Source organism: Bacillus sp. (in: firmicutes), from assembly GCA_017656295.1.
Taxonomy (GTDB): domain Bacteria; phylum Bacillota; class Bacilli; order Bacillales; family JACDOC01; genus JACDOC01.
The window spans coordinates 57,672-238,967 of record JACDOC010000003.1 but is presented as its reverse complement, the minus strand read 5'-3'; the positions used below and the strand labels follow the sequence as shown (position 1 = coordinate 238,967).

Sequence of the window (181,296 nt, the reverse complement as noted above, 5' to 3'; positions counted from 1 at the left end):
AGAAAATTCCCGGTATACAACAAGGGTGGTTCCAAGATATACGTCATGTCACACATTCCAAGTAAGAAAGCCATGAAAACCATGAGAGCCAAAATAAAAGAACATACATCTCCACGGAAAAAGTTGTTTCTCACGTTGGACGAACTGTTAGAAGGATTAAATAGGAAATTAAGGGGATTCAAGAACTACTATCAAATATCCCCAATGTCGAAGAAATGGCTCAATAAAATAGACTGGTACGTGATTGAACGACTAACCTTGTTTCACAACAAGAAGCGAAACAAAAGAAAGAAACATGCGAGGATGAAAGAGGTTATTGATTTAACAAAATTTAAGTTAGTAAAATTGGCAAATTAGCTGGTACGAATGCCAAAGGAAGAAGAACATCGGAAAGCCGTATGAGGGAAAACCTCACGTACGGTTTGATGAGGGGAAACTGAAAGTAGAAAGAGACAGCAGAAGCTGTCCCTTTTGAAATCAGTTTTCTACTCTACTTTGAAACTTTTTTAATCACCATTCGTACATAATTAGAGAGGAAACGAAAGGGGGGAAATGAAATGAAGAAAATCATGTATTGGAGCTTATTATGTTTCATCATCATTCCATCTTTGTTTTTTACTTTCCAAATTGGAAAAGCGAAGAACGACCTCGTTTATGTTGTCCCTGTAGAAAGAGAAGTAGAAAAAGGATTGTTCGCATTTTTAAAGCGGGCGATTGAAACAGCAGAAAAAGATGGTGCAAAAGTCATCATCTTTGATATTAATACGCCTGGTGGAGTGGTAGACGCCGCCGGAGAAATTGGACAGCTCATTGCTAATACGGATGTGAAAACTGTGGCCTTTGTCAATCCAAAAGCTTTATCCGCTGGGGCATTTATTTCCTTGCATGCGGATGAAATATATATGGTGCCAAACGGAACCATGGGATCGGCAGCGATAATAGACCAATCTGGAAACACCGCTGATAAAAAAGCGGTAAGCTACTGGCTTGCGGCAATGGAAGGGGCGGCTGAGCGAAGCGGTAGGGATCCGATTTATGCGTTAGCTATGGCGGATGAATCAATCGAACTACCGGAATTAGGTGTAGAAAAAGGAGAATTACTCACGTTAACAGCAGATCAAGCATTGAAAGTTGGATATTCAGAAGGAACGGTCCAACATTTTGATGACTTGCTTCGTGAATTAGGATTGGAAAAAGCGACCGTTCAAACTGTGGAAGAATCATTTGCTGAAAAGCTGGCGCGTTTCATTACCCACCCAATCATTGTTCCGATATTACTGACAATCGGTAGTTTAGGTTTAGTATTAGAACTTTATTCGCCAGGGTTCGGTGTCCCTGGATTTATGGGTCTTACTTCGTTATTGCTCTTTTTCTATGGGCATGTAGTTGCAGGTTTAGCTGGATATGAAGTACTAATATTGTTTATAATTGGTGTGGGACTTATTATTGCCGAGTTTTTCCTACCAGGCGGCGTGGCCGGAACACTGGGGTTAATATCCATCCTTGTTAGTATCCTGCTTTCTGGAGGTAGCATTATACAAATGGGCATTTCATTGTTAATTGCCATTGTGTTAAGTATCGTGACGATGGTGGTGATGGTGAAAGTGTTCGGCCGGAAAGTTCGGTTCTTCTCTAAAATCATTTTAAAGGATTCAACGAACACAGAATTAGGATACGTGTCAAATGTAAACCGAATAGACTTGTTAGGAAAAGTTGGACTCACATTAACTCCATTACGGCCAGCAGGAACGATTGTTGTTAATGATGAACGGTTAGATGTCGTAACAGAAGGTGGATACATCGGTGCCCAACAACAGGTGAAAATTGTAAAAGTTGAAGGTTCCCGTGTGGTGGTGCGCCGGGTGGAAGAACAAGAACAGAAAAACGGATAAAGGAGGAAAAAAGATGTTAGAAAGTGGTACTATTTTTCTCATTGTTGCCATTGTTCTTGGCTTAATCTTTTTAGGATTACTACTTTCTTTTGTACCAGTCATGCTGTGGATCTCCGCCTTAGCTGCTGGGGTTCGCATTAGTATTTTTACCCTCATAGGTATGAGGCTTCGTCGAGTTATTCCTAGTCGGGTGATTAACCCATTAATTAAAGCATCAAAAGCTGGATTGAACGTAACGATTAACCAATTAGAAAGCCACTATTTAGCTGGTGGTAACGTTGACCGTGTAGTTAATGCGTTAATTGCGGCGCAACGTGCGAATATTGAGTTAACGTTTGAACGTTGTGCGGCTATCGATTTAGCTGGTCGTGACGTGCTAGAGGCGGTACAAATGAGCGTTAATCCAAAGGTTATTGAAACGCCATTTATTGCCGGGGTAGCGATGGATGGAATTGAAGTAAAAGCGAAGGCGCGCATTACGGTTCGAGCCAACATCGACCGGTTAGTCGGTGGTGCCGGTGAAGACACTGTCATTGCGCGTGTCGGTGAAGGAATCGTCTCAACGATTGGTTCTTCAGATAACCATAAAAAAGTACTTGAAAATCCTGATCTTATTTCCCAAACGGTGTTAACAAAAGGGTTAGATGCCGGTACAGCTTTCGAGATTTTATCGATCGATATCGCGGATGTGGACATCGGTAAAAATATTGGTGCAGAATTACAAACAGAACAAGCGGAAGCTGACAAGAATATTGCCCAAGCGAAAGCGGAAGAGCGTCGGGCGATGGCTGTGGCGAAAGAGCAAGAGATGAAAGCAAAAGTTCAAGAAATGAGAGCCAAAGTAGTCGAAGCAGAAGCGGAAGTTCCACTAGCTATGGCGGAAGCTCTCCGTTCTGGAAACATTGGTGTCATGGACTACATGAATATTAAAAACATTATCGCTGATACGGATATGAGAGATGCTATTGGAAAAATGACGGGTGAAAAGAAAGACAATAACCAACACGAAAAAGAGTAATAAGTCCCTTAGAAAGGGGATGAATTAAATGGAATCTTTACTATTGGCCATTATCGCTGCGGTTATCAGTTTGTTTTTTAATAAAAAGAGTGAGGAAAAGGAAGAACGTCCACGAAAACATCAACGTACCCAACCTGTTCAACAAGCGGAGCCGAAACCTTCCATGAAAAAAGTTGAAGCACCATTGCCTTCCGGTGAAAAAGTAAGGGCACATACCAGCTCGTCCGTGCAACCGGATGTATATAAATATCGAGAAATGGTAGAGGAACCAGTTCGAAAAACGAAGCTAAAAAATCGAAAAACAAACGAATCAACATTAGAAACGAAGGAGCTCCTTCCAGCTCATCAAGACGATTTTATCCGCGGGGTAATCATGTCGGAAATATTAGGGCCTCCTCGTGCCAAACGTCCTTATCGAAGATAAAAACCTGTCCATCCTGGGCAGGTTTTTTTTATTACGTGGTGCTGAAATGCTCTAGTGATTCATACATATGAGATGAAAGGGGGTTCTTTCATGATCCGGAACTTTCGACAAACAATGAAACGTTGGTTTTCCCAGCAAATGGACCTTCCGAATGACATTTTAATGGACTTACCCCGCATTACGATGATTGGAAAAATTCACATTTATATTGAAAATCATAAAGGACTTTTATCCTTTTCAGATAAAGAACTCCGCTTGTTGTTAAAACAAGGACAACTGCTTATAAAAGGGCACTCCTTCGTCATTAAAACGATTTTACCGGAAGAAATATTGCTTGAAGGGAATATTGATCAAGTGATTTATTTGGATGAGTAAGGGGGCTATAGGCAATGAAAAATCAATGGGTGACCTTTTTTCAAGGGACCGTGTTAGTCAGAGCGCGCGGAGTGGGGGTAGAGCGGTTTGTGAATCGGTTAATGAATGCTCAAATCGCATTATGGAATATTAAACGTCAAGGCACCGATACCATCACTTTTTATGTGATGCTCAAAGATATACATAAACTGCGGCGTTATGTTCGAAAAGAACCGATTCGTTTGTCCTTTTTACGAGGAGTAGGGATGCCGTTTTTATGGAAACGTGTCATGAAGAACAGCGGCTTTTTCGTCGGCATCATTTTGTTTTTAGGGGCGGTGTTTCTTTTATCCAATATGGTATGGGGAATTGAAATAAAAGGGGCATCTCCAGAATTAGAACATAAAATTGAAAAACAGTTAAAAGAAATGGGAATTACAAAAGGAAAACTTCGATTTTACATCGATGATGTCCAAACAATTCAGCGCAAATTGACGAATGAATTGAAAGAAGTCACATGGATTGGTGTGCAATTAAAAGGGACAACCTACCATTTTGAAGTCGTAGAAAAAAATACACCACCACCAGTTGAATATATAGGTCCTCAAAACTTGATTGCCAAAAAAAACGGTGTAATTGTCCAGTTGTTTATTGAAAACGGACAACCATTAGTGTCGGTTCATGAGTATGTGGCAAAAGGCCAAATTTTAGTTCAAGGTGTCATCGGTAAGGGTGAATTTTCTAAGGTTGTTCCTGCAAAGGGAGAAGTTTGGGCAGAAACATGGTACAAGACTGATGTAGAACTTCCTTTAACATCACAATTTACCGTTATGACCGGAAACTCCCATAAGACACATCGTCTTTCTTTCGGAAGTTTTTCAATTCCTATATGGGGATTCGAATCCCCTGAATTTACGAATGTTCAAAAAGAGACGAATCAATACCCTCTCCATTTTCTCGGATGGAAATTACCAATCTCGTATTCAAAGGAAGTAGTGTGGGAAACAGAAGAAGTGGAACGTACGTATTCAAAGGAAGAAGCGCTCGAAGCCGCAATTGCCATCGGACGCGACAATTTAATAAAAACGTTGCCTGAAGGGGCCCGAATTAAAGGGGAAAAAGTTTTGCAACAACGTATAGAGAATGGTAAAGTAAAGGTATCAATATATTTCCAAGTGATAGAAAACATCGCAGAAGCTCAACCAATAATTCAAGGAGATGTGGAATGACAGAAACACGCTATACTCAAACGATTCATCTAGACAATCCAAATGAAGCGATGAGTTTATTCGGTATTTCCGATACTCATCTCAAACTGATGGAGCAATCGTTTCCGGTTTCGATTGTTACTCGTGGAGAAACGGTCGACATAATCGGAAATGAGCAAGATGTTCATATTATTTATGATGTGATTCAACAGCTTTTAACCGTGATTCGAAAAGGCATTTCCATTAGTACCCGTGATGTTATTTATGCCCTAGAGATGGGAAAAAGGGGTACATTAGAATATTTTGGCGAGCTATTCGAGGAAGAAATTGCAAAAAGCGTTAAAGGCAAAAGTATACGTGTCAAAACGCTAGGTCAACGCCAGTACATTCAAGCGATTCGTAAACATGACTTAGTTTTTGGAATTGGCCCTGCAGGTACTGGGAAAACATATTTAGCTGTTGTTATGGCAGTAGATGCGTTAAAAAAAGGGATGGTTAAAAAAATAATTCTTACTCGACCTGCTGTAGAAGCAGGGGAGAGCTTAGGATTTCTTCCAGGGGATTTAAAAGAAAAAGTAGACCCTTATTTACGTCCATTGTACGATGCATTACATGATGTGTTAGGAGTTGAGCAAACCGTTCGATTGATTGATCGCGGGACGATTGAAATTGCTCCTCTCGCTTATATGCGTGGTCGAACGCTTGAAGATGCATTTGTTATTTTAGATGAAGCACAAAATACAACAACGGCCCAAATGAAAATGTTCCTTACCCGCTTAGGGTTTGGCTCTAAAATGGTCATCACGGGAGATCAAACGCAAGTGGACTTACCACGTGGTGTTCAATCAGGCTTAATCGCGGCGGAAAAAACATTAAATGACGTTTCTGGAATTTCTTTCGTTTATTTAGAACAAGGCGATGTTGTTCGTCATCCGCTTGTCGCTAAAATTATTCAAGCATATAATGAAAAACAAGAAAAAGACTAATGAACACTAGGGAATAACCTAGTGTTCATCTTTTTTCACCGTAAGTTAATTTCTAGTCGGTTAATCATGATGAATTTTTTAAGAAAAACTGTTATCATTTTACATAGTTATGAAATATTGAAAATTCCCTCAATAATTGAGGGGGTATAGGAGAGGTCTTCTTTTATGCAACATCTTATTCAAAAAATAAGGTCGATGTTGAGCTATAAAGTATTTACCCTACTGATTTTTTTTCTTCTGGCCGTTGTACTATACGGAGTGTTGTATAATCATGTGAAGCCTGAAACGTATGATATTGAACTATTTTCTATTGCGGAACATACGATCCGTTCACCGATAACGATACAAGATGAAGCCAAAACGGAAGAAGAGCGGCTTAAAGCAGCAGAAGAAGTTGAAGATGTTTATGTGTATAAAGAAGAAATTGGAAAAAACCGATTATCCTTACTAACGTCTATATTTGATTTTATTCAAGAAACGAAATTGGAAGCCAAATCTCCACAACCTCCAGCTGAAGGGGAAGAGGTTGACGATATAAAACAAGAAGAACCTTCAATAGATACACAATTGTCCTTATTAAAATCCAAATTAACTGCGAACGTTTCTGAAGATGTTACGTTATCGCTTTCGGATCAAATGTTTAAAACATTACTATTAGCTAATGATACGGAATTCACACGTGTAAAAACGATTGTCGAGAAGCAAGTAGAGATGATAATGCAAGATCGTATCCGCGATGAGGAAGTCGAGGAAAAAAAGAAAGAAATCGAGGAAAAAATAAGTAAATATCCGTTAGAAGAGTCGTTAAAAAGAGCGGCGATTGAATTGGGTTCATATGCAATTGTTGCCAATGAAATTTTTGATGAAGAATTAACTGACAAGCGCAAAAAAGTTGCAATGGAGAATGTAGAACCGGTAAAAATATTAGAGGGACAAGTGATTGTACTCGAAGGTCACTTAATCGATCGGGAAAAATATCGACAATTGCAACTTCTTGGGCTATTAAATAACAACATGTCCAAAAAGCCTTTCTTTGGATTAGCTATTTTTGTTTTGATCATCATCGGCGCTCTTTACTATCACTTTAAATCTCTTCCGTTACAAGAGGAAAAAAAACAAACCTATTTAATTTTACTCAGTATTATTTTTATTACGTCGATCATTTTAATGAAAATTGTCGGTTTGATGGAAGTGTTTGAAATCACTAATATTGGTTATATTTATCCAGCAGCGATGGCGCCGATGCTAGTGCGAATAATGCTTAATGAACGGCTAGCCATCATGATGACGATCATCTTGGCAGCGTGTGGTAGCATCGTTTTTCATGATGCGCTCAACGGTATCATTCATGTAGAAATAGCTGTGTATATATTGTTTAGCGGTCTTGCAGGAATTTTATTTTTATCGAAAACGAATCATCGCTCGAACATCTTACAGGCTGGGTTTTTCGTTTCTTTCGTCAATGTTCTACTCATTTTTTCGCTCATTTTGTTAGCAAACGGTCAACTAACAAACGAAGATTATATGAATTATATTGTCTTTGCTTTTACCTCTGGAGTGATGTCCGCTATTTTAACAATTGGGTTATTGCCGTTTTTTGAAGCGGGGTTTGGAATATTATCAACGATTCGTCTCATTGAATTGTCGAATCCGAACCATCCCTTGTTAAAGAAAATATTAACCGAGGCTCCTGGGACGTATCACCATAGTGTCATGGTGGCAAATTTAGCGGAGTCGGCTTGTGAGGCGATTGGGGCAAACGGCTTGTTAGCAAGAGTTGGATGCTATTATCACGACATAGGTAAAACGAAGCGCCCTCACTTTTTCATTGAAAATCAAATGAATCGCTCAAATCCCCACGATCGGTTGTCACCGGAGACAAGTAAAGAAATTATCATTGCTCATGCCGTTGACGGGGCAAAAGTGCTACGGAAACATAAAATGCCGAAAGAAATTGTTGATATAGCCGAGCAACATCATGGAACGACATTGTTGAAATATTTTTATCACAAGGCGAAGGAATTAGGAGAAGATGTCGACGAACAGGCGTATCGCTATCCAGGACCTAAACCCCAATCAAAAGAAGCGGCTGTTGTTAGTATAGCTGATAGTGTGGAAGCCGCTGTTCGTTCATTAAATCATCCAACGCCAGAACAAATTAAACAAATTGTTCAAAATATTGTACAAGATCGATTACAGGATGGACAATTTAATGAATGTGATATAACGTTAAAAGAGTTGGAAGTGGTGAAAAAGACACTTTGTGAAACGTTAAATGGTATTTTCCATTCGAGAATCGAATATCCAGACGTCCAAAAACAAACAGAAGGTGAAGAAAAATGAGATTAGAAATTGATATGATTGATGAAACAAATGAGCTATCCGAAGAAGAATTAGAACTCATTGAAAACTTATTGAATTTTGCGGCTGAAAAAGAAGAGGTACAAGGAGGTAGTGAGGTTTCTGTAACGTTTGTAACCAACGAACGAATTCAAGAAATCAATCGTGATTATCGCGGGAAAGATCGCCCAACCGACGTCATTTCCTTTGCCTTAGAAGAACTTGGAGAAGGGGAAACGGAAATTATCGGCTTGGATATGCCAAGGGTACTAGGAGATATCATTATTTCGGTACCGAAAGCGCGTGAGCAGGCAAACGAGTATGGTCACTCGTTTAAACGAGAGTTAGGGTTTTTGGCTTTACACGGCTTTTTGCATTTGCTCGGATACGATCATATGACGGAAGAAGAAGAAAAAGTGATGTTTTCGAGACAAAAAGATCTTTTAGGGGAGTTTGGACTTGAAAGATAAAGGATGGTCTCGGTTTATCCGTTCTTTTTCGTTTGCAGTCAATGGCATCAAACTCACATGGGAAAAAGAACAAAATTTTCGTATTCATGTTTTCATCGCCTTTTTCGTTGTCATCGTTAGCTTGTTTCTACCTTTGTCAGCAATCGAATGGGCGTTAATTATTTTTTCAATCTTTGGAATGCTAGCCTTGGAGATGATGAATACTGCCATCGAGCGAACCGTTGACTTAGTTACTGGAGAATACCATCCGCTCGCTAAAATGGCGAAAGATATTGCAGCTGGTGCAGTATTTGTGTACGCGATAATGACAGTAATCATCGGTCTAATTATTATTCTGCCTAAATTGTTGAGTAAATGGGGACTATAAATTTGCAAACGGGAAGACTTAAACTCGGCCTAGGCCGAGTTTTTTTACACTCATATTTGAAAACGGTTCTAAATTCATATAAAATGTTGTCACCAAACACTTTTCAATAATTACAAAAGGAATTTACATCAAATGGGAAATTGGCAAAGGAGAGCATGGATGTGAAAATAGAACAATTAATTGAAGAAGCAAAAAAAGCTAGAGAAAAAGCATATGCACCGTACTCGAAGTTTCAAGTAGGAGCAGCATTGTTAACAGAAGATGGAAAATTGTATCATGGATGCAACATTGAGAATGCTGCCTATAGCTTATGTAACTGTGCCGAACGAACAGCATTATTTACCGCATATTCGGAAGGTGTCCGAAACTTTACGGCGATGGCTGTTGTCGCAGATACGAATCGTCCCGTACCTCCGTGTGGAGCTTGTCGTCAAGTAATTTCTGAGCTATGTCCACCAAAAATGAAAGTCATTCTTACCAACTTAAAGGGCGACGTACAAGAGATGACGGTAGAAGAATTATTACCAGGGGCATTTTCTCCGGAGGATTTACATGAATAATTTAGGAAACGAGAATTATAAATCTGGCTTTATTTCTATTATTGGTCGCCCAAATGTTGGTAAATCAACCTTTTTAAATCGAGTCATTGGGCAGAAGATTGCTATTATGAGCGACAAACCGCAAACGACCCGTAACAAAGTACAAGGGGTTTATACAACGGATAAAGCACAATTCATTTTTATTGATACACCAGGTATTCATAAACCGAAGCATAAACTTGGCGATTTCATGATAAAAGTGGCCCAAAATACGTTAAAAGAAGTGGATTTAGTATTATTTATGGTAAATGCCCAAGAAGGCTTTGGTCGCGGCGATGAGTTTATTATCGAAAAACTTAAGGAAGTCAATACACCGGTTTTTCTCGTCATCAATAAAATTGACCAAATACACCCTGACGAATTATTACCGCTTATTGACGAGTATCGTTCGCGTTTTGATTTCGACGAAATTGTTCCTATTTCAGCATTAGAAGGAAACAATGTTGAAAGATTGCTCGAACTAATTACGAACTATTTACCAGAAGGGCCTCAATATTATCCCGCCGATCAAGTAACAGACCATCCGGAGCGGTTTATCGTTTCTGAATTAATTCGCGAAAAGGCACTTCACCTAACTCGAGAAGAAGTACCGCACTCAATTGCGGTGGTCATTGACAAAATGGAGAGAAAAGAGAATGATGTTGTTCATGTAATGGCCACCATCGTTGTTGAAAGAGATTCCCAAAAAGGTATCATTATTGGTAAACAAGGAAAGATGTTGAAAGAAATTGGAAAAAGAGCGCGTGTAGATATTGAAAATTTACTCGGTTCGAAAGTGTTTTTGGAGCTTTGGGTGAAAGTACAAAAAGATTGGCGAAATAAACTGTCTCAGCTACGTGATTTCGGATTTAGAGAAGACGAATATTAATTTGGTGAGACGTTTTTTCTAATATTAGAAAAAATTACGTTGAATGAATGATTTGCATCGGGCAATGCTAACGATAACACCGCATTAATGGGAAGTGCATGCTAGTTTCAAAACGGAAAGGTGGGGTTTCTATGTTAGAATTCACCTGGAATGTATTCACAAAAACTGGAGATATCCAAACTTACCTTCTCTTTAAAGAACTAGAGAAGGAAAAAAAGAAAGAACCGAATCCAACGGAAGATGAACTAGCAGAAGTTGATTTCCCTCTTTAATTGATTAAGGGACAGTCCCGCGCTACTTTAAAGTAGTAAAGGATCAATCCCTAATAGGCCAATCTCGAGAGGGTGGCATTACGTGTTTGAAAAAGTGGAAGGAATCGTTATTAAGTCAAGAGATTATGGTGAGTCTAATAAAATTTTAACGGTTTTTACGAGAGAGAAAGGAAAAATTGGGGTGATGGCCAGGGGGGCGAAAAAGCCGAGCAATCGTTTCGCTGCCCTGGCGTTACCTATGACTTACGGATATTTTCTCATTCAAAAAAGCAGAGGACTGCATACGTTATATCAAGGTGAAACGATTTCCTCAATGCGCTCGATACGAGAAGACATCGTTTTAACAGCATACGTAGCGTACATACTAGAGCTTCTCGATCGAAGCGTCGAAGAGAAAAAGCCGAACCCCTTTTTATTTGAATTGCTGTATCAAACCATACATTACATCAATGAGGGACATGACCCAGAGATACTGACAAACATTTTCGAAGTAAAAATGTTAGAAGTATTAGGATTGTATCCTCACGTTCATTCGTGTGTATCTTGTGGAAAAAAAGAAGGTTCTTTTGTTTTTTCTTTACGGGAAAATGGCATTTTATGTTCTACATGTGCACCGAAAGACTCATACCACCTTTCCGTATCGCCTGTTGCCGTCAAATTATTTCGCCTCTTTTATTATTTAGACTTATCGCGACTCGGCACTATATCGGTGAAAAAAGAAACGAAGCAACAACTGCGCTCCCTTATCGATGCGTATTACGAGGAATATTCAGGAATTCAACTAAAATCGAAAAAGTTTTTACAACAGCTTTCGAAACTTGAAGGACTTTCATAGTTCAGCTCATTGGTAGTTGCACTTTTTCTTAAAACCGATTATTATTGTCAGTAGCAATAACTACATAAAGATGTTGCTATGAAGGAAAGGAGTACTTAACGTCCTCTATAAAAGCGAACCTAGGATGGTGCGAGCTAGGGTATAGAGTGTTAAGGAAGGCAGTCTGGAGCAACGATACCCGTTCTTTCTCAAAAGAGCGGTAGTAAAGGTGGCTGTTCTTGTTTTGAGAACAGCAAATAGGGTGGAACCGCGGGTTAACTCTCGTCCCTATGCGTAAGCATAGAGACGGGAGTTTTTTAGTTGAATAATTCATGGAGGTGTTACGATGAACATTCAAGACATGATTTTAACTTTACAGAAGCATTGGTCCGATCAAGGATGTATTTTAATGCAAGCATACGATGTAGAAAAAGGGGCGGGTACGATGAGCCCGTACACCTTTTTGCGAGCCATCGGCCCTGAACCATGGAATGTGGCATACGTAGAGCCTTCGCGTCGTCCTGCTGACGGAAGGTACGGAGAAAATCCGAACCGACTATACCAACATCACCAATTCCAAGTTATTATGAAACCATCTCCTGATAACATTCAAGAAATTTATTTAGATTCATTACGCGCTTTAGGAATCGATCCGTTAAAACATGATATTCGTTTTGTAGAAGATAACTGGGAAAATCCATCCCTTGGTTGTGCGGGACTTGGTTGGGAAGTATGGTTAGACGGAATGGAAATCACTCAATTTACGTATTTCCAACAAGTCGGGGGACTTGAATGTAAACCAGTTTCAGTGGAAATCACATACGGAATTGAACGGTTAGCTTCCTATATCCAAAATAAAGAAAATGTATTTGATTTAGAATGGACAAACGGTTTTACCGTACGTGATATTTTTTATCAACCAGAATATGAACACTCCAAATATACGTTTGAAACGTCGAATACGGACATGCTTTTCGATTTATTTAACACATTTGAAGCGGAAGCAAAGAAACAAATGGAAGAAGGACTTGTGCATCCAGCGTATGATTACGTCTTAAAATGTTCACACGTTTTTAATTTGCTTGATGCGAAAGGGGCTATTTCCGTAACTGAGCGAACAGGTTATATCGGTCGAATGCGGAACCTTGCTCGACAAGTAGCGAAAACATTCTATCAAGAGCGAGAAAAGCTAGGATTTCCGATTTTGAAACAACAAAAGGAGGACAATGCAAAATGAGTAAGCGTGATTTTCTCCTAGAAATTGGTCTGGAAGAAATGCCGGCAAATGTTATAACACCGTCCATGAATCAATTAGGTGAAAAAATTAAGCAATTTTTCCAAGACCAAAAAATTACGTTTGGTGAAGTTCGCCTTTTTTCTACTCCAAGACGGTTAGCGGTTTATGTAAAAGATGTGGCTGAGTCACAAGAAGATATTCATGAAGAAGCGAGAGGTCCAGCAAAAAAAATCGCCATCGATGAAAACGGTGAATGGACGAAAGCGGCTCTAGGATTTAGTCGGGGGCAGGGTGTAGATGTTAATGATATTTATTTTAAAGAAGTGAACGGCGTCGAATATTGCTTTGTCAACAAATTTATTAAAGGAAAAAGCACCATGTCAATTTTACCCGAGCTAGCACACGTTGTAAGAAGTCTATCGTTCCCTAAAAATATGAGATGGGCGAATCAAGAACTTCGATATATTCGTCCAATCAAATGGTTGTTAGCTCTTTTCGGAGAAGAGATCATTCCTTTCTCTGTCGCGAATGTTTCAACTGATCGTTTAACGTACGGACATCGGTTTTTAGGTAGCCAACGATCCATTGAACGACCAGCAGAATATGAGGACGCTTTAAAAGAACAATACGTAATTGCAAATCCAAAAGAAAGAAAAGAGATGATTCTTAACCAAATTCAAGCATTAGAAGAAAAGCAGCAATGGCAAATTCCGATCGACGAAGAATTATTAGAAGAAGTGAACAACTTAGTGGAGTACCCAACAGCTTTATTTGGAACGTTCCAAGAGAAATTTTTAGCGATTCCGGAAGAAGTATTAATTACAACAATGAAAGAGCATCAACGCTATTTCCCTGTTAAAAATGCAGAAGGAAACCTTTTACCGTATTTCGTGACAGTGCGTAACGGTGATGACCGTTATTTAGAAACGGTTGCGAAAGGAAACGAAAAAGTATTACGAGCTCGTTTAGCGGATGCGGACTTCTTCTATCAAGAAGACCAAAAACTATCAATCGACCAAGCGTTAGCAAAACTAAAATCTATTGTTTATCATGAAGAAATTGGTACTTTAAGTGAAAAAGTAGAACGTGTTCGTAAGCTTTCTAATCAATTAGCCGAACTACTTCAATTTACGAAGGAAGAACAATCACTAGTTGACCGAGCGGCACAAATTAGTAAATTTGACCTTGTCACTCAAATGGTCTATGAGTTCCCTGAACTTCAAGGAATAATGGGAGAAAAATATGCCCTCCTTTTAGGCGAAGATGAACGAGTGGCTCGTGCGGTAAATGAGCATTACCAACCTCGTTCGGCTGATGATGTACCGGCAGCTTCTTCGATCGGTGCAGTAGTAGGGATTGCAGATAAGCTGGACACCATCGCCTCTTTCTTTGCTATCGACTTGATACCAAGCGGTTCTCAAGATCCATATGCATTAAGAAGACAGGCGTTAGGAATCGTTCAAACGTTGCTTCATCATCAATGGAGCATACCTCTTCCACAACTAGTAACGGAAGCCGTACAACAAGTGATAGTTGATGGTATTGGTTCTAAAGAGGCATTTGAATTAGAAGAAGAAATCATACAGTTCTTTAAATTGCGCCTAAAGTATGTATTGCAAGAAGAAAATATTCGTTATGATATTGTAGAAAGTGTTTTAAAGGGACAAATTTCGTCGCTTCCACAGCTCTTTGATCGGGCACGTGTCCTTCAAAACCATAAAGAAGATGACGACTTTAAATCTGTAATCGAAGCTTTAAGCCGTGTCGTCAATATTGCGAAAAAAGCAGAAAAAGTTACTACCATCGACCCAGGGTTATTCCAAAACGGCCATGAACATACATTATATAACGAACTCGAACATATTCGAAAAGCATTTTCAGAAACCGCATCAGAGGAAGAAAAATACGAGTTACTAAAATCATTACGCCCAGCGATTGAAGCGTATTTTGAGCATACCATGGTTATGGATCAAAATGAAAAAATTAAAAACAATCGATTGTCACATATGAACGAACTTGCTCACATCATATTATCTTTTGCCAACGTGAATGAGATTATGGTAAAGTAATCTCACATTCTTACAATTTCAATCGGATAAAAAATGTATCGGGGGGTTTCTCGATACATTTTTCTACTTAAAATTCTTCTAATTGTACTGGAATAGTATATAATAATTTATATAAAGTGTAACACATTTGTAGTGAGTCAGGTGGTGAGGACAATCGAACTAAATAAGCGGCAAGAACAAATCTTGCAAATCGTAAAAGAGAACGGTCCAATTACAGGTGAGCATATTGCTGAAAAGCTTAATTTGACACGGGCGACTTTACGGCCAGATTTAGCTATTTTAACGATGGCTGGTTATTTAGACGCTCGTCCACGTGTTGGCTATTTTTATACAGGAAAATCTGGCACACAGCTATTAACGGAAAATCTAAAAAAAATCCATGTAAAAGATTACCAATCCATTCCGGTTGTCGTAAATGAAAATGTATCGGTTTATGACGCGATTGTGACGATGTTTTTAGAGGATGTTGGGACGCTATTTGTCGTAGATGACAAAAGTCATCTTGTCGGAGTATTGTCCCGGAAAGATTTGTTACGAGCCAGCATCGGGAAGCAGGAATTAACGACAATCCCTGTCAATATTATCATGACACGTATGCCAAACATTACGATGTGCCAAAAGGACGATTTATTAATTGAAGTCGCCAAAAAGTTAATTGAAAAACAAATCGATGCTCTACCTGTTGTGAAAGAAACCGAGCAAGGTTTTGAAGTGATTGGACGGATTACAAAAACCAATATAACGAAAGCCTTTGTGGCCCTTGCTTCTGATCAGTAAGAGCCAGGTAGAGGAGGGTGAGAAACTTGACGGATCCAGTGATTTATGTAGTCTCCGATTCTGTTGGGGAAACTGCGGAGCTTGTAACAAAGGCGGCTATCAGTCAATTTAACGGGGCATCCGCCGAAATAAAAAGATACCCTTATGTAGAAGATGAATCCCATATTGAAGAAGTCATCTCTTTAGCTAAGTTGAACCAAGGAATAATTGCGTTTACGCTTGTGAAGCCAGAGATACGGAGCTTTATGAAAAAACGAGCAGAAGAAGAAGGGATTTATGCTTTCGATATTATCGGCCCTTTGATGGATCAGTTTGAAAAACATTACGGAAAACAACCACTATATGAGCCCGGCCTTGTTCGTAAGCTTGATGAGGATTATTTTAAAAAAGTGGAAGCGGTTGAATTTGCGGTGAAGTATGACGATGGCCGAGATCCACGAGGACTTTTGTGGGCGGATATTGTTTTAATCGGGGTATCACGAACGTCCAAAACACCTTTGTCTCAATATTTAGCGCATAAACGTTTGAAAGTAGCCAACGTCCCATTAGTTCCTGAAGTAGATCCACCAGAAGAACTATTTCAAATACCTAAAGAAAAATGTTTTGGCTTGAAAATTAATCCAGAAAAATTAAATTTTATTCGTAAAGAGCGGTTAAAATCATTAGGACTAAACGATCAAGCAAGTTACGCCAATATTAATCGAATAAATGAAGAATTGGCTTACTTTGATAAAATTGTTGAGAAAATTGGATGTAAAGTGATCGATGTAACCAACAAAGCTGTAGAAGAAACGGCCAATATTATCATCAATGAAATTCAACATGCAAAATAGCACATTATTATTTGATGTGCTATTTTGCTTTATTGCTTAATATCATGAAGTAGTTAGAAAAAAAACATGGTCAAATTGTTACAGGTGTATTATAATAAAAAATTGTGATAAAAATTTCTTTGTAAGGTTTATAACTTGACTGAAAAGAATAAACTATTTATTGTGATATTGTCAAGGTTCTTTAATGAAAAAAATTCGACAAAATTCTTGTCGGATTTTTCGATGAAAGTTCGCTAAAAAAGGCAGGATTATTTGGAGTGATGTAGAATAAATACAATCAGAAGCGAACTGCCTACTATTTATGTAGATGCTGATTCTTGTCCGGTCAAGAAGGAAATTGTCGATTTGGCGAAACCGTTCTTGTTTGAGGTTGTGCTTGTTTCTTCCTATTCACACGTAGTCAAGGAGCAATACAATGCAAAATGGGTACATGTTGACTGTGGGAAAGAAGCTGTTGATTTATATATCGCCAATCGTATAAAAAAAGGCGATATACTTGTTTCCCATGATATAGGACTTTTATCCCTCGTTCTTCCGAAAGGGGTACACGTCATTACTCCACGTGGAATCACATACGATAATGAAAATATCTCTACAGCACTTGAGTTTCGTTATCTTCACGGAAAAGAAAGACGAAGTGGAACGTTTCGGAAAGGTCCGAAAAAATTTTCGTATGAAGATTTACAAACATTTTGCCGACAATTTCTACAATTAATACAAAAGCTTTCGATTCATCACAATACCAATCATATTGGTGGTGCATTACGTGGCGAAAATACCAGAAGAGAAAATTAATGAAATTCGCCAGTCGGTGGACATTGTTGATATCATTAGCGACTATGTCCAATTGAAAAAACAAGGAAGAAATTATTTTGGGCTATGTCCCTTTCATGGTGAAAATACTCCGTCTTTTTCCGTGTCACCCGAGAAACAAATTTTCCATTGTTTCGGTTGTGGGGCTGGAGGAAATGTTTTTACTTTTTTAATGGACTATGAAGGGATTAGCTTTCAAGAAGCAGTTATTAAATTAGCCCAAAAAAGTAACATCCCTCTTAATATTGAACATGGTGTTGAACAAAAGAGCCAGAAAACCTCTAAAGAATATGAACAAATGATTGAAGCGCATGAGCTTCTACGTAAATTTTACCATCATTTGCTCATAAATACAAAGGAAGGTCAGGAAGCATTAGAATACTTAAAGCAACGTGGTTTTACGTTAGAGAGTATTGAAAAATTTCAGATTGGGTGGTCTTTACCAAACTGGGATTTTGTCGCCAAATTGTTGAAACGAAGAGGATATTCCTTACCGTTAATGGAAAAAGCCGGACTTCTTGTTCAAAGAAACAATGGGGAATTTATTGATCGGTTTCGCAACCGAATCATGTTTCCGATTTTTGATGAAAAAGGAAGGACCATCGCTTTTTCGGGGAGAGCGCTTGATGGTAATGAGCCAAAATATTTAAATAGCCCTGAAACTATCATCTTTCATAAAAGTAAAGTTTTGTATAATTTTCATCATGCACGATCTTCTATTCGCAAATTTCAACAGGTTGTTTTATTTGAAGGCTTTGCCGATGTCATATCAGCGGATCGTGCCGGAATTACAAACGGTGTAGCCGTAATGGGAACGTCATTAACGGAACATCATGCATTAGTCCTTCGACGGATGACAGATCAAGTTATCATTTGTTACGATTCGGACGATGCAGGTACGAATGCCGCTTTTAAAGCAGCTGAATTATTACAACAACATGGTTGCCAAGTAAAAATTGCACAAATGCCGATGGACCTAGACCCTGATGACTATGTTCAAAAATATGGCGCTGAAAAGTTCCGAAATGAAGTCATTGATGGGGCAATGACGTTCATGGCATTTAAATTTCTCTTTTATCGACGTGGCAAAAATCTTCAAAATGAAGGAGATCGCCTACAGTATATCGAAGAGTTATTAAAGGAGATATCAAAGCTTCCTAGAGCGGTTGAGCGTGATCTGTACTTACGTCAACTTGCTGAAGAGTTTTCGTTGTCATTAGAGGCATTAAAATCGCAACAACGGCAAATATTTTACGCACAAAAGAAAAAGAATCCTCAAGCATGGAAGCCAAAGACGAATTATATAGCTGTGGAACAAAAGCTGCTGCCAGCGTATCAAACGGCTGAACGGCGCTTAATTGCTCATATGCTCAAAAGCGAGGAAGTGGCTTATAAAGTAAAGGACTTACTTGCTGGCCAAATGTTCAACATAGATGAGCATCAAATTATATTCACCTATTTGCTGGCGTATTATGAAGAAGGATATGAACCGAACTCTAGTCAATTTCTTAACTATTTAAGAGATGAAAGACTTCGAGCAATTGTCGCAGAAATTGCCATGATTGATGTAGAGCAAGAAGATAATGACCAAGTACTTCAAGATTATGTGTACCAAGTGATAAAACAACAAAAAATGATGAAAATAAAAGAAAAAGAAGTGAAAAAATTAGAAGCGGAACGACAAAAGAATCACCTATTAGCTGCTCAAATTGCAATGGAAATAATCGAACTTCGAAAGTCACTATAATGAACGGTGTATGTTGGAAGGAGGGGGACATATGGCTGAGAAATCAGCTCGTTCCAAAGGTGTAGATACTGAGTTATCCATCGAGCAAGTAAAAGAACAATTAGTTGATTTAGGTAAAAAGCGCGGCGTTTTAACTTATGATGAAATCGCCGATCGTCTAGGACATTTTGACTTAGACTCTGATCAATTAGATGAATTTTATGAGTATTTAACTGACCAAGGTGTCGAGGTTTTAAACGACAGCGACGATGATGATCCGAACATTCAAGATTTAGAAAAAGATGAAGATGAATTTGATTTAAACGATTTGTCTGTCCCACCAGGGGTGAAAATTAACGATCCTGTGCGCATGTATTTAAAAGAAATCGGACGCGTTCCCTTGCTATCTGCTGAAGAAGAGATCGAGCTTGCAAAGCGCATAGAACAAGGTGATGAAGAAGCAAAACGCCGACTCGCTGAAGCGAACTTACGTCTCGTCGTTAGTATTGCAAAGCGATACGTGGGACGCGGAATGCTGTTCTTAGACTTAATTCAAGAAGGTAACATGGGCCTAATCAAAGCCGTAGAGAAATTCGATTACCGTAAAGGGTATAAATTTAGTACGTATGCTACGTGGTGGATTCGCCAAGCGATTACACGTGCTATTGCTGACCAAGCACGGACCATTCGTATTCCAGTTCATATGGTGGAGACGATTAACAAATTAATACGTGTTCAACGTCAGCTGTTACAAGATTTAGGGCGTGAACCTTCCCCAGAAGAAATTGCGGAAGAGATGGATTTAACTCCAGAAAAGGTTCGCGAAATATTAAAAATTGCTCAAGAGCCGGTTTCCTTAGAAACACCGATTGGTGAAGAAGACGATTCACACCTTGGTGATTTTATCGAGGATCAAGAAGCCACTTCACCATCCGAGCATGCAGCTTACGAGATGTTAAAAGAACAACTAGAAGATGTTTTAGATACATTAACTGATCGGGAAGAAAACGTTCTACGTCTCCGTTTTGGTCTTGATGATGGGCGCACACGGACGCTTGAAGAAGTTGGAAAAGTATTTGGCGTTACGCGAGAACGTATTCGTCAAATTGAAGCGAAAGCCTTACGAAAGCTTCGTCATCCAAGCCGTAGTAAACGTTTAAAAGACTTTTTAGAATAGGTGAACGAACGAGTTTACTTTCAGAATGCCTTTATTCTGAAAGTAAACTTTTTTCATTTTTTCTCCAAAATTTTCACAGAAAAAAGAGGATTTTTTACATTCTTCTCGAATTGAACAACAGGGTGTGAAAATATGAACGAAAAGAGAAAAGAGATTATCATTAAGGAAATAGAATTTTGGAAAAAGAACAGAATGCTACCAGAAACGTATTGTGATTATTTATTAGCCCTTTATCGTGAAGGAAGCGAACCTCCTAAGCAAAAGAAGAAAACGATTCCAAATATATTTCCATTCATACTTTTTGGTATTTCCCTATTTGTCATTTATTTTACTGAATTGTCTATCATTTTGCAAACAACGTTTTTGACATTTTTTGTCGTAATTTTGGGATCATTTGTTTTTTATTATTTTAGAAAAGGAATCAACTACCAATTTCATCTTATTACGTTGGCGTTGATCATCCTATTTACCTCCCTTAACGCTACCCAATTAATGAATGATTCTCATGGTGCTGTCCTTTATATAACTTTAACTGGAAATTGTGTTTTATGGTTAATTTTTGGTAAAATGTATAAATTGTTATATTTTACTATAGCCAGTATTTTAGGTGTAGGAATCATTCTATATTCTATTTTAATATAATATCTAAATATTTATAAAGTTTTAAATGTTGAGAAAATTTATCCATCCCTATTATAATAGTTAATGAAAGCGTATTCAACACGGTAAGGGGGATGGAGATGAATTTTGATTTAACAACAGAACAGCAGATGATTAAACGAACGATTCGGGAATTTGCCGAAGAAGAAGTGGCTCCTGGAGCACTAGAGCGTGATCGATCAAAAACGTTCCCAAAGGAAATTTTTCGAAAGTTGGCAGAACTCGGTATGATGGGGTTGCCGTTCCCAGAAGAATATGGAGGAGCAGGAGCGGACACGATTAGTTTTGCCATTGTGGTTGAAGAATTAAGTCGAGCTTGTGCATCAACAGGAATTACTTATTCTGCTCATATTTCGTTAGGCGGAGCCCCTATTCATTTATTTGGCACGAAGGAGCAAAAAGAAAAGTATCTCGTACCAATTTGTACGGGGGAATCATTAGGAGCCTTTGGACTAACTGAACCAAATGCCGGTTCAGATGCGGGGGGAACGCAAACAACGGCGGTCGAAGAAGGGGATTACGTTGTTATAAACGGCAATAAATGTTTCATCACAAATGGGAGCTATGCTAAGTTTGTTTCGTTAACAGCTGTTTCTGGTCAAAAAGATGGTAAAAAAGAAATTAGTGCATATATTGTACCTACCGATGCTGAAGGATTTACGGTAATAGATAACTATGAAAAAATGGGGTTACATGCATCTAATACAACGGAGCTCGTATTGGAAAATGTAAAAGTCCCGAAAGAAAACTTGCTAGGTAAAAAGGGGGAAGGATTTAAGCAATTTTTAATGACGTTAGATGGTGGACGTATTGGCATTGGAGCTATGGCGGTTGGTATTGCTCAGGCGGCTTTCGAGCGAGCGCTCAGTTACTCTACTGAGCGAAGTCAATTCGGTCGTTCCATTTCTCAATTCCAAGTGAACCAATTTAAACTTGCTGATATGGCGTTGAAAATCGAGCTTGCTCGTAACATGGTGTACAAAGCGGCTTGGCTAAAGGACCAAGGACGACCGTTTACGAAAGAAGCAGCGATGTGTAAGTTGTATGCCTCGGAAGTGTGTGCAGAAATCACGTCTCAAGCTGTTCAGATACATGGTGGATATGGGTATATGAAAGAATATCATGTTGAACGATTTATGCGTGATGCTAAATTATTAGAAATTGGGGAAGGGACATCCGAAGTTCAACGAATGGTGATCGCTCGTCAAATTGGATTGTAAATCGTATAAGTTCTATATGTTGAGGGAGACTACAAAAAAGTAGGCTCCTTTTTTGTTCTTTTGATTTTGTCTATTTTTCGACAACTATTTGAAACATCCTTATAAGGGCTTTTCCTTCTTGTCATTTTCAAGTAAAATAAGAGTTGTTTGTAATTATATTACGTACCGGATGTTGATACATAAGGGAGGTTAAATCATGAATCGTAATCCGATTATTCCATTTATTCTTATTATGGTATTCGGAATTGGTCTTATGTTCTTCCTTTCCATTAAAGGCCTTGGTGACATGGAAGAATTGGCTAAAGAACATGAAGGAGAAGAACAAACCGAAGCACCAGCTGAATTTGATCCAGCTAATCATTATTCCCAATCTTGTATCGGTTGTCACGGACAAAACTATGAAGGTAGCGTTGGACCAGCGTTAACTGGTATTGGAGACCGTCTTTCTAAAGAAGAAATTAAAGACGTTCTTGTAAACGGACGAGGTTCAATGCCTCCTGGATTGGTTTCTCCAGACAATGCCGATCAAATGGTTGAATGGCTCATGACTCTTGAGTAATTTTTATTTTCTTCGAGTTCTTTGCAGTTTTGCAAAGGACTTTTTTTATGTTTTAATAAGGACGAAAAGATATTATAAAATGTGGTGAATAACATGAACGCAGAAAAATTATCAAAACGACTGGAACGGGTGGCTACTTATGTTCCTAATGGAGCGACCGTAGCTGATATCGGTTCTGACCATGCGTATTTACCTTGTTATTTAGTTAAACAAGGAGTGGTCAAAAAAGCGATCGCTGGGGAAGTGGTTGAAGGACCGTTTCAATCAGCCGTTAACCAAGTAAAAGAACTAGGGTTAGAAAGTCACATCTCTGTTCGAAAAGGAGATGGTTTAGAGGTTGTCGCTCCAGGTGAAGTCGATTGCATCACGATTGCAGGAATGGGAGGCACACTCATTGCAAATATTCTTGAGCGTGGGAAAAACAAGTTATCATCCGTGAAACGACTTGTATTACAGCCGAATATTGGCGCTCCTACGTTAAGAAAATGGCTATACGATCATTGTTGGGAAATTATCGCGGAAGAAATCTTAGAAGAAGAAGGCAAAATTTATGAAATTATTGTTGCTGAAAAAGGAGATCCTTCACGACCATACAACGAATTAGAAAAAGAATTGTTATTGGGTCCTTTTTTAATTCACCAGCAAAATGGCGCTTTTCGCAAAAAATGGGAGATGGAATTAAAAGAATTTGAACGAATATTATCCCAATTAAGCAAAGCCACACCAAACGAACGGGTCAACAAAAAGCGCAGTGAGTTAGAGAAAAAGATTGCCTATGTGAAGGAGGTACTTAATGATGAAAACCCCGAACGGTCATGAAGTGATTCAATTGTTTGAGCAATTAGCTCCCAAGCATTTAGCCATGGAGGGAGACAAAATTGGACTCCAAGTCGGTACATTAAACAAACCGATACGTAAAGTGATGATTGCTTTAGATGTCTTAGAGGAAGTTGTCGATGAAGCGATTGAAGAAAAGGTAGATTTAATCATTGCTCACCACCCGCCTATATTCCGACCGTTATCTAAAATCGTCGTTGACCAGCCTGCCGGTCGAATCATAGAAAAATTAATTAAGTATGATATTACGGTTTATGCAGCTCACACCAATTTAGACGTTGCTATAGGCGGAGTAAACGATCTATTAGCCCAACAGTTGCAACTACAAAACGTTGAAGGGCTTGTTCCAACCTATGAAGAGCCTTTAAAAAAATTAGTTGTCTTTGTTCCGAAAGAAGACGCTAATAAAGTGCGACAAGCTCTTGGCGATGCAGGTGCTGGTGCGATTGGGAATTATAGCCATTGTTCGTTTTCAACAGGCGGAGAAGGTCGGTTTTTACCAGGTGAAGGTACGAAACCTCATATTGGAAAACAAGGGCAGTTAGAAACCGTTCAGGAAGAACGGATTGAAACCATCTATCCGGTTTCCCTAGAAAAAAAAGTGTTATCAGCAATGTTGAAAGCTCATCCTTACGAAGAAGTCGCGTATGATATTTATCCATTAGATATGAAAGGGGCTACGTATAGTCTAGGTCGAATCGGTGAGTTAAAAAAAGGAATGACACTTCGTGAGTTTGCGGAGTTTGTTAAGACTGTCTTTGACGTACCACAAGTACGGGTAGTTGGAAATTTAGAAGCAAATGTAAAAAAAGTAGCGGTAATTGGTGGAGATGGGAATAAATATTATTCCCATGCCGTATTTAAAGGTGCCGACGTGTATGTAACCGGAGATATGTATTACCATACCGCCCATGATGCGCTCATGGCTGGATTAAATATTGTAGATCCTGGTCACAATGTGGAAAAAGTAATGAAACAAGGTGTAGCTCAATGGTTAACAGAACAAACCTCTTCTAAAAAATGGGATTTAGATATTTTGCCATCTAAAATTAATACTGACCCTTTCCAATTTGTATAAAACCATCAGGCCTAGTTGCCTGATGGTTTATTTGTTTCAAGTTTAGGTTTTTTCACTTTAGGTAATATTTTGGAAAGCGGTACTTTCTTTTCTCGAACCCATGTTGACTCATCTTCTGGGTCGAATTGTTCTAAAAACGAAATAACTTCTTTTGTTATCGGGGTTGGAGTGCTCGCACCAGCTGTTACAGCTACTTTTTTAGCGTCTTTAATCCAATCAATCTCAATCTCAGTAACATCTGCTACCCGATACGCTTTCGTTCCAGCGATTTCTTCCGATACTTGTGCTAATCGATTTGAGTTGTTACTTTTAGGGTCACCTACAACAATCAACACATCGGCCTCTTTTGCTTGTTCGGCGACGGCTTCTTGACGGACTTGTGTAGCTAAACAAATTTCTTTATGCATTTCGGCATGAGGGTACTTTTTTCTAATCGCTTCCATAATATCGGCCACATCCCATTGACTCATCGTTGTTTGGTTTGTCACAAGTATTTTCTCACTTTCGATCGTTAAGTTTGCTACTTCTTCTACCGTTTCAACGAGATGAACAATATCAGGAGCCACACCAACCGCTCCTTCAGGTTCAGGATGGCCTTTTTTTCCGATATAAATGACTTCATAGCCCTCATCCCTTTTGGCAGCGATCAGTTCATGTGTTTTTGTCACGTCTGGACATGTCGCATCAATCGTCACGAGACCTTTTTCTTTCGCGAGTTTACGCACTTCTGGTGAAATTCCATGAGCTGTAAATATTACCGTACCTTTATCTACTTTTTCTAAAATTTCTTTACGGTTTTTTCCGTCAAGGGTAATAATCCCTTCTTCGGCAAAAGCATCGACGACATGTTTGTTATGGACAATCATTCCTAATATATAAATTGGACGTGGTAATGATTTATCTAAAGCGGCATTGCGAGCGATGACCATGGCATCGACAACCCCGTAACAGTACCCACGGGGAGATATTTTAATAACATCCATAAGAATCCTCCCTATATTTCTCCTATAATCTTTCCTCTCCATTATATAAAACCTTGTGCTATGTTACAAAAAAGAACAGAAAATAAAAACAAGAGGCAATCTTCCTCTTGTTTAAATATAAAGTTTAGGAAGGGATTTTCCTTTTTCTTCGGATCTTTTTTTTGGAGTGCTGTTCTTTTTTTGTTGGGATTTTTCTTTTACTTCTTGAGAGGGTGTAGATGTAATTTCTTCTTCTGTTAAGTCAAGATTGGTCTTTTTGTTCTCATCGTCTGAAGTCTCATTTGTATTACTTGATTCGGAAGCTGTTTCTTCAGTTGCATTTTTTAACCCGCGATATAATTTCCACATAGCCGGTAGGTTCCGAACCATAGGACCATATTGTTGAACCATAGGGCCGATTTGCTGAGCTGTTTTTAATATTTGCTGTGTATTGGACAAAAATCCGTTAATAGATTGTGGATTACTAGTTAGACGTTGTAAAAACGAGCCGGATTGACTAGCGCGTTCAAAGCCGGAAAATGCATTGGCAGCGGTTGAAGATGCATTCGTTCGTTGAAATAAACGGGAAAGTAACCCTCCTGGTCCACCTCTACTGCCACTCTGCGGGCGAAAAGGGGAAAACATAAAAGGTTGTCGTGTAGTTGGTAGGCGTGTCAATCTTCCTCTAGGCATTGGTGGTCTTGGTCTCATAAAGTTGGCCTCCTTCCCATCAAAGGCGTAATTTCGTTATTATCATATGCGAATGGTTTAGAAAACGTCTGTATGTTCGAGGCCCAAGCAATAAAGGAATAGTGCAAACGATAGTGGAGAAGACAGTAGAACTTTTTCTGTTTGTTTATTATAATAACAAGATGGACAAAAAGGGTAATGTTATACATTGATGAAGGAGTTGTAAAAATGGGTAAACATCTGTTTGAAACATATAAGTTTCATTCGTTTATTAATAAAGCGATAGAAGAACTTGGATTTTATGAACCGACTGAAATTCAGAAAAAGATGATTCCCCTAGCATTAAATGGGGAAAGTGCGATTGGTCAATCACAAACAGGAACGGGTAAAACGCACGCTTACTTATTACCAGTCATTCAATCGATTGACCCTAATTTAGCGGAAGTCCAAGCCGTGATCACCGCGCCAACTAGAGAATTAGCTTCCCAAATCTACCATGAAGCGTTAAAAATTTTAAAATTTCAACAAGATGAGCCATCTGTTACAGCCCGTTGCTTTATTGGAGGAACGGACAAACAGCGGGCGATTGAAAAATTAAAACAGCAACCACACATTGTCATTGGTACACCAGGACGAATTAATGACCTTGTGCGTGAACAAGCTTTGTTTGTTCATAAAGCTCACATGCTTGTTATTGATGAAGCTGACTTAATGTTAGATATGGGCTTTCTTTATGATGTCGACCAATTTGCAGGAAAAATGCCAAAAGACTTACAAATGCTTGTCTTTTCGGCAACGATTCCTGAAAAGCTAAAGCCATTTTTAAAAAAATATATGGAAAATCCACAATACGTCCATGTTCAACCGAAACAAATTTCCGCTGAAAAAATTGAGCACGTATTAGTCCCGCTTAAAAGTCGTACGAAGATTGATTTAGTGTATGACATGTTAAAAGCTTTCAATCCGTATTTAGCAATTGTGTTTACTAATACGAAAGTAAAAGCGGAAAAAGTGGCTGATGCATTAATTGAAAAAGGGTTAAAAGTAGGGAGAATTCATGGCGACTTAACACCACGTGAACGAAAAAAAATGATGAAACAAATTCGCGATTTAGAGTTTCAATACATTGTCGCTACTGATCTAGCAGCGCGTGGTATTGACATCGAAGGCGTTAGCCATGTTATTAACTACGAACTTCCGATGGATCTTGATTTTTACGTCCATCGTGTTGGGCGAACAGCACGCGCTGGGTTATCCGGAATCGCGGTTACCATTTATGAGCCTTCCGATGAAGATGCATTAGCTAAACTAGAAAAAATGGGGATCGAATTCGTTCATCGGGACTTAGTGAAAGATGAGTGGGTCGACTTACCAGACCGTAACAAGCGGAAAAAACGAACGAAACAAATGGACGAGATTGAACAAAAAGCACGTGCTCTTATTCGTAAGCCAAAAAAGGTTAAGCCAGGATATAAAAAGAAAATGAAAGAACAAATAGAGAAAATTAAAAAGCGGCAACGCCGTTTGCAAAAACGTAAATAGAACAAGGCACGAGAAGTGAAAGATGCACGATAATAGGTTACAATGGAGAGAGAGAAAAGGAGCTGACATTATGCTAAAAATCGGGTCACATGTTTCAATGAGTGGAAAAAAGATGCTCCTAGCGGCAAGTGAGGAAGCGGTTTCCTATGGAGCTAACACATTTATGATTTATACAGGGGCACCGCAAAATACCCGAAGAAAAAAAATTGAAGATTTAAATATCGAAGCCGGTTTACAACATATGAAAGAGCACGGGGTTGAAGAAATTGTCGTGCACGCACCATATATCATAAATATCGGTAACTCTAAGAATCCTGATACCTTTCAATTAGGTGTCGACTTTTTACGTCAGGAAATTGTTCGTACAGAAGCCATTGGGGCGAAACAAATTGTTCTTCACCCAGGTGCACACGTTGGGGCAGGTGCTGAAGAGGGAATCAAAAAAATCATTGAAGGATTAAATGAAGTAATTACAAAGGAACAAGATGTCCAAATTGCCCTTGAAACGATGGCTGGTAAAGGTTCTGAGTGCGGTCGTTCCTTTGAAGAGCTTGCTCAAATTATTGACGGGGTAACTCATAATGAGAAACTATCGGTTTGTTTTGATACATGTCATACGCACGATGCTGGCTATAATATAAAAGAAGATTTTGATGGTGTTCTAGAAGAATTCGACCGTATCATCGGTCTCGACCGATTAAAAGTATTGCACATTAACGATAGTAAAAATGAGCAAGGAAGCCGTAAAGACCGTCACGAAAACATCGGTTTCGGTAAAATCGGCTTTGAAGCGTTAAATTATATCGTTCATCATCCGCAATTAACACACGTCCCGAAAATATTAGAAACGCCTTACGTAGGGGAAGATAAAAAGAACAAAAAGCCTCCATACAAATTTGAAATTGCAATGCTTCGTAACCAATCTTTTGACGAACAATTATTAACAAAAATTATGGAAGGATAGAAAGCTGTGATTTCACAGCTTTCTATTGATTAATAAATTGAAGGAACAGCTCATTCACTTTCCGAGCGGTTTCAGGCCCGACAATTTTCGCTATCTCTCTAACAAGTTGTTCTCGCTGCTTTGGATCGAACACATTATAATTCTTTCCTCGTAAAAATGACACAACTTTCTTCGCTTGATCTTCATTCATAGGAATTTGATATTGTTTACTATATTTTAATAGTTCTTCCTTCGTAATATGGTTAATTTTATAATTTACCACGTTCTCGAACAATTTCATATCCATCACTCCTCAACTAATACATATGATGAGAGTAGAAAAATCGTGACAACATTTTTTGGGACAGAAAGGAGAAACGTATGATTAAAAAGATTCATAAAAAGGAGAGTGTTCCTCATCTTATTTATCGCTTAATATTAATTTTTTTAGGGGCAGCCTTTGCGGCTATGTCGATTGAATTGTTTCTCGTACCCAATGACATCATTGATGGAGGAATTATCGGTATATCTCTCATTTTGGATCATTTACTCGAAAAGGTCCCTTTTCTCAACTTTGGTACACTAGTCGTGTTGCTCAATATTCCTTTTATGTATTATGGATACAAACAAATTGGTAAAACATTTATGTATTCGTCTTTTTTTGGGACAGTTTCGTTAGCAGTGGTGGAACGATTACTTCATCATGTCGAACCATTTACGAACCAACCCATATTAGCGGCAGTTTTTGGAGGATTATTACTTGGAGTTGGTGTTGGTTTGGTCATTCGCCACGGTGGATCGTTAGATGGAACAGAAATTTTAGGTATTTTGTTGACGAAGCGCCTTCCATTTTCAGTTGGGGAATTTGTCATGTTTATTAACATTTTTATTTTTGCTTGGGCAGCGTTCGTTTTTGGGGCTGAACAAGCGATGTACTCTGTTATGACGTACTATATTACGTTTAAAGCAATCGATACGGTCATTCAGGGGCTAGACGAAACGAAAGCGGTCATCATTGTAAGCGATTATTATGAGGAAGTATCCGAAGCCATTTTGAGTCGTCTCGGAAGGGGCACGACAAAGTTAAAAGGAAAAGGTGGCTTCACGGATCATGAAAAAGACGTCATTTATGTTGTAGTAACCCGATTGGAAGTAACAAAGTTAAAAAACATTGTGTCTGATATTGACCCGAACGCCTTTTTAACCATAATGAATACACAAGAAACAAGAGGAGCTCGATTTAAATCCGCTATTCATTAAAAACAAATTGGTTTCAGCCAATTTGTTTTTTCATTTACATTAAAAAGGAGCTATGTTATACTACTTGTTGCTAAATCGTAACGATTCTTATTGAAAAGGAGAGGAATAGGAGATGTCCTCGAACTCCATTATTGAAATAGAAAATGTTAGTTATCGCTATGACAACCTGTGGGTGTTAGAGAATATAAATTTACAAATTGAAAAAGGTTCTTTTGTTGGTATTGTTGGACCAAACGGCTCTGGAAAATCGACATTGCTTAAGCTTATTTTAGGATTGTTAAAACCCCAAAAAGGGACGATTCGCTTATTCGGCGTTGAGCAACAGAAGTTTAAAGAATGGGATCGAATTGGATACGTTTCGCAAAAAGCAAATTCATTCAACTCGGCTTTTCCAGCGACAGTGTTTGAAGTTGTGGCCAGCGGTTTAACGAAAAAGACTGGCCTTTTTAAATTTATCGGAAAAGAAGGAAAAAAAGCCGTTTTACAGGCGATCCGAGCGGTTGGAATGGAATCGTTTATGAACCGGAACATTGGCGAATTGTCCGGGGGGCAACAACAGCGGGTGTTTATTGCAAGAGCTTTAGTTAGCCAGCCTGAATTACTCATTTTAGATGAGCCTACAGTTGGTGTCGATGTGCAAAATGTACAATCGTTTTACAATATGTTAGAGGAATTAAACCAGAAATGGGAAATCACGCTTTTACTTGTTTCCCACGATGTAGGAACCATTACAACGAAAGTGTCTCATGTTGCATGTTTAAATAAGCGCCTTCATTTCCATGGAAAAACCACTGAATTTGAACAATGCAAAGACAAAAACTTGTCGATGTTTTATGGACACGATGTTCATTTATTATCACATGAACACGAAGTCCATCAAGAAGGGGTTAACGTATGATTACTTATTTGCTACAATACGAATTTCTTCAAAATACGTTTTTGACCGGTTTAATCATTGGAGTCGTTGCTCCTGTTTTAGGCGTTTTTATTGTGGTGCGACGACTTTCCTTAATAGCTGATGCGTTGAGTCACGTGACTCTTTCAGGAATTGCTGCCGGATTATTAATAAGTAAAAAATGGTCGTTGTTCGCAGGGATTCAACCGATATATTTTGGGATGTTCTTTTCGGTAGCAGGGGCTTTGTTAATTGAAAAACTTCGGAGTGTGTATAAGCATTACGAAGAACTCGCAATTCCGATTATGTTATCAGGTGGCATCGGTCTTGGAATTATTTTTATTTCATTAGCGGATGGATTTAATACCGATTTGTTTAATTACTTGTTCGGAAGCGTTAGTGCAGTATCTCGAAATGATTTAATTATTATAGCTATTATTAGTGTAGCGATTTTATTTGTTGTCACCTTTTTATATAAAGAGTTATTTTTACTTTCCTTTGATGAAGAGCACGCGAAAGCCTCTGGTATTGCAGTGAAAAGCATTCATTTTGTGTTTATTATATTAGTGGCGCTTGTTATTTCTATTTCCATGCGAATTGTTGGTATTTTATTAGTGTCAGCTTTAATGACTCTCCCAGTTGCAGCGAGTATCCGTGTTGCCCGTGGCTTTTTTCAAACAATTATTCTTTCCATTATTTTTGGTGAACTTGCGGTTTTTACTGGATTAGTGACGGCTTTTTATTTAGATTTAGCACCTGGAGGAACAATTGTCATTAGTTCCATTCTTATTTTGGTTGGAACAATAGCGATTAAGCGATTAAAAAATGCGTGGGCTAAATGAGGTGAGTGTGCAAATGAACGTGACGGAAGCCATTCAATTGTTGAAAGAACGTGGATATAAACATACTGGAAAGCGTGAAATGATGTTGGAATTGTTTTCTGCTCACGATAAATATTTAACTGCCAAAGATGTGTTAGATCATATGAAGGAAGATTATCCAGGACTTAGCTTTGATACGATTTATCGAAACTTATCACTATTTGTAGACCTTGGGATCTTAGAACAAACGGAATTATCCGGAGAAAAACATTTCCGATTTACCTGTGGAAAACATCACCATCACCATCATTTTATTTGCCTTGATTGCGGAAAAACGAAAGAAATTGATACGTGTCCGATGGAAAAGTTACAAGAAGACTTAAAAGAATACGATATCACTGGTCATAAGTTCGAAATTTATGGTGTTTGTCCAACATGTGCAAAATCCCCCCAGTCATAACTGGAGGGATTTTTTTATCGTTGTTTTAACCAATCGTTTACCCATTGTTTTGCTTCCTGCCAACCTTTCACACGAATGACCCCTTCTGGAATTGGATCTTGATTGTAAGGAGCGTCGAATAGTAATACAGGGATACCGCATTCTTCGTGAATGGAAACCGCATTGTCGTGCTTGTCTTCTAAAAATAATTCGATGTTATGCTTTTTAACCGATTCAATTTTATTGTGTGTCCCAATTAATTCAATATGATGATAATAGAGGTCGTTTCGATCAAACCATTGTCTTGTTAAGTCGAGAAGATGTGTACCTCTGGCACTTATGAAAAACAATTCAAATTGCTCTTTCCATTCAAGTAAAACTTCTTTCGCCCCTTTAGCTAATGGAGATTGTTCATAGATTGTTGGTTCGACTTGGCGAAACCATTGGGCGAAATCTTCTGGTGTTACTTCGACCACTTTTGTTAAATCGTATGCTGTAATGTCTTCGTATGTAAGGTTGACATCAAATGCTTCATTTAAATATGGGACGAGCGTAGTTGGACATGTAACCGTTCCATCGATGTCAATTCCAATTCGTTTTTTCATTTACATTACCCCTTTTTCAAGTTCTCATACAGTGTATCACATTTCCTATCGAAGGTGAACGTAATTAGAAATGTTTAAGGAGTTGGATAGATAGACAATCATTAGTAACATGATTTCTATATCCGTGGAAATACTATTTAATGCTCCCATCATGGAAAGAGAGGGATCAGCAAATGGGTGAAGAACGACGAGAAAATCTCGTTGAGCAAGACCTTCGTAATACAGAAAGATATGGGGATATCAATCGACCTGAATTATATGAAGAAGGGTCGAATTTTGAAGAAGAAACATCGGCTGAATTAGCGACACCTCTTTCTGAAAATCGTGAAACAAAAATCGACGAAGGAAACGGTGGACGTGGATGGGGATACACTTCATTAGTCCTATCCATTTTATCATTATTTGTTCTACCAGTTCTTTTAGGAGCAGCAGGAGTCATTTTAGGCTTTGTTGCACGCCGTCGCGGAGCGGAAGTATTGGGTGCATGGGGAATCGGTATTGGAGCCGTCTCCATTATTATAGGATTATTTGTTCTTCCGTTCTTTTAATAGTAAAAGGGGGCAAAAACGCTTGGCACTAGCCAAGCGTTTTTTTAGTATGTTAAGCATTTTGTTGCTCTTTTTGCTTCTTAAAATATTCTTCCGCAAGCATATCAATTTCTTTTTTCAGCTCTTCGACCATCGTTTCTTCTGGTACTTTACGTACGGTTTTCCCTTTACGGAACAGCAACCCTTCGCCACGAGCCCCAGCAATTCCAATATCGGCTTCACGTGCTTCACCTGGTCCGTTTACGGCACATCCAAGTACAGCCACTTTTATTGGTGCTTTAATTTTTTGAATATATTCCTCAACTTCGTTGGCAATGCTAATCAGATCAATTTCAATTCTTCCGCAAGTTGGACATGAAATTAACGTGGCAGCATTAGAAGCTAAACCAAATGTTTTTAATAATTCTTTGGCGACTTTTACCTCTTCAACTGGATCGGCGCTTAACGAAATCCGAAGTGTATTTCCAATTCCTTTATTTAGAAGAACTCCTAAGCCAGCCGCACTTTTCACCGTTCCGGCAAATAAAGTTCCGGACTCTGTAATTCCTAAATGAAGCGGATAATCAAATGTTTGAGCAGCTTTTTCGTATGCTTCAATGGCTAAACGAACATCGGATGCTTTTAACGAAACGATAATATCTTGAAAATCAAGGTCTTCCAAAATTCGGATATGATGTAAGGCACTTTCTACCATACCGTCTGCTGTCGGATAACCATATTTTTCTAAAATTCGCTTCTCTAAACTTCCTGCATTTACCCCGATACGAATCGGTACGCCACGTTCTTTCGCGGCTTTGACAACCGCTTCTACTTTTTCACGTCGACCGATATTACCAGGATTAATGCGAATTTTATCAGCGCCGCCTTCAATTGCTTTTAACGCTAAACGAAAGTCAAAATGAATATCGACGACAAGAGGGATGTTAATGCGCTTTTTAATTTCTTTAATCGCATTAGCTGCCCGTTCATCTGGACAAGCAACCCGTACGATTTGACAGCCTGCTTCCTCTAAACGTTCAATTTCACGAACGGTTGCATCTACATCGTGTGTTTTCGTAGTGGTCATACTTTGAATGATGACTTCGTTGCTACCACCAATCGTTAAGTTGCCCACTCTAACAGGACGAGTTTTTGAACGATGTATAATCTCACCCAAGTGTAATTCTCTCCTTTAATATCCCACAAGACTGGGATTTGTAGTTTATGATTACGGATTTATTGTAACAATGTTTGCTGATTATTGACAAGAAAGAGGAAAAAATCCGCTCTTAATTTTTGTAAATAGGAATTTTATACATTTTGCCAATTTGAATGTCATTAGGAGATGTATTTTCATTTAACCGTTGAAAGTCTTGAATCACTTGATTAATGGAAACAGGTAAAGGGCCCTCCTGATACTTTTCGACGAGTGATAAAACGGTATCGCCAGCTTTCACTTTTACGAGCACATAAGGGACTTGCTTTTCTATTGGTTCGGATGGGGATGAGGTAGCCGGTTGTCCTTGTGCGGGCATGGTTGGAGAAGGTGAATAAGAAGAAGTACGGATGGTGAGGGTGCCAACACGTAAATCATAAAAAATGCTGTATATCAAAATAAAACCAACGAATGCTAGTAACAACCGTTTCATAAAAATCCCTCCCATTCTTGTCCCCATTATATTCGGTAAGCTCAAAAAAACATGTCAGAACTTGTATGAGCAAAAGTAAAATTAATAGATGTTTTTGTCGAAAGGAGGGTAACAAAGTGTGGAAAAATCGGTAACAACCTTCCATGATTCTGCTACAGGTTATTATGGTATTTGGAAACTCCCCTTTATTCCTGTCCTTTCTAACATTCAACAGTACTCATCTTAAGTGTATTTAGTATTCCAGCTGCTCTGATTATTCCGTTCCTAGGATTTCTTTCCGATCGCTTTACCCGGAAACAAGTCATTTTATCGTCTTTTAGTTCTTCTGATGATTGGATCGATTATTTCGTTTAGTTACTCGTACTTTCCAAAATCATGGATGTTTTCGATGTTATTAGTTGGGAGGTTTATACAAGGGTTAGGAGCAGAAGGAACGGCTCCATTTGCGATTGCTCTTATTAGGGATGTATTTCAACAGAGTGAGCGAGCGAAACAATTAGGAGTATTAGAGGCTTGGAATAGAATAAGTAAAATCGTTGCCCGGGTAGTCGGTGCGTCAATCGCATTATTGTCTTGGGATTACTGGTTTCTTATTTTATTTTTTATTATCATTAATAGCCTTCATTGGTATACGGTGTATGGTACCTTTAAAGGGAAATGATTCGAACATGACATTTCAACAATATGGCCATGCGATTAAACGATCGTTTTTCCAAAAGGCAAAACACTTTGTCGCTCGTTTTTGGCGTATTATTTTTTCTGTCGTATTATATCGAAGAAGTATTTCAAATCGATGGGTTTTTTAAAGGTTTTACATTTTTATTTCCGTTAGGGGCGATGGCGTTATCTTTATATTGGACTGGAAAAGAGCTTAAAAAGAGACAAGAGCGATGGAAACAATATTTGATTCTCGGTGTAGCAATGAAGGTAGGAGTATTTATAGAAACCATCATTTTTTTCAATTTTTCTTTTTGTTTATTTTTTATTACGATCGCCTTTGCTGGTATCGGCTTTTTACTTCCAGCCGTCAATTACGGGATTACGTCGGCTGCGGATGAAAGCGACCGAGGTTTTATAGTCAGTTTATATGGGGCCACTCGTTTTTTAGGAGTAGCATTAGGTCCCATCATTTTTGGATGAGTACCTTTTAATCAAACAATTTTTGGTTTCTCCTTAATGTTATCCCTTTTGTCCTTCGTATTCCTTTTAATCGGAAATTACTCCGTCATTCGTCCAAAATTATTTTTCATTTAAAAAATATTTACCATAGAAAATAGTTGGTTTTATTGGTAATTAATAAAAATATTACCTAACCTTTACAATCCGTTAACATTATTCTGTGAAAATGTTGAGTATAGTCGTAAAGGAGGGCTCTATGGATGGAAAAATGGCGTTTGATAAAAAATGTTCAATCAGTTTTAACACCTATTAGGAAGAAGGTCATGGGTTATAAGCAGCGTCATGGGAAGGGATTTCGATTTTCGTTCCCAAGTTACATTGGAAAAACGTTATCATTAAAAACGCGTTTGTTGTTAATGATTATTATCATTCAGTTAATAACGGTAACAGCGATTGGTTTTCTATCATTTTACAAATCGAAAGAAACGACGATGAAATTGACGGAAAACCGTTTAGAACGTGAAGTTTTAACCGTTTATGAAATTGCCCAAAGCCTAATGTTATTATATGTTGGGAAAGAAGATCAGTTTGAAAAGAAAATAAAGCAAGTCATTAAACAACAAGATGCCGAATTGGCCCAAGATGGATTAGATGGTTATTACTTTGTAATAAATGATAACGGAGCCCTTCCTTTACTAGACGGTGGGGATCAATTACAATTAGCGGAGGACATAACAAGAAAAATATTACAAATTGAAAAAGGAATTATTCATGAGTCCATTAATGGAAAAAAGTATTCGTTTGCGTTCCACTCGGTGCAAGAATTAAAAGGGATTTACGTTATAGCCATTCCACAAAGTCAATTTTTATCCCCAATTCAAAGTATGGCCACATATACTATTCTTCTGGCGATAGGTTCGGTTCTATTAACAACAGTGTTCATATTATTAGCGCTAAAACCATTGGTTGAACCGATTCAACAACTGCGGACAACCATGCGTAAAATTCGTGATGGAAACTTAAACATCAACATTGATATAAAAACTTCACTACCTGAAATTCATTCATTAGTTGTTAGTTTCCAATCTATGATGGAAAATATGAAATCATTAATACAAAGCATTTCCACAACGACGGATAAATTAAGCGTGACGGGAGCGAAACTTCAAAAAGCCTCTGACCAATTATTAATGGAAAACACACAAATAGAACATACGGTACAACTTGTCCAAAAAGGGGCAGAACAGACGGCTACTACATCTGAACAAAATATGTATTCGTTCCAAGAAATGAAAGCTTCGCTTGAAACGATTTTTTCGAAACTAGAACAAGTATTTTTAAAAGCGAATACTATGACCGATTCTGCTCAAAAAGGGGAAACAAACATTCACGCAATGGCGGAAACGAACTCGATGTTTGTCACTGACTTTAAAGAAATGAACAAAACGATACAAAACGTGAAAGAACACTCTCACTCAATTGCTAAAGTGGTGACGATGATTCAGCAAATTGCGGAACAAACGAAGTTATTAGCGTTAAATGCAGCGATTGAAGCGGCCCGAGCAGGAGAAAGTGGAAAAGGGTTTGCCGTAGTTGCCAATGAGGTACGAAAATTAGCTGAGCAATCGGCCAAAGCTACAGTCGATATAACTCAGATCATCGAAGAAATGGAAACTATCTCCCATCAAGCCGTCACCGAATTTAATTTAATGGTAAATAAAGTGAAGCAGCAAATGGATTCCGTTATGAAAGGGAAGGATGCTTTTCACCAGTTACTACTACAAATTAAAGATGCCGACCAACTGTTACGGGATATCCAATCAGAGTTAACGCAAGTTGAACACGTTTTACCGGAAGTGGAAAAAGCGACTGAGGCATATGTTTCTATTTCACAAGAGACGCTCGCAAGCGCAAAGGAAATGTTGACTGTTTTTGATCAGCAGTCTGTGATGTTACAAGAAAACCACCATATTGGCAAACAGTTAAAAGAGTTATCTAATGAGCTTCATTCGTTATCTATACAATTTTCTTTGAATTAAAAACAAACAAGAAGGTGTTAGGTCTGACCTAACACCTTCTTTTAATTCGTTAATGTCGGTTGTTTTGAAGACGGAATCGATGAAATAATTCGATATAAGATGAATAAAATCATTGCCCATTCGAGGAATACATCTCCTGTAAAGTTGATTTGAAAAAGGGAAAGAAGGGTAAATAAAATGGTCGGTAGTGTCACTCCATAAGCCGTTATGCGATAGCTTTGTCGGTACGATAATTTTCGGTTTTGCCGCAGAAGAAGAGCGAGTCCAGCAAAAATTGCGATTTTTATAAACAGTAAGCCTGAATTAAAAATATAAGTAATTATAATGATAACAACAGATAAAATAGGAACAATCGTCTGAAATTGATGGAGCATCTCTACAAGTGACTTCTTTGTTACATGTAATCCTTCAAGCATGGAATATGGAATTGACTGAACATTCCCTTCCGTAACTATAATAAATTGGTCGGATAAAAGGCCGATGGTTATGTTTTTATTAGAAAATTCGGTCACTTGCCCCGATGGATCATATAAAAGAATCCAATTTTCGCTTTCTACTTTAACCGTTTCCATATTAGATGAATGAAGCGTACCGTTTTTAATCGTAAAGTCAGGAAATTCTTTCAACAATATTTGTTCCATTTTTTCTATTGGTACAGCAGAAAAGGAATAAAATAACAAAACAATTGGAAGCGTCGTAAATAACGCTAAGAAAAATATGTACAAAATGGTTTTTCCAATCCCTTGAAAGCGAAACATCGCCATTTTTTTTGGTGAATATAAACTAACGATGAATTGTTGGAAGATGTTCATCATTATCACTCCTTGTGAAAGCATTCATTCTCATTGTAAATTTACCTGTAAAACGGAAACAACTAGAAATTAGAATTCTGAAAAATAATATTTTTGTAATATAAATGTAACATTAAAACTAAATGTTAAGCTAATGTAAATTTTAATTTAAACATGTTTACATTGTGTTCATGATGAATTAATAATTATATGGGGTCTGATGAATAATGTCGAAAAAAGATTAACTAATAGGGGTTGAATGAAGTGGAATTTAGTCTTCAACAAATGCTATTTGAGTTTCTCGGCGGCCTTGGAATTTTTCTTTACGGTATTAAGTTTATGGGAGACGGTTTGCAAAAGTCTGCAGGCGATCGTCTTCGTGATGTGTTAGACCGGTTTACTACGAATCCGATCATGGGGGTAATTGCCGGTACAATTGTTACGATTCTCATTCAAAGTAGTTCGGGAACGACAGTCATTACCGTCGGACTAGTTAGTGCGGGATTTATGACGCTTCGCCAAGCAATTGGCGTTATTATGGGTGCCAATATTGGTACGACAGTAACAGCGTTCATCATCGGTATTGACATCGGTGAATATGCGTTACCGATTATTGCCGTAGGTTCTTTCTTGTTATTTTTCTTTAAAAATAAAAAAGTTCAAAATCTTGGACAAGTTATCTTTGGGTTCGGTGCCCTTTTCTATGGGATGGAATTAATGAGCGCCGGAATGAAACCGTTACGTTCATTCGAAGCGTTTCATGAATTAACGGTTAGTCTGAGTGATAACCCGATTCTTGGAGTTATTGCTGGTACCGTCTTTACGGTCATTGTACAAAGCTCTAGTGCGACTGTCGGTATTTTACAAGGGCTTCATGCGGAAGGCCTTATTGATTTACAAGCTGCGCTACCAGTATTATTTGGTGACAATATCGGAACAACGATTACAGCCGTTTTAGCAGCGCTTGGAGCATCGGTTGCTGCCCGTCGAGCTGCGGCGACACATGTGTTGTTTAACTTGGTAGGAACAGCTATTTTCCTCATCATTTTACCGTTCTTTCAAGATTTTATAGAGTTTTTGAAAAATAGTTTATCACTAGATCCAAAAATGACCATTGCCTATGCACACGGTACGTTTAATGTGACAAACACGGTGATTCAATTACCTTTTATTGGAGTTCTAGCAGCAATTGTAACAAAATTAATACCTGGTGAGGACTCCATTGTTGAATATCGTGCAAAACATTTGGACCCTATTTTCATTGAACAATCTCCTTCTATTGCCTTAGGACAAGCAAAAGAAGAAGTTGTTCGCATGGGACAATTTGCGATTAAGGGGTTAGAAGAAACGCATCAATACTTAACGACGAAAAATTCAAAGCATGCGGAAGTCTCTTTACAACTGGAAGACGCCATTAACAATCTTGATCGAAAAATTACGGATTATTTAATTTCTTTGTCTACAAGCTCGTTATCAGCAGCTGAATCTGAACGTCATTCGATTTTAATGGACACGGTAAGAGATATTGAGCGAATCGGTGACCATTTTGAAAACATTGTGGAATTAATAGAGTATCAGCAAGCAAACAAAGTTAAATTAACAGATGAAGCGATGCACGACTTAGAAGAAATGTTTAGTTTAACCATTTCAACCGTTCAAAAAGCGATTTCGGCTATCGACCATAATGATCAAGACCTTGCTAGGGAAGTAGTCGAAAACGAAGATCGTATTGATAAAATGGAGCGTAAATTACGTAAACAACATATTTTACGTTTAAATGAAGGGCTTTGCTCAGGTCAAGCCGGCATTGTTTTTGTAGACATTATAAGCAATCTAGAACGTGTTGGTGACCACGCAGTAAACATTGCTGAAGCCGTATTAGGGATTCATCATTAAGGTGAAGAAAGAGAAGTAAGATTTTCCGCTTACTTCTCTTTTTTTTGAAACTTAAAGTAATGATATCAGTAAAAAAAGTGGGACATGCGTCCAAAATATTGTTGAAAGGTGAAACGTATGGAAATTATTTATTGGGGACTTATTGTCATTTGCTTTTTGCTTGCCTTTGTTGGGCTTATTTATCCTATTATCCCAGGGATGTTGTTTTTGTTCGGAGGCTATTTATTATACGGGTTATTTTTTTCATTCGAACCTTTTCATTGGAGCTTTTGGGTCATTCAACTGATATTAGCATGTCTAATGATGGGAGCGGATTATGTAATCAACGGGTTGACAATGAACCGAAGAGGAGCTTCGAAAGCTGGCTTTTGGGGAAGCACAATAGGAATTATTATTGGTCCGTTGATCATACCGGTATTTGGGATTATTATTGGTCCATTTGTTGGTGCCGTTGTAGGGGAAATTGCCTTCGGGAAGAAACCTATAAAAGAAAGCCTCTCTATCGGTATAGGGTCATTGATAAGTTTTTTTAGCAGCACGTTTGTAAAAGCGGTTATTCAATTAGGAATGATTGTCTACTTCTTTTTGGTTATTTAATGGACTTTCCGAATGATGTTGACGATTTTTCTGTTCGGTGTTATATTTTCAATAAATAAACGAATGCCTAAATGTAAAATGGACCCTTAGCTCAGCTGGTTAGAGCAGACGGCTCATAACCGTCCGGTCGCAGGTTCGAGTCCTGCAGGGTCCATTAACAAAAACCGGTTTCCAACCGGTTTTTGTTTTTACATTAAATAAGGAGATACGATTAGCAAATGATTTGATTCAATAATCGTTCTTTGGTAATCTTAAGATTGAAAAGCAAACCATGTACATAAAAGGAGGAATTGGAAATGGCATTTGAATTACCTCAATTACCTTATGCTTACGACGCCCTTGAACCACACATCGATAAAGAAACAATGAACATCCACCACACAAAACATCATCAAACGTATGTAACCAAATTAAACGATGCGCTTGCTGGACACGATGAATGGTTAAACAAATCGGTTGAGGAAGTAATTTCAAACCTTGACCAACTTCCAGAAGCAGTTCGTACAGCTGTACGTAACAACGGTGGAGGTCATGCAAACCACTCTTTATTCTGGCAAATTCTTTCTCCAAATGGTGGCGGTGAACCTACAGGAGAACTTGCTGAAGCAATCAATAAAAAATTCGGAAGCTTCGAGAAATTCAAAGAAGAGTTTGCTGCTGCGGCTGCAGGACGTTTCGGTTCCGGTTGGGCTTGGCTTGTTGTAAACGATGGCGAACTTGAAGTAACAAGCACTCCAAATCAAGATTCTCCGTTAATGGAAGGTAAAACACCTATTTTAGGCCTTGATGTTTGGGAGCATGCCTATTATTTAAAATATCAAAACCGTCGTCCAGACTACATTAACGCATTCTGGAACGTTGTGAACTGGGACGAAGTAGCAAAACGCTACGCTGCTGCGAAGTAATTTTTTAAGAGTATTCAAAAGGTTGCTGACATGTCAGCAACCTTTTTTTGTGCGAAATTCCCAACTTATTAGCATTCTCCTTTTATTTGTATAACTCTGATTTAATTATCAAACAATATTAAAGATGAAAAGGGGAGTTTCGCAATGTTTTATAAAAAATGGTTAGGTGATGTAGAGATACCAAAAGACTTACGATTGTTATTATATGTAGGAGGTTTGTATTCCTTAAGCATAGCTCTGTCCAATACATTCGTAAATATTTATTTATGGAAACAGACAGAAAATTATGTTGACTTGGGTATATATAATTTAACTATCGTTATATTTCAGCCTTTAACGTTCATTTTAGCAGGACGCTGGGCGAAAAAAATTGATCGTGTCATTGTGTTACGACTCGGAGTAATTTTTTTAACGAGTTTTTATTTTACGGTTCTTTTTATCGGTCAGCAGGCTTCGAATTTCTTAATTTTGTTAGGTGCTTTGTTAGGAATTGGGTATGGTTTTTATTGGTTAGCCTATAACGTGTTAACGTTTGAAATTACCGAGCCTGAGACGCGCGATTTTTTTAACGGTTTTTTAGGGTCCTTAACCTCTGCAGGAGGAATGATTGGGCCAATTTTAGCCGGATTTATTATCTCGCGATTTACTTCTTATGCAGGATATACACTTGTTTTCGGTATTTCACTTTTCTTATTTGCCATTGCGATTGTGTTAAGTTTTGCCATCACTCGTCGCCCAGCTTCAGGAAAGTATGAGTTTGTACGTATTTTTAAAGAGCGAAAGAAAAATCACCAATGGAGAGGCATAACGAACGCTCACTTTTTTCAAGGACTTCGTGAAGGAACATTCCTATTTGTCATTACAGTTTTCGTTTTCATTGTAACCAGTAGCGAATTAGCAATTGGAACATTCGGTCTTGTCAATTCAACCATCTCGTTTATCGCGTATATTTTTGTTTCACGTTTATTGAAAAAAGGAGCTCGTAAAAAAGCTATATTGATCGGTGGAATACTTCTTTTTCTTTCCATCTTTATAATTGTCCCAGAAATGAGTTATATCCGTTTATTAGTTTATGCTGCTACTATTGCCGTTGCGTATCCGATCGTGCTTGTCCCGTATATTTCGATGACGTACGATGTGATTGGTCAAGGTTGGAGGGCAGCTGAAATGAGAATTGAATATATCGTTGTGCGAGAAATTTTTCTTAATAGCGGAAGAATCGTCTCGATCCTTACTTTTTTAGGAGCAGTTTCATTATTTCCAAGTGAACAAATTTTACCCATTTTATTAATTTTCTTAGGTGCTGGTTACTCCTTTATTTATTTGGCCGTAAGAAAAGTTTAGTTTAAATGAGGAGGAGCCGCACTTTTTTCGTGATGTGAATTTTTTCATACCGATAGAAAAATCCCGTTAATTCGAATACAATAGTAAAGGAGGCCTTACGGAAAGGAAGGAATGAGCCATTGAAAAAACAAAAAAAGAAGAAAAAAACACATGTGCCGGTACGGTTAAACATGTTGTTTTTTATCGTCTTTTTATTATTTTCTACATTAATTTTACGGTTAGGTATCGTACAAATCGTGTATGGTGAAGACTATCGTCGTGAGGTGGAGCGGACGGAGGATGTAACCGTCAATACACCTGTCCCACGCGGGAGAATTTACGATCGTCATTATAATGTTATTGTGGACAATACTCCTTTAAATGCCATTACGTATACACGGACTAATTCAACGAAGGTCGACGAAATGCTAGAGGTCGCTGAAAAATTAGCCAAGTTCATTAAAAAAAACACGAAAGAAGTAACTGAACGGGATAAAAAAGACTTTTGGATCTTAAAGTTTCCAGATTTAGCACAAGAAAAAATTACTGAAGAAGATAAACAGAAGTTAAAGGAATTAGACTTATCTCAAGATGAGTACAACAAAAAATTGTATCAATTACAATTAGACCGGATTACGGAAAAAGATTTAGCCATGTTATCGCAAGCTGATTTAGAAGTTTTAGCGATTTTCCGTGAATTTTCAAGCGGATATGCCTTAACTCCACAAATGGTAAAAAATGAAGGAGTCACTTCAGAAGAATTTGCTAAAGTAAGTGAACATTTAGATTCCTTACCAGGGGTAGATACAACGACTGATTGGGATCGTGAATACGTATATGGTCAAACGTTGAAAACGATTTTAGGTGAAGTGAGCACAGCGAAAGAGGGACTTCCAAGAGAAAAACTTGATTATTATTTATCCCGAGACTACAGTCGTAACGATCGTGTCGGTACTAGTTATATTGAACAACAATATGAAGACGTACTTCGTGGACAAAAGGAAAAAATTAAAAATATCACCGACAAATCTGGAAATGTGATCGATTCTGAATTAGTACAAGAAGGACAACGGGGAAAAGATTTAGTTTTAACCATAGATATAGAATTACAGTTAGCCGTTGAAAAAATCATTGAAGAAGAGCTTCTTAAAGCGAAGAAATTACCAAATACGTCGTTATTGGATCGGGCGTTTGTCGTTTTAATGGATCCATTTACAGGCGAAATTTTGTCACTTGCAGGAAAGCAATATGCTATCGACCAAAATACTGGACAGCCAATGTTAAAAGATTTCGCTTTAGGAACGTTTACTACTTCTTACACAATGGGTTCAGCGGTAAAAGGAGCTACTATTTTAACAGGTTATCAGCTTGGAGCCATCACACCAGGGGATAAAATATACGACCAACCGTTAAAAATTAAAGATACTCCATTAAAAAAATCTTGGAAAAATTTTGGATTAATTGATGATATCACTGCCCTAAAAGTATCATCGAACGTATATATGTTCCAAACAGCTATACGTATAGGCGGAGGAGTCTATCGCTATAACCAACCGCTTGTCATTGATACGGATGCGTTTTCCTGGATGCGACAAAGCTTTAGCCAATTCGGTCTAGGTGTCCGCACCGGAATCGATTTACCAAACGAACAAATCGGATTTAAAGGGCCATATGAGCAAGCGGGATTGTTATTAGACTTAGCGATTGGACAATACGATACGTATACCCCATTACAAATGGCCCAATACGTCTCAACGATAGCCAATGGAGGTTACCGTATTCAACCCCATATTGTTAAAGAGATTCGAGAACCAAATGATGATAATGAACAACTTGGTCCGATTATTGAGGAAATCCAACCAAAAGTGTTAAATATACTGGACGTCGATCCAACATGGATGGAACGAGTGCAAGAAGGTTTCCGGCAAGTAATGCAAGAACCAGGAGGAACCGCCTATTCGTTCTTTGCAGATGCTCCATATTCACCAGCTGGGAAAACGGGAACGGCAGAAGCTTTTTACGATGGACCACGGCGAAAAGAATTTGAAGGGCCTCCGCCTCAAACGACGAACTTAACTTTAGTTGCTTATGCTCCGTATGACAAACCAGAAATTGCGATGGCGGTTGTCGTTCCGTGGGCGTATCAAAAAAGTGTCCCAGCGGTTACGATTAATAAAGACATTGGTCGGCGTGTTCTCGATGCCTACTTTGAGTTAAAACAAAAACGCATGGCCAATCAACAACAAGATGCTATACAATATGTTAATCATATAGAGGAAGGGATACAGGAGGAAACAGAGGTCCACCCCACTGAGGATGAAGAATAATTAATGAATATTTCGGCGTGACTGAACAAGGTTCGGTCACGCATTTTTTGTTAAGGATTAAATGATGATGATTGTTTTCGTTTTATTCTAGATTTATCGATTGAAGTTTCGGACAGATTTCTAAAAATTACGAAGTTGACACTTTATCAAGATTTTTGAACATATTTTGTAGATTACTAGAGACCTTATCGAACAAACATACTTCACTTCGTAACCGTCCTCTAGTAAACTCCATCTATCCTCAGACCAATGGATTACCAATATGGATCATTCACTTCTTGATTCTGACAACCCATCTTAGGATTTCTATAAAATATTTACTTACCTATTTTATTTTTTTTTATAACTTCAACAAATCTCCTGCCAATAATTGAATGATGCTAAAACACATAAAACTATGCGTATTTACAAAAGCTTAACAATAGATTAAAACCACTTTAAAAGAGATGTATTAGTATTTTAAACGTAAGCAATCAAACGAAAAATTCTAGGGGGAATTACGGAATGAAAAAAATGAAGCTTTTAGCCCTAACAGCAGCAATTGGTACCTCTTTAGTATTCGCTGCATGCGGAAACGGAGCAGATACTGGTACAAACGGTGAAGGCTCTGACGCAGCTCAAGAACAAAAACAATTAGAAGGTACTGTAAAAATCGATGGTTCATCAACCGTTTATCCAATCATGGAAGCAGTAGCAGAAGAATATATGATCCAACAACCTGGTGTAAAAGTTTCTGTCGGTTTCTCAGGTACGGGTGGCGGATTTGAAAAATTCATCGCAGGTGAAACTCAACTTTCCAACGCTTCTCGTCCGATTAAAGACTCTGAAAAAGCGGAATTAGAAGAAAAGGGAATCGACTATACAGAATTCAAACTTGCATATGATGGTCTTTCTGTTGTAGTAAACAAAGAAAATGACTGGGTGGACTACTTAACGATTGAAGAACTTCAAAAAATCTGGATTGAAGATGGAACAGTGAAAAAATGGTCAGACATCCGTCCAGAGTGGCCAGATGAAGAAATCAAACTTTATTCTCCAGGTAGTGACTCTGGTACTTACGACTACTTTAATGAAGTAGTCCTTGAGGAGCAACCAATCGCGAAAAGCGCTACACTTTCTGAAGACGACAACGTTCTTGTACAAGGTGTCGTTGGTGACAAAAACGCAATGGGTTATTTCGGATATGCGTATTACCTTGAAAACAAAGATCAATTAAAAGTTGTTCCGATTGATGGTGGAAATGGTCCTGTTGAGCCAACCAACGAAACGATCGAAAGCGGAGAATACTCCCCACTATCACGTCCGCTATTCACTTATGTGAAAAACTCTGCTGTGGCTGAAGACGAAGCCGTATATGATTACGTAAAATTCGTTCTTGAAAATGCAAGTGTGCTTGCTGAAGAAGTAGGCTACGTAAAACTTCCTGAAGAAGAATATCAAAAGGCTCTTGAAACTCTTGAAAGCCTTAAGTAATACAAACTAAAACGAAAATGGATGAGAAGCAGGTAACGTTTGCTTCTCATCTTGCCATGTGGATGAAAGGGGTTTTCAAAAAATGGCAACACCAAAGGTTTCAATCCAAGAAATGATTGAACAAAATCGAAAAAAGAACAAGCTTCAACAATTTGAAAAACTCGTTCCAATCATCTTGTTCTGTATTGCAACTGTCTCAGTCATAACAACGATCGGCATTTTATTTACATTATTTAAAGAAACACTTACGTTTTTCGAACGAGTTTCCATTGTTGAGTTTTTAACTTCAAAGGAATGGTATCCGTTCTCTGAAGAACAAGCATCATACGGAATTCTTCCACTCGTTACTGGAACGTTAAAAATTACGGTTATTGCGACGTTAGTTGCGGTACCAATCGGGATAGCATCTGCCATTTTCTTGAGTGAGTATGCATCCGAAAAAACGAGACGGACGATAAAGCCAGTTTTAGAAGTATTAGCAGGAATTCCGACAATCGTATACGGGTTTTTTGCGTTAACCTTTGTAACACCAGTTTTACGAGAACTTATACCTTCGTTAGAAATTTTTAACGCCTTAAGCCCAGGAATTGTCATCGGAATCATGATTATTCCAATGATCGCCTCCCTATCAGAGGATGCCATGTCATCTGTGCCAAAAGCCATTCGTGAAGGAGCACTAGCTCTTGGTGCTACGAAGTTTGAAGTGACGATGAAAGTTGTCTTACCTGCAGCTGTATCGGGTATTGTCGCTTCAATCGTACTGGCGATTTCACGTGCGATTGGTGAAACAATGATTGTTTCAGTCGCAGCTGGGTCAACACCAAATCTATCTTGGGACATTACGAGCTCGTTACAAACGATGACTGCATATATCGTGCAAGTAAGTACAGGTGATGCTGGATACGGCACAACGATTTACTACAGTATTTATGCTGTAGGAATGACTCTGTTTATTTTTACGTTAGCGATGAACTTGTTAGCACAATACATTGCTAAGCGCTTTAGGGAGGAATATTAATGAAATACGTGGATCATTCAACAGTTGTTGAGAGAATGTCTTCGCGAATTCTCACGAACAACATTTTTCGAGGAATATTTTTCGTTGCGACAACATTCGGATTAATCGTTCTTGCTATCCTTCTATATCGGATATTCACTCAAGGAATTGGATATCTCGATTGGGGATTCTTTCAAAACTTCCCTTCACGTTTTCCAGAGAAGGCCGGAATTAAAGCAGCATTAATTGGCTCCATTTGGTTGATGGCTGTTGTGGCTCCTGTTTCCTTCATTTTAGGAGTGGGAACGGCGATTTATTTGGAAGAGTATGCACCGAAAAATAAAGTGACGAACTTTATTCAAGTGAACATTTCTAACTTAGCTGGAGTTCCTTCCGTAGTGTTCGGATTACTTGGTTTAACCATTTTTGTACGGGCTTTTATGTTAGGAAACAGTGTTTTGGCCGCTGGTTTAACAATGAGTTTGTTAATACTTCCAGTTATCATTGTCGCGAGCCAAGAAGCCATTCGTTCTGTACCAAAAGAGTTACGAGAAGCCTCTTACGGAATGGGGGCAACGAAATGGCAAACCATTTTACGTGTTGTTTTACCAGCAGCTATTCCAGGAATTTTAACAGGTAGCATTTTAGCTTTATCCCGTGCGATTGGTGAAACCGCTCCGCTAGTCGTTATTGGTGTTCCAACGTTCTTAGCCTTCTTACCGAAGGGTGTGCTTGATACGTTTACGGCATTACCGATGCAAATTTACAACTGGACGAGTCGACCTCAAGAAGAATTCCATGCCTTAGCGGCAACCGGTATTATCGTTTTATTAGGATTGTTAATTGTTATGAACTCGATTGCGGTATTGATCCGAAACAAATTCCAAAACCGTTATTAATTTTTTCGATTGGATGAGGGAGGTTTTCAACATGGAAATCACGTTAGTAAAGAAAAAGGAAGAAGTAACAAAAGAGCATAAGGAAGAAAAGAAAGTTGTGAAAAAGCCGATTTATGAAACAAAGCAATTAAACCTTTGGTACGGAAATCACCACGCGTTAAAAAATATTGATTTAGACGTAATGGAAAACGAAGTAACAGCGATTATCGGTCCATCTGGATGTGGTAAATCAACTTACATCAAAACATTAAACCGCATGATTGAACTTGTACCAAACGTGAAAACGTCCGGGGAAATTCGTTATCGTGGGCGGAACATTTTTGATAAAGACTATCGTGTGGAAGAGTTACGCACGAAAGTAGGAATGGTTTTCCAAAAACCAAATCCATTCCCTAAATCTATTTATGACAATATCGCGTATGGTCCACGTATTCACGGAATCCGTAATAAAAAAATTCTTGATGAAATTGTAGAGAAAAGCTTACGTGGTGCAGCGATTTGGGACGAAGTAAAAGATCGCTTACATCAAAATGCGTACGGATTATCCGGTGGTCAGCAACAACGTTTATGTATTGCTCGCTGTTTAGCCATTGAGCCTGACGTTATTTTAATGGACGAACCAACATCGGCACTTGACCCAATTTCTACATTAAAAGTAGAAGAACTCGTTCAAGAATTGAAAAAAGACTACAGTATCATTATCGTTACACACAACATGCAGCAAGCGGCGCGTATTTCTGATAAAACGGCTTTCTTCCTAAACGGAGAAGTAGTAGAATATGATAAAACTGATAAAATCTTCTCCAATCCTTCCGACAAGCGTACGGAAGACTACATTACAGGACGATTCGGATAATTTGTATAAGGGGGGGAAGCAATCATGGGTGTACGGGAAAAGTTTCAATACGATTTACAAGAACTTAAAGATAAGTTAGTCGAACTCGGTGAGTATGCCTTAAACGCCTTAAATCGAGCAATCGTGGCACTAGAACAACAAAATATTGACGATGCGTTACGTATTATGGAAGAAGATGCGAAAGTAGATAAATTAGAGGAAGAAATTAATGATTTTGCAATTCTTTTAATTGCGAAACAGCAACCGGTGGCTATTGACTTACGTCGTATTATGGTGGCCGTAAAAATCGCAAGCGATTTAGAGCGCATTGCCGATTTTGCGGTAAATATCGCAAAATCAACGATTCGCATTGGAAACGAGCCGTTAATCAAACCGATTGACCATATTAAAAAAATGCATCAAATTGCCTCATCTATGATTGAATTAACAATGAAGGCATTCGAAGAAGAAGATATCGTGAAAGCAAAGCAGGTAGCGGAAATGGACGATAAAGTCGATTCCTTATATGGTCAAACCATTCAAGAGTTACTTTCATATACACATCAAATGCCAGAAAAAATCGAACAAATTACGCAGCTTTCATTCATCTGTCGTTATTTAGAGCGCACGGCTGACCATGTCACAAACATTACGGAAAGCATCTTCTATTTAGTAAAAGGACGTCACTACGATTTAAATAACTGAATTAAAAAAACCGGATGAACTAGTTAAGTTCATCCGGTTTTTTGTATTTGAAGGTTCATTAGGTTTTGACGAAATGGTATAGCGGTTACCGAGAATTTAACGGATATGTTTATTTTTTTCACAACATAGCGGTTCGTCTGGCAACAGTGTAAACTTCAAATGATTGATAGTAGTATTTTTCTATCGGAAAAAGTACTCAAAAAAATGCATCCCCCTTACCTTGTGATATTAACTTGAAATTTCCCCTGCAATTTGTTCGAAGGTCATGTCGTTCGTTATTTTATATGTACCGATTTGTATTGTTCGATGGTAGCCTTTTTCAACCAAGAATTTCGTAAAAGACCCTCCATCTTCTATAATGCCGGCTTTTTCTAGTTTGTCACTTATGTCTGATGGAGTCATTCCTTGTGTTATTTCAAGAATGTACACCAATTGTTTTTCTATTTTATTTGTCTCTTCTTGCAGCTGTTTAACTTTTTGTTGGGTCTGTTCATAATCAATTTTTAAGGTTTCGTATGACTGTTCGAGTTCATCATACGTTTCTTTTTTGACAAATGTTTCGACAGTATTTTCTTTCGTACTCGGTGAGTTGAAAAATGTATGGTAGCCATAGATGGTTAAGGATGATACGAATAGTCCTGCTGCAAATGCTCTTGTTACTTTTCGATCCATGTTCTCAACATCCTATCTATGCGATTCGATGATTTGATATACCTCTTGCAAAGAGAGCGCTGATTGTTTGGCAATTTGGTCTAAGCTTAGCCCTTGACGGTGCAGGGCGAGCACTTGATTTTTTACTACTTCATGCACTTGCGGCCTTTTCTTTGGAACAGCCCTGAACGGTGACGTTTCTTCTTGAATTAATAATTCCTCTTCTAATACTTTTAATCTTTTTTTCATTTGGTATTGTTCTTGAATTACAGATAGGGTGAATTCTTCAAACTCTTTCTCCAATTGCTTTGTCCGATCTTTTTGGAAAAATGACAAAATGAACAAAGCGATCGAAATGGAAATAAGGATGATTAAAACGGTTTCCAAATGACTTCACTCCTGTATTATACAACTTTTGCTACCTATATTATAGCTTACAACCAAAAGGGACAGAAGTGTGAAATCGATCATAAGAAAATCATACATAATCCGACAAAATGCGTTTATTGTCCTTTTAACCTATCAATGTTACGATAAACAAAGAAAGAATTGTCATAATTTTTCACTTGATTCATATATTTATAATTTTATATGAGGTGACTTACAGTGATTGAACAAATTATTGACTTAAGAAAGCGAGGTCTATCATTTCGAAAAATTGCAAAGGAATTAAATACAACGGTAGGGAAAGTTCAATATCAATGGAAAAAATACAAAGAAGGAAAAATTCAACTTGATTCTATTGATGACCAAAAACGGACCGCGAAAGTCAATACTCCTGCAGACCATTTCCCGACCTTTCAATTCTTCTCGGAAACAAATGATATGTTTTTAACACTCATTCAACCAACGAAAGCTTTTGTTTACTGGAGTATCTCTAACGAAGTTTGGGATACCGTAGCGCTTTATTATCGTGAGTTAAGTAATGAGAAAAAATTGTGCCTCCGTGTTTACGACGTAACAAACATTCATTTCAATGGCTCTAATGCTCATTCCATTTTTGAAATACCGATTCCTCCACATTGTGAAGAATGGATGCTCAAAGGGTTAAAGGGAAACCGGTGTTACTGCGTCGAACTTGGATTAAAACATCATCACGATTTTCTTCCACTTCTCCGATCAAATACGATTCATGTTCCATTGATGAATGAGGCTATGCCAGATGAGTTTCAGCAAAATATTCGACGCTATGTCCGCGGTGAAGACCAGCAGCCGAAATGGGTTGAGCACGTTTCAGTTTATTCGTACTATATAAATAATTAGTGGAGGGGTATTATGGTAAATGAAGTTCCTCTTGTATGGAAACCATCCATTCCGTACATTCCTTTAAGGCTATTAAAACAACAAGACGGAATCCATTACATGCATTGGCATGCCCAACAATGGTTTAGTATCATAGAACATTTGGAACAATCTCCATCTCCCTGTCATATCGTTGTATTAAATCCTCTTTTTTTGTCACTTTTTGAATCCAAAGAATTTCAAGAGGGAATGACTCATATCCTCAACGAATATGCCAAAGACGAAAGAAAAAGGGAATGGTTGTATATTTGGTTAAAATACGATCAATCAATAACGAAAATCATTCAGTCGTACCAACGAAAGAACCAATTAATCTTACTACCAACTATAGTGAGCGATTTTCCTCTTCCACTTTTACGAACTCACTATGGACTCACACTACAAGTAGATATGACCATTTCCATATGGCAACAATACGTTAAAGAGCAACCAGCTTGGCTGTGGTTACCTTCGATGGCCTACGTACCTGGACTTGAGCGATATTTATTGCAAAAAGGAATTCGTGGAACATTTTTAATGGAAGTACCGGGACAAAAACAGGGAAGAATCACTCCTTACGGATGGGTAGTCATTCCTGTGGGTAAAAAAGAGGAAGACATAGCGAATGAACGAAAAGTGAAACGGTATACCGTAAAAGGGGAATGGTCGGTTTTACAAAATGAAACGTCCTCTTTAACCTATTCTAACGAACAGTCATGGCAACACATTGTTCACTTCCCGTTTACGTATGAGCAAATGGAACAAGAGCGGTCGATCGTTGAAGAGCACGTTTTATCAAAACTAAAAACAGCTCATAGGATGGAGCACATCCTTTCATTATTACAAAATAGCGGCCATTCAATGGTTGATCGGGTTCGAAAGCAACTACAAAAAGAGTGGATGATGTATTTGCATTTGTTAGCTTTAAAGGAGCCGCCTGCTTATGTAGAACCATTGATTCGTCAATTTGAAGAATCATTTATGCAATTAAAGGACCAGCTTGAAAATCAACATATTAACTCCCATTTTCTAAAATATCGTGAAGGATTATTTGCTTTTGGTAAAGAACAACCGCGAAAAATCAATCGAAGAGGACGGAAAGAGCCAAAAACAAACCATCCATTCTCTGTTCTTATGTTAAGCTGGGAGTTTCCTCCAAATACAATAGGGGGTCTCGCTCGTCACGTCTATGATTTAAGCCAATCGTTAGTAAAGAAAGGCATACGGGTTCATGTTGTTACTGCCAATAAACATTCTTTACCAGCAGAAGAACTTGTCAATGGGGTCCATGTCCATCGGGTCATACCGTTGCATGTAGTAGAGGCAGATTTTAAAAAATGGGTAGGGATGTTAAACCAAGCACTTGTTATCAAAGCGACCTCTATTCTTCAAAAAGAGAAAATTGATGTCATCCATGCACACGACTGGATGGTGGGAACCGCTGCTCAAGTATTAAAGAATAAATTTTCACTTCCTTTACTATCAACGATTCATTCAACAGAATTTGGGCGAAATCAAGGTATATATACCTCACTTCAATCGTTTATCCATCAAGCGGAAGAAGAGTTGATTCAAGCTTCCCATCATCTAATCGTATGTAGCGAATTTATGAAAGACGAAGTTCAACAAATTTTTTCTCTTCAAGAGAAAGAAGTATCTGTCGTTCCAAACGGAGTATATGTAGATGAATTACAAGCCGCTTTCCGAATTGAACAATTGGAGAAGTTTTCTCTCGTTCCTAAAGGAAAAAAAATCATCTCATCGTTTGGACGAATGGTAAAAGAAAAAGGGTTTGACACACTAATTGAAGCAGCCCAAAAACTAATAGCCGACCGTCTCGATATTGTTTTTGTCATAGGGGGAACAGGACCGCTACTTGAAATTTATCGACAAATGGTACGAGAAAAAGGAATTGCTGAACATGTCCATTTTGTTGGATATATCAACGAATTAGAGCGAAACGCTCTTCTAGCAAGCAGCTATGCTTCCGTGTTTCCAAGTACGTATGAACCTTTTGGAATTGTAGCTATTGAAGCTATGGCGGCTCAAGTACCGATTATAGTGTCGAAAACAGGTGGTTTTAAAGGAATTGTGCAAGAAGGTGTATCAGGATTATTTATGGAACCGAATCATCCTGAAAGCCTTGTAAACTGTTTACAACGCCTCCTATCAAACGGCAGATTAGCTCATAAATTAGCGCTTAACGGAAAAGAAGTTGCGTCACATTTGTACCGTTGGGACCGAATTGCAGAAGAAACGGTTCGTATCATGAAAGACATTCAAATAGAAGCACAGCTAAATGAAGGTACTGGTCAGTGATTGATTGTAAAAAAATAAATTAAGGATGACGCCGAATGAAAAATATAGAAACGTTACGTATTGTGCCTGAGACCATCAACCCGTTGATTGTGCTTTGGGTGAACGGGGAATATCGCTGTGTAGAAGAACCGGTTCATCAAGAGGAGAGCGTAGGAGGAGTCACCTTTGGTTTTATAAAAGAGTACAGATCGGTTGGTATTGATTGGATTCAAATTCCAATAGTTAATCGAGAGGAAGAAATGAAGTTAGTCAAATTGTTCGTATTTTATGAACCAAAGGTTTATGGGAAGGACCATTTTGCTTACGTTTCTCCTAAGCATCATTCTATATGGCATTATTACGGTAAGGGCTGGAGTTTAATGAATGGACATGTGTTAAAGTCGTATGCTGTGACTCCGTCGATTCAACCAATTTCTATACAATTAAATAAAAAAATACATTCCTACTTACAAAAAGGAAAAATTTCTTACCGTCCATGTGGAAAAGGCTTTGTCATGGGGATGATGATGTTTGAGTTCACCCTCGATCCATTTGCTGAAACGGGAGCTAATATTTGGATGGTTCATGGATCAGACGACGAGGAAGTACTAAAAATGCATTACGCATTAAAAAACAGACTAGCATTTCCCTCAAAAAAGTGATATGATAGAAAAGTCGTATGAGAAGATGAACAACATGTGAATGAAGTATTGGAGGGAATAGCATGCGTGTAAATATTACTTTAGCTTGCACTGAGTGCGGTGAGCGTAACTATATTTCTACAAAAAACAAGCGTAACAATCCAGACCGTCTTGAGCTAAAAAAATATTGCCCACGTGAAAAGCGCGTAACTTTACACCGCGAAACAAAGTAAGCAGTAGGAACATTCCTGCTGCTTTTTTCTTTGTACGAAATCGATTCGTAAATGTAAAACAAAGGGGATGAACACCATGAATAAAAAAGAATGGCGTCAACAGATTCTACGACGGTTAGCTGCTATGGACCTGCTAACATATGAACAAAACTCATTTGAAATTTCTCAAAAGTTGTTTCAAACCGATGAATGGAACCATAGTTCAACAATAGGTGTCACCATTTCTCGGCGTCCAGAAGTCGATACGTGGCAAATTATACGAAAAGGGTGGCAAGAAGGAAAACGTATCGTTGTCCCTCGATGCTTTCCTAAAGAGCGGAGCATGAATTTTCACGTCATTGAATCATTCAAACAACTTGAAAATGTGTATTTAGATTTATATGAACCGAAACTTTTAGAAACTGAAGAAGTTCGAAAAGAGGAAATCGATTTACTGATCGTCCCGGGAGTAGCTTTTCACCAATCGGGATATCGTATCGGATTTGGTGGAGGGTATTATGATCGATACTTACAAGACTATCAGGGGAAAACGGTATCACTAGCTTTTTCTTGTCAACTAATTGATCATATTCCGAATGAACCCCATGATATACCTGTTCAACAAATAATTACGGAACATGAGTTCATCAATTGTACCAAACAATAAAAGATCTAGGCTGTTTTCTGATATCCTCGCATTCCCTTTCATGTAGAGAAAAGGATAAATTTCTTAGGATGTTACACACTACAAATAGGAGGGATGACGATGGACAAAAAAATTTGGTTGATACTCGTTGGAGTATTATGTTTTTTTCTAATTCAACGATATCGATACCGTGTTGTCAATATGTTATTAGGTAGTCTAATGGTACAAAAACTATTTGTACGCGTCATTGAGAACATTCCTTGGTTCCGTTCACGCATCGTTTCAATATTCGGGGGATAACCCCGCTTTTTTTTATGAATCAAAATAATGGGCATTCTGTTGAAAGTAAGATAAAATGAAAATAATAAACAATTCCCCAAAATTTGGCGAAGGTAGGGACGGATGATTGATTGTTCAACTAGATTATGTATTTTGGAGCCTCGCTTTTCATCTTGTAAATAAAGAAGATTATCGGTTAATTAAATTGTCTGAAAACCAGCGAGAGCTATGGTTTGAACGGAATCGAAAAGGGCCGTTTCCCTTGATTCGATTGCAGCGTTTTGATATCGATTGGAGCAATTGGTTGAAAAGGGATATAGAGCAAACCGCATATCGAGGTGAACAAATACGAAAAGAACGATTTAAACGAGAATTAGACATTTTAAATATATACATTTCGATGTATCCCCCTGTTGATGATTATGAATTTCGATTGGAAAAACCGTATTCAGAACAATCGGCACCTAGAACAAAGGTCACGTCGATTATTCTTGATCATACATTTGCCAATTGGAATCAAATCGCAGCTCATTTACAACAACCGCTTCCGTTTCCACCCATTAACCAAGTATCGTCGGCAGATGTGATGTGGAAACAGCAGGCAACAATTCTTACATCCATTAAACAAGAAAAAGAGGAGAAAGCCTTATTTACGGTAGGGAAACCTCTTTTTACCTACTTCTTTTTAGTTATTCAAATCATGATGTTTATGGTGTTGGAATGGGCTGGGGGAAGCCAAAACCCATTAACGTTAATACAGTATGGAGCAAAATTTAATCCACTCATTCAAGAGGGGGAATGGTGGCGGCTTATTACACCGATGTTTTTACACATCGGATTACTTCATTTATTGATGAACTCACTTGCTTTATATTATTTCGGTTCCATCGTCGAACGAATTTTTGGGAATAGTCGATTCCTAATGATTTATATCATTTCCGGTATTTTTGGTACGGTCGCTAGTTTTGCTTTGTCACCATCGTTATCTGCAGGTGCTAGTGGAGCGATTTTTGGTTGTTTTGGAGCCCTTCTTTATTTTGGTGTGCGCCGTCCATCTTTATTTTTTCGAACAATGGGAGCTAACTTACTGACGTTGTTAGGAATAAATCTTCTGATTGGCTTTATCATTCCGGCTGTTGATAATGCTGGACATATTGGGGGACTTATCGGAGGATTTTTAGCAGCAGGAATTGTACATTTACCAAAGGAACGTTTTCAGTGGGTACAACTTCTATTTTTCGTAATAAGTATTGCCCTTATAATCATTGGGATGTGGTACGGTCTTCAAATAGATTATTTAGCATAATATATAAGAAATTTTAATCGCCTTTAAAGCCTCTTAAGTACATTGCATATTCGTATGGAGTAATATGTGATGTCCTTTTATCTTTAATTTGTATGTGCAGCTAAAAGCTATTAATAATGGCTAAGAGGTGGAAATAAATCGATTTTGGGGGAAGTAGCAAATCGTGGTAAAGAGAGTGTAACGATGTGAAAAGGAAACGGTTTTGCGGAGACTCTTCTTTCCCCTTCTAACAGGGAGTAAAAAGGGAACCGCCTGAGCTAAACTAAATACGGAGACCTTCAATAAAAGGAGTTGCATGTATGAAAAGGACTGAAGATTATTTAACGCCAGCAGCTAAAAAAGAACAGATTACTATTCAAGCATACGATCCACTTGAAGAACCAAAGAATATCGCAGGAGACTCCGTAGATGAACACAAAAATTTAGAAAAAGCAAATGCAATAATTGGTGAAGATGAGATAAAGCAACAAAATGAAAATTTATAGAACGCATCTGGATATATCTTTTTAATGATGCAAAACAGCAATCCGCTAAAACAGATTGCTGTTTCTATTGTCATTTCAGTGGAGGTTTTACGTCTTTTACTTCTTGTATCATTGTTTCTATTCCATATTGATTTTGGACGCTAAACTGAACTTTTTTTTCTGCTTGTTCCTCATTGATAAACTTTAAATTGGGTTGGATATTGTTATTTCTACTTGCTTGTTTGTTCCAGCTACCCATTCTATTCACCTCCCACTCATATGATGTAGTATGCGAAAAATTGCTCTATTTTAGTAACTCTGTACTTATACTTGACAAGTAAATTTCAATTAAGGTTTTAAGAAGTAATAAAAAAAGGATATTTGCTTTAAATTAAACATAATATCCTTTAGCTATCTATTTAAGTTTAAATATTTTGATTTTTAATTTGAAGTGGGAAGTTGTTGCTTAAGTAAAAAGGGTTCTTGATCTCCTGTTACGATTAAAATAAGCAATTGATTCCCTTTTTTAGGGAACAAAATTAGGGGAACTATACTGTTTAACGGATCAACTACGCCGTCTTTTGTTTTTATTCCGAGAAAATAGTTTTTGTACAAACCTTCCCAAATGTTTCCGATAATGATTTGAGTGTCTTCAATAGAATAAGATGGGAAGGGTTCATGTTCGTACGTGTGTAAGGAAGTTAACGGAATTTCTATATAATCGCTTCTATTGATCTTAAATATCTGTAACCCTTTCGTCCAAGTATATTGTAATTGCTGTTTCGTAACATGGTCTAAAATGTGTTCCCATTCCTCTTCTAAGTTATTACTTGCTTCTCGAAATGAAGTAAGGGGGCTAAAATTGGAATCAATAACGTACAAATGATCGTTTGTCATCGTTTGGGCACTCGTAATGTCATCCGTCTGATTGTCATGGATTTCGGCATAATGAAATGAAATGGCTTGATATAAGCTGCTCTCCTGTCCTAATACAATCATACTTTCGACAATTCGATCCGTGTTTTGTTCCCATCCATTCATTTTTCCTTTTAATCTACCATTTTCATACAAAAGGCCGATATCTTGACGTAAATAAGCGTCCTCTTGTAGCTTCGACATAATCTTCCAAACGACTTGAAAATAATCGTTTCGTTTTTCTTCTTTTAACGTTAACACCGTACTAGCCGTTTGAAAACGAATGTTTTGATTAATTGGGAAAAAGATGATACTTTCACGTACTGGTTTTTCTGTTTTTATAATAACGATGAAGGAACATATGAGCAGCCATACGGCTACAATCATATATTTTTGCTTCATAAAATTGTTTCCTCCGTTAGGTTTGTCCGCTATACCTCCATTATATGAGCGGTCGGGAAAATTATGTTTAATGTATGTTTTTTTCTTCCAATGTCAATGATGGTTCTAGAGTTTGGTACGTATGAGGTGATGACATTGGAAGAGACGAAACTTTCCTTTGATGAAAAGGTAACCTTTTTAGAAAAAACGTTAGCGGTAGACAAAAATTTTGATGTAATCAAGCTCGACTTAGTATATGCTGAACGAAATATGGCCCTTTTTATGGTTGATGGATTTGTAAAAGACGATATTTTACATTATTTAATGAAGCATTTGTCTAGTCTACGAGAAGACCAATTAGAGAATAAACCGTTAGATCAATTATTAAAAACGTACATTCCCTATGTAGAAGTAGAAACGAACAACGATTTAGAAGAGGTCGTAGACATCGTTCTTTCGGGGCCAACAGCACTTGTTGTGGAAGGAATTGACCCGATAATTATCATCGATGCTAGAACGTATCCCGTACGAGGTCCTGAAGAACCGGATATTGAACGTGTCGTAAGAGGGTCCAGAGATGGATATGTGGAAACAATTGTTTTTAATACTGCTTTAACGAGAAGAAGAGTCCGTGATCGGTCGTTACGCATGGAATATATGCAAATCGGAAGACGATCTAAAACCGATGTCGTCATTTGTTATTTAGAAGATATCGCGGATCCAGATTCCGTGGCCAAACTAAAGGAATCGTTGTCAAAGATTGATACGGACGGTCTGCCAATGGCGGAAAAAACATTAGAAGAATATATATCTGGAAGACATTGGAACCCTTATCCGGTGATTCGCTATACAGAACGGCCAGACACAGCGGCTGCTCATTTGTTTGAAGGGCATATTTGTGTTATCGTTGATGGGTCTCCAAGCGTTATGATTACACCTACAACCTTTTGGCACCATTTACAACATGCCGAAGAATATCGCAACAAACCATTAGTGGGGGCTTATTTACGTCTCGTACGGTATTTGGCGGTATGGGTGTCTATTTTTCTTTTACCATTTTGGTATTTGTTGGCCGAAAATGAATCCTTGCTTCCTGAAGCATTATCTTTTATTGGTCCGAATGAAGAGGGAGCATTACCATTGATTGTTCAATTTTTTATCATTGAAATAGGGATTGATATGCTCCGAATGGCAGCCATTCATACCCCTTCCTCATTAGCAACAGCTCTCGGTTTAGTCGCTGCCTTAATGATTGGCCAAGTGGCTGTCGAAGTAGGATTATTTATGAATGAAGTTATTTTATATTTAGCTATAGCAGCCATAGGTTCGTTTGCGACCCCTAGTTACGAGATGAGTTTAGCTAATCGATTAGTTCGACTTGCGTTATTGCTCGCTTCGGCGGCGTTCGGGGTGATTGGTTTTGTCATTGGGACATTTTTATGGATCTTCCTGTTAGTTCGAATGAAAGCATTCGGTATCCCGTATTTATGGCCATTTATTCCATTTCATTATCGTGCGTTCCGGGATGTCTTTATCCGTTCACCGATTCCGTTGAAAAATCGTCGGCCTACGTTTCTACATCCACAAGATCCGGATCGGTAAGGTGAGTGGTGAGATTACTTTTAATAACTTTGTATTAACAACTGGATGCTTCTTGTCACATGAACCGTCATCCACTATACTAATGTACGTAATGATGTAGGAAGCTGGTGAAATCGTGAAAAGCATCTACGATATTCAGCAATTTTTAAAACAATATGGAACTATTATTTATATTGGTGATCGATTAGCTGATTTAGAATTAATGGAAGAGGAATTATGCGAATTATTTAAGTCTCAATTAATTGAGCCTCGTCATTTTCAAACGGCAATGCTTCTACTAAGACAAGAAATAGAGAGAGAAAAGGAAAAGAGATTATCGAAATAAGTGGGGAGAAACAAATGGTAGATAAATGGTTAGTCGGTGTCGATTTAGGTGGAACAACGACCAAAATAGCTTTTCTTAACTGGTATGGTGAAATTGTACATAAGTGGGAAATTCCAACAGATGTTTCTGACAAAGGAAAGCACATCATCGTTCATATCGCCAAATCGATTGATACGATGTTAGCACAGCTCGGCCATTCGAAAGAAATGCTTCTCGGTATTGGTTTAGGAGCACCAGGTCCTGTTGATGTTTCACGCGGGATAATTTTTGGAGCTGTCAATCTAGGATGGGAAAACGAGTACCCACTCAAAGATATGTTAGAGCTAGAGACAGGATTACCGGTCATTGCGGAAAATGATGCTAACTGTGCCGCTCTTGGGGAAATGTGGAAAGGAGCGGGAGATGGAGCGAAAGAGCTCGTCTGTGTAACGCTTGGTACTGGAGTAGGCGGTGGGATCATTTCGAACGGACATATTGTTCACGGTGTCAATGGTGCCGCTGGTGAAATTGGGCATATTACCGTTATTCCGCAAGGTGGTGCATTGTGCAACTGCGGTAAAACTGGGTGCCTCGAAACGGTTGCCTCTGCTACAGGTCTTGTGAGAATGACAAAAGAGCTGCTAGCTAAGGAAGACACCCCTTCTTCGTTACGCCAAAAATCATTAGACAAGTTAACGGCTAAAGATGTATTTGATGCTGCTAAGGTAGGAGATGAATTGGCTGAAAAGGCTGTTGATCAACTAGCCTTTTACCTTGGTTTAGCATTAGCCAATTTAGGAAATTCATTAAATCCGGAATACATTGTGATTGGCGGTGGGGTGTCAAAAGCAGGGAATATGCTTCTTGAGGCGATAAATTCGTATTTTGATCAGTTTGCGTTTCCGACAGTTCGCACCTCTACCAAATTAGCGCTAGCTACCCTTGGTAATGATGCCGGAGTGATTGGAGCGGCATGGCTTGCTAAACATCTTTTGCAACGATAACCGGTTCCAAAAAGAGTTTTCCATGTAGGAGAACTCTTTTTCATTCCAATGAGTAGTTAGGTGAAAAATGACGGTCATAAATTTTTTCCGAAAACCGAAACTTTTTTATAGGTATGTACGTCTAAAAAAATGAGTCGAGGAATACCATTGAAAATAGTATTTTACTTAAAATCTTTAAAGAACGGTTTGATTTTTTGTAAAAAAAGTATTAAGATAGTTACTGATTGTTGTAGTTAATATCCTAAAAAATGTAAGTTTTTAGAAATTTTTTCCAACTAGGAGGTTTTCGCGATGAAGAATGTGAAACTACCTAGGATATCACTGGTTACCTTAGCAACGATACTCCTATGGTTAAAAACGTACATTGTCTATAAAACTAGCTTTGATATAACGATTGAAAATGCAATGCAAGAGTTTATCTTGTTTATCAACCCGTTAAGCTTTTTATTGTTTATTTTCGGACTCAGCCTGTTTTTCCAAAGTGAAAAAAGACGAGTTCTCTACATTTTAATAACGAGCTTTATCGTTTCGTTTGTATTATACGCAAACGCAGCGTTTTATCGATTTTTTAACGATTTCTTGACGTTACCTGTTCTATTTCAAACAAGCAACTTTGCTGACTTAGGAAAAAGTGGTAGTGTTACTGAATTATTAGAGGTAACGGATATTTTTTACTTTACAGATGTTATCTTATTATTGGTTATTGTGAAATGGTTTCCTACGCTTGTCGAATTGGCTTCATTTACAAAAGTTAAAAGAAGAGCTTATTTCCTATTTACAATTGCTGTTATGTTCTTCAACCTTGGCTTAGCTGAAACAGAACGACCAGAGTTGTTAACGCGTACGTTTGACCGTGAAATCTTGGTCAAAAATATTGGAACATACAACTATCACTTATATGATATTTATCTTCAATCTAAGTCTTCTGCGCAACGAGCCCTTGCGGATGGAAGTAATTTAGTAGAAATTGAAAACTACGTGAAGGCCAATTATGCGAAACCGAATGATGAATTATTTGGTATTGCCAAAGGAAAAAACTTAATTATTGTTACGTTAGAGTCCACACAAAGCTTTGTTATTAATAACACTGTGAATGGCCAGGAAATTACGCCATTCTTAAATGAATTTATTAAAGAAAGTTATTACTTTGAAAACTTTTATCATCAAACCGGTCAAGGAAAAACATCCGACTCTGAGTTTTTACTTGATAATTCCCTCTACCCAATTAGCCGTGGAGCGGTATTCTTTACCCATTCAGGTAATGAATATAATTCAATGGCTAAAGTGTTGAAAGAACATGGATACTTTACAGCTGGTATGCATGCCAACAATAAAAGCTTTTGGAACCGTGACGTGATGTACCAATCTCTTGGATACGATTACTACTACTCTATGAAAGACTATGAAGTAACGGAAGAAAACTCCGTTGGTTGGGGATTAAAAGACATCCCATTCTTTGAACAATCTATTGCTCATATGAAGGAAATGCCTCAACCGTTTTATACAAAATTAATTACGTTAACGAACCATCATCCGTTCATTGTAGAAGAAGAAGATAAGTTTATTGATGAATTTACTTCTGATGATAAAACAGTCAACCGTTATTTCACGACGGTTCGCTATACGGATGAAGCGGTGAAAAACTTTATCCAACAGTTGAAAGATGCTGGTTTGTATGAAAATTCCATCATTGTTATGTATGGAGACCATTACGGAATTTCTGAAAACCATAATGAAGCGATGGGACAATATTTAGGAAAAGAAGTAACTCCTTTTGTAAGTACGCAATTACAACGAGTACCGTTAATCATTCATATTCCTGGTCATCAAGGGAAAGTTATTTCCAAAGTAGGAGGTCAAATTGACTTACGTCCAACGCTCCTTCATCTTTTAGGAATTGAAACGAAAAACGATCTTCAGTTTGGTGCTGACTTGTTCAGCGAAGATCATGAAGATTTCGCCGTTCTACGCGATGGAAGCTTTATAACTGCGGATTATGTGTTTACCGACAATGTGTGCTACTCAAAAGAAACAGAGCAGCCAGTTGATCGTTCTTACTGTGAACCATATATGGAAAAAGCGGCGAAAGAACTTGAGTATTCTGACGAAGTAATTTACGGTGACTTATTACGTTTCTATGACAAAGAAAATTACTATTTTGAAACAAAGGAAGCAAAATAAACGACATGCCTATGTAGAGGTTTCCTCCTCTATATAGGCATTTTTTTCTGAATTAGTCATGAAAAGCTAGAAATAACATAAATGTTAAAGGAGAAAGGGAGGTGTTCATGATGGACGTAACTGTCCGTGAAGGAGATACGTTAGATTATTACAGCCAATTATTTGATGTCCCTTTAGCTCTTATCATTGACTCGAACCGTCAAACTGAGCCTCAAAATTTAAAAATTGGAGAATGTGTCCGTATTCCTGGGTTTATTGCTGTCAATTATACGGTTCGACCAGGAGATACGCTTTGGAAACTCGCCCAGCAGAAAAATATTGATGTTGATGCATTATTTTTGTTAAATCAACAAGTCAACCCTCTTCAATTACCTGTTGGAGAACTCATCTGCCTTCCAGAACGGATAACAACTCGATTAATGAATCGAAAGACAAATTATTCTTTTGATGTCCTGCAAAAAGATTTAAAGCAACTTATAGAAATCTATCCATTCATTCGTCAACGTATTATTGGAAAAAGTGTGGATGGTCGTCCGTTGTATGAATTAGTTATTGGACGCGGGAAGAGAAAAGTGCATATGAATGGTTCATTTCATGCAAACGAATGGATTACCACTCCTGTTTTAATGACGTTTCTCAATGATTATGTATTATCATTAACCAATTCCCAACCAATTCGAGAAGTGGTCAGCCTTCCGTTATATGAAAAAAATACAATTTCGGCTGTTCCTATGGTGAATCCGGATGGGGTGAATTTAGTCCTCAACGGTCCTCCGCTGAATAAAAAGGACGAACTCTTGAAACTAAATAAAGGTTCAACTGATTTTTCAGGATGGAAGGCAAACATTCGTGGTGTTGATTTAAATAATCAATATCCAGCTAAATGGGAAATTGAACGTAAACGAAAAGAAGAAAAGGCGCCGGCTCCGAGAGATTTTCCAGGATATAAACCATTAAGTGAACCAGAAGCAATAGCGATGGCACAATTAGCCAACCAATCAAAGTTTGATCGGTTGCTCGCTCTTCATACGCAAGGTAAAGAATTTTATTGGGGATACGAAGGACTTGAACCGGAGGAGTCAGCTCATTTAGCAAAACGGTTTGAACAAGTTTGTGGCTATTGCTCAGTAAGATACGTAGATAGCTATGCTGGTTACAGAGATTGGTTTATTCAAGAATATCGGAAAAGTGGATTTACGATAGAATTAGGAAAAGGAATGAATCCCCTTCCGTTATCACAATTTGATCAAATTTATGAAGAAGTACTAGGAATTTTTCTTGTTTCACTATATGATTAATAGTGTGAAAAAGCCGAGTTATTCGGCTTTTTCTATGGGTTGCTTTCGTTTACATGAAACAAAATTCAATTTATTACGTACATATTAATGTAAGAAGATATTAGGGAGGAGGGGGTTATCAATGTTTTTTCGTCACTCTTATCTCCTAATTAGTTTTTTTATATGTAGCTCCTTCCTTTTAACCGCGTGTGTAAAGGATTCTCCATCAAATGGTCCGGATGACTCGACGAGACAAGAAAATCAGACACCTTCTCCCTCTATCGAACGGACGATTCAGCCGTTAACCTTAGCTACCGGACAGTTTGAAAAGGTGATTGATTGGATCAATGATGAGCAAATAATTTTCATCATCAACGATTCTGGAATGTCGAAAGTACTTCTTTATGATATATATGACGGTAAACAAAAACTTCTATATGAAACCGAACATCCTATAGTGGACGTTCAGGTGAGTCCAACGAAAAATCAGTTTCTTGTCCATACGGCTCCATTTACCTATGCAGGAGAGCTAACGGTAGTAAATTTGGAAGGGGACATTTATACGTCGACATTCATCGAATCATTTGAATTATCGTTTCATTGGAATCCACATAATGAACACCAGTTACTCATCACCGCATTTTATGAAGATTGGACGTATGATACGTACATTTGGAATTGGTACGAAGAAAGTTTAGAAACTGTTTACCTTTCCAATCCGTTTTCTAAATGGTACAATGATGGTGATTCTTTTTTGTATATCGATTGGAACACAGACCAACCGTTTATTGATGGGCCATTAAAGGCGTACTCTTTTAAAAATGAAACAGAAACAACGCTTTTACAACATGTGTATCATGTGGATGTCGTTTCACCATATGTGATGACAATATCGAACGTTCAAGAGAATGAGGGGTTAGCACAGTACGATTTTTATGAAGAGACTTCTTTTTCGAAAATAGCTGGATGGAAGGTTCCTCATTTATCCCAATATACGGATTGGCTTGTCCCTTTTTATGATTATGTTCCGAAAACCAACCGTTTTTATACGTTTGTCCCATACCGCTCAACGGATTCCGATTCTTACAATGAAGGGTTTGAACTCGTGCAATTTTCCCTAACATCTGAAGAAAAAACGAAAATCATCGAATACCCAACAAACGAGCCAATTCAATGTGCACCGTCAGGAAATAATTGTTTGATTGGTTACCAACTAGACAAAATCATTGATTTGGAAAAAAAGGAAATCAAACAGTTAATCCAACTCGAAGAAAGGGATGAATAAAATGGCCATCGCAGATGTCACAGTAATTCCAATTGGAACGAATTCTCCAAGTATTAGTTCTTATGTAGCTGAACTACATGACCTGTTAACCACGTTTGAAAAAGAAGGAAAAATTCGCTTCCAATTAACTCCAATGAATACGATTATTGAAGGGGAATTAAAAGATCTATTTGAAGTCATTCAAGCGATTCACGAAGCACCGTTTCAAAAAGGAGTTCACCGGGTGGCAACAAACATTCGAATCGATGACCGGAGAGATAAAAAAAGAAAAATGGAGGAGAAACTTGAATCGGTTCGAGCTAAATTAAAGGAAAAATAGGAACAAAAAAAGGAGCTGGTGGGAAAAATCAGCTCCTTTTTTCGATATTAGTGTGCAGCTGGATATCCGTGGTGAAGAACGGTCATGATTGTAAACCAACCAAATACGCCAACTGTTGCTAATCCAAATAAAATGCCTAAAACATTTTTGTTTTTTAATGCACTAATAGTAGCAAATACGGCTAGTAAACTAACTAATGCAAAAATAATGACTAGACCCATTTGTATTACTCCTTTCTTCAATCTAGAGAGCCTTCAACATTAAAACCAACGTTTTATGTAAGTACATAAATACTCGCTTTTATTGTAATGCCTTTTTCTACGTTTGTCGAGGTATAAAAGTGACACTTTCATGAAAGATGTTATTCATAGGATGTACATTTCTGTGTATTTTATGAAACGATTGTGCTTCGATTTTGCCGCAAATGTCGTGTACACTATGGTTAGGAGGATGATAAGGATGAAATGGACAAGAATTCCATTAGGAGCGTTACAAACGAACTGCTATTTTTTAGAGAACAATCATCAATGTGTAGTCATTGACCCTGGCGCAGAAGGTGAAAAACTAATTGAATATTTAAAGAAAAATGAGTTAACCCCTTTGGCTATTTTATTAACTCATGCACATTTTGATCATATCGGCGCGGTAGATGCGTTACGAGACTATTTTTCCATACCTGTTTATGTCCATGAAAAAGAAGCTAAATGGTTATTCGATCCTTCGCTAAATGGCTCCCAATTTTTCTTTCCGGAAAACGTTATTCGTGTCAAACCAGCTGATTATATTTTAACAAAAGAAGAGACTTTAACTGTTGGGCCATTTACATTAGAAGTATTAGAAACGCCAGGTCATTCGCCTGGAAGTGTGTCGTATACTGTCCAAGAGGCTGGGATTGTTTTTGCTGGAGATGTCCTTTTTTATCAAAGTATCGGAAGGACAGACTTGCCAGGAGGAAACCATAAACAGCTGCTTGAAACTATTCACGAAAAGTTACTAACACTTCCTGAGGAAACGGTCGTATTACCTGGTCATGGAGTAGAAACGACCATCCAAGATGAGATGGACCACAATCCGTTCATACACGGATTTTAAAGGAATATAAAAAATAGGTTCATCATACGATATGGTAAAGAAAAAACCCTTCTCTTGTTGAGAAGGGTTTTTTCGGGGGATGTTAGTTCTTTTCAATCTGGGAGGGGATAAAGTTAAGCTACTAATTATACAATAAAGCAAAGTTTCCACTATGTCAATGTTAATAACTAAAGGAGAGAAAAAATGAACCAAATCATAAACAAGCTATTTCGTTATGATAAAACCGTATCGTATGAACATTTTATATCTTTTGCTTTATATGATGAAGAATACGGTTATTATATGAAAAGTAAACCAAAACTTGGAAAATGTTTTGATTTTGTAACATCCCCATATGTCTCTAGAGCGTTTGCGAAAACCATTGTCCGATTTGCTGTGGAAAAATGGACCAATTCAAAACTCCCCATCCGATTTTATGAAATTGGAAGCGGGGACGGAACGTTTGCTAGTGCTTTTTTAAACGAAATGGCATCCCAATTTCCATCTCTATACGAACAGTTGACATATATCTCCATCGAACATAGTCCTTACCACCGCTACGTACAACATCAACAGCTTCAGAAACATCCTGTCACTTTTTATTCTGATTTCAATCAAGTCTTTGAAATAGAAGGAATTGTGTTTTCTAACGAATGGTTAGACGCACTTCCAGTTCATGTCATTCAGCAGAAAGAGGGAAAGATGTGGGAAGTTGCCATAACTATAAAAGATGGTCAACTCAAGGAAACCTATCTTCCGTTAACAAATAAGGACATTCTGCAATTTTTACAGCGGTATAATGTTAAGTTAACAGAAGGTGTGCGTCGGGAAATTCCGATTAAAATGGTCGATACATGGATAAAGCTCATAACGAACATGAAACAAGGATGGATTTTAACCATTGACTACGGAACTACTGAGGAAGAACGCCTTTGTATGAAAAAAGAAAGTGTGCGTGGATTTTATCAACACCAACTCGTCGAAAATCTCTTTCAGAAAATAGGTGAAATCGATATGACGTATTCTATTTGGTTCGACTGTTTAATGACAGAAGGTAAGAAGCATGGTTGCTTTGTGGAAAATTTTACATCGCAAAAAGAATTTTTACTTCAGTACGGTATTTTAAATGATTTACTTGAACACTCGGCAACGGATCCGTTTTCACCTGAAGCAAAATGGAATCGATCTATTGTGTATTTAATTCGTGACGGTGGCTTTAGTGATAGTTTTCGCGCGCTTGTTCAGCGAAAAGAAAAAAGCTCTTGAAGTACATCCTTCAAGAGCTTTTTTGCCATCAACCATGTTCTTAATGACCTGCTCCCGGTGTCATTAAGAACGTTGTATAATAAGTAAATCCTGCGAAGAAAATCGTTAAGTATGCGCCAAAGATATATAAGTACATGCGCTCAGATAATTTTAAGTAGCTTAACAGAATGAAAAATCCTGTTTGGCCTAAGAAAATAAGAGACGTTGTATACATTTCTCCAAGATAAAACATAATCGTAAAAATTCCCGTCCAGAAACCTAACACTCTGTACATGCGATCCATATGTATCCCTCCTTTGTACCCACAGTCCACAGTTCAATATTATAAAGGAAACGAGAATTAAATGTAAATATAAGATCATGACTACTTTGTGACGATTACGTGATAAATACAGTTGGAACAGCCAGAAACCATTGACTGTTGTTGGTGAAACGTTACATTCGAAAATAACGTTTGGAACATCCCTTCTAAAAAGCCGGTATGCATTAAACAAATCGCTTCACCATACGCTTTTACCGATTCGTGATAGGGGCAATTGTATATCGAATATACGATGATCCATTTATCATCATGTTCTTCCACACGTTGTACCGATCCAATCATCGTTGATACTTGCTGAATAATATCCAATTTTTGATAAAACAGAAGTTCCGTTTCGTTCATAGTATGCTTCTTCCGTTCATTTTCAACCATACTTTTTCCAAATTTTTTCCCTGTTTCTATCAAGTGCTTATAAATAGTTGATGAGTCGAGTGATAATAAGGCATCAAGTGCCATTTGTAACAATAAAGCGGAATCCCTTCTTGGAAAAGATATTTGAATCGGTTCATCCACTTTTTTATATACTTTTCCAGGCCGACCACCTTTTCCGGTTTTTTGCACCATCGATTGGATGACGCCCGTATCCTCCAGCTTGGATAAATGCAACCGGGCGACATTTGGGTGAATCTTAAAGGCTTGAGCAATTTCGGCTACAGATACTACTTTGTTTGTTTTTAATAGATATTCATAAATGGCATAGCGAGTAGGATCGGCTAACGTTTGGGTTATTCTTAACGTCTGTTCCATCCGTGTACACCTCAAATATTGGATGATATCATCATTATAATCGGTTTTCATCTTTGAGAAAACGTTGGAAGTCCATTGTCGCTAAAAGTTCTCAAAATGTTCACAAAATCAAATGGAACACCTTTTAGAATTGAAAAATAAACACGCCTCTTCTTCGTTTAAAAAAGAAGAGGCGAATTTATTGAACTGGGCTAGCTGGATTCGAACCAGCGCATCACGGAGTCAAAGTCCGTTGCCTTACCGCTTGGCTATAGCCCACTAATGATAATATTAATATGACTCAATGGAAAAATTTTATTCAGTAAGTGAGAAAAAAGTAGACAGTAGATGTATATTGGTATAAAATGTATGTCGAGAAAAGGGTTGGTAAAGGGCCAATAGATGAATAAAGAAAGGTGTGGTGCTTATTATATCATCGACTGAACGTGTAGCCGATGAATTAATTAAAGAGGCTGTGGAACAAGGGGCGTCCGATATCCATTTGTCCCCGAAGCAAAAAAAGTATGTAGCCGATTTTCGTATTCATGGTACACTTTATCCTGCTAGATTCTTTTCGATGGATGAAGGAGAACGTCTCGTCGCCCATTTTAAATACATGGGTGGAATGGACATCGGAGAAAAAAGAAAGCCACAAAACGGAGCCTATCAAGTATACCTCCATTCAACTCATTTATCATTACGACTCTCTACATTACCAACTTCCTCCTCGAAAGAGAGCCTTGTCATTCGACTTCTTTTATCCAGTTCATCTCAAACTACCTTTCACTTATCATTATTTCCATCATCAGCTCGTAAGTTGTACGCATTAATGCATCATGCACATGGGTTAATTATCTTTACTGGACCAACAGGTAGTGGGAAAACAACAACGTTATATCATTTAATTCACTACTGTTCTCAATCGCTTCACCGCCATGTGATTACACTTGAAGACCCTATTGAAAAAGAAAATGAAAATGCACTCCAAGTTCAAGTTAATGAAAAGGCTGGGGTGACGTATGCAACAGGTTTAAAAGCGATTTTACGTCACGATCCGGATGTGATTATGGTCGGAGAAATTCGAGATACTGAAACAGCAAAAATTGCCATCCGTGCAGCTTTAACAGGTCATTTAGTGTTAACGACGATGCATACAAAGGATGCTAAAGGAGCAATCTACCGCCTGCTCGAATTTGGAGTAAAGTGGAATGAAATTCAACAAACATTGTTAGCAGTATCCGCACAACGTCTCGTGAAACTGAACTGTCCCTATTGTCATGGGATTGATGAACCCTCTTGTCCGAAAAAAAAATTCCACGTCCGCTCACCTGTATATGAATTACTGACTGGAAAAGCATTACAAAGCGTGTTAAAAGAGGCAGCTGGTGAAGGAAAAGCCTATCACTATCCGTTATTGAAAGATCTTTTACGAAAGGGGGTTGCTCTTGGATTTATTTCCAATATCGAATATGCTCGTTGGTTTCAGGAAGAATAAACCGAATTTTTCTTTAGTTGCTCAAGGGACGTTTTTCGTTCGTTTAGGGGAAATGTTACAACGAGGATTTACCATGGTCGAGTCGATTGACTTTTTGCTTTTATCGATTGATCAGCCTCCATTAAACAAAGCGCTTCGCGTGGGGTTTGAACGACTAAAAAATGGCGATCGCCTTCATGATGTTTTAAAGGAAGTTGGTTGTCACCCTACCGTTTGTACCCTAATTTATTTTGCTGAACAGCATGGAAAAATGGCTGATGTACTTAAAGAAGCAGGACAATGGCTTCTAAAAAGGAATGAAGAGCAACAAAAATTAAAAAGACTGCTCCAATACCCTATTTTGTTATGTATGTTTGTTGGATTACTGTTTGTTATTTTGCGATGGTTTTTGTACCCTCAACTGGAATATTTACATGGCTCCTTTAGCTATTCCACTTCCTCTCTGAACTCCTTCCTCTCGTTTTTATTATACGACGGCCCTGTCGTTGTTTTCATAGCCTCTCTGCTGATCCTTGGGTTAGCTGTCATCTTCCTTCCGTATTGGAAAACACAAACTCCGCTTCAAAAAGTAGAGATTTATCGTCGCCTACCTATTGTTCGAACATACTTCACTCTTTACCACACCCACTTTTTTTCTCGTCAACTTAGCTTTTTATTAGCTAGTGGCTTTTCTATTATGGACATCATTCGGCTTTTTGAAAAACAACCGTTTAAACCGTTTTACAAAGAAATGGCGTCATATTTTCACGAACAATTAATGAAGGGTAGGGAGTTTTCAACGATAGTAGAGGATTTACCTTACTTTAAAAAAGAGTTATCTATTATTATTCGGCACGGAGAATGGAACGGAAAGCTCGAATATGAGTTGGACTATTATAGTCGCCAATGTCTAGAAGAACTGGAACGATATATTAAACAGTTAATCCAGTGGGTTCAACCCGTTGTATTTATCTTCATAGGCATGGTGATAATCATCTTATATTTGTCGGTTATGTTTCCGCTATATGATATGATCAACAACATTTGAAAGGGTGATATGGATGAAGAATGAAAAAGGATTTACCTTAATAGAAATGATGATCGTACTACTCGTTATTTCGGTTTTGCTGTTTATTTCAATCCCTAATATCGCCTCTCATAGTAAAGAAATTCATAGTAAAGGATGTAAGGCGTTTGTTCAAATGGTCCAAAGCCAAGTAGAAGCGTTTCGACTTAATCATAATCGGTTACCAAATGATATATCTGAACTTGTGCAGGAAGGGTATTTACGACAAAACGAAACGAGTTGCCCGAACAGTGAGTTCAACCTTCAAATTGATAGCGATGGAAAAGTCACCTTGATTGATCCGGCGTGAGGTGTCATATGGAAAAAGGATTTACGGTCACTGAGGTGTTAATCGTACTTCTTATTATTTTTGTCTCTCTGGCTATTTCTCTTCCATTGTTGAACCAACTTCAACATCAAATCGTTCCTTCCATGACCTTTGCCCAACTGAAAGGAGATTTATATTACGCACAAAGCGTCGCCATCAATCGTCAACAACGAGTTCAAGTACTTTATAGTTATGTTGACGACCGTTACCTAGTACGTGTTCCTACCACCTTTCAACTTCTTACAGAACAAACCTTACCGCCCGACATGGATATGTATTATGGCTCGTTAACATCCATTGATTTTCTTCCGAACGGAAATGTAAGTCGCTTCGGAACGGTGACATTTCGTTATCAAGATTCCGTGTGGAAACTGACGACCTATATTGGAAAGGGGAGATTTCGTGTTCAAAAGCAATAAAGGATCGATGATGACGGAAGGACTTGTAGCTATGAACGCGTTTGTTATACTTGTCACTCTCCTTCCTCTATTGATTCAACTTTCGGAGCAATTAAATCAAAGTTATGGTGAGGTTCATGCATACCGACTATTGTATGAGGAAATAGAACGTTTTGTATACACTGGAGACCGATCAGAAAGAACAGTGGATGTTAACCCATTCTCATTTAATGTTTTTTGGAAAGATGAGATTACATGTTGTGTACGTTATTCCTTTAAAGGTGAGGATGTAGTGGAGAGGTGTGTTGATGCGAACACAAAATAATCGAGGATTTACGCTTGTTGAGATGCTTTTTACCTTTTCTATTTTCCTGTTGATATTGTCCTCTCTTCCATTAATTGTTACCATCGTCGGAGGTTGGAAGCATGAAGTTACTTCATCGAGTTGGCAAGAGTGGGAGTTGTTTGTTATCCAGTTTCGAATGGAATGGCTGCAGTGCTCACATTGGACTTTAGGCAGCAATCAAATTACCTTTGAGCTTCTTGGAGATAAGGTGACATATGAAACATATGGCAATATGATCCGTAGAAGACGAAATGGCCAAGGGCATGAAATAGCGCTTCAGAACGTGGATCGAATTCAACTAATGGCTATAAAAAATGGTTTTCAATGGGAGGTGACGTTTGAGGATGGGACGGTACAGACTGCGCAATTTACCCACTATCTAGATATAACCCATTAACAAGGGAGTGCGGTTTTACTTTTCCAGTTATGATGTGGACAATGGCGCTAGTTCTCACGATTATCACTGCTTCCCTTCCACTTTTTTTAAGCAAAATAAAATATGGAGATGAAGTGCAAAAGTATTATCAAAAACGAATAGCTGTTTTAGCTTCGTGGGAATACGTGAAAAAACAAATCGAAGAAGAGAAGACAAGGGAAGGTACGGTAATGGTAAATGGAATAACGGTCCATTATTTTATTGACGAAGGGGAGCAAAACGTTTACGTCACGTTGACAGTCGATCAACAATTACCTATTATAATAAGTTATAATTTAGAGAACAGGCGCATTGAACGTTGGATAGAAAGTTAGGTGAGTAGATTGATCATTTTTTTAGTTGGGTTTATGGGGGCTGGAAAATCAACGATTGGACAAAAGTTGGCCCGTAAATGGAACGTTCCGTTTATTGACACCGACCAATGGATTGAAAACCAATATTCAAAGACAATCCAAGAGATGTTTGCACAAGACGGGGAAAAGGTTTTCCGACAAAGGGAAACGGAAGCATTGAAGCAAATAAGTTCCACATCCGGGGTGATTGCGACTGGTGGTGGAATCGTTTTGAAAGAGGAAAATCGAAAATTATTGAAGGAAACAGGTAAGGTTGTCTTTTTATCATGTGATCCAAAAGAAATGGTTCGGCGGCTTAATGGGGATCAATCGCGGCCATTAATTCAGCGACTTGATGAAGAAGGAATTGTATCATTATATAAACAACGTGAACGTCTCTACAAAGAAGTAGCACATATTCATATAGATACGACAGGTTTATCCATTACAGCTGCGGTAGAAGAAGTGGAAAAACGTATACGCTCCTTTTCATAAGGGTATAATGGGTATCGAAAGAAAAGGGGTGTATACCGTGAACGGAAATGATCTCATTCGATATGTAACAGAAAATTTAGTCAAGTATTTTGATAAACCAAAATTAGAGCGAAAACAAATGAGACATAAAAAAAAGAATAGTCGACCACCTTTATTGTATCGGTGGTTCGGGATTATTCCTTACGCTATTCTCGCCCTTTTTAAGAAAAAATAATAGAAAAAGAAATCGCCTACACGGCGGTTTTTTTGTTATGATGGAAGAAAATGGAGGTGAAGCGGTTGGGAACAAACATTGTACATAAACAAAATCCGACAGCAGTAGTAGTGTTAGCAAAAGTCGGCGAATATTTTATTTTAATCCGTCAATTTCGAGTAGAAATTAATCAATGGGTGTACCAACTTCCAGGGGGAGGGGTGAAAGAGGGAGAAAGCTTAGAGGATGCTTCGCGAAGGGAATTGTTTGAAGAAACAGGTATACGCTGTGGGAACGTTGTTCCGATTGGAAAAATGTACCCTTGTCCATGGTTGTCAAACGATGAAACGTATCTTTTCTTTACGGACGATATTTTATACGAAGGAGAGCCAGCACACGAACCACATGAATTGATTGAAATCCACCGTCTCCCAGTTGACGAATGTTTCGAACGCTTTCGTAAAGGAGAATGGACGGACGGCGAACTTGCTTATGCCCTCCTTTATTATCAATTAAAGGAAAACCTATGAAGAAGGTTTTAGCAACGCTTTGGTTAAATAAAAGATACCACCGTTGACCACTTGGACCACGATTTTCGGCTCATATTGTTCTTGTAATGCTTCTTGTTCCAAATAATATGACTCTGGCTTTTCGTCATACTCTTCATAGAAGTGATTCAGTAAAGCTAAATCTTTTTCCCAACGCTTCCTGGCTTCATTTGCCCAGTCATGAGACTGGCGATGGAGGACCTCAAGGACGTAATGTTCAATGCGTTTCATGCCACTAATAGGCATAATGATCGGCGAAAGAGTAAACGTGAAATCAGGTAATTTCGGAGTTAAATTGTATTGAACAAGTAAGTCATGAAATCCTTGGACCATGGTACCATTAATCAGATTTAGTCCCATGGATAAAAACAAATCTTTCTTACGGTCGCATTGATAAGAAATTTTAAAATTCATACATAGCCATGGGTAAAGTGAAGTCTGTTTTGTCAAATGAGGCGATACTTGTTCATATAACCGAATAAATCGACCGAATTTTCTCGTGGAGGCAAAGATTTGATGTAACCTCGGTGAGCCAAAATGAACTTTTTCTCCTTTTATTTGTTCATTCGTTTTGGTTTCGTCCGTAATAAAGGTGACCCGCATCGGCTGAGGAGTTCCACCTGTTCGTTCTAAGTAGTGCCAATAAAATGGACGATTCATTAATTCCTTGTCGAGTTCAACTGTTAATTGAACGGACAGGTGCCCTTCTCCTTCTTCGATGATGTCACATTGGTTGGCTGTAAAATAGCGTTTAAGATATTGATGAATTTGTTGTTGATTCATTTGGGCTCGACTCCTTTTGCATCGTTTTTGCTAGTTGGAGTAAGGATGATAGGTTTTCCATTTTTACTCTCATTTCACCTTCCGTTTGTGATTGTTCAAAGATATCTTGTAAATGGTCTTCAATACTCCCTACTTCTAAACGCGTTAATATTTCATCAAGTTCACCTACAACCCGCTCAAATAATTGTATTTTTTCATACAATAGCTTTAATATATGCTCTTCAATCGTCTGCTTGGTGGCAAAATTATAAATGATCACATCGTTTTCTTGTCCGAGTCGGTGAATGCGCCCAATTCGCTGTTCTAATCGCATTGGATTCCATGGTAAGTCAAAGTTAATCATATGGTTACAAAATTGTAAGTTAATTCCTTCACCACCGGCTTCAGTGGCAATTAACACTTGGGCGTGGTGTTGAAACAGTTCTCTCATCCAATCTTTTTTTCCTCGTTTAAATCCTCCACGAAATGGGACAGAAGAGATGCCATGTTGTTTTAAAAACCATTGTAAATACATTTGTGTTGCCCTATACTCAGTAAAAATAATGACCTTATCGTTGATTTGACGAATAAGTTCTAATGCTTTTTGGGCTTTAGAATTGACTTGTACTTGGTTGATAACATCAATGAGTTGTTCCAGTGGTTGTAAGACGTGATTTGGCGCTCCATCCAGCTTTTTTAACATCTCTTGGATAGTCATATAAACAGCTTCACGACTACTACATGCTTCCCGTTGTAACGTTAATAAAGAGAAGGTGCTTGTTGAATGTAATGGATGATTCCACTTCAAACGTTGAATCGCTTCATAAAGCGCTCTTTCTTGTTCATTTTGTTCAATAATAATGGTTTGAACCTTCCTTTTTGTCCATTCAATACCTGTATCGACTCTTCGATTGCGGATCATCACTTTATTAACAAGCTCTTTTAAATATTGATCGTCTTCCACTTTTCTATTTTTATATTTTTCTAAAAATCGTGAATGGTTTCCTAAATGTCCTGGTTTTAGTAATGATACAAGATGAAAGATTTCTTCCACTCGGTTTTGAATCGGAGTGGCTGTTAACAATAAACAAAATTTCTTTTTTAAATTTTGTACAAACTCATAGTTTTTCGTTTTATGATTTTTCAGTTTATGGGCCTCGTCAATAATCACCATATCGTAATGTTGATCATAAATGATTTCCTTATGTGGGCTTCTTTTGGCCGTATCAATAGAGGAAACCACGCAATCACATTGTTCCCATACATAGCTTTTTTTTTGGGCAACAGCAGGGATATGGAATTTTGTATTTAATTCAAACGCCCATTGTGATACAAGGGAAGCGGGCACTAAAATTAACACTTTCTTGACGAGTCCACGAATCATGTATTCTTTTAATATTAACCCCGCTTCAATCGTTTTACCTAAGCCCACTTCATCCGCAAGAATGGCTTTACCGTTCATATGTTCAACGACTTTTTTAGCCGTTTCTAATTGGTGGGGAAGTGGCGTTAAGTTTGGTAAATGATGAGGAGCTTGAAGTCCATAAAAATCAGGAATTATTAGATGTTTTTCAACTTCCACAGCCATTTGGTATAGTTCCCAATTTGCCCATGGACCGTCTTGGACATACTTTTCCATAAACGGCTCCGCCCAACTGTAATCAAATTCAATATGAACGGTCATGTATGACCACCCCTTTAATGTAAATAATGTTATTGCCCTAAACGTATATTTAATGGTAGGATGAAAGTGTCATGAAATTTTGAAAGGAATTTAATATTTCCATTTCTCACACATCTTATATTTTATTAGTATGACCAAAATTTAACGAAATATAGGCGAATGAAAACAAGAGGAGAGACTGCCAAGATGGCAGCGCCGAAGGAGCAAGCAACGAATGTTGTGAATCTCTCAGGCAAAAAGACTCTTGTTGGACGCGGCTCTGGAGAGAGTTTCACATGGATGAAACCACCCAAGAGGAAAGCCGTAATCGGCAAACTTTCAGGTGAAAGGACAGAGATTCTCGATTGAATACGGGATATCTCTGTCTTTTTTCATGTGGAAATGGAAAGAGGATAAGGGGGAATGAGTGTTGGAAACATTAAAACGAACACCGTTATTTGATGTTTACGCCAAATACGGGGCCAAGACGATTAATTTTGGAGGATGGGAACTCCCTGTCCAATTTTCGAGCATTAAAGAAGAGCACGACGCGGTGCGTACGAAAGCTGGATTATTCGATGTTTCCCACATGGGAGAAATAGAAGTAAAAGGAACAGATAGCTTAGCTTTTCTTCAGCGTATGATGACTAACGATGTCTCCAAATTAAACCTCGGAGGGGCCCAATATACAGCGATGTGTTACGAAAACGGGGGAACCGTTGATGATCTTCTCGTCTACAAGTTAGACGAAAATCATTATTTGCTTGTTGTCAACGCTGCTAATATTGAAAAAGATTTCGATTGGTTAAAGCAACACGTGACAGGAGATGTGGAGTTAGCGAATATATCAGAACAAACAGCTCAGCTCGCCCTTCAAGGTCCATTAGCTGAGTCTGTTTTACAAAAGCTTACAGACGTAGACTTAAGTCAAATCAAATTCTTTAAGTTCAAAAAAGAGGTGGACTTAAAAGGAATAAAATCTTTAGTATCACGAACTGGCTATACAGGTGAAGATGGGTTTGAAATTTATTGTCAATCAGAAGACGGAGCAAAATTGTGGGAGCTTATTTTAGAAGCAGGAGAAGGTGACGTGTTACCGTGTGGCCTTGGTGCTCGTGATACATTACGGTTTGAAGCCAATCTACCTTTATACGGGCAAGAATTATCACCAGATATTACGCCGATCGAAGCCGGTATCGGGTTTGCCGTTAAAACAGACAAAGAAGATTTCATTGGGAAAGAAATATTAAAAAAACAAAAAGAAGAAGGAGCGCCACGCAAATTAGTAGGCCTTGAAATGATTGATCGCGGTATTCCGCGTCATGGTTATCACGTTTTTGTCGGAGATGAACAAGTAGGTACGGTCACTACAGGTACACAATCACCGACATTAAAGAAAAATATTGGCTTAGCACTCATAAAAAGAGAGCATGCTGAACTTGGTAAAGAAGTATTCGTTGAAATTCGAAATAAAAAGTTAAAAGCGAAGATAGTCGTAACTCCGTTTTATAAACGGTCAAAATAAAGAGGGAAGGGGTCTAATTATGCAGCACCGCTATTTGCCAATGACGGAAAAAGACAAACAAGAAATGCTAGAAGCAATTGGCGTTTCATCCATTGACGAATTATTTAGCGATATCCCGGAACAAGTTCGTTTTAAAGGTGAATACAACATTAAAAAAGCGAAATCTGAATCGGCATTAATGAAAGAATTAAGTCAACTTGCTGCTAAAAATGCCGATTTAAAATCACATGTATCCTTTTTGGGCGCGGGTGTATACGACCATTATATTCCAGTAATTGTTGACCATGTCATCTCTCGTTCTGAATTTTACACCGCATATACTCCGTATCAACCAGAAATTTCTCAAGGGGAATTACAAGCCATTTTTGAGTTTCAAACCATGATTTGTGAATTAACAGGAATGGATGTAGCAAACTCATCCATGTACGATGGCGGAACAGCGTTAGCGGAAGCAGCGATGTTAAGTGCAGCCCATACGAAGCGAAAGAAAATATTATTATCAAGCACCGTTCATCCAGAGTCTCGCGAAGTTGTAAAGACATATTCAAAAGGGCAAAACATAGAAGTTGTCGAAATCCCTTATAAGGATGGGGTTACAAATCTTGAAGTATTAAAGAAATTAATAAACGAAGAAGTAGCGGCAGTAATCGTTCAATACCCGAACTTTTTTGGGCGAATCGAACCTGTAAAAGAAATAGAAGCGTTGATCCATGATCAAAAAGGAATGCTCGTTGTATCCAGCAATCCGTTAGCTCTTGGCGTATTCACACCACCAGGGGCGCTCGGTGCCGATATTGTCGTTGGCGATGCGCAACCGTTTGGAATTCCAACTGCTTTTGGTGGTCCGCACTGCGGGTACTTTGCGGTTACAAAAAAATTGATGCGGAAAGTGCCTGGGAGACTTGTCGGACAAACAACGGACGAGGAAGGACGGAGAGGATTCGTATTAACGTTACAAGCTCGTGAACAACATATTCGTCGTGATAAAGCCACTTCCAATATTTGTTCTAACCAAGCATTAAACGCACTTGCGGCTTCGGTAGCGATGACGGCCCTTGGTAAAAAAGGGATAAAAGAAATGGCGCTGCAAAACATCCAGAAAGCTCATTACGCAAAACAAGTATTAAAAAAACACGGATTTGAAATTGTTTTTGATGGTTATGGCTTTAACGAGTTTATCGTGAAGTTGGATGAACCGGTGAAAAAGGTAAATGAGCGTTTACTGAAAAAAGGAATCATCGGCGGATATGATCTTAGTCGTGACTATCCAGAACTCAAAAATCATATGTTAGTTGCGGTGACAGAACTACGTACAAAAGAGGAAATTGACACATTTGTAACAGAATTGGGGGATCGCCATGAATAAGCAAGATCAGCCACTCATTTTTGAACTTTCTAAACCTGGTCGTATCGGTTATAGCTTACCTGAGTTAGACGTTCCGGAAGTGGATGTAATAGAGCTTATTCCAGAAGGGTATATGCGTGAAGAAGAACCTGAACTTCCGGAAGTATCGGAACTTGACATCATGCGCCATTATACCGCCTTATCAAAGCGAAATCACGGGGTAGACTCAGGTTTTTACCCGTTAGGCTCTTGTACGATGAAATACAACCCGAAAATAAATGAAAATGTTGCTCGATTTAATGGATTTGCCCATCTGCATCCATTACAAGACGAAAGCTCTGTTCAAGGCGCGTTAGAATTAATGTACGACTTACAACAGCATTTAAAAGAAATTACCGGTATGGATGAAGTAACGCTTCAACCAGCTGCCGGGGCCCATGGAGAATGGACAGGGTTAATGATGATTCGCGCGTACCATGAAGCGAATGGTGATTTCCAAAGAACAAAAGTAATCGTCCCTGACTCTGCCCATGGAACAAACCCAGCATCAGCAACTGTGGCGGGATTAGAAACGATCACCGTGAAATCGAACGAACATGGACTAGTTGATATTGAAGATTTAAAACGAGTGGTTGGACCAGATACAGCGGCGTTAATGCTCACAAATCCAAATACGTTAGGTTTGTTTGAAGAAAATATTGTAGAAATGGCAGAAATTGTGCATGAAGCAGGCGGTAAATTGTATTATGACGGTGCTAATTTAAATGCGGTTTTATCAAAAGCTCGTCCAGGAGATATGGGATTTGATGTTGTTCACTTAAATCTTCATAAAACATTTACAGGTCCTCACGGTGGAGGCGGTCCAGGTTCTGGTCCAGTTGGAGTGAAGGAAGACTTAATTCCATTTTTACCTAAACCAGTTATAATGAAAAAGGATGGAAAATATGTGCTTGATTACGATCGACCACAGTCCATTGGACGAGTGAAACCGTACTACGGTAACTTTGGTATTAACGTTCGTGCCTATACTTACATTCGCTCAATGGGACCGGACGGATTAAAGGAAGTAACGGAAAATGCCGTATTAAACGCGAACTATATGATGAGAAAACTCGCACCATACTATGATTTACCTTTTGATCGTCATTGCAAGCACGAATTTGTATTAAGCGGAAAGCGTCAAAAGAAACTAGGGGTACGTACACTCGATATTGCGAAACGATTGCTTGACTTTGGCTACCATCCACCTACGATTTACTTCCCGCTAAACGTCGAAGAGTGTATTATGATTGAACCGACAGAAACTGAATCAAAAGAAACGTTAGACGCGTTTATTGACGCCATGATTCAAATCGCGAAAGAAGCGGAAGAAAATCCGGAAATTGTTCAAGAAGCACCACATACAACCGTTGTAAAACGTCTAGATGAAACAACCGCAGCTCGTAAGCCAATTCTTCGTTACGAAAAGCAATAACTAAAAGGACCATGTGGGGATGTTTTTCCCACAGGTCCTCTTTTTTTCCATGCGTCCATGTATAATAAGAATGTTCGAAACGTTTCTCGAATGGCCGCAGTAAATATAGAAAGGAGATTAAAAGATGTCCGAAGTACATTTCGCAATTACGAAGCATTCACAACGCCAACACGAACAAATTAAAAAGTTTCTGTCTTTAAACGCGAAACGCGAAGAATACATTGAAGAGGCTGTTCAATTATGTCAAAACGGTCAACCTTTTTCCGTTGACAAAATTAATGCTGTTACTAATGAAATTAATGAATTAGCCAAGCAAGGAATCATTCCAACCCGAAAGCGTGTAACGGAAGAAATGGTTCGGGAATATGTGGAACGATTGAAAAATGAAGAGTAATTAGAGTGAATATGTGCTTACCAAATGTCGGTATTATAAAATTTGTACAAAAAAGAAACATGTATGCATTGAAATAAGTAACTTTTGAACAATATTTAATTGTTGTTCGTCAAATCATTTTTATGCACGAAAAAGGGCTCTATGTAAATCTATATCGATTTTGGCACCGAAAAAGTCGTATTTGTATCTCGAAATCCCCTAGTTGTGCCATGAGGGAGAGGAAGGTAGATTAGACATAACCAAAAACAGCTGGACAATATCCAGCTGTTTTCTTATTTTTTCTTAATTTTTCCGTCCCATTTTTTAAAGCCGCCTTTTAATTGATATAGTTCTTTATATCCTTTACGATAAAGCATTTGGGCAGCTCGGCCACTCCGAATGCTGTTTTGGCAATATAAGTAGACTGGCTTGTCAGGACGGATTTCTTTCATTCGCATTTTAAGTTGAGATAAAGGAATGTTACGAGCGCCTAAAATGTGGCCACTTTCGAACTCGTTAGGTTCGCGTACGTCAATTAATTGAGCTTTTCGATATCCATTGCGAAACTCTTCTGGAGTAAGTGTAGTGATAATTCGTTTTTGATAAAAATATGTATAAATGGAATAAGCAATAATTGCTCCTAAAAGAATGAGAAACCAGTACAAGATGAATACTCCTTTCTTCGATTAGTCACTAATTTCTATTATAGTCATCATTGGAAAAGAATCAAAGGGAAATAGACGAAAATACCAATACCATACGTGCTCTTTCTTTGTTTTCTTTAATATTTTTGATAGACTAAAATTGATAGAGAATAGAATTAGGTTAGAGAAGAGGGTATACATCATGAGGAAAGAAATTTGGCGTTTTATTGATTCAGGATATTGTTCTCCTTCTTATAATATGGCACTTGATGAAGCGTTGTTAGAATGGCATAGCCAAGGAAAAATTCCACCGACGATTCGGTTCTATGGATGGAATCCACCGACATTATCTATTGGTTACTTTCAAAAAGTAGAAAAAGAAATCGATTTGGAAGCGGTTCAACGACATGGATTAGGCTTTGTTCGTAGACCAACCGGAGGCCGTGGAGTCCTTCATGAGCACGAATTAACGTATAGTGTCATTGTGTCAGAAGACTATCCAGACATGCCGAAAACGGTTACCGAAGCATACCGCGTGATTTCTGAGGGGTTATTAAGAGGATTTCAACGTCTCGGATTGGAGGCCTATTTTGCGATTCCTAGAACAGACGAAGAAAAAGATAAATTAAAAAATCCACGTTCTTCCGTCTGCTTTGATGCTCCAAGTTGGTACGAATTGGTCGTGGAAGGGCGCAAAGTAGCTGGTAGCGCCCAAACGAGACAAAAAGGAGTTATTTTACAACACGGCTCCATTTTACTAGACCTTGATGAAGAGAAGCTCTTCTCTCTGTTTAAATACCCAAGTGAACGGGTCAAAGAACGAATGAAAAAAGCGTTTAAAAACAAAGCTGTAGCCATCAACGACATTAGTCCACGTGCCATCACGATGGAAGAAGCGAAGGAAGCATTCAAACGCGGATTTGAAGAAGGCTTAAATATCGAATTACATCCTTATCAATTAAGTGAGGAAGAAGAGGCATACGTTCAAGAATTAGCACGCCGGCGGTACGAATCCGAAGAATGGAATTTTCGCCGTTAACGAGCTGTTCCTAATAAGGAGCAGCTTTTTTTATATTTCGATTTTTCTGACAATAACCCACTTTGTTGATTTGATAGGCTTTGAAAGAATTTTGCCAATAATCAACTTCGAAAAATGTCCAAAATAAGATTTTATTCCCAGTTTTTTGTCCAAATACTTATAAATGCTCCAAGATTGACAATATTTTTTGTTTGACAATGAAGCGAACATCCGTTCAAAACATACAACATATTGTATGTCAGCTTTATTTACGAGCACAATATATTGTATTTATTAGTTGATTTTATCCGAAGACTATGATACGGTAAGGATAATTCATTCATACATATTTTCTTAAACAACATGTGTAAATTTATATTTAAAGGAGTTGGAGCACATGGTAGTTGCCTCGTCAAAACAAATGACCATAAATAAGGAGCGATTAAATAAGGATATACGCTTGTTCCCACAGGTTCACCCTATTACCCCTGATATGCATATTACCCATCGAGGCGTTTCCCGATTGGTCATGCTTGATCGTTATGCGTTTAAAGATACAGAAAAAATCACCTTAACCGAAGGAGATTTTGTCGTTTTAACCATTAAACAAGACCCTAAATTCCCGGCTCGTGGATTAGGATATATTTTAAAAATCGACTGGGAAGAAAAAAAAGCCAAAGTGCTTGTAGAAGAGGAATTTCGCAGCAATTTGGAAACGGACGAAGAGCGGGAAACCGGCATCGTTATTCGTCCCCTTGATGTTATTGAAAAACCGCTGGAAGTGTACTATGAACAAATTGCCAAACGGAATGCAACGGGTCTTGCAGCTGTCGAAAAAACGGAAGAAAAACGGAAAGAATGGTTCGAAAAATTTTATCATGAACTAGTGAATCTACACTTTGTACCGGCCGGACGTGTTCTTTATGGGGCCGGAGCTGGGACGGATGTCACGTATTTTAACTGTTACGTGATGCCATTTGTTCAAGATTCACGAGAAGGAATTTCGGAACACCGGAAAAAAGTGATGGAAATTATGAGCCGCGGGGGAGGGGTTGGGACAAACGGTTCTACATTACGTCCACGAAATACGTTAGCTCGCGGTGTCAACGGAAGATCTTCCGGTTCTGTTTCATGGCTCGATGATATAGCAAAATTAACGCATTTAGTTGAGCAAGGTGGATCTAGACGCGGAGCTCAAATGATCATGCTAGCTGATTGGCATCCAGACATTATTGAATTTATTATTTCGAAAATGCAAAACCCACGAATTTTACGCTTCTTGATTGAAAATACGAACGATGAACAAATTAAAAGAACTGCACAAGAAAAGTTAAAATTTACGCCGCTAACTGAACAAGAACGCGACATGTATCAAGGGATTGTCAATTATAAAAACATTCCTGGAAACGGTGGGTTTTCAAAAGAAGTTATTGCGGAAGCAGAGCGTATGTTAAAAGAAGGTGGAAAATACTCCGTTCACAATCCGGATTTCCTAACTGGTGCTAACATTTCTGTTTGTTTAACAAAGGAATTTATGGAAGCCGTAGAAAACGATGATTATTACGAGCTTCGTTTCCCTGATGTAGAGTCTTATAACGAAGAAGAAATGAAAATTTACAATGAACAGTGGCATCACGTTGGAGATGTCCGTGAGTGGGAAAAAATGGGTTATAAAGTACGGACGTACCGGAAAATTCGCGCAAAAGAACTTTGGAATTTAATTAACATTTGTGCAACCTACTCAGCAGAACCAGGCATTTTCTTTATTGATAATGCGAACGAAATGACAAATGCTCGAGCGTATGGTCAAAAAGTAGTGGCGACTAACCCATGCGGGGAGCAGCCATTAGCCCCATATTCCGTATGTAATTTAGCGGCAGTGAATTTGGCGAAAATGGTGAATAAAGAGACAAAAGAAGTCGACTTTGAAAAATTAAAGTGTACCGTTGAAGTAGGCGTACGGTTACAAGACAATGTCATTGATGCCACGCCATATTTCCTTGAAGAAAATAAAAAGCAAGCGCTCGGCGAACGACGGGTTGGACTTGGGGTCATGGGGCTTGCCGACTTACTGATTTATTGTGAAAAAGAATACGGTTCAAAAGAAGGTAATAAACTAGTTGACAAAGTGTTTGAAACGATTGCGACAACTGCGTATCGTGCATCGATTGAACTCGCAAAAGAAAAAGGGAGCTTTCCTTATTTAATCGGAGAAACAGAAGAGGAAACACGTCGTCTCCGAGAAGCGTTTATTCAATCAGGATATATGAAGAAAATGCCTGAAGATATCCGTCAATCCATTTTAGAACACGGAATTCGGAACTCACACTTATTAACAGTGGCTCCGACTGGTTCAACAGGAACGATGGTCGGTGTATCCACTGGATTGGAACCTTATTTCTCCTTTACGTATTATCGAAGCGGTCGTCTAGGAAAGTTTATCGAGGTAAAAGCAGAAATCGTAAAAGAATATTTAAACGAACATCCAGAAACGAACGAGAATGACCTTCCGCATTGGTTTGTTACCGCTATGGACTTGTCACCAGAAGCGCATGCGGATGTCCAATGCGTCATTCAGCGCTGGATTGACAGCTCCATTTCCAAAACGGTCAATGCTCCGAAAGGATACACCGTTGAACAAGTTAAGAAAGTATACGAACGGCTGTACAAAGGTGGAGCTAAAGGCGGAACCGTTTATGTTGATGGAAGCCGTGATACACAAGTATTAACCTTAAAAGCAGAAGAAAATCATACAGAAGAAGAGCATAACATGACCTTACCTGAAGAACATCCGGTCGTGTTAGTCGATACGATTCAAGATGTTCGTTCAACCGATGTCACAATCGGAAACGAAATTGGCAACATATGTCCAGTTTGTAGAAAAGGAAAAGTACAAGAAGTAGGTGGCTGCAACACTTGTACAAACTGTGGTGCCCAGTTAAAATGCGGACTGTAACTGAAATATAAGGTGTAGGGAATTTTCCTGCACCTTTTTTATTTCTTACAACCTATTCTTCCAATGAATGTACGCACTTTCACTCGTTCCCCTAGTTCTATTTTCTGCTTCCTTTGATTAAAGATGTATCAAAGAACGAGAAGGAGTTGGATAACATGTACATCGATGGGGTTTTTTCAGGGGGAGGAGTGCGAGGATACGCACTCGTTGGAGCGTACCAAACATTGGAGAAGAACGGATTTGTATTTAAACGACTAGCCGGAACAAGCGCGGGGGCGTTAATTGCCGCGCTGATTAGTGCTGGATATAAGGGAGAAGAATTATGTCAATTACTTAAACAACTCAATTTAAGCGAATTTCTCGATGAAAGAAGAACATTCATCCAATTTCCATTGGCGAAGTGGCTCTTTTTATATTGGCGAATGGGGTTGTACAAAGGGGATCAACTGGAAAAATGGGTAAATCATCATTTAGCTACGAAAGGAGTAAGGACGTTTGGTGATTTACCGCCAGGATCACTAAAAATCGTTGCGAGTGATTTAACGAACGGAAGGATATTAATTTTACCAGACGATTTAAAAATATATGGCATTGATCCATCTTCATTTCCAGTAGCAAAAGCAGTCCGAATGAGCTGCGGTTTACCGTATTTTTTTGAACCTGTAAAATTACGAACGAAGAAAGGGAGTTGTTACATCGTCGACGGTGGTGTATTAAGTAATTTTCCGATCTGGTTATTTGACCAAGATGAGACGAAAAAAGTTCGTCCGGTTATCGGTGTCAAATTAAGTCCAAAAACGAGTGAACGACCGAAAAAAAAGATTGCAAATGCGTTTGCACTGTTTGAAGCTTTATTTCAAACAATGAAAGAGGCCCATGATTCACGTTACATTTCTCGAAAACACGAAAAAAATATCATATTTATTCCAACCGCTAATTTGATTGCGACGGATTTCCACATTACAGAGGAACAAAAAGAGGCGCTCATCGAACTAGGCAAAAAAAAAGCAGAAGCTTTTTTAATGAAATGGAGCTATTGAGGGGAACGGGCAAAAAGAAAAGAAGAAAATATCAAGCTATAAAGCCCGATTTTTCTTCTTACCTTTTTTTCCTTCGATGACTGTTAAATGAACGTTTGACCGTTTACGGTGTTCTTTTTTCCAACTATTTGGGCGTTTCGATTGGTCTTTTTGTTGTCGTTTTTTTAATCGTTTCTTGGATTGAAGGGCTGCTTTACGAAATGCTCGCTGCTCTTTTCTCTTAGGTTGTGCTTTCCAAAAAAGGTGATAAAAGAAGAAAAACAATCCAATGGCTACGGCAATGAACACCAATTGCTTCAACAACTGAATCGGTTCTTGCATAATCGTCGTTAATAGCCCGACGATGGCAAGGAGACCGATCACCGAAATAACGACAAAACGTACATTCATAGAAAGCCACCTCCTATGAGCATGATGAGCAATCTTTTACAAATTTAAACATCGATTTTGGAAATTATGAGAAGGATCGCATCCGAAGTTCCTTTTGTTCATTATTTTCCATTTTTAGGAGCTCATTAAACGCGGAAATCGCTACTTCAACTTGATCATCTGTCGGTTCTTTTGTTGTTAATAATTGTAACCAAAGACCAGGGTATCCAAGATATTTTAAGATAGGAAGATTTCTTAGTGCATTGGTAAGCTGAAGCACTTCAAACGATACACCTAAGACGATTGGAATTAAGGCTAAACGGTTCACAATTCGGACCCATAAAGGCTCTGTAGGAACAAGCATATAAACGAAAATTCCTACAATAACAGTAAATAGAATAAAGCTACTACCGCAACGGTAATGGAGCCTTGATTGTGCCTGAACGTTTTCTACTGTAAGTTCTACTCCATTTTCAAAGGCATTAATGACTTTATGTTCAGCTCCGTGATACTGAAACACCCGCTTAATTAAAGGAGTGAGGGATATCGCGTATATATATGTTAGAAGTAACAGAAATTTAAAGAACCCCTCAATTAAAATTTGGGCGGTATCACTTGAAAAAAGAGGACGAGTAAATTCGGCTAAGAATACAGGAAGTAATGTAAATAGAACTTTTCCGAATAAAAAGGAGAGAACCCCAACAAGGGCTACGCCAAGAACAATTGTAAATTTTGAACTTTGTTGTTGTACGATGTGATAATCTTCTCTAGGATCGACATCAAAGCGTTCGGTAGAAAAATTCAAATGCTTTGATCCAATCGCACTTGCTTCAATAATGGCAACGATTCCACGAATAAATGGAATCTTTTTTAGTAGTCGTACCCAATGGGGAGATGACTTCGGTACATGAAAATAGTCAATTGATTGATCTTTACGGCGTATAGCAGTGACCGTATGTTTTTTTCCCCCAAACATAACACCTTCAACGACCGCTTGGCCACCATACACCGGTCTTTTTTCTTCCATGTAAATCACCAACCTATTTGTGATATACCTATGTTTGTTACCGATATTTTATCTCTATTCTACTATAAAAAAGGTGTTGGAAACTAGAAGGAAAACGTCAATCGTTTATACAATCATTTTTGAAAAAGTTCGTAGCAAAATGGACATACTACGAACAGGAGGTGGCTAATATGACAAATGATTGCGAGAAACTTGAACAAAATCAAAAAGAACAGCCAATGTCCTTATTAACGTTGTCGGTGTTAACCGGTTTTATTGGCGGAGTATTATGGAGTTTAATTGGATATGTGTCTTATTTATTTCATTTTACAACCATTTCACCAAGAGTGATTTTTGATTTCTGGGCAATTGGTGACTGGAAAAACGGGTGGATTGGAACGACACTTGCCATCATTCTCATAGGTATATTGGCAATTGGGGCGGCACTCATTTATTATGCGATGTTCCGAAAACGGGAAAGCATGTGGGTAGGAGCTGGTTATGGTCTACTATTGTTTCTCATTATATTCACGTTGTTAAAGCCAATGTTTCCAAGTGTAAAACCTCTAACGGAATTAGATGTAAATACAATTATTACCACTGTTTGTTTGTATATCTTATTTGGAATATTTGTAGGCTATTCAATTTCGTATGAACATAAAGAACAGCAACACGAAATGGAAAAAAGAATCCAACATTAGCTTCGTTTCTTCAGTAGTTTTATACTGGTGAAGTATGGTAGAATGTTCTTGTTGAACATTCTTTTTTTAGGTGACGGAAATGAAGAAAATATTATTGTTAAACGGTCCAAATTTAAATTTATTAGGAAAGCGGGAACCGACGATTTACGGTCAAACCACTCTAAAAGATATAGAAGATCACTTAAAGCAACTTGGAACATCGTACAACGTAGAAGTCGTTTCGTTCCAATCCAACCATGAAGGAGAATTGATTGACCAGCTTCATCAAGCAAACGAAGATGGCTTTGTTGGTGTTATTTTTAATCCAGGAGCCTACACCCACTACAGCTATGCACTGCGAGATGCAGTAGCTGCCATTGATTTACCTGTCATTGAAGTACATATTTCGAATATTCACCAACGGGAAGAATTTCGTCACCGTTCGGTCATCGCGCCTGTTACAATTGGGCAAATAAGTGGCTTTGGTGTCTATGGGTATGAATTGGCGCTTTTCGCTTTATTACATCATTTTAAAGGGGGAGAACTAAGTGAATAAATTAGAAAAACTTCGCGAACATCTGGCGAAGCAACAACTGGATGGGTTATTAATTACGAGTACATACAACCGTCGGTATATGACAAATTTTACGGGCTCAGCTGGTGTGGCTCTCGTTACCGAAAAAGACGCTTTATTCATTACCGATTTCCGTTATGTAGAACAAGCACAAAATCAATGTGACGGCTATGAAATTATTCAACATCAAGGTTTAATTTTCGATGAAGTGGCAAAGCAAGCGAAAGAGCGTAAAATTCGCACACTAGGGTTTGAACAAGACCATATGACATTTGCTAGTTTTAAACAGCTTGAAGCAGCCTTTGAGGGAGAGCTAGTGCCTGTTTCTCGCCTTGTTGAAAACTTACGCTTGATTAAGACGGAATCAGAGATTAAGATATTAAAGGAAGCAGCGGATATTGCCGATGCTGCATTTAAGCATATTCTAGACTTTATTCGCCCTGGTATAACAGAATTGGATGTCTCCAACGAATTAGAATTTTTTATGCGTAAATGTGGAGCTTCATCCTCATCCTTTGATATTATTGTTGCCTCAGGACACCGATCAGCACTGCCTCATGGAGTGGCATCAGACAAAGTCATTGAAAAAGGTGATTTTGTTACGCTTGATTATGGGGCATATTATAAAGGATATGTTTCAGATATTACACGTACGATTGCGGTGGGAGAGCCGTCTGACGAGTTAAAAGCGATCTATAACGTCGTTCTTGAAGCACAATTGCGAGCAATGGATCAAATTAAACCAGGATTAACTGGTAAAGAGGCAGATGCGATTGCTCGTGATTATATTACAGAAAAAGGATACGGGGAATATTTCGGACATTCATTAGGGCATGGAATTGGTCTAGAAGTACATGAAGGCCCTGGGCTTTCCACTCGTTCGGATGTGGTCTTACAGCCTGGAATGGTGGTCACTGTTGAACCAGGAATTTACCTGCCAGGATTAGGTGGAGTGAGAATTGAAGATGACACATTGATTACCGAAACAGCTAATGAAACGTTAACCCATTCCACTAAGGAATTAATCATTTTGTAATGTTTGACGTAGGAGGAGTAGAGCATGATTTCAGTAAACGATTTTCGCACAGGATTAACGATTGAAGTGGATGGAGGAATTTGGAGAGTTTTAGACTTCCAACACGTAAAACCTGGTAAAGGAGCGGCTTTTGTTCGTTCTAAACTTCGCAACTTACGTACAGGTGCCATTCAAGAAAAAACGTTCCGTGCGGGTGAGAAAGTAGCGAAGGCACAAATTGATAACCGTAAGATGCAATATCTATATGCAAACGGAGATCAACATGTGTTCATGGATACAGAATCTTATGAACAAATTGAATTAAGCGCTAGCCAAATCGAACATGAATTAAAATTCTTAAAAGAAAATATGGAAGTATACGTCATGATGTTCCAAGGCGAAACTATCGGTATCGAGCTACCAAACACAGTTGAATTAAAAGTGGTTGAAACAGAGCCTGGAATTAAAGGTGACACAGCTTCTGGTGGTTCTAAACCAGCTACATTAGAAACTGGACTTGTTGTTCAAGTACCTTTCTTCGTAAATGAAGGTGACGTCCTCGTTATTAACACAGCAGATGGTACTTACGTTTCTCGTGCCTGATCACGAATCACAATCAAGGCTTGACTTTCTTAACGGAAAGTCAAGCCTTTTTTCTTTTATGGTCGTGTCATTTGGTCATATTGAACAAGTTCGTGAATACATTTAACTAACGGGAGGCCTGTACTAAAGGAGAGGTGTTCGCATGGAAAGTGTATTCTCAATGTTACCAAAAAAAGTCGCAGAGGTTGTTCGCCGCCTACCCCCGACCATCGTAGAAGAAATGGAAGAAATTCGTTTGCGGACCTTTCGTCCTGTTGAAGTTTGTACGAGAGGGAATCCATATTTTCTTCCATATACCTTTACGGAAGAAGATGCAGAGCATTTGATCAATCGGCTTTCGAATCATTCGTTTTATACGTTAGAAGAAGAATTAAAACGAGGGTATATCACCATTGAAGGTGGTCATAGAGTAGGGTTAGCAGGGAAAGTCGTTTTAGAACAAGGAATGGTCAAAGGACTACGACAACTATCCTCATTCAATATTCGTATTGCTCGCCAGAAAATTGGAGTAGGAGAACCGCTCATCCCGTTTTTGTTTGATGGCACTTGGCGGCATACGATGATCATTGGGTCACCACAGACGGGAAAAACGACACTCCTCCGCGATTTAGCACGGATCATTTCATCAGGGTATGAACCATTTGGTATTCCCGCTATGAAAGTAGGGATTGTGGATGAACGGTCAGAAATTGCGGGCTGTTTACGCGGGATTCCCCAACTAGATTTCGGCTATCGGGTGGACGTGCTTGATGGCTGTCCTAAAGCGGAAGGAATGATGATGATGATTCGTTCTATGAGTCCAGATGTTTTAATTGTCGATGAAATCGGACGTGAGGAAGACGGGAAGGCCATTATGGAAGCGATGAATGCGGGAATTACGCTTCTGACGACAACTCATGGAAAAAATTTGGAAGATATACAAAAACGCCCGATTCTTCAGCAAATATTAAAAGAGCAGCGTTTTCAACGATTTATTGAATTAAATAGACAAAAGGGACCGGGAAGTGTTGCTCATATTCGCGGTGAAAATGGTGAATATCTTGATCGAAAAGTGAGTGTGACGTAAATGATAAAGCTCATCGGCGCTGCTTTTATTTTATTCGCGACTACTTGGGCAGGGTTTGAATCGTCAAAGCATTTTAGCGAACGGACGCGGCAGCTACGATTATTAAAAACTGCCTTACAAACATTAGAAGCTGAAATTATGTACGGCCATACACCGCTCCATGAAGCGGCGAGAAAATTAGCCAAACAACTTCCGAAGCCACTCACTTGGTTTTTTGAGTCGTTCTCTAAAAAGTTAACAACGACAGAAACGACCGTCAAAAATGCCTGGGAAGAAAGTTTGAATGAAATATGGAAATGGACGCCATTTAAAGAAACGGAATACGAAATTTTACTTCAATTCGGTGAAAATTTAGGAAAGCACGATACTATGGCGCAACAAAAACAAATTTTATTAACTTTATCGCATTTAGATCGGGAGGAAGAAGAAGCTCGAGAAAAGCAGCAGCGATATGAAAAAATGGTCAAGAGCTTAGGGTTTTTAGCGGGGCTTTTACTTATCATTTTATTGATGTAACCAAGGGAGGCGTTGGAAGTGGGAATAGAGGTCGATGTGATTTTTAAAATTGCCGGTGTAGGAATTGTAGTGGCTTTTTTGCATACGATTTTAGATCAAGTAGGAAAAAAAGAATATGCCCAATGGGTGACGTTATTTGGTTTTATATACATTTTGTTTATGGTTGCCTCGATTGTTGATGACTTGTTTCAAAAAATTAAATCAGTATTTTTATTCCAGTGATAGGGGGATGTAATGGTTGAGATTATTCAAATTGTAGGAATTGCGCTTGTGGCCACGTTTTTAGCTTTAATTATTAAAGAACAAAAACCGAATTATGCGTTTTTACTGATCGTTTTCGTAGGTTGTTCCATTTTTTTGTACTTAGTGGACCAAATATATGAAATTATTCGAATGGTGGAGCAGCTTGCGACAAGTGCAAATTTGAATCTTGTGTACGTAGAAACGATTTTAAAAATTATTGGAATTGCGTACATTGCTGAATTTGCCTCCCATATCACCAAAGATGCGGGTCAAGGAGCAATTGCAGCGAAAGTGGAATTAGCAGGAAAAATCATTATCATGGCTATGGCCGTCCCGATTATGACCGTTTTAATCGAAACGATCATTCAAATGATGCCGAAATAATGGTAGAACGAAAAGAGGTGGGAATGTTGCGACAAAGGTATCGAGTCATAATCGTTTTATGGATATGCTTGTACCTTTCCTCAGCTCCCGTTGATGCCAAGAGTGATTCTTCACCTCCTGCTTCTCCATCCGAGTTAGTGACTCAACAAGTGGACGAGCTTGAATTAGATGAACTTCAGAAATATTGGCAGGAAATTATGGAGGAGTACGGTGGATTTTTGCCAGAAAGTCAAAAAGGAAGTTTAGTTGATTTTCTTAAAGGAGAAAAGAAGTTTTCATTAAAAGAATGGACCATCGGCATTCTCCACTACGTCTTTCAAGAGCTGTTAATGAATGGTAAATTACTTGGAATGCTCATTATGTTAACAATTTTTAGCGTCTTTTTACAAACTTTACAGAGTTCGTTTGAGCAAGGTTCTGTGAGTAAAACGGCGTACGCGATTGTGTTTATGGTGCTCATTATTATTGCGTTAAATAGCTTTCACGTTGCGGTCGAATATTCGATGGACGCCATTAATCAAATGATTCATTTCATTTTAGCGTTAATCCCTCTTTTATTAGCCTTAATCGTGTCTTCAGGGGGAATTGTATCCGCATCTTTTTTTCATCCTGTCATCATTTTCCTCATGAACGTGAGCGGTTTGTTTATCCAATTTATCGTGTTGCCTTTACTTTTTTTCTCTACTCTGTTAAGCGTAGTAAGTACATTGAACGACCAGTACAAAGTAACACAGTTAGCGAGTTTATTACGTAATTGGAGCATCGGATTGTTAGGCATTTTTATGACGGTGTTTTTAAGCGTTATCTCGGTGCAAGGTGTAACGACAGCTGTTAGCGATGGGATTGCCATTCGAACAATGAAATTTGTTACCGGAAATTTTGTGCCCGTGATCGGTCGGATGTTTACGGATGCAGCTGATACGGTCATTAATGCCTCGGTTCTTTTAAAAAATACAGTCGGTATTGCTGGTGTAGTCATATTATTACTACTCGCGGCTTTTCCAGCTATCAAAATATTAATGATCGCCTTGATTTATAAAGTAACAGCAGCTTTATTGCAACCAGTTGGTGGTGGTCCAGTTATTCAATGTCTCGATATTATTAGTAAAAGCGTCATCTATGTTTTTGCCTCCTTAGCTATCGTCTCATTTATGTTTTTTTTAAGCTTAACCATTTTAATCGCATCCGGAAATATCACGTTAATGGTTCGATAAGGAGTGAGGAAGGTGAATTATTTTAGTGCCTGGATTACGAACATTATTTTGTTTCTATTTTTAGCGATTGTTGTGGACATGCTCCTTCCAAACTCAAACATGAAAAAATACGCAAAATTTGTTGTAGGATTGCTTTTAATTATTATTATCATTCATCCGCTCATGAAGTTTTTTTCCGAAGACTTTAACGTGGAGAGTATACTTCGAGAGATTAATTGGGAGTATATGACGAGTGAAAAAGAGATGGAAAAATTAATTGAATTAAAGAAAAAAGAAATAGATGCCACGCAACGTGCATATATTTTAGAACAGATGGCTGTCCAATTACAAAAGTCTGTAGAGAAGGAGTTGATGGAGCGGTTTGAGGTAACGATATCGTCCATTGAAGTTATTCCAAAATCAGACGACCCTACCCAGCTTAATCAATGGGAAATGATTTCCATTCAACTTCAGAAAGCCAACGAATCGCAAGCAGCCTCGACAATCGAAATAGTCGAAATAAATACAGAAAGACCGTTAGAAAACGAAGTTGCGAAAACCGAAGCAATGGAAATCCAATCCTTCTTGTCCGACTACTTAGATGTACCAAAAGACATAATTCACGTTGTAGTAAAAGGAGGGGAATAAGACCAGAATGGGAGAGCAAAAAGGGCCGATTCCTTGGCTCAAAAAACTTTTGTTCCAATCGGATGAGAAGTCAAAAGGTGGTTCGAAGCTTCCTTATTTACTTATGATTTTTTTGTTTGGTATCGGGCTGTTTCTCTTTAATGAATTATTTACTGCAAATGTGGAACGAGCCCCTACGGATTCGGTATCTCCCGAATCAGGAGCGGGAGAGATAGAAGTTTTTGTAAATAAATCTTCGGATGAAGCAAAAACGATTCGCGATTACGAACAACATTATGAATCGGAACTAAAAGAAGCTCTAGAACAAATCATCGGGGTCGATGACGTCACCGTAGTCGTTAATATCGACGCTTCCGAGAAAAAAATCTTTGAGAAAAATGTATCCAAACAAGAAAAAGAAACAAAAGAGGCCGATCGAGAAGGGGGGACAAGAAACATTCGTGAATCCACAACGGACGAGCAAATGGTTTTCATACAAGAAGGAGACAAAGAAGTCCCGATTGTTCTCGAAACGAAAAAGCCGTCAATTCGTGGCGTTCTCGTAGTTGCGAAAGGGGCGGATAATATCCAGGTGAAAAAATGGATAATTGAAGCAGTAACCCGAGTGTTAGATGTACCGAGCCATCGAGTGTCGGTCATGCCTAAAAAATCGAAGGAGGAATCTTAATGTTATTAAAGAAGCAAACGGTATGGTTATTAACAATGTTAAGTCTTGTAGTCGTCTTGTCTGTTTATTACATTACGACACCTAATCCACAATCCAATATGACGACAGTTTCAGATGATCCATCTTCTGACGTAACAGATGTTTCCGATCAAGATGCTGAGGTCATTACAAATGCGGCCGGGGATGAAGTGTTTGAAGCCCTTCGCTTAGACTTACAAGACAAACGCAACGAATTACGTGAAGAATTGACCATGATTGTCGCCTCAGATGACGTATCTGCTGAAGAAAAAAATAAAGCATATGAGCAAATGCAACAACTAAATGAAATGGCTCAAAAGGAATTAATTTTAGAAACATTAATTAAATCAATGAATTATGAGGATGCACTCGTTCGAGTGGAAGGTAATAAAGTGCATATTACGGTCAAAGCGAAAGAGAGCTCTAAGGAAGCAGCAAACGAAATTTTACGACTTGTTCAATCAGAGCTTGGAAACTTACAAGTGGCATCTGTTCAATTCCAATCAGCCGAATAAAACAGAAGGCTCGTTCTATCATAGAACGAGCGTTTTTTTATTCAGCTGAAGGTCGGAAAACTGATGATAGATGATAAAAATGTAAAACACTTTATTATATTCTGAAAAAAATTGTTTTTATCATTTCCATTCCATACATTGAGTATTAAAATTAAAGTATAAGAGCTTTCAGTATACGGATATAATGGTATATTGAATTTTGATGAGCTATTATCGTATGATATTAGTAGTTAGTCATAAAAATTCTAAGGGGTGTCTATTAATGAAAGTACAAGAAATTCGCGAACTCATTAAGCTTGTAGATCAATCTAGCATTGATGAGTTTGTTTATGAAAATGGTGATGCAAAAATAAAAATGAAAAAACGCTCAGGAGTGACAATGGTTGAACAGGCACCAACACAAGCCGTACTAGCACCGGTTGTGCCACAACCAGTCCAACAACCAGCTCATGTTCAACCACAACCTGCTCCTGTTGAACATAAGGAACCAACTGTTGCGGAAGTGAAAGAAGAACAGAAACCATCTGTTGAAGATACAAATTTACATAAGATTACATCTCCAATGGTTGGAACATTCTATCAAGCGCCAGCCCCTGATGCGGATCCTTACGTAAAAGTAGGTTCAAAAGTTACAAAAGATACCGTTGTATGTATTGTCGAAGCGATGAAACTGTTCAACGAAATCGAAGCAGAAGTCGACGGGGAAATCGTCGAAGTGTTAGTAAAAGACGGTCAACTTGTTGAGTATGGACAACCATTATTCTTGGTGAAGCCAGAATAAGGAGAGATTTTTAGATGATAAAAAAATTACTAATCGCCAATCGAGGAGAAATTGCGGTCCGAGTGATTCGTGCGTGCCGAGAATTAGATATTGAAACGGTAGCCGTTTACTCGGAAGCTGATAAAGAAGCGCTTCATGTTCAATTAGCGGATGAAGCGTACTGTATCGGGCCAACCGCTTCGAAAGATAGTTACTTAAACTTTACAAACATTATTAGTGTAGCAAAATTAACAGGCTGTGATGCCATTCACCCAGGCTACGGATTTTTAGCTGAAAATGCTGATTTTGCTGAACTATGTAAAGAGTGTAATATTACTTTTGTTGGACCAAGTGCCGATGCAATTTCAAAAATGGGGACAAAAGATGTAGCACGTGAAACGATGCGAGCTGCAGGTGTTCCGATTGTTCCAGGATCGCAAGGAATCGTAAAAGATGCCGATGAAGGATTACGTATTGCGAAAGAAATTGGCTTTCCAGTGATTATTAAAGCAACAGCTGGTGGAGGCGGAAAAGGTATTCGTGTAGCACGTAATGAACAAGAATTAATTAAAGGCATCAATATTACACAACAAGAAGCAGCTACAGCCTTTGGTAATCCAGGCGTATATTTAGAAAAATACATTGAAGATTTCCGACACGTCGAAATTCAAGTGCTAGCCGATAATTATGGAAATGTCATTCATCTAGGTGAACGAGACTGTTCGATTCAACGTCGTCTCCAAAAGCTTTTAGAAGAAACACCTTCCCCAGCATTGGATGGAGAAATGCGGGCCCAAATGGGAGAAGCGGCCGTTAAAGCAGCAAAAGCCGTGAATTATTCTGGAGCTGGAACCGTAGAATTTATATATGACCATCATAATCGAAAATTTTATTTCATGGAAATGAATACGCGCATTCAAGTGGAACATCCAGTGACGGAAATGGTAACGGGCGTCGATTTAATTAAAGAACAAATTCGTATTGCTTCAGGTGAAAAATTATCTCTGAAACAAGAAGAAGTAACATTTACTGGATGGTCAATTGAATGTCGGATCAATGCCGAAAATCCCGAGAAAACCTTTATGCCATCTCCGGGGAAAATTAATATGTACTTACCGCCAGGTGGACTCGGTGTACGTGTTGACTCCGCGGCATATCCAGGATATACTATTCCTCCGTATTATGATTCCATGATTGCCAAAGTTATCTCATACGGAGCAACTAGGGAAGAAGCTATTGCTCGTATGAAACGGGCGTTGAGTGAATTTGTTATTGACGGCGTCCATACAACCATTCCTTTCCATTTAAAATTGTTAGAACATGAAAAATTTGTTGAAGGGGACTTTAATACAAAGTTCTTGGAAAAGTATGATATTATGAAATCATAAAGGGAAGGTGGTGTAAGACATGAGCGAACATTTAAATATTATTGATGTTAACCAAGAAAGTAATGAACTTGGAAAGATTGAAATTGCTCCTGAAGTCATCGAAGTGATTGCAGGAATTGCGGCAGCAGAAGTAGATGGCGTTTCCCAAATGCGCGGTAATTTCGCAGCAGGCGTTGTCGAACGTCTTGGAAAGAAAAACCACGGGAAAGGCATTAAAGTAGAACTTTCTGATGATGGAATTAAAGTAGATGTTTATTGTATCATGAAGTTTGGAGTATCCATTCCACATGTGGCTCAGCAAATTCAAGACAATATTCGTCAAGCGTTAATAAATATGACGGCACTTGAAGTAGATGAAGTGAATGTCCACGTAGTAGGAGTTCATTTCGATCAGCCGAAAGAAAATGATTTGCAAGATGAAGTAGAGTAAACATAGAACCAAAGGCTTTTTGGGCCTTTGGTTTTTCCATTTCGCTTTTTAGCCCCCCTTGAATGGTGAATGGAAAAACCGAACATTATGTTTAGACAGAATCAAAAATAACCGAAAATTACGAATGTTTCTCTCGCTGAATTTTATAAATTTTTCGTTTATCGGTGTGTAAACCGAACGAAAATTATGTTATTATCAACGTATATTCGTGTTTCGACAAAATTGCATAAAGGAGTACGGAAGATGAAAAGAAGAGTAGCTAGGGAAAAAGCTCTGCAAGCGTTGTTTCAAGTAGATGTGGGACAAGTAAATGCAGAAGAAGCGTTACAAAACGTCATCCAAAAGGAAAAAGCAGACGAATATTTAAAACAGCTTTTATTTGGAACGGTCAATCATTTACAAGAAATTGATGAAGTCATTAAGCAACATTTAGAAAAATGGTCGTTTGATCGTTTAGCGAAAGTTGATCGGAATATATTACGATTAGCGGTTTATGAAATGAAGTATATCGAAGACGTTCCGGTTAATGTAAGTATTAACGAAGCGGTCGAGCTTGCGAAAATATTTGGTGACGAGCGCTCAAATAAATTTGTAAATGGTGTTTTATCTAAAGTAAAAGAAACGATTCATTCCAATTAATTGTTTAAACAGGGGGGCATCGAACATGACGGCAAAGTTAATTGATGGAAAACAAATTGCGAGTAAAATGAGGGAACAAATTTGTGACGAAGTCGCTCAGTTAAAGACAAAAGGAATAACACCTGGATTAGCAGTTATATTAGTTGGTAATGATCAAGCTTCGAAAACGTATGTAACAATGAAACGAAAAACGTGTGTCGAGTTGGGGATGCACTCTGTCTTAATTGAATATCCAGATACAATTACGGAGAATGAATTATTAACGAAAATTCGAGAATTAAATCAAGATGAATCGATTCACGGGATACTCGTTCAATTACCACTGCCAAATCACATTCGTGAGGAAAAGGTTATTGAAACGATTTCACCAGATAAGGATGTTGATGGCTTTCATCCTATAAATGTAGGCAATATGGTCATTGGACAAGATGCCTTTTTACCATGCACCCCGTATGGTGTGATTCAACTGTTAAAGCACGAAAACATCTCTATTGAAGGAAAACATGTGGTTGTTATTGGACGAAGCAATATTGTCGGAAAGCCAGCTGTTCAATTGTTTATTCAAGAACACGCAACCGTTACATGTTGCCATTCACGAACAAAAAACTTATCTGAGATCACAAGACAAGCTGACATTTTAGTAAGTGCAGTTGGAAAAGCGAAATTGATTACTGCAGAAGATGTTAAAAAAGGTGCCGTTGTGATCGATGTAGGAATGAATCGTGATGAAAACGGAAAGCTTTGTGGGGATGTTGATTTTGAACAAGTTGCTCAAAAAGCTTCCTACATAACACCGGTACCAGGTGGTGTTGGGCCGATGACGATTACAATGCTCATGTATAATACGTTAAAATCGGCGAAGAGACTTCTTCACGTATAAATGTAACGTAAGCTGTCATCCCTTTAAGGATGGGCAGCTTTTTTATGTTTACAGGAGATTTTCATTAGGCAAGCGAACAAATTCCATGTACAATAAAAGTACTGTAATGAGTTCTGATAGATGTAAAGATTGCTCGTGTGCTAGAAGGGAAAAGGGGAGCGGTCATGAATAATCCAATCTATTTAACGGTAAGTGCAATTACTAAATACATCAAACGAAAATTTGATGCCGATCCACATTTAACAAACGTGTATATTAAAGGTGAAATATCTAATTTTAAACGTCATTCGAGCGGACACATGTATTTCACTTTAAAGGACGATAAAGCACGAATTTTAGCCGTGATGTTTTCTGCGTTTAATAGAAAATTAAAATTCGAACCGGAAAATGGCATGAACGTGTTAATTACAGGAGATATTACGGTGTACGAACAAGGTGGACAATATCAAATTTATGTAAAAGAGATGCAACCTGATGGTGTAGGAGAATTGTTTGTTGCCTTTGAACAATTAAAGGAAAAACTCCAAAAAGAAGGATTGTTTGCCCCAGAGCGTAAAAAGAAAATACCATCCTATCCTGAATCTATCGGAGTGATTACCTCCCCTACCGGAGCGGCCATTCGGGATATATTGACAACGATCAAAAGAAGATACCCTATTGCAAAAGTGACCATTTTTCCTGCTCTCGTACAAGGAGAACGGGCAGCACCTTCTATCGTCGAAGCTATTCGGCGAGCGAATGAATTTCCAATAGATGTTCTCATCGTTGGCAGGGGAGGTGGTTCCATCGAAGAACTTTGGGCTTTTAACGAAGAAATAGTCGCTCGAGCGATTGCTGAATCAACCATCCCAATTATTTCAGCTGTAGGGCATGAGACGGATTTCACCATTGCAGATTACGTCGCAGATTTACGGGCACCTACACCAACTGGGGCAGCAGAATTAGCGGTTCCGAATCTTGATGAGCTGATGGATAAAATTAATGTGCAGACAAATCGTCTCTTAAAAGCAATGCGGGAACGAGTGATTCAAGGAACTCATCGCCTTGAGAAGGTGAAATCTTCTTTTGTGTTTCAACAACCATATAAAATGTTTCTACCCTTTATGGAACGGTTGGATTATACACAAGAACGTTTAATTCGGGAAACGAAACAATTAATAAAAGATCATCGTCTCCAATGGGAGAAAATGACCGATCGGCTAAGATACCAGCATCCGCAAATGAAAATCATGCATGCGAAAAGAGAAATAAGTCAACATCAAAAATGGTTAATCAAAAACATGGTATCTATTCTCACACATCAAAAACAATTATTTCAAAAGCAGGTAGCTACACTTGATGCTCTAAGCCCACTGAAAATTATGAATAGAGGCTACAGCGTGGTGTATAACAAAGAACAAGCGATTGTGAAGCGAATAAAAGATGTTGCCAAAGGAGATCAAGTCACCATTCGGGTAACTGATGGACAAATTGAATGTACGGTACAATCAACGAAAGGAAGGGATTTCGATGAGCAACAAAAAAACGTTTGAAGAGGCGATGGAGGAACTTGAACAGATCGTCAATCAGCTAGAAAAAGGGGATGTTCCGTTAGAAGAGGCGCTTTCGATTTTTCAAAAGGGAATCGAGTTATCCCAATTATGTAACAAAAAATTAAAACATGTGGAAGAGCAGTTAGCGAAAGTCCTTACCGAAGACGGTACGTTAAAGGACTTTACAGTGGACGAGGAGGACCAACAGTGAGCGAACAAAATCTACAATCCTTTATGAGCACATATAAACCATTGATTGAACAAGAGTTAGAACAATCCATCAACCAGTTACAAGCTCCATCGATATTAAAAGAGGCAATGTTATACTCGTTACAAGCAGGGGGGAAGCGGATTCGCCCCATTCTTTTACTTGCAACTATAGAAGCTTGTGGAAAAGACCCGTCAATCGGCCTTAAAGTAGCTAGTGCTGTCGAGATGTTACATACGTATTCATTAATTCATGATGATTTGCCAAGTATGGATGACGATGATTTACGGCGCGGAAAACCGACAAATCATAAAGTATTTGGTGAAGCGTTTGCCATTTTAGCGGGTGATGCGTTATTAACGTATACGTTTCAGCATCTAGCTGATATTAATGAGCTAGAGCCAATAACTCGTGTCCAACTCATTTCCCATTTAGCAAAAGCGGCTGGTCCTGAAGGAATGGTCGGTGGTCAAGTTGCCGATTTACAAGGAGAACAAAAGCAACTGACTTTGCAAGAATTGGAGTATATTCACCTTCATAAAACAGGAAAACTCCTTGCTTTTTCAGTCATCGCAGGGGCGCTAATTGCTGGAGCAGACGAGAACTTATTACCGAAATTCGAACAATTTGCGTTCGATATTGGAATCGCTTTTCAAATTCGTGATGATATATTAGATATTGAAGGCGAAGCTGAAAAACTAGGGAAACCAATTAATAGTGATGTCCAAAAACAAAAAAGTACATATCCATCCCTTTTAACGCTAGACGGAGCCAACAAAAAGTTAATTGATCATCTACATTCTGCGAAACATTTGTTGGCAGAACTTCCGATTGATCAAGCGATTCTACTTGAAATTACCGAGTTGATTGGCAACCGTGACCATTGATAGTGTTCCTATTTGTAAGAACATTTGTTTTATGCTATAATTAGGACACATGAGTAGGGATGGTGCAGTATTCTAGTCAACCTACCAGTTCTGAAGGTGGGCCTAAAAATCCACTAAAGGGCACATCGATGAAGTTCCTTGTTCCGGCTTGGGGCGCCCAGCCTTGGGTCGGAGCTGGGAGTAAGGGTGAAGGGCGATCCACAAAGGCATGTGGGCGTTGACCCTTCATCCGCGGAGGCTCTAGATCCGAAAGGACTAGAGTATGAACCTGCGATGTGATCTGATCACGGGATCACTAGCAGCGTAGCCTGCCTTGAGTGAAGATTGAGGGGATTATGGTTATAAAAGTATTTATCAGTTGGCCATTGATAAGTACTTTTTCGTCCATATGAAATCATCTTTGCAAAAGAGGCTAGGAACTGGTTAAAGGTTGTTGAGGAAAACTCCTAGACTGTTCCATGTGGCGGACATATAAAGGGGATTACAGTGCGGACTAAGTGGCAATCCAGTCTAGCCGATGGCGACACGGCTAAAATAGATTTAAAGGGAAACCGCCAGGGTGGTGACACCCGGTATCTATTTGGGAAATCCTACTGGACCTAAGCCGCAAACTTTACCCTTTATATGACCATCCCGTAAGAGTTTGATAAAGACATGTCCGCTTAGAAAGCGGACTTATTCTATATTTAAGGTGTTTTTATACATAATTAAAGATGGTGAGACGAAAAATAATATGAAAGAATTATTAAAAACTTCCTTTAAATGGGCGATTAGTATAGCGTTCATTACTTTTATTTTGGCCGCTCTTTTTTCGATTACATCCAACATTGTGTTAAACGGAGTGTATTGGACGACCGGTTTGTTGGTTGTCCTTCTTATTGTGTTTATTGGAATCTTTTTTGATATGATTGGCATCGCCGCGACAGCTGCCGATGAAGTACCGTTTCATGCGATGGCGTCTAAAAAAATTTACGGGTCCAAGCATGCGATTCGTCTTGTTCGCAACGCCGATCGAGTCGCAAGCTTTTGTAATGATGTTATCGGTGATATATCCGGAATTATTAGTGGGACAGCCACTGCCATTGTGATTTTTCAGTTAGCTATGGAATTACAACAGAACGGATCAAACGTTTCGGAATACGTTATTAATGTACTTTTTACGAGCGTCATTGCTTCCTTAACTGTTGGTGGAAAAGCGTTTGGGAAAACGCTTGCCATCCGCTATTCCAAAGAGATTATTTTTCGAGTAGGAAAACTGTTACAATTTTTTGAGGATAAGTTTCATATCGTTATAATTAAAGAAAAAAAACGAAAAAAATCACGGAAAAATATTCAGTAACGAAAGTGAGTGATCCGTGTGGATTTATTGTCAATTCAAAACCCTTCTTTTTTAAAAAAAATGACCAACCAGCAATTAGAACAATTAAGCGAAGAAATCCGCCATTTTTTAATTGAAAAATTATCGAAAACGGGCGGTCATATCGGACCGAATTTAGGAGTTGTAGAGCTAACGATTGCGTTGCATAAATGTTTTGACAGTCCTCAAGACAAAATTATTTGGGACGTCGGACATCAATCGTATGTCCACAAAATATTAACCGGTCGTGCAAAAGATTTCGATACGTTACGCCAATATAAAGGACTTTGTGGCTTTCCGAAACGGTCGGAAAGCGAACATGACGTATGGGAAACGGGACACAGTTCCACCTCGCTTTCCGCGGCGATGGGGATGGCGATTGCCCGGGACTTAAAGAAAGAAAAGTCGTATATCGTTCCGGTAATTGGTGACGGTGCTCTTACTGGAGGTATGGCGTTAGAAGCGTTAAACCATATTGGTCATGAAAAAAAAGATATTATTGTCATTTTAAATGATAACGAAATGTCTATAGCTCCTAACGTTGGAGCATTGCACAATATTTTAGGACGCCTCCGGACAGCTGGAAAATATAATTGGGTAAAAGATGAACTCGAATATTTACTTAAAAAAATACCAGCTGTCGGTGGTAAATTAGCATCCACTGCGGAAAGGTTAAAAGATAGCTTAAAATACTTACTCGTATCGGGGATGTTTTTCGAAGAACTTGGATTTACGTATTTAGGACCTGTTGATGGCCATTCGTTTGAAGATTTACTTGAAAATATTCAATATGCCAAAAAAGTAAAAGGCCCGGTTCTTCTTCATGTGTTAACAAAAAAAGGAAAAGGTTATCACCCAGCCGAAAATGACAAACGTGGAACATGGCACGGTACCGGTCCATATAAAATTGAAACGGGTGATATTATCAAACCGGTAAACGCACCACCGGCTTGGAGTAAATTAGTAAGCGACACGGTCCAAAAGCTCGCTCGAAAAGATGATCGTATCGTTGCCATTACCCCAGCGATGCCTGTTGGCTCAAAATTAGAAGAGTTTGCAAAGGAGTTTCCTGACCGCATGTACGACGTCGGTATTGCGGAACAGCATGCGGCTACGATGGCAGCTGGGCTTGCCACTCAAGGTATGAAACCGTATTTAGCCATTTATTCGACGTTTTTACAACGGGCGTACGATCAAGTTGTTCATGATATTTGCAGGCAAAATTTAAATGTTTTTATTGGCATTGATCGCGCGGGCCTTGTTGGAGCTGATGGAGAAACGCATCAAGGGGTATTTGATATCGCCTTTTTACGCCATTTGCCAAACATAGTATTAATGATGCCCAAAGATGAAAATGAAGGACAACATATGGTGTATACAGCGCTTAACTATGATGATGGACCTATTGCAATGCGTTTTCCGCGCGGAAATGGCTATGGGGTACCGCTAGATGATCAGTTGAAAGAAATTCCGATTGGTTCATGGAATGTGCTAAAAGAAGGAAATGAAGCGGTTATTTTAACATTCGGAACGACAATTCCAATGGCATTAGAAGCGAGTCATTTATTAGAAAAGCAAGGCATTTCCGTTAAGGTCGTCAACGCTCGTTTCATTAAACCAATGGATGAAGCTTTACTAACTGAAATTTTGGAACAGCAGCTCCCAATTTTAACGATTGAAGAAGCTGTTCTCCAAGGTGGATTTGGTAGTGCCGTTCTTGAATTTGCTCAAGAAAAAGGGTATCATAATGCCGTAATTCAGCGGATGGGAATTCCAGATCGCTTTATTGAACATGGAAGTGTTAAGGAACTTCTCCGTGAAGTTGGATTAACGGTTGATCATATTGTGGATAAAATTTTAACAATGACTCCAAAAAAGCAAAAAAGGGCTTAGGAAAGATGAGTGGAAAGAAAGAGAGATTAGATGTATTACTAGTTGAAAGAGGATTGTTTGAATCAAGAGAAAAAGCAAAGCGAGCCATCATGGCTGGGCTTGTTTATACGAAAGAAGAACGACTCGAAAAACCTGGAGAAAAAGTGAGTATAGATATTCCGCTTGAGATAAAAGGAAATGTCATACCGTATGTTAGTCGAGGAGGGCTTAAACTCGAAAAAGCACTCCAAGTTTTTGATGTTGATCCAAAAGGAAAAATTATGATCGACATTGGATCTTCAACTGGTGGATTTACCGATTGTGCATTGCAAAACGGAGTAGAAATGAGCTATGCCATTGACGTTGGCTATAATCAGTTGGCATGGAAGTTACGCCAAGATTCACGCGTCAAAGTGATGGAAAGAACCAACTTCCGTTACGTCACTCCAGCTGATTTAGACGGTCCAATGCCAAACTTTGCCACCATAGACGTTTCCTTTATTTCATTAACGCTTATATTACCTGTGTTAAAACAACTACTTGTTCCTCAAAGTGATGTCATTGCATTAATTAAGCCACAGTTTGAGGCAGGAAAAGAACAAGTTGGGAAAAAAGGGATTGTGCGCGATCCGAAAGTGCATGAAGAAGTGTTAAATAAAATTTTAACGTTTGCTCAACACGAAGGCTTTTCCGTCGAAGGACTGTCATTTTCACCGATTACAGGTGGAGACGGAAACATCGAATTTCTTGCCCATCTCCGCTGGAACGGGGAAATGAGAGGAACTAGTTCAGAAAACGGATTCGATTCAACGCGTATCGAAGAAATCGTGCGTCAAGCACACGAAGAATTAAAAAAAGCCTAGTAGGTAGGGTCCAGCGTCTTGCTTGGATCCTCTTCTTATTGGAAAAAGATTCTTTTCGAAGTCGTGTACAATTAGAGGAAAATAGGCTAATATAAACGTAGAAGTATATTTATTCAACTGGACAATTTAAACACAATGAGGTGTAAAAACATGAATAAAGGTCAACGTCACATCAAAATTCGGGAAATTATCGCCAATCATGAAATTGAGACACAAGACGAATTAGTTGAGCGATTAAAAGCAGCAGGGTTTAATGTTACCCAAGCGACCGTTTCACGCGATATTAAGGAGTTACATTTAGTGAAAGTTCCGTTAAATGATGGACGTTATAAATATAGTTTGCCTGCCGACCAACGATTTAATCCTCTACAAAAACTAAAACGTGCGTTAACAGACGCCTTTGTAAAAATTGATTCGGCCGGTCACTTGCTTGTCATGAAAACGTTACCAGGAAATGCTAACGCGATTGGAGCGTTAATTGATAATTTAGACTGGGACGAAATTCTTGGAACGATTTGTGGAGACGACACTTGTTTAATTATTTGTCGGACACCGGAAGATACAAAAGTGCTTTCAGAACGGTTCTTAGACATGCTGTAATTTCGAGGTGAGCGTTGTTGCTTCAAGAATTATCCATCAAAAACTTTGCCATTATTGATGCATTGGCTATTACATTTGAGAAGGGTTTGACGGTGCTAACAGGTGAAACAGGTGCCGGTAAGTCCATTATAATTGATGCCATTCATTTGCTTGTTGGAGGACGAGGTTCTTCTGAATTTGTTCGTTATGGAGAAAAAAAGGCCGAAATTGAAGGCTTATTTTGGTTAGATGATGAAGAGCATCCTTGCTACAAGAAATTAAACGAATTTGGTTTAGAAGCTGAAGATGGAATGGTCATTCTTCGACGAGAAATATCAGCTCAAGGTAAAAGCGTCTGTCGAGTAAACGGAAAGTTAGTCACGATTTCAACATTACGTGAAATTGGCGCTACCCTTGTAGATATTCATGGACAACATGAACATCAAGAATTAATGAATGAGGCGATGCATATCCATTTGCTCGACCAATTCGGCTATGAAGAAATTTTCCCAGCGTGGAAGCGTTACGAAGAAATTTATCAACGCTACGAACAGACGAAAAAGAAGCTTGCTTCCTTAACCGAAAATGAGCAACAAATGGCCCATCGCCTTGATTTAATTCAATTTCAATGGAATGAGATACAAAACGCCCAATTACAACTTCATGAAGATGAAGAATTACTAGAAGAAAAAAAGCGTTTGATGAACTTTGAAAAGTTACATGAAGCATTGCAAACAAGTACCGAAGCGTTGCTTGGGGAACAAAAAGGGATCGATTGGATTGGCTTAGCGATGAGTCACCTAGAAACAGCTGCAGAAATTGATGCCCAATATGAATCACTATTCGAATCCGTTTCAAATTGTTTTTACATGCTTGAAGATGCGGCGAGGGAATTGAGTGGACAAAAAGATTTACTGGAATTTGATGAAGAGCGAATTAATTATATTGAATCCCGTTTAAATGAAATAAACCAATTAAAGCGTAAATACGGACCAACGATTGAAGATATTTTAGAATATGGTGCAAAAATTGAGGAAGAAATTGAAACCATTACGAATAGAGAAACGCATATTGAGGAAATTAAAAAAGAACTCGTTCAATTAGAAGAAGATCTGTTACTTGAAGCACGACATTTAAGTCATTTACGTCAAAAATGGGCTGAAATTTTAACCAATCATATTCATCAAGAGTTAAAGCAGTTATATATGGAGAAAACTGTATTTAAAGTAACGTTTCATCCATGGGACGAAACATCTTTTACAAAATTAGGGATAGACGATGTTGAGTTTTACATATCCACCAACCCTGGTGAGCCGTTAAAACCTTTATCAAAGGTGGCTTCTGGCGGAGAATTATCACGCATTATGCTTGCTTTAAAAACCATTTTCTCCAAACACCAAGGGGTCACTTCAATTATTTTTGACGAAGTGGATACAGGAGTAAGTGGAAGAGTAGCCCAAGCGATTGCTGAAAAAATTCATCAAGTTTCTGTTCATTCCCAAGTGCTTTGTATTTCTCATTTACCACAAGTCGCTGCTATGGCTGATACCCATTTATTTATATCAAAGGAAACGAAAGATGGACGAACATTTACCTCGGTTCAGCCATTGCATGGGGACGAAAGAATTAAAGAAATCGGTCGGATGATTTCCGGAGTTGAAATAACGGATGTCACGAAACAACATGCCAAAGAACTGCTTGATCAAGCAGTTGCATTGAAAGAGAAATAACAGATAACCATCCACATCTGTTTTTAGATGTGGATGGTTTTTATATTCCATTTTTTTACTACTGTCCTGTTATTCTTAACCAATTAGGGGAGCTTTTTTCGAGTCCATCTAGTTATAATAATAACTTTTCCGGGCTAAATTAATATTGTAGCCATCAGTTGTAGTGTGATGTGGACTAGAAGCGAGGAGAGTGAAAAAGTTGAATTGGGATGTCATACGAAAAGTGATTGGTGGAATTCTCCTTGTTTCTTTTAGTGTGATTGGTTTTTTGAAGCCTGTACAACAATATTTAAGCATTCCTCATAATATCACCATGTTTGAAGGTCAAGAATATACCCTTCCAATATCGAAGCCTGTTTCCACAGAAATGGCAAATAAAACGAACAGCATGACCGTTCACAATAATGATCACGTAACCACGATTAAAGGGACGAAACATGGACAAGATGAGATCATTTTTGAACTTGCAGGATTTCCAATTAAAAAAGTAAATGTTGAAGTTCTAAAAGATTTTAAAGTCATTCCAGGGGGACAGTCCATTGGGGTGAAATTAAATAGCCTCGGTGTTCTTGTTGTCGGTCATCACTTAGTTGAAGGAGAACATGGGAAAATATCTCCAGGCGAAACAGCAGGAATAAAAGTCGGTGATATCATTACCGAAATTAATGGAAAGAAAATCGAAAACATGTCGGAAGTCGCTTCATTCGTTCAAGACGCTGGCACCAGTGGGAAAGTATTACAAATAGGAATTCAACGGAATCAAAAGAAAATTTCAACCGAAGTCTCCCCGGTGAAAGATCAAAAAGACGAAACGTATAAATTAGGGTTGTATATACGAGATTCAGCAGCAGGTATCGGGACGATGACGTTTTATGATCCGAAAACGAAAAAATATGGTGCTTTAGGACATGTCATTTCAGATATGGATACAAAAAAACCGATTATCGTAAAAGATGGTCAAATTGTACGATCAACGGTCACGTCCATTGAAAAAGGAATCAACGGAAACCCTGGTGAAAAGTTAGCGAAATTTTCTACGGACAGAGAAATTATTGGGAATATCCAACGCAATAGTCCGTTCGGAATTTTTGGGACCTTAGAAACCACGTTAAAAAACGGAATATTAGACAAACCAATTCCGATCGCATTATCGCATGAAGTTAAAAAAGGAAAAGCGAAAATTTTAACGGTTGTCGATGGGGATGAAGTAGAAGAGTACGAAATCGAAATTGTCAGCACAATTCCACAAAAATTCCCTGCCGTTAAAGGAATGGTCATTAAAATTACCGATCCGAAATTATTAGAAAAAACGGGTGGTATTGTTCAGGGAATGAGTGGTAGTCCGATCATTCAAGATGGAAAGTTAATTGGGGCAGTTACCCATGTATTTGTCAATGATCCAACATCTGGTTATGGAGTTCATATTGAATGGATGTTAAATGAAGCAGGAATCGATATTTACGAAAAAGTAGATCAAGCAGGATAACAGGCGAGAGGTTCGCCTGTTTCTCTTTTCATCGTTCTTTGTTACAATAGATGTAAAGATTTTTCGACATTAACAAAATAAAAAGGCTTGACGTCGAATTGTGATGAAAAAGCAAGAAAAATAATGATGAATGAAATTAGGATTCATAAAAGGAATTTATGAACATTTGTCGAATTTTTTCTTAGAAAAGAACTCATATCATAGATAATAAAGAACGATTGAATTTGAGGAGGAAATCCAGTGAAGAAATTAAAAGTGTGCGTGGTTGATGATAATCGGGAACTTGTTGCACTATTGGAAGAATATTTGTCTTCCCAAAAAGATATGGAAGTGATAGGGACCGCCTACAATGGTCAAGATTGCCTGAATTTGTTAGAACAAACGAATCCAGACGTCTTAGTTTTGGATATTATTATGCCACATTTAGATGGTCTAGCCGTCTTAGAAAAAATACGTGAACTGGATACGCCAATGCCTTATGTCATTATGCTTACCGCGTTCGGCCAAGAAGATGTGACAAAGAAAGCGGTTGAATTGGGGGCATCTTACTTTATTTTAAAACCATTTGATATGGAAAGCTTAGCGAACCATATTCGTCAAGTTAGCAACAAATCGAGTAACGTATTAAAAAAATCAACCCCATCAACTGTTAGATCCTCTTCGGAAGAAAAACCAAAAAATTTGGATGCAAGTATTACAAGTATTATTCACGAAATTGGTGTACCGGCACATATTAAAGGATATTTATACTTACGTGAAGCGATTTCCATGGTGTATAACGACATTGAGCTATTAGGTTCTATTACGAAAGTGTTGTATCCAGATATCGCGAAAAAATACAATACAACTGCCAGCCGTGTCGAACGGGCTATTCGTCATGCCATTGAAGTTGCCTGGAGCCGCGGCAACATCGAATCGATTTCTTCCTTATTTGGCTACACCGTCAGCATGTCGAAAGCTAAACCAACGAACTCTGAATTCATCGCGATGGTCGCTGATAAATTACGCTTGGAGCATCGGGCGAGTTGAGAGGGTAAGTGACGGTGGGGGGATACGGTACTTCCCGATAAATATCCGAAAGATATCACAATCAGTTACCGAAAATTAACGCCTCTTTATTTACCGTTCATACAAACGGTGAGTAAGGGGGCGTTTTGTATGATTATGGAAAATGATTATTTCAGGATTGTATCCTTATAGAACCCATCATGGACAATGAAAAACCGCTGCATTCCTGTTCAATTTATACCAAGAGAATGGTAAAGGGTTTTTATGTAAACAAAGACGTCTTAAAAAAGACGTCTGATACTATACTTCAATAAACCGACTTCTACGTTAAACAAAGACGAGATGAACCCAATAATAGAGAAGACACAATGTTACCATTGTTGAGATGGGAATCACTATGAGTGACACGCTTAAATAATCGCCCCAAGTGACTTTAATTTTATGCTGCCTTAATATGTGCATCCATATAAGCGAGGCAAGTGTACCAATCGGTAATAATAAAGAACCCATATCGCTCCCAATTATAGTAGCTAAATAGATGGTTTGAATTGTAATTGGGTCAAGCCCTAATTCGGTTAACGTAAATGTTCCTATCATTAACGCCGGATGATTGTTAAAAACATTAGATAGGATAGAAATGAGCCCTCCCATCATAACGCTTGCAAAAAATAATCCTTCATGTACCACCGGTTCAAAAATTGTTACAAGCCAGGCGGTTAAGCCGATGTTATGCAAACCATAAATTATCACATACATCGAAAAAGCAAAGATTAAAATATGCCATGGGGTTTTTTTCAATATATCTACTGGTGTGGTCCGTAAATAATACCATCTCCACCCTAGTAAAACAACTGATCCTAGAATAGCGATAATTTCTATTGGAATTCCAAAAAAGGATGCTACAAAAAGGAGACAACGAAGGAAAAAGACAAACATTAATATTTTCATCATCAATCTTATTCGTTTTTGCTTCGTTGTAACAGATATTGTTCCTTTCAACGGGTGAAAATGTTTCGTAAAAAATGTCTCCTCGATATCATAAATACTGGTTGGTAAAGTTTTTGGTAGTTTTTTCTTTATGACAAGAAACATGAACCATGACATAAATAACAATCCTAGGGTAGCCGGTACAAACATCATTGCTGTTTGCATATAAAGAGACATTTGAACGATTTCCAAACCGATTAAATTGACGATATTGCTGACGCCAATTGGAGCACTAGAAGCTGTAGCAATCAATGCTCCGCTTAATAAATAAGGAATTTGTACATAAGGTTTTAACCCGAGATTTCTTAGTAGTAAAATAAGTAACGGAGTCGTAATTAGAATACTTCCATCATTATTAAATAAAAGGGTCATTAAAAAACAGAGCAGTTGAATGTACCAATATAATCGATAGCCAGACCCGTTCGCTAAACGAATGAGTCGAGTGGCTGCCCAATGGAAAAAGCCGAAACTTTCTAAGATAACAGCCATTACAATGGTGGCCATGATTGTTAACGAAGCACCACCAATTTTATTGATAATATCGATGATGTCTTCCTTTGAGACAATACCCATTATTAAAATGACCCCTGCACCAATGGAAGCAGGCCATGCCTCATTCATCCCCGCAGGTCTCCAAAAAATAACGCCCATCGTCATAAGGAAGACGAAGAATACCAAAGGTATTTGGACATCCATTTATATTCCTTCCTTTCTTCTTACTTAGTTGATTGACCATGCATGTCCGATTCACTATCAGTTTATTCGTCCTGTGGACAAACGTAATGGATGCTAGTCCATTAATGATAAAATGTATGCCTGTCCTATATGGAAAAAAGCCTATATAAAATACTGCTCTAATCAATGAATAAGGATGGAATATTTGGATGATGAAGGTGAAATACATCAAGGAAGAGGAAATATTATGTTGACAACTTGCGTTGTGTGGCACGAGAAGCTGAATTGCATATAATTTACATGTTTTGATACAATAACTTATTTGTCTTGTTTTCACTATGAAAAAACCTATATAATTTTTAGGGAGGGTGCGATTTGTGTCCTTAAAGGGGCCGCAGAAGGGAGAAAGGGGTATGAATCTCGTTCAAAATGATTACTTTTACATATGGGCCAATCAACAGAATGAGCTATTTATCCGGGTTGAAAAGAAAGGGTTTCCAATCAAAGAGATGAATGAAATTATAAAACAGCATCCCCGGATTCACATTACTCATTTTCTACCTTTAAAAAAAGCGCTCGAAGAAGGTTTAACAAATGATATACATATCGGTCAATTAAAAAATGAAGTCGAACTCTTCGTCTCAAAAGATGAAATGGAAGCTTCAGTGATCATTTATTGTTCGGACGATGATTTTGAAGAAGAACGATCTCGATTTGTTGATAAAGTTTATCAAACGTTGGAAGAAGAACAGATAAATCACGGAATTCTTCATGATGTAATTAAAGACCAGCTAAAACCGAATGAATGGATAATTATCGCTAAAGGCACACCTCCTCAAAAGGGAGAGGATGCTAAAATCCGGCTGATTGAAGTCCCTGATCGAAAGCCAAGTATTAAAGAAGACGGACGGGCAGATTTTTTTGACCTGAACTTTTTCAAGGAAGTAAAAAAAGGGGATTGGTTAGGGGAAAAAACACCTCCGACAGAAGGGAGACCAGGAATGACCATCCGTGGGCAAGTTGTTCCAGCGCCAGCAGGACGTGATGTCCCGCTTCGCTATGATGTGAACTCTATTTTTGAATACAAAGAAAATGAAATTTCCGTCATAAAAGCCAAAATCGATGGCATCGTCGAATATCGTGATGGAAAAATTACGGTCGGCTCCCATCTATATATTAAAGGCGACGTTGGTGTAGAAACTGGGAACATTGAGTTTAATGGAAGTATTACGATTCAAGGAACCATTCAACCAGGCTATTGTGTGGTGGCGGAAAAGGACATCTCCATATTAAGTCCAATAGGAGTTAGTAATTGTGGAAAAATTTCTTCCCTACGCGGAGACGTGTTTATAAAAGGAGGCATTTTCGGTAACGAGGCAACAACCGTAGAAGCGGGAACCAACATTTTTGTCAAACACGCTCATGAATGTAAGCTTGTGGCCGCAAACAGTATATATATCGGCTCGTCAGCTATTGGGTGTCAGTTACAAGCTGAACGTATTCATGTAGATGAACGCCGAGGGCAAATCATCGGGGGAAAAGCTGAAGCGAAATATATGGTTACATCAGGAACAATTGGAAACAAATCTGAAATAAAGACCGAAATTATCGTTCATGGTTTTGACAAATCAAAACTGAAGATAGATTATAAACACATCTTAATGATGTACAAAGAAGTCATGGAAAAAGTAGAACAAAAAAGAAAAATGATTGAAACGAGAAGTTCTTCGTTACCACAAATGACGGACCAGCAGCGCAAATTATTTGAAGTACAAAAAGATGAATTAGAAAAAATGATTGCTAAACTATATGAATTAAATAATCAACGTAAAAAGTTTGAAGAGCTTTTGAAAATAAAAGGAGAAGGACAAGTCGTAATCGGTCGACAAGCATTTCCGCAAACCGTTTTAAAATTAAAATCGACCTATAAGCAACTCAATTCCGTTGTCAAAGGTACATATTATGTAGCGGAAGGAAAACTATTGTTGGAATAAGGATGTGACATTTGTGACCAAAATTTTTGCTCATCGTGGATATAGTGCCAAATATCCGGAAAATACAATGGTAGCTTTTCAAGCGGCTGAGAAGGTGGGCGCAGACGGAATTGAGCTCGATGTACAGCTATCGAAAGACGGTGAAGTCGTTGTCATCCATGATTTTACCATCGATCGAACGATGAATGGGAAAGGACGCGTCAATGAGTTGACCGTCGAACAACTTCAATCATTTCATGCCAAAACGAATCGAAACGCTACCATCCCTACATTAAAAGAAGTTTTTACCTGGATAAAAACCAATTCGCTAGTATGTATTATTGAACTGAAAAATCATTCGAATACGGGAGGAGAATTAGAAGAAAAGGTTGTAGAGCTCGTACAACAATACGATTTGTTCGATCGAGTTATTATCTCCTCTTTTAATCATTACGCCATTGTTTATGTATATCGCCTATGTCCGCAAATCCAGATTGCACCGCTTTATTCAGAAGGGTTATACATGCCTTGGGTGTACGCATCGTCCATTCATGCAACAAGTATGCATCCGAATGTAAAAGTATGTCCTGACGAAATCGTTATCACCGCTTTAAAAAACGGGATTGAAGTTAGACCTTATACGGTGAACGATGAAAAGGAAATGATTCGTCTCTATCGCGTTGGTTGTTCTGCTATTTTTACAGACGATCCTGTCAAAGCAAAAAAAGTATATAACGATTGGCAAACAAAGAACATCCATCCGCAGTAGGATGGATGCTTTATTTTTTTTGAAAGCGTTGTTGTACTTTTCCGCGTTTGCGGTCACGATGCAAAATAAATCCGCCGATAAAGCCGAGCCCGACGATAAAAAATACGAGACCAGCTAGAAATTGTAACCATAAAAACGGAAATGGCGAAGACATGATGCCAAAAACGGTATCACGCATCCATTTGATTCCATAGGCAGCCATAATTCCTGGAATCAATAATATAAGTAACGCTAGTAACCGCACCATATGTTGATTCTCCTTCACATTGTCTACATAGCCATCATATCGTAACTTTTCAAATTGTCAAGCAACTCGATTTTTGTTTAAATATTAATATGAAAAAAGTTGCAATGCTCTTGGGTAGGAGGAGAAAGATTTTGCAAAAAGTACTCGTTGTTGGTGGAGGAAAAGGTGGTCGTGCGATTTATAAAATTTTAAAAGAAACCGCTGTCATGGAAATTGCAGCCATCGTTGATATTAATCCTGAAGCAGAAGGGATTCAACTGGCAAAAAAAGAAGGGGTGCCAACGGGAACAGATTGGCGTCCATTTTTAACAAAAGATATTGACATTGTAGTTGAAGTAACGGGGGACGAACAAGTATTTAAAGAAATCCGTGACGCTCGGCATAAAGATACGGTATTAATTCCTGGAAGTGTGGCTTATTTAATAGCGCAATTGATGGAAGAGAAAAAAGAATTGATTTCCGAATTAAAAGCCCAGTCGTATCGTCAAGATTTAATTTTTAATTCGACCAGCGACGGCATGGTCGGAATTAATCGCGACGGAAAAATCCTTTTATTTAATAAAAGCGCTGAACGGATAATAGGTGTGCGGCAAGAAGAAGCGATTGGGAGATATATTTTAGATATTATTCCAACTAGCGGTCTTCCGCGAGTGTTAGAAACAAGACGGAAAGAAATGAACCAAGAGCTCGTACTTGATAATGGAGTGAAAATTATTACGACGCGCATCCCGATTGTCGGAGAAAATGATGAATTAATAGGTGCGTTTTCCGTTTTTAAAGATATTACCGAGGTGGTAAATTTAGCTGAAGAGCTAACAAACTTAAAAGAAATTCAAACAATGCTTGAGGCGATTATTCATTCTAGTGACGATGCCATTTCCGTTGTCGATGAACATGGGCGAGGAATATTAATTAACCCAGCCTACACAAGAATTACAGGATTAACTCAAGAACAAGTCATCGGTAAACCAGCTACTGCAGATATTTCCGAAGGGGAAAGTATGCATATGAAAGTTCTCCAAACGAGACGTCCTGTACGTGGGGTGAAAATGCGGGTTGGACCAAAGAAAAAAGAAGTAGTCGTCAACGTCGCTCCGATTATTGTGAATGGAAAACTAAAAGGAAGCGTCGGTGTTATTCATGACATGTCTGAAATTCAAGCGTTAACAAAGGAGTTAGACCGAGCGAAACGCATTATTCGTAACTTAGAAGCGAAATACTCATTTGATGATATTATCGGCGAAGCAGAAGAAATGAAGCTAGCGATCGAACAAGCGAAACTTGGGGCAAAAACGCCGGCGACGGTTTTATTAAGAGGAGAATCTGGAACGGGAAAAGAACTGTTTGCTCATGCTATTCATAATGCCAGTGATCGGAAATATAATAAATTCGTTCGCGTCAACTGTGCAGCTATCTCCGAAACTCTTCTTGAAAGCGAATTGTTTGGTTATGAAGAAGGTGCCTTTTCTGGTGCAAAACGTGGAGGGAAACGTGGGCTTTTTGAAGAGGCTAACAATGGCAGCATTTTTTTAGACGAAATTGGAGAATTAAGCTCCAATACACAAGCAAAACTGTTGCGTGTGCTCCAAGAAAACGAAATTGTGCGAGTCGGTGGAACAAAGCCAATTCCGATCAACGTACGTATTATCGCTGCTACTAACGTAAATCTTGAAAAAGGGATTGCTAACGGTACGTTTCGAGAAGATTTATATTACCGCTTAAATAGGATGCCAATTCAAATTCCGCCATTACGTAAACGGAAAGAAGATATTCCGTTATTGTGTGAGAGGCTGATTCAAAAAATCAACCAAGACTATGGCCGCAATGTCGAAGGAGTTAGTCAGGCAGCAATGGAAATTTTAATGGCGTACGATTGGCCAGGAAACGTTCGTGAATTAGAAAATATTTTAGGAAGGGCCATTATATTTATGAATTACCATGAAACATGGATTGAACCAAAGCATTTACCGGTGCTTGTACCGAAACGTGACCAAGAGCCCTTCGAATCGACACCAATGACAAGTGACGAAAGTAAAAATTTAAACGATTTATTGCAAGAATACGAAAAAAAGATTATTCAACAAGTTTTGGAACAAAATAAAGGTAATAAAACAGCTACTGCCAAACAATTGGGAATTTCAGTCCGAAATCTGTATTACAAGCTTGAAAAGTTTGGCATTGCAATGAATGACATGCAATGAATTTCATACATGCAAAAAATTGCACGATAGAAAAAGTTAAAAAATGAAGCGTTTTCATAAAATGAAAGTTGGCACGCTTTTTGCATATTAAATAAATGGTGTTGGAATTCAAATGAAGAAAGGGTTGAGGCAGCATACATGAAACTGGAAGCATTACTCGAAAAAGCAACCCAACTTGAACGCACGACAGTAGCGGTGGCAGCTGCAGAAGATGCAGAAGTCATTGAAGCAGTATCGCTCGCTGTTGAAAAAAATCTTGGTCGTTTTCTTCTCTTTGGAAATGAAGAAAAGACGAAACAACTACTTCAAGAACATGCACCGATTTTAATGGACAATGAAGCAATCAAGATTGTTCATGCGAATTCGAGTGCAGAAGCAGCTGAATTAGCCGTAAAAGCTGTTCGTAATAATGAAGCAAATGCGTTAATGAAAGGTCACGTACCAACCGCTGTTATTTTAAAAGCGGTACTAAATAAAGAATGGGGCTTAAGAACAGGGAATGTTTTATCACATGTCGCTGTTTTTGAAGTACCAGGTTACGATCGTTTCACCATTGTAACGGATGCGGCGATGAATATTGCCCCAGACTTAGAGCAAAAGGCTCAAATCGCAAACAATGCTGTAAACATCGCACGGGCGATTGGAATTGATACACCAAAAGTTGCTCCGATTGCGGCTGTTGAAGTTGTCAACCCTGCCATGCAGGCTACGTTGGATGCAGCAGCTTTGACTCAAATGAACAAACGCGGACAAATTCCAAACTGCATCATCGATGGACCATTAGCCCTTGATAATGCTGTATCGGTGGAAGCAGCTGAACATAAAGGAATTAAAAGCGATGTAGCAGGACATGCTGATATTTTACTTGTTCCGAACATTGAAACAGGAAATGCGTTATACAAATCATTAATTTACTTTGCCAAAGCAAAAGTTGGTGCTGTCATCGCTGGAGCAAAAGCGCCAATCGTGTTAACTTCACGTGCAGACAGTGCTGAAAGTAAATTGTATTCATTAGCGCTGGCAATTTGTTCAGCTTCAAAATAATATCGAAAAGAAATAAGGGAGGACCTTCATATGAAAATTTTTGAGTATATGGAAAAATACGATTACGAACAATTAGTCTTTTGTCAAGATGAACAATCTGGATTAAAAGCAATTATCGCGATTCACGATACAACGTTAGGACCAGCTTTAGGTGGTACTCGTATGTGGACATACGAATCTGAAGAAGCAGCGATTGAAGATGCGCTTCGTCTTGCTCGTGGTATGACATACAAAAACGCTGCTGCTGGTCTAAACCTTGGTGGCGGTAAAACAGTAATCATTGGAGACCCTCGTAAAGATAAAAACGAAGAAATGTTCCGTGCGTTTGGACGCTTCATCCAAGGATTAAACGGTCGCTACATCACTGCAGAAGACGTAGGAACAACAGTTGCTGACATGGATATTATCCATGAAGAAACGGACTATGTAACTGGTATTTCTCCAGCATTTGGTTCTTCTGGTAACCCATCTCCAGTTACAGCTTACGGTGTATACCGCGGTATGAAAGCAGCGGCGAAAGAAGCGTTTGGCACAGACTCTCTTGAAGGGTTAACAATCGCAGTACAAGGTGTTGGTAACGTTGCGTACAACCTTTGCCGTCATTTACACGAGGAAGGTGCAAAATTAATTGTTACTGACATCAATAAAGAAGCCGTTCAACGTGCCGTAGAAGAGTTTGGTGCAAAAGCGGTAGATCCAGCTGATATTTATAGCCAAGAGTGTGATATTTTCGCGCCATGTGCTCTTGGTGCTGTTATTAACGATGAAACGATTCCACAATTAAAAGCAAAAGTAATCGCTGGTGCAGCGAACAACCAATTAAAAGAAACGCGTCATGGGGATATTATCCATGAAATGGGTATTGTGTACGCTCCTGACTATGTTATTAACGCAGGTGGTGTAATTAACGTAGCAGACGAGCTTTACGGATATAACCGTGAACGTGCAATGAAGAAAGTTGAACAAATTTATAACAACATCGAAAAAGTAATCGAAATTGCTAAACGTGACGGTATTCCAACTTACCTTGCTGCTGACCGTATGGCAGAAGAGCGTATTGAAAGAATGCGCAAATCTCGCAGCCAATTCCTTCAAAACGGAAAACACATTTTAAGCCGTCGTCGATAATTCATCCCATTATTAGTTGAACGCTTGGCCTGTTTTGGCGAGGCGTTCTCCCTTTTCACAAAAATATTGGAGGTAACAACTGTGCAAGAACAATCCTATCGAATTCTTGTCATCAATCCAGGTTCTACGTCGACGAAAATTGGCGTATTTGAAAATGATATGGCCATTTTAGAAAAAACGATTCGTCATGATACGGACGTTATCAATTCGTTTCAAAACATCATCGATCAATATGAATTTCGTAAAAATACCATTTTAGAAACGTTAGACGAAGAAGGTATTAACATTAATAAGCTAAGTGCTGTTTGTGGTCGCGGTGGTCTTTTACGCCCAATCGAAGGTGGTACGTATGCTGTTAATGAAGCGATGCTGAAAGACCTTCGAGAAGGATATGCAGGCCAACATGCATCTAACCTTGGTGGAATCATTGCTTATGAAATTGCTTCTGGCTTAAACATTCCATCATTTATTGTCGACCCGGTCGTTGTCGATGAACTAGAGCCAATTGCTCGTATTTCTGGTTTTGCGCTAATTGAACGTCGCAGTATTTTCCATGCGTTAAACCAAAAAGCAGTGGCTCGTCGGGTGGCGAAACAATTAGGTAAAAAATATGAAGAAGTTAATTTAATTGTTACGCATATGGGCGGTGGTATTACGGTAGGCGCACATAAACAAGGTCGTGTCGTTGACGTAAACAACGGTCTTCATGGCGATGGCCCGTTCAGTCCAGAGCGTGCAGGAACGGTTCCTGCAGGTGACCTTGTTGACTTATGCTTCTCCGGCAACTATTACCGTGATGAAGTAATGAAAATGCTTGTTGGACAAGGTGGTCTTGTCGGTTACCTAGGTACAAATGATGCCGTCAAAGTAGAAAAAATGATTGAAGAAGGTGACGAAAAGGCAAAACTAGTATATGATGCCATGGCGTATCAAATTGCCAAAGAAATTGGTGCCGCAAGTGCGGTGCTCGAAGGAAAAGTAGATGCTATCATCTTAACTGGTGGACTCGCATACGGAAAAGAATTCGTTAAATCCATTAGCGATCGAATTAGTTGGATTGCTGATGTCATCGTTCAACCAGGAGAAAACGAATTACAAGCCCTTGCAGAAGGTGCATTGCGTGTTCTTCGAGGTGAAGAAAAAGTAAAAGATTATCCAGGCAACGTTCGTAACGAAGCGATAGTTTAACAAAAAGAGGAGGAAACTTAATTGGCACATGAATACGATTTAGTCATCCTAGGTGGCGGAACAGGTGGTTATGTGGCTGCCATTCGTGCGGCACAATTAGGATTAAAGACAGCAGTTGTCGAAAAAGGAAAACTTGGTGGTACGTGCTTACATAAAGGATGTATCCCAAGTAAAGCGCTTTTACGTAGTGCCGAAGTCTATGCAACAACAAAACGTGGTGATGAATTCGGTGTTGTAGCTTCTGATGTAAAACTTGACTTTGCAAAAGTACAAGAGCGCAAAAACAAAATCATTAGCCAGCTTCATGCCGGTGTGCAATCGTTAATGAAAAAAGGAAAAATTGACGTATACGAAGGAACGGGTCGTATTTTAGGACCATCTATCTTCTCACCAATGCCGGGTACGATTTCTGTTGAAATGAACAACGGAGAAGAAAATGAAATGCTTGTGCCGAAAAACGTTATTATCGCAACTGGTTCCCGTCCACGAACATTACCAGGCCTTAATATCGATGGCGAATACGTTCTATCTTCGGACGAAGCATTAGAACTCGAAACATTGCCATCTTCCATCATCATTGTTGGTGGTGGCGTTATCGGGATTGAGTGGGCATCCATGCTGTCAGACTTTGGGGTCGAAGTGACTGTGGTTGAGTATGCAGACCGTATAGTTCCAACGGAGGACCACGAAATTTCCAAAGAAATGCAACGTCTCATGAAGAAAAAGGGTGTCACGATTGTGACAAATGCAAAAGTATTACCTGAAACGTTAGTGAAAGGTGACGGCCAAGTTCAAATTAGCGCTGAAGTAAAAGGGGAACAAAAACAGTTCACTGCGGAAAAATTACTCGTTTCTGTCGGCAGACAAGCGAACGTTGAAGGAATTGGCCTTGAAAACACAGACATTGTTGTAGAAAAAGGCTTTATTAAGGTAAACGAATTTTTCCAAACAAAAGAATCGCACATTTATGCGATTGGCGACGTCATCGGCGGTCTTCAGCTTGCTCACGTGGCAAGCCATGAAGGAATTATTGCCGTTGAGCATATCGCTGGCGAAAATCCTGATCCAATGGACTACACCCTTGTCTCAAAATGTATTTATTCCAACCCTGAAATTGCTAGCGTTGGTTTAACGGAACAAGAATCGAAAGAAAAAGGACATAATGTCAAAGTAGGGAAATTCTCGTTCCGTGCGATTGGTAAAGCGTTAGTCTTCGGAGAATCAGACGGTTTTGTAAAAATTGTGGCTGATAAAGACACAGATGACATATTAGGTGTTCATATGATTGGTCCACACGTCACTGACATGATTTCTGAAGCTGGATTAGCGCGCGTACTTGACGCGACTCCGTGGGAAGTTGCCCATACCATTCACCCACACCCAACGCTAAGCGAGGCTATTGGTGAAGCAGCACTTGCTGTTGATGGAAAGGCCATTCATTCATAATGTTTTAGGAGGGACGTTTCCCTCCTTACATAATCAAATATTAGGAGGTTTAAAAGATGGCTGAAAATCGTCATAAAGCTTTAGGTTTAAGCGATGAAACCGTATTAGAAATGTATGAAACGATGCTTCTTGCCCGTCGTTTAGACGAGCGTATGTGGTTATTAAACCGCTCTGGTAAAATTCCTTTCGTTATTTCTTGTCAAGGACAAGAAGCGGCTCAAGTTGGTGCAGCGTTTGCCCTTGATCGTGAAAAAGATTATGTTTTACCGTACTACCGTGACATGGGTGTTGTTTTAACATTTGGAATGACACCAACAGATTTAATGTTATCTGCCTTTGCGAAAGCAGAAGATCCAAACTCTGGCGGACGTCAAATGCCAGGTCACTTCGGTCAAAAGAAAAATCGTATCGTCACAGGATCTTCTCCAGTTACAACGCAAGTGCCTCATGCGGTAGGTATCGCATTAGCAGGTAAAATGGAAGGAAAAGATTTAGTTACATTCGTAACTTTTGGTGAAGGTTCTTCAAACCAAGGAGACTTCCATGAAGGAGCGAACTTTGCTGGAGTTCATAAATTACCAGTTATTTTTATGTGTGAAAACAACAAATATGCGATCTCTGTTCCAATTGAAAAGCAATTAGCATGTGAAAAAGTATCTGACCGTGCAGTTGCATATGGTATGCCAGGATATACAGTAGATGGTAACGATCCGTTAGAAGTGTACAAAGTCGTAAAAGAAGCAGCAGATCGTGCACGTCGCGGTGAAGGTCCTACATTAATTGAAACTATTTCTTATCGTTTAACTCCGCACTCTTCTGACGATGATGATCGTAGCTATCGTGACCAAGAAGAGGTAAAAGAAGCAAGAGCAAAAGATCCAATTATTACATTTGCTGCTTACTTAAAAGAAGTAGGTGTAATGGATGACGCCTTAGAAAAAGAAATTAACGACCGTGTTATGAAGAAAGTAAATGAAGCAACGGATTACGCTGAAAATGCACCGTATGCTGAACCAGAACATGCATTAAAGTACGTATACGCTGAGAAGTAAGGGGGAAGGAATTATGCCGGTAATTTCTTATATTGATGCTGTAACAATGGCTATTCGTGAAGAGATGGAACGTGACCCACGCGTATTTGTCCTTGGGGAAGACGTAGGAAAAAAAGGTGGGGTATTTAAAGCTACTCAAGGATTATATGAACAATTTGGTGAAGAACGTGTGATCGATACACCTCTTGCTGAGTCAGCAATTGCAGGTGTAGGGATCGGTGCAGCGATGTACGGAATGCGCCCAATCGCTGAAATGCAATTCGCTGACTTTATCATGCCAGCTGTAAACCAAATTATTTCGGAAGCGGCTCGTATCCGTTACCGTTCTAACAACGACTGGAACTGTCCAATCGTTATTCGTGCACCATATGGTGGTGGTGTACACGGAGCGCTTTATCACTCTCAGTCAGTGGAAGCGATATTTGCGAACCAACCTGGATTAAAAATCGTTATGCCTTCAACACCTTATGATGTGAAAGGTTTATTAAAAGCGGCGATTCGTGACGACGATCCTGTTCTCTTCTTCGAACACAAACGTGCGTACCGCTTAATTAAAGGGGAAGTACCTGAAGACGATTATGTATTACCAATTGGAAAAGCAGACGTAAAACGTGAAGGTAGCGACATTACAGTCATTACGTACGGATTATGCGTACACTTTGCGTTACAAGCAGCAGAACGTCTTGCTCAAGATGGCATTGAAGCACACATTTTAGACTTACGTACGGTCTATCCGCTTGATAAAGAAGCAATAATGGAAGCAGCTTCTAAAACAGGTAAAGTGCTTCTAGTTACAGAAGACAACAAAGAGGGAAGCGTCATGAGTGAAGTAGCAGCGATTATTGCTGAACATTGCTTATTTGATCTTGATGCACCAATTATGCGTCTTGCCGGTCCAGATGTACCAGCGATGCCATACGCTCCAACAATGGAGAAATTCTTCATGGTAAACCCTGATAAGATTGAAAAGGCAATGCGCGAGCTAGCTGAATTTTAATCGTCTGATATCGACAACAAATAAGGAGGTTTTCTCTTGTGGCTATAGAAAAAATGACCATGCCGCAACTTGGTGAGAGTGTAACAGAAGGTACGATTACAAAATGGCTAGTCTCTCCTGGAGATGCGGTAAATAAATACGATCCAATCGCTGAAGTAATGACCGATAAAGTAAACGCAGAAGTTCCTTCTTCATTTACAGGTGTCATTAAAGAATTAGTGGCAAACGAAGGAGACACGCTTGCAGTAGGTGAAGTCATCTGTACGATTGAAGTAGAAGGTGGAGGTTCAGCAGAAGCGGCTCCATCTGAAGAGAAGAAAGAAGAAAAACAAGAAGAAACAGCTACCCAAGCGGCAAAAGCGGATACGCCAAATAAAGCGCGTTATTCACCAGCTGTTCTTAAATTGTCTCAAGAGCATGGCATTGATCTTTCTCAAGTGCAAGGTACAGGTAAAGGCGGACGAATTACCCGTAAAGACATTTTAGCAATTATTGAGTCTGGTAACATTCCAAAAGCAGCAAATAAACCTGCTGAAGCGGCTCAACCAGTCCAAGAAGCGCCTAAGGCTGAAGTTCAACCAACTCAACCGGCACAAGCGGCACTAGCGAAGCCAGTAAGCCCGGCACCAAACATCCCAGTCGCTCCTGGAGATGTGGAAATTCCAGTGTCCGGCGTTCGTAAAGCGATTGCTACAAATATGCTTCGTAGTAAGCATGAAGCTCCGCATGCTTGGACGATGATGGAGGTCGACGTAACCAACTTAGTAGAGTATCGTGACTCCATCAAAACAGAATTCAAGAAGCGTGAAGGCTTTAACTTAACATACTTCGCATTCTTCGTTAAAGCGGTCGCCCAAGCGTTAAAAGAATTCCCACAAATCAACTCCATGTGGGCAGGAGATAAAATTATTCAAAAGAAAGACATTAATATTTCAATTGCGGTTGCGACAGAAGATGCTTTATACGTACCAGTCATTAAAAATGCCGATGAAAAATCCATCAAAGGCATTGCGAAAGAAATCGCTGAACTTGCTCATAAAGTTCGTACAGGCACATTAAAATCTGAAGACATGCAAGGCGGAACATTCACGGTGAACAACACAGGTTCATTCGGCTCTGTTCAATCGATGGGTATCATCAACTACCCACAAGCGGCAATTTTACAAGTAGAAGCAATTGTTAAACGTCCAGTTGTAATGCCAAACGGTATGATTGCTGTTCGTGACATGGTGAACCTATGTATGTCTCTTGACCATCGCGTCCTTGACGGCTTAATTTGCGGTCGCTTCTTACAACGCGTCAAAGAAATCCTTGAAAACATCTCTAAAGAAAATACTTCTGTTTATTAATAAATAAAACCATCCCTACGCATTTTAGCGTGGGGATGGTTTTATTATTCCTGGGAAATCAAACACAACAAAACAGTATTTCAGAAAGAGTGATGCCTAAGCCTACCGTATGTAAATTACTTAATTACCTGAAACCCCATCGAAGTGACTTTCTTTTCCGTTGTTAAAAAGTTTGATCGTATGAACAGGAGCATTAACTTTTAATTGATAGAGTACATGGGGATTGAAAGTTTTTTGGTTATAGTCGTCCGTTTTTTGTTGATTAACATAGATGGATAGGGTTTCCCCATCCACTTCTACTTGCACGTCTGTTACATATTCCAGTTCTTCTCCTTGAATTACCGTATATCGATTAAAGAAAACATAGAGTGTGTCCTTATCGTAAAAATAAAGATAGTTTCCATTATACTGGCGAACTTGATCAAAATAGGTATAAACATTCATTGGAAGATGTTTGAATTTTATTTCAGAAAGGCTAATCTGAGATTCGCAACTAGATAAAAGTAATAAACCGACTAAAATTATTAACCATTTCTTCATTTAACTCCTCCATAGACAAGGAATAATTAAAATTTGTGTTAACATAAATTACTAAAAATTGAATGATTTTTTCCCTCTCTGATGATCGTTACTAACTTTGAAAAGGTAGGTCGTTGCTTGAATTCTTTATATATACTAAAATAATGATAATAGAAAATTCATAAAACTTCAAAAAGTAAGCAGTTTCTGAAAAGGGGTACTTGTTGCTTTTTATACGATCAAAGGGAGGGACTGAAAAATGGCCAATTTAGAAACGATGAAACAGCAAGCGTTTCCACCGCCGGATTATGAAACGTGGAAAGAAACGGTGGAGAAATCATTAAAGGGAAAACCGTATGAAAAATTATTTTCTAAAACATATGAAGGTATTCAATTAAAGCCGATTTATACGCGTGAAGATTTAAGTTCACTTGAGCATATAGAACAGTATCCTGGATTTTCTCATTATGTTCGTGGGACAAGCGTCAACGGCTATGTTAAGGAACCGTGGGCAATAAGCCAGGAAATTTTTGCAGAAAGTGCTGAACAATGGAATGAAATCGTTAAACACGATTTATCTAAAGGACAAACGGAAATTCATCTTGTGTTGGATAAGCTTCCGTTTTGGGTGAATACAGTGGAAGACCTAGAAACAATGTTTGCCGGGATTCCGCTAACAGATTACTCGATTCGTATTGATGCCGGTGACTGTTCACTCCCGTTTGTATCTTTGTTCAAAGCATTTGTCGAAAAGCATCAACTCTCTTTTTCAAAGTTACGTGGCACAATCGGGATGGATCCTTTAGGTAGTTTAATTGAGAGCGGTCAAACGAATTTCTCATTATCTACGTTATATGATGTTATGGCCGACATTACAAGATGGTCACACGAACATTTGCCTTATATAAAAACCATTATGATTCATGGTGAACCGTACCATCATGCCGGGGCGAACGTGGTCCAAGAATTAGCATTTGCGTTTGCAACAGCCGTTGAATATATTCGCGAACTGATGGCTCGTGGGTTAACCATCGATGAGGTTGCGCCAAACATGAGTTTTTCCTTTGCAATTGGGTCTCATTTTTTTATGGAAATTGCGAAACTGCGTGCGGCTCGACTTGTGTGGTCAAATATTATTCAAGCATTTAATGGGAACAAGGAGTCACAAAAATTAGTTATCCATGCTCGGACTTCTTATTTTACAAAGACAGTGCATGATCCTTACGTCAATATGCTTCGTTCGACTACAGAAGCCTTTGCTGCAGTCGTTGGTAGTGCCAATAGCTTGCACGTATCACCTTTTGATGAACCGATTCGACCAGCTGACGAGTTTTCCCGCCGGATTGCACGGAACACTCAACTCATTCTTCTCGAGGAATCGCATTTAGGAAAAGTGATTGATCCAGCAGGTGGCTCCTATTTTGTAGAGACGTTAACACATCAAATAGCCGAGGAAGCGTGGAAATTATTCCAGCAAATCGAAATAAAAGGTGGCATGGTTCAAGCGCTTCAAGACGGATTCGTGCAGACTGAAGTGAAAAAAGTAGCTGATAAACGTTTAGAGCAAGTAAAAATGCGGAACGAAAAAATCGTCGGTACGAATTTCTATGCAAACTTAGCTGAGCCGGTGATGAAAAAAGAAAAGTTGCAGAAAGAAAGAACGACAGAGGTACTTAATAAAGACATCGTTAAACAATTAAAAAATGAATTTGCATCGAAACGATTCGTTAAGCCGGCTTTCACTATGGTCGAACGAAAAGCGAGTGCACAAGATATTAGGAAAGCTTTGCACAGTGAAACCCTTATCATTCAACCATTAAACCGCTGGCGGTTAGCCGAACCTTTTGAACAATTACGGGCAGCGTCCCTACAACATCTCGAAAAAACGGGTAGCCGCCCAAAAGTGGTTTTATTAAATATTGGTACAATTCCACAGTATAAACCGCGTGTGGATTTTATTACTGGTTTTTTTGAAACAGGCGGCTTTGAAGTAAAAAGTAACATTGGTCGTGAAGTCAGCGACGAAACATTGGAAGAACTCGTATCTGAAGGGACACATTTTATCATTTGTGGAACGGATGAAATGTATAAAGATTGGGTTCCAAACTTAGCAGTGAAGCTCAAAAAAGAGCATCCTTCTATCCGATTATACGTTGCTGGTAAACAAGCTCCGGATATAGAACAAGCATTCATCCTATCCGGTATTGACGGTTTTATTCATATGAAATCGAATGTTTATGAGACATTGGTTCAGTTTATGTACGATATGGGGGTGGCCATCGATGAGTAAACAGGTCGATTTTTCTAACATTTCGTTAAATCTAGTGAGTGAAAAAGTAAATGAGCAGCAATGGAAACAAGCTATTGAAGAAAAATTGAAACAATCGATAGATGATCTTCTATTTGAAACGAATGAACATATAGCCATTAAACCGTTATATACGAAAAAAGACATCGAGGGACTCGACTTTCTCGATTACATGCCTGGCATTCCTCCATATCTTCGTGGTCCATATCCGTCCATGTATGTTAATCGTCCGTGGACGGTCCGTCAATACGCTGGCTTTTCAACAGCGGAAGAAAGTAATGCATTTTATCGTCGTAACTTAGCGATGGGACAAAAAGGGTTATCAGTTGCTTTTGACTTAGCTACACACCGCGGTTATGATTCCGATCACCCTCGGGTCGTAGGGGACGTCGGGAAAGCGGGAGTTGCCATTGATTCAATTTTAGATATGAAAATTTTATTTGATGGTATCCCTCTAGACCAAATGTCCGTTTCGATGACGATGAACGGAGCCGTTCTCCCGGTTATGGCATTTTATATCGTTACCGCCGAGGAGCAAGGAGTTCCTCAAGAGAAATTATCAGGAACGATTCAAAACGATATTTTAAAAGAATATATGGTGCGCAATACGTACATTTATCCGCCAGAGATGTCGATGCGCATTATTGCGGATATATTTGAATACACGTCTAAACATATGCCGAAGTTTAATAGCATAAGTATTTCCGGTTACCATATGCAAGAAGCTGGAGCCCCAGCAGATCTTGAACTAGCCTATACGCTGGCTGATGGACTAGAATACGTTCGCACCGGAATAAAAGCAGGGATCGATATCGATTCGTTTGCGCCACGCCTGTCGTTCTTCTGGGCGATAGGAATGAATTATTTTATGGAAGTAGCCAAAATGCGGGCAGCCCGTGTGATTTGGGCGAAAATGATGAAATCATTTAACCCGAAAAATCCGAAGTCGTTAGCGCTCAGAACACACTCCCAAACATCTGGCTGGAGCTTGACCGAACAAGATCCGTTCAACAACGTCGTGCGAACATGTATCGAAGCGATGGCAGCAGCGCTCGGGCATACCCAATCCCTTCATACCAATGCGCTTGATGAAGCAATTGCCTTACCGACTGATTTCTCCGCACGAATTGCACGTAATACGCAATTATATTTACAAGATGAAACCAAGATTACTCAAGTGATTGATCCATGGGCGGGTTCGTACTATGTTGAAGCGTTGACAAACGAATTAATGGAACGAGCTTGGAAGCATATCGAAGAAATTGAGGAACTCGGTGGAATGGCGAAAGCGATTGACACCGGACTTCCAAAAATGCGTATTGAAGAAGCGGCCGCCAGACGCCAAGCATTAATTGATTCTGGAAAAGAAACGATTATTGGTGTAAATCGTTATCGGTTAGAAAAAGAAGACCCGATTGACATTTTAGCCATTGACAATACCGAAGTGAGAAGAAAACAAATTGAACGACTTGAGTATTTAAAGAAACATCGGAATGAAGAGGAGGTTCGTTCCGCATTAGAAAAAATTACGAATGTCGCGGCTTCCGGTGAAGGAAATTTATTAGCGTTAGCAGTAGAGGCCGCGCGTGTTCGGGCAACCCTCGGGGAAATTTCCGATGCGATTGAAAAAGTGTCCGGACGTCATAAAGCGATTATTCGTTCCATTAGTGGGGTTTACAGCTCCAACTACTCCGATGAAGAGGAAATTAAAAAGGTGCAAAAAATGACAAACGAATTTTTAGAGTTAGAAGGAAGACGACCGCGTATATTAATTGCCAAAATGGGACAAGACGGTCATGACCGTGGAGCAAAAGTCGTGGCTACAGCCTATGCGGACATGGGCTTTGATGTCGATATTGGACCGCTCTTTCAAACTCCAGCGGAAACGGCGCAGCAAGCAATCGAAAACGACGTTCATGTCGTCGGAGTTAGCTCGTTAGCTGCTGGACATAAAACATTAGTTCCGGAGCTTATTGAAGAATTGAAAAAGCGTGGCAGAGACGATATTGTCGTCATCGTCGGTGGTGTTATTCCACCGCAAGATTATGACTTCTTGTACGAACACGGAGCTAGTGCAATTTTTGGACCAGGAACCGTTCTACCGGTGGCCGCCAAAAAAATACTCGAAGCGGTGTATGACCGTCTTGGGTATGAGGAAGTGAACGTATAACATGGGAGAAGGTCGTAAGCCGGAATGGATGGAAAACGAAACCGAGCATACAACAAGCTCGATTTTATCTGGAAAAGGACATTCAACTGGTGAATTTAAACAGAAGCGGAAGCCATCTCGTCCAGTCATGTCGGTGGAACAATTAACGGAAGGGGTGTTACGTCAAGACCGAGCGACGTTAGCACGAGCCATCACCTTAATCGAAAGTCAAGCCGCTAAACACTATGAGGTTGCCCAACAATTGTTGCAGCGGGTGTTACCTCATACTGGCTCTTCGATTCGCATCGGGATTTCTGGTGTGCCTGGTGCGGGAAAAAGTACGTTTATCGAAGCGTTCGGACTCTATTTGTGTGAGAAAGGATATAAGGTGGCTGTCTTAGCGGTCGATCCAAGCTCCTCGGTATCTGGCGGAAGCATTCTCGGAGACAAGACTAGAATGGAGCAACTAAGCCGTCACCCGAATGCGTTTATCCGCCCGTCTCCTTCTGGCGGAACGTTAGGAGGCGTACATCGTAAAACGAGAGAAACGATGCTATTATGTGAAGCGGCCGGTTTTGATGTCATTTTAATTGAAACAGTCGGCGTCGGCCAAAGTGAAATCATCGTTCGCAGTATGGTCGACTTTTTCCTCCTTCTTGTGTTAACTGGTGCGGGTGATGAACTGCAAGGAATGAAAAAGGGTATAATGGAAATTGCCGATGCTATTCTAGTTAACAAAGCCGACGGATCAAACCTTCCGTTAGCGAAAAAAACAAAAGAAGAATACAATCAGTTGTTACACTTTTTACAACCAGCAACAAAAGGCTGGGAAACAAGAGCGTATACATGTTCGGCGTTAACCGGGGATGGAATTGAAGATGTATGGAAAGTCATTCAACGATTTGTGGAATCAACGAAAGAATCGAATGTCTTTTTTGAACGTCGCAAAGAACAAGCCATTGAATGGATGTACACGATGATTCATGATCGGCTGCACACGACGTTTTTCCAACACCCTCGCATCCAAGAACTCCTTCCAGACGCCGAGCAATCGGTAAAGGAAGGAACCGATACAGTCACTTCCGTAGTCGATCGATTATTTTCCGCTTTTACGGATTCGTAAAATGAACACCGCTTTAAAGGCGGTGTTTTTTATCGAAAAGAATAAATAGATGACGACTGCACCCATATTGTGATGAGTCAATAAAACTTGTCGATTGGCAAGTAGAGGTTATGCATTGACTGATAATTTTGGTAATTGATAGATTGAACACTTCCTCTTGGATTCGGAAAAAAATAAGGTGTAAATGGACAATCACTCCATAATTTTTTCAATAACCACGGTCCCTTTAAAATTGATAAAACACACCACTTCTTGCTACAATGAAAAATGAAATGATGACGATGTGAGGTGTAAATAAATGAACATGGATTTTAATCTTTTTATGAATGATATTGTTCGTCAAGCTCGTGAAGAAATGGTTGCGAGTGGCTATAAAGAATTGCGTACACCTGAAGAAGTAGAAGAAGCGTTTGCAAAAAAAGGAACGACGCTTGTCATGATTAACTCTGTATGCGGATGTGCTGGTGGAATTGCACGTCCAGCAGCAGCTCATGCCATTCATTACGACAAGCGCCCAGATCATTTAGTGACCGTGTTTGCTGGTCAAGACAGAGAGGCGACAGCAAAAGCACGCAGCTATTTTGAAGGATATCCGCCATCTTCTCCATCTTTCGCTTTATTAAAAGACGGAAAAATTTGCACGATGGTAGAACGTCATGAAATCGAAGGGCATGATCCGATGTCTGTTGTTCGTAAATTACAAGAAGCGTTTGACAAATATTGTGACGAAGTATAATTTTGAAAAGGTAAATGAGGGTTCTCCTTGTTTACCTTTTTTTAGGGGCAAGATAAAGATGAAAATTGGATATCGAACGTTAAAAACATCCATTGGGACGGCTATTTCCATTTGGCTAGCACAGCAATTCGGCTTAGTAAACTACGTGTCTGCTGGGATTATTACGATTTTGTGTATTCAAATAACTAAGAAAAAATCGCTTTTTGCGGCATGGACACGATTGGTAGCGTGCCTAGTCGGAATGGGCTTTTCATTTTTATTTTTCGAAGGGATTAGCTATCATCCCATAGCCATTGGAATTATGTTGCTCTTTTTCATCCCGACAGTTGTTATGCTGAAAGCGAAGGAAGGGATTGTGACAAGTAGCGTCATAATATTACATATATACGATTATGGGGATGTATCGAGAGATCTGATTCTTAATGAGCTTGGACTTATCATCATTGGGATTGGCGTGGCGTTAATCGTCAATATGTATATGCCAAGTGTTGAAAAAGATTTAATCGATTATCAAGAAAAAATCGAACGGAACTTCCAGAAGATTTTCCAAGAAATCGTCACCTACTTACGGACAAATGAAAGCGATTGGGACGGAGAAGAAATTACAGAGACGAGTGAATTACTGGCGAAAGCCAAATCTCTTGCATTCCGTGACGTGGAAAATCACGTGCTACGAAAAGAAAATTTGTATTACAAATACTTTCATATGCGGGAAAAGCAATTTGAAATCATCGAACGCGTACTTCCGCTTATTACATCGATTCGAGCAACAGTTGAGCAGGGAAAGATGATTGCTGATTTTATTGAAGAATTAAGCCAAAATATCCATCCCGGAAATACCGCTCTTATTTACTTACAAAAGCTATATAAAATGAAAGCCCAATTTGAACAAATGGACCTCCCTAAAACAAGGGAAGAGTTTGAAACGCGAGCCGCCTTAGTCCAGTTTGTAAAAGAAATGGAACAGTACTTGCTTATAAAAAGTTCTTTTCAAGGGATTCCGGATAAACGAAGAAAACGGAGGAAACAATAAGCAAAAAAGGAGGGCACCTCGTGAAGTGGCTTATTGCTTTTTGCTTGTTCCTATCTTCACCGATTTGGCCATTAGGGAAAAATCCGTTACCGGGAGATCCCTTCATTATAGTCAATAAACGAACGAATGAGCTGGCGTATATCGATGAGGGAGCGATTCAGTGGATTACAAAAGTTGCGACAGGAAAAGAGAAAGAAATGACTCCGGAAGGCCTGTTTACCGTTATCGTAAAAGCGAAAAATCCATATTATCGAAAGAAAAATATTCCTGGAGGACACCCGGATAATCCATTAGGAACACGGTGGATCGGATTTGACGCACATGGTACGGACGGGAGAATTTACGGTATCCACGGAACAAAAGATCCAACATCCATTGGAAAATATGTATCACAAGGATGTATTCGCCTGTTGAACGAGCATGTCGAGTATTTGTATGACAAAATCCCCCTCGGGACGAAAATTCTCATCGTAAATTCAGATAAAACCATCTCCGAACTAGGTATACAATATGGGGCATTACCATCGATTCCATAAAAAAAAGACCACTAAAGGAAAAAGTATCCTCTAGTGGTCTTTTTGTATTAAAAGAACATCGTTAGTCCCATAAGTACTGTTGACGCAATCATCGCAAAAAGCATGAGATAGACAATCACTTTTTGAATCTTTTTATTGGACATACTCATCTCTCCTGACATGAATCCTCCCTTTTATTTTACTTAGGGGCTCAAGGTTTGACAAGCATTGTTCATGGAGTGAATTGAAAGCGTATTTAAGAAGGAATTTCGACATAATTATCGAATATTTTTAAATAGTATATTTTTTATGAAAAAATAAGGTTATCGACAACAAAGGGGGACTTCGGATGATCAAAAAAGTCGATCATATCGGCATTGCCGTTTCTTCGATTGAAGAGGCATTACCGTTATATACCGATGTGTTACAGCTTCGGCTTCTCAGAATAGAAGAAGTCGAATCGGAAGGGGTAAAAGTCGCCTTTATTGACGGGGGAAATGTCAAGCTCGAATTGTTAGAGCCGCTACATGAGCAAAGTGCGATTTACACCTTTCTGCAAAAGCGGGGGGAAGGGATTCATCATATCGCATTTGGGGTTTCATCCATTCAAGAACGAATTAATGAATTGAAAACAAAAGGCGTTCGGATGATTCATGACGCTCCGAAAAAAGGTGCCCAAGGAGCGGATGTTGCCTTTATCCATCCGAAATCAACGAATGGCGTTTTATATGAACTTTGCGAGAAACTCAACAAAGGGGAGACGGAATAATGACGGATATTTACGATAAAATAAACGAACTGTACGATCGCCGCCGCGAAGTCGAGCTTGGTGGTGGAGATGAAAAAATAGCGAAACAGCATGAAAAAGGAAAATTGACCGCAAGAGAACGGATTGAATTACTACTAGATCCAGGGTCATTTGTCGAATTAAATCCGTTTATTGAACACCGCTGTTCCGATTTTGGATTAGACAAACTGAAAGGACCTGGGGATGGGGTCGTCACTGGTTACGGAAAAGTAAACGGTCGTCCAGTCTATTTGTTTTCTCAAGATTTTACCGTCTTCGGTGGGGCGTTAGGGGAAATGCATGCGAAAAAAATTGCTCATGTAATGGATTTAGCAGCGAAAAACGGGGCGCCTTTTATTGGGTTGAACGACTCCGGTGGGGCGCGCATTCAAGAAGGAGTTGTCTCATTGGACGGGTATGGGCATATTTTTTATCGTAACTCGATCTATTCGGGAGTCATTCCTCAGATTTCGGTTATTATGGGACCTTGTGCGGGTGGTGCTGTGTATTCACCAGCTATTACCGATTTCGTTTTTATGGTAGATAAAACGAGTCAAATGTTTATTACTGGACCAAAAGTCATTGAGACGGTAACTGGAGAAAAGATTACCCCAGAGGACTTAGGGGGCTCGAAAGTTCATAACACCATTAGCGGAAACGCCCATTTCCGAGCCGAATCAGAAGAAGAAGTCTTACAAATGGTTCGGACACTATTAAGTTATTTACCTCAAAACAATCAGGAAAAACCACCTCTTTACGACTACGAGGAGAGCGATGATTACCGCCCTGATTTACCGGACGTTGTTCCGTTTGATGCTGTTCGTCCGTACGATGTCCGAAACGTCATTGAGCAAGTGGTTGATGAAAAATCGTTTTTTGAAATTCATCGCGAGTTTGCCAAAAATATTGTCGTTGGTTTTGCGCGGATCAAAGGCGAGCCAGTCGGTCTTGTGTGCAATCAACCAAAATTTATGGCAGGTGGTCTCGATATCGATTCATCGGATAAAGCGGCCCGTTTTATTCGATTCTGCGATTCGTTCAATATTCCGATCATTACATTTGAAGATGTGACCGGATTTTTCCCTGGCGTTAAACAAGAGCACGGGGGAATCATTCGTCACGGGGCAAAAATTTTATATGCGTATTCCGAAGCTACTGTTCCAAAAATCACCGTGATTTTACGAAAAGCATACGGGGGAGCGTATGTGGCTCTTAATAGTAAATCGATTGGAGCGGACCTTGTATTTGCTTGGCCGAATGCTGAAATTGCCGTGATGGGACCACAAGGAGCGGCGAATATTATTTTTGCGAAAGAAATTCAAAAAGCAGATGATCCAGAAGCTTTAAGACAACAAAAAATCGAAGAATATAAAGAAAAGTTTGCTAACCCATATGTAGCTGCTTCTCGGGGAATGGTGGACGATGTAATTGACCCAAGGGATACGCGCATAAAACTCATTCAAGCGTTAGAGATGATGCGTAACAAACAAGAATCACGTCCCACAAAAAAACATGGAAATATACCGTTGTAAGGTATTTGTATGAACCTTCAATTCACGATATACTGGAATCGTGAATACATAATTTGGAGGTTCATAGTATGGTGAATCAAGAACGGTTAATAAACGAATTTTTAGAACTTGTACAAATCGATTCCGAAACGAAACACGAAGGCGATATTGCCAAAGTATTAAAACAAAAATTTGAGGCGCTTGGTTTACATGTTATTGAAGATGATACGACAGCGAAAACCGGTCATGGCGCAGGAAACTTAATTTGTACGCTCGAGGGTACAAAAGAAGGAGTTGCCCCGATTTACTTTACATCCCATATGGATACAGTTGTACCTGGAAAAGGTGTGAAGCCGTCGATTAAAGACGGATATGTTATAACAGATGGAACAACGATTTTGGGGGCTGATGATAAAGCGGGTTTGGCGGCAATGCTTGAGGCAATCCGTGTATTAAAAGAACAAAACATCGCTCATGGAACGATTCAATTTATTATCACAGTTGGCGAAGAGTCTGGTCTTGTGGGAGCAAAAGCATTAGATTCGTCACTCATTAAAGCGAAGTTTGGTTACGCACTTGATAGCGACGGAAAAGTCGGTAATATTGTAGTGGCTGCACCAACGCAAGCAAAAATTAAAGCAGTCATTCTTGGGAAAACAGCTCATGCGGGAGTTGCACCAGAACGAGGAGTTTCTGCAATTACAATTGCTGCTAAAGCAATTGCCCAAATGCCGCTTGGCCGTATTGATGAGGAAACAACTGCGAACATCGGCCGCTTTGAAGGAGGTACACAAACAAATATTGTTTGTGACCGTGTCGATATTTTAGCAGAAGCACGCTCCTTAGTGCCAGAAAAAATGGAAGCACAAGTGGCGAAAATGAAAGAAGCGTTTGAAAAAGCTGCTGAGGAAATGGGCGGTAAAGCAGAAGTGGACGTGGAAGTCATGTACCCTGGCTTTAAGTTTGACGAAGGTGACCACGTTGTCGAAGTAGCTCGAAAAGCTGCAGAAAAAATTGGTCGTTCGTGTGAGCTTCTTCACAGCGGCGGCGGCAGCGATGCGAATGTCATTGCGGGATTTGGTATTCCAACAGTTAACTTGGCGGTTGGATATGAAGAAATTCACACAACAAACGAACGAATGCCAATTGAAGAATTAGTAAAAGTAACGGAAATGGTTGTAGCAATCGTTGAAGAAGTAGCGAAATAAGGGTAAAATATGAAGGGCATCCAATCGTTGGATGCTCTTTGCTATTACAAAATGGTTTAAATAGCCAATTTATAGTATCATAAGGAATATAGAAATAGTATTTTAGGGGGAGCGGTGAATGGAAATCAATAAAGCAGTTGTGTTCCAAGTGAAGAATGAACAATATGCGGTACCAGTCGAAAATGTAATTTCTATAGAAAAAATGAGTTCACCGACATTGATACCGCAAATGCCAGGTTACATGCTTGGAGTTGTGCGTATTCGCGGGGAGTTAGTTCCTGTTTTAGATACAATGAAAATTTTATATGGCTGTTCATATACAGAAACAGAAAAAACGAGAATGATTGTTGTGACTACCGAGGATTTATCTGTTGCTTTAATCGTTGATGACGCCAAAGAGATCATCGATATTCCTAAAGATGCGATTAAACAAATCAATCTGCTTGCATACCGTCAAACACCGTATTTTATCGGCGTGGCAAGCCTACCTGAACGCCTTATTACCTTGATTGACCCAAGCAAGCTATTCGAAAGCTTAGACGGAGTAAACGAGATTAAAGAACATATTTTAAGCCACCAATAAGGTGGTTTTCTTTATGAATCTAATGTAGGACCATATGAAGTTTTTAAAAAGAATATACAAAATACAATAAGAAACCTGCCTTGTTCCTGGCGGATATTATTAATTGCCATATTGTTTGTTTTCTTTACCCGAATATTGGTTAAGATAGTATGATGAGAATGCTTTATGATACACAAACAACACTGGGTAAAGGATGGATCAAATCGTGTCAACATCTGCAAACAAGAAACGCGTTATTATGCTGATTATTGATACTTTAATGTATCCGCCTCTAGAAAAGGCAGTAAAAGAGGGGTCAGCTCCTGCATTTAAATTTTTTATGGATAATGGAAGGGTATTTCCAAATATCGTGAGCCCTTTTCCGACGATGTCTGTAACTGTAGACAGTTCACTGCTAACGGGTACGAATGCGAATATTCATAAGATTCCTGGGTTAGTATGGTTTCATGATAAAGAAAAGCGGCTAATTAATTACGGAAGTCATATAAGGGAACTTATCAAGCTTGGCATCACCCAATCAATGAAGGACATTTTATATAATATAAACAATCAGCATTTAAACAAAGAAATTAAAACAATCCATGAAGAATTGTCTAGTAGAGGAAAAATAACCGCTTCGATTAATGCTCTCATTTATCGTGGTAATACAGAGCATAATTTAAAATTGCCAAGGTTACTAACAATTTTTACATCTTTGAATCATGAGTTGAAGACAAAAGGAAGCCAACTGTTTACATATGGCTCCTTTTCTAAGCTCAGTCCTTTGAAAAGATATGGATACTTTTGGCAAAAATGTGGGTTTAATGATCGCTTTTCTGCCCAAGAGTTAAAATACCTTATTAAAACGGATTCTCTACCTTCTTTTACCATTGTTTATTTTCCAGATATGGATAAAATTATCCATAAAAATGGTCCTATGGATATAAAGGGAATTCACAAAGTAGACAAACAGCTGCAAAACGTATTGGATTGTTATGATTCTTGGGAGGAAGCTTTAAAAGATAATTATTGGATTATCATTGGTGATAACGGTCAAGCGCCAATTGATTCTGATCGGAACAAAGCCTTAATTGATTTAAGACAATCCCTTCGTTCTTATCAAATAATGACATTAAAAGATGGGGTTAAAGATAGGGACGAAGTTGTTCTCGGTGTTAATGAACGAATGGCCTTTATTTATACATTAAATCCTGAACATGCGCCACTATCGGATCTCGCGAAAACGTTACAAATGGACGAAAGAGTTGATGTCATTGCTTGGAAGGAAAAAGAATCTGTTCACGTTATATCTGGAGTTCAACAGGGAAAATTCATTTTTAAACCAAATGGAACATTGGTTGATGAGTATGAACAATCGTGGGATATAGAAGGAGATTTAGGAATTTTGAATCTTACCGTTAAGAACAATAAGATTATTTATGATGAATATCCGGATGCACTGGCCCGATTGTACAGCTCGCTCACTTCTCATGAAGGAAATTATCTTGTTGTAAGTGCCAAACCAGGATTTGAATTTATCGGTGAAGGTTCCCCGACTCATGTGGGAGGAGCAAGCCATGGTGGACTTCATAAACAAGACTCACTAGTATCGATGATTGTAACTGGTACTAACTTGTCCCCAAGACATTTACGCATTATTGACTTAAAAGATTGGATTTTAACACTTCTTGATTGAGGTTGATGACAATACAAATATAATCACGAATATCCAAAAAATAACACCTCGATTACAAGGTGTTATTTTTAAAATGGAAATATGTTTCTTTTCAGTGGTAATTCAGTGTTGCTTTTAATGGTAAATGGTCGGAAGCATTTGGTGTTTTAGTGAAGATTTCTGCTTTAATGACTTGAAAATGGTGGCTAACAAATATGTAGTCTAACCTAACTCTTGGATGAAGGGAAGGATAAGTATGTCCTGCTCCTATACCGGCTATATACCAAGCATCTTGAGTTTCACGCGTCATTTTTCTCCATCCTCTTGATCCAGGCATCATATTCCAGTCCCCCATGATAATAAAAGGATAAGAATAGTTGCTGAGCCTATTTAAAATAAAATCCGTCTGCTTTTTGTGAAGATAGGGGTTAATACTTAGGTGAGTAACATTAACCAAAACCAGCTGATTGTTAATTTGAATCGTTGCTTCAAGCAAAGATCTTCCTTCAATGACTCCAGATATCAAATCAAACAAATAGCTGCTTTTTGCAACAATAGGATATCGGGACAACAAGGCATTTCCATATTGTCGCACTTTTGACATAGTTTTAGGTTTTAAGGAAAGGGAAGGGCTAAAAGCATAGTTCATGTTTAATTGTTTGGCAAGCCAGCTAATTTGGTCCTCAAAATAACTCCGCTTGGAAAAATGTTTATCCACCTCGTTAAGACCAATAATATGGGCATTACTTTTTTCAATCACTTCAGCGATTCTATTTAGATCTACTTTAAGATCCATACCTTTGCCATGATGAATATTAAAAGTCATAACCTTAATTTCCAAGCTGCTTCTCTCCTCTAAGTTCATTTGCGTTATTGTCATATATTTGTATGCAATTTCAAAAATATTTTTATTAATGATGACTTTAAGTAAGATGGCAGGAGAATTGATTTTCTTGTTAAATCAGTTATATAACTAAAAAAGTAGGATCAAATCGCTACATATGAAAAAAGGGCGAGATACTGCTGTACCTGTTAGCCTCTCCCCTTTTTACAAATCAAGACAAATGCTAAAATTGCACGGGTCCTCATATTACATAAGGTACATTGGAACATGAAGTGCTAAACAAATGTTTATTGTGTTTTTGTCTTACTTGACTAAATGATAAATAAATTTTGCTGGTTCAACTGGAGATAAGTTTCTGTGATACTCATCAAGTTTTGAAAAATAATTGGATAAATGCTCTGAATGTAGGATGTGGATTAGCTGTTCTGAAATGTTCTCCATCTGATACCACTCTTGAAAATCAAAAACAATTCCTAATTCTTTTAATTGCTGAAGATTAATTTCTTCCTGACCGGGTAGAGCATGGTAAACAAAAATAGGGAGCTTTTTAAATAAGCATTCACTAACGGTTACTCCGCCTGGTTTTGTAATAATGAAATCAACTTGATTATATAATTTATTCATCTCTTCACGAGAAGAGATGTAAGGAAAAGGTGTAATTTTTGGATGATTCATATGGATCAATTGTTCATATATACATCTATTTTTACCACATAGTACGTAATAATTTATTTGGTCATCTATAGGGATTTTTTCGAGTAGTTTTGCTAAAGCCCCGACCCCTAAGCTTCCCCCGGAGATTAAGCCACAGTACGTTTTTTTTGTGTATCGATGATTATTTGTGTTTTTCGTTATTTTCGGGTGAATGGGAATTCCAGTTACAAAAATGCGGCTTTTATGAACCCCTTTTTTCTGTAAAAATTCCTTCATATACGGATGGCTAACAAAATGATAGTCAATTTCCTCAGTCCCCCAAAGCTGATGAATAAAGTAGTCTGTATATACATTAATGACTGGTATCTTTAATTCACCGACTGCTTTCAATCTGCTTAGTAAATAGGAAGGTAGCGCATGAGTACATATAATTACATTCGGGTTTGTTTCAGAAATCAACTTTTTTAAATGATTAAGAAATAGAACCTCATAATGTGGAAACGTTTTCGTTTTACTCAATTCGCTAAACAGCGATTGACGGTACAATAAGCTGTAAGTTTTTGGAAATCGATCAATCCATTGTAGATAAAATTGTGAAATAAAAGATTCCATCTTTCCGAATCTTGATGATAATAATTCAATTTTTTCGCATTGTATATGAGGATCAAGTAGAAGTAATCCCTCTTTTAAGGCATCTGCCGTTTGATGATGACCGGATGGAAATTGTAGTAATGGAAGAAAAAGAACCCTTTTCATAAATACTCACCTAAAATAGATATAGTTATTAAAAAGTGTTTGTCATTTTTGGATAGTTATTCGATAAGCCAAATCCTTTTTTTTCTATTAATAAAACGACCTTGAGTGCTAAACACTTTAATATAATGAAAGGAAGAAAAGGAGAAGGGTGTTGTAATGGTAAAGATGAAACAATGTTTTCTTGCCATTTGGAGTGTATTAGATCCGATTTATTATTTTTGTTCACGGCTTGAATACGTTCAGGACAAATCAAAAAATCGAGATATTTTTCGGGTTCGGCTGACGAAGTATAAAGGAAGAGACATCATGCTCTCTGATGGTACACATATCACCAAAAATGATCTCCTTATAAAAATTCATTTGTATAACATTCGTTTAGTTAACGAACTCACTCGTTTGAATAGTGAAATTAAAAAGGGGAGACTTATCTATGAACAAGTAAAAAGAGGGTTGCCGAACCTTGCAATATATTTACAACGTCATGAACAATTTGCCAATATTAAGGGGATTATCGGAATCACGGTTTTAAATAAAGGTAGTGAGCGATTAGGATTTGAAACGTTTTCCATCATTAATCCTTTTTATAAATGGTACAAACAAATGACAATTGTTCCTATGTATCTTATTTCTATATACCGTTTAGACAGTTTTAGGAGACCACCAAAATATTTATTTATGTCAAAAGATAAATTGATCAAATTATACGGCTGCCAATCCGACTAGTAATTCCAGCTTATCTCTTCCCCTTTTAACGATCCTAAACTGTAGATAAAGAAGGATTATAATGAAATCAAAAAATCTTATAAAATCATCATAATTTTAAAAAATAAAGGGAACGTAAAAAACAAAAGAACGATGATTTATTGATAGGGAATTTTTCTACAATGTTTTTGGTGCGGAATAAAAATCGTTCCTAGTTCCAGTACTCCTTGTAGCATTATTGCTAGAAGGTAACGTTTTTTCAGCAAGTAAGAAAAAAATGAACGCGCTTTCAACTTACGTAAAATCCAGCATAATACTTGATATTGTAAAATGGGCATGGTATGTTCTTTCATGATAAAGAAAATATAAAAGGACAGAAAGGAACGTTTCACAATGGCAAAACAACAAATCGGTGTAATCGGTTTAGCCGTCATGGGGAAAAACCTTGCATTAAATATTGAAAGCAGAGGTTACTCCGTAGCGGTATACAACCGTTCGCTCGAAAAGACAGATGAGTTTTTAAAAGAAGCAGCAGGAAAAAATGTTGTGGGTACATACAGCATTGAAGAATTTGTTAACTCGCTTGAAAAACCGCGTAAAATCTTATTGATGGTAAAAGCTGGAGCGGCGACGGATGCAACGATTGAACAATTAAAGCCGTACTTAGAGAAAGGTGACATTTTAATTGACGGTGGAAATACGTATTTCAAAGACACGCAACGCCGCAACAAAGAGTTAGCGGAGTTAGGTATTCATTTTATCGGCACAGGCGTTTCCGGCGGTGAAGAAGGAGCATTAAAAGGGCCATCTATCATGCCAGGTGGCCAAAAGGAAGCACATGAGCTTGTTCGTCCGATTTTTGAAGCAATTGCCGCAAAAGTTGATGGTGAGCCGTGCACAACATACATCGGTCCTGACGGAGCAGGACATTATGTAAAAATGGTTCATAACGGTATTGAGTACGGAGACATGCAGCTAATCGCGGAATCTTACTTTTTACTAAAACATGTACTCGGTTTAAGCGCCCAAGAGCTTCATCAAGTGTTTGCGGAATGGAATAAAGGAGAGCTAGATAGCTACTTAATTGAAATTACAGCGGATATTTTCACGAAAATAGATGAAGAAACCGGAAAACCACTTGTTGATGTCATTTTAGATAAAGCGGGACAAAAAGGAACAGGAAAATGGACAAGCCAAAGCGCACTTGATTTAGGCGTTCCACTTCCAATTATTACGGAATCCGTTTTCGCTCGTTTCATTTCTGCGTTAAAAGACGAGCGCGTTCATGCATCCAAACTATTAAAAGGACCAGAAACAAAACCGTTTACTGGTGACCGTGAAGCATTTATTGAATCGGTTCGTAAAGCCCTTTACATGAGTAAAATTTGTTCATATGCCCAAGGTTTTGCCCAAATGAAAGCAGCTTCTGATGAGTACGGCTGGGATCTAAAATACGGAGATATTGCGATGATTTTCCGTGGTGGTTGTATCATTCGTGCGCAATTCTTACAAAAAATTAAAGATGCTTACGATCGTGATCCACAGCTTCCAAACTTATTACTCGATCCATACTTCAAAGAAATCGTTGAGTCTTATCAATCTGCGTTACGTGAAATCATTTCCGTGGCGGTGCAATTCGGTATTCCAGTTCCATGTTTTTCAGCTGCTCTATCCTACTATGACAGCTATCGCATGGAAACATTACCCGCGAACCTCATTCAAGCACAACGCGATTACTTCGGTGCGCATACGTATGAACGAGTAGATAAAGAAGGTATTTTCCATACCGAATGGATATCCAAGTAAGAAGTTTAAAAAAATCCCCTGATGGTCTTTTTGACGGTCAGGGGATTTTTTCTGTTTATAAAGAGAGAATGGGGATGGAGTCATCGTTTCACGGGTGGTTTCAAAAAGAGAGTAAATGACAGCAAAAGCGCTTGGACTATCCAAGCGCTTTTGTATTACCCATTGAGTTCGTCTAACAGTAAAATACGAGCAGGTGCCGCATCTGTTCCGACGAGTTTTAGCGGAGCAGCGACCATAAAGTACGTGTTTGCTTCAACGTCTTTTAACCGTAAGCCTTCAATAATAATCACGCCGTTTTTCATTAACGTTTGATGGGTCGGATGCCCCGGTTGGGCACGTTCAATTCCTAGTGCATCAATGCCTACGCCAGCGATTTCTTTTTCCGCTAAATAGGCTGCTGCATCTTCAGCCACATAAATAAACTCAAAATTAAATTGTTCGTCAAATGAATTCTTCGTTTTAAAAAGGACGAAATCACCATTTTCAATTGGAAGGGATTCAATGTCTTTTTTTGTAATCTTCTCTTCTACATGGGTGAGGTCGAATACTTTACACGGTCGAACGAGTTTTTCGATACCGATCGTTTCGATCGTTTCGCCATCGTTCATCATATGCAATGGTGCATCGACATGCGTTCCTGTATGCACATCTAGGCTAATACGAGATTCAGTGACGTGCGCATTCGTCACCGTTGTAATTTTTGGCTGCTTTTCTTCTTTATTTTTGTAAACAGGCATACCTTCAATAATAGGAGCCGTTACGTCGTAAATCTTCACGCGTATCTCCTCCTTATTTGGACTGAACTTCAAAATCAGACACCGGCCACCAATGAAAGCCATCTTTGGCTAATAATTCGTCGGCTGCTTTTGGTCCCATGGTGCCAGCTGCATAATTCGGGAATTTCTCTTCGCGTGTAGATTCCCAAACTTTAGAAATTTCGTCTACAAAGCTCCATGACAGGGCCACTTCATCCCAATGCGTGAAGTTCGTGGCATCTCCGCGCATACAGTCATAGAGAAGTTTTTCATACGCTTCTGGGGTGTTCATTCCGTCAATACTGTTGTTTGCAAAATCAAGTTTAACTGGCGTTGTTTCCATGTTTTGACCCGCTTTTTTCGCATTTAAATGAAGGGTAATGCCTTCTTCTGGTTGAATGTGAATCACCAGTAAGTTTGGCGACAGCGGCTGGTCCATTTTATAGTACAAGTTCATCGGAATATCTTTAAATTGAATGACAATCTTCGTTGATTTCGCGGACATTCGTTTACCTGTTCGTATGTAGAATGGAACACCTGCCCAACGGAAGTTATCGATCATGAGTTTTCCAGCAACAAATGTTTCCGTATTGGACTCTGGGTCGACGTTTGCTTCCTGGCGATACCCTGGAACCATTTCATTCCGAATCGCACCTGGTCCGTATTGGCCACGCACAAAGTATCGATGAACGTCCTCCCCTTTAATTGGGCGAAGCGCGCGGAGAACTTTCACTTTTTCGCTTCGAATTTCGTCTGTTGTTAAGCGAATGGGTGGTTCCATTGCGAGTAGGGCGACCATTTGTAACATATGGTTTTGTACCATATCGCGAAGCGCCCCGCTTTTGTCATAATAACGTCCTCGTTCTTCGACACCTAACACTTCGGAAGAGGTAATTTGAATGTTCGAGATAAACCGGTTGTTCCAAAGAGGTTCAAACAGAGCGTTGGCGAAGCGAATCACTTCGATGTTTTGCACCATTTCTTTTCCTAAATAATGGTCAATTCGATAAATTTCGTCCTCGGAGAATACTTCTCGTATTTGATTATTTAATTGTTTAGCGGACTCTAAGTCATGACCGAACGGCTTTTCAATAACGAGACGTTTAAAGCCATTCGTAGCAGTTAACCCATCCGCTTTTAAATGCTCGGTAATCGTACCGAAAAATTCAGGTGCCATCGCCAAGTAGAAAATACGGTTTCCGTTTAAATCGTATTGGACATCTAACTTATTGGCTAGCTCATTAAGTTGAACGTATGAGCTCGAATCGGTCACGTCAATGGATTGATAATAAAAATGTTGAACAAATGACTCAATATCTTCTGCCTGACCTAATGAGGTAAGAACAGAATCTTGAACATGTTGTTGAAACTGTTCCTGAGACCATGGACGTCTGGCAACGCCAATGACCGCAAATTTGTTCCCGATTTTTCCTTTCCGATATAAGTGGAAAAGGGATGGGAACAATTTACGTTTCGCTAAGTCACCAGTTGCTCCAAAGATGATGATGAGTGATGTTGGCTTTTCCATTTTCACGTTAAGAAACCTCGCTTTATTTATCTTTAGAAGTCAAACTTGGCTAGGTAACAAATGAAGATATATAACGTATTTCATTTTATCGGTTAATGATGGAAAGCGCAAATAGAATGAACGTCTAACGTCATTAATTAGAGTGGATGGGAATAATTTGAAAAATAATAATATTATAAAATGAAAATTATGAAATAAATTTATTAATATATTTCATAAAATATTGTAGTTCTCTTTTTCATAGTGTAAGATGGAAGGGTAAGGGGGAATGGAAAATGGGCATTTCATTAAAAAACGTCCAAAAAGTATACAAAAGTGGGGATGTAGATGTTCAGGCGTTAAAAAATGTATCTGTTCACATACCAGAAGGAACGATTTCGGTTATTTTAGGACCTTCAGGGTCTGGAAAGTCGACGTTGTTAAACGTCATTGGTGGAATTGACCGGCCAACAGAAGGAGAAGTTCACGTTTTTCATGAACCAGTTCACGAATTAACCGATCAACAATTAACGGAATATCGTCGGAAACATGTTGGCTTTATTTTTCAATCATACAATCTTATTCCGACATTAACGGTATACGAAAATGTGGAAGTAGGAGCGGAAATTAGCAAAGCACCGCTTTCGATTAATGAAGTGTTAAAAGGTGTCGGTATGTATGATAAAAAAGATAAGTTCCCGCAACAATTAAGTGGAGGGGAACAACAACGGATCGCGATTGCACGAGCGCTTGTGAAAAATCCACGGTTGTTACTGTGTGATGAACCAACCGGTGCATTAGATGAAGAAACCGGGAAAAAGATTTTACGTTTATTACAAGATGTTCACAAGCAATATGGCACCACGATTTTAATCATTACCCATAACCCTGGAATTAGTGCGATGGCCAATTGGGTCGTCAAAATGAAAAGTGGGGAATTGGTGGAATGTATCGAAAACGTACATCCAATTTCGGCGGAGAAGGTGGACTGGATATGAAAAAGCTGTCTAAAAGCGTTCTTCGCGAGATGAAAAAAAGTAAATTTCAATATAGTGGGGCGATTGTTCTTCTTTCATTAGCCGTGTTGCTTTATGTGATGTTATACACAGCCATTCATACGTTAGAGCAAAGCAATGAGCAGTTTATGAACGATTATGTGCAAGAAGATTTTCATGTGATTACCGGCATTCCACTGTCAGATGAGCAAATGGATCAGTTGGAACAACAATATGATGTCGTATTGGAAGAACGAAAACAAAAAGATCTTTCCATCGATAAAGGAAAGTCCCTTCGTATTTTTACGATTTCTGAGAACGTGAATGTGCCGTATGTGGAAGAAGGAGAGTTACCAACAGAAGAAAATGAAATCGCACTTGCCCAATCGTATGCTACGATGAATGAGCTAAATGTTGGGGATACGCTTACATTGGGTAATCAGGAATGGACGATATCCGGGACGATCTATTTACCGGATTATGTCTATATGTTAAAAAACTTAAATGACTTGTTTCAAGATCCGGCGTCATTTGGTATTGCCCTTGTAAACGATCAAGGATTTGAACGCCTGCCGGGTGAAGAGGTGACCTTTTACTCAGGCTATTGGAGTCAGAACGAACCACTAGACGAGTTCAAAGATACGCTATCTTCTTATACTCCCATCATTTTATGGGTCAATAGTGACGAAAACCCGCGGATTTCTTATATAGAAACAGAAATCGAAGGAGTAAAAACAACAACGACTGTCTTCCCGCTTTTTATCGGCACAATCGTCGTTTTCATGGTTATGATTCTATTAAAACGGCGCTTGGAGCTACAACGGAGTCAATTAGGAACCCTTCTTTCCATCGGCTATCGGAAGGGAGAACTCATCCGTTCGTTTCTGTTATATCCACTCATCGTCAGTTTGATTGGAAGTATACTCGGCATCGTTAGCGGTTGGTTGCTTTCCGTTCCGATTACGGAAGTGTATAGACAATTTTTTAATATTCCGTTGCTTGGAAATTTTTATGTATATGGAGAAGCACTCGGTATCGCCTTTCTATTACCAGTTGCTTTTCTGTGCTTGACAAGTGCTGGTATCGTGGCTAAACAGCTTCAAAAATCGCCAATTGATTTGTTAAGGCCACCTATGTTTCATGTGAAAGGCTATCGACGTTTTACTTTTCCGTTCCGATTGAAAAAATTTTCGACACGCTTTCGATTACGGATGCTCACGCGAAATATCGGACGTGCGCTGTTATTAAGTTTTGGAATCATTTTTTCAACGATGTTATTAATGTTCGGCATTATTTCGATGAATTCGATGGATACGTTACTAAACAAAACATATAAAGAAAGTTTAACTTACGATTATGCCTACTATTTTCAAAAACTTCAACAAGCGGAAGAGCCACAAGGTGATGAGTTCTCGTTTGGGGAAGGAAAAATTCGTGCGATCAATGGGAATAACCTCAACGATGAACGCACCGTTCAAGTGTATGGTATTGATTCATCAACGGAACTACTTCGTTTAAAAAATAAAGAAGGAGAAGATTTGCTTCCGGATTTAAAAGAGGGAGCCATTATCACGAAAACGCTTGCGTATGCCCTTAATCTTCGAGAAGGGGACGAATTAAACGTATGGAGTGAATCGAGTCAGCAGTCGTTAACGATTACAATTCAAGGAATAGCGGAAATTTATGCCGGTACGTTTATTTACTATGATCGTCAAATGGTCAATGAGTGGCTACAATATCCCGAAGGTTCATATGTAGGGTTATGGACGAAACAGCCGTTACCAGACTCCAAAGGCGTTTATATGATTGAGTCGAAAGAAGATATTATTCAATCCTTTACATCTTTAATGGAGCCGATGCGCTATTCGCTGCTTATTATGTCACTGCTTGCCTTTATTATTGGTGGAATTATCGTCTCGTTAATTACAAATTTAATTATTGAAGAAAATACGACAACCATTTCCCTCATGAAAATAATCGGTTATCGTCATCAGTCGATTGCGTCACTGATTCTCAATATTTACACACCTGTTGTCGTCATCAGTTACTTCATCGGTGTACCTATTTCCCTATATAGCGTCGATACGTTAATTCGTTCCATCGCCGATGAAACGAATTATGCGTTACCAGTTGGAGTGGATTACTTCTTCGTGCTCGTTGGGTTGCTGGTTATTTTCGTTTCCTATTATGCATCGTTAACTTTAAGTCGACGGAAGCTGAAAAAAGTTTCCTTACAAGAAGTATTAAAGGGACAAGAACGGTAAGGTTTATGGTATGATGTTGACAGTACGTATAAGCAGGAGGGTTTTTCTTGAAAGTGTTTTTTCTTGGTACGGGAGCAGGTGTCCCGGCGAAATTGCGCAACGTGTCTTCTATAGCCTTGAAGCTCCTTGAAGAACGGGGCGCAATTTGGCTCTTTGATTGCGGGGAAGCGACTCAACATCAAATCCTACACACGACGATTAAACCGCGTCGAATCGAAAAAATTTTTATTACCCATCTTCATGGCGACCATATTTTTGGCCTTCCGGGATTGTTAGGAAGCCGCTCGTTTCAAGGGGGAACTGATCCGTTAACCGTTTATGGACCTAAAGGGATTCAATCGTTCATTGAGACGAGCTTGGCAGTAAGTGAAACGCATTTGAAATATCCACTTCACATTGTAGAGATTGACGAAGGAACGATTTTTGAAGACGAACAATTTGTTGTGGAAGCCCGCCGGCTAGATCATGCGATTTTATCCTACGGATTTCGGATTGTAGAAAAAGATCGCCCCGGTGAACTTCAAGCCGATAAGTTGCAAGCGGAAGGAATTCCTCCAGGACCGATTTATAAACGGTTAAAAAATGGGGAAACGGTGCAATTAGACGATGGACGGGTGATTTGTGGAAAAGATTACTTAGGCCCGAAGCAAAAAGGGAAAGTTGTTACTATATTAGGGGATACAAGGCCTTGTGAGAACGCCCGCATACTCGCCGAAAACGCTGATTTGCTTGTTCACGAAGCAACGTTTGCAAAAGACGGTGAGGAAATGGCGTTTGAATACTTTCATTCCACGACAACTCAAGCAGCGTCACTTGCCAAAGAAGCTCGAGTGTCCCGGCTCGTGTTAACCCATATCAGTTCACGTTACGGAAAAGAGGACTGGTCGAAATTAGCAAGTGAGGCGATGGCCATTTTTCCGAATACGGCCATTGCCAAGGATTTTAGCGAATTTCCAGTATAAGAAAGAAGACAAAGTGGGAGGAACATCATGAAAACGATCTATCTTGTAAGACATGCGAAAGCAGAAGGACAACCGTTTGAAGCACCATTAACAACGTTAGGTCAACAACAAGCAAAAGCACTTGTCGAATTTTTTCACGATCGTCCGATTGATAAAATTTATTCAAGTCCATATGTCCGAACGAAAGCAACGATTCGGCCGATAGCCGAGGTGCGGGGATTGCCGATTCATGAAGATGACCGGTTGGCTGAGCGAAAATTAGGGAAGCCGGATATAGAAAATTGGAGAGAAAAATTACAGGACACGTTTAATGACTTCGATCTCGCTTTTCCAGAAGGGGAGTCGAATCGGATGGCGTTAGCTAGGGCCGAATCAATGATACAAGAAGTGCTTGCTTCGGATGATGAACATATCGTTTTAGTAAGTCATGGGAATTTAACGACACTATTGTTACATTATTTTGATCAACAGCATGGTTACGATACCCTCATGCGGTTAACGAACCCGGATGTGTATGAAATTACTGTTCATGATGAGGGTCATACGCTTCGCCGCATTTGGGATGACCGAATTTAACATGTTAACCGAGAAGTCTCCCACCTCAACTTGTAGGTGGGTGAGGTTCATTTCCATCCTCTTTTATATGGATTTGGTGCTTCTAGTTGAATGCCGAGATCATTGGCAGCACGTAGCGGCCAGTATGGGTCTCGCAGCAATTCTCTTCCAATAAAGATGAGGTCGGCTTGTTCGTTTTGTAAAATCTCTTCCGCTTGGCGGCCAGTCGTAATCATTCCCACTGCCCCTGTAGCGATACCGGCTTCTTTCTTAATTTGTTCAGCAAACGGAACTTGGTAGTTCGGATATGCATGAATCGATGCTGGGACGACACCACCGGAGCTGACATCAACTACATCCACCCCAAGTTTTTTCATCCACTTAGCAAACACGACGTAATCGTTTGGCATAAGCCCCCCATCTTGATAGTCGTGTGCAGACACCCGAACAAACAGAGGACCTTCCCAAACTTCTTGAACAGCAAGAATCGCTTCTTTTAAAAAGCGGAATCGATTTTCCGGTGACCCACCGTATTCATCTTGACGCTTGTTCGTTAATGGAGAAAGAAATTCGTTGATTAAATAGCCGTGAGCACCGTGAAGTTCAATGATATCGAATCCCGCTTGTTTTGCCCGGAGTGCCCCTTGTTGAAAGGCGTTAATGGTTTCTTGAATATCTTCTTTTGTCATTTCTGTTGGTACTTTCTCATTATCTGTAAACGGGATTGGCGACGGGGCGTAAATGGTATTCGAAGCACGACCTTTCCGTCCAGCATGGGCTAATTGGATCGCCGTTTTGGCCCCGTACATTTGGATTTCTTTAACGATTGAGGCGAGACCTTCGATATGTTCGTCACTCCAAATACCTAAATCTTGTGGTGATATGCGACCTTCTGGGGTAACAGCTGTTGCTTCAAACATAATTAAGCCTACTTGCCCAATGGCTCGTGATACATAATGCACGCGATGCCAATTCGTCGCTTTTCCGCCTTCTGTGGCTGAGTACATACACATTGGCGACATGACAATTCGATTCTTCAACGTCACGTCTCGAAGCGTGTATGGTGAAAATAATAATGTCATGTTCATCCCTCCGTTCCATTGATTGGAAATTACATACATATTCAGTATAGCAATCGTTCCGTTTCAGTGGTAATAATATGCTTTTTGGAGGAGTTGCTCGTGATTTATAGGACCCGAAGACGTTCACCGAGTGTTTTTGATTGTTTCGTCGCAGCTTGAATACAATCAATTAATGCTTCTTTTACTTTACGTTGGTCTAGCATGCGGATGCCGGCTTCTGTCGTTCCACCTGGACTCGTTACCGCTTCTCGAAGTTCAGATGGTTGTTTTTCACTCATCGATAACATTTCAGCTGCGCCAATTAACGTTTGGACAATAAGTTGTTTGGCTTTGTCTTTTTCTAAGCCAATTTGTTCAGCCGACTCTTCCATCGCCTCAACAATGTAATAAATGTAGGCTGGGCCACTGCCGGATAAGCCGGTTACAGCATCGAGTTGTTCTTCGGCCACTTCGGTTACAAGGCCAATCGCGGCAAATAATTCACGGGCGATTTGTTTTTGTTTTTCACTCACCCAACGGTTAAACGAAATAGCGGTCGCGGACTTTTGAATCGTCGCTGAGGTATTTGGCATCGCGCGTACAATTGGGATTTGTTTGCCCACGCCTTCTTCAAGCGTTTGTAACGATACTCCAGCCAAGACGGAGACGAGCAAGTGATGTTTTTTCAGATAATCACGAATGTCGCTTATAGCGGATTTAATGTCTTTCGGTTTCATGGCTAACACGATGATGTCTGTATCTTTAAAAAGTTCCTCCCGATTATATGTGATGCGAACACCGTATGTGTGTGCCAGTCGCTGTAATTTTTGTTCATCGTGTTTATTGGTGACAATGATGTTCTTACTTTCTACTAGTCCTGTTTTTACCATACCGGCAATCATCGCTTCCGCCATCGAGCCAGCGCCGATAAAAGCGATTCGTTTCATATGTTCACACCCCTTTTTTCCTGTAGTTTTTACGAAATAAAAAACCCTTTCATCCTTTAAGGACGAAAGGGGAACTTCCGTGGTACCACCTTAGTTCACAAAAGAACAGCTTTTGTGCACTCGAAACCGATAACGCTGGTTTTCCGCGTTTAGGTTTTCCTAACAGCTCGTAAGATAGGTTCAATGGAACAGAGGACGATGAAACCTTCCAGCCGCTGGGTTTCACTCTCTTGCGCCATCTTCCATTTACTGGTCTTACTCATCGCTCGTTTTTCCGTATCAAAGTTTAAAAGTTTAATTGTGATTATGCCGAATGGACAAGGGAGTTGTCAAGAGGAAAAAATCTGATTTTGTAAAGTTTTTTTGTTTGTATTATGTGAAAATAATGACAGTGGGCCGAAAGTGAAGTACACTAATTTTAATATGGTGTGAATTCACGATGTTAATTTTATATAAAAATAATATTCTTAGGTGGGAGAACAATGCAGGAAAAGGCAATTTTGAAAATCTCGCTGCCGACCCCCTTTCCGGTAGGAGATGTGAACGTTTTTTTACTGAAGGGGGAGAAATTGACACTGGTCGATGTCGGACCGAAAACGAAAGAAGCGTGGGAAGCGTTAACGACTCAATTAGCAATGTTCGGGTATACACCGGATGATATTGAGCAAGTCGTCGTTACCCATCATCATCCTGACCATGTCGGTTTGTTAGATTGGTTTCATGAGGACTTGGAAATCATCGGACATTCGTATAATCGTCGCTGGCTATATCGGACGGATGCGTTTATGGAAGAATACGCTCAATTTTATCGCCAATTATTTGTTGAGTGTGGCATTCCGAACAAGTGGTTGTCGCATTTTGAAAAAATGAAACGGACCTTGGACTATTCGTGTCAACGCCCGTTAACGTCGATCGTCAAAGAAGGCGAATCAGTGCCATTTTTACCTGGTTGGACGGTGTTAGAGACGCCAGGACACGCCCAGAGCCAAATCGGACTTTTTCATGAGGAAAAACGATGGTTGATCGGAGGGGATCATGTATTAGCCACCATTTCGTCTAATCCGTTATTAGAGCCGCCTGAGGTATCAGGGCTACCACGTCCGAAACCGCAACTCCAGTACAACGAATCGTTGCAAAAGCTGTTACAGTATCCAATCGATGTCGTCTATTCAGGACATGGACCGAACGTCACCCAAGTACATGCGCTTATCAAACGACGGCTCGAACGTCAGCATGAGCGTGCGATGCAAGTAAAAAAACTCCTGTTAGAACGACCAATGACTGCTTTTGACGTGTGTCAACAACTGTTCCCGGCCGTTTATGAAAAACAGCTGACCTTAACCATATCGGAAACAGTAGGGCAATTAGACTATTTAGTACATAACGGAGAGATTCAAGCACACCGAAACGATGATGGAGTATTCGTATATGAGGTTGTACGGTAAAGGAGGGACGGTATGCTAAATCCTTGGCTAAAAGGAAAACGAGTTGTGATTACCGGTGCATCAAGTGGGATTGGAAAAGAAATGGCGCTGTTAGCCGCTGGGTGCGGAGCCCATGTGATTTTACTGGCCCGCCGAGAAGAAAAACTACGGGAAATTGCAAACCAAATCGAACAAGAACAAGGAAGCGTGACGGTCATGGCGTTGGATGTGACGGATAGTCGCCAAGTAGAAGAAGTGTTCACGAAACTTTTAACCATGTTTCCGAAGATTGATGTCTTAATTAATAATGCTGGCTTCGGTTTGTTTCAAGAAATCGTCGATATGAAGATGGAAGATGTCCACCGGATGTTTGATGTCAACGTGTTAGGACTCATCGCCTGCACTCGACAAGTCATCCCCCATATGAAAGCGAATCAATGTGGGCACATTATCAATATTGCTTCCCAAGCCGGAAAAATCGCCACCCCTAAATCGAGCGTTTATGCAGCGACGAAGCATGCGGTGTTAGGATTTACCAATAGCCTCCGACTCGAGCTTCAAGCTTTTGGTGTGTTCGTCACAGCGGTCAACCCTGGTCCGATTGATACCGACTTTTTTGCCATCGCCGACGAGTCCGGAACGTATGTCAAAAACGTAAAACGATGGATGCTTCGCCCCGAACAAGTAGCCGAAGCGGTCATTGCTTGTTTAGGAACGAACCGCCGTGAGATCAACATGCCAAGATGGATGAATGTCGGTAGTAAGCTGTATCAATTGTTCCCGTCACTTGTCGAGCGAATGGGGAAAAGGGCGTTTTTTCAAAAATAAAAAGTAGCTAGGTATTTGTAACAAAGGTGTTCTCTGTGGTAGGGGGCACTTTTGTTAACACATTAATGAGGTTGATTGTTCAGTAGTTCGCAAATGAGTGCATATTGACATTTCTCGGTGCAAAAACGCCATCTAAGGGCATAATACGGTTTTCAAGTGAAATAAGGACTTGCCGATGCAACAATTTTTAAATCGAGTAAACGGGTACAATACCTATCAATGGGGTTGTTATTGGACGTCTCATTTTAGAAATATTGCTAATAGAATCCGTTTTTTTAAAAAAATTTTTTGTAGTTCTTATACAAAAACGCTAGGTGATCCCATCCCTAGCGTTTTTTGTATTACGTTGTTAAAAATTCATACACGACATCTTGCACAACCTCGTGTACATCCGCTTCCGGGCAATGTTGTTTTTCTTCAATGACCCGTTGACATAGCGCTATTAAATCCTCATCGCTAAGCAGTACATCCCCGCGGCCGTATTCATATTGCATAAAGCAATTGCGAATCATTTTTTCAATTAACTTTTGCTCCATACGATCATCTCCTTGTTTGATTATATCAGTTTTCTTCGTCGAAAAGTAAAATTTTGAGTCCTGGCAGCTCATAAGGAAGTTTAGATCGCCGATAAATATATCCTATTTATTGCTATGTACTAAATTAGATTTTTTATGTACCAAATGCCAAATGCTGCGTTCTATAAGCCGCTATGTACCCAATCAGTTTTCTTAGGAGCTAACATCAGGCCTTATGCGCCAAAACAACTATACAGATAAGAAAAAAGTACCAGTTGCAATCGAACGTATATTCGCATACTATTATGAATAGAATAAGAACAAGTGTTCGTATTTTACGTAAAGAGGTGGGAGCATGACTGTCGATTATAGTTGTTTACCAAAACAGCAAATTTTGTGCATCGACATGAAAAGTTTTTACGCTAGTTGTTCGGCTGTTATGCTCGGGCTGGATCCACAAACGTGTTACTTAGCAGTGGTTGGGGACATCGATCGGAAAGGAAGCGTGGTGCTGGCGGCGTCTCCGCGGTTAAAAAAAGAATTTGGTGTGAAAACAGGTTCCCGCCTATTTGAAATTCCAAATGACCCGCGTATTAAAATTGTTGAACCGAAAATGGCGACGTATTTACGAATTTCGACCGAACTGACGAAGCTGTTTCATCGGTACGTTCCGAAAGAAGCGATTCATACGTACAGCGTAGATGAAAGTTTTATTAAAGTGGACGGTACGAGTCAGCTGTGGGGAAGTGCCTGGACGATTGCGGAAAAAATTCGCGACGAAATGGAGCGAGAATTTCAACTTCCTTGCGCCATTGGTATCGGTCCGAACATGCTGATGTCTAAATTGTGTTTAGATTTAGAAGCGAAAAAAACCGGGATTGCTGAATGGACGTACGAAGATGTGCCGAGAAAGCTATGGCCGGTTCAGCCGTTAAGTGAAATGTGGGGAATCGGCAAGCGTTTGGAGCGAACGCTCAATCGAATGGGGATTTTTACTGTTGGCCAACTGGCTAAGTACGACTTGCACAAGCTGGAAGCGAAGTTCGGAATCATGGGCAATCAGCTGTACTATCATGCGTGGGGCGTCGATTTGTCTGAAATCGGAGCACCGATTATGGAAGGGCAAATTAGCTTTGGAAAAAGTCAAATTTTATTACGTGATTATAAAGACAAAGAGGAAATTAAGCACGTCATTCTCGAAATGTGTGAAGAAGTGGCACGGCGTGCGCGGACGCATCGGAAGGCGGGACGAACGGTGAGTTTAGGCATCGGGTACAGTCAAGACGAATTAGGAGGCGGCTTTTACCGCTCCAAAACGATGAGTGAGCCAACAAACGTGACGATGGATTTGTACCGAACGTGCTTACAGCTATTTGAAGAACATTATCGAAACAAGACGGTTCGGCAAATATCGGTGGCGCTTTCCAATGTCGTAGACGATGATATGCTCCAGCTGCGCCTATTTGAACCGAATTTGTGGAAAAAACGAGAGCTAGGGTATACGATGGACGCTATTCGTAGTCGGTACGGTTCCGCTGCGCTGTTACGTTCCGTTTCGTATACAAGCGCAGGAACGGCTCGTCTGCGGGCTAAATTAGTTGGCGGTCATAAAGCATAGAGGGTATGTGGAACATCCGATTGCCATGCCTAAAGAAAACGAAGGAGGGGGGCCAATGATTCGAGATCGTGGACGAATTAAGTGGACGTCGATGATGCTTCCGGAGCATGTAAAAATGCTGCGCAACTGGGCGAAGGAAGATAGCTATGAACAACCAATTACGGTCGACGAACAAGCATTGGAAAAGATGAACGAAATTACAGAAGAAGCGTTACACTCAGGAAAACGAGTCGTCATTACACATTATGACGACCACCAGTATCGCCCGCTCATCGGGACGATTGTTCGAGTAGATACCCTGAAACAGACGCTACATGTAGAAGACAACTTCTCCGAACGATGGGTTGTTCCGCTAGCTAACATTGTCGATATCCGGTTTCATGAAGAAGAGCTGTCGGAATAGGCGACAGCTCTTCTTTACGCTTCCTGTTCTGGCTTAGGAGCGCGAACAACGGATTCAAATTTTCCTTTGTGGGATCCATCGCAAAATGGCATTTTAGATGAAAGTCCACAACGGCATAAAGAAAATACTTGCTTCGTTTCGAATTTGTTTCCTTCTGCGTCAATTAATTCAACATCTCCCGTAACGCGGAACGAACCGTTATCGTTCACTTTAATTTGGACTTTCGTCATGAAAAACCACCCTTTCACACTTAAAAAACCCCTACTTTTCTGATGGTAAAAGGAAACGACAAAAAATGCAAGCTGAGGTTTCGTTCGCGGAGGTAATTTTCCATAAAGAACATAACGGAAAGGTTTAATCTGTAAAAATATAAAAGGAAAAGTACTAATAAGGACAGCATCTAAGAGCAAATTTGCCGTGGTAGCGAGCAAAAACTCACAAGTTAAGAGCAAATTTGCTGTGGTTAAGAGAAAAAATTACATGTTAAGAGAAATCCTACGTACTTAAGAGCAAAAAATCTGCTTGCTCTAAAAAGACCGAACAAAAAAACAGTAAGAATACGTCTCACCGGATGACTTGAAACATCAACTTTCAACCGAAGTACTAAAGACATACGTATGTAAAAATTGATCAATCGCCTGTTCATACGCTTCCCGATTTTTAAACAGCGCTTCAGCGTGAACTCCATCGGTTGCTAAAAACAGTTGCTTCGGGCCTTTTTTTCGTTCGTACAGTTCTTTCGTCATCGAAGGAAGAATGTAGTCATCTTTTTCACTATGAATAAACAACACCGGAGCCGATATGCGATCGACGATGCGACGTGGGGAAACGTCTTTCACCGAATATCCATCTCGCAGGCGGAGAAGCCTGTCCGTTAATGAAAGTAGCAACCGAGACGATACTTTATATTCCTTTTTCATCCGATAAAGAAGCTGTTCTTCAAAATCGGAAAAAGGGCAATCGGCAATGTAAAATTGAGCGCAATCTTCAAACATTCCGGCGTAAAGAAGCATAGTGACCGCCCCCATCGACTCCCCGTGAATGCCGAACCGGACGTCAGGGCCTCTTTTACGAAGCAACGTATGAATCACCGCTTGTAAATCGTATTTTTCGTAATGACCGTAGCTCGTTGTTTTACCACCTGATTCCCCGTGGCGGCGATGATCATAAATGACCGCGTTAAATCCGCGTTGTAAAAATAAATTCATATATTTAATCGAGCTCCATTTACATTCCGTTACCCCATGGCAAAACACGACGTACCATTTCGTTTCGTGTGGTTCGACAAATACCGCTTTTATTCGGTAGCCGAAAGGCGAATTGACCCATACCTCCTCTTTCGGTAACGCGTCAAAATCAGTAAGCGAGCATAATTTTCGCTGTTGATCACGATTGAGAATGAGTTTTTCTTCTTTTTTCTTTATGTACATCATTTGATGGGAAAAATACGTAATAAGAGAAGTAACCGCTAAAGCAGAACCACCGACAATTGGCACCCATTTTTTCATGTTCATCACCTAATATAGTTAAGATAAAAAGAAAACACTACCGACTGCAGGCCGATAGTGTTCGAACCATCCATCCTTATTGAGTGCTATTTTGTCTCTTTCGAGGATGAATGGCTGTTTCTAAATCTTCTGCTGCCATGGTTTGTTTTGTAGTATCGGCCGTCGGTTTTCCTTTTTGGGAAAATCCTTTCTCTCGTTTTTGGCTCATGCTCATCCCTCCTGATACGTATTCCTCATTAGGATGAACAGCCAATGAAAAATTATTCTTGCTTATGCAGTCGATAATACCCGCTTGTCAATTCCCGGGAAAGATACGGTTCAACGATTCGTAACGCTTCTATCAGTTGCTGTAAATCAATGTTCGTTTCGATGCCCATACGCTCCAGCATATACACGACATCTTCCGTAGCGACGTTTCCAGTAGCGCCTTTTGCAAACGGACATCCTCCTAATCCGCCAACCGAAGAATCGAAGCGGTCGACACCGGCTTGAAGGGCAGCGAAAATATTGGCTAAGGCCATTTCACGCGTATCATGGAAGTGAGCGGTTAGCAACACAGAAGGAAACGAATCTTTCATTTTAGAAAAAAGAGCGTATGATTCGAGCGGTGTCGCCATGCCGATTGTATCCGCCACGCTTAGTTCATCGACACCGGCTTCAACGAATTGTTCACACAATTGAACGGTTCGGTCTGGGTCCACTTTTCCTTCATATGGACAATAAAAGGCAGTCGAGATGCACGCCCGAACAAACAAGCCGCGCTCTTTCAACTCATGAATAAGCGGCACAAGCTCGGCCATGCTTTCAGCGGTTGATTTATTAATATTTTTCTTATTAAACGTATCACTTACACCTACAAACACTGCTACGGCTTGACAATTCGATTCAAGCACACGTTCAATCCCCTTGCGATTTGGAGCAAGAACGATATTTCGAAGGTCGTCTCGACAACGGTCAACGATTTCGGCCGCATCTTTCATTTGCGGCACCCATTTTGGAGATACAAACGAAGTTAATTCCATTTCGGTAAAGCCAGCTTTTTTTAGCGCCTGAATAAACGCTACCTTCACATTAGTTGGGACGAATTGCCCCTCATTTTGTAACCCATCCCGTGGTCCAACTTCAATGATGGTCACTTTTTTTGGTAACGAAATCATTCTCATCTCCCCCTTTGATTCTCACTTTATTGTAGGAAGAAAAATTTGCAAAAAGCAAGAATAATAGAATTTTTTATAAAATTAAAGGAATTTTAATTATGCATATCGAATAAAAAGCATTGGTACTATTTTTTTGCAAGGGGGATGGAGTCGTGTCACAACAAGAGGTCGTGATTGTCAGCGCTGTTCGTACTGCGATCGGAAGCTTTAACGGGGCGCTTAAAGATGTGGAAGCGCCAAAGCTTGGAGCAACGGTCATTCAAGAAGCTCTTGCGAAGGCAGGTGTCAAGCCGGAGCAAGTTGATGAAGTCATTATGGGGAATGTGCTGCAAGCAGGTCTTGGGCAAAATCCAGCTCGACAAGCAGCTATTTTAGCGGGTCTACCTGAAAGCGTTTCCTCAATGACGATAAACAAAGTGTGTGGATCTGGACTAAAAGCGGTTCATTTAGCCACCCAGGCGATTGTCGCTGGTGATGCCGAAATCGTTGTCGCTGGTGGAATGGAAAATATGAGCCGGGCCCCTTATTTATTAAAAAATGCCCGTAACGGGTTTAAAATGGGTGACCAAAAGCTCGTGGATAGCATGATTTCCGACGGCTTATGGTGTGCCTTTAACGATTATCACATGGGGATTACCGCTGAGAATTTATGTGATAAATACAAAATTACAAGAGAAGAACAAGACGAATTTGCGGCGTGGAGTCAAGAAAAAGCTGCCAAAGCAATCGAAGAAGGAAAGTTTAAAGAAGAAATCGTACCTGTCGTCATTCCACAACGAAAAGGTGATCCAATCGTTTTTGAACAAGACGAGTATCCACGAAAAGGAACAACGGTGGAGAAGTTAGCGTCTTTGAAACCAGCGTTTAAAAAAGACGGTAGTGTTACAGCAGGAAATGCGTCTGGTATTAACGATGGAGCAGCTGCCGTTGTTGTTATGTCAAAGAAAAAAGCAGAAGAACTTGGAATTAAGCCGCTCGTGACCATTAAAGCGAATGCGTCAGCAGGTGTCGATCCATCCATTATGGGAATCGGCCCAGTGTCTGCTGTGAAAAAAGTCCTTGAAAAAGCATCGCTATCAACGGAGGACATTGAACTCATAGAAGCGAACGAAGCGTTTGCGGCACAATCGTTAGCGGTTGATCGGGAACTTCGTTTAAATCGAGACATTTTAAACGTTAATGGTGGAGCCATTGCCCTAGGTCATCCAATCGGAGCTAGTGGAGCCAGAATTTTAGTCACGTTAATTCATGAAATGAGACGAAGAAAGGCGAAAAAAGGACTAGCTACCTTGTGCATTGGTGGAGGACAAGGGGTAGCAACCATAGTTGAATTAGCAGAATAGGAGGCGGAAACATGAAACAAATTTACACTTCCTTTCAAGAAGCAGTTGCAGATATTCATGACGGAGCAACCATTATGGTCGGTGGCTTCGGACTGTGCGGAATTCCAGAAAATTTAATTCTCGCCCTTGTCGAAAAAGGCGTGAAAGACTTAACAGTGATTTCTAATAACTGTGGTGTTGACGATTGGGGACTTGGTTTGCTTCTTCAAAACAAGCAAATTAAGAAAATGGTTGGGTCCTACGTTGGAGAAAATAAAGAATTTGAACGACAAGTCTTAGCAGGGGAAATTGAAGTAGAGCTTATTCCACAAGGGACGTTAGCGGAAAAAATTCGTGCCGGTGGAGCAGGCATTCCGGCGTTTTATACACCAGCTGGAGTCGGAACACCAATTGCCGAAGGAAAAGAAATTCGTACGTTTAACGGTAAAGAGTACGTGTTAGAAGAAGCGTTAACCGCTGATTTTAGCTTAGTTCGGGCATGGAAGGGCGACAAAATGGGGAACTTAGTGTACAACAAAACGGCCCGTAACTTTAACCCGATGATTGCCGCTGCCGGAAAAGTAACAATCGCTGAAGTAGAAGAACTGGTCGAGGTGGGCGAACTCGATCCAAACTTCATTCATACGCCAAGCATTTACGTACAAAAATTGATTCAAGGCAAGCAAGAAAAACGAATCGAACGGCGGACAACGAGAAAATAAAGGGGGAGCGAACATGGATAAAGCACTAGTGCGCGAAAAAATTGCGAAACGAGCGGAAAAAGAAATCGAAAATGGCTTTTACGTCAACCTTGGGATCGGGATGCCAACATTAGTAGCAAACTTTATTTCAGATAACAAACAAGTCGTTTTACAATCGGAAAACGGCCTTCTTGGCATCGGGCCATACCCAACGGAAGAAGAAGTAGATGCCGATTTAATTAATGCCGGAAAAGAAACGGTGACGGCCATCCCAGGAGCGGCATACTTCGATAGTGCCGAATCGTTTGCGATGATTCGCGGCGGTCATATCGATGTTGCGATTCTTGGAGGCATGGAAGTATCTGAGCACGGCGACTTAGCCAATTGGATGATTCCTGGAAAGATGATTAAAGGGATGGGCGGCGCGATGGATTTGGTACACGGTGCCCGGAAAATTATCGTCATTATGGAGCATGTGAACAAAAATGGCGAACCGAAAATTTTAAAGCAATGTTCGTTACCGTTAACCGGAAAAGGGGTTGTCAATCGCATCATTACAGAACGAGCGGTGATAGATGTTACGGAAAAAGGACTTGTCTTAAAAGAAGTCGCGAAAGGTTTTACGGTAGAAGATGTAGTAGCTTCTACAGAACCGGAATTAATCATTTCCGAAGAACTAGTAACCGACGCTTATTAATGTTATTAGAGAGTTTAAACATATCTCAAAAAGAGTTCAACTGGAAAAAGCATGTGAATGGGTCCGTTCACATGCTTTTTGATTGAGCGTTTGCTCGAAACACTGGACTTTAAAAAATACGCCAAACCTGATTTAATTAAAATACCTACTTAATGAATTAATCAAAGAAAAAAGGAGTTTCAACCATGAAGGGGAAAAAGCAAACATCAACTGATTCCAACACTACTTTAAAAGACCATTTACATACAGACATGCTGCAAAAGCTAAAAGAAGCAAAAAAAGAACTTGAAAAAGCCGAACAACAACGAAAAGTGGAAGAAGAGAGGAGAAAGCGTGAAGAACGGATACAACGGGAGAAAAATAAAACGTTTGAAGAATTGCTGAACGAAAGCAATTTGAATTGGAAAGATTTTAAGTAGATTCATAGTGTTAAGACATCCAGGTTATAATAATTTTGAGACTACTTTCTGCCTTGACGCTAACTAACTATAATAAAATGCTAAAAATTTGTTAAACCCCTCCTATATATAGGAGGGGCTAAGTTCGTTATGGCCGATGTGCCGTATATTTTTGTTCTTTCGTAATTTCACGAAGAATCTCGTATTCTTCATCCGACAAAGCGGAACTTTCTGCCGCTCGAATATTTTCTTTTAGTTGTTCCACTGAACTAGCCCCAGGAATGACAGCTGCTACCGCCTCGTGTCGTAAACAAAATTGCAAGGCAACTTCATTTAATGTACGGGAATCGTTAAATTTTTCTTCTAACTGGGTAATAAGTTCTTGGCATTCTTCTGGGGAGTAATCTAAATAGCCTTCTTGGCGAACTTTTTCAGATGCTTTACTCCAGCCTTCCGTAGTCAACAGGCCTTTGGCTAAAGGTCCTCGACAAATGACCGAAATATTTTTTTCTTGTAATAAAGGAAACCATTCTTCGGGACGACGATCCAATAGGCTGTATTGCATCATATTAGAAACGATATTGGATTGCTCGGCATACGTTTGAATCACGTTTGGTCGGATGGACGAGATGCCGTAATACCGAATGAGCCCTTCTTCTTTTAATTCTTCAAACGCTTCAATCGTTTCGTCAATTGGGTCGTTAATCGTCCCGCCGTGCAATTGATACAAATCGATGTAGTCGACACGAAGACGACGCAAGCTATCTTTTACCGCTTCTTTAATATACGCTTTTGAAGGATCCCATCGCCAACCGTCTTTTTGCTCGTTCCATCTATTTCCAACTTTCGTGGCGATTACGACCTCGTCTCGTACAGGTTGTAAAGATTTCCCGACAATTTCTTCGTTCATCCCAAAATCGTACAAATCAGCCGTATCAAAATAATTGATGCCTGCTTCTAATGCCGCTTTAATGATGGATTCTGCGTGCGCCTGGTTGGTCCCAAGAGACATACAGCCTAAGCCCATTTTCGATACATACAAATCCGATGTTCCTAATTGACGTCGTTCCAAACCTTTCTTCCTCCTTTACAAAGGCTTCTTCATCCCCATGATAAAGGAAAAAGAAAGGAATGAATAGGAAAATGCCTATTTCGGATACATTTGTTCAACAAAATCTATCACGCGCTTATAACGCTTGTTCATCCGTTTTAACTGATGCCGAATTTCCCATGCTTTTCCGGTGAGCGTAATTCCTTTTTTATGAATATATACTTTCATCTCATCGCCTCCATCCCAAGTATGGTAAAATGTATGAGAATTTAAACCGTAAAAGACCGGGAGTGAATGGGATGAAGAAATTTGAAGAAAAAACAGTAAAAACAGAACCGATTTTTCAGGGGAGAGTCATTTCCTTACAAGTCGATACCGTGGAATTACCAAATGGGAAGACATCGACACGCGAACTCATTAAACACCCGGGGGCAGTCGCTGTCATCGCGTTAACGGCCGACAACAAACTTGTTATGGTCGAGCAATATCGGAAAGCGTTAGAGCGGACACTTATCGAAATTCCAGCAGGGAAGCTGGAGCCGGGAGAAGAGCCAGAAAAAACAGCGATACGGGAATTAGAGGAAGAGACCGGGTATACGTGTGAAAAAATGGAGCATGTCATTTCCTTTTACACATCACCAGGGTTCGCAGATGAAATCGTTCACGTCTTTTTGGCTAAAAAATTACGAAAACTTGATACAAAAAAAGAACTAGATGAAGACGAATTTGTGGAACTGTTAGAAGTGACACTCGAAGAAGCGGAGCAGCTGATAGAAGGAAGGCGGATCTACGATGCGAAAACCGTTTTTGCCGTGCAGTTTTTACGATTGCAACAATTGTTAAACAAGAAGGAATAGACATAAAAAAGCTTGAGGACACGATTCCTCAAGCTTTCATTTTAATCTAGTTACGTAGTTTGTATTCCATTTTTCTCGCTTGGGTTGTCATTCCCATCGCTTCGTAAAATTTAATCGCATGTTGATTGAATTCCCACACACCAAGTTCTAAACTTTCTGCACCAACTTCTTTAGCGAATTGAACGGCTTGTTGGAACAGTAATTTTCCTAAACCTTGTCCTTGGTAGCTTTTTGTGACACCAAGGTCTTCCATAAATACATAGTGCCTTTTTTGATAAAATTGTTCGATTTGGCGTTACACGTTTTCGTAAAAACGTAAACGCGACAATTTCATTTCCGTTTTCAATGACGAAAATACAGCCATCATGACTTTCGACCAGTTCTTGAAAATACGCATAATCTAACGTCTCGTCCGTTCGTTGATAAATATCAGGTCTCTCTTGTACATGAAGTTTATGAACTTCCGTATGTACCGGTTTTAGTTTTTCGTAGTCTGTTAAAGCGGCTTTACGAACTTTCACTTTTATAATCTACTTTCTTAGTTCGTTCCACTCATCTTTTAAAACCGAATAAACGCACGTGCTACGTAACGAAGTCCCCTCAGCAGAAAGCGAATCGTTTCGTAAAATGCCTTCTAACGTAAACCCTAATCGTTCCGGAATGGCGCGTGAACGAATGTTTTCAGGATCGCAGCGAATTTCGACCCGATTGCCGTCTAATTCGTCAAACACAAACGCTGTTAACCGTTTTACTGCTTCCGTCATATATCCATGTCCTGTATGCTTCGTATGAATCCAATATCCGATTTCAAATTTTCGCACGTCCCAATTTATACGATGAAGTCCAGTTGAACCGATAAATTCGTCATCGGTTTTACGAAAGATATGTAGGCGAATATCTTCCCGTGTAATAAATTCACTGTAAGCTTTTCGGATATTTATTTCGACTTCGGCTTTCGTTTGCTCCTTTTGGGCAAAGGGGAGCCATTCTTTTAACTCCTTGCGTGATTCGACGATTGCCTGATGGACGACTTCTCCATCCCCAGGTAGGGCAGGCCGAATATATAAGCGTTCGGATTCGATTCGGTCTGGAAAAGGGATCATGATGGGATTCATGTAAACGCCTCCTTTGTTGGTGAAAATTAATAAAATAATAGCAATATTCTGGTAATCTATCAATAGGAGAAGTAGAAGAAAAAATCATATCCCTTAAGGAACGAGCATACGTTGTACTAGAGTATCCTTAGGGAGGAATTTCAATGCGAAAGCGATTCCGGAACCAACCGTTGCTTGAACATATGAATGAACACGCAGCAATTTACGTATTTGTCATGATTCTTTTTTTTATGGGCATCCTCTTCGGAGCAATTGTCGTCAATAGTTTATCGTTCTCACAAAAAGAGGATTTGTTTTACTATTTAAACGAATTTTTCGGACAAGTGTCGGATGGGAAAGTAGCGGCCAGTGAAGACTTGTTTCGCTTAAGCTTTTTGCATAATGCGAAATACTTAGGGCTAATGTGGATGTTAGGCATCTCGATTATTGGCTTACCAATAATATTGATATTGCTGTTTTTAAAAGGATTAGTGGTGGGATTTTCAGTCGGCTTTCTCGTTCATCAAATGGGCTGGAAAGGATTTATGTTGTCCTTTGCCACCGTTCTTCCGCAAAACTTATTCATCATCCCGCTGTTTATTTTTATGTCTGCGGTGGCCGTAGGTTTTTCCCTTCAACTGATCAAAAAAATTGTCCAACGACCGTCGTATTCTATTTCTTTTTTCCCGCTATTTGTGAAGTATGTTTTTTGCCTAATTATCGCTTTCGTTGGAATCACCTTAGCTTCTAGTATTGAAGCCTATCTTTCCCCAGCATTAATGAAAGCGGTCATTTCTTCATTGAATTAAAATAATTATTACTTAATAAAAATTATTTATTCTTGTTTAGAATAATTCTTGTTTGCTAAACCTCCCGCATTTGATATAATAAATACGACAGCGACGAGGGAGGGACGAATTATGGAAAGTCGGTTAGAACGAATTAAAAAACAATTACATTCTGCTAGCTATAAATTGACGCCCCAGCGTGAAGCAACCGTTCGAGTGTTGTTGGAACATGAAGAAGATCATTTAAGTGCCGAAGATGTATACCTCCTCGTTAAAGAAAAGTATCCTGAAATTGGATTGGCGACGGTGTATCGCACACTCGAACTGCTTACGGAATTAAAAATTGTGGACAAAATAAACTTTGGGGACGGGGTTTCGCGCTACGACTTACGTCAAGAAGGTGCAGCCCATTTCCATCATCATCTTGTTTGTATCGAATGTGGAGCAGTAGACGAAATTCAAGAAGATTTATTGGGGGATGTTGAAACGATTGTCGAACGAGATTGGAAGTTTAAAATTAAGGACCATCGTCTAACGTTCCATGGGATTTGCTTTCGTTGTCAAGAAAAAAATGAAGACGAACAAGATTGAAATTGTAAAGCCTTTTCTCACTAGAAAAGGTTTTTTATTTATCACCTTATTAAAAGTATAAATCCCGTTTCTTCTGGCATAGCTTGTATATAAGAAGGAATAGGAGGAAAACGGGATGAAATATTATATTAAGCTAGTTTGGCAAACACTCAAAGTCTTTGTTTTATTTACCGGGAGCACCGTCTTGTTTTATTTCGGTTTTAAGTGGATCAATGAAGAATATGAAAATATGCACCGTTACGACGAGCCAGAAGGAGCGGCCGTCAAAGTGTTCCGATTGGAAGAGAATATGAACTGGTATGAACGATTATTATTGTATTTTATGGATGGGGAGTAGAATACCGTGGAAGATCAATTAAAAGATTTTATTCATTTTTTAATCGTGGAAAAAAGATTAGCGAAAAACACGGTCGTATCGTATGAACGAGATTTAAAAGGGTATATTCAGTATTTACAAAAGGTTGAGCAAATTTCATCCTTAAATGATGTAACGAGATTCCATATTGTCCATTATTTAGATTTTTTAAAAACGCAAAACAAATCATCGAAAACGATTGCTCGACAAGTAGCGTCTATTCGGTCGTTCCATCAATTTTTATTACGCGAAAAAGTGACAGAACAAGATCCTACGTTTCATATTGAAACACCAAAAACGGAACGAACCTTACCGAAAGTATTGAACATTCAAGAAGTCGAGTCATTGTTAGAGGCACCGGACGTACAAACACCAATCGGCATTCGCGACAAAGCGATGCTCGAGCTACTTTATGCGACCGGTCTACGAGTGAGCGAACTCATTAGTTTGAATATGGACGATATTCATTTAACAATGGGATTTGTTCGCTGCATAGGGAAGCGCAACAAAGAGCGCATCATTCCAATCGGAAGAGTGGCGACAGAAGCACTCGAACGGTACTTACAAAAAGGACGCCCTCAGCTCGTTTCCCGGAAAGAAACAACTTCGGCCTTATTTTTAAATCATCACGGCAGACGCCTCACTCGACAAGGATTTTGGAAAATATTAAAAGGACTAGCCAAGAAAGCGAATATCGAAAAAGATTTAACCCCGCACACGTTGCGCCATTCGTTTGCTACCCACCTGTTAGAAAACGGAGCGGATTTACGCGCAGTTCAAGAAATGTTAGGACATGCGGATATTTCGACGACCCAAATTTATACCCATGTAACGAAAATGAGATTAAAAGACGTGTATTCCCAATTTCATCCGCGGGCGTAAGAGGAAGATAAAGGAAAAATGATAAAGAAATTAAAGGGGAAGCGGCTTTTTTTCCTTGTCACCGGTTCCCCTTTTTAATACAATAATGTTGTCAGACTTCTGACCATATGATAGATTTGTTTCGTTCCTAAACGTTTGGGAAAGATAATCTTGTAACTTGATGTAACCGCTTTAAGTTAGAACGAATTTTAGGAAATATGGTAGATAAAGGTACAACGTTTACTTAAGGAGTGAAGGTACATGGCTGATTTTACATATAAGCGTATTCATCTCATCGTTATGGATTCAGTAGGGATCGGTGAAGCACCAGACGCTGAGAAGTATAACGATAAAGGAGCAGATACGTTAGGACACATTGCGGAAAAAATGAACGGCCTTAACATGCCGAACATGGCGAAATTAGGTTTATCCAACATTCGCGAAATTAAAGGGGTACCGAAAGCGGACGCACCGATGGCGTACTATACGAAAATGAAAGAAGCTTCCGCAGGAAAAGATACGATGACGGGTCATTGGGAAATTATGGGACTTAATATATCTACCCCGTTCCAAGTGTTCCCGGAAGGCTTTCCACAAGAATTAATTCAACAATTAGAAGAAAAAACCGGTCGAAAAGTGATTGGAAATAAACCAGCAAGCGGTACGGCGATTATTGAAGAGCTTGGCGAAGAGCATATGGAAACAGGGGCTCTGATCGTGTACACATCTGCTGATTCAGTGTTGCAAATCGCGGCACACGAAGAAGTAATTCCGCTAGAAGAGCTTTATCGCATTTGTGAAATTGCCCGTGAACTTACCTTAGATGAAAAATATATGGTCGGACGTGTTATTGCTCGTCCGTTCATCGGGGAGCCAGGAAACTTTACCCGTACGGCGAACCGTCATGACTATGCGTTAAAACCGTTTGATCGTACGGTGATGAATGAATTAAAGGATGCGAACTACGACGTTATTGCAATCGGTAAAATTTCCGACATTTATGACGGTGAAGGGGTAACAGAAGCCATCCGCACGAAATCAAACATGGACGGAATGGATAAATTTATTGCTACTTTTGATAAAGACTTTACAGGACTTAGCTTTATTAATTTAGTTGATTTTGATGCGTTATATGGGCATCGTCGTGATCCGATTGGGTACGGAAAAGCGTTAGAAGAATTTGATGCCCGTTTACCAGAAGTGTTTGAAAAAATGACGGATGATGATTTATTAATTATTACGGCTGACCATGGAAATGACCCAGTACATCACGGAACTGACCATACGCGTGAATATGTACCATTACTTGTCTACTCAACAAGAATGAACAGCGGAAAAGAACTTCCACTTCGGGAAACATTCGCTGATGTTGGGGCGACCGTTGCTGAAAACTTTGGCGTAACGATGCCAAAATACGGAAAAAGTTTCTTACAACTGTTGAAATAAATAAAGGAGTGTCCATCCATGAATTACGAAGCAGTACAACATGCGGCCCAATATTTAAAAGAAAAATATGCCGATGCGCCGGAAATTGGCTTAATCCTTGGCTCTGGACTTGGCGTGTTAGCAGAAGAAATTACAAATCCAGTGGTGATTCCTTACAATGAAATTCCTAATTTCCCGGTTTCTACGGTAGAAGGCCATAAAGGTCAGCTTGTTTTTGGTGAATTAAGTGGAAAAAAAGTCGTCGCCATGCAAGGACGGTTCCATTATTACGAAGGTTACTCCTTTCAACAAGTAACGTTCCCAGTTCGTGTCATGAAACAGCTTGGGGTTCAAACGCTCATTGTCACAAATGCAGCCGGAGGCGTTAACGAATCATTTGAACCAGGCGACTTAATGATTATCACCGATCATATCAATAATATGGGAGGCAACCCATTAATAGGACCAAACGATTCTAAATTTGGACCACGCTTTCCGGATATGTCTGAAGCGTACGATAAAGAATATCGTCAATTAGCGAAAGAAATTGCTCAAAAGTTAAACATTCCGGTACGTGAAGGAGTCTATGTCGCCAATACCGGTCCGATTTATGAAACACCCGCGGAAGTACGCATGCTTCGTACATTAGGAGCAGATGCGGTTGGTATGTCCACCGTTCCAGAAGTCATTGTTGCTCGCCATATGGGCATGAAAGTGTTAGGCATCTCTTGTATTTCCAATATGGCAGCAGGTATTTTAGATCAACCATTAACGCACGATGAAGTCATTGAAACAACGGAAAAAGTTCGCCAAAACTTCTTAACATATGTAAAAGAAATTGTACGATCAATCAATAAGTAAGGGTGGAGTGAAACGATATGCGGATGGTAGATTTAATTGAAAAAAAACGTGATGGCCATGAATTAACGACAGAAGAAATCCAATTTATTATTAAAGGATATACGGAAGGAACGATTCCTGATTACCAAATGAGCGCGTTTACGATGGCTGTGTTTTTCCAAGGCATGACGGAGCGTGAACGTGCCGATTTAACGATGGCGATGGTTGAATCCGGTGACCAAATTGATTTGTCAGCGATTGAAGGAATTAAAGTTGACAAGCATTCCACAGGAGGCGTCGGTGATACAACAACACTTGTTCTTGGTCCTCTAGTGGCATCTCTTGGTGTTCCAGTAGCGAAAATGAGCGGCCGAGGATTAGGTCATACCGGTGGAACGATTGACAAATTAGAAGCTGTACCAGGATTCCACGTAGAAATCGAAAATGACGATTTTATTCGTCTTGTGAACGAAAACAAATTAGCCGTCATCGGTCAAAGCGGCAACTTAACGCCAGCGGACAAAAAGCTTTATGCTCTACGTGACGTAACAGCAACTGTTAATAGTATTCCGTTGATTGCAAGCTCTATTATGAGTAAAAAAATTGCGGCGGGAGCGAACGCGATCGTCCTTGACGTTAAAACTGGTGCAGGCGCCTTTATGAAAACGCTGGAAGAAGCGAAGGAATTAGCCCAAGCGATGGTCAATATCGGAAACAATGTAGGTCGTAAAACGATGGCGGTTATTTCTGATATGAGTCAGCCACTTGGATATGCGATCGGAAATGCGCTAGAAGTAAAAGAAGCAATCGATACCCTTTCTGGAAAAGGACCGAAAGATTTAACTGAGCTTTGCTTAACGCTAGGTAGCCATATGGTATATTTAGCAGAAAAAGCTGATTCTCTGGAAGAAGCTCGTCAAAAACTCCAACAAGTCATTGAAGATGGATCAGCTCTAGAAACGTTTAAAAAGTTTTTACAAGCACAAGGTGGCGACCCATCCGTTGTCGACCATCCAGAACGTCTTCCACAAGCAAAATATGTCGTGGAACTCGAAGCCAAAGAAGATGGCTATGTTTCAGAAATCGTTGCCGACGAAATCGGAACAGCGGCCATGCTTCTAGGTGCCGGACGCGCGACTAAAGAATCGCAAATTGACTTAGCGGTCGGTCTTGTATTACGTAAAAAAATTGGTGATTATGTCCAAAAAGGCGAATCCCTTGTCACCATTCATAGTAACTTCGAAGACATCGAGCAAATTAAGCAGAAACTTTACAACAACATTCGAATCTCCAAAGAAAAAGTAGAAGCACCAACGCTAATCTATGGAGAAATTACAGAATAATCAAAGGAACCCCAAAAGGCACAAAGTCCTTTTGGGGTTTATTAATTAAACGATAATTTTTTAAACTTCCTCACTGTATTTTGTATCGAAAGTGCAAACCAAATGGCAGAAACTACAAAACAATTCGGTGAAAGTATAAGTAAAAGGACCGAAAGTGTAAAAAAGCTGTGAAATTTGTACATAGATATCCTAAAAATACTATCGAAAAGCTATTTTTAATTTCTTATTTATGTAAAGTCACTTTCAGTAAGAGATCTTATTTTGCTGTTTAACCCCTTTGTTTTGCAGTTACCCCTAATTGTATTGCAGTTTGGATCCCCTGTATTGCAGATTGATCAATTTTTATTTCAGTTTCCTATTTTCTAAACCATTCAGCAATGAAAACTAATTAGGAATTGTATAAATTTGATTATGTTGGAAAAAATAGGCCAATAGGTGTAAGTTTTTCAAAAAATGCTAAAGTATGAATACATATTGGAGGGTTGTAAGATGAAGCGATGGAGCCATTGGGTAGTTGCTTTTATAATGATTCAAGCAATTCTTTTTCCTCATTTCGTGGCAGCAGAAGAGAAAAAAAGTGAATTAGCAGATGAGGCAAAATCGGCAATTTTAATTGAACGAGATACGGGAACGGTCTTATATGAAAAGAATAGCCATGAGCCGTTACCGCCGGCGTCGATGACGAAAATTATGACAATGCTTCTGATTATGGAAGCGATTGATAAAGGACAGTTAAAAATGGATGACATGGTCCGCACAAGTGAATACGCGGCATCTATGGGCGGCTCGCAAATTTTTTTAGAGCCTGGAGAAGAAATGACCGTCGAACAGATGCTTGAAGGAATAGCGATCGGTTCGGCCAATGACGCATCGGTTGCTCTTGCTGAAAAAATTGCCGGAAGTGAAGATGCTTTTGTAAAAATGATGAATCAAAAGGCAAAAAAACTCGGTTTGAAAAATACAAAATTCCAAAATGTGACTGGACTTCCAGCTGATGATCATTACAGCTCCGCTTACGATATGGCGATTATGGCGAAAGAGCTGTTGAAATATGAAGAAATAACCAAGTTTACGGGGCAGTACGAATCGTATTTACGGGAAAATACCGATAAAAAGTTTTGGCTCGTCAATACAAATAAACTGGTCCGCTTTTACAAAGGCGTAGATGGACTAAAGACCGGTTATACAAATGAAGCAAAGTATTGCTTAACAGCAACGGCTGTAAAAGATGGGATGCGTGTCATTGCGGTTGTGTATGGGGCACCAACACCAAAATCGCGAAACGCCCAAGTATCAAAAATGTTAGACTATGCTTTCAATCAATACACAACCCATCCATTGTACAAAAAAGACGAGAAAGTTGGAAAAGTCCAAGTCAGCAAAGGAGCGAAAAACCACGTTTCAGTGACAACAGAAGAACCGATTTCCATCTTGACGAAAAAAGGAGAATCGATAGACAACTTCCAACAAGACATTCAACTGGACCCTATTATAAAAGCCCCGCTTGAAAAAGGGGACCCAGTCGGAAAATTAGTTGTCAAAAAGGATGGAAAAAAAGTGCTAGAAACACCGTTAGTTGCTGGAGATAGTGTCAAAAAAGCAAGCTGGTGGAAACTTTATAAAAAAGTTTTCGGTATGTATACGAAAGTCGTTCCAAAAGATTCGTAAAAAATTTGAAGAAGAAACACTATTTTTGTCAAAGGGAAGGAATTAAAGAGAACAAAATCGAATAGACTCACTATCGAATCAATAAGGAGGCCGAAAATAGTGAGTCTTTCCATCGATTTAGAAGTGATTGGGGAAGTGTTATGTATCCGTCTTCGCGGAGAGTTGGACCACCATACAGCGGAACAGTTAAAAGAACAAGCGAGTCAGGCGATTGAAACCTATAATATCAAACATATTGTCCTTAATTTAGAGCAGCTCTCGTTTATGGATAGCTCAGGGTTAGGAGTCATTCTTGGGCGATACAAACAAATTAAGCAAAAGCACGGAGAAATGGTCGTTTGTGCAATTTCCCCTGCAGTGAATCGATTGTTTGAAATGTCGGGCCTTTATAAAATTATCCGTCTCGAACCATCCGAAAAAATTGCACTGCAAAGATTGGGGGTTGCTTAAACGATGAAAAACGAAATGCATATTCAGTTTAGCGCGTTAAGTCAAAATGAGTCTTTTGCCCGTGTGACCGTTGCTGCGTTTATCGCTCAATTAGACCCGACGATGGATGAATTGACTGAAATTAAAACCGTTGTTTCGGAAGCGGTCACGAACGCCATTATTCACGGCTATGAAAACAATCCGAACGGAATGGTGTATATTTCCGTGACAATAAATGATAACATCGTCGAGATGACGATACGTGATGAAGGAGTCGGTATTAAGAATATTGAGGAAGCGAGACAACCGTTATTTACAACGAAACCGGAACTAGAACGTTCTGGTATGGGCTTTACTATTATGGAAAACTTTATGGATGAAGTCGACATTGAATCACAACCAGGAGCAGGCACCACGATTCGATTAAAAAAGCATTTAGCGAAAAGTACAGCGCTATGTAATTAAGGAGTCGTGCCTATGGATGTGGAGCTCAAGCATGAAAAAGGACAAGTTTATTTAAAAGATCATGAAGTGAAAGAGTTAATTCGTCGCAGTCAAGAAGGGGATCAAGAGGCGAGAGATACGCTTGTACAGAATAACACTCGCCTGGTTTGGTCCGTAGTTCAGCGCTTTTTAAATCGCGGATACGAGCCGGACGATCTCTTTCAAATTGGGTGTATTGGTTTATTAAAATCGGTGGATAAATTTGACCTTACGTATGATGTCAAATTTTCCACGTATGCCGTTCCGATGATTATCGGTGAAATTCAACGGTTTATTAGGGATGATGGTTCCGTTAAGGTCAGTCGAAGCTTAAAAGAGATGGGCAATCGGATTCGCAAAGCCAAAGATGAATTATCGAAATCGTTAGGAAGGGTACCAACTATTAATGAATTGGCCGAACACTTAGACCTGTCTGCGGAAGATATCATTATGGCCCAAGAAGCGAGTAGAGCCCCTTCTTCTATTCATGAAACCGTCTACGAAAACGAGGGCGACCCCATTACATTATTAGACCAAATCGCGGATGATCGAGAAGAAAAATGGTTTGATAAAATCGCTTTAAAAGAAGCGATTCGCGAATTGGACGACCGAGAACGACTCATTGTCTACTTAAGGTATTATAAAGACCAAACCCAATCTGAAGTGGCTGAACGATTAGGCATTTCCCAAGTACAAGTATCGAGGTTGGAGAAAAAAATATTGCACCAAATGAAACAGCGCATGGATCTATAATAGGTCCAGGCGCTGTTTTTATTTGGAAAGTTTAAAACATCATGAGAAAAGGACTAGCCATATGAGCAATTATTATATTTGATGAGTAAAAAATACAGATTTAAGGGTAAAAATCTTCAAGTTAAGAGCAAAAAATAAAGAAATAAGGGCAAAAATCTTCAAGTTAAGAGCAAAAAATAAAACTTAAGAGTTAATCTACCGAAGTTATGAGCAAAAAATAACATTTAAGAGCAAAACTCCAGTGTACTGAGTAAAAAAATTAAGCGCCAAACGATGTATATCATAAGTAAAACGATTTTACAGAAGAGAAAGGGAAGGCATGAAATTTTTCCCTATCATGAAAAAAACAAGTTGCGTGATACTACTAAATAAATACTCTATAGACGAAGGTGGGAAC

The 181,296-nt window shown here is 39.2% G+C and carries 192 protein-coding genes, 2 tRNA genes and 1 riboswitch; of the genes, 155 read left to right on the top strand and 39 right to left on the bottom strand.

Annotated elements, in window-relative coordinates:
- Positions 1-72 precede the first annotated feature (72 nt).
- From H0Z31_05300 to H0Z31_05175, 26 genes are all read left to right on the top strand, one after another.
- Positions 73-357 (top strand): hypothetical protein, encoded by a 285-nt coding sequence (locus tag H0Z31_05300; GenBank protein ID MBO8176860.1) that lies wholly within the window; start codon positions 73-75, stop codon positions 355-357.
- A gap of 200 nt (positions 358-557) precedes the next feature.
- Positions 558-1,892, top strand: a complete 1,335-nt coding sequence (locus tag H0Z31_05295; protein MBO8176859.1) for a nodulation protein NfeD — start codon at positions 558-560, stop codon at positions 1,890-1,892.
- A gap of 13 nt (positions 1,893-1,905) precedes the next feature.
- Entirely contained in the window at positions 1,906-2,910 is a 1,005-nt protein-coding gene (floA, locus tag H0Z31_05290; GenBank protein MBO8176858.1) for a flotillin-like protein FloA, read from the top strand.
- A 28-nt stretch (positions 2,911-2,938) separates the two neighbouring features.
- A complete protein-coding gene (locus H0Z31_05285) occupies positions 2,939-3,334 on the top strand; it encodes a hypothetical protein (GenBank protein ID MBO8176857.1) in 396 nt (131 codons plus the stop codon).
- A 90-nt stretch (positions 3,335-3,424) separates the two neighbouring features.
- A complete protein-coding gene (gene yqfC / locus H0Z31_05280) occupies positions 3,425-3,709 on the top strand; it encodes a sporulation protein YqfC (protein ID MBO8176856.1) in 285 nt (94 codons plus the stop codon).
- 14 nt (positions 3,710-3,723) lie between these two features.
- Positions 3,724-4,917 (top strand): sporulation protein YqfD, encoded by a 1,194-nt coding sequence (gene yqfD / locus H0Z31_05275; protein MBO8176855.1) that lies wholly within the window; start codon positions 3,724-3,726, stop codon positions 4,915-4,917.
- Positions 4,914-5,882 (top strand): PhoH family protein, encoded by a 969-nt coding sequence (locus tag H0Z31_05270; protein ID MBO8176854.1) that lies wholly within the window; start codon positions 4,914-4,916, stop codon positions 5,880-5,882. Before yqfD ends, H0Z31_05270 begins: the two co-directional genes overlap by 4 nt.
- Before the next feature lie 165 nt (positions 5,883-6,047).
- The gene (locus H0Z31_05265; protein ID MBO8176853.1) at positions 6,048-8,225 is read left to right on the top strand and encodes an HD family phosphohydrolase; all 2,178 of its coding nucleotides are present in this window, start codon (positions 6,048-6,050) and stop codon (positions 8,223-8,225) included.
- Positions 8,222-8,692, top strand: a complete 471-nt coding sequence (ybeY, locus tag H0Z31_05260; GenBank protein MBO8176852.1) for an rRNA maturation RNase YbeY — start codon at positions 8,222-8,224, stop codon at positions 8,690-8,692. Before H0Z31_05265 ends, ybeY begins: the two co-directional genes overlap by 4 nt.
- Positions 8,676-9,059, top strand: a complete 384-nt coding sequence (locus tag H0Z31_05255; GenBank protein MBO8176851.1) for a diacylglycerol kinase family protein — start codon at positions 8,676-8,678, stop codon at positions 9,057-9,059. The genes ybeY and H0Z31_05255 overlap by 17 nt, the downstream gene beginning before the upstream one ends.
- Positions 9,060-9,214: 155 nt before the next feature.
- Complete coding sequence (locus H0Z31_05250) at positions 9,215-9,619, top strand: cytidine deaminase (protein ID MBO8176850.1); 405 nt, start codon at positions 9,215-9,217, stop codon at positions 9,617-9,619.
- Complete coding sequence (gene era, locus H0Z31_05245; GenBank protein ID MBO8176849.1) at positions 9,612-10,526, top strand: GTPase Era; 915 nt, start codon at positions 9,612-9,614, stop codon at positions 10,524-10,526. The genes H0Z31_05250 and era overlap by 8 nt, the downstream gene beginning before the upstream one ends.
- 131 nt (positions 10,527-10,657) lie before the next feature.
- On the top strand, positions 10,658-10,798 hold the full coding sequence (locus H0Z31_05240) for a YqzL family protein (GenBank protein MBO8176848.1): 141 nt from the start codon (positions 10,658-10,660) through the stop codon (positions 10,796-10,798).
- Positions 10,799-10,880: 82 nt separating this feature from the next.
- Entirely contained in the window at positions 10,881-11,633 is a 753-nt protein-coding gene (gene recO, locus H0Z31_05235; protein ID MBO8176847.1) for a DNA repair protein RecO, read from the top strand.
- Between the two features lie 325 nt (positions 11,634-11,958).
- Complete coding sequence (glyQ, locus tag H0Z31_05230; protein ID MBO8176846.1) at positions 11,959-12,849, top strand: glycine--tRNA ligase subunit alpha; 891 nt, start codon at positions 11,959-11,961, stop codon at positions 12,847-12,849.
- The gene (locus H0Z31_05225; GenBank protein MBO8176845.1) at positions 12,846-14,918 is read left to right on the top strand and encodes a glycine--tRNA ligase subunit beta; all 2,073 of its coding nucleotides are present in this window, start codon (positions 12,846-12,848) and stop codon (positions 14,916-14,918) included. Before glyQ ends, H0Z31_05225 begins: the two co-directional genes overlap by 4 nt.
- A gap of 144 nt (positions 14,919-15,062) precedes the next feature.
- Entirely contained in the window at positions 15,063-15,695 is a 633-nt protein-coding gene (locus H0Z31_05220) for a helix-turn-helix transcriptional regulator (protein ID MBO8176844.1), read from the top strand.
- A 26-nt stretch (positions 15,696-15,721) separates the two neighbouring features.
- Entirely contained in the window at positions 15,722-16,528 is an 807-nt protein-coding gene (locus H0Z31_05215) for a kinase/pyrophosphorylase (GenBank protein ID MBO8176843.1), read from the top strand.
- A 297-nt stretch (positions 16,529-16,825) separates the two neighbouring features.
- Positions 16,826-17,323: a DUF188 domain-containing protein gene (locus H0Z31_05210; GenBank protein ID MBO8176842.1), complete on the top strand. Its 498-nt coding sequence runs from the start codon at positions 16,826-16,828 to the stop codon at positions 17,321-17,323.
- A complete protein-coding gene (locus H0Z31_05205) occupies positions 17,295-19,088 on the top strand; it encodes a DNA primase (GenBank protein ID MBO8176841.1) in 1,794 nt (597 codons plus the stop codon). Before H0Z31_05210 ends, H0Z31_05205 begins: the two co-directional genes overlap by 29 nt.
- 31 nt (positions 19,089-19,119) lie before the next feature.
- A complete protein-coding gene (gene rpoD, locus H0Z31_05200; GenBank protein ID MBO8176840.1) occupies positions 19,120-20,244 on the top strand; it encodes an RNA polymerase sigma factor RpoD in 1,125 nt (374 codons plus the stop codon).
- A gap of 132 nt (positions 20,245-20,376) precedes the next feature.
- A complete protein-coding gene (locus tag H0Z31_05195; GenBank protein MBO8176839.1) occupies positions 20,377-20,886 on the top strand; it encodes a hypothetical protein in 510 nt (169 codons plus the stop codon).
- Positions 20,887-20,984: 98 nt separating this feature from the next.
- Positions 20,985-22,124, top strand: a complete 1,140-nt coding sequence (locus H0Z31_05190) for an acyl-CoA dehydrogenase (GenBank protein MBO8176838.1) — start codon at positions 20,985-20,987, stop codon at positions 22,122-22,124.
- 196 nt (positions 22,125-22,320) lie between these two features.
- Positions 22,321-22,683, top strand: coding sequence for a cytochrome c (locus H0Z31_05185; GenBank protein ID MBO8176837.1), 363 nt, complete (start codon positions 22,321-22,323; stop codon positions 22,681-22,683).
- Between the two features lie 93 nt (positions 22,684-22,776).
- The gene (locus H0Z31_05180) at positions 22,777-23,502 is read left to right on the top strand and encodes a tRNA (adenine-N(1))-methyltransferase (protein MBO8176836.1); all 726 of its coding nucleotides are present in this window, start codon (positions 22,777-22,779) and stop codon (positions 23,500-23,502) included.
- Positions 23,480-24,598: a Nif3-like dinuclear metal center hexameric protein gene (locus H0Z31_05175; GenBank protein ID MBO8176835.1), complete on the top strand. Its 1,119-nt coding sequence runs from the start codon at positions 23,480-23,482 to the stop codon at positions 24,596-24,598. Before H0Z31_05180 ends, H0Z31_05175 begins: the two co-directional genes overlap by 23 nt.
- 11 nt (positions 24,599-24,609) lie before the next feature.
- Here H0Z31_05175 and H0Z31_05170 read toward each other — a convergent pair whose 3' ends face one another.
- Positions 24,610-25,581, bottom strand: coding sequence for a 4-hydroxy-3-methylbut-2-enyl diphosphate reductase (locus H0Z31_05170; protein ID MBO8176834.1), 972 nt, complete (start codon positions 25,579-25,581; stop codon positions 24,610-24,612).
- Positions 25,582-25,692: 111 nt separating this feature from the next.
- The gene (locus tag H0Z31_05165) at positions 25,693-26,271 is read right to left on the bottom strand and encodes a hypothetical protein (protein ID MBO8176833.1); all 579 of its coding nucleotides are present in this window, start codon (positions 26,269-26,271) and stop codon (positions 25,693-25,695) included.
- Between the two features lie 207 nt (positions 26,272-26,478).
- Between H0Z31_05165 and H0Z31_05160 the strand changes: the two genes are divergently transcribed.
- Both H0Z31_05160 and H0Z31_05155 read left to right on the top strand, forming a co-directional pair.
- On the top strand, positions 26,479-27,792 hold the full coding sequence (locus tag H0Z31_05160; GenBank protein ID MBO8176832.1) for a DEAD/DEAH box helicase: 1,314 nt from the start codon (positions 26,479-26,481) through the stop codon (positions 27,790-27,792).
- Positions 27,793-27,862: 70 nt separating this feature from the next.
- Complete coding sequence (locus H0Z31_05155) at positions 27,863-28,756, top strand: deoxyribonuclease IV (protein ID MBO8176831.1); 894 nt, start codon at positions 27,863-27,865, stop codon at positions 28,754-28,756.
- Between the two features lie 22 nt (positions 28,757-28,778).
- Here the strand turns inward: H0Z31_05155 and H0Z31_05150 are convergent, their stop codons facing one another.
- Complete coding sequence (locus H0Z31_05150; protein MBO8176830.1) at positions 28,779-29,036, bottom strand: DUF2624 domain-containing protein; 258 nt, start codon at positions 29,034-29,036, stop codon at positions 28,779-28,781.
- A gap of 80 nt (positions 29,037-29,116) precedes the next feature.
- Here H0Z31_05150 and H0Z31_05145 point away from each other — a divergent pair, with 80 nt between their 5' ends.
- The 4 genes from H0Z31_05145 (at position 29,117) to H0Z31_05130 (ending at position 32,171) form a co-directional block, all read left to right on the top strand.
- Positions 29,117-29,995, top strand: a complete 879-nt coding sequence (locus tag H0Z31_05145) for a YitT family protein (protein MBO8176829.1) — start codon at positions 29,117-29,119, stop codon at positions 29,993-29,995.
- 112 nt (positions 29,996-30,107) lie between these two features.
- Positions 30,108-30,893 (top strand): metal ABC transporter ATP-binding protein, encoded by a 786-nt coding sequence (locus H0Z31_05140; protein MBO8176828.1) that lies wholly within the window; start codon positions 30,108-30,110, stop codon positions 30,891-30,893.
- On the top strand, positions 30,890-31,732 hold the full coding sequence (locus tag H0Z31_05135) for a metal ABC transporter permease (GenBank protein MBO8176827.1): 843 nt from the start codon (positions 30,890-30,892) through the stop codon (positions 31,730-31,732). Before H0Z31_05140 ends, H0Z31_05135 begins: the two co-directional genes overlap by 4 nt.
- Before the next feature lie 13 nt (positions 31,733-31,745).
- Positions 31,746-32,171 carry a transcriptional repressor gene (locus H0Z31_05130; GenBank protein MBO8176826.1) on the top strand — a complete coding sequence of 142 codons (426 nt, stop codon included), beginning with the start codon at positions 31,746-31,748 and terminating at the stop codon, positions 32,169-32,171.
- Between the two features lie 14 nt (positions 32,172-32,185).
- Here the strand turns inward: H0Z31_05130 and H0Z31_05125 are convergent, their stop codons facing one another.
- Positions 32,186-32,755 (bottom strand): hypothetical protein, encoded by a 570-nt coding sequence (locus tag H0Z31_05125; protein ID MBO8176825.1) that lies wholly within the window; start codon positions 32,753-32,755, stop codon positions 32,186-32,188.
- Between the two features lie 173 nt (positions 32,756-32,928).
- Here H0Z31_05125 and H0Z31_05120 point away from each other — a divergent pair, with 173 nt between their 5' ends.
- Positions 32,929-33,303 (top strand): DUF4190 domain-containing protein, encoded by a 375-nt coding sequence (locus H0Z31_05120; protein MBO8176824.1) that lies wholly within the window; start codon positions 32,929-32,931, stop codon positions 33,301-33,303.
- 52 nt (positions 33,304-33,355) lie between these two features.
- On the opposite strand, the gene ispG is transcribed toward H0Z31_05120, so the two are convergent.
- Both ispG and H0Z31_05110 read right to left on the bottom strand, forming a co-directional pair.
- Entirely contained in the window at positions 33,356-34,450 is a 1,095-nt protein-coding gene (gene ispG / locus H0Z31_05115; GenBank protein ID MBO8176823.1) for a flavodoxin-dependent (E)-4-hydroxy-3-methylbut-2-enyl-diphosphate synthase, read from the bottom strand.
- 121 nt (positions 34,451-34,571) lie between these two features.
- Positions 34,572-34,931: a LysM peptidoglycan-binding domain-containing protein gene (locus tag H0Z31_05110; GenBank protein MBO8176822.1), complete on the bottom strand. Its 360-nt coding sequence runs from the start codon at positions 34,929-34,931 to the stop codon at positions 34,572-34,574.
- 328 nt (positions 34,932-35,259) lie between these two features.
- Here H0Z31_05110 and H0Z31_05105 point away from each other — a divergent pair, with 328 nt between their 5' ends.
- The 3 genes from H0Z31_05105 to H0Z31_05095 all read left to right on the top strand — a co-directional run bounded on the left by H0Z31_05105 (position 35,260) and on the right by H0Z31_05095 (position 38,089).
- Positions 35,260-35,592 carry an MFS transporter gene (locus tag H0Z31_05105; protein MBO8176821.1) on the top strand — a complete coding sequence of 111 codons (333 nt, stop codon included), beginning with the start codon at positions 35,260-35,262 and terminating at the stop codon, positions 35,590-35,592.
- Positions 35,593-35,660: 68 nt separating this feature from the next.
- Entirely contained in the window at positions 35,661-36,071 is a 411-nt protein-coding gene (locus tag H0Z31_05100) for an MFS transporter (protein ID MBO8176820.1), read from the top strand.
- A 239-nt stretch (positions 36,072-36,310) separates the two neighbouring features.
- Positions 36,311-38,089, top strand: coding sequence for a methyl-accepting chemotaxis protein (locus tag H0Z31_05095; protein ID MBO8176819.1), 1,779 nt, complete (start codon positions 36,311-36,313; stop codon positions 38,087-38,089).
- 41 nt (positions 38,090-38,130) lie between these two features.
- Here H0Z31_05095 and H0Z31_05090 read toward each other — a convergent pair whose 3' ends face one another.
- Positions 38,131-38,901, bottom strand: coding sequence for a DUF1189 domain-containing protein (locus H0Z31_05090; GenBank protein ID MBO8176818.1), 771 nt, complete (start codon positions 38,899-38,901; stop codon positions 38,131-38,133).
- Between the two features lie 243 nt (positions 38,902-39,144).
- Between H0Z31_05090 and H0Z31_05085 the strand changes: the two genes are divergently transcribed.
- The 11 genes from H0Z31_05085 to phoU all read left to right on the top strand — a co-directional run bounded on the left by H0Z31_05085 (position 39,145) and on the right by phoU (position 50,837).
- On the top strand, positions 39,145-40,776 hold the full coding sequence (locus tag H0Z31_05085; GenBank protein ID MBO8176817.1) for a Na/Pi cotransporter family protein: 1,632 nt from the start codon (positions 39,145-39,147) through the stop codon (positions 40,774-40,776).
- Between the two features lie 117 nt (positions 40,777-40,893).
- Entirely contained in the window at positions 40,894-41,373 is a 480-nt protein-coding gene (locus tag H0Z31_05080) for a DUF456 family protein (protein MBO8176816.1), read from the top strand.
- An 80-nt stretch (positions 41,374-41,453) separates the two neighbouring features.
- A tRNA-Ile gene (locus tag H0Z31_05075) sits at positions 41,454-41,527 on the top strand.
- A 142-nt stretch (positions 41,528-41,669) separates the two neighbouring features.
- On the top strand, positions 41,670-42,278 hold the full coding sequence (locus H0Z31_05070) for a superoxide dismutase (protein ID MBO8176815.1): 609 nt from the start codon (positions 41,670-41,672) through the stop codon (positions 42,276-42,278).
- Between the two features lie 144 nt (positions 42,279-42,422).
- Positions 42,423-43,622, top strand: a complete 1,200-nt coding sequence (locus H0Z31_05065) for an MFS transporter (protein ID MBO8176814.1) — start codon at positions 42,423-42,425, stop codon at positions 43,620-43,622.
- Between the two features lie 170 nt (positions 43,623-43,792).
- A complete protein-coding gene (locus tag H0Z31_05060) occupies positions 43,793-45,928 on the top strand; it encodes a penicillin-binding protein 2 (protein MBO8176813.1) in 2,136 nt (711 codons plus the stop codon).
- A gap of 504 nt (positions 45,929-46,432) precedes the next feature.
- Positions 46,433-47,401 carry a PstS family phosphate ABC transporter substrate-binding protein gene (locus tag H0Z31_05055; GenBank protein ID MBO8176812.1) on the top strand — a complete coding sequence of 323 codons (969 nt, stop codon included), beginning with the start codon at positions 46,433-46,435 and terminating at the stop codon, positions 47,399-47,401.
- Between the two features lie 82 nt (positions 47,402-47,483).
- Entirely contained in the window at positions 47,484-48,419 is a 936-nt protein-coding gene (gene pstC / locus H0Z31_05050) for a phosphate ABC transporter permease subunit PstC (protein MBO8176811.1), read from the top strand.
- Positions 48,419-49,297 (top strand): phosphate ABC transporter permease PstA, encoded by an 879-nt coding sequence (gene pstA, locus H0Z31_05045; GenBank protein ID MBO8176810.1) that lies wholly within the window; start codon positions 48,419-48,421, stop codon positions 49,295-49,297. The genes pstC and pstA overlap by 1 nt, the downstream gene beginning before the upstream one ends.
- 31 nt (positions 49,298-49,328) lie before the next feature.
- Positions 49,329-50,153: a phosphate ABC transporter ATP-binding protein gene (locus H0Z31_05040; GenBank protein ID MBO8176809.1), complete on the top strand. Its 825-nt coding sequence runs from the start codon at positions 49,329-49,331 to the stop codon at positions 50,151-50,153.
- Between the two features lie 24 nt (positions 50,154-50,177).
- A complete protein-coding gene (gene phoU, locus H0Z31_05035) occupies positions 50,178-50,837 on the top strand; it encodes a phosphate signaling complex protein PhoU (protein MBO8176808.1) in 660 nt (219 codons plus the stop codon).
- 228 nt (positions 50,838-51,065) lie between these two features.
- Here the strand turns inward: phoU and H0Z31_05030 are convergent, their stop codons facing one another.
- On the bottom strand, positions 51,066-51,509 hold the full coding sequence (locus H0Z31_05030; protein ID MBO8176807.1) for an endolytic transglycosylase MltG: 444 nt from the start codon (positions 51,507-51,509) through the stop codon (positions 51,066-51,068).
- A gap of 12 nt (positions 51,510-51,521) precedes the next feature.
- On the bottom strand, positions 51,522-51,875 hold the full coding sequence (locus tag H0Z31_05025) for a hypothetical protein (protein MBO8176806.1): 354 nt from the start codon (positions 51,873-51,875) through the stop codon (positions 51,522-51,524).
- A gap of 219 nt (positions 51,876-52,094) precedes the next feature.
- Between H0Z31_05025 and H0Z31_05020 the strand changes: the two genes are divergently transcribed.
- The 8 genes from H0Z31_05020 to H0Z31_04985 all read left to right on the top strand — a co-directional run bounded on the left by H0Z31_05020 (position 52,095) and on the right by H0Z31_04985 (position 58,636).
- On the top strand, positions 52,095-52,751 hold the full coding sequence (locus H0Z31_05020) for a DUF4912 domain-containing protein (GenBank protein ID MBO8176805.1): 657 nt from the start codon (positions 52,095-52,097) through the stop codon (positions 52,749-52,751).
- Between the two features lie 12 nt (positions 52,752-52,763).
- On the top strand, positions 52,764-55,088 hold the full coding sequence (locus H0Z31_05015) for a glycosyltransferase (protein ID MBO8176804.1): 2,325 nt from the start codon (positions 52,764-52,766) through the stop codon (positions 55,086-55,088).
- Positions 55,089-55,123: 35 nt separating this feature from the next.
- Complete coding sequence (locus tag H0Z31_05010; GenBank protein ID MBO8176803.1) at positions 55,124-55,729, top strand: hypothetical protein; 606 nt, start codon at positions 55,124-55,126, stop codon at positions 55,727-55,729.
- A gap of 62 nt (positions 55,730-55,791) precedes the next feature.
- On the top strand, positions 55,792-55,941 hold the full coding sequence (gene rpmG / locus H0Z31_05005; protein ID MBO8176802.1) for a 50S ribosomal protein L33: 150 nt from the start codon (positions 55,792-55,794) through the stop codon (positions 55,939-55,941).
- 76 nt (positions 55,942-56,017) lie between these two features.
- Positions 56,018-56,587 carry a 5-formyltetrahydrofolate cyclo-ligase gene (locus H0Z31_05000; GenBank protein MBO8176801.1) on the top strand — a complete coding sequence of 190 codons (570 nt, stop codon included), beginning with the start codon at positions 56,018-56,020 and terminating at the stop codon, positions 56,585-56,587.
- A 99-nt stretch (positions 56,588-56,686) separates the two neighbouring features.
- The gene (locus tag H0Z31_04995) at positions 56,687-56,866 is read left to right on the top strand and encodes a hypothetical protein (GenBank protein MBO8176800.1); all 180 of its coding nucleotides are present in this window, start codon (positions 56,687-56,689) and stop codon (positions 56,864-56,866) included.
- A 106-nt stretch (positions 56,867-56,972) separates the two neighbouring features.
- On the top strand, positions 56,973-58,151 hold the full coding sequence (locus tag H0Z31_04990) for a rhomboid family intramembrane serine protease (GenBank protein ID MBO8176799.1): 1,179 nt from the start codon (positions 56,973-56,975) through the stop codon (positions 58,149-58,151).
- A gap of 299 nt (positions 58,152-58,450) precedes the next feature.
- Positions 58,451-58,636 carry a hypothetical protein gene (locus H0Z31_04985; protein MBO8176798.1) on the top strand — a complete coding sequence of 62 codons (186 nt, stop codon included), beginning with the start codon at positions 58,451-58,453 and terminating at the stop codon, positions 58,634-58,636.
- Positions 58,637-58,706: 70 nt separating this feature from the next.
- On the opposite strand, the gene H0Z31_04980 is transcribed toward H0Z31_04985, so the two are convergent.
- Both H0Z31_04980 and H0Z31_04975 read right to left on the bottom strand, forming a co-directional pair.
- Positions 58,707-58,874, bottom strand: coding sequence for a hypothetical protein (locus H0Z31_04980; GenBank protein MBO8176797.1), 168 nt, complete (start codon positions 58,872-58,874; stop codon positions 58,707-58,709).
- Positions 58,875-59,056: 182 nt separating this feature from the next.
- Entirely contained in the window at positions 59,057-59,932 is an 876-nt protein-coding gene (locus tag H0Z31_04975; protein MBO8176796.1) for a hypothetical protein, read from the bottom strand.
- Between the two features lie 129 nt (positions 59,933-60,061).
- Here H0Z31_04975 and H0Z31_04970 point away from each other — a divergent pair, with 129 nt between their 5' ends.
- The 7 genes from H0Z31_04970 to H0Z31_04940 all read left to right on the top strand — a co-directional run bounded on the left by H0Z31_04970 (position 60,062) and on the right by H0Z31_04940 (position 67,883).
- Positions 60,062-61,513, top strand: coding sequence for a spore germination protein (locus tag H0Z31_04970; protein ID MBO8176795.1), 1,452 nt, complete (start codon positions 60,062-60,064; stop codon positions 61,511-61,513).
- Positions 61,514-61,628: 115 nt separating this feature from the next.
- Positions 61,629-61,838, top strand: a complete 210-nt coding sequence (locus H0Z31_04965) for a DUF910 family protein (protein ID MBO8176794.1) — start codon at positions 61,629-61,631, stop codon at positions 61,836-61,838.
- A 14-nt stretch (positions 61,839-61,852) separates the two neighbouring features.
- Positions 61,853-62,821: an ROK family glucokinase gene (locus H0Z31_04960; GenBank protein MBO8176793.1), complete on the top strand. Its 969-nt coding sequence runs from the start codon at positions 61,853-61,855 to the stop codon at positions 62,819-62,821.
- Between the two features lie 291 nt (positions 62,822-63,112).
- A complete protein-coding gene (locus H0Z31_04955; protein MBO8176792.1) occupies positions 63,113-65,002 on the top strand; it encodes an LTA synthase family protein in 1,890 nt (629 codons plus the stop codon).
- Positions 65,003-65,112: 110 nt separating this feature from the next.
- Entirely contained in the window at positions 65,113-66,300 is a 1,188-nt protein-coding gene (locus H0Z31_04950; protein MBO8176791.1) for a LysM peptidoglycan-binding domain-containing protein, read from the top strand.
- 121 nt (positions 66,301-66,421) lie between these two features.
- On the top strand, positions 66,422-67,564 hold the full coding sequence (locus H0Z31_04945; GenBank protein MBO8176790.1) for a hypothetical protein: 1,143 nt from the start codon (positions 66,422-66,424) through the stop codon (positions 67,562-67,564).
- A 1-nt stretch (position 67,565) separates the two neighbouring features.
- Positions 67,566-67,883: an MTH1187 family thiamine-binding protein gene (locus H0Z31_04940; GenBank protein MBO8176789.1), complete on the top strand. Its 318-nt coding sequence runs from the start codon at positions 67,566-67,568 to the stop codon at positions 67,881-67,883.
- 47 nt (positions 67,884-67,930) lie between these two features.
- Here the strand turns inward: H0Z31_04940 and H0Z31_04935 are convergent, their stop codons facing one another.
- Positions 67,931-68,104 (bottom strand): DUF2759 domain-containing protein, encoded by a 174-nt coding sequence (locus H0Z31_04935; protein MBO8176788.1) that lies wholly within the window; start codon positions 68,102-68,104, stop codon positions 67,931-67,933.
- Positions 68,105-68,342: 238 nt separating this feature from the next.
- Here H0Z31_04935 and H0Z31_04930 point away from each other — a divergent pair, with 238 nt between their 5' ends.
- Entirely contained in the window at positions 68,343-68,975 is a 633-nt protein-coding gene (locus tag H0Z31_04930) for an MBL fold metallo-hydrolase (protein MBO8176787.1), read from the top strand.
- 183 nt (positions 68,976-69,158) lie between these two features.
- Positions 69,159-70,220, top strand: coding sequence for an SAM-dependent methyltransferase (locus tag H0Z31_04925; GenBank protein ID MBO8176786.1), 1,062 nt, complete (start codon positions 69,159-69,161; stop codon positions 70,218-70,220).
- 40 nt (positions 70,221-70,260) lie between these two features.
- Here the strand turns inward: H0Z31_04925 and H0Z31_04920 are convergent, their stop codons facing one another.
- The 3 genes from H0Z31_04920 to H0Z31_04910 all read right to left on the bottom strand — a co-directional run bounded on the left by H0Z31_04920 (position 70,261) and on the right by H0Z31_04910 (position 71,547).
- Positions 70,261-70,503: a DUF2626 domain-containing protein gene (locus tag H0Z31_04920; protein ID MBO8176785.1), complete on the bottom strand. Its 243-nt coding sequence runs from the start codon at positions 70,501-70,503 to the stop codon at positions 70,261-70,263.
- Positions 70,504-70,584: 81 nt separating this feature from the next.
- Positions 70,585-71,289 (bottom strand): helix-turn-helix domain-containing protein, encoded by a 705-nt coding sequence (locus H0Z31_04915; GenBank protein MBO8176784.1) that lies wholly within the window; start codon positions 71,287-71,289, stop codon positions 70,585-70,587.
- 186 nt (positions 71,290-71,475) lie between these two features.
- Positions 71,476-71,547 (bottom strand) — tRNA-Gln (locus H0Z31_04910).
- Between the two features lie 151 nt (positions 71,548-71,698).
- Between H0Z31_04910 and H0Z31_04905 the strand changes: the two genes are divergently transcribed.
- The 10 genes from H0Z31_04905 to H0Z31_04860 all read left to right on the top strand — a co-directional run bounded on the left by H0Z31_04905 (position 71,699) and on the right by H0Z31_04860 (position 76,866).
- The gene (locus H0Z31_04905) at positions 71,699-72,763 is read left to right on the top strand and encodes a type II/IV secretion system protein (GenBank protein MBO8176783.1); all 1,065 of its coding nucleotides are present in this window, start codon (positions 71,699-71,701) and stop codon (positions 72,761-72,763) included.
- Positions 72,714-73,790: a type II secretion system F family protein gene (locus H0Z31_04900; GenBank protein MBO8176782.1), complete on the top strand. Its 1,077-nt coding sequence runs from the start codon at positions 72,714-72,716 to the stop codon at positions 73,788-73,790. The genes H0Z31_04905 and H0Z31_04900 overlap by 50 nt, the downstream gene beginning before the upstream one ends.
- 13 nt (positions 73,791-73,803) lie before the next feature.
- Positions 73,804-74,118, top strand: coding sequence for a prepilin-type N-terminal cleavage/methylation domain-containing protein (locus H0Z31_04895; GenBank protein ID MBO8176781.1), 315 nt, complete (start codon positions 73,804-73,806; stop codon positions 74,116-74,118).
- 8 nt (positions 74,119-74,126) lie between these two features.
- Positions 74,127-74,555 carry a GspH/FimT family pseudopilin gene (locus tag H0Z31_04890; GenBank protein MBO8176780.1) on the top strand — a complete coding sequence of 143 codons (429 nt, stop codon included), beginning with the start codon at positions 74,127-74,129 and terminating at the stop codon, positions 74,553-74,555.
- Entirely contained in the window at positions 74,539-74,859 is a 321-nt protein-coding gene (locus H0Z31_04885; GenBank protein MBO8176779.1) for a hypothetical protein, read from the top strand. The genes H0Z31_04890 and H0Z31_04885 overlap by 17 nt, the downstream gene beginning before the upstream one ends.
- Positions 74,843-75,277, top strand: coding sequence for a ComGF family competence protein (locus tag H0Z31_04880; protein ID MBO8176778.1), 435 nt, complete (start codon positions 74,843-74,845; stop codon positions 75,275-75,277). The genes H0Z31_04885 and H0Z31_04880 overlap by 17 nt, the downstream gene beginning before the upstream one ends.
- Before the next feature lie 41 nt (positions 75,278-75,318).
- A complete protein-coding gene (locus H0Z31_04875; protein ID MBO8176777.1) occupies positions 75,319-75,630 on the top strand; it encodes a hypothetical protein in 312 nt (103 codons plus the stop codon).
- A gap of 33 nt (positions 75,631-75,663) precedes the next feature.
- Entirely contained in the window at positions 75,664-76,143 is a 480-nt protein-coding gene (locus H0Z31_04870; protein ID MBO8176776.1) for a shikimate kinase, read from the top strand.
- A 37-nt stretch (positions 76,144-76,180) separates the two neighbouring features.
- On the top strand, positions 76,181-76,357 hold the full coding sequence (locus tag H0Z31_04865; protein MBO8176775.1) for a YqzE family protein: 177 nt from the start codon (positions 76,181-76,183) through the stop codon (positions 76,355-76,357).
- A 65-nt stretch (positions 76,358-76,422) separates the two neighbouring features.
- Positions 76,423-76,866 carry an NUDIX hydrolase gene (locus H0Z31_04860; protein ID MBO8176774.1) on the top strand — a complete coding sequence of 148 codons (444 nt, stop codon included), beginning with the start codon at positions 76,423-76,425 and terminating at the stop codon, positions 76,864-76,866.
- Here H0Z31_04860 and H0Z31_04855 read toward each other — a convergent pair.
- Together H0Z31_04855 and H0Z31_04850 are read right to left on the bottom strand one after the other, a co-directional pair.
- Positions 76,861-77,667, bottom strand: coding sequence for a YqhG family protein (locus H0Z31_04855; GenBank protein ID MBO8176773.1), 807 nt, complete (start codon positions 77,665-77,667; stop codon positions 76,861-76,863). The genes H0Z31_04860 and H0Z31_04855 overlap by 6 nt on opposite strands.
- Positions 77,636-79,330, bottom strand: a complete 1,695-nt coding sequence (locus tag H0Z31_04850) for a DEAD/DEAH box helicase (protein MBO8176772.1) — start codon at positions 79,328-79,330, stop codon at positions 77,636-77,638. The genes H0Z31_04855 and H0Z31_04850 overlap by 32 nt, the downstream gene beginning before the upstream one ends.
- 159 nt (positions 79,331-79,489) lie before the next feature.
- A riboswitch (glycine riboswitch) is annotated at positions 79,490-79,584 on the top strand.
- A 155-nt stretch (positions 79,585-79,739) separates the two neighbouring features.
- On the opposite strand from H0Z31_04850, the gene gcvT reads away from it, so the two are divergent.
- The 4 genes from gcvT (at position 79,740) to H0Z31_04830 (ending at position 84,047) form a co-directional block, all read left to right on the top strand.
- Positions 79,740-80,834, top strand: coding sequence for a glycine cleavage system aminomethyltransferase GcvT (gene gcvT / locus H0Z31_04845; GenBank protein ID MBO8176771.1), 1,095 nt, complete (start codon positions 79,740-79,742; stop codon positions 80,832-80,834).
- 19 nt (positions 80,835-80,853) lie between these two features.
- Complete coding sequence (gene gcvPA / locus H0Z31_04840) at positions 80,854-82,200, top strand: aminomethyl-transferring glycine dehydrogenase subunit GcvPA (GenBank protein MBO8176770.1); 1,347 nt, start codon at positions 80,854-80,856, stop codon at positions 82,198-82,200.
- Entirely contained in the window at positions 82,193-83,653 is a 1,461-nt protein-coding gene (gene gcvPB / locus H0Z31_04835) for an aminomethyl-transferring glycine dehydrogenase subunit GcvPB (protein MBO8176769.1), read from the top strand. The genes gcvPA and gcvPB overlap by 8 nt, the downstream gene beginning before the upstream one ends.
- A 124-nt stretch (positions 83,654-83,777) precedes the next feature.
- The gene (locus H0Z31_04830; GenBank protein MBO8176768.1) at positions 83,778-84,047 is read left to right on the top strand and encodes a YpbS family protein; all 270 of its coding nucleotides are present in this window, start codon (positions 83,778-83,780) and stop codon (positions 84,045-84,047) included.
- 272 nt (positions 84,048-84,319) lie between these two features.
- On the opposite strand, the gene H0Z31_04825 is transcribed toward H0Z31_04830, so the two are convergent.
- A complete protein-coding gene (locus H0Z31_04825; GenBank protein ID MBO8176767.1) occupies positions 84,320-84,691 on the bottom strand; it encodes a rhodanese-like domain-containing protein in 372 nt (123 codons plus the stop codon).
- A gap of 181 nt (positions 84,692-84,872) precedes the next feature.
- Here H0Z31_04825 and H0Z31_04820 point away from each other — a divergent pair, with 181 nt between their 5' ends.
- From H0Z31_04820 to H0Z31_04810, 3 genes are all read left to right on the top strand, one after another.
- Positions 84,873-85,709, top strand: coding sequence for a lipoate--protein ligase family protein (locus H0Z31_04820; protein MBO8176766.1), 837 nt, complete (start codon positions 84,873-84,875; stop codon positions 85,707-85,709).
- Between the two features lie 376 nt (positions 85,710-86,085).
- A complete protein-coding gene (locus H0Z31_04815) occupies positions 86,086-88,644 on the top strand; it encodes a vitamin B12-dependent ribonucleotide reductase (GenBank protein MBO8176765.1) in 2,559 nt (852 codons plus the stop codon).
- 155 nt (positions 88,645-88,799) lie between these two features.
- Positions 88,800-89,684 carry a patatin-like phospholipase family protein gene (locus H0Z31_04810; protein MBO8176764.1) on the top strand — a complete coding sequence of 295 codons (885 nt, stop codon included), beginning with the start codon at positions 88,800-88,802 and terminating at the stop codon, positions 89,682-89,684.
- 36 nt (positions 89,685-89,720) lie between these two features.
- Here H0Z31_04810 and H0Z31_04805 read toward each other — a convergent pair whose 3' ends face one another.
- Entirely contained in the window at positions 89,721-90,074 is a 354-nt protein-coding gene (locus tag H0Z31_04805; protein MBO8176763.1) for a hypothetical protein, read from the bottom strand.
- A gap of 64 nt (positions 90,075-90,138) precedes the next feature.
- Positions 90,139-91,080 (bottom strand): DUF1385 domain-containing protein, encoded by a 942-nt coding sequence (locus tag H0Z31_04800; GenBank protein MBO8176762.1) that lies wholly within the window; start codon positions 91,078-91,080, stop codon positions 90,139-90,141.
- Positions 91,081-91,250: 170 nt separating this feature from the next.
- Between H0Z31_04800 and H0Z31_04795 the strand changes: the two genes are divergently transcribed.
- The 27 genes from H0Z31_04795 to spo0A all read left to right on the top strand — a co-directional run bounded on the left by H0Z31_04795 (position 91,251) and on the right by spo0A (position 114,821).
- Entirely contained in the window at positions 91,251-91,760 is a 510-nt protein-coding gene (locus tag H0Z31_04795; protein MBO8176761.1) for a hypothetical protein, read from the top strand.
- Between the two features lie 79 nt (positions 91,761-91,839).
- Positions 91,840-92,295 carry a type II 3-dehydroquinate dehydratase gene (gene aroQ / locus H0Z31_04790; protein ID MBO8176760.1) on the top strand — a complete coding sequence of 152 codons (456 nt, stop codon included), beginning with the start codon at positions 91,840-91,842 and terminating at the stop codon, positions 92,293-92,295.
- The gene (locus H0Z31_04785) at positions 92,288-93,349 is read left to right on the top strand and encodes an aminopeptidase P family protein (GenBank protein MBO8176759.1); all 1,062 of its coding nucleotides are present in this window, start codon (positions 92,288-92,290) and stop codon (positions 93,347-93,349) included. The genes aroQ and H0Z31_04785 overlap by 8 nt, the downstream gene beginning before the upstream one ends.
- Positions 93,350-93,373: 24 nt before the next feature.
- Complete coding sequence (gene efp / locus H0Z31_04780; protein ID MBO8176758.1) at positions 93,374-93,931, top strand: elongation factor P; 558 nt, start codon at positions 93,374-93,376, stop codon at positions 93,929-93,931.
- Between the two features lie 142 nt (positions 93,932-94,073).
- Positions 94,074-94,997, top strand: a complete 924-nt coding sequence (gene spoIIIAA, locus H0Z31_04775) for a stage III sporulation protein AA (GenBank protein ID MBO8176757.1) — start codon at positions 94,074-94,076, stop codon at positions 94,995-94,997.
- Positions 94,998-95,513, top strand: coding sequence for a stage III sporulation protein SpoAB (locus H0Z31_04770; protein MBO8176756.1), 516 nt, complete (start codon positions 94,998-95,000; stop codon positions 95,511-95,513).
- Positions 95,514-95,531: 18 nt separating this feature from the next.
- Positions 95,532-95,735 (top strand): stage III sporulation protein AC, encoded by a 204-nt coding sequence (gene spoIIIAC / locus H0Z31_04765; protein ID MBO8176755.1) that lies wholly within the window; start codon positions 95,532-95,534, stop codon positions 95,733-95,735.
- Between the two features lie 12 nt (positions 95,736-95,747).
- On the top strand, positions 95,748-96,140 hold the full coding sequence (spoIIIAD, locus tag H0Z31_04760; protein MBO8176754.1) for a stage III sporulation protein AD: 393 nt from the start codon (positions 95,748-95,750) through the stop codon (positions 96,138-96,140).
- Positions 96,141-96,163: 23 nt separating this feature from the next.
- Positions 96,164-97,354, top strand: a complete 1,191-nt coding sequence (gene spoIIIAE / locus H0Z31_04755; GenBank protein ID MBO8176753.1) for a stage III sporulation protein AE — start codon at positions 96,164-96,166, stop codon at positions 97,352-97,354.
- Between the two features lie 12 nt (positions 97,355-97,366).
- The gene (spoIIIAF, locus tag H0Z31_04750; protein ID MBO8176752.1) at positions 97,367-97,981 is read left to right on the top strand and encodes a stage III sporulation protein AF; all 615 of its coding nucleotides are present in this window, start codon (positions 97,367-97,369) and stop codon (positions 97,979-97,981) included.
- A gap of 7 nt (positions 97,982-97,988) precedes the next feature.
- Positions 97,989-98,648 (top strand): stage III sporulation protein AG, encoded by a 660-nt coding sequence (gene spoIIIAG, locus H0Z31_04745; GenBank protein MBO8176751.1) that lies wholly within the window; start codon positions 97,989-97,991, stop codon positions 98,646-98,648.
- Complete coding sequence (locus H0Z31_04740) at positions 98,648-99,181, top strand: SpoIIIAH-like family protein (protein MBO8176750.1); 534 nt, start codon at positions 98,648-98,650, stop codon at positions 99,179-99,181. The genes spoIIIAG and H0Z31_04740 overlap by 1 nt, the downstream gene beginning before the upstream one ends.
- Before the next feature lie 262 nt (positions 99,182-99,443).
- On the top strand, positions 99,444-99,962 hold the full coding sequence (gene accB / locus H0Z31_04735; protein ID MBO8176749.1) for an acetyl-CoA carboxylase biotin carboxyl carrier protein: 519 nt from the start codon (positions 99,444-99,446) through the stop codon (positions 99,960-99,962).
- Between the two features lie 14 nt (positions 99,963-99,976).
- Positions 99,977-101,329, top strand: coding sequence for an acetyl-CoA carboxylase biotin carboxylase subunit (gene accC, locus H0Z31_04730; GenBank protein MBO8176748.1), 1,353 nt, complete (start codon positions 99,977-99,979; stop codon positions 101,327-101,329).
- Between the two features lie 19 nt (positions 101,330-101,348).
- On the top strand, positions 101,349-101,759 hold the full coding sequence (locus tag H0Z31_04725; protein MBO8176747.1) for an Asp23/Gls24 family envelope stress response protein: 411 nt from the start codon (positions 101,349-101,351) through the stop codon (positions 101,757-101,759).
- A gap of 243 nt (positions 101,760-102,002) precedes the next feature.
- A complete protein-coding gene (gene nusB / locus H0Z31_04720) occupies positions 102,003-102,398 on the top strand; it encodes a transcription antitermination factor NusB (GenBank protein ID MBO8176746.1) in 396 nt (131 codons plus the stop codon).
- 25 nt (positions 102,399-102,423) lie between these two features.
- The gene (gene folD / locus H0Z31_04715; GenBank protein ID MBO8176745.1) at positions 102,424-103,278 is read left to right on the top strand and encodes a bifunctional methylenetetrahydrofolate dehydrogenase/methenyltetrahydrofolate cyclohydrolase FolD; all 855 of its coding nucleotides are present in this window, start codon (positions 102,424-102,426) and stop codon (positions 103,276-103,278) included.
- 164 nt (positions 103,279-103,442) lie between these two features.
- Positions 103,443-104,810, top strand: coding sequence for an exodeoxyribonuclease VII large subunit (locus H0Z31_04710; GenBank protein ID MBO8176744.1), 1,368 nt, complete (start codon positions 103,443-103,445; stop codon positions 104,808-104,810).
- Positions 104,788-105,021, top strand: coding sequence for an exodeoxyribonuclease VII small subunit (locus H0Z31_04705; GenBank protein MBO8176743.1), 234 nt, complete (start codon positions 104,788-104,790; stop codon positions 105,019-105,021). Before H0Z31_04710 ends, H0Z31_04705 begins: the two co-directional genes overlap by 23 nt.
- 23 nt (positions 105,022-105,044) lie before the next feature.
- Positions 105,045-105,905, top strand: a complete 861-nt coding sequence (locus H0Z31_04700; GenBank protein MBO8176742.1) for a polyprenyl synthetase family protein — start codon at positions 105,045-105,047, stop codon at positions 105,903-105,905.
- A 733-nt stretch (positions 105,906-106,638) separates the two neighbouring features.
- Positions 106,639-107,244: a hypothetical protein gene (locus H0Z31_04695; protein ID MBO8176741.1), complete on the top strand. Its 606-nt coding sequence runs from the start codon at positions 106,639-106,641 to the stop codon at positions 107,242-107,244.
- Between the two features lie 18 nt (positions 107,245-107,262).
- Entirely contained in the window at positions 107,263-109,155 is a 1,893-nt protein-coding gene (locus tag H0Z31_04690; GenBank protein MBO8176740.1) for a 1-deoxy-D-xylulose-5-phosphate synthase, read from the top strand.
- A 5-nt stretch (positions 109,156-109,160) separates the two neighbouring features.
- Complete coding sequence (locus H0Z31_04685) at positions 109,161-109,997, top strand: TlyA family RNA methyltransferase (GenBank protein MBO8176739.1); 837 nt, start codon at positions 109,161-109,163, stop codon at positions 109,995-109,997.
- 150 nt (positions 109,998-110,147) lie between these two features.
- A complete protein-coding gene (gene argR, locus H0Z31_04680; protein MBO8176738.1) occupies positions 110,148-110,597 on the top strand; it encodes a transcriptional regulator ArgR in 450 nt (149 codons plus the stop codon).
- A gap of 17 nt (positions 110,598-110,614) precedes the next feature.
- Entirely contained in the window at positions 110,615-112,306 is a 1,692-nt protein-coding gene (gene recN / locus H0Z31_04675) for a DNA repair protein RecN (GenBank protein ID MBO8176737.1), read from the top strand.
- A gap of 199 nt (positions 112,307-112,505) precedes the next feature.
- Complete coding sequence (gene spoIVB, locus H0Z31_04670) at positions 112,506-113,792, top strand: SpoIVB peptidase (protein ID MBO8176736.1); 1,287 nt, start codon at positions 112,506-112,508, stop codon at positions 113,790-113,792.
- Positions 113,793-114,032: 240 nt separating this feature from the next.
- Positions 114,033-114,821 carry a sporulation transcription factor Spo0A gene (gene spo0A / locus H0Z31_04665; GenBank protein ID MBO8176735.1) on the top strand — a complete coding sequence of 263 codons (789 nt, stop codon included), beginning with the start codon at positions 114,033-114,035 and terminating at the stop codon, positions 114,819-114,821.
- 306 nt (positions 114,822-115,127) lie between these two features.
- Here spo0A and H0Z31_04660 read toward each other — a convergent pair whose 3' ends face one another.
- On the bottom strand, positions 115,128-116,483 hold the full coding sequence (locus H0Z31_04660) for an arsenic transporter (protein ID MBO8176734.1): 1,356 nt from the start codon (positions 116,481-116,483) through the stop codon (positions 115,128-115,130).
- A 392-nt stretch (positions 116,484-116,875) separates the two neighbouring features.
- Here H0Z31_04660 and H0Z31_04655 point away from each other — a divergent pair, with 392 nt between their 5' ends.
- Both H0Z31_04655 and H0Z31_04650 read left to right on the top strand, forming a co-directional pair.
- Positions 116,876-118,456, top strand: a complete 1,581-nt coding sequence (locus H0Z31_04655; protein ID MBO8176733.1) for a DUF342 domain-containing protein — start codon at positions 116,876-116,878, stop codon at positions 118,454-118,456.
- A 13-nt stretch (positions 118,457-118,469) separates the two neighbouring features.
- Entirely contained in the window at positions 118,470-119,204 is a 735-nt protein-coding gene (locus tag H0Z31_04650; protein MBO8176732.1) for a glycerophosphodiester phosphodiesterase, read from the top strand.
- A 10-nt stretch (positions 119,205-119,214) separates the two neighbouring features.
- Here H0Z31_04650 and H0Z31_04645 read toward each other — a convergent pair whose 3' ends face one another.
- A complete protein-coding gene (locus H0Z31_04645) occupies positions 119,215-119,451 on the bottom strand; it encodes a DUF2627 domain-containing protein (protein ID MBO8176731.1) in 237 nt (78 codons plus the stop codon).
- A gap of 131 nt (positions 119,452-119,582) precedes the next feature.
- On the opposite strand from H0Z31_04645, the gene H0Z31_04640 reads away from it, so the two are divergent.
- The 8 genes from H0Z31_04640 to H0Z31_04605 all read left to right on the top strand — a co-directional run bounded on the left by H0Z31_04640 (position 119,583) and on the right by H0Z31_04605 (position 129,856).
- Complete coding sequence (locus tag H0Z31_04640) at positions 119,583-121,652, top strand: sigma 54-interacting transcriptional regulator (protein ID MBO8176730.1); 2,070 nt, start codon at positions 119,583-119,585, stop codon at positions 121,650-121,652.
- Between the two features lie 138 nt (positions 121,653-121,790).
- A complete protein-coding gene (gene yqiS, locus H0Z31_04635) occupies positions 121,791-122,696 on the top strand; it encodes a phosphate butyryltransferase (protein ID MBO8176729.1) in 906 nt (301 codons plus the stop codon).
- 30 nt (positions 122,697-122,726) lie between these two features.
- On the top strand, positions 122,727-123,824 hold the full coding sequence (locus H0Z31_04630) for a Glu/Leu/Phe/Val dehydrogenase (protein ID MBO8176728.1): 1,098 nt from the start codon (positions 122,727-122,729) through the stop codon (positions 123,822-123,824).
- Between the two features lie 81 nt (positions 123,825-123,905).
- Complete coding sequence (locus H0Z31_04625; GenBank protein ID MBO8176727.1) at positions 123,906-125,012, top strand: butyrate kinase; 1,107 nt, start codon at positions 123,906-123,908, stop codon at positions 125,010-125,012.
- Positions 125,013-125,033: 21 nt separating this feature from the next.
- Positions 125,034-126,458: a dihydrolipoyl dehydrogenase gene (gene lpdA / locus H0Z31_04620; protein MBO8176726.1), complete on the top strand. Its 1,425-nt coding sequence runs from the start codon at positions 125,034-125,036 to the stop codon at positions 126,456-126,458.
- A gap of 56 nt (positions 126,459-126,514) precedes the next feature.
- Positions 126,515-127,510, top strand: coding sequence for a thiamine pyrophosphate-dependent dehydrogenase E1 component subunit alpha (locus H0Z31_04615; protein ID MBO8176725.1), 996 nt, complete (start codon positions 126,515-126,517; stop codon positions 127,508-127,510).
- 13 nt (positions 127,511-127,523) lie between these two features.
- Positions 127,524-128,507: an alpha-ketoacid dehydrogenase subunit beta gene (locus tag H0Z31_04610; protein ID MBO8176724.1), complete on the top strand. Its 984-nt coding sequence runs from the start codon at positions 127,524-127,526 to the stop codon at positions 128,505-128,507.
- Positions 128,508-128,545: 38 nt separating this feature from the next.
- Positions 128,546-129,856 carry a 2-oxo acid dehydrogenase subunit E2 gene (locus H0Z31_04605; protein ID MBO8176723.1) on the top strand — a complete coding sequence of 437 codons (1,311 nt, stop codon included), beginning with the start codon at positions 128,546-128,548 and terminating at the stop codon, positions 129,854-129,856.
- 120 nt (positions 129,857-129,976) lie between these two features.
- Here H0Z31_04605 and H0Z31_04600 read toward each other — a convergent pair whose 3' ends face one another.
- Positions 129,977-130,396 (bottom strand): hypothetical protein, encoded by a 420-nt coding sequence (locus tag H0Z31_04600; protein MBO8176722.1) that lies wholly within the window; start codon positions 130,394-130,396, stop codon positions 129,977-129,979.
- A gap of 238 nt (positions 130,397-130,634) precedes the next feature.
- On the opposite strand from H0Z31_04600, the gene H0Z31_04595 reads away from it, so the two are divergent.
- The 6 genes from H0Z31_04595 (at position 130,635) to H0Z31_04570 (ending at position 138,260) form a co-directional block, all read left to right on the top strand.
- Positions 130,635-132,665 (top strand): acyl-CoA mutase large subunit family protein, encoded by a 2,031-nt coding sequence (locus H0Z31_04595; protein MBO8176721.1) that lies wholly within the window; start codon positions 130,635-130,637, stop codon positions 132,663-132,665.
- Positions 132,658-134,853, top strand: coding sequence for a methylmalonyl-CoA mutase (gene scpA, locus H0Z31_04590; protein MBO8176720.1), 2,196 nt, complete (start codon positions 132,658-132,660; stop codon positions 134,851-134,853). The genes H0Z31_04595 and scpA overlap by 8 nt, the downstream gene beginning before the upstream one ends.
- Position 134,854: 1 nt before the next feature.
- Positions 134,855-135,955, top strand: a complete 1,101-nt coding sequence (gene meaB, locus H0Z31_04585) for a methylmalonyl Co-A mutase-associated GTPase MeaB (GenBank protein MBO8176719.1) — start codon at positions 134,855-134,857, stop codon at positions 135,953-135,955.
- Between the two features lie 298 nt (positions 135,956-136,253).
- Positions 136,254-136,691 carry a BrxA/BrxB family bacilliredoxin gene (locus H0Z31_04580; GenBank protein ID MBO8176718.1) on the top strand — a complete coding sequence of 146 codons (438 nt, stop codon included), beginning with the start codon at positions 136,254-136,256 and terminating at the stop codon, positions 136,689-136,691.
- A 58-nt stretch (positions 136,692-136,749) separates the two neighbouring features.
- The gene (locus H0Z31_04575; protein ID MBO8176717.1) at positions 136,750-137,724 is read left to right on the top strand and encodes an aromatic acid exporter family protein; all 975 of its coding nucleotides are present in this window, start codon (positions 136,750-136,752) and stop codon (positions 137,722-137,724) included.
- 20 nt (positions 137,725-137,744) lie between these two features.
- Positions 137,745-138,260 carry a L,D-transpeptidase gene (locus tag H0Z31_04570; GenBank protein ID MBO8176716.1) on the top strand — a complete coding sequence of 172 codons (516 nt, stop codon included), beginning with the start codon at positions 137,745-137,747 and terminating at the stop codon, positions 138,258-138,260.
- A gap of 47 nt (positions 138,261-138,307) precedes the next feature.
- On the opposite strand, the gene prli42 is transcribed toward H0Z31_04570, so the two are convergent.
- Positions 138,308-138,403, bottom strand: coding sequence for a stressosome-associated protein Prli42 (gene prli42, locus H0Z31_04565; GenBank protein ID MBO8176715.1), 96 nt, complete (start codon positions 138,401-138,403; stop codon positions 138,308-138,310).
- 185 nt (positions 138,404-138,588) lie between these two features.
- Between prli42 and mce the strand changes: the two genes are divergently transcribed.
- The 5 genes from mce to H0Z31_04540 all read left to right on the top strand — a co-directional run bounded on the left by mce (position 138,589) and on the right by H0Z31_04540 (position 144,003).
- Positions 138,589-139,008, top strand: coding sequence for a methylmalonyl-CoA epimerase (gene mce / locus H0Z31_04560; protein MBO8176714.1), 420 nt, complete (start codon positions 138,589-138,591; stop codon positions 139,006-139,008).
- Complete coding sequence (locus tag H0Z31_04555) at positions 139,008-140,558, top strand: acyl-CoA carboxylase subunit beta (protein MBO8176713.1); 1,551 nt, start codon at positions 139,008-139,010, stop codon at positions 140,556-140,558. Before mce ends, H0Z31_04555 begins: the two co-directional genes overlap by 1 nt.
- 68 nt (positions 140,559-140,626) lie before the next feature.
- The gene (locus H0Z31_04550) at positions 140,627-141,745 is read left to right on the top strand and encodes a M20/M25/M40 family metallo-hydrolase (GenBank protein MBO8176712.1); all 1,119 of its coding nucleotides are present in this window, start codon (positions 140,627-140,629) and stop codon (positions 141,743-141,745) included.
- 124 nt (positions 141,746-141,869) lie between these two features.
- Positions 141,870-142,328, top strand: a complete 459-nt coding sequence (locus tag H0Z31_04545) for a chemotaxis protein CheW (GenBank protein ID MBO8176711.1) — start codon at positions 141,870-141,872, stop codon at positions 142,326-142,328.
- Positions 142,329-142,521: 193 nt separating this feature from the next.
- The gene (locus tag H0Z31_04540; GenBank protein MBO8176710.1) at positions 142,522-144,003 is read left to right on the top strand and encodes an alkaline phosphatase family protein; all 1,482 of its coding nucleotides are present in this window, start codon (positions 142,522-142,524) and stop codon (positions 144,001-144,003) included.
- 91 nt (positions 144,004-144,094) lie between these two features.
- Here H0Z31_04540 and H0Z31_04535 read toward each other — a convergent pair whose 3' ends face one another.
- Positions 144,095-144,847, bottom strand: a complete 753-nt coding sequence (locus H0Z31_04535) for an endonuclease/exonuclease/phosphatase family protein (GenBank protein MBO8176709.1) — start codon at positions 144,845-144,847, stop codon at positions 144,095-144,097.
- Between the two features lie 282 nt (positions 144,848-145,129).
- Positions 145,130-146,236, bottom strand: a complete 1,107-nt coding sequence (locus H0Z31_04530; GenBank protein ID MBO8176708.1) for a galactosyldiacylglycerol synthase — start codon at positions 146,234-146,236, stop codon at positions 145,130-145,132.
- Between the two features lie 165 nt (positions 146,237-146,401).
- On the opposite strand from H0Z31_04530, the gene H0Z31_04525 reads away from it, so the two are divergent.
- Both H0Z31_04525 and gndA read left to right on the top strand, forming a co-directional pair.
- Positions 146,402-146,959, top strand: a complete 558-nt coding sequence (locus tag H0Z31_04525) for a hypothetical protein (GenBank protein MBO8176707.1) — start codon at positions 146,402-146,404, stop codon at positions 146,957-146,959.
- 372 nt (positions 146,960-147,331) lie between these two features.
- The gene (gndA, locus tag H0Z31_04520) at positions 147,332-148,744 is read left to right on the top strand and encodes an NADP-dependent phosphogluconate dehydrogenase (protein ID MBO8176706.1); all 1,413 of its coding nucleotides are present in this window, start codon (positions 147,332-147,334) and stop codon (positions 148,742-148,744) included.
- 155 nt (positions 148,745-148,899) lie between these two features.
- Here gndA and H0Z31_04515 read toward each other — a convergent pair whose 3' ends face one another.
- Together H0Z31_04515 and H0Z31_04510 are read right to left on the bottom strand one after the other, a co-directional pair.
- A complete protein-coding gene (locus H0Z31_04515) occupies positions 148,900-149,520 on the bottom strand; it encodes a cyclase family protein (protein MBO8176705.1) in 621 nt (206 codons plus the stop codon).
- Between the two features lie 13 nt (positions 149,521-149,533).
- Positions 149,534-151,027, bottom strand: coding sequence for a glucose-6-phosphate dehydrogenase (locus tag H0Z31_04510; GenBank protein ID MBO8176704.1), 1,494 nt, complete (start codon positions 151,025-151,027; stop codon positions 149,534-149,536).
- Positions 151,028-151,302: 275 nt separating this feature from the next.
- On the opposite strand from H0Z31_04510, the gene H0Z31_04505 reads away from it, so the two are divergent.
- Genes H0Z31_04505 through H0Z31_04490 form a run of 4 tightly spaced genes read left to right on the top strand, consistent with a single transcriptional unit; the run spans position 151,303 to position 155,803 of the window.
- The gene (locus H0Z31_04505) at positions 151,303-152,004 is read left to right on the top strand and encodes an ABC transporter ATP-binding protein (protein ID MBO8176703.1); all 702 of its coding nucleotides are present in this window, start codon (positions 151,303-151,305) and stop codon (positions 152,002-152,004) included.
- A complete protein-coding gene (locus H0Z31_04500) occupies positions 151,953-154,265 on the top strand; it encodes an FtsX-like permease family protein (GenBank protein MBO8176702.1) in 2,313 nt (770 codons plus the stop codon). Before H0Z31_04505 ends, H0Z31_04500 begins: the two co-directional genes overlap by 52 nt.
- 47 nt (positions 154,266-154,312) lie before the next feature.
- Complete coding sequence (locus H0Z31_04495; protein MBO8176701.1) at positions 154,313-155,227, top strand: ribonuclease Z; 915 nt, start codon at positions 154,313-154,315, stop codon at positions 155,225-155,227.
- A 27-nt stretch (positions 155,228-155,254) separates the two neighbouring features.
- Complete coding sequence (locus H0Z31_04490; protein MBO8176700.1) at positions 155,255-155,803, top strand: histidine phosphatase family protein; 549 nt, start codon at positions 155,255-155,257, stop codon at positions 155,801-155,803.
- 47 nt (positions 155,804-155,850) lie between these two features.
- On the opposite strand, the gene namA is transcribed toward H0Z31_04490, so the two are convergent.
- The gene (namA, locus tag H0Z31_04485) at positions 155,851-156,870 is read right to left on the bottom strand and encodes an NADPH dehydrogenase NamA (GenBank protein ID MBO8176699.1); all 1,020 of its coding nucleotides are present in this window, start codon (positions 156,868-156,870) and stop codon (positions 155,851-155,853) included.
- 98 nt (positions 156,871-156,968) lie between these two features.
- Positions 156,969-157,790 carry a pyrroline-5-carboxylate reductase gene (gene proC, locus H0Z31_04480; GenBank protein ID MBO8176698.1) on the bottom strand — a complete coding sequence of 274 codons (822 nt, stop codon included), beginning with the start codon at positions 157,788-157,790 and terminating at the stop codon, positions 156,969-156,971.
- 482 nt (positions 157,791-158,272) lie between these two features.
- On the opposite strand from proC, the gene H0Z31_04475 reads away from it, so the two are divergent.
- A complete protein-coding gene (locus tag H0Z31_04475) occupies positions 158,273-159,235 on the top strand; it encodes an MBL fold metallo-hydrolase (protein MBO8176697.1) in 963 nt (320 codons plus the stop codon).
- Between the two features lie 12 nt (positions 159,236-159,247).
- Positions 159,248-160,042: an SDR family oxidoreductase gene (locus tag H0Z31_04470; GenBank protein MBO8176696.1), complete on the top strand. Its 795-nt coding sequence runs from the start codon at positions 159,248-159,250 to the stop codon at positions 160,040-160,042.
- Between the two features lie 341 nt (positions 160,043-160,383).
- Here H0Z31_04470 and H0Z31_04465 read toward each other — a convergent pair whose 3' ends face one another.
- Positions 160,384-160,578 carry a hypothetical protein gene (locus tag H0Z31_04465; GenBank protein MBO8176695.1) on the bottom strand — a complete coding sequence of 65 codons (195 nt, stop codon included), beginning with the start codon at positions 160,576-160,578 and terminating at the stop codon, positions 160,384-160,386.
- Positions 160,579-160,912: 334 nt separating this feature from the next.
- Between H0Z31_04465 and H0Z31_04460 the strand changes: the two genes are divergently transcribed.
- The gene (locus H0Z31_04460; GenBank protein MBO8176694.1) at positions 160,913-162,175 is read left to right on the top strand and encodes a UV damage repair protein UvrX; all 1,263 of its coding nucleotides are present in this window, start codon (positions 160,913-160,915) and stop codon (positions 162,173-162,175) included.
- A gap of 55 nt (positions 162,176-162,230) precedes the next feature.
- Complete coding sequence (locus H0Z31_04455) at positions 162,231-162,578, top strand: YolD-like family protein (GenBank protein MBO8176693.1); 348 nt, start codon at positions 162,231-162,233, stop codon at positions 162,576-162,578.
- 14 nt (positions 162,579-162,592) lie between these two features.
- Here H0Z31_04455 and H0Z31_04450 read toward each other — a convergent pair whose 3' ends face one another.
- The 3 genes from H0Z31_04450 to H0Z31_04440 form a co-directional block, all read right to left on the bottom strand.
- The gene (locus H0Z31_04450; protein MBO8176692.1) at positions 162,593-162,808 is read right to left on the bottom strand and encodes a CDGSH iron-sulfur domain-containing protein; all 216 of its coding nucleotides are present in this window, start codon (positions 162,806-162,808) and stop codon (positions 162,593-162,595) included.
- Positions 162,809-163,162: 354 nt separating this feature from the next.
- Positions 163,163-164,086, bottom strand: coding sequence for an alpha/beta hydrolase (locus tag H0Z31_04445; protein ID MBO8176691.1), 924 nt, complete (start codon positions 164,084-164,086; stop codon positions 163,163-163,165).
- Between the two features lie 260 nt (positions 164,087-164,346).
- Positions 164,347-165,243, bottom strand: a complete 897-nt coding sequence (locus tag H0Z31_04440; GenBank protein MBO8176690.1) for a hydroxymethylglutaryl-CoA lyase — start codon at positions 165,241-165,243, stop codon at positions 164,347-164,349.
- 152 nt (positions 165,244-165,395) lie between these two features.
- On the opposite strand from H0Z31_04440, the gene H0Z31_04435 reads away from it, so the two are divergent.
- The 4 genes from H0Z31_04435 (at position 165,396) to H0Z31_04420 (ending at position 168,382) form a co-directional block, all read left to right on the top strand.
- Entirely contained in the window at positions 165,396-166,586 is a 1,191-nt protein-coding gene (locus H0Z31_04435) for an acetyl-CoA C-acetyltransferase (GenBank protein ID MBO8176689.1), read from the top strand.
- Positions 166,587-166,597: 11 nt separating this feature from the next.
- On the top strand, positions 166,598-167,287 hold the full coding sequence (locus tag H0Z31_04430) for a CoA transferase subunit A (protein MBO8176688.1): 690 nt from the start codon (positions 166,598-166,600) through the stop codon (positions 167,285-167,287).
- Positions 167,288-167,300: 13 nt separating this feature from the next.
- Positions 167,301-167,963 (top strand): CoA transferase subunit B, encoded by a 663-nt coding sequence (locus H0Z31_04425; protein MBO8176687.1) that lies wholly within the window; start codon positions 167,301-167,303, stop codon positions 167,961-167,963.
- A 185-nt stretch (positions 167,964-168,148) separates the two neighbouring features.
- Positions 168,149-168,382 carry a YqkE family protein gene (locus H0Z31_04420; protein MBO8176686.1) on the top strand — a complete coding sequence of 78 codons (234 nt, stop codon included), beginning with the start codon at positions 168,149-168,151 and terminating at the stop codon, positions 168,380-168,382.
- A gap of 127 nt (positions 168,383-168,509) precedes the next feature.
- Here H0Z31_04420 and H0Z31_04415 read toward each other — a convergent pair whose 3' ends face one another.
- Complete coding sequence (locus H0Z31_04415; GenBank protein MBO8176685.1) at positions 168,510-169,433, bottom strand: aldo/keto reductase; 924 nt, start codon at positions 169,431-169,433, stop codon at positions 168,510-168,512.
- 75 nt (positions 169,434-169,508) lie between these two features.
- Positions 169,509-169,640, bottom strand: coding sequence for a Z-ring formation inhibitor MciZ (gene mciZ, locus H0Z31_04410; protein MBO8176684.1), 132 nt, complete (start codon positions 169,638-169,640; stop codon positions 169,509-169,511).
- A 71-nt stretch (positions 169,641-169,711) separates the two neighbouring features.
- On the opposite strand from mciZ, the gene H0Z31_04405 reads away from it, so the two are divergent.
- Positions 169,712-170,269 (top strand): NUDIX hydrolase, encoded by a 558-nt coding sequence (locus H0Z31_04405; protein ID MBO8176683.1) that lies wholly within the window; start codon positions 169,712-169,714, stop codon positions 170,267-170,269.
- Between the two features lie 46 nt (positions 170,270-170,315).
- On the opposite strand, the gene H0Z31_04400 is transcribed toward H0Z31_04405, so the two are convergent.
- Genes H0Z31_04400 through H0Z31_04390 form a run of 3 tightly spaced genes read right to left on the bottom strand, consistent with a single transcriptional unit; the run spans position 170,316 to position 171,384 of the window.
- Positions 170,316-170,522: a GNAT family N-acetyltransferase gene (locus H0Z31_04400; protein ID MBO8176682.1), complete on the bottom strand. Its 207-nt coding sequence runs from the start codon at positions 170,520-170,522 to the stop codon at positions 170,316-170,318.
- Positions 170,440-170,790 (bottom strand): hypothetical protein, encoded by a 351-nt coding sequence (locus H0Z31_04395; protein ID MBO8176681.1) that lies wholly within the window; start codon positions 170,788-170,790, stop codon positions 170,440-170,442. The genes H0Z31_04400 and H0Z31_04395 overlap by 83 nt, the downstream gene beginning before the upstream one ends.
- A 9-nt stretch (positions 170,791-170,799) precedes the next feature.
- Positions 170,800-171,384, bottom strand: coding sequence for a GNAT family N-acetyltransferase (locus tag H0Z31_04390; protein ID MBO8176680.1), 585 nt, complete (start codon positions 171,382-171,384; stop codon positions 170,800-170,802).
- A gap of 143 nt (positions 171,385-171,527) precedes the next feature.
- Here H0Z31_04390 and spoIIM point away from each other — a divergent pair, with 143 nt between their 5' ends.
- The 11 genes from spoIIM to sigF all read left to right on the top strand — a co-directional run bounded on the left by spoIIM (position 171,528) and on the right by sigF (position 180,899).
- Positions 171,528-172,172: a stage II sporulation protein M gene (spoIIM, locus tag H0Z31_04385; GenBank protein MBO8176679.1), complete on the top strand. Its 645-nt coding sequence runs from the start codon at positions 171,528-171,530 to the stop codon at positions 172,170-172,172.
- A gap of 111 nt (positions 172,173-172,283) precedes the next feature.
- On the top strand, positions 172,284-172,742 hold the full coding sequence (locus H0Z31_04380) for a transcriptional repressor (GenBank protein MBO8176678.1): 459 nt from the start codon (positions 172,284-172,286) through the stop codon (positions 172,740-172,742).
- 115 nt (positions 172,743-172,857) lie between these two features.
- On the top strand, positions 172,858-173,079 hold the full coding sequence (locus tag H0Z31_04375) for a YqzK family protein (protein ID MBO8176677.1): 222 nt from the start codon (positions 172,858-172,860) through the stop codon (positions 173,077-173,079).
- Between the two features lie 6 nt (positions 173,080-173,085).
- Positions 173,086-173,979: a site-specific tyrosine recombinase XerD gene (xerD, locus tag H0Z31_04370; protein MBO8176676.1), complete on the top strand. Its 894-nt coding sequence runs from the start codon at positions 173,086-173,088 to the stop codon at positions 173,977-173,979.
- A gap of 240 nt (positions 173,980-174,219) precedes the next feature.
- Positions 174,220-175,404: a phosphopentomutase gene (gene deoB, locus H0Z31_04365; GenBank protein ID MBO8176675.1), complete on the top strand. Its 1,185-nt coding sequence runs from the start codon at positions 174,220-174,222 to the stop codon at positions 175,402-175,404.
- An 18-nt stretch (positions 175,405-175,422) separates the two neighbouring features.
- The gene (locus H0Z31_04360) at positions 175,423-176,244 is read left to right on the top strand and encodes a purine-nucleoside phosphorylase (GenBank protein ID MBO8176674.1); all 822 of its coding nucleotides are present in this window, start codon (positions 175,423-175,425) and stop codon (positions 176,242-176,244) included.
- Positions 176,245-176,261: 17 nt separating this feature from the next.
- Positions 176,262-177,566: a pyrimidine-nucleoside phosphorylase gene (locus tag H0Z31_04355; protein ID MBO8176673.1), complete on the top strand. Its 1,305-nt coding sequence runs from the start codon at positions 176,262-176,264 to the stop codon at positions 177,564-177,566.
- Positions 177,567-178,055: 489 nt separating this feature from the next.
- Positions 178,056-179,234 (top strand): D-alanyl-D-alanine carboxypeptidase, encoded by a 1,179-nt coding sequence (locus tag H0Z31_04350; protein MBO8176672.1) that lies wholly within the window; start codon positions 178,056-178,058, stop codon positions 179,232-179,234.
- Positions 179,235-179,333: 99 nt separating this feature from the next.
- On the top strand, positions 179,334-179,684 hold the full coding sequence (spoIIAA, locus tag H0Z31_04345) for an anti-sigma F factor antagonist (protein MBO8176671.1): 351 nt from the start codon (positions 179,334-179,336) through the stop codon (positions 179,682-179,684).
- 3 nt (positions 179,685-179,687) lie between these two features.
- Entirely contained in the window at positions 179,688-180,128 is a 441-nt protein-coding gene (spoIIAB, locus tag H0Z31_04340) for an anti-sigma F factor (protein ID MBO8176670.1), read from the top strand.
- A 12-nt stretch (positions 180,129-180,140) separates the two neighbouring features.
- Positions 180,141-180,899, top strand: coding sequence for an RNA polymerase sporulation sigma factor SigF (gene sigF / locus H0Z31_04335; GenBank protein ID MBO8176669.1), 759 nt, complete (start codon positions 180,141-180,143; stop codon positions 180,897-180,899).
- Positions 180,900-181,296 lie beyond the last annotated feature (397 nt).

Bases quoted from the DNA above. Each gene is read 5' to 3' on its own strand.
- H0Z31_05000 (MBO8176801.1), top strand. From the start codon at position 56,018: ATGAATAAAAAAGAATGGCGTCAACAGATTCTACGACGGTTAGCTGCT.
- H0Z31_04375 (MBO8176677.1), top strand. From the start codon at position 172,858: ATGAAATATTATATTAAGCTAGTTTGGCAAACACTCAAAGTCTTTGTT.
- H0Z31_05155 (MBO8176831.1), top strand. From the start codon at position 27,863: ATGCTAAAAATCGGGTCACATGTTTCAATGAGTGGAAAAAAGATGCTC.
- H0Z31_04740 (MBO8176750.1), top strand. From the start codon at position 98,648: ATGTTATTAAAGAAGCAAACGGTATGGTTATTAACAATGTTAAGTCTT.
- H0Z31_04935 (MBO8176788.1), bottom strand. From the start codon at position 68,104: ATGGGTCTAGTCATTATTTTTGCATTAGTTAGTTTACTAGCCGTATTT.
- scpA (MBO8176720.1), top strand. From the start codon at position 132,658: ATGAGTAAACAGGTCGATTTTTCTAACATTTCGTTAAATCTAGTGAGT.
- prli42 (MBO8176715.1), bottom strand. From the start codon at position 138,403: ATGTCCAATAAAAAGATTCAAAAAGTGATTGTCTATCTCATGCTTTTT.
- H0Z31_04540 (MBO8176710.1), top strand. From the start codon at position 142,522: ATGGATCAAATCGTGTCAACATCTGCAAACAAGAAACGCGTTATTATG.
- H0Z31_04555 (MBO8176713.1), top strand. From the start codon at position 139,008: ATGACGGATATTTACGATAAAATAAACGAACTGTACGATCGCCGCCGC.
- H0Z31_04600 (MBO8176722.1), bottom strand. From the start codon at position 130,396: ATGAAGAAATGGTTAATAATTTTAGTCGGTTTATTACTTTTATCTAGT.
- H0Z31_04350 (MBO8176672.1), top strand. From the start codon at position 178,056: ATGAAGCGATGGAGCCATTGGGTAGTTGCTTTTATAATGATTCAAGCA.
- H0Z31_04890 (MBO8176780.1), top strand. From the start codon at position 74,127: ATGGAAAAAGGATTTACGGTCACTGAGGTGTTAATCGTACTTCTTATT.
- H0Z31_04660 (MBO8176734.1), bottom strand. From the start codon at position 116,483: ATGGATGTCCAAATACCTTTGGTATTCTTCGTCTTCCTTATGACGATG.
- H0Z31_04895 (MBO8176781.1), top strand. From the start codon at position 73,804: ATGAAGAATGAAAAAGGATTTACCTTAATAGAAATGATGATCGTACTA.
- H0Z31_04820 (MBO8176766.1), top strand. From the start codon at position 84,873: ATGAGGAAAGAAATTTGGCGTTTTATTGATTCAGGATATTGTTCTCCT.
- nusB (MBO8176746.1), top strand. From the start codon at position 102,003: ATGAAAAGAAGAGTAGCTAGGGAAAAAGCTCTGCAAGCGTTGTTTCAA.
- H0Z31_04580 (MBO8176718.1), top strand. From the start codon at position 136,254: ATGAACATGGATTTTAATCTTTTTATGAATGATATTGTTCGTCAAGCT.
- H0Z31_04875 (MBO8176777.1), top strand. From the start codon at position 75,319: ATGGCGCTAGTTCTCACGATTATCACTGCTTCCCTTCCACTTTTTTTA.
- H0Z31_04595 (MBO8176721.1), top strand. From the start codon at position 130,635: ATGGCCAATTTAGAAACGATGAAACAGCAAGCGTTTCCACCGCCGGAT.
- H0Z31_04930 (MBO8176787.1), top strand. From the start codon at position 68,343: ATGAAATGGACAAGAATTCCATTAGGAGCGTTACAAACGAACTGCTAT.
- yqfD (MBO8176855.1), top strand. From the start codon at position 3,724: ATGAAAAATCAATGGGTGACCTTTTTTCAAGGGACCGTGTTAGTCAGA.
- H0Z31_05080 (MBO8176816.1), top strand. From the start codon at position 40,894: ATGGAAATTATTTATTGGGGACTTATTGTCATTTGCTTTTTGCTTGCC.
- H0Z31_05105 (MBO8176821.1), top strand. From the start codon at position 35,260: ATGATTGGATCGATTATTTCGTTTAGTTACTCGTACTTTCCAAAATCA.
- H0Z31_05010 (MBO8176803.1), top strand. From the start codon at position 55,124: ATGAAAAATATAGAAACGTTACGTATTGTGCCTGAGACCATCAACCCG.
- H0Z31_05140 (MBO8176828.1), top strand. From the start codon at position 30,108: ATGTCCTCGAACTCCATTATTGAAATAGAAAATGTTAGTTATCGCTAT.
- spoIIIAG (MBO8176751.1), top strand. From the start codon at position 97,989: ATGGGAGAGCAAAAAGGGCCGATTCCTTGGCTCAAAAAACTTTTGTTC.
- H0Z31_04920 (MBO8176785.1), bottom strand. From the start codon at position 70,503: ATGGATCGCATGTACAGAGTGTTAGGTTTCTGGACGGGAATTTTTACG.
- H0Z31_05170 (MBO8176834.1), bottom strand. From the start codon at position 25,581: ATGGATGTTATTAAAATATCTCCCCGTGGGTACTGTTACGGGGTTGTC.
- H0Z31_04510 (MBO8176704.1), bottom strand. From the start codon at position 151,027: ATGGAAAAGCCAACATCACTCATCATCATCTTTGGAGCAACTGGTGAC.
- H0Z31_04805 (MBO8176763.1), bottom strand. From the start codon at position 90,074: ATGAATGTACGTTTTGTCGTTATTTCGGTGATCGGTCTCCTTGCCATC.
- H0Z31_05225 (MBO8176845.1), top strand. From the start codon at position 12,846: ATGAGTAAGCGTGATTTTCTCCTAGAAATTGGTCTGGAAGAAATGCCG.
- H0Z31_04970 (MBO8176795.1), top strand. From the start codon at position 60,062: ATGACATTGGAAGAGACGAAACTTTCCTTTGATGAAAAGGTAACCTTT.
- H0Z31_05185 (MBO8176837.1), top strand. From the start codon at position 22,321: ATGAATCGTAATCCGATTATTCCATTTATTCTTATTATGGTATTCGGA.
- H0Z31_05090 (MBO8176818.1), bottom strand. From the start codon at position 38,901: ATGAACATCTTCCAACAATTCATCGTTAGTTTATATTCACCAAAAAAA.
- H0Z31_04855 (MBO8176773.1), bottom strand. From the start codon at position 77,667: ATGAATCAACAACAAATTCATCAATATCTTAAACGCTATTTTACAGCC.
- spoIIIAD (MBO8176754.1), top strand. From the start codon at position 95,748: ATGGTTGAGATTATTCAAATTGTAGGAATTGCGCTTGTGGCCACGTTT.
- H0Z31_05040 (MBO8176809.1), top strand. From the start codon at position 49,329: ATGGAAATCACGTTAGTAAAGAAAAAGGAAGAAGTAACAAAAGAGCAT.
- H0Z31_04355 (MBO8176673.1), top strand. From the start codon at position 176,262: ATGCGGATGGTAGATTTAATTGAAAAAAAACGTGATGGCCATGAATTA.
- H0Z31_04980 (MBO8176797.1), bottom strand. From the start codon at position 58,874: ATGGGTAGCTGGAACAAACAAGCAAGTAGAAATAACAATATCCAACCC.
- H0Z31_05120 (MBO8176824.1), top strand. From the start codon at position 32,929: ATGGGTGAAGAACGACGAGAAAATCTCGTTGAGCAAGACCTTCGTAAT.
- pstC (MBO8176811.1), top strand. From the start codon at position 47,484: ATGGCAACACCAAAGGTTTCAATCCAAGAAATGATTGAACAAAATCGA.
- H0Z31_05070 (MBO8176815.1), top strand. From the start codon at position 41,670: ATGGCATTTGAATTACCTCAATTACCTTATGCTTACGACGCCCTTGAA.
- H0Z31_04500 (MBO8176702.1), top strand. From the start codon at position 151,953: ATGTATCGAAAACGTACATCCAATTTCGGCGGAGAAGGTGGACTGGAT.
- H0Z31_05295 (MBO8176859.1), top strand. From the start codon at position 558: ATGAAGAAAATCATGTATTGGAGCTTATTATGTTTCATCATCATTCCA.
- H0Z31_04630 (MBO8176728.1), top strand. From the start codon at position 122,727: ATGAAAATTTTTGAGTATATGGAAAAATACGATTACGAACAATTAGTC.
- H0Z31_05175 (MBO8176835.1), top strand. From the start codon at position 23,480: ATGAAAACCCCGAACGGTCATGAAGTGATTCAATTGTTTGAGCAATTA.
- H0Z31_04655 (MBO8176733.1), top strand. From the start codon at position 116,876: ATGAATCTCGTTCAAAATGATTACTTTTACATATGGGCCAATCAACAG.
- H0Z31_05240 (MBO8176848.1), top strand. From the start codon at position 10,658: ATGTTAGAATTCACCTGGAATGTATTCACAAAAACTGGAGATATCCAA.
- floA (MBO8176858.1), top strand. From the start codon at position 1,906: ATGTTAGAAAGTGGTACTATTTTTCTCATTGTTGCCATTGTTCTTGGC.
- glyQ (MBO8176846.1), top strand. From the start codon at position 11,959: ATGAACATTCAAGACATGATTTTAACTTTACAGAAGCATTGGTCCGAT.
- H0Z31_05055 (MBO8176812.1), top strand. From the start codon at position 46,433: ATGAAAAAAATGAAGCTTTTAGCCCTAACAGCAGCAATTGGTACCTCT.
- folD (MBO8176745.1), top strand. From the start codon at position 102,424: ATGACGGCAAAGTTAATTGATGGAAAACAAATTGCGAGTAAAATGAGG.
- argR (MBO8176738.1), top strand. From the start codon at position 110,148: ATGAATAAAGGTCAACGTCACATCAAAATTCGGGAAATTATCGCCAAT.
- H0Z31_04615 (MBO8176725.1), top strand. From the start codon at position 126,515: ATGGCTGAAAATCGTCATAAAGCTTTAGGTTTAAGCGATGAAACCGTA.
- spoIIIAE (MBO8176753.1), top strand. From the start codon at position 96,164: ATGTTGCGACAAAGGTATCGAGTCATAATCGTTTTATGGATATGCTTG.
- H0Z31_04795 (MBO8176761.1), top strand. From the start codon at position 91,251: ATGACAAATGATTGCGAGAAACTTGAACAAAATCAAAAAGAACAGCCA.
- H0Z31_04960 (MBO8176793.1), top strand. From the start codon at position 61,853: ATGGTAGATAAATGGTTAGTCGGTGTCGATTTAGGTGGAACAACGACC.
- H0Z31_04360 (MBO8176674.1), top strand. From the start codon at position 175,423: ATGAATTACGAAGCAGTACAACATGCGGCCCAATATTTAAAAGAAAAA.
- H0Z31_04535 (MBO8176709.1), bottom strand. From the start codon at position 144,847: ATGAACTTAGAGGAGAGAAGCAGCTTGGAAATTAAGGTTATGACTTTT.
- H0Z31_04405 (MBO8176683.1), top strand. From the start codon at position 169,712: ATGAAGAAATTTGAAGAAAAAACAGTAAAAACAGAACCGATTTTTCAG.
- H0Z31_04460 (MBO8176694.1), top strand. From the start codon at position 160,913: ATGACTGTCGATTATAGTTGTTTACCAAAACAGCAAATTTTGTGCATC.
- H0Z31_04710 (MBO8176744.1), top strand. From the start codon at position 103,443: ATGAATAATCCAATCTATTTAACGGTAAGTGCAATTACTAAATACATC.
- H0Z31_04400 (MBO8176682.1), bottom strand. From the start codon at position 170,522: ATGGAAGACCTTGGTGTCACAAAAAGCTACCAAGGACAAGGTTTAGGA.
- H0Z31_04425 (MBO8176687.1), top strand. From the start codon at position 167,301: ATGGATAAAGCACTAGTGCGCGAAAAAATTGCGAAACGAGCGGAAAAA.
- H0Z31_04810 (MBO8176764.1), top strand. From the start codon at position 88,800: ATGTACATCGATGGGGTTTTTTCAGGGGGAGGAGTGCGAGGATACGCA.
- H0Z31_04490 (MBO8176700.1), top strand. From the start codon at position 155,255: ATGAAAACGATCTATCTTGTAAGACATGCGAAAGCAGAAGGACAACCG.
- H0Z31_04985 (MBO8176798.1), top strand. From the start codon at position 58,451: ATGAAAAGGACTGAAGATTATTTAACGCCAGCAGCTAAAAAAGAACAG.
- H0Z31_05250 (MBO8176850.1), top strand. From the start codon at position 9,215: ATGGATGTGAAAATAGAACAATTAATTGAAGAAGCAAAAAAAGCTAGA.
- H0Z31_04830 (MBO8176768.1), top strand. From the start codon at position 83,778: ATGTCCGAAGTACATTTCGCAATTACGAAGCATTCACAACGCCAACAC.
- H0Z31_05030 (MBO8176807.1), bottom strand. From the start codon at position 51,509: ATGGATCGAAAAGTAACAAGAGCATTTGCAGCAGGACTATTCGTATCA.
- H0Z31_04645 (MBO8176731.1), bottom strand. From the start codon at position 119,451: ATGGTGCGGTTACTAGCGTTACTTATATTATTGATTCCAGGAATTATG.
- H0Z31_05270 (MBO8176854.1), top strand. From the start codon at position 4,914: ATGACAGAAACACGCTATACTCAAACGATTCATCTAGACAATCCAAAT.
- H0Z31_04610 (MBO8176724.1), top strand. From the start codon at position 127,524: ATGCCGGTAATTTCTTATATTGATGCTGTAACAATGGCTATTCGTGAA.
- gndA (MBO8176706.1), top strand. From the start codon at position 147,332: ATGGCAAAACAACAAATCGGTGTAATCGGTTTAGCCGTCATGGGGAAA.
- H0Z31_04815 (MBO8176765.1), top strand. From the start codon at position 86,086: ATGGTAGTTGCCTCGTCAAAACAAATGACCATAAATAAGGAGCGATTA.
- H0Z31_05165 (MBO8176833.1), bottom strand. From the start codon at position 26,271: ATGAGACCAAGACCACCAATGCCTAGAGGAAGATTGACACGCCTACCA.
- H0Z31_05195 (MBO8176839.1), top strand. From the start codon at position 20,377: ATGAACGAAAAGAGAAAAGAGATTATCATTAAGGAAATAGAATTTTGG.
- H0Z31_04380 (MBO8176678.1), top strand. From the start codon at position 172,284: ATGGAAAGTCGGTTAGAACGAATTAAAAAACAATTACATTCTGCTAGC.
- H0Z31_04420 (MBO8176686.1), top strand. From the start codon at position 168,149: ATGAAGGGGAAAAAGCAAACATCAACTGATTCCAACACTACTTTAAAA.
- H0Z31_04445 (MBO8176691.1), bottom strand. From the start codon at position 164,086: ATGAAAAAATGGGTGCCAATTGTCGGTGGTTCTGCTTTAGCGGTTACT.
- pstA (MBO8176810.1), top strand. From the start codon at position 48,419: ATGAAATACGTGGATCATTCAACAGTTGTTGAGAGAATGTCTTCGCGA.
- H0Z31_04800 (MBO8176762.1), bottom strand. From the start codon at position 91,080: ATGGAAGAAAAAAGACCGGTGTATGGTGGCCAAGCGGTCGTTGAAGGT.
- H0Z31_04945 (MBO8176790.1), top strand. From the start codon at position 66,422: ATGTTTTTTCGTCACTCTTATCTCCTAATTAGTTTTTTTATATGTAGC.
- H0Z31_04475 (MBO8176697.1), top strand. From the start codon at position 158,273: ATGCAGGAAAAGGCAATTTTGAAAATCTCGCTGCCGACCCCCTTTCCG.
- accB (MBO8176749.1), top strand. From the start codon at position 99,444: ATGAAAGTACAAGAAATTCGCGAACTCATTAAGCTTGTAGATCAATCT.
- H0Z31_05160 (MBO8176832.1), top strand. From the start codon at position 26,479: ATGGGTAAACATCTGTTTGAAACATATAAGTTTCATTCGTTTATTAAT.
- H0Z31_05065 (MBO8176814.1), top strand. From the start codon at position 42,423: ATGTTTTATAAAAAATGGTTAGGTGATGTAGAGATACCAAAAGACTTA.
- spoIIAB (MBO8176670.1), top strand. From the start codon at position 179,688: ATGAAAAACGAAATGCATATTCAGTTTAGCGCGTTAAGTCAAAATGAG.
- H0Z31_04505 (MBO8176703.1), top strand. From the start codon at position 151,303: ATGGGCATTTCATTAAAAAACGTCCAAAAAGTATACAAAAGTGGGGAT.
- namA (MBO8176699.1), bottom strand. From the start codon at position 156,870: ATGAACATGACATTATTATTTTCACCATACACGCTTCGAGACGTGACG.
- H0Z31_04850 (MBO8176772.1), bottom strand. From the start codon at position 79,330: ATGACCGTTCATATTGAATTTGATTACAGTTGGGCGGAGCCGTTTATG.
- H0Z31_05125 (MBO8176825.1), bottom strand. From the start codon at position 32,755: ATGAAAAAACGAATTGGAATTGACATCGATGGAACGGTTACATGTCCA.
- H0Z31_04550 (MBO8176712.1), top strand. From the start codon at position 140,627: ATGGTGAATCAAGAACGGTTAATAAACGAATTTTTAGAACTTGTACAA.
- era (MBO8176849.1), top strand. From the start codon at position 9,612: ATGAATAATTTAGGAAACGAGAATTATAAATCTGGCTTTATTTCTATT.
- H0Z31_04705 (MBO8176743.1), top strand. From the start codon at position 104,788: ATGAGCAACAAAAAAACGTTTGAAGAGGCGATGGAGGAACTTGAACAG.
- H0Z31_04940 (MBO8176789.1), top strand. From the start codon at position 67,566: ATGGCCATCGCAGATGTCACAGTAATTCCAATTGGAACGAATTCTCCA.
- gcvPA (MBO8176770.1), top strand. From the start codon at position 80,854: ATGCAGCACCGCTATTTGCCAATGACGGAAAAAGACAAACAAGAAATG.
- H0Z31_04465 (MBO8176695.1), bottom strand. From the start codon at position 160,578: ATGGAGCAAAAGTTAATTGAAAAAATGATTCGCAATTGCTTTATGCAA.
- H0Z31_05285 (MBO8176857.1), top strand. From the start codon at position 2,939: ATGGAATCTTTACTATTGGCCATTATCGCTGCGGTTATCAGTTTGTTT.
- H0Z31_04950 (MBO8176791.1), top strand. From the start codon at position 65,113: ATGGACGTAACTGTCCGTGAAGGAGATACGTTAGATTATTACAGCCAA.
- H0Z31_04685 (MBO8176739.1), top strand. From the start codon at position 109,161: ATGAGTGGAAAGAAAGAGAGATTAGATGTATTACTAGTTGAAAGAGGA.
- H0Z31_04880 (MBO8176778.1), top strand. From the start codon at position 74,843: ATGCGAACACAAAATAATCGAGGATTTACGCTTGTTGAGATGCTTTTT.
- phoU (MBO8176808.1), top strand. From the start codon at position 50,178: ATGGGTGTACGGGAAAAGTTTCAATACGATTTACAAGAACTTAAAGAT.
- H0Z31_05180 (MBO8176836.1), top strand. From the start codon at position 22,777: ATGAACGCAGAAAAATTATCAAAACGACTGGAACGGGTGGCTACTTAT.
- sigF (MBO8176669.1), top strand. From the start codon at position 180,141: ATGGATGTGGAGCTCAAGCATGAAAAAGGACAAGTTTATTTAAAAGAT.
- H0Z31_04390 (MBO8176680.1), bottom strand. From the start codon at position 171,384: ATGAATCCCATCATGATCCCTTTTCCAGACCGAATCGAATCCGAACGC.
- H0Z31_04450 (MBO8176692.1), bottom strand. From the start codon at position 162,808: ATGACGAAAGTCCAAATTAAAGTGAACGATAACGGTTCGTTCCGCGTT.
- H0Z31_05095 (MBO8176819.1), top strand. From the start codon at position 36,311: ATGGAAAAATGGCGTTTGATAAAAAATGTTCAATCAGTTTTAACACCT.
- H0Z31_05110 (MBO8176822.1), bottom strand. From the start codon at position 34,931: ATGAAACGGTTGTTACTAGCATTCGTTGGTTTTATTTTGATATACAGC.
- efp (MBO8176758.1), top strand. From the start codon at position 93,374: ATGATTTCAGTAAACGATTTTCGCACAGGATTAACGATTGAAGTGGAT.
- rpmG (MBO8176802.1), top strand. From the start codon at position 55,792: ATGCGTGTAAATATTACTTTAGCTTGCACTGAGTGCGGTGAGCGTAAC.
- mciZ (MBO8176684.1), bottom strand. From the start codon at position 169,640: ATGAAAGTATATATTCATAAAAAAGGAATTACGCTCACCGGAAAAGCA.
- H0Z31_04995 (MBO8176800.1), top strand. From the start codon at position 56,687: ATGGACAAAAAAATTTGGTTGATACTCGTTGGAGTATTATGTTTTTTT.
- H0Z31_05060 (MBO8176813.1), top strand. From the start codon at position 43,793: ATGTTGTTTTTTATCGTCTTTTTATTATTTTCTACATTAATTTTACGG.
- H0Z31_04955 (MBO8176792.1), top strand. From the start codon at position 63,113: ATGAAGAATGTGAAACTACCTAGGATATCACTGGTTACCTTAGCAACG.
- H0Z31_04915 (MBO8176784.1), bottom strand. From the start codon at position 71,289: ATGGAACAGACGTTAAGAATAACCCAAACGTTAGCCGATCCTACTCGC.
- H0Z31_04770 (MBO8176756.1), top strand. From the start codon at position 94,998: ATGATAAAGCTCATCGGCGCTGCTTTTATTTTATTCGCGACTACTTGG.
- H0Z31_05190 (MBO8176838.1), top strand. From the start codon at position 20,985: ATGAATTTTGATTTAACAACAGAACAGCAGATGATTAAACGAACGATT.
- deoB (MBO8176675.1), top strand. From the start codon at position 174,220: ATGGCTGATTTTACATATAAGCGTATTCATCTCATCGTTATGGATTCA.
- H0Z31_05150 (MBO8176830.1), bottom strand. From the start codon at position 29,036: ATGAAATTGTTCGAGAACGTGGTAAATTATAAAATTAACCATATTACG.
- spoIIIAA (MBO8176757.1), top strand. From the start codon at position 94,074: ATGGAAAGTGTATTCTCAATGTTACCAAAAAAAGTCGCAGAGGTTGTT.
- H0Z31_04430 (MBO8176688.1), top strand. From the start codon at position 166,598: ATGAAACAAATTTACACTTCCTTTCAAGAAGCAGTTGCAGATATTCAT.
- rpoD (MBO8176840.1), top strand. From the start codon at position 19,120: ATGGCTGAGAAATCAGCTCGTTCCAAAGGTGTAGATACTGAGTTATCC.
- gcvPB (MBO8176769.1), top strand. From the start codon at position 82,193: ATGAATAAGCAAGATCAGCCACTCATTTTTGAACTTTCTAAACCTGGT.
- H0Z31_04975 (MBO8176796.1), bottom strand. From the start codon at position 59,932: ATGAAGCAAAAATATATGATTGTAGCCGTATGGCTGCTCATATGTTCC.
- ybeY (MBO8176852.1), top strand. From the start codon at position 8,222: ATGAGATTAGAAATTGATATGATTGATGAAACAAATGAGCTATCCGAA.
- accC (MBO8176748.1), top strand. From the start codon at position 99,977: ATGATAAAAAAATTACTAATCGCCAATCGAGGAGAAATTGCGGTCCGA.
- H0Z31_04870 (MBO8176776.1), top strand. From the start codon at position 75,664: ATGGGGGCTGGAAAATCAACGATTGGACAAAAGTTGGCCCGTAAATGG.
- yqfC (MBO8176856.1), top strand. From the start codon at position 3,425: ATGATCCGGAACTTTCGACAAACAATGAAACGTTGGTTTTCCCAGCAA.
- yqiS (MBO8176729.1), top strand. From the start codon at position 121,791: ATGAAACTGGAAGCATTACTCGAAAAAGCAACCCAACTTGAACGCACG.
- H0Z31_05135 (MBO8176827.1), top strand. From the start codon at position 30,890: ATGATTACTTATTTGCTACAATACGAATTTCTTCAAAATACGTTTTTG.
- H0Z31_05015 (MBO8176804.1), top strand. From the start codon at position 52,764: ATGGTAAATGAAGTTCCTCTTGTATGGAAACCATCCATTCCGTACATT.
- H0Z31_04470 (MBO8176696.1), top strand. From the start codon at position 159,248: ATGCTAAATCCTTGGCTAAAAGGAAAACGAGTTGTGATTACCGGTGCA.
- H0Z31_04725 (MBO8176747.1), top strand. From the start codon at position 101,349: ATGAGCGAACATTTAAATATTATTGATGTTAACCAAGAAAGTAATGAA.
- H0Z31_05145 (MBO8176829.1), top strand. From the start codon at position 29,117: ATGATTAAAAAGATTCATAAAAAGGAGAGTGTTCCTCATCTTATTTAT.
- H0Z31_04525 (MBO8176707.1), top strand. From the start codon at position 146,402: ATGAAACAATGTTTTCTTGCCATTTGGAGTGTATTAGATCCGATTTAT.
- H0Z31_05265 (MBO8176853.1), top strand. From the start codon at position 6,048: ATGCAACATCTTATTCAAAAAATAAGGTCGATGTTGAGCTATAAAGTA.
- aroQ (MBO8176760.1), top strand. From the start codon at position 91,840: ATGAAGAAAATATTATTGTTAAACGGTCCAAATTTAAATTTATTAGGA.
- H0Z31_04695 (MBO8176741.1), top strand. From the start codon at position 106,639: ATGAAAGAATTATTAAAAACTTCCTTTAAATGGGCGATTAGTATAGCG.
- H0Z31_04440 (MBO8176690.1), bottom strand. From the start codon at position 165,243: ATGATTTCGTTACCAAAAAAAGTGACCATCATTGAAGTTGGACCACGG.
- H0Z31_04700 (MBO8176742.1), top strand. From the start codon at position 105,045: ATGAGCACATATAAACCATTGATTGAACAAGAGTTAGAACAATCCATC.
- proC (MBO8176698.1), bottom strand. From the start codon at position 157,790: ATGAAACGAATCGCTTTTATCGGCGCTGGCTCGATGGCGGAAGCGATG.
- H0Z31_04925 (MBO8176786.1), top strand. From the start codon at position 69,159: ATGAACCAAATCATAAACAAGCTATTTCGTTATGATAAAACCGTATCG.
- H0Z31_04575 (MBO8176717.1), top strand. From the start codon at position 136,750: ATGAAAATTGGATATCGAACGTTAAAAACATCCATTGGGACGGCTATT.
- meaB (MBO8176719.1), top strand. From the start codon at position 134,855: ATGGGAGAAGGTCGTAAGCCGGAATGGATGGAAAACGAAACCGAGCAT.
- mce (MBO8176714.1), top strand. From the start codon at position 138,589: ATGATCAAAAAAGTCGATCATATCGGCATTGCCGTTTCTTCGATTGAA.
- H0Z31_04530 (MBO8176708.1), bottom strand. From the start codon at position 146,236: ATGAAAAGGGTTCTTTTTCTTCCATTACTACAATTTCCATCCGGTCAT.
- H0Z31_04455 (MBO8176693.1), top strand. From the start codon at position 162,231: ATGATTCGAGATCGTGGACGAATTAAGTGGACGTCGATGATGCTTCCG.
- spoIIM (MBO8176679.1), top strand. From the start codon at position 171,528: ATGCGAAAGCGATTCCGGAACCAACCGTTGCTTGAACATATGAATGAA.
- H0Z31_05300 (MBO8176860.1), top strand. From the start codon at position 73: ATGAAAACCATGAGAGCCAAAATAAAAGAACATACATCTCCACGGAAA.
- H0Z31_05130 (MBO8176826.1), top strand. From the start codon at position 31,746: ATGAACGTGACGGAAGCCATTCAATTGTTGAAAGAACGTGGATATAAA.